Source organism: Streptomyces sp. NPDC006516 (assembly GCF_040611875.1).
Classification (GTDB): Bacteria; Actinomycetota; Actinomycetes; order Streptomycetales; family Streptomycetaceae; genus Streptomyces.
Genome location: NZ_JBEXPD010000001.1, coordinates 57,672 through 284,236 on the forward strand (window position 1 = coordinate 57,672; position 226,565 = coordinate 284,236).

The window sequence follows — 226,565 nt, forward strand, 5'->3', positions numbered from 1 at the left end:
ACCGCGCCGGGGTGGTCCACCGCGACGTCAAGCCGGAGAACATCCTGCTCGACATGGAGGGCCCTGTCGGTCCCGGCGGTTCGCACCCCGCGCTGCTCACCGACTTCGGGGTCGCCAAGCTGATCGACACCCCGCGCCGCACCAAGGCCACGAAGATCATCGGCACGCCGGACTATCTGGCCCCCGAGATCGTCGAGGGCCTCCCTCCGCGCGCCGCCGTGGACATCTACGCCCTCGCCACCGTGCTCTACGAACTGCTCGCCGGGTTCACCCCCTTCGGCGGCGGTCACCCCGGCGCCGTCCTGCGCCGCCATGTGACCGAGACCGTCGTCCCGCTGCCCGGGATCCCGGAGGAGCTCTGGCAGCTCCTCGTGCAGTGCCTCGCCAAGGCCCCGGCGTCCCGGCTGCGCGCCTCCGAGCTGGCCACCAGGCTGCGTGAGCTCCTGCCGTTGCTGGCCGGGATACCCCCGCTCGACGTCGACGAGCCGGACAGCGAGGCCGAACCGCAGTCCTACGACGAGCAGCAGTACACCCCGGCCCCCGAGGAGCCCCGCCGCCGGGGCGCTGTCCCGCTGGTGCCGGGCTCCTCGCCGGACTCCAACCGGGACACCCACACGAGCATGCGCGTCCCCGCCCCGGACGAGCTGGCCGGGGGCCCGCTGGGCACCGCCCGGGCCCCGCGCGCCCCGGGCCGTCCCCGGCCCGGTTCGGCCCGCAACAAGGCGGCCGCCGTACGCAAGCGCCGCATCACCCTCGGTGCGGCCGCGATCGCCCTGTGTGCGGCGATAGGGGTGGGCGGCTGGTTCGCCACGAGCGGTGACGACGCGGACGGAGCGCCCGAGGACACGCGGAATTCGGCGCCCACGGCCCCCTGAGCACGGCCCTGGGAGCGCCCCGGCCCGGGGGAGGGACAGGTTCACTCGTCCAGCCGTTACGCTGGACCCGTGGCAGTCGTCGATATTTCCGAAGAGCTGAAGTCCCTCTCCTCCACCATGGGGTCGATCGAGGCCGTCCTGGACCTGGACGCGCTGAGGGCCGACATCGCCGCGCTCGAGGAGCAGGCGGCGGCGCCGTCCCTGTGGGACGACCCGGACGCGGCGCAGAAGATCACGAGCAAGCTTTCGCACCTCCAGGCCGAGGTCCGCAAGGCCGAGGCGCTCCGGGGTCGTATCGACGACCTCGCAATCCTCTTCGAGCTCGCCGAGGACGAGGGCGACGCCGACGCCCTCGGTGAGGCGGAGGCCGAGCTGGAGTCGGTCCGCAAGGCGCTGGACGAGATGGAGGTCCGCACCCTCCTCTCCGGCGAGTACGACGCGCGGGAGGCCCTGGTCACCATCCGGGCCGAGGCGGGCGGCGTCGACGCCGCCGACTTCGCCGAGAAGCTCCAGCGCATGTACCTCCGCTGGGCCGAGCGGCACAACTACAAGACCGAGGTCTACGAGACGGCGTACGCCGAAGAGGCCGGCATCAAGTCGACCACCTTCGCCGTCGAGGTGCCGTACGCCTACGGCACGCTCTCCGTCGAGCAGGGCACCCACCGGCTCGTCCGTATCTCGCCCTTCGACAACCAGGGCCGCCGCCAGACGTCCTTCGCGGGTGTCGAGGTGCTGCCCGTGGTCGAGCAGACCGACCACATCGAGATCGACGAGTCCGAGCTGCGCGTGGACGTGTACCGCTCGTCGGGCCCCGGCGGCCAGGGCGTCAACACCACGGACTCCGCGGTGCGCCTGACCCACCTGCCGACCGGCATCGTCGTCTCCTGCCAGAACGAGCGCTCGCAGATCCAGAACAAGGCGTCCGCGATGAACGTCCTCCAGGCGAAGCTCCTCGAGCGCCGCCGTCAGGAGGAGCAGGCCAAGATGAACGCCCTCAAGGGCGACGGCGGCAACTCCTGGGGCAACCAGATGCGTTCGTACGTCCTGCACCCGTACCAGATGGTCAAGGACCTGCGTACGGAGTTCGAGATGGGCAACCCCGAAGCGGTGTTCAACGGCGAGATCGACGGCTTCGTCGAGGCCGGCATCCGCTGGCGCAAGCAGAGCGAGAAGTAGGCGCAGCCCTATGGCTGTCGGGCCCGGACAGGCTTCCTGTCCGGGCCCGCCCTTTTTTCATCCCGCTGAGCAGACGCGGCAGTTGAGGGGAAGATGTGCCGAATGAGTCACAGTCGTGATTCCGAATAGCCGTCAAGAACCCCCATTCCGCCCGTATACCCCCGGAACGGCCTTGACGTAGTCCTTAACTCTGGACAGGGTGCTGGAGCAGCACGCGTATGTCTGGGACAGGTGTGATCGGGGGCGGGCGGGATGACCACGGTACGGCGTGGCCCTGCGAGTACGACTTACCCCGCAGGGCCGTGGACCGCATATGGCTGCTCCATCGACGAGATCAGCTACTGGGGGTAGCAACAGATGACGAAGAAGACGCGAATCCGCGTCGCGCGCATAGCCGCCTGCGCGGTTATCGCCGCAGGTGCCTCGCTCACCGCGGCGGGTGCGGCCCAGGCATCGGGCATCGGCCTCGGTTTCGGCCTCGACGGCGAGGACTCCACGCAGGTCAGCCTGACCGTGGGTGACCTGGACGAGACCGAGGAGCCGACGGAGGACCCGAACAACCCGGGTACCCCGACGGAGGAGCCGACCGAGGAGCCCACGGAGGAGCCCACCGAGGAGCCCACCGAGGAGCCCACGGAGGAGCCGACCGAGGAGCCCACGGAGGAGCCCACGGAGGAGCCCACGGAGGAGCCCACCGAGGAGCCGACCGAGGAGCCCACGGAGCCGTCCAACCCGACGGACCCGACGGGCGCTCCGGTCGACCCGACCGAGCCGGGCGAGGGCGACGGCGACGCCGGCACCTGCACCGTCGACCTCGACGGTGCCGCCTGCGCCGACAACACCGACACCGACAGTGCCGGCAACCAGCCGGTCGAGCAGGGCAAGGGCAAGGACGAGCTCGCCGAGACCGGTGCGGCCGAGACCACGTTCCTGCTGGTCGGCGCCGCGACGATGATCGCCGGTGGCATCGGCTTCCGCATCCTGCCGCGTCTGGCCGGCGGCAGCCGCACGGCCGCCTGACGCCCGTAGGCGCACGATGAGGGGCCCGGGAGCGCCGTCATGGCCTCCCGGGCCCCTTCGCGTACCGGAACCGCTCCTGCGGGCGTACGCGCATGCCTCTGGCCCCGCCGGGTGGCGGGGGTCGGTCCTCGCTCAGACGGCCTGGTGCGCCAGCAGAGCCAGCGCGGCCACCAGGATCACCATGAGCGCGACCAGCATCGCCGGATTCAGTCCGGCGAAGAATCCCTGCTCCTGCATCCGCTCGCGGCTCGCGCGGCAGACGCGGCAGCGGCCCTCGCTCACGGGCGCCGCGCAGTTCGCGCACACCAGTCTGTCGTAGGTCATGCGCAGTCCTCCTCCCGCGCGGCGGAGCCGCATACGCGTTCTCTCCGCACAACGCTCAGGGAAACGCAACCGTTCCCCCTACCACTGTGCCAGCTCGCGGGGATTTCGGCGCGGCCCGCCGGACAAGGCCCGGCACGCCCCGTTTCGTTCCCCGCCACGTTCCCCCACAAATCGTTCATTGCCGGACGCCGACTGCACGCGTCAGCTCGCTTCGCGTATGGTCACGCACACCTACCCCCGGCCGACCGTGGTGCATCCGTGATCCGATTCGACAACGTCTCCAAGACCTACCCGAAGCAGAGCCGTCCAGCTCTCCGGGACGTCTCACTCGACATCGAGAAGGGCGAGTTCGTCTTCCTGGTCGGCTCGTCCGGCTCCGGCAAGTCCACCTTCATGCGGCTCATCCTCCGGGAGGAGCGCGCCAGCCAGGGCATGGTCCACGTGCTCGGCAAGGACCTCGCCAGGCTGTCCAACTGGAAGGTGCCGCAGATGCGCCGCCAGCTGGGCACGGTCTTCCAGGACTTCCGCCTTCTGCCCAACAAGACCGTCGCCGAGAACGTGGCCTTCGCGCAGGAGGTCATCGGCAAGCCGCGCGGCGAGATCCGCAAGGCCGTGCCGCAGGTGCTCGACCTCGTCGGTCTCGGGGGCAAGGAGGACCGGATGCCCGGCGAGCTCTCCGGTGGTGAGCAGCAACGCGTCGCCATCGCGCGGGCGTTCGTCAACCGCCCCATGCTGCTGATCGCGGACGAGCCCACGGGCAACCTCGACCCGCAGACCTCCGTGGGCATCATGAAGCTGCTGGACCGGATCAACCGGACCGGCACCACCGTGATCATGGCGACCCACGACCAGAACATCGTCGACCAGATGCGCAAGCGCGTCATCGAGCTCGAGCAGGGCCGTCTCGTACGCGACCAGGCGCGTGGCGTCTACGGCTACCAGCACTGAGCCTCGAGTACTGAAAGGACGCCATGCGCGCCCAGTTCGTCCTGTCGGAGATCGGCGTCGGTCTTCGTCGTAACCTCACGATGACCTTCGCGGTCGTGGTCTCCGTCGCCCTCTCGCTCGCCCTGTTCGGCGGCGCGCTGCTGCTGCGCGAGCAGGTCGGCACGATGAAGACCTACTGGTACGACAAGGTCAACGTCTCGATCTACCTCTGCAACAAGAACGACGCCAAGGACGTGCCCAAGTGCGCCAAGGGCGCGGTCACGGCCGAGCAGAAGAAGGAGATCAAGGCCGACCTCGAGAAGATGGAGGCCGTCGAGAAGCCGGTCCTCTTCGAGACGGTCGACGAGGCGTACAAGCACTACCAGGAGGAGTTCGGCGACTCGCCGATGGCCGGGAGCATCACGCCGGACCAGATGCAGGAGTCGTTCCGGGTCAAGCTGAAGGACCCGGAGAAGTACAAGGTGGTCGCGACGGCCTTCGCGGGCCGTGACGGGGTGCAGTCCGTCCAGGACCAGCGCAGCATCCTGGACAACCTCTTCGAGCTGATGAACGGCATGAACGTGGCCGCGATCTTCCTGATGGCACTGATGCTGATCATCGCGCTGATGCTCATCGTCAACACCGTCCGCGTCTCGGCGTTCAGCCGGAGACGCGAGACCGGCATCATGCGGCTGGTCGGTGCCTCGGGCTTCTACATCCAGATGCCGTTCATCATGGAGGCGGCCTTCGCGGGCCTCATCGGCGGACTGCTCGCCTGCGTGATCCTGCTGGCCGGCCGGTACTTCCTGATCGACGGCGGTCTCGCGCTCCAGGACAAGCTGAATCTGATCGACTTCATCGGCTGGGAGGCGGTGCTCACGAAGCTGCCGCTGGTCATCGCGATCGGCCTGCTGATGCCCGCCGTTGCCGCTCTCTTCGCGTTGCGCAAGTACCTCAAGGTGTGACGAGCGCCCCGTCCCGCGTGCGGCCAACGAGCCGTGCGCGGACGGGGCGTTGTCCTACACTCGGCCACATGCCGGGCCTTACGTACCATTTGAAACCCTGCGGTCTCCGCCGCGGGGCGGCCCTGACGTTGGTGTTCGCGAGCGTGCTGGCCACCGCCGCGGCAACCGGGTCCCTGCCCCGGGAGGACGACGCGGGCACGGAGATAAAGGCCCGTTCGGTGTCCTCCACGGTCGGTTCCGTGGACCGTGAGGAGATCGCGGACGCGGTCGCCGACGCCGAGGCCGACGGCAAGTCGGGCAAGGACGCGGCCGAGGAGGTCGTCAGCCGCAGCGGGGACCGCTGGGGCGCGGTCTACGACGAGCGGGAGTACGAGGACTTCGAGCAGGCCCTCGACGGCTCGTACACCGGGGTCGGGATCTCCGCCAGGCGCTCGGCCGGTGGCGCGGTCACCGTGACCGGCGTCCAGCCGGGCGGTCCGGCGGACGCGGCCGGTGTGCGCAAGGGGGACCTGCTGCGCACCGTCGACGGGCTGCCCGTCGGGAAGCGCTCCGTCGCCGAGGTCGTCGCCCTGCTGCGCGGGGACCGGACCGAGGCGGCCGAGGGCACCACCGTGGTCCTCGGGCTGAGCCGCGGCGGGCACTCCTGGACCTCGACGCTCCACCGGGCCCGTCTCACCACGCAGCCGGTCAGTGTCCGGCAGCTGGGGGAGGACCCGGAGTCCGCCGTGCTGATCAAGGTCGCGGCCTTCACCAAGGGCGCCGGCACCGCGGTCCGCGAGGCCGTGGACGAGGCTCCCGGGGACGCCGGGATCCTGCTGGACCTCCGCGCCAACTCCGGCGGTCTGGTCACCGAGGCCGTCACCGCCTCCTCCGCCTTCCTCGACGGCGGGCTCGTCGCCACCTACGACGTGCACGGAGAACAGCGCGCCCTGTACGCGGAGCCCGGCGGGGACACCGAGCGGCCCGTGGTCGTCCTGGTCGACGGCGGCACGATGAGCGCGGCGGAGCTGCTGACCGGGGCGCTCCAGGACCGGGGCAGGGCCGTGACCGTCGGGTCGCGCACCTTCGGCAAGGGCTCGGTGCAGATGCCCAGCAAGCTTCCGGGCGGATCCGTGGCCGAGCTGACGGTCGGGCACTACCGCACGCCGGCGGGCCGCACCGTCGAGGGCAGCGGCATCACGCCGGACGTCGGAGCGGGTCCGGAGGCCCAGCAGCGGGCCGAGACGGTATTGAGTGGCCTCGGGGGTGGGTCGTAGTGCGAAAATGACCGCACTATGGCCAAGGAAAAAGACACCGGGCGCAAGATGATCGCCCAGAACAAGAAGGCCCGGCACGACTACCACGTCCTCGACACCTACGAGTGCGGGCTCGTGCTCATGGGTACGGAGGTCAAGTCGCTGCGGATGGGCAGGGCGTCGCTCGTCGACGGCTTCGTCCAGATCGACAACGGCGAGGCGTGGCTGCACAACATCCACGTCCCCGAGTACGTGCAGGGCACCTGGACCAACCACGCGGCCAAGCGGAAGCGCAAGCTGCTGCTGCACCGGGCCGAGATCGACAAGCTGGAGTCCAAGTCGCAGGAGACGGGCCACACGATCGTGCCCCTCGCCCTGTACTTCAAGGACGGCCGGGTCAAGGTCGAGATCGCGCTCGCGAAGGGCAAGAAGGAGTTCGACAAGCGTCAGACACTGCGCGAGAAGCAGGACACGCGGGAGACGAACCGCGCCATCGCGGCGGCCCGGCGGCGCCAGCGCAACGCATAGCCGCCACCCGGCCCGGCCCCGCGCCCCGGGCGCCGCCGGAATACAGTGGCATCCGTGCGCGTTGGTCACGTACGATGGGCCGTGCACCTCAGCGAAGGTGCGCGATTTGAAAAATCAACATGGGGATGATCGGTTTCGACAGCGGATGTCGAGGCAGGGGAAGCGAGTCGAGGAAGCGGCAATGATCTCGTAAACCATATGTCGCAAACAATAATCGCCACTTCTAAGCGCGATTCCTCCGCCTTCGCCCTCGCTGCCTAACAGCAGCTGAGCGAAGACTCTGCGGAGTGTCAGCCCGGGTTTGATCCCGACCCGGATCCTGGCATCAACTAGGGATCTAAACTTCTAAGCCCGGTCACGGGGCCTAGAAGGAAATCAAACAGTGACTGGGCCTGTCGGAGGCTTGTTCGCGTGACCTCCGGGGCCGAGAAAAGCGCAGCGAACTGCACTCGGAGAAGCCCTGGTTCTGCACCGTTGGACGCGGGTTCGATTCCCGCCATCTCCACAATTCCCATGTGATCGAGGACCCCGTTGCCACCGGCAGCGGGGTCCTCGTTTTTGCCTGTCCGGGGTCAGAGGACCTTTCGGGTTCCGGCCGCCGCGACGGACAGTGCCAGCGCCGCCGCGCACATCGGTGCCGCGTATCCCGTGGCAGTCCCGGCGTTCTCCACCGTCCAGCCGCCCACCGCGGATCCTGCGGCTATGCCGCCCAGCAGCGCGGTGACGGCGAGCGTCATGCCTTCGTTGATCTGCGCCTGCGGGGTGAGGCGCTGGACCAGTGTCATGCCGGTCACCATGGTCGGCGCGGTGGCCGCGCCGGCGAGCAGCAGGCAGCCGGCGAGGGCGAGCACGGCCCCGGTCGTGGCAGCCGCGAGCAGGGGCAGGGACATCAGGGCGGTCATGCCGGCCAGGCAGAGCAGCAGCCTGCGCCGGATGTCGGCGGCGGGGCGCAGCGCCCCGTACAGCAGCCCCGCCACGCAGGAACCGCCCGCCTGGAGCGCGAGGATCGCGCCTCCGGCGTGAGCGATGGAGACGACCTCCAGGGCGCCGAAGACGGCTCCCGTAGCCAGGAAGACCGCGAGCAGGGCGGGGATGCCGGGAGTGCGCAGGGGAGAGGCCGCGCGAGTGCGCGGGGCCACGGGGGGTTCCGTCGCGCGCTGTGCGGCGAAGATCAGGACCCCGGTCATCAGCAGGACGGCCCCCGTCAGGGTGCCGGCCTCGGGGAAGAGCGTCCCGCACAGGGTCGCGGCGAGCACCGGGCCCAGCATGAAACACAGTTCGTCGGCGGCCTGTTCGAAGGAGTTGGCGGTGTGCAGGGCCGCGGGGTCGCCCCGGAGCAGATGGGACCAGCGGGCCCGTGACATGCCCCCGGTGTTGGGTGTGGTGGCGGTGGCGGCGTAGGCGGCGAAGAGCGTCCAGACAGGTGCGTCGTGGTGCACGCAGAGGACGAGGGCGAGCGAGCCGAGCACGGCGACGGCGGTGGCGGGCACGGCGATCCGGGCCTGGCCGTGGCGGTCGACGAGGCGGGCGGTCCAGGGGGCGACCACGGCGGTCGCGGCCAGCCCGGTCGCGGTGACGGCCCCGGCCAGTGCGTACGAGCCGTGGGCCTCGGCGATCATGATGACGGCGCTGACGCTGAACATCCCCATGGGCAGCCGGGCGAGGAGATTGCCCGCGGTGAACGCGCGTGCGCCGGGGGTGGCGAGCAGCCGGAGGTACGGGTTGCGCGGAGCGGAGGGGTCCTTGGCGGTCACGGGCGGGAGGTCCGCCGCGGCCGTGGGGGCGACGGGGAGCGGGGCGGTCGCCGGGGCTGCGGGGTGCGGGGCCGGGGCGGCAGCGGGTTCGTGAGGCACGCGTCAACCCTCGGGGGCGTACGCCCGTACCGTCCAACACCTGCTCCGGGCCCATTCACGCATCCCCGTTGTAAATTGTTCCGGTGCCCGCACCCCACACCGATCCCCGGCTCCTGCGCGCCTTCGTCGCCGTGGCCGAGGAACTGCACTTCACCCGTGCCGCCGCCCGGCTCTACGTCGCGCAGCAGGCGCTGAGCCGGGACATCCGCAGGCTGGAGCGCGAACTGGGCTGTGAGCTCTTCGTGCGTACCACCCGGCAGGTGTCGCTCACCCCGGACGGGGAGAAGCTCCTCCCGCACGCCCGGCGGGTGCTCGACGCGCACGCCGGTCTGGCCGCCGCGTTCACGGACCCGGCGGACCGCCCTCTGCTCGTCGATCTGAACACGGACGGGATGACAGCGGCGCGTGTGCTGGCGCGCGCGCGGGAACTCGCGCCGGAGTGCGAGCTGATGGCGCGCTTCGAGAGCGGACTGACCTGGGCGGCCGGTGAGGTGCTCGCGGGGCGCCTCGACGTCACCTTCGGGCGGGCCGCGGGGCTCGATCCCGCCGTACTCGCCCGGCTGTCCGTACAGCCGGTGCGGTACGAGCCGATGGCCGTCCTCCTGCCGAGCGGGCACCCCCTGGCGGAGCGCGAGGCGGTCGCCATGGGTGACCTGACCGGCGAGACCGTCTACGCGGGAGCCGGTAACCCGCGCACCCTGGAGTGGACACATCTCGCCACCCTGCTGTTCGACGAGTGGGGCATCGTGCTGGCGCCGCCCGCCCCGCTCGCCGTGGGAGTGGCCGAATTTCAACGTGTCATGGCAAAGACGGGGCACCCCGTGCTGGCTGTCGTCGGCTTCCCTCCGCTGCCGGGGACGGTGCTGCGTCCGCTGGTACGACCGGTTCCGCTTTCCCCGCTTTTGATGGTATGGCGCAAGGGGCTGGACCACCCGGGGCTGTCCGCTCTGCGTGCCGCGAGCGCCGAACTCGCTGGGACAGAGGGATGGATGGTGAGGCCAACGGAATCGTGGCTGCCCGAAACCGATACGTCACTGATGCGTCACCGATGATGAACATCAGGCGATACGGGGCCGTGAGGGTGCCCGCCGTGCGCTACATTCAGGCTTTCGGGTGCACGAGGAGCAGTGTCGCCCGGACGGGGTGGGGGCCCGGTCCGTTGGCAGGATTCACGTCATTTTTTCGCGCACCTGTTTCATTGAGTGGGGGATGTGCGAACACCTGTGGACAATTGGCGCGAAGGTACCCGTACCGGGCACACGCATGAACCGAACGACGTCACCGTGCAGCTGGACGGGCTCGGGCGTCAGCTCTCCGAGCTGCCGGTCGAGCCGAACCTTCCCGATCCTTCCGACGGGCCGGTCTTCGTCGACGAGAGCGGCCGGCGGAGCAAGACGTACCGGCGGCTGGGCTGGGTGCTCGCCGCGATCTGCGCCGCGTACGCGGTGACCCTCGTGGTCGCCCTCCTCGGCGGCAACTCCACCGCTCCCTGGCTCCCGCTCTCCGGGCAGGAGAAGCAGCACTCGGAGGACATCGAGGTGCGGCCCGCCCCGAGTGGCGACGTCGTCTCCCGGAGCCCCGAAGCCACGCCGACCGCCTCCTCGGCATCCGGCGCGGCCGCGACTCCGTCGTCAGGCGCCTCCGCCTCCGCTTCCGCCGCACCCGGCGCGAGTGCCGCATCGGCCCCGGAGTCCGCCCAGGCCCCCCGGGACACCGAGTCGTCGGCGCCCGCCCCGGGCGGCTCGGTCACCTCGCCGTCCGCTGCCGGCCCGTCGCCGTCGGCCGACGTCGACCCGCCCACCGAGGAGAGCCCTCCGGCCTCCCCGGAACCCTCGGAATCCACGGTGCAACCACAAGAAGGCACTCAGTAAATGACCACCCCCGTCCCACGGGGCAGGCACAACCGGAGGAAGAAGCGGACCGTACGGCGCAGGCTCCCCATGCGCTATCTGCTTCCGTCGCTCCTTCTCGTCGCCCTGCTCGCCATGCTCATGCTGCGTGGATACGTCCACAGCGAGATCCTCGCCGACCACCGGGTCCAGGCCCCAGCCCCCACCACCCAGGTGCCGGGCGACGTACTGGAGGGCGGTCCGGTCATAGACGCCCGTAAGAGGGGCGAGGCCGCCAAGACCCTCCGGATACCCGACCACAAGATCGTCCTGACCTTCGACGACGGCCCCGACCCGGTCTGGACCCCCCGGGTCCTGGACGAGCTCAAGAAGCACCACGCGCACGGCGTCTTCTTCGTCACCGGCACCATGGCCTCGCGCTACCCGGAGCTCGTGCGGCGGATGGTCGACGAGGGCCACGAGATCGGGCTGCACACCTTCAACCACCCCGACCTCTCCTTCCAGTCCACCAGCCGCATCGACTGGGAACTCTCCCAGAACCAGCTGGTGCTCGCAGGTGCCGCCGGAATCCGCACGTCCCTGTTCCGGCCCCCGTACTCCTCGTTCTCCGACGCCATGGACAACAAGTCCTGGCCGGTCACGCAGTACATCGGCAGCCGCGGCTACCTCACCGTCGTGAACAACACCGACAGCGAGGACTGGAAGCGCCCCGGCGTCGACGCGATCATCGAGCGCGCCACGCCCGAGCACGGCGACGGCGCCATCATCCTCATGCACGACTCGGGCGGAGACCGGTCCCAGACCGTGGCCGCACTGGGGAAGTTCCTGCCGCAGATGCAGGAGCGCGGCTACGACTTCACCCACCTCACGGCGGCGCTCGGCGCGCCCAGCGCGCACACCCAGGTCACCGGGTTCGCGCTCTGGAAGGGCAAGGCGTTCATCGGGGCGGTGGGGATCTCCGAACACGTCACCGGAGTCCTGGTGGTCGGCCTGGCCGTCATCGGCGTCCTGGTGATGGTCCGCTTCGGGCTGATGCTCCTGCTCTCCTTCCTGCACGCCAGGAAGGTGCGCCGCAAGGACTTCAGCTGGGGCGAGCCGTTCACCCGCCCGGTGTCGGTCCTGGTGCCCGCGTACAACGAACGCGAATGCATCGAGGCCACCGTGCGGTCGCTGGTGGCCAGCGACTACCCGATCGAGGTCATCGTCATCGACGACGGCTCGACGGACGGTACGGCCGACCTCGTCGAGGCGATGTGGATCCCGAACGTCCGGGTCGTGCGCCAGCGCAACGCGGGCAAGCCGGCGGCCCTCAACAACGGCATCGCGCACGCCCGTTACGACATCGTCGTGATGATGGACGGCGACACCGTCTTCGAACCCTCCACCGTGCGCGAGCTCGTGCAGCCGTTCGCCGACCGGCGGGTCGGGGCGGTCGCGGGCAACGCCAAGGTCGGCAACCGCGATTCGCTGATCGGCGCCTGGCAGCACATCGAGTACGTGATGGGCTTCAACCTCGACCGCAGGATGTACGACCTGCTCGGCTGCATGCCCACCATCCCGGGAGCGGTCGGTGCCTTCCGCCGGGACGCGCTGGACCGGATCGGCGGCATGAGCGAGGACACCCTCGCCGAGGACACCGACGTCACCATGGCGCTGCACCGCGACGGCTGGCGTGTCGTCTACGCCGAGAACGCCCGGGCCTGGACCGAGGCCCCGGAGTCCGTGCAGCAGCTCTGGTCGCAGCGCTACCGGTGGTCGTACGGCACGATGCAGGCCATCTGGAAGCACCGCCGCGCCGTCGTCGAGCGCGGGCCCTCGGGCCGCTTCGGGCGGGTGGGACTGCCGTTCGTCTCGCTGTTCATGGTGGTCGCCCCGCTGCTGGCGCCCCTCATCGACGTCTTCCTGCTGTACGGACTCGTCTTCGGCCCGACCGGCAAGACGGTCGCCGCCTGGTTCGGCGTCCTTCTGGTGCAGGCCGTCTGCGCCGCGTACGCCTTCCGGCTCGACCGGGAGCGCATGACGCACCTGATCTCCCTGCCCCTCCAGCAGATCCTCTACCGGCAGCTGATGTACGTCGTGCTGCTCCAGTCCTGGATCACCGCCCTCACCGGAGGCCGGCTGCGCTGGCAGAAGCTCCGGCGGACGGGCGTGGTGGAGGCGCCCGGTGGCACACAGAACCGCCGCAAGGACACGGACCGGAGGCCGGTGGCATGACGTACCCCGACCGTCCCCGGCAGGACGGCGCCGGATACGACGACGGCGCCTGGGTGTCCTCCGGCACCGCCGCCTGGACCCCGGCGCCCCAGGGCACCGCCCACCCGGCACACGCCGGTGCGCCGCACGCCGCGCCCCACACGCCCGCCCCGGCGGCCCACCCCGAGTACGCGCACTCCCCCGTGCCCGCCCCGGCCGCCCACCACAGGCGCGCACACGCCGCTCCGGACACCGCCGCCGAGGCCCCCGCGCCACGGGCCAAGCCCGGGCGTGACCGCTACCTCGACCTGCTCAGGGCCGTGGCCCTGGTCCGCGTCGTCTTCTTCCACCTCTTCGGGTGGGGCTGGCTGACCATCCTCTTCCCCTCCATGGGCGTCATGTTCGCCCTGGCCGGGTCGCTGATGGCCCGCTCGCTGGCACGGCCGGCGGGGAGCGTCATCCGCGGCAGGCTGCGCAGGCTGCTGCCGCCGATGTGGGCGTTCGCGCTCATCGTCCTGCCGATGATGTTCGCGCTGAGCTGGAAGCCCGTCCGGGAGGAGGGGCTGTGGTGGTTCATCAAGCTCGGCAGCTACGTCCTCCCGCTCGGCTCCCCTCCGTATCCGGAGGAGATCGGCTCGGCGGGCGGCTGGCTGGAGCTGACCTGGGCCGACCAGGCGGCGGGTCCGCTCTGGTACCTCCGGGCCTACCTCTGGTTCGTGCTGGCCTCGCCCCTGCTGCTCAAGGCGTTCCGCAGGCTGCCGTGGGTGACCCTGCTCGCCCCGATCGGCCTGACCGCCGTGATCGGCACCGGTCTCGTGACGGTCCCCGGCACCTTCGGCGAGGGGCTCATGGACTTCGCCGTCTTCGGCTCCTGCTGGATCCTGGGCTTCGCCCACAACGACGGCCTGCTGAAGGAGATCCCGCGCTACCTGGCCGTGTCCTGTGCCGCGATCGTCATGGGCTTCGGCCTGTGGTGGGCGTCCGGACACCTCACCGAGGAGGGCTGGAACCTGGACGAGATCCCGCTGGCCCAGGCGACCTGGTCCCTCGGCTTCTGCGCGATCCTCCTCGTGTACGCACCCTCCTGGCAGAAGCTGCCCGGCAAGCTCGCCGGATGGGACAGCCTGGTCACGCTGGCCAACAACCGGGCCGTGACGATCTACCTGTGGCACAACCTGCTGCTGATGGCCGCCGCGCACCTCGTGGAGGGCCTCTGGTCCATCCCCTGGTTCGGCGACACGTTCGACACGTACATCGAGAAGTCGTACGAGGGGCTCGTCCTGATCGCGATCTGGCCGCTCCTGGGGCTCGCGATCCTGGCGTTCGGCTGGGTCGAGGACGTCGCCGCCAAGCGGCGCCCGCGTCTGTGGCCGAACGGGGCGGACCGGCGCCGTCCCGCCTGACCGGCACCGGGGGTGCGGTGGGCCCACGGCACGGGGTGCCGTGGGCCGGCTCACCGCACCCCCGGCGGCCGAGTGAGAGCAAGGTTGCGCACCGGTCACCTCACGGCACGGCACCGAAACGCGGACTCCCTAGCGTCGGGATCACAACACCCCGACCCTGTGGAGGCGCGTGATGGCCGGTCGTTGGATCGAGCAGTGGGAGCCGGAGGACGAGACCTTCTGGCGAGAGAAGGGCGAGAAGGTCGCCCGCCGGAACCTGTGGTTCTCCGTGCTCTCCGAGCACATCGGGTTCTCGATCTGGTCCCTGTGGTCCGTCATGGTGCTGTTCATGGGGCCGGAGTACGGGATCGACCCGGCGGGGAAGTTCTTCCTGATCTCCACGGCCACCCTGGTCGGCGCGATCGTCCGGGTGCCGTACACCTTCGCGGTCGCACTCTTCGGGGGGCGCAACTGGACGATCTTCAGCGCCCTGTCGCTCCTGGTGCCGACCGTCGCCGCCTTCCTGGTGATGGAGCCCGGCACCTCGTACACCACCTTCCTCGTCGTCGCCGGGCTCACCGGCATCGGGGGCGGCAACTTCGCCTCGTCGATGACGAACATCAACGCCTTCTTCCCGCTGCGCAAGAAGGGCTGGGCGCTCGGGCTCAACGCGGGCGGCGGCAACATCGGCGTCCCGGTCGTCCAGCTCGTCGGCCTGCTGGTGATCGGTACGGCGGGCGCCGCGCACCCGAGGATCGTGCTCGGCGTCTACGTGCCGCTGATCGTCGTCGCCGCGCTGGGCGCCGCGCTCAAGATGGACAACCTCCGGCCCGTCCAGAACGACACAGGGGCAGCGCTCCAGGCCGTACGCGAGCCGCACACCTGGATCATGTCGGTGCTCTACATCGGCACCTTCGGCTCCTTCATCGGCTACAGCTTCGCGTTCGGCCTCGTCCTGCAGACGCAGTTCGGCAGGACGCCGTTGCAGGCGGCCTCGCTCACCTTCATCGGCCCGCTGCTCGGCTCCCTGATCCGGCCCGCGGGCGGCCTGCTCGCCGACCGCTACGGCGGCGCCCGGATCACCCTGTGGAACTTCGCGGGCATGGCCGCCGCGACCGGTGTGGTCGTCTACGCCTCCGGCATCGAGTCGCTGCCCGTCTTCCTCGTCGGCTTCATCGCGCTGTTCGTGCTGACGGGCCTGGGCAACGGTTCGACCTTCAAGATGATCCCGGGCATCTTCCACGCCCAGGGGCTCGGCAAGGGACTGAGCGGCGAGGAGGCGGCGGCGTACGGCCGGCGGCTCTCCGGCGCGGCGATGGGGCTCATCGGGGCGATCGGCGCACTCGGCGGCCTCGCGATCAACCTCGCCTTCCGTCAGTCCTTCGCGACCTCCGGCGCCGGGACTGCCGCCTTCTGGGCCTTCCTGGTCTTCTACGCCGTCTGCTTCACCCTCACGTGGGCGGTATACCTTCGCCGGACCGAAGCCGTGGCCACGAAGCCGCAGCTCAGCTACGCCGAGGTGTGAGGATGGCCATAGCGCGTCGCACGACGTAACGGGTGGGAAATACAGAAGGACCGAGACTGTCACGCAGGGTTGACACTCTCGGTCCTTCGCATCATCGAGCAACAGCGGGACGAGAGCCGGGTATCGCCATGCACGACGACGACGCACAGCACGGGCCCCTCGCGGGCTTCACGGTCGGGGTGACCGCAGCCCGTCGCGCCGAGGAGCTCGGGACGCTCCTCACGCGCCGGGGCGCCGCGGTTCTGCACGCGCCCGCGCTGCGGATCGTTCCGCTCGCGGACGACAGCGAGCTCCTCGCCGCCACCAAGGACCTGATCGACAACGCACCCGATGTCGTGATCGCCACCACCGCCATCGGCTTCCGGGGCTGGGTCGAGGCGGCCGACGGCTGGGGCATCGGAGACGGGCTCCTCGACCGGCTGCGCGGCGTCGAGCTGCTCGCCCGCGGGCCCAAGGTCAAGGGCGCCATCCGGGCAGCGGGGCTCACCGAGGCGTGGTCGCCGCAGTCCGAGTCGATGGCGGAGGTCCTGGACCGACTGCTCGGCGAGGGGGTGGAAGGCCGCCGGATCGCCCTCCAGCTGCACGGCGAACCCCTGCCGGGCTTCGTCGAGTCGCTCCGGGCGGCGGGCGCCGAGGTCGTCGGCGTGCCCGTCTACCGGTGGATGCCCCCCGAGGACATCGCCCCCCTCGACCGCATGCTCGACCTGACGATCGCCCGCGGACTGGACGCCCTCACCTTCACCAGTGCGCCCGCCGCCGCCTCCTACCTCGACCGGGCCGAGGCGCGCGGCCTGCTGCCCGAGGTGCTGTCCGCGCTCGGACACGACATCGTCACCGCCTGCGTCGGTCCGGTCACGGCGCTGCCCCTGCAGGCCAAGGGCATCGACACCGTCCAGCCGGAACGCTTCCGGCTGGGGCCGCTCGTCCAGGTGCTCTGCGCCCAGCTGCCCGCCCGTGCGCGTACGCTGCCCGTCGCCGGCCACGTGGTCGAGATCCGGGGCCACGCGGTGCTGGTCGACGGCGCGCTGCGGCCGGTGCCTCCGGCCGGTATGGCGCTCCTGCACACGCTGGCCCGCAAGCCGGGCTGGGTGGTCTCCCGCGCCGACCTGCTCAGGGCGCTGCCCGGCAGCGGGACCGACGAGCACGCGGTGGAGACGGCGATGGCCCGGCTGCGTACGGCGCTGGGGGTGCCGAGGCTGATCCAGACGGTCGTCAAGCGCGGCTACCGGCTGGCGCTGGACCCCTCCGCCGACACCAAGTACGACGGTTCCTGACGGCCCGGTACCGTGCCGGGATGACCGACGACGTCCATCATCTGACCGAGGGTGTCCGGCTGCGCCCAGTGACCCTGAGCGACGCGGATTCCTTCGCCCGGGCCCTGACCCGCAGTCGCGCGTACATGCGCCGCTGGGAGCCCGTGCGGCCCGATGCCTTCTACACCCCCGAGGGGCAGGCCCGGCGGCTGACCGCGCTGCTCGCCGACCGGGACGCGGGGCGCGCGATGCCGTGGGCCCTGGCCGACGAGGAGGACCGGGTCGTGGGGGCGATGACGCTCGCCTCCATCGAGCGCGGCCCGTTCCGCAACGCCCGGCTCGGCTACTGGATCGACGTGGACCTGGCGGGCCGCGGCCTGGCCACCGCCGCCGTCACCCGGGTCTGCGAGGAGGCCAGGGACGTCCTCGGCCTGCACCGGATCGAAGCCGGCACGGTCCTGGACAACGCGGCCTCCCAACGGGTTCTGGCCAAGTGCGGGTTCGAGCTGTACGGCACGGCCCCGCGCTATCTCCACATCAACGGCGCGTGGCAGGACCACCGGATGTTCCAGCGCATCCTTCACGACGGCCCGCCGCAGGGCTGAGCGGCGCCGTGCGGGAGTGCCGGTGGCCGCCCAGCGGCATGCGCGGCGACCGGGCGGGAACGGACTCGGCCAGGGCGAAACCGGACTTCTCCGCGACCCGGCAGGACGCCTCGTTGCCCGCCCCGTGGAGCAGGTCCAGGCGCCGCAGGCCGTCCTCGGCGAACCGCGCGAACGCCCAGTCGGTGAGCGCCCCGAGCGCCCCTGTGGCCACGCCCCGCCCACGCGCCGAAGCCGTCGTCCAGTAACCGGCCTGGGCGCTCGGGGCGCCGGGGAGACGGTTCAGCGCGAGGTTGCCGACGATCTCCCCGTCCCGGGCCGTGTCGGTGACGGCGAAGCTGTACCGGCTGCCGTCCGCCCACCCCTCCTCCTGGACCGTCATCCAGCGCTCCGCCGCCCCGGCGTCGGGGACCTGCGTCCGCAGCCAGCGCCGCATCGCGGGGTCCTCGTACGCCGCGAGCAGCGCCGGTATGTCCGCACGCCGCCACGGACGCAGGAGCAGGGGCCCGGCCGTCAGCGTGGCCGCATCGTCGTTCATACCGGAACGGTACGACGGCGGAGGGGTTCCGGGCCGGGCAGGATGCGGGCACTCTGGGGGTGACTCTCCCCACAGGCGACCCCGAGGCGGTGACAGGCTCATGGCGGCGGGCGCGGGTTCGCACGGCTGGCGGTTCGACTCCGGTCGGATCTGCCTGGACCTGGTGGCGACGGGGGCGGTCGCCTCCGGCGGGTGCGAGCAGCTCGACTGCCCCGCCCGCCTCGCCGAATGGCTGGCGGCCTCCCCGCTGGTGCCGTACGGCACCGCGCTGGCAGCGGTGGACGAGACCTGGGTGGCTCGCTTCCGCGATCTGCGCGGCGGTGTCGACCGGTTGATGACGGCGCAGCTGACCGGCGGCACCGCCGACCACGCCCTGGACCGGGTCAACGCGCTCGCGGCCGGGGCGCCCCCTGGACTGCGCGCCGTGCGGGGGCAGGGCGGAGTGCTCGTACGGGCGCTGAGCGCCGACCCGGGGTGCGGGGAACTGCTTGCCGCGGTGGCCAGGGACGCGGTGGATCTGCTGACGGATCCGGCGGCGCGGGCGGGGCTGCGCCGGTGCGAGGGCGATGCCTGCCGGAGGCTCTACCTGGACACGTCCCGTGGGCTGCGGCGCCGCTGGTGCTCCAGCGAGGTCTGCGGCAACCGGGAGCGGGTGGCCCGGCACCGGCGCCGGGTCAAGGCCCTGTCGTAGCAGTCCGGGACCGCGGCGTCCGGGACCGAGGCCGTCCGCGACCAGTGGCCTTCCGCGACCCGGGGCCGCCCGAGACGCGTCGAACGCCCGTACGGATAAAGAAAGTTGCGCTCCGGCTGAATGAACCGGCGCCCGCTCCCGTACTGATGGACACAGAGCTCGACGAGGTCTCGACCGGGAGGTTCGGGTGCGCAAGGATGCGGCCGTGGCCGATGACCGTCCGCACAGGGCTCGACATCGCAGTGCACCGCCCCGCCCGCCCTCTGACATACCCGACGAGGACCTCATGCGGGCGCTCTACCGCGAGCACGCCGGCCCGCTGCTCGCCTACGTGCTCCGGCTCGTCGCGGGAGACCGCCAGCGGGCCGAGGACGTGGTGCAGGAGACGCTCATCCGTGCCTGGAAGAACGCCGGTTCGCTCAACCGGGCCACCGGCTCCGTCCGCCCCTGGCTGGTGACGGTCGCCCGGCGCATCGTCATCGACGGCCACCGCAGCCGGCAGGCCCGGCCCCGCGAGGTCGATCCGTCGCCGCTGGAGGTCATCCCCGCGGAGGACGAGATCGACAAGGCGTTGTGGCTCATGACGCTCTCGGACGCACTCGACGATTTGACCCCGGCCCACCGGGAAGCCTTGGTCGAGACCTACTTCAGGGGCCGTACGGTCAACGAGGCGGCCGAGATCCTCGGCGTGCCGAGCGGGACCGTGCGGTCCCGGGTGTTCTACGCACTGCGTTCGATGAAGCTCGCACTCGAGGAGAGGGGGATCACGGCATGAGCGACCAGGACTGGCAGCCCTTCGGCCCCAGGCCGGCCGGCCCCCGGAACCCCTCCGGCCCCATGAACCCCGCCGGCCCCTGGGACCCCTCCGGACCTCCGGGCGCACCGGACGACCCCTTCGCGTTCCCCGGCGAGGGCGCGGGGCACGACGCCGCCGGGGCCTACGCGCTGGGCATCCTCGACGACGCCGAGGCGAGCGCCTTCGAAGCCCATCTGGCGGGCTGCCCCAGGTGCGCCGCGCACCTGGACGAATTCGCCGGGATGGAGCCGATGCTGGCGATGCTCGCCCAGGCCCCGGCCGCCGGCCCCGGTGCCCGCCCCGTCCCGTACGTCCCGGAGCCCCCCGCGTCCCGGGTCCTGGAAGGGCTGGTCGACGAGGTCGCGCGGAAGCGGTCGCAGCGCCGGCGGCGCACCCGTTTCCTGATCGCGGCGGCGGCGGTCCTCGTGATCGGCGGCCCGGTGGTCGCGGTCACCGCCACCGCCGGAGAGGAGTCGCGCGGACGGGTCGAAGCGGCAGACCCGCATCCCACGAGCCCCGCCGAGGACGCGTTCTTCCACCACATGCCGGAGAAGGTGCGGGCGAGCGACCCCGTCACGCGGGTCGACGCCACGGTCGGCATGGAGCCCAAGGCCTGGGGCACGCACACGGTCCTGGAGCTGAAGAACGTCAAGGGCCCGCAGAAGTGCAGCCTGGTCGCCGTGTCCAAGTCCGGTGAGGAAGAGGTCGTCACGTCCTGGTCCGTACCGAAATGGGGCTACGGGATCGACGGCTCGGCGCACGCGGGCGCGCGGAACCCGCTGTACGTGCACGGGGGCGCCGCAATGGCGCGCGGGGACATCGACCACTTCGAGGTGCGCACCTTCGACGGCGAGCGGCTGGTGGAGATCGACGCGTAGGGCCCTCCCGTCCGGACGAAAGGACCGACGCGATCCTGGCGGCAGGTGCGCTCGGGGCCCCCTTTCGCGTACGGTTGACGGCTGCCCAGTGCACGTCAGAAGGGGGCCTCGGTGGCCGCGCAGGATGCCGCTGTCGATTCGTTGCGGGACCGGGAGATCGGGGTCGAACAAGACCACCTCGACCGGGTCTACCGCCGTCTCGAGGAGAAGATCGACGAGGCGGAATTTCTCATGCAGGACGCCAGTAAACGGGGCCAGGTCGGGACTCCGGGGGCGCTCGCCGAGCGCGATGCCCAGGTCTTCCGGGCAGGTGTCCATCTCAACCGGCTGAACAGCGAGTTCGAGGACTTCCTCTTCGGGCGGATCGACCTGCTGCGGGGCAAGGACGGCGAACGCGGCCCGGACGGCGCCTTCACCTCCGTCGAGGCCGCCGACGACGCCGTACGGGAGGACGACACCGCCGAGATCGCCGAGACGCTGCACATCGGCCGCATAGGAGTGCTCGACTCCGACTACGCGCCGCTGGTGATCGACTGGCGGGCGCCCGCCGCCGCGCCGTTCTACCGCTCGACGCCCAAGGACCCGGGCAGGGTGGTGCGCCGCCGGGTCATCCGCTCCAAGGGCCGCAAGGTCCTCGGGGTCGAGGACGATCTGATGCGCCCGGAGCTGACCGCGTATCTGAGCGGCGACCGGCTGCCCGTCATCGGCGACGGCGCGCTCATGGCCGCCCTCGGCCAGGCGCGCAGCCACACCATGCGGGACATCGTCTCGTCGATCCAGGCCGAGCAGGACCTCGTGATCCGCGCGCCCGCCGCGTCCGTCACCGAGGTGGCGGGCGGGCCCGGGACGGGCAAGACGGCGGTGGCCCTGCACCGGGCCGCGTACCTGCTCTACCAGGACCGGCGCCGTTACGCGGGCGGCATCCTCGTCGTCTCGCCGACGCCGCTCCTGGTCGCCTACACCGAAGGCGTGCTGCCCTCGCTCGGCGAGGAGGGCCAGGTCGCCATCCGCGCGGTCGGCTCCCTGTCCGACGAGGCCGCGGGGGTGGAGGGGGCGACCACCTACGACGAGCCCGCCGTCGCCCGGATCAAGGGCTCCTCCCGGATGCTCCACGTGCTGCGCAAGGCGGCACGGGGGGCGCTCGAACAGCCCGCGCCCCGTCCGGCGGCCCAGGAGGGGCAGCTGGAGTTCGGGGAGGAGCCGGCGCCGGCCCCGGCGGGCACGCCCACCCTGCTGCGGGTGGTGGCCTTCGGTGCCCGTGTCGAGCTCGAGGCGGACGAGCTCCGGCGCATCCGGCACAACGTCCTGGGCGGTACCGCCCCGGTCAACATGCTGCGCCCGCGTGCCCGCAAGCTGCTCCTGGACGCCCTGTGGAACAAGTCCTCGGGCCGGGGCCGCTACACCGACCCCGAACTGGTCGCGGAGCTGCGTTCCTCGTTCGACGACGACGTCTCCACCGAGACCCCGTTCCTCACGTTCCTGGACGCCTGGTGGCCCGAGCTCACCCCGCGCGGGGTGCTGGCCGCGATGGCGGACGAGCGGCGGCTGAACCGGTGGGCGCGCCGGATCCTGAACCAGGGCGAGGTGCGCCGCCTCGCCCGTTCGCTGAAGCGGCTGGGCGAGGACGGCAAAGGGCCGCTCTCCGTCCACGACGTGGCTCTCCTGGACGAGCTCCAGACCCTGCTGGGCACTCCCGCGCGGCCCAAGCGGAAGCGTGAGTACGACCCGCTGGACCAGCTCACGGGGCTGGAGGAGCTCATGCCGCAACGTGAGGAGACCCAGCGCGAACGGGCCGAACGGCTGGCGGCGGAGCGCACCGAGTACGCCCACGTCATCGTCGACGAGGCGCAGGACCTGACGCCGATGCAGTGGCGGATGGTCGGCCGCCGGGGTCGGCACGCCACCTGGACGGTCGTCGGCGACGCGGCGCAGTCCTCCTGGTCCGATCCGGACGAGGCGGCGGCGGCCCGCGACGAGGCGCTCGGCAACCGGCCCAGGCGCCGCTTCACGCTCACCGTGAACTACCGCAACCCGGCGGAGATCGCCGAGCTCGCGGCCAAGGTGCTGGCGCTGGCGATGCCCGGGATGGAGTCACCGGCGGCGGTCCGCTCGACCGGGGTGCGGCCGCGCTTCGAGACGGTCCGGGACGGTGACCTCGCCTCGACGGTCCGCGAGGAGGCGCGCAGGCTGCTCGCCTCGGTGGACGGCACGGTCGGGGTCGTCGTCGCGATGAACCGCAGGTTCGAGGCCCGTGGCTGGCTGGAGGAGCTCGGCGAGCGCGTGGTGGCGCTCGGAAGCCTGGAGGCGAAGGGCCTGGAGTACGACGCGACGGTGGTCGTCTCGCCAGCGGAGATCGCCGACGAGTCCCCGGCCGGGCTGCGGGTGCTGTACGTGGCCCTCACCCGTGCGACGCAGCAGCTGACCGTCGTCTCGGGGGAGCGTGACATGCCGGACGAGCAGGGCGTACCCGACCTGCTGAGGGACTGAGCGGCGGCTTCCCGGCGGCATCTGCCGGGTGGCTGGAAGGCGGGGCCGAGGGGGCCGTGCCGGGTTCTTTGCCGAGTCAACACGTCGCACAGGAATCACTTCTCCGGGGTGTTTGTTAGCCTGGGTGTCGGCACCGGCTCGATCCAAGCCCCCGGGCCCAACCTTCGTCGCTACGAGCGACCACTTGCCGCGAGGCGAGCATGGCGGGCCGGTGTCACTGACTGGAAAAAGACAGACCCGCGTCACCTCCTGGTGGCGCGGGTCTGTTTGTGTTTGCCCGTCTTCCGCCGTACGCCCCCGGCCCTCCTGCCCGTGCTGCCCCACCTTCCGGGCCCACCGGGGTTACGCGAAACGCCTACTTCTCGTATGGTGGAAAAAACTTTCCGAAAGGTGGCAGTCATTACCTGCTACTGGTCGGTAGGTGCGACCATCGGAACGCACGTGCGGGGCCGAGCCCCGTCCGCGTGCGGCAATGAAGCTCAGGAAAGCGAAGGACTCGGCCATGGCAACGGCGCCCAGCGTCTCGTACTCGATGACGGTCAGGCTGGAGGTGCCCGCGAGCGGCACAGCGGTCTCCCAGCTCACCACGGCCGTGGAGTCCTCCGGCGGCTCGGTCACCGGCCTCGACGTGACCGCTTCCGGCCACGAGAAGCTGCGGATCGACGTCACCATCGCGGCATCCTCCACCTCGCACGCGGACGAGATCGTCGAGGGGCTGCGCGACATCGAGGGCGTCGTCCTCGGCAAGGTCTCCGACCGTACGTTCCTGATGCACCTCGGCGGCAAGATCGAGATGGCGTCCAAGCACCCCATCCGCAACCGTGACGACCTCTCCATGATCTACACCCCGGGTGTGGCCCGGGTCTGCATGGCGATCGCCGAGAACCCCGAGGACGCCCGCCGACTCACCATCAAGCGGAACTCCGTCGCCGTGGTCACCGACGGCTCGGCCGTGCTCGGCCTCGGCAACATCGGCCCGATGGCCTCGCTCCCCGTCATGGAGGGCAAGGCGGCCCTGTTCAAGCGCTTCGCCGGTATCGACGCCTGGCCGATCTGCCTGGACACCCAGGACACCGACGAGATCGTCTCCATCGTGAAGGCGATCGCCCCCGGCTTCGCGGGGATCAACCTGGAGGACATCTCCGCCCCCCGCTGCTTCGAGATCGAGGCCCGGCTGCGCGAGGCCCTGGACATCCCGGTCTTCCACGACGACCAGCACGGCACCGCGATCGTCGTCCTGGCGGCGCTGACCAACGCGCTGCGGGTCGTGGGCAAGGCGGTCGGCGACGTGCGGGTCGTCATGTCGGGCGCCGGCGCGGCCGGCACGGCCATCCTGAAGCTGCTCATCGCCGCGGGCGTCAAGCACGCGGTCGTCGCCGACATCCACGGCGTGGTGCACGCGGGCCGAGAGGACCTCGTGGACGCGACCCCCGACTCGCCGCTGCGCTGGATCGCCGACAACACCAACCCCGAGGGCGTCACCGGCACCCTCAAGGAGGCCGTCGTCGGCGCCGACGTCTTCATCGGCGTCTCGGCCCCCAACGTCCTGGACGGCGACGACGTCGCGGCGATGGCCAAGGGCGCCATCGTGTTCGCGCTCGCGAACCCGGACCCCGAGGTCGACCCGGCAATCGCCCGCGAGACCGCGGCAGTTGTCGCCACCGGCCGTTCCGACTTCCCGAACCAGATCAACAACGTGCTGGTCTTCCCGGGCGTCTTCCGCGGTCTGCTGGACGCTCAGTCCCGCACCGTCAACACGGAGATGATGCTCGCCGCCGCGCGGGCCCTCGCCGACGTCGTCGCCGAGGACGAGGTGAACGCGAACTACATCATCCCGTCCGTCTTCAACGACAAGGTCGCGGGTGCCGTCGCCGGCGCGGTGCGTGAGGCCGCGAAGGCCGCAGGGGTCGCCGAGGTCGCGGCGGACCCGGCGTAAGGTTCTTTCCCGTCGACGGCCCTGTCGCACACCGTCCGCGGGGGCCTGCCCAGGCCCCTGCGGACGGTGCCGCACCTCACGCCGGGGCGCGCCGTACGGCGCGTCGCGGGTCGCGGCGTCCCAAACGCCCCTTTAGGGTGGGCGGGCAGCGAGCCCCACAGGCCCGGCATCCGCTGCGGACCGCTCCAACAAGTCGACGGAACGTCATCACAGGCATTCGGTGGTGCTTTTCGTGTGACGTCGAGAGGATCCGGATTGGCGTTAGCGCCGCAGGTGGGGGCAGGATGCGTATTCGGGCGCGAGGGTCTGACATCAGACCCGGGTCCGGGGGCTGTCAGAGGGCCCTGGCAGCATCGGCTTCGATCTCACGCCTCACAGGCAAGAAGAACACGGGAGTACAAACATGAACCGCAGTGAGCTGGTGGCCGCCCTGGCCGACCGTGCCGAGGTGACCCGCAAGGACGCCGACGCCGTTCTGGCCGCGCTCGCCGAGACCGTCGGCGAGATCGTCGCCAAGGGCGACGAGAAGGTCACCATCCCCGGCTTCCTGACCTTCGAGCGCACCCACCGTGCCGCTCGCACCGCTCGTAACCCGCAGACCGGCGACCCGATCAACATCCCGGCCGGCTACAGCGTGAAGGTCTCCGCGGGCTCCAAGCTCAAGGAAGCCGCCAAGGGCAAGTAAGGCCCCCGAGGCAGCAAGAAGGGCGGCCGTCCCGACCAGGACGGCCGCCCTTCGGCATGCCTGGGCACCAGTCAGGAGCCGCACCACCCTCGCCCGCACGGCCGTGCGGGCGCTGTGAGGCGGGCTGCGGCGCCCCGGCGCCCCGGAGCGGACCGGGGGGAGGCCTCCCGGTCCGTTCGGCGCTGTACGGGCGCTCAGCGGCGCCCCGCGCCTGCCCCGGGAGCAGGGGGGGCCGGGGGACACACGAAGTCCGCCGCCCCGGTCCTCGTACGGGGACCGGGGCGGCGGACTGTGGTGCGGAGGCGCAATGCTGTGTGCGGCAGCACTGTGCGTGCGCCGGAGCGCGTCGGGCGGGACGTCAGACGAGTGAGCCGCCCGGCAGCTCGACCTTCGCGCCGAGCTTCTCCAGCTTGTCCATGAAGTTCTCGTAACCGCGGTTGATCAGGTCGATGCCGTGCACCCGGGAGGTGCCCTGCGCCGCCAGAGCCGCGATGAGGTACGAGAAACCGCCACGCAGGTCCGGGATGACCAGATCCGCGCCCTGGAGTTTCGTGGGGCCGGAGACGACCGCCGAGTGCAGGAAGTTCCGCTGCCCGAAGCGGCAGTCGGACCCCCCGAGGCACTCGCGGTAGAGCTGGATGTGCGCGCCCATCTGGTTGAGCGCCGAGGTGAAGCCGAGCCGGGACTCGTAGACCGTCTCGTGGACGATCGACAGGCCGGCGGCCTGTGTCAGCGCCACCACGAGAGGCTGCTGCCAGTCGGTCTGGAAGCCGGGGTGCACGTCCGTCTCCAGGGCGATGGCGTTCAGCGCGCCGCCCGGGTGCCAGAAGCGGATGCCCTCGTCGTCGATCTCGAAGGCGCCACCGACCCTGCGGTAGGTGTTCAGGAAGGTCATCATCGAGCGCTGCTGGGCGCCGCGCACATAGATGTTGCCCTCGGTCGCCAGGGCCGCGGACGCCCAGGAGGCGGCTTCCAGGCGGTCCGGGATCGCCCGGTGGGTGTAACCGTCGAGCTTGTCGACACCGGTGATCCGGATGGTCCGGTCGGTGTCCATGGAGATGATCGCGCCCATCTTCTGCAGTACGCAGATGAGGTCCTCGATCTCCGGCTCGACGGCCGCGTTGGACAGCTCGGTGACGCCCTCGGCGAGGACGGCGGTCAGCAGCACCTGTTCGGTGGAGCCCACCGACGGGTACGGCAGCCGGATCTTCGTGCCCCGCAGCCGCTGCGGGGCCTCCAGGTACTGTCCGTCCGCCCGCTTCTCGATGGTCGCGCCGAACTGGCGGAGCACCTCGAAGTGGAAGTCGATCGGCCGGCCGCCGATGTCGCAGCCGCCGAGGCCGGGGATGAAGGCGTGGCCCAGCCGGTGCAGCAGCGGGCCGCAGAAGAGGATCGGGATGCGCGACGAGCCCGCGTGGGCATCGATGTCGGCGACGTTCGCGCTCTCGACGTGGGACGGGTCGAGGATGAGTTCGCCCGGCTCGTCACCGGGGCGGACGGTCACGCCGTGCAGCTGCAGCAGCCCACGGACCACCCGCACGTCGCGGATGTCGGGCACGTTGCGGAGCCGGCTGGGCCCGCTGCCGAGCAGCGCGGCGACCATCGCCTTCGGCACCAGGTTCTTGGCGCCTCGGACGCGGATCTCGCCCTCCAGCGGGGTTCCGCCGTGGACAAGCAGGACATCGTCTGTGCCGGTCATGTATCTCGCGTTCCGGAGTGGTCGGGCAGGGGGCCAACAAAAGGGTAATGGCCGCACACCCCCCTTCCGTAAGGCGCCGGGGGGTGTACGAACGTCATGAATCCGCCACAACACGTTCTGCTTCCCGGCCCTTGCGGAGGGTCACCGTCCGAGCGGGCGGCCCGTGAGCCCGCCGACCGTGCGCCGGCCGTGCGCCCTCGCCGCATCCGTACGCCCTGAGCTGCGCGGGGGCGCGGGGCGGGACCGGCCGGGTCACTTGGGCCCCGCGCGGGGCGAAGATGCGGGATCATCTGTGCCATGACGGAGGTGTCCTCGCTCACAGGGCGGCTGCTCGTGGCCGCACCCGCCCTCGCGGACCCGAATTTCGACCGCGCGGTGGTGCTGCTCCTCGACCACGACGAGGAGGGCTCGCTCGGTGTGGTCCTCAACCGCCCGACCCCGGTCGGCGTCGGGGACATCCTCGCGTCCTGGGCCGGTCTGACGGGCGAGCCCGACGTGGTATTCCAGGGCGGGCCCGTCTCGCTGGACTCCGCGCTCGGGGTGGCGGTGATCCCCGGGGACGAGGGGCCCCTGGGCTGGCGCCGGGTGCACGGGGCGATCGGCCTGGTGGACCTGGAGGCGCCCCCCGAGCTGCTGGCCGCCGCCCTCGGCTCGCTGCGGATCTTCGCCGGGTACGCGGGCTGGGGGCCCGGGCAGCTGGAGACGGAGCTCACGGACGGCGCCTGGTACGTGGTCGAGTCGGAGCCCGGCGACGTCTCGTCGCCACGCCCGGAGAACCTCTGGCGGGCGGTCCTGCGCCGCCAGCGCAGCGAACTGGCGATGATCGCGACGTATCCGGACGACCCTTCGCTGAACTGATGCCCGGAGCTTTCAGTACGCTTGGCAGTTATGAGCACTCTTGAGCCCGAGCGCGGGGCAGGTACGGGGACCCTCGTGGAGCCGACGCCGCAGGTGTCGAACGGCGACGGTGACCACGAGCGCTACGCCCATTACGTCCAGAAGGACAAGATCATGGCGAGCGCCCTGGAGGGCACTCCCGTGGTCGCACTCTGCGGCAAGGTCTGGGTCCCGGGGCGCGACCCCAAGAAGTACCCGGTCTGTCCCATGTGCAAGGAGATCTACGAGTCCATGGGCGCCGGTGGCGACAAGGGCAAGGGCAAGGGCGGCAAGGACAGCGGCAAGAAGTAGCCCGCCGACCGCTCTTTTTTCCACCAACCCTTCCCCTGCTTCCTCCACCCTCATCCAGCTCCACCCGGACTCAGGCCCCCGGGGCCGCGCGTCGCCGCGCGGCCCCGGGGGCCTTCGTATGCCCTGATCCTTTCGCCCCGGCGGCCCGCGTCCACCGTGGACCCCCTGCGTGCTCCGTGCTTCCGGGGGCGCGACAGCCCCGGGACCGGTGTGCGTTGCACGGGCTGCACCGCGTGGTCACAGAGTGGTTGAGACCACTTGTCGGCGTGCGGACACGCCCTTAGTCTCCTGCCAGTTGTGCAGAACGAAATGCCCGTTGCGCATGCTGCAACGATTGATCCGTAGGGGTTCCGGATGAAGCTTTCTGCCCGAATTGCCGCCCCGGCCGCGGCTCTTGTGCTGGCGGGGCTCACCGCCACCGCCTGCGCGCCGCAGACCTCCGACACCAGCGCGAAGGGGGACGAGAAGTCCGGCACCCTCCGCGTCTGGCTCTTCCAGGAGGTCGGCAACAAGCCCAAGGAGAAGGTCGTCGACGCCGCGGTCGCCGACTTCGAGAAGTCCCACGAGGGCGCCGAGGTGGAGATCGAGTACATACCGGTCGACACCCGCGCCCAGCGCATCAAGGCCGCCTTCAACGACCCGAAGAGCGCGCCCGACCTCATCGAGTACGGCAACACCGACACCGCCGGCTACGTGAAGGACGGCGGACTCGCCGACATCAGCGAGGAGTTCGCGGCCTGGGACGAGGCCAAGGACACCGACCCCACCGCCAAGCAGTCCGTGACGGTCGGCGGCAAGGTCTACGGGGCGCCGCTCTTCGTCGGCGTCCGGGCGCTGTACTACCGCACCGACGTCTTCGAGGACCTCGGCATCGAGCCCCCGAAGTCCCAGGACGAGCTGATCTCCACCGCCAAGAAGATCCACCAGAAGAAGCCGGACCTCTACGGCCTCGCCGTCGGCGGCGCCTACACCTACGGCGCCATGCCCTTCATCTGGGCGCAGGGCGGCGAACTGGCCGAGGACACCGGTGTCACCTACCGGTCCGCCATCAACAGCGCGAAGGCACGCAAGGGCATCGAGGCCTACACCTCGCTCTTCGGTGACGACAACTGCCCGGCCTCCAAGTGCGCGGCCATGGGCGGCAACGCGACCGTCACCGCCTTCGCGTCCGGGAAGGCGGCCATGGCGATCGGCGGCGACTTCAGCCACGCGGCCGTCGAGGCGGGCACCGTGAAGGGCAAGTACGCCGTCGTACCGCTGCCCGGCGTGAAGGAGGGCTCGATCGCCCCCGCCTTCGCCGGCGGCAACAACATCGGCGTCCTCAAGAGCAGTTCGCACCGCACCCTCGCGGTCGACCTGATGAAGTCGCTGACCGGCAAGAAGACCCAGGCGAAGATGTTCGACGCGATGGGCTTCCTGCCCACCTACACGGACGTGCTGAAGACCGCCGCGGAGAAGGAGCCCTTCGTCGGCCCCTTCGTCGAGACGCTCGGGGCAGGCGCGAAGTTCGTCCCCGCCTCCCCGGCCTGGGGCCAGATCGACGCCTCCCTGGTCCTGCCGACCATGTTCCAGGAGATCGTCAGCGGCCGTAAGGACGTCTCGGCCGCCTCCGACGCCGCGGCCGGGAAGATGGACGCGGCGTTCGCCGAAGCGGGCTGACGATGACCGCGAACACCACACTGCACAAGGCACCCGGGCAACCCGGGGCGCGCGGGCCCAAGCCCCCCGCGCCCCGGCGCCGCCCGGCATCCCCCGCGCGGCGCTCCGGCTGGACCCCCTGGCTCTACCTGCTGCCCGCGCTCGTCCTGCTCGGCGGACTCCTCGTCTACCCGATCTACCAGCTGGGCCTGATCTCGTTCCTGGAGTACACCCAGGCCCAGGTCAGCGGCGGCGAACCGACCACCTTCCAGGGCTTCGGCAACTACGCCACCCTCTTCGGCGACAGCCAGTTCTGGCAGGTGCTCCTCGCGACCGTGCTCTTCGCCGCGGCCTGCGTGCTCGCCACCCTGTTCGTCGGCTGCGCCCTCGCCGTCCTGCTGACCAGGATCCGCGCAGTGCCCCGGCTCGCGCTCATGATGGCCGCGCTGGGCGCCTGGGCGACCCCGGCGATCACCGGCTCGACCGTCTGGGTCTTCCTCTTCGACCCGGACTTCGGACCGGTCAACAAGGTGCTCGGCCTCGGCGACTTCTCCTGGACCTACGGCCGCTGGAGCGCCTTCGCCCTCGTACTCCTCGAAGTACTCTGGTGCTCCTTCCCGTTCGTGATGGTGACGGTGTACGCGGGCATCCGGGCGATCCCCGCCGAGGTGCTGGAGGCGGCCTCCCTGGACGGCGCCTCCCAGTGGCGGATCTGGCGTTCGGTCATGGCCCCGATGCTGCGGCCGATCCTGGTCGTCGTCACCATCCAGTCGGTCATCTGGGACTTCAAGGTCTTCACCCAGATCTACGTCATGACCAACGGCGGCGGCATCGCGGGCCAGAACCTGGTGCTCAACGTGTACGCCTACCAGAAGGCGTTCGCGTCCTCGCAGTACAGCCTCGGCTCGGCGATCGGCGTCGTGATGCTGGTGATCCTGCTGGCCGTGACGCTGGTCTATCTGCGCCTCGTACGGCGCCAGGGGGAGGAACTGTGAGCACACGCACGCTTCTGCGCGTCCGCCGGCCGGGCAGGCTGGCGGCGGAGGCGGCCGCCCTCCTGATCGCCGCTGCGGTGGCCTTCCCGCTGTACTGGATGGTGCTCTCCGCCTTCAAGCCGGCGGGCGAGATCCAGTCCACCGAGGCGCGCCCCTGGACCCTCGCCCCTTCCCTCGACTCGTTCCGCAGGGTTTTCGAACAGCAGGAATTCGGCCGCTACTTCCTCAACAGCCTGCTCGTCGCCGGCACGGTCGTCATCGCCTCCGCGCTGATCGCCTTCCTCGCCGCGACGGCCGTCACCAGATTCCGCTTCAAGTTCCGCACGACCCTGCTCATCATGTTTCTCGTGGCGCAGATGGTGCCGGTCGAAGCGCTGACCATCCCGCTGTTCTTCCTGATGCGGGACTTCGGTCAGCTGAACACCCTGGGATCGCTGATCCTGCCCCACCTCGCCTTCTCGCTGCCTTTCGCGATCTGGATGCTGCGCGGTTTCGTCAAGGCCGTCCCCGACGCCCTGGAGGAGGCCGCCTACATCGACGGCGCCAGCCGTACCCGCTTCCTCTGGCAGATCCTCTTCCCGCTCGTCTTCCCCGGCCTCGTGGCGACGAGTGTCTTCTCCTTCATCTCGACCTGGAACGACTTCCTGTTCGCGAAATCGTTCATCATCAGCGACACGTCCCAGTCGACGCTGCCCATGGCGTTGCTGGTCTTCTTCAAGCCCGACGAGAACGACTGGGGAGGGATCATGGCGGCCTCGACCGTGATGACCATTCCCGTACTGGTCTTCTTCGTCCTCGTACAGCGGCGCCTGGTCTCCGGACTCGGCGGAGCGGTGAAGGACTGACATGCACGACCTGATTCCGGCACCCCTGCGTCCCGGCGACGGCGGCCGTTGCGGATTCCTCCCGGACGCGGCCACCACGATCACGCCGGGCCCCGGCACCGAGGGCACGGAGCGCTGGCTGCGCACCACCCTCGGAGCCGCCTTCGGCCTGCCCTTCGCACCCGGCCCCGGCGGCGCCGAGGCGGCGGCGAACACCATCGAGCTGCGCATCGATCCCGCCCTGGAACCAGAGGGCTACCAGCTCGGCGTGGTGCCCACCTGGGGCGTGCGGATCACCGGCGGCAGCGCCGCCGGGGTCTTCTGGGGGGCGCAGACCCTCCGTCAGCTCCTCGGCCCCCAGGCCTTCCGCCGCGCGCCCGCCGGGAACGCCGGGACACCCGGCATCCCCGCCACGGAGATCGAGGACGCCCCGCGCTTCGGCTGGCGGGGGATGATGCTCGACGTGGCACGGCACTTCATGCCCAAGGACGACGTGCTGCGCATGCTCGACCTGCTGGCCGCCCACAAACTGAACATCTTCCATTTCCACCTCACCGACGACCAGGGCTGGCGCGTCGAGATCAAGCGTCACCCCCGGCTCACCGAGGTCGGCGCCTGGCGCGCGCGCACCAAATTCGGCCACCGCGACTCCGAGTTGTGGGACGAGACCCCGCACGGCGGCTACTACACGCAGGACGACATCCGCGAAATCGTCGCCTACGCCGCCGAGCGGCATATCCGGGTCGTCCCGGAAATCGACATCCCGGGGCACTCGCAGGCAGCCATCAGCGCGTATCCGGAACTGGGCAACACCGATGTCATCGACACCTCCGCTCTCACCGTGTGGGACACCTGGGGCGTCAATCCGAACGTACTCGCCCCCACCGACACCACCCTGCGCTTCTTCGAAGGCGTCTTCGAGGAACTGCTCGACCTCTTCCCGGCCGGCACCTCGCCGTTCATCCACATCGGGGGCGACGAATGCCCCAAGGACCAGTGGAAGCAGTCGCCCACCGCGCAGGCCCGCATGACGGAACTCGGCCTGGCGGACGAGGACGAACTCCAGTCCTGGTTCATCCGCCACTTCGACCGGTGGTTCACGGACCGCGGCCGCCGGCTCATCGGCTGGGACGAGATCCTGGAGGGCGGGCTCGCCGAGGGCGCGGCCGTGACCTCGTGGCGGGGATACGCGGGCGGGATCGCGGCTGCCGAGGCCGGGCACGACGTCGTGATGTGCCCCCTGCAACAGGTGTACCTGGACTACCGCCAGGACGGCGGCCCCGACGAGCCCATGCCCATCGGGTACGTCCGCACCCTGGAGGACGTCTACCGCTTCGAACCCGTGCCCCCCGGCCTCTCCGACGAGGCGGCCGGACACGTCATGGGCACCCAGGCCAACGTCTGGACCGAGGTCATGCAGAACAGGGCCCGAGTCGACTACCAGGTCTTCCCGAGGCTCGCCGCCTTCGCGGAGGTCGCCTGGTCCCGCCTCCCGGCCTCCGGTGAACGGGACTTCGCCGACTTCGAACGCCGGATGGAGACGCACTACGCGCGCCTCGACGCCCTGGGCGTGGACTACCGCCCGCCCACGGGGCCGCGTCCGTGGCAACGCCGGCCCGGCGTCCTTGGTCGTCCGATCGAGGGACCGCCACCGACCGTGTGACCGCCCTCCCGCACCTGGACCAGGGGAACAGAATAAGTCGTACGAACTCGCTGAAGAGTGGCAATTCGTGCGCGAGGTGGAAGCTGTGCCAAAGCTGACTTTTCCCCTGGTCCGGGATGGAAACACCCTTCGCGGACCCTCGCGTCGGACAGCCCGGAAGATGTGCCAGAGTTGCCACGTCCCGGCCGTGAGCACGTACCGTACGGCGGACAGGCGGGACTGCCGGGACACCGGGAAGGGGCAGCTGGGTTGACCACGCACGCACCGCAGGCGATGCGGTCGGTAACGCTGCCGGCCTCGCTCGACGAGGCCGTGGCGGCTCTCGGCGCCATGCCCGCCGCCGTTCCCGTGGCCGGCGGCACAGACCTCATGGCGGCCGTCAACAAGGGGCTCCTGCGCCCCTCGGGACTCGTCGGCCTCAGCCGGATCAGTGAGCTGCGCGGCTGGCACTACCAGGACGGCCACGCCCTGCTCGGAGCCGGGCTCACCCACGCGCGCATGGGGCGGCCGGACTTCGCCGCCCTCATCCCCGCCCTGGCCGCGTCGGCACGCGCCGCCGGGCCGCCCCAGATCCGTAACGCCGGCACGCTCGGCGGGAACATCGCGTCCGCCGCCCCGACCGGCGACGCGCTGCCCGTCCTGGCCGCACTGGAGGCGGAGCTCGTCATCGCGGGCGCCGGGGGCTCCCGCCGCGAGATCCCCGTCTCCCACCTGCTGGCAGGCCGCGAGATGCTCGAACCCGCCGAGCTGATCGGCTTCGTCCGGGTACCGCTGCTGCACGCACCACAGGTCTTCCTCAAGGCGACCGGCCGCACCGGCCCGGGCCGCGCCACCGCCTCCGTCGCGATCGTCCTGGACCCGGCCCGGCGCGGGGTGCGCTGCGCGGTGGGCGCGATCGCCCCCATGCCGCTGCGGCCCCTGGAGGCCGAGCGCTGGATCGCCTCCCTGATCGACTGGGACGGCGAACGCGGCGTGGCCCCCGACGCGCTGGCCGCCTTCGGCGAGTACGTCGCAGCCGCCTGCATCCCCGACCACGCACCACCGGAGGGCGGGGGAGAGGCACCCCCGCTGTCGCCCGCCGTTCTGCACCTGCGGCGCACCGTCGCCGCGCTCGCCCGACGCGCACTGGGGAGGGCACTGTCGTGAGCAATGAAGAGAACCCCGAGCAGCAGCACGGGCAGCCCGATCCGTACGCGGGCTGGCAGCCGACCCCCCAGGGCGGGGAGTACGACGCGGAGGCGACCGCCTTCGTCCACCTGGCCCCGGAGGACCTCGCCGGCCTCGGCAACGACCCGCTGGCCGCGCCGGGCCACGGATACGTGCCGCCGATGATCCTGCCGCTGACCCCTGCCGCCGGTCTCGACCCCTCGGCGACCGGCAGCTGGGTCCTGCAGACCCAGAGCCAGCAGGAGCGGGCGGCCGGGCACTCCACGAGCACGGAGCCCGCCCCGGACGCGGTCCACTGGCCCGACCCGAACCAGCAGCCGGAGCCGTACCAGCAGCCCTACCCGGACACGTCGCAGTACGGCCGGACCTCGTCCACGACGGCCCAGTGGAACTTCACGGAGAGCCTTCCCCCGGCCGAGCCCGAACCCGAACCGGTGCCGGAGCCCGCCGGGCACACCGGCCAGTGGACGATCCCGGTGGCGGACGGCGACATCCCGGAGGAGTCCGGCGAGTTCGCCGCCTCGGCGCTCGCCGCCCCCTGGTACGCCGAATCGGCCCCGGCCACCCTCCCGGGCGGTGCGCCCGCCCCCTGGGCGACGCAGGAACCCACGCCCGAGCCGGTACACGAGCCGCACGAGTCCGGGCCGCTGCACCAGCCGCCCGTGCCGCACGAGCCCGGGAGCGCGGCCGAGGAGCCCCTGCCCGGGTCCCGGGAGGCATTCGCGCAGGCTCCCGAGGCACAGGCGGCGGAGGCCCGGCCCACGGAGCCCTTCGCGGAAGCCCCAGCGGCTCACACGGACGTCCCGGAAGCCGCCGCGGAGACCCCAGGGGCCCCGGAGGCCCAGGAGGGCGCCGCCGAGCCCGGGACGGACACCGAGACGGACACCGAGCCGGCGGAGCCCGTCCAGGAGCCCGCGGCCGGGACCGCCGAACCCGCCGCGGATGCCGGTCCCGCCCCGGAGACCGCTGACGAGCCCGCTCCCGGAACAGGGCTCCCGCTCTCCGCCGACCCCGCTCCCGCGCTGCCCCAGGACAGGGCCAGTGAGCACCCCTCCACCTCGTACGTCCTCCATGTGAACGGCGTGGACCGCCCGGTCAGCGACGCCTGGATCGGCGAGTCGCTCCTGTACGTGCTCCGGGAACGCCTCGGTCTCGCCGGGGCCAAGGACGGCTGCTCCCAGGGCGAGTGCGGTGCCTGCAACGTCCAGGTCGACGGCCGTCTCGTGGCGTCCTGCCTGGTGCCCGCGGCCACCACGGCGGGCAGTGAGGTCCGTACGGTCGAAGGCCTCGCCGTGAACGGCGAACCCTCCGACGTCCAGCGGGCGCTGGCCGGGTGCGGAGCTGTCCAGTGCGGCTTCTGCATCCCCGGGATGGCCATGACCGTCCACGACCTCCTGGAGGGCAACCACGCCCCCAGCGAGCTGGAGACGCGCCAGGCCCTGTGCGGCAACCTCTGCCGCTGCTCCGGCTACCGGGGTGTGCTCGACGCCGTACGCGAGGTCGTCGCCGGCCGGGAGGCGACCGCGGAGGCGGCAGCCACCGCACCGGAGGACGCGGAACCGCGCATCCCGCACCAGGCCGCCCCCGGAGCGGGCGGCGTCCAGGCACACGAGGGAGACGTCCGGTGAACACCGCACCGTCCCCCGCACGACCGGTCACCCCCACCGCCGACCACCGCCGCCGCAGCGGAGCGAACGACAAGGAGGCGGCGTGACCAGCGACGCAGCCACCGCGACCAGTACCCCCCGCACCACCCCGCAGCCCGAGGGCACCGAGCCGGGCCAGGAGGCGCCCGCGCTCGGCCTGGGTGCGTCGCTGCCGCCCGCCGACACCCGCGCCAAGACCGAGGGCACGTTCCCCTATGCGGCCGACCTGTGGGCCGAGGGACTGCTGTGGGCCGCGCTGCTGCGTTCCCCGCACCCCCACGCGCGCATCCTGTCGATCGACACCTCCGGCGCCGTCGGGATGCCGGGCGTGCGCGCGGTCGTCACGCACGAGGACATCCCCGGCGACGGCGCGTACGGCCGCCGGGTCGTCGACCGCCCAGTCTTCGCCTCCGACCTCGTACGCCACCACGGCGAGGCGATCGCCGCCGTCGCGGCGGACCACCCCGACACCGCCCGGCTGGCCGCCGCGGCGATCACCGTCGAGTACGAGGTCCTCGAACCGGTCACCGACCCGGAGAAGGCCTTCGCCGCCGAACCCCTGCACCCCGACGGCAACCTCATCCGCCACATCCCGCTGCGCTACGGCGACCCGGACACCGTGGGCGAGGTCATCGTCGAGGGCCTGTACCGCATCGGCCGCCAGGACCCCGCACCGATCGGCGCCGAGGCCGGACTCGCCGTGCCGCGCCCCGACGGGGGCGTCGAGCTCTACACGGCGTCCACCGACCCGCACACCGACCGCGATCTGGCCGCCGCCTGCTTCGGCCTGGACCCCGAGCGGGTCAAGGTCGTCGTGACGGGCGTCCCCGGGGCGACCGGCGACCGGGAGGACCCCGGCTTCCAGATCCCGCTCGGCCTGCTCGCCCTGCGTACCGGCTGCCCGGTCAAACTGGCCGCCACCCGCGAGGAGTCCTTCCTCGGCCACGCCCACCGACACCCCACCCTGCTGCGCTACCGCCACCACGCGGACGCCGAGGGCAGGCTGGTCAAGGTCGAGGCCCAGATCCTCCTCGACGCGGGCGCGTACGCCGACTCCTCGTCCGAATCGCTGGCCGCAGCCGTGGCCTTCGCCTGCGGCCCGTACGTCGTGCCGCACGCCTTCATCGAGGGCTGGGCGGTCCGTACGAACAACCCGCCGTCCGGCCATGTGCGCGGCGAGGGCGCGATGCAGGTCTGTGCGGCCTACGAGGGCCAGATGGACAAGCTGGCCGCGAAGCTGGGCATCGACCCGGTCGAGCTCCGGCTGCGCAACGCCCTCTCCACCGGTGACATCCTGCCCACCAGCCAGACCGTGACCTGCCCGGCCCCGGTCGCCGAACTCCTGCGCGAGCTGCGCGAGTTCCCCCTGCCGACACTCCCCAAGGACGCCCCCGAGGACGACTGGCTGCTCCCGGGAGGCCTGGAGGGCGCCGGTGAGCCCGGCGCCGTACGCCGGGGAGTCGGCTACGCGCTCGGCATGGTCCACATGCTTGGGGCGGAAGGCACGGACGAGGTCTCCACGGCCACGGTCCGGGTCCACGACGGGGTGGCCACCGTCATCTGCGCGGCCGTCGAGACCGGCCAGGGCTTCACCACCCTCGCCCGCCAGATCGTCCAGGAGACCCTGGGCGTCGAAGAGGTGCACGTGGCGGCGGTGGACACCGACCAGCCCCCCGCGGGCCCGGCGACGCACGGCCGCCACACCTGGGTCTCGGGCGGCGCGGTCGAACGCGCGGCCAAGATGGTCCGCACCCAGCTGCTCCAGCCGCTGGCCCACAAGTTCGGCATGTCCACGGAGCTCCTCCAGATCGCCGACGGCAAGATCACCTCGTACGACGGCGTGCTGTCCACGACGGTCACCGAGGCGATGGACGGCAAGGAACTCTGGGCCACCGCCCAGTGCCGCCCGCACCCCACCGAGCCGCTGGACGACTCCGGCCAGGGCGACGCGTTCGTCGGCCTCGCGTTCTGCGCCGTCCGCGCGGTGGTCGACGTCGACATCGAGCTCGGCTCGGTCCGGGTGGTCGAGATGGCCGTCGCCCAGGACGTCGGCCGGGTCCTGAATCCGTCGCAGCTCGCCACACGCATCGAGGCGGGTGTCACCCAGGGCATCGGCGCGGCCCTCACGGAGAACCTCCGCACGGCCCGAGGTGTCATCCGCCACCCGGACCTCACCGGCTACGCACTTCCGACGTCCCTGGACGCTCCGGACATTCGCATCGTCAAACTGATCGAGGAACGCGACGTCGTCGCCCCCTTCGGGGCCAAGGCCGCTTCCGCGGTACCGGTGGTGACCTCCCCCGCGGCGGTGGCCTCGGCGGTCCGCGCCGCGACGGGCCGTCCGGTCAACCGCCTCCCGATCCGCCCGCAGGCCGCCGTGGCCGTACCGAAGGCATGACGTGTGATTCACGTTGCACCTGCAACCCGGGGATGCGGGGTGTCACCGGTGCTGACTACAGTGATCCCTGAAGTAGTGGCCAGCCGGATACGGGGAGGGTGCTGTGCTGCCGAGTGATGGGGTCGGAGCGGCGTTGGGAGCGGTGCCGTTCCTGGGAGTCGCCACGGCGGGCGCCGCCGTCGAACTGGCCACCGAGCTGACGTCGTTCACCAAGTTCCGCAACCGTATCGATGAGATACTGGAAGACCTCAAGACGTCCCCGGCCGGCCCCGACAAGCTCGGCGAAGACCCGGTGGTCCGCAACCAGTTCGGCGGCGGCGAGAACCAATGGGCCGAAGCGGCAAGCCTGTTCACGTCCTACCAGACGGTGATCACGGAGCTGGAGTCGCTCTCCAAGCTGCTGTCGGACTCCATCGAGGGCATGAGCATCGCGGTTCTCGCGTCGCACAACGGCTACGAGAACCTCGACATCGACATCCGGCGGCGCATGCTCGCGATCTCGGACGAGGCGAAGAAGCACTACGGCGGCGAGTACGACCCGACGCAGCCGGCCAGGCAGAGCGGCGACACGCCTCCGGCGACGCCCGCGCCCGAGCCGAGCACCGGGGCGATCTGATGACGACCACGATCACTGGCACGGCGCGGGGATAGACGGGGGCTGGGATGGACCACAAGGAAGCAGGACAGGGGACACCCTTCGACAGCATGTCCCACGAGACCATGCTGGCGTGGCTGGACAAGGCCAACAGCGGGGCGATCCAGGGTGCGTCGGACCGTCTGGTGAGCGCGGCCACGGAGATCCGCAAGATCGCGGAGGACCTCAAGGTCCGCCCGCAGATGGTCGAGTGGAAGGGCGAGGGCGCCGACGCGTTCCGCACCTGGAGCGCGGACCTGGCCAACGCGACGCTGCGCCTCGGCGACTACAGCGAGGGCGCGTCGAAGTGGCTCGCCCAGGCCTCGGATGCCCTGGCCTCGGCCCAGGTCGCCATCCCCCGCACGGACGCGAGCGCCGAGGCGAACCTGGAGGCGGCGCAGGCCGCGCGGAACGACCCGGACGCGTCCGCGGTGCAGAAGAAGTCCCTGGAGACGCTGCTCGCCGCGAAGGAGTCGAACCGCCAGGAGGCGGCGGCGCAGATGCGGAGGCTGGCACAGTCGTACTCGTTCTCGGCCTCGCAGATGGACGGCCTGGAAAAGCCGGTGTTCCCACCGCCGCCGGGGGCGATCGTTCCGGAGCGAGTCAGTGATCGAGACTCTGCTGGTCAGGACTACGTGCGGGATGGTGCCGCCTCGGGGGGAGCCGGCTCCAGCGCAACCGCGTACGCATCGGCAGTGCCGGTAACGGGCGGCCCCGACGCGACGCGTGTGCAGGACACCCCGGTACTCCGCGCACCGGCTCAGTCGGCACCGGTAGACATGGGCATCGACAGCGTCGCGACCCTTCCGCCATCTCCGTCCGTACCCGCGAGCGCGCCACCAGTCCCGCCGGTCACGGGGAAGGCAGATGCGGGTCCCTCCCTCGTGTCGCCCTCGATGCCACCGGTGCTCGGTGGTGGCTCGAAGGGAGTGCCTGGGCCCCCTGGAAAGTTCACCGGCACAGGGGTGCGTCCCCCCGTTCTCCCGGGCCAGAGCGGGCTCACTGCGGGCACCGCCGGCCGAATGCCCCGTGATGGTGGTATCACCGGCGGACGTCCCGTGGCGCAGACTGCCGGCCGCCCGCCAGGTGGGCTACCACGCGGGACGGTCGTCGGTGGCGAGGGTACGCATGCTGGCCGTGGGGCGATGGGACACGGCGGCGCGGGACTCGGCGGAGCTGGAGGCGGCAATCAGAGCGGGATCGTCGGCGGGCGCCGCCTGTCTGGCGAGACCGGAGGCATGGTGGGCGGCCGCCCGCAGCAGCCTGGCAGGTCGGGGGGCCGCCCCTTTACTCCGGGTGGTACCGGCTTGGTCCGCAGCTCCGGGTCCTCCGAGGGAGCTCGGGGCGCTGGGCCGGTGGGCCGCGGCGCTACGCCGCAGCGCTTGGGCGAATCGCGTCGTGACGAGGGAGAGCGGCCGGACTACCTGGTGGAGGACGAGGAGACCTGGCAGCAGGGTAGGCGTCGCATCGTCCCGCCAGTCATCGACTGACCAACAGGAAATCGGCAAGGGATCCCAATGAGCATCAGCAGTGCGAAAGTCACTCGTCGTGGAATCGTGGCTTCTACCGCCCTGGGGCTGCTGATGGCAGGGCCGGTTCCCGCCTTTGCGGACTCAGTGCGCTCCGATCAGTGGCACCTGGACGCAATGAAGGCCGAGCAGATGTGGGAGACCAGCACCGGGCGCGATGTCACGGTCGCGGTCATCGATACGGGTGTGGACGCTTCGAATCCTGATCTCCAAGGACAGGTTCTTGCGGGGAAAGATCTGGCGCCCGAATCTCCTGGTGATGAACGCGATGACTACGACGGTCACGGTACGGGTATGGCAGGCCTGATCGCAGGAACTGGGGAGTCCGGCGGAGGAGACGGCGCATTCGGCCTGGCCCCCGAGGCGAAAATCCTCCCGATCAGGCTGCGAGATGATACGGGAAAGGTGAACGGAGCCACAGGTAGCAAGAATTTCAACGACGACGTTTCCGCTGGTATTCGATTCGCGGTAGACGCCGGTGCCAAGGTCATCAGCATCTCGCAAGGTAACAGCGATGGCTCGGAGGAACTTTCGGGGGCTGTCGAGTACGCCCTAAAGAAGGGGGCCTTGGTCTTCGCGGCGGTCGGCAATACTGCTAGCGAGGATAATGCGGTCGAATATCCTGCCGGAACCCCGGGAGTCGTCGGCGTAGGAGCGATTGGCAAGAACCTTCAGAGGGCGGAGTCCTCGCAGTTCGGACCGCAGGTCGATCTCACTGCCCCTGGTGTGGACATGGTCCATGCTTGCGGAGGAAAGACCGCTCTGTGTAAGACCAGTGGTTCCAGTGACGCCACCGCCCTCGCCTCCGCCTCCGCCGCCCTCATCTGGTCCAAGTACCCCGACTGGACCAACAACCAGGTCCTGCGGGTCCTGCTGAACACGGCCGGGGGGCCGACGACCGGGGAGGAGCGGGCGGATGACATCGGATACGGCATCGTCCGGCCGCGTATCGCCCTGAAGACCCCCGGCGATCCCGGCCCCGCCGACGAGTACCCGCTTCCGGACCTCGCCGCAGCGGCCTCGCCCACCCCGTCCGCCGAACCGTCCAAGGCGGCCGGTGGCGCGGAGGCGAGCGACCAGCCGGCAGCAGCGGCACCGGCGGCCGACGACGAGGGTGGGAACACCGGACTCCTGGTCGGGCTGGGCATCGGCGCGGCAGTGCTCACCGCCGTGGTGGCCGCCCTGGTCATCCGCTCACGCCGCCGCAGCGCGGCCCCCGCAGCCCCGGTGGCCGCCCCGTATGCGTACCAGCAGCCCCAGGGGCAGGCTGCCCAGCCTCCCTACCCCTCCTACGGCCCGCCGCCCGGCTCCGGTGGCCCTTACAGCGGCCCTCCGGCGCAGGGCCCCGGCGCCTGAGCGAGGCGTCCCGAGGTCGCAGCGGTCCCGGCGTCGATCCTGCCCGGGCCGGGGCTCCGGGCGCTTTCCTGTGCAGTTCCCGCCCGGCGTGTGCCGCATGAAACCGAACGGCTAGCGTGTGCGTCGCTGGAACCGTAGCGGTGGCTTCAGGCGCACCGGAAATGACTATGGGGGAATTCGTGACGTTCGACGCTGAATGGGCGGCTCTTCGGGCGGAATCGACGCAGCGGGTCGATATGCGGCTCAATGGGGTCCCTGCCGAGGGCGGCAGTAGCGGCGGGCCCGCAAACGCAGATCTGGCGGTCAACCAGGACAACCTGGGAGCCATCGGGCACGACGCCTACGAGGTACGTACACGGTTGTCCAAGGACGGTGACCACGCCCGTCCGACGACCTTCGATGCGGCGATCGCACTCACCAACGGGAACTTCAGCAGTGGCTCCGCGCTGCTGAAGGTTCACGACCGCTGGCAGACGCACATGAAGACCCTGCTCGACGCCTGTGCCCAGATTTCCAACCACCTCAATTACACGAAGTCCGCCCACTCCAAGGACGACGTGCAGATCGGTGGCGATCTCATCTCCGTATCCAAGCTCAACGACTATCTGAAGTAAGGCCCGGGGGAAGCGGAATGCTGAAGTTCGAGGACATAGTCGATGCTCCCGTCGCCAAGCTGAAGACGGCTGCTGACGACTGGTCGGAGATGGTCACCAAGCTCGACCTGCTGGCCGACGACGCCAACGACGGCATGAAGGCCAAGGCGGACAAGGCCGAGTGGGAGGGCGCGAACGCCGGTGTCACCAAGGGGTTCATAGCCAAGACGGCCAAGGAGTTCAAGGACGCCGCCGCCGAGGCGAAGGGTGTGCACGCGATCCTCGAGGAAGCCCACACGGCCATCAAGAAGGCCAAGGACGATCTCGTCAACATCCGGGACCACGAGGGACCGGCGGCCGGTATGCACATCGACGCCAAGGGCAAGGTCACCGCGCGCCACCCCGTGGAGGACATTCCCCCTTCGCAGCGCAATCACGACCCCGACTACCCGGAGATGGCACGCCAGCAGAAGGCGAACATCGCGGCGTGGCAGAAGAAGATCGACAACATCGTCGAGACCTGCAACGACACGGACGAGTCCTTCAAGCTCACCCTCGAGGCCAACGTGACCGAGGGCAAGGACTTCAGCGCCCCCGCGTACACGAAGATGGACCAGGAGGAAGCGGCCCGGGCCGCCGCTCTGGCCGCCAAGGGCCGCGACATCACGCACACCGAGCTCCAGGCGCTCAACGAGCTGCTGCGCGACAACAACAAGTCCGTCGAGTTCTCCAAGAACTTCTACGAGAAGCTCGGCCCGGAGAAGTCGCTCGCGTTCTTCGGGCAGCTCTCCACGGACACGTACAACTAGGACCCGTACATGTTCGCCGAGAACAAGGTGGTGAACAGCCCGTTCAAGAACCCGTTCAACCCCTCCGGCGTCAACGGCGCGGGATACGACCCGACCACCGCCATGCTGGAGGCGCTCGGCAACAGCCCGGACGCGGCCAAGCACTTCTTCAACGACCCGCCGACCGCGTACAACGAGGACGGCACGGTCAACAAGGGCGCCACGGCGGACCTCGGCAAGAACGGCGACACGCCGATCGAGAACTACCTCGACTTCTTCGGCAACGAGAAGTGGGAGTCGTTCGGAGACGTCAACTCGCTCGACGAGGACGAGCTCAAGGGCTCCCTCAACCACATGCCCGACGCGCTGGGCCACGCCCTGGAGGCAGCCACCCTCGGCTACCCGGCCGGGCACCCGGACGCGAGAGTGGTGCGGGACGACGACAACGCCGCGGTCATGCAGCAGGTCATGGAGAAGTACGGGGCGGACGCCGGTCTGCTCAAGGAGCAGGAGGCGATGTCCGACAGCCTGGGCACCATGGGCGCCGGCTACATCGACGACATCAACTGGGCGCTGGACAAGGGCGGCTCGGACAGCGTGTTCGCCCCCAAGGACTCGGAGGGTCACATCGACTTCGAGGATGACACGGAGGGCAGGAGCATCACTCGCGGCTTCCTCAGCGCCCTCGGTCAGCACCCGGACGCCTACGCGACGGTCTCCGCCGCGGAGGAGGTGTACACGCGGAGTGTGCTGGAGAACCAGGTCGACTCCAACGGGGTGATCGACAAGGGCAGCGCCCGGAATGCCGTGCACGTCGGCGCGGAGGTCCAGGGCATGCTCGACCAGTCCCGGGCCGACCAGGTCCAGGCCGACAACATGAAGAGCCACGAGGACTACGAGAAGGCCGTCGCCAAGCGCTCCGGGTGGGTCGAGTTCGGCGCGACGGCGGGTATCGCCGCGGGTGTCGCCTTCCTGCCGGCCACCGCGGCGGTCGGGACGGCGGCCGTGCTCATCCCCCTGGCCACCGACACGGCCAGCGGTGGGCTGGAGCAGCTCGCGGGGCAGTTCATCGGCGACATGTCGGACAAATCGGTCGACGCGAGCAAGGAGAAGGCCGAGGAGCTGACCAGGGAGGAATGGAACAAGATCTATCGGGCCGGCGAGTCCACGGCCGAAGCACCCATGGAGGACTTCCTCGACCGCCACACCGGGGACACGAAGGAGGACAAGGAATTCCGTCAGGACATGAAGGAGTCCATGCGGAACGGCTATTCGACCGGTAACGAGCGGGAGAACCAGCAGGGCCAGGATCCGGAAACGGGCTGACGAGAACATGGGTACCGGTGAAGGGATGAAGATCGTGGGACTGGCACGGGCAGGGCGCCTGGCAGCCGTCGTCGGGCTGGTCGTGGCCGCGGGGGCGGGCCTGGCGGCCTGCGGCTCGGACGCAGAGGCGGACAAGGGTGCCGAGGAGACCTTCGTGGGGGCCGACAAGGTCTGCGGCGGTCTGTTCGGGGCGTCCTTGGCGAAGAAGGTCGAGGCGGTCACGACGGATGCGGAGTTCTTTGCCAGTGGCGCCAGCGGCCGGGACAAGGTCGTCGAGGCGCTGACGGACGGATACGACTCCGGGCGTAGCTGGGCCACGGGGGCGGACCTGTGTGAACTCAGCCCGAAGGGCGGCGGAGCCGGCGACGGAGCGGAGCTCAAGTTCTCCATGTACGCCCCGCAGGACGTGAAGGACCCCAGGGTCGGCTCCGGCACGGTGTTCTACACGATGGGCAAGAGGTCCGAGGCGAGGGCCACCGGAGCCTCGCTGTACCTCGAGTGCGCGAGCCCGCAGCTCAAGGGCTCGGAGACGCAGCCGCTGCGCATCTACGGGAGCTTCACGGTGGGGGAGAGCGACGCCCCGGACACGCCGGAGACCCGTGACGCCAATCTGGAGATCCTTCACACCGGAGCCCTCTCCGTAGTGAAGGAGCTGGGCTGCGAGGACAACGCGGGGCTGCCCGAGACTCCCGATCTCTCGCCGAAGTAGGGGCGGGAGGCCATGGTGGGGAGGGTGCTCGTCGGCACGGTGACCGCAGTGACGCTGCTGGTCGGTGCGGTGGGCTGTGGAGGGAGCGGGCCGGACCGTTCCCTCCCCGCGACGGTCGCGGGGACTGACCTCTGCGGTGGCGACGCCGTGTCCGCCGACGCGGCCGGGTCGCTGGAGGTGATCATGGGGTCGTCGCGGTTCGAGGGGTCGGGTGAGAAGGGCACCGTCGCGCATGCCGCGCAGGAGCTGGCCGGGAAGTTCTCGTCCTCCAGCACCGGCGACGGGGATGTCTGCCGGATCTACGCGCCGGACGAGGAGCTCAGGATCAACTGGCACCTGTCGGGCAGTGCCCCGGTGGGCGACGGCCCGGCCACGAAGTTCACCGTGCTGAAGATGGGGGAGCGGGCCCTGGCCGCGACGGACGGCTCGTTCCTCCGGTTCGGCTGCCGGAGCGGTGAGCTGACCGGTACCGAACCGGCCCACATCGAGATCGGCGTGGAGCGCGGGGGGATGCCCACGGAGCCCGAGGGCGACCCCCAGGCCCTGAAGGACGCCTACGCCACCGTCGCCCACTCGTTCTCCCTGGCCATGGCGAAGGAACTGGGCTGCGAGGACGACGGAGGACTGGAAGCGCAGCCCTCGTTGGACCCCGTGTAGCCGCTGGCGCACGCGGGAACGGGCGCCCCCACGCCGAAGTAGATGCTCAGCGGGGCCGGATGGTGGCCCCGGCGCTCGGGCCCCGAGGCTCGGGGTCCGGGCGCCGGGTGTGGCCCTGTCGCTCGTTCGAGGGTCGGGGGAGGTCTGCGGGGCCGACGCTTGAGCTGCGGGCTTCGAGGGCCGAGACGCGAGGGCCGGGGTTCGAGACGTGTTGTTCATCCGGGGGGTAGGTAAGGGCTTCTGGGGAAACCTCTCCTCCCTCCCACCCCGTCACGGCCAGCAAGTATGACTAGTCGTGATCGAGCTGCAGCGGAGAGTCGCCTGGCTCCGCCCCGCCTGCCCTCGCAGCTTCGCGCCCCTACAGCAAGGCTCCAACCGGCTACGCAAGCGGTCCATCCCCGCCCAGGGCCCCTCCAGCGCAGGCGCCTTCGCCCTCCTCCCCGAGCGCGAACGCTATGTCGCCGGGTATGTCGACCATCTGCCCGACGGTGCCGCCATGGACATCAAGTCGCTGGCCAAGGACCTGCCCCTGTACGGCCAGATGGCGATCGGCACCGCGCTGCGCGCCCTCGCCGTGGCCGGACATCTTCGTCGCGTCCGCTGCCGGGTCGAAGGGGCCGGCCAGTGCCGGTGGGTGACGCTCACCTACTGGTCCCGCACCGCCCACGACAACGAGTGGTGGGCGGCCAGGCTGGCAGGCGAGGCGGGCGCCGCCCCGGAGCAGGCACCGAACCGGCGGTCGTGCCGCAACAGCGCACTGCGGAGCGGCCCAGCCCGAACCCGCCCACACCGCCCCCAGCGCCGCAGGGTGAGCCGGTTGTCGCCGCCCCTTCCCCCGCCTACCTCGCCCTGGCCGAACTCGACCGCCGCGAGCCCCGCCTGGCGCTCTCCGCCGCCGACTGCTCCGCGCTGGAACCGCTCGCCGCCGCATGGTTCGCGCGAGGCGTCAGCGCCGACCACCTGACCTCGGCGCTCACGGCCGGGCTTCACGAACGCGTCGGCTCACCCGTCGGCCTGGTACGCCGCCGCCTCACCGACAAGATGCCGCCCCACCTGCCCGCACCGGCCCAGGGCCCGCCCGCCGCTCGTCCTGCGCGCGGTCTCCTGGTCGAGTGCACCGACTGCGGCCGCCCCGGCCCGGCCGAAGCGCTCCCGGACGGCCTCTGACGCCCCTGCGGGACCACGCACCGGTCGGCGGAATCATCAGAGGCCGCACCCCCGGCCGAGGTCGAACGCGACGTCCCGGCCCTCGTCGCCGGCCTCCGCAACCTGATGCGCACCCCCTGAGCAGTCAGGCATCGGGCCGAGTTGCGCCATCACCAGTCCGTACAGCAGCTCCGCGTCCACGAACTCCCCGTCCTGCGGGGGCCCCCACCACCAGCTCAGCGGATACGTGTTGCCGTGGGCAGCCGGAATCCCCACGTACTGGTCGCGGGCAGCCGGGCCGAAGCGCTTCGCGCCGGGCGGCCAGTCGAAGTCCTGGCTGGCGCCCGGTTCCAGCAGGAAGCGTCCACCGCGCCCCCGCGATCTCCTGGAAGTCCGCGGAGATCATCGAGACGAAGGTGAGGCAACTGTGAGCGACGGACCCGGCTGACCTGGTTCAAGTCCAGCTACAGCGGCAACGAGGGCGAGGCCTGCCTCGAAGTCGCCTACGACTGGCACAAGTCCAGCTACAGCGACAACGAGGGCGCGACCTGCGTCGAGGTCGCCACCTGCCCCCACACCGTCCACGTCCGCGACTCCAAGGTCACCGACGGCCCCACCTTCACCGTCACCCCCGCCGCCTGGACCGCATTCGTGGCGGGTGCGGTCACGGGCTGACCGCAGCCCGTCGCGGGTGCGGCGCTGTTCGCGAGCGGGAGCGCACGCTGAGGTGGTGGCAGGCCCCCGCACGCAGAAACGGCCGCCCCCGCACGATGGGGGCGGCCGTTCCCTCTCGGGTTCTCCCGCTGGAGGCCGTGACCGGATTCGAACCGGTGTAACTCGAGTTGCAGTCGAGCCCCTGAACCACTCGGGCACACGGCCGTGCGTTTCTTGATCTGCTGTCGACCGTACGGGCGGGGCGGGGCCGGTCTCAAGGCCGGTGGGGCCGCTGCAACGCGACTGCCATGCCGCGTTCACGTTCGCGGAGGGGCGGGCCCACGGTCGTACGACCAAGGGACGAGATCGATACCGTCCCCCGACAGGGGTCACCTGCCGGTGCGGCCCTTACTCTGAGGCTCATGACCGCCCTGGAACCGAGTGACGCCGAGGTCACCGCCGCCCTCGTGGAGACCACAGCCCCCGCCCCGGTGGAAGGCGTGCTGGGGCGCACGTACCGGGCGCTGAGCATCGGCATCGTCTCCGTCGTGCTGCTCATCGCCTTCGAGGCGACCGCCGTCGGTACGGCGATGCCCGTGGCCGCACGTGAACTGCACGGCATCCCGCTCTACGCCTTCGCCTTCTCCGCGTACTTCACCACCAGCCTCTTCGCCATGGTGCTGTCCGGGCAGTGGGCCGACCGGCGTGGGCCGCTCGCGCCGCTCGCCGGCGGGATCGGGGCGTTCGGAGCCGGTCTGCTGCTCTCCGGGACCGCAGGGAGCATGTGGGTGTTCATCCTGGGACGGGCCGTCCAGGGCATCGGCGGCGGGCTCGTGATCGTGGCGCTGTACGTGGTCATCGGGCGGGCCTACCCGGAGCGGATCAGGCCGGGCATCATGGCCGCCTTCTCGGCGGCGTGGATCGTGCCGTCCGTCGTCGGGCCGCTCGCCTCGGGGACCGTGACGGAGCACCTCGGATGGCGCTGGGTCTTCGTCGGCATCCCGGTGCTCATCCTCCTGCCGCTCGGCCTCGCCCTGCCCGCGATCCGGCGCATGGCGGGCGGGCCCACGGACGCGGAGGCCGCCGCGGAGCCGTTCGACCGGCGTCGTATCCGGCTCGCGCTCGGGATCTCGGCGGGCGCCGGGCTGCTCCAGTACGCGGGCCAGGAGCTGCGGTGGCTCTCCCTGGTCCCGGCGCTGGCCGGTGCCGCGCTGCTCGTTCCCGCCGTGCGCGGGCTGCTGCCCGCGGGAACCGTGCGGGCCGCGCGGGGGCTGCCCGCAGTGATCCTGCTGCGGGGGATATCGGCCGGCTCGTTCATCGTCGCGGAGTCCTTCGTCCCGCTGATGCTCGTGACACAGCGGGGGCTGTCCCCGACCCTGGCCGGCCTCTCCCTGGCCGCGGGCGGTCTGACCTGGGCGCTCGGCTCGTACGTCCTGGCCAGGCCCCGGCTGGAGCCGCACCGGGGGCCTCTCATGGTGGCGGGCATGGTGCTCGTGACGCTGTCGATCCTCGCGGCGCCCGCCGTGCTGGTCGAGTCCGTGCCGGTGTGGACGCTGGCCGTGGTGTGGGGCTTCGGCTGCTTCGGCATGGGCATGGTGATCGCGTCGACGAGCGTGCTGCTGCTGAAGCTGTCGGCCCCGCAGGAGGCGGGGGCCAATTCGGCCGCCCTCCAGATCTCGGACGGCCTGTCCAACGCGCTGCTGCTCGCCGCGGGCGGTGCGGCGTTCGCCGCGCTCGGGGGCGGGGCGGTGGGAGCGGCGGCGCACGGGGCGGTGGAGAGCGGTGCGGGAGCGGCCCATCCGGGTGCCTTCATGGTGGTGTTCCTGCCGATGGCGGCGGTGGCGCTGGTGGGGGTGTGGGTGGCAACGCGGGTGCATACGGACACTTAGCACCGCCCGGTACCACGCGGTACCATGCCTCCATGGCTGGTCTGAATCTGAGGTTCACCGAGGAAGAGCTCGACGCCCTGCGCGCGCGTGCCGAGGCAGAAGGGCGGAGCATGCAGTCTTTCGCCCACGATGCGGTGATCACCGCCATAAACGAACACTCGCGTCTCTTCAACGAGGCGGCGGATCACGTGCTGAAGGTCAGTGAGGAGCTGAACCGGAGGCTGGCCTGATGCAGTACCTGACCTTGCCAGAGCTGCTGAACCTCGCGGAACGGCTGGGGGCCGCCGAGGTACGTGACTACGGGCTGCTCGACTCGGCACTGGCGCGGCCGCAGGCGAGCGTGTTCGGCCAGGACGCTTACCCGGACGTGTGGCAGAAGGCTGCGGCACTCATGGAGTCTCTGGCCCGCAATCATGCACTCGTCGACGGGAACAAGCGCATCGCTTGGTACGCGACCTGGGTTTTCCTCCACATGAACGGGCATCCGCTCGACGCGGGCTTCGATGTGGACGAGGCGGAGCGATTCGTGCTCGACGTGTGCCAAGGAGCGCTGGACATGGCCAAGATCGCGGAACAGCTGCCCGGCTTCGCCAGGTAGCCGTCTCCTGTGAAGCGGGTCTCAGCACAGCCGAGTCACGGCTGATTCGTACGAGGTCCCGCTCCCCCCGCCGGTAGGGTGGCCCGGTTGTCGTATCGCGTACGGAGCCGGTAAGGGTCCGTACGGCCAGCGCCCACGTACCCGAGTGCCCCGAACCGGAGACCGTGACTACTACCGCCTCCCACCACCTCTCACCCGCCTTTCCCGGCCGTGCCCCCTGGGGGACCGCCGGGAAGCTGCGTGCCTGGCAGCAGGGTGCCATGGAGAAGTACATCCAGGACCAGCCGCGGGACTTCCTCGCGGTGGCCACCCCCGGCGCCGGGAAGACCACCTTCGCGCTGACCCTCGCGTCATGGCTGCTGCACCACCACGTGGTGCAGCAGGTCACCGTGGTCGCGCCCACCGAGCACCTCAAGAAGCAGTGGGCGGAGGCCGCGGCCCGCATAGGGATCAAGCTCGACCCCGACTACAGCGCGGGCCCCGTGAGCAAGGAGTACCACGGGGTCGCGGTCACGTACGCCGGTGTCGGCGTGCGCCCCATGCTCCACCGCAACCGGTGCGAGCAGCGCAAGACCCTGGTGATCCTCGACGAGATCCACCACGCCGGTGACTCCAAGTCCTGGGGAGAGGCGTGCCAGGAAGCGTTCGACCCGGCGACCCGCCGGCTCGCGCTCACCGGTACGCCGTTCCGTTCCGACACCAACCCGATCCCCTTCGTCGCGTACGAGGAGGGCAACGACGGCATCCGCCGGTCCTCCGCGGACTACACCTACGGCTACGGCAACGCTCTTGCCGACGGTGTCGTCCGCCCCGTGATCTTCCTCAGTTACAGCGGCAACATGCGCTGGCGCACCAAGGCCGGGGACGAGATCGCCGCGCGGCTCGGTGAGCCCATGACGAAGGACGCCATCGGCCAGGCCTGGCGCACCGCGCTCGCGCCCACCGGTGACTGGATCCCCAACGTGCTGGCCGCCGCCGACAAGCGGCTGACCGAGGTACGCAAGGGCATCCCGGACGCGGGCGGGCTGGTCATCGCGACCGACCAGGAGTCGGCCCGGGCGTACGCCAAGATCCTCAAGTCGGTCACCGGCGAGAAGCCGACCGTGGTCCTCTCCGACGAGAAGGCCGCGTCCAAGAACATCGACAAGTTCAGCCAGGACGAATCGCGCTGGATGGTCGCGGTCCGCATGGTGTCGGAGGGCGTCGACGTGCCGCGCCTCGCAGTCGGCGTGTACGCGACGACGATCTCGACGCCGCTCTTCTTCGCCCAGGCCGTCGGGCGTTTCGTGCGGTCGCGCAGGCGCGGCGAGACCGCTTCGGTCTTCCTGCCGACCATCCCGATGCTGCTCGACTTCGCGAACGAGATGGAGGTCGAGCGCGATCACGTGCTCGACAAGCCGAAGAAGGGCAGCGACGAGGAGAACCCGTTCGCCGAGGAGGACCAGCTCCTCGCGGACGCCGAGAAGCTGGAGGACGAGGAGACCGAGGAGCAGCTGCCCTTCGAGGCGCTGGAGTCCGACGCGGTCTTCGACCGGGTGCTGTACGACGGGGCCGAGTTCGGCATGCAGGCGCACCCGGGGAGCGAGGAGGAGCAGGACTACCTCGGGATTCCGGGACTCCTCGAACCCGACCAGGTGCAGCTGCTGCTCCAGAAGCGGCAGACCCGGCAGATCGCGCACAGCAGGCAGAAGCCCGCGGCCGAGGCCGACCTGCTGGAGAAGGCGGCCGACCAGCGGCCGGTGGTCACCCACAAGAAGCTGCTGGAACTGCGCAAGCAGCTCAACACGATGGTGTCGGCGTACACCCACCAGAGCGGCAAGCCGCACGGCGTGATCCACACCGAGCTGCGGAGGGTGTGCGGCGGCCCGCCGAGCGCGGAGGCGACGGCCGGGCAGATCCAGGACCGGATCAAGAAGGTCCAGGAGTGGGCCACCCGGATGCGGTAGAGGCCGGATCCGGTGGAGCCCGGATGCGGTAGAGGCCGGACCGCCGGGGAGTGGACGGACGCGCGATAGGCGGGACGGACCCCCCTGGGGGAGTGACGGGTCCGGTGCGGCGATGCCCGCACCGGACCCGTTTCCCGTTTCCGCTTCCGTGCCCGGAGACAACACGCCCTCGCCTGCCTCACGACCCGGTGGCCCGTCGGTCCTCCCGCCTGTCCGCCCGCGCACGACGGGGTGGGGCAGGGGCGTGCGAGGGCGGACGGGCGCCGGTGAGTGAGCGAATGCCGGAAATTTTTGTGACGTGTTTTCACGCCCTGTTAACAAACGTTCACATCTTATGTACGGAGCGTCGCGAACGCGTCACCCGACTTGAACGCGCGTAGATGTCCGCGTTCCGGACGCTTCCTCGCTGACCGGCGGTTATGGCATCGCGTTCCGGAGGGAGACCGGATTCTGGACGAGGTCTTCCGCTGAGCGGACCCGCTCGCTAATGTCCCCGAAACATGAACGCCCCGTGGCAGTGTGGCCTCGGAGCGCAGCCGGTGCCATGGCCAGTCGGCGGCCTCTCGGTGCGTCGCCGTGGGACCGGCGTCGGCATCCGCAAGAGAAACCGCCCCGCTCACCAAGAGGGAGAGGGCGTCGTGACCGCGGAGACTTCTCAGACGCTCGACAGGGGACTGCGTGTCCTCAAGTTGCTCGCCGATACCGATCACGGCCTGACCGTCACCGAGTTGTCGAACAAACTCGGCGTCAACCGCACCGTGGTCTACCGACTGCTCGCCACCCTGGAACAGCACGCCCTCGTACGGCGTGACCTGGGCGGCCGGGCCCGGGTGGGGCTGGGCGTGCTGCGCCTGGGCCGCCAGGTGCACCCGCTCGTCAGGGAGGCGGCGCTGCCCGCCCTGCGCTCCCTGGCCGAGGACATAGGGGCCACCGCTCACCTCACCCTCGTCGACGGTTCGGACGCGCTCGCGGTCGCCGTCGTCGAGCCGACCTGGACCGACTACCACGTGGCCTACCGGGCCGGTTTCCGCCACGCCCTGGACAGGGGCGCCGCGGGCCGGGCGATCCTCACCGCCCGGCAGAAGACGACCGGCCATCCCGGCTACACGCTCACCCAGGGCGAACTCGAAGCCGGTGCCTGCGGGGCCGCGGCGCCGCTGGTCGGAGTGTCCGGCGTGGAAGGGAGCGTGGGCGTGGTCATGCTCGCCGACGCCGTACCGGAACGCGTGGGCCCGCGCGTGCTCGACGCGGCCCGCGAGGTCGCGGACGCCCTCCGCTAGGCCCCCCCGCACGACAGACACCGGCCCGACCACCCCGGCCGGCCACCCCAGCAGCGCCGCCCGGCCGCCGTGGCAGCGCCGGGGCAGGTCGGAGTCCGGGGTGGCCGGCGGATAGATTGGTCGGGTGGCCCTTCGTCTCTCTCACCCCCGCACCCTCGCCCTCTGCGCGCTGCCGGTCCTGGCCCTGTTCGGCACGGCCGCCTTCGCGCCCCTGCCGTTCACCGTGGCGCAGCCCGGCAGCACCGCCGACGTCCTGGGGGACGACAAGGGGAAGCCGGTCATCACGATCAAGGGCGCGCCGACCCGGACCACCGACGGCGAGCTGCGCATGACGACGATCGTCGCGACCGCGCCTTCGGCGGACATCGGGATCGCGGACGTGGTCGACAGCTGGTTCCGGACGGACCGGGCGGTCATGCCGCGCGACTCCGTCTACCCCACCGGTGACTCCGAGAAGGAGATCGAGCAGCACAATCTCCAGGACATGAAGGAGTCGCAGAACGTCGCCGTCGACGCGGCCCTGCACTACCTCGACAGGAAGCCCGGTTCGGTCGACGTCACCCTGCACCTCGCCGATGTCGGCGGTCCCAGCGCGGGCCTGTTCTTCTCGCTCGGCATCATCGACAAGCTGGACGGCGACGGCTCCGGCGGCGACCTGACCGGCGGACGCACCGTGGCCGGTACGGGCACGATCGAGGCGGACGGCACCGTCGGCGCTGTGGGCGGGGTCTCCCTCAAGACGCAGGCGGCACGGCGCGACGGCGCGACCGTCTTCCTGGTGCCGAAGGCCGAGTGCAAGCAGGCGAAGGCGGAACAGCCGGAAGGGCTGCGGCTGATCCCCGTCACGACGCTGAAGGGTGCGGTGTCCTCGCTGCGCTCCCTGGATCAGGGAGGCGCGGTCCCGAGCTGCTGACCTGCGGCTTCGGACTCTCCATCCCGCGCCACGCGGGGAAGACCAGCGGGCTCAGCGTCGCCAGGAAGTACACCCCGCCCATGGCCAGCAGGGCCCCCGTCGCACCCAAGCCCTCCACCAGCAGACCCGCCGCGAGACCACCCACCGGCATGGCGAACTCGCAGCCCGCCGTGAGCGCGCCGGACACCCTGCTGCGCAGTTCCTCGGGGACGCGTTCGTACGTCACCGTCGTCAGGATCGGGTTGAGCATGCCGCCGGCGACGCCGCCCAGCACCATGGTGACGGCGAGGGGCAGAGTCGTGCCGGTCAGCGCGGCGACCACGAATCTCGGCGCGCCGCACAGCACCACACACACCGCGAACACGCTCCGCCGCGAGAAGCGGTGCCCCACCGCCCCGTACAGCAGTGCGCCGGTCAGGCCGCCCGCGCCGAACAGCGCGGTGAGCAGCCCCAGGTCGGTCGCCCCGCCGAGCTCGCCCTCGGCGTGCACGGGCAGCAGGACGGCGTTCCAGCCCTGGTCGGTGCCGTTCATGAACATCACCATGACCACGACGGCGAGCAGCAGCCGGTTGCCCAGCAGGTAGGCGTATCCCTCCTTCAGTTCGGCGCGGTACGCCCGCAGGGAGACGGGGGAGACCGCCTTGCGCGGCTCGGCGGCCCGGACTCCCCGGACGCCCACCGCCACGAGCAGGGCGGACGACGCGAAGGTGGCCGCGTCGAGCAGGAGCACGGTCTCGGCGCCGACGACCGCGATCAGGAGCCCCGCCAGCGCGGCACCGACCATGCGGGCGCCGCGCGAGACCGCGTCGAAGAGGCTCGCCGCCCGGGTGAGCGTGGTGCCCGCGTGTTCGGCGAGGTCGGGTACGAGGACGTAACGTGCCGTGTTGCCGGGAGTGTGCGCGAACCCGTTCAGCGCCATGAGCGCGCACAGCATCCAGAATTCGAGGGCGCCCGCGTGGTGCAGCAGCGGGACGGCGGCGACGGCCGCGCCGCAGATCAAGTCGGAGGCGACCGCGACACGCCGCCGCCCCAGCCGGTCGATGACGGGCCCGCCCACCAGGGCGGCGACGACGATCGGCAGGGTCGCGCAGAAGGCGACGACCCCGGCCCGGCCGGCGCTCCCCGTGGTCTCCAGGACGAACCACGGGACGCCGATCAGGGTGAGTGAAGTGCCCGCGGTGGAGATGGAGTTCGCGGCCAGGACCGCGGCGAGCGGTGTGCGGCGCCGCGCCGGTCTTCCCCCGGGCGCCATCAGGCCGCTCGCGCGGTGCGGACCGGGGGCGCCCCGGCCTGGGCCAGACGCAGGCCGAGCCCGACGAGTGTCCAGCCCATCCGGTGGCGCAGTGCGGGGCGCGCCGGGTGGAACTCGGCTGCCTCGCGCTGGAGTTCGGCGGCGCGGTAGGTGTGGAGCAGATGGTGGACGTCGCTGTGCATGACGGTGATCCCCTCAGTCGGTGGGGCGCGGGAACATGTGCATGTGGGTGCGGACGACGGCCGACCCCTCGGTGCCCTCGGGGACGCGGCCCCGGTAGCTGTTCACCAGCTCCTGCATCTTCTCCGCGAGTTCCATGGAGAGTTCAGGCGTGAGGCGGAGCTTGAAGTCGCTGAGATCGAAGGCCCGACGCCACTCCTCGGGCCATTCGTGCATCGTCCCGAGCCAGGTGTTCAGCTCCTGGGCGTGCGTGGTCGCCACCTCGTGGAGCACGACGCCGACCGCTCCGCGCACCTCGGCGTCCGGGTGGTCCAGGAAGGTGCTGGTGTTGAAGGTGTTGCCCATGTGGACGGCCTTCCACCACCGCTCGCGCCCCTTGCCGCGCTCCGGGTCGTCCTCGACGAAGCCGTACGCCGCGAGCTGGCGCAGGTGGTAGCTGGTGGCCCCGCTGGACTCGCCGAGCCTTTCGGCGAGTCCGGAGGCGGTGGCGGGGCCGAACTCCCGGAGGGTGTTCAGCAGCCGGATGCGCAGCGGATGGGCGAGGCCGCGCAGGGTGCGGGTGTCGACGTGGTGGATCTTCGGGTCGTCGGCGTACGGGACCGGCCGGTCCTCGGGCTCGTTCGGAGGCATGCCACGACCATAGAGTTGCAAAGACTGTTTTGCAACCTGTTTTTTGCAACGGCTTCTTTGTAACTCCCCGGCCGCTCAGCCCTCCTGGATGAACCCCTCCTCGATCAGCCAGTCCTTCGCGACCTCGTGCGGGTCCTGCCCGTCCACGTCGACCTTGGAGTTCAGCTCCTGCGCGAGCGGCGTCGTCAGCATGTCGGTGACCGGGGCCAGCAGTTCGGCGATCTCCGGGTACTTCTTCAGGGTCGCCGAGTGGATGGCGGGGGCCGCGTTGTAGTTGGGGAAGAACTGCTTGTCGTCCTCCATGACGTCCAGGTTCATCGCCTTGATGCGGCCGTCGGTGGTGTACACCTCGCCGAGCAGGCAGGAGTCGGACTCGGACACCTGGGTGTAGATGATCCCGGCGTCCATCTTCTGGATGTTCGCGGCCGGCAGGTTCATCCCGTACTTCTTCTGCATGCCCGGCAGCCCGTCGTCACGTGAGGCGAACTCGTTCTCCACGCACACGGTCACCGCCTTCGGGTCCTTCTTCGCCAGCGCGGCCACGTCCGAGAGCGTCTTCAGCTTGTACTTGGCGTTGTTCTTCTTGCTGATGGCCAGGGCGTACGTGTTGTCGAGCGTGGACGGGGGGAGCCAGGTCACCCCGTTGCCCTTGTCCTCGTCGCGGACCACCTCGTACTGCTTCTGCGGGTCGGCGACCGGCTCCGCATGACCCAGATAGGTGATCCACGCCGTGCCCGTGTAGTCGTACAGCGCGTCCGCCTCGCCCTTGACGACCGCCTCGCGCGCGCTGATCGACCCCGGCAGGTTCGTCCGGTCCAGGACCTCGGCCCCGGCCGCCTTGAAGATCAGGCCCATGATCTGCCCGAGGATGATGTTCTCGCTGAAGTTCTTCGAGGTCACCGTCAGCGAGGCGCCCTTGAGCGGCTGCCCCTGCCCGACCGACCCCGGTTCCACCTCGTCCACCAGCGGCGACCCGCTCTTCAGCCCACACCCCGTGAGCAGGAGGGCGAGCGCGGCGGTCGACGCCAGGCCCGTACGTACCCTCACGCTTCCTCCAGTCCGCGCGGCGTCAGCCACAGTTCGACCAGCGACGCCAGCCAGTCCACCAGCAGGGCCAGCACCACCGTCAGTACGGAGCCGAGCACCAGCACCGGCATGCGCTGTGTCTGGATGCCCGAGGTGATCAGGTCGCCCAGTCCGCCGCCGCCCCCGAAGGTCGCGAGGGTCGCCGTGCCCACGTTGAGCACCAGGGCGGTGCGTACGCCCGCGAGGATCAGCGGGACCGCGAGCGGCAGCTCGACCCTGGTGAGCGTGCCCATCGCCGACATGCCGATGCCCCGGGATGCCTCCACGAGCGTCGGCTCGATCGAGTTCAGGCCCGCCACCGTGTTGGAGAGCACCGGCAGGACGGCGTAGATCACCATGCCGATGATCGCCGTGGACGGGCCGATGCCCAGCCAGATCACCAGCAGCGCCAGCAGCCCGATCGCGGGCGTCGCCTGACCGATGTTGGCGAGCGCGGTGACCCCGGGGGCCGCCTTCTTCAGGCCACGCCGGGTCAGCGCGATGCCGAGCGGGATGGCGATGATCAGCACCCAGAAGGTGGAGATGGCCGTCAGCCGGACGTGCTGCCACCAGCGCACCTGCACGGTGTCGCCGGCCAGTGAGTTCTCCGCGACCGAGTCGAGGTCGACGTTGGTGATCCACAGATAGGTCGCCACGAGGACGACCGCGCAGACCGCCGGCACCACCACGAGCTTCTTCCAGGTGATCCGTCGCGCCGGACCCGGCGCCGGGGCGGAGGGCTCGGCCTCCTCGTCACGGAAGGCGTGGCCTCCCACGTCGTGCTCCCCGGGCGGTCGTGGCCCCTTGGGGGGCGCCTGATGACTGGGGGTCATAGCCCGCTGCCACCGCCCTCCAGCTCCTGACCCGTCCGGTGGGCGCGCAGCTCCTCCAGATCGTGCTCGTGTTCCATCGCGGCGAGCCGGTCGGCCTCAAGGAGCTCCTGCACGGAGTTCATCAGGGTCTGCATGTCGACGACACCGATGAACTCGCCGCGCCGGCCGGTCACGGCGACCCGTCCGCCGCTGTCGGTCAGTACGGCCTCCAGGGCGTCGTGCAGCGTCGCGTCCCGGGTCACCGTGTCGTGCACCAGCTGCCCGGCCCGGGCCAGCGAGCCCTTGGCCCGCATCAGGTCGCCGCGCCGCAGCCACTTGTAGGGGCGGTTGCGCCGGTCCAGCATCAGCAGCTCGTTGTGCCGGCCGTCCCGGAGCTTGTTGAAGATCGACTGGAGCGGGTCCTCGACGGTCACCGTGGGGAAGTCGGCGATTCCCACGTCCCGCACCCGGGTCAGGTTGAGCCGCTTCAGCGCGGCTCCGGCGCCCACGAAACCGGAGACGAAGTCGTCCGTCGGGTTGGTGAGGATGGCCTCGGGGGTGTCGAACTGGGCGATGTGCGAACGCTCCCTGAGCACCGCGATCCGGTCCCCCAGCTTGATGGCCTCGTCGAAGTCGTGGGTGACGAAGACGATCGTCTTGTGCAGCTCGTGCTGGAGCCGGATCAGCTCGTCCTGGAGGTGGTCGCGGGTGATCGGGTCGACCGCCCCGAACGGCTCGTCCATCAGCAGCACCGGCGGATCCGCGGCCAGCGCCCGCGCGACCCCCACGCGCTGCTGCTGGCCGCCGGAGAGCTGACGGGGATAACGCCCGTGGAACTCCCGGGGATCGAGACCCACCAGGTCGAGCATCTCCTCGACCCGGTCCTTCACCCCGGACTTCGACCAGCCGGTCATCTTCGGTACGAGCGCGATGTTCTCCGCGACCGTCATGTGCGGGAAGAGACCGGAGGACTGGATGGCGTAACCGATCTTGCGGCGCAGCTTCACCGGGTCCATGTCGGTGACGTCCTCGTCGTTGATCCTGATCCGCCCGGACGTCGGCTCGATCAGGCGGTTGATCATCTTCAGCGTGGTCGACTTGCCGCAGCCGGAGGGGCCGACGAGGATCACGGTCTCGCCGGCCTTGATGTCCATGGACACCTCGTCCACCGCGGGGGCGGGGCTGCCGGGATAGGACTTCGTGAGGTTCTCCAGCTGGATGGTCGCACCGGAGGCGGCCGAAGCGGTGGCGCGGTCCTCGGACCACTCCGTCGGCCCGGTGGCGGTCTCAGGCACGGATCCCCCTAGGGATGGTGAGCCGCCCGAGCAGTACGTACGCGGCGTCGAAGAGCAGGGCGAGGATGACGATGCCGATCGTGCCGGCGAGGACCTGGTTGATGGCGTTGGCACTTCCCAGTGAGGCGAGTCCACGGAAGATCTCGTTGCCGAGCCCGGGACCCGAGGCGTAAGCGGCGATGGCGGCGATACCCATCAGCATCTGGGTGGAGACCCGGATGCCGGTGAGGATGGGCGGCCACGCGAGCGGCAGTTCCACCTTGAGCAGCCGCCTCGTCCGGGACATCCCGATGCCCTTCGCCGCGTCGACGAGGGACGGGTCGACCCCGCGCAGCCCGACGATGCAGTTGCGGACGATGGGCAGCAGCCCGTACAGGGTCAGGATGATCACCGTGGGCGGGACCCCCAGGCCGACCAGCGGGATCAGGAGACCGATCGCCGCGAGCGAGGGGATGGTGAGAATCGCCGAGGTGGACGTGATCGCCAGTGAGCCGCCCCAGCCGCTGCGGTAACTGACGACACCGATCAGGACGCCGAGAACGGTGGCGATGACCATGCACTGGAAGACGGCGCTGGCATGCTGGTACGTGTCGGTGAGCAGTTGATCGTGGCGGGTGCCCAGATACTCCCAGAAGTTCACATGGTGCTCCGTAGGCTCAGTCGGTGTCCTCTGCAGCCTGCTCAACCAGCGGGATAATACGCAGGGGTACCGGGTTTTCCATGACGATCGCCGTGGAGGCCCGGACGATGCCATCAAAGCCCACGACCCGGTCGATCACCCGCTGGAGATCGGCGTTGGAGCGGGCCACGAGCCGGCAGAACATGTCACCGTGCCCGGTGGTCGTGTGCAGTTCCAGCACCTCGGGCACGCCACTCAAATGGGCACGTACATCGGCGCCTTGGCCCTGCTTGATCTCCAGCGTGGCGAAAGCGGTCACCGGGTAGCCGAGCGCCGCCGGGTCGACGTCCGGGCCGAACCCCCGGATGACGCCATTCGACTGAAGACGGTCCAGCCGCGCCTGGACGGTCCCGCGCGCCACACCGAGCCGCCGCGACGCCTCCAGTACACCGATACGGGGCTCGCGGGCCAGCAGCACGATGAGCCGGCCGTCCAGATGATCGATCGCCATGATCCGTCTCCGATGGTCAGCCTGTACAGATAGCCTGCCCATCCTCGCCGGAGGGTGGACAGATTGACCAGTGAAGCGGCGAACTGTTGCGCACCTTGCGAAGCGGCGGGAACCTGCGGACATGACTGAGACTCTGCACACCACCCCCGACACCGCCCGGCAGGCCGATCCCTTCCCGGTCAAGGGAATGGACGCGGTGGTCTTCGCCGTGGGCAATGCCAAGCAGGCGGCGCACTACTACTCGACCGCCTTCGGCATGAAGCTCGTCGCCTACTCCGGACCGGAGAACGGCAGCCGCGAGACCGCGAGTTACGTCCTGACCAACGGATCCGCCCGCTTCGTCCTCACCTCCGTCATCAAGGCGTCGACCGAGTGGGGCACCTTCCTCGCCGACCACGTGCACGCCCACGGCGACGGCGTGGTCGACCTCGCCATCGAGGTCCCCGACGCCCGCGCGGCCTACGCGTACGCCGTCGAGCACGGTGCGCAGGGCATCACCGAGCCGTACGAGGTCAAGGACGAGCACGGCACGGTCGTCCTGGCCGCGATCGCCACGTACGGCAGGACCCGCCACACGCTGGTCGAGCGCGGCGGGTACGACGGCCCGTACCTCCCCGGATACACGGCCGCCGACCCGATCGTCGAGCCCGCCGCCAAGAGGACCTTCCAGGCCATCGACCACTGCGTCGGCAACGTCGAGCTCGGCCGGATGAACGAGTGGGTGACCTTCTACAACAAGGTCATGGGCTTCACCAACATGAAGGAGTTCGTGGGCGACGACATCGCCACCGAGTACTCCGCCCTGATGTCGAAGGTCGTCGCCGACGGCACGCTCAAGGTGAAGTTCCCCATCAACGAGCCGGCGATCGCCAAGAAGAAGTCGCAGATCGACGAGTACCTGGAGTTCTACGGCGGCGCCGGCGTCCAGCACATCGCGCTCGCCACCAACGACATCGTCGCGTCCGTACGCGCCATGCGCGCGGCGGGGGTGCAGTTCCTGGACACCCCGGACTCGTACTACGACACCCTCGGGGAGTGGGCGGGCGAGACCCGGGTGCCCGTGGAGACGCTGCGCGAGCTGAAGATCCTGGTCGACCGCGACGAGGACGGCTACCTGCTGCAGATCTTCACCAAGCCGGTCCAGGACCGTCCGACCGTCTTCTTCGAGATGATCGAGCGGCACGGCTCGATGGGCTTCGGCAAGGGCAACTTCAAGGCCCTGTTCGAAGCGATCGAGCGCGAGCAGGAGAAGCGCGGAAACCTGTAGTGACCTGAGTCCGAGATTCGCCGGCAGTAGGTGGCTGCTTCGTCGAGGATCTCGTCGGCGGTCTTGGTCCGGATGAAGGGCCGTGGGTGGTCGTTCCGGTCGGCCACCCAGGCCCGGATGTCGCGTTCGAGTGCTTGGACTCAGTAGCCCGATGGTGCCGGTGCAGTGAGCCGATCACCTTGCCGGTTGCGACTTTCAGCTCCGCGAACAGGGTGGTGGTGCCGGCACGGATGTAGTCGTGGCTTCGTCGTTCCGGTACGCCCGGCATCATCGGCAGCACGGGCTGGGACTGGTCCAGTGCCTCGATCTGCGACTTCTCGTCCACGCAGAGAACCATCGCCCGCTCCGGCGGATCCAGGTAGAGGCCACGACAGCGCGGATCTTGTCGATGAAGAACGGGTCCGTGGACAGCTTGAACGTCTCAGACCCGGTTCGATGAATCGCCGCCGCCAGGTGCGGACCGTGTCCGCGGCACTATTCAGCCGACGGGACACCTCCAGGATCGAGTGTCCCTCGGCGCCCTCCAGCACGGCCTCGAGCGCTGAGCCAGAGCCTGGCGCCGTCGTGCGACGACGCACCCAGCCCTCCAGCACAGCCCGCTGCGCATCGGGCACCGACAACGGCGGAATCTCGGAATCGGACGGCTCATAAGCAACCAACGACGAACCTACGACTCAGGTCACTGGATCGCCAACTGATCACAACGTCACACAGGCCCTAATCGGAATGTTCAGTTCCACGGAGTCGCTGCTTCGGTTTCCCTCCCCTCGGGGGCAGTGGGGCGAGTGGAAAATCGTGATTTCCTCCTCAGTCGGGCCCCAATGTCCCAATAATATGCAACTGCCGTTTCATGCGTGGCGCGCGCCACAGGTGCTGACGGTTGTGGCCGGTTTACGCCTCTAGACGCCCCGGTGTGCTGGCCTATACCTTCCTCTTCGAACATGATCGTTCATCGTCCGTACATCACGTATCAGTGGACTCGCTTTCGGCTCAGGATCGGAAAACCCTGCCCAAAAATTTCTTCAGGGCCGCTGCAGTGGCCCTGTGCTTTACGGCACTCAGTTCCTCTGCTTCTGCTCTCGAACCGCAGGAAGGTTCGGCCGCAGACACTGCCGTATTGCCTGCAGTTGTAAAACTGAGCGCAACGAACTCCACTGACGTCTCCCTCGCATCCGAGGGTGATGCCCTGTTGGATGAGTTCCGGGACCGAGCTGTCGCGGCCGACCCGACCTCGCCGCTGGCGGGTTACTCGGATGCGGAACTGCGCAGCAACTACAAGGTGCTGGACCTGTCGAACCAGGTCGCATCCAGGCTGGCGATGGACGACGGCTGTCACTGGCAGGACGAGTTCGTCGTCGTCGCGTCGCAGGTGCGGAGTGTCGCATACGTCAGCTTGCCCGAGGAGGACGGAGGCACTGACCCAGCCATGGTGGAGCTGACCGAGGAGCAGCCTTGCCCCGTCGCCCTGGAGGTGACGGATGCCGCGGAGACGGATAATGACGGCGCTGAGACTGAACCCGGACCGCGAAGCGCCGCCGCTCCCATGGCCGCTGCGGCGGATGCGAAGATCGAACGGTACAACGTCGTCTGCTTCGTTCGAGTCCACTACGACGACACCTGGAACGATGGCTGTGCCGACAAGTACGTGGAGCGCAACGACGGCAACAAGTCGTACAACTACTACGGCATAAGAATGAGGGCCACCTGCGACTCCAGCGCGTTGTCAAGGCTCACCGAATGCGGTATCGGACAGCGGCGCGAGGACGGCTCAGCTCTGAAGTGGGTTGACTGGGCGCCCACAAGGGATTCCGACGGTGACTGCCGGACGATCGACTTGTCCATCAGCTTCGCCACTGTGGGTGCTGGCGGCTCGTACACGCACTGCGACGAAAAGCGTATCAACAAGTACTCCCAGGCTGGAAAGTTCAGCAGCTACTTCTACGGCAACACGGGATACGCGCGCGACACACAGCACAAGGTCACCGTAAGTGTCTGTCAGACGTGCTCCCGCCCCAACTGGACTTATTGGAGCAAGACGAACGGCTACGGCCTGTAGGCCCCACAAGGACCCGGAAATGCGCCCAGGGTGATCGTCTCTCTTCTGGGCGCATTTTCGCAATTCTGAAAGACTTGAAAATGAATCGTTGGAGTGTCCTCGCTGCGCTTTCTGTCCTCGCGCTCTCTTCTTGCTCGAAAAATGAACCGAGTGAAATGGTTAGTGATGCGCAGGCGCGGCAGGGGCTTAGCGAGATCGTGCAGGTCGCTCAGGAAAGTCCAAAAAAGTTGTGCGATGAACATTCGCTCAACGAGGGGGCCTGTCGCGACGAACTGAAGATTTCGAGGGCGAGCTGCTTGGGCGCAGACCCCGAACCTCGTGTGATTAGTTCCACTGAAGTTCCAGGCGGTAAGGGTCGGCAGGGGGGAAGGCTGCTGGTCCTTGAGGGTGGTCCAAAGGGAAACGCTGACTACCGGACGGAAATGTTCTTCGCCTTCGACGGATCCACTGTGAAATCAGCCGTTGCGGTCTATTGGACCGGTATGGGGTTCTCTCCGTCCCCATTCGGTGAGGAAAATTCCCGGACCGCAAAGCCCGCGTGCGGCTGAGCTCCCGGAGTCCCGCACGCGCAGACCCTCGGACCCTGTCATTCGATCGCGCGTGTGGGGGGCCCGGACGCGGCGTCCGGGCCCCTCACATGCGGTGCTGAGCAGGCCTACCGGCGCTCGGGGGCGACGTGCGTGGGCGGTCCACGGTCCGGCCGCCGACGTCGTGCTCGTCCCGCACCAGCGTGATGCACCCCCGCTCGCTCAGGAAGCACAGCAAACACCGGTGATGCCGGCGGCCAGCTACGGATCCGAATCATGCTTCAAGCCGTCCGAGCCCGCTTCGCCGCCGGATCCTGTTGAAGCTTCCAACAGTGACGTCCTCGGACAGGCGCCCGGTGGGCCAGGCCGGCCTTCGCAGGGCGCGGCTCAGGCGCGCCAAGCCTCCGGGGCACACGGAAGGGGCCGACTCCCGCCGGGCGTGGGCCCCTTCCCTGCGCGTGTTCCTACGGAGAAGCCGTGGCCCCGGACTTCGTGGCGGGCGGCGAGGGGGCCGCCGACCGGGCGGGTTGTGCCTTCGGTTCCTCCTCCGCCTTCGGCCCGGTCCCCGGCTCCGCCTTCGGTTCCTGGCGGGGCTGCTCCGGCTTCTGTTCGGGGTCGGGCGCCGTCGGGGACTCCGGGGCGGGCCGCATGTCCGCCGGGCCGCCGGCCGCGGGCTCGCCCAGGGCGTCCAGAGCCTCCCGTGCCAGCGGAGCGGCCAGCGGGGAGAAGTCCGGGTTCGTCCGGACCGACTCCTCCAGATGCCCGCGGGCCGGACCGTCCTGGCCCAGGGCGCTCTCGATGACCCCCAGGTGGTAGGCGTACGAGGCGTCCCGCACCCCCGTCTCCACCGCCTTCTCCGCGTACTGGAGCGCCTCCTCCGTCCGCCCGGCCCGGTGCAGGGACCAGGCCAGCGTGTCCGCCACCGCCGAACTGCGGCGCTGAGCGGCCCATTCCGCGAGCATGAGCTCCACCGCGGCCTCCGGGTCGCCGTGGTCGGCCTCGAAGCGTGCCTCGGTCAGCGACTCGTCGACCCCGGCCGTCCGCGCCTCGGCGAGGAGCTCACGGAGCTCGGCGTACTGGGTGCGGGCGTCGCCGTCCAGGCCCAGCGACTCGTACAGCTCACCCAGTTCGAGCACGTACTCCGGGCGGGGGAGCTTCGCCGTCACCGTCCGGTAGTCCGCCAGCGCCTCGTCCGTGCGGTCCAGCGCCACCAGGGCACGCGCCCGGCCCGCGCGGGACGCGAGGTTTCCGGGGTCGGTGCGCAGGGCCGCTTCGTACTGCGCGAGGGCTTCCGCGGGCTCCCCGCGCTCCGCGGCGAGTTCCCCGAGACGGTGCAGCGCCGCCGTCTTCTCGGCGGGCGTGGCCGCCCGGTCCGCCGCCTCCTGGGCCGTGGCCAGGGCATCCTCGCGCCAGCCCTGGTCGCGGTACATCTGCGAGGTGCCGGCCAGGGCGGGGAAGCCCTTGCGCAGCGTCCCGAACTTCTCCACGGCCTTGCCGGCCGCCGCGTAGTCGCCGAGGCCCCTGTACGCCTCGATCAGGACCGGGTACGCCGTCCAGTCCTTCGGCTGCCGCGCGCGGACCGTCTCGCCCCACTTCTTCGCGGCGAGGAAGTCGTTCCGTGCGTTGGCGAGCGCTCCCAGACCCACCCAGGCCGGTGTGTTGCCCCGCTCACCGGGCTGCGCCGCCAGCGACCGCTGGAGCGCCTGCTCCGCCCGGGTGTAGTAGGCGGCGTCAGCGGACCGGCGCCCCCATTCGACGTACGCCGTACCCAGCACCGCCCAGGACGGCGCGTCCGCCGGGTGCGTCTCCACCCACTTCTGCCGGTCCCCGATCAGCGCCGTCAGGTCGGACAGGGACGCCGGGGAGCCCGCCGCCGCGGCGGCCTCGGCCCGGGCCACGGGCCCCGGCGTGGGCGCTGCGGCCGCCTCCTCGTCACCGGGTACGGCGATCACCGCGCCCGCCACGAGCACGGCACCGGCCACCGCTCCGAACGCCGCCCTGCGCAGCGTGGTGCGCATCGGTGCGGGAGGTGGCGGGACGGACGTCGCACCCTGGGGCGGCAGGGTGGAGGGGGAGGGCTCCGGGTTCTGCTGCGGCTTGGCATCCATGGCCATCACTCTGCGTCAGTACGAAGATCGCATCGCGCTGCGTGGAGGCTGACGCAGACGGGTTCACACCATTGGCCCCGGGTGTCACGCTTGGATCATGGACGCACTCCTCGAACGACTGCGCACAGGCCTTCCCGCGGAGGCACTGATCACCGATCCGGCCGTCACCGCCTCGTACGCCCACGACATGGCCAGCTTCTGCGAGGCGGGCGCCCCCGCCGTCGTCGTGCTGCCGCGCACGGTCGAGGAGGTCCAGCACGTCATGCGGACCGCCACCGAGCTCCGGGTGCCCGTCGTGCCCCAGGGCGCCAGGACCGGCCTGTCGGGTGCGGCCAACGCATCCGACGGCTGCATCGTGCTCTCCCTCGTGAAGATGGACCGCATCCTGGAGATCAGCCCGGTCGACCGGATCGCGGTCGTCGAGCCCGGCGTCGTCAACGCCACGCTGTCCCGCGCCGTCGACGCGCACGGGCTGTACTACCCCCCGGACCCGTCGAGCTGGGAGATGTGCACCATCGGCGGCAACATCGGCACCGCGTCCGGCGGACTGTGCTGCGTGAAGTACGGCGTCACCGCCGAGTACGTCCTGGGTCTGGAGGTCGTACTCGCCGACGGCAGACTGCTGAGGACCGGGCGCCGCACCGCCAAGGGCGTCGCGGGATACGACCTCACCCGTCTCTTCGTCGGTTCGGAAGGCAGCCTCGGCATCGTCGTCAAGGCCGTCCTCGCCCTGCGGCCCCGGCCGCCGCAGCAGCTCGTGCTCGCCGCCGAGTTCCCCTCCGCGGCCGCCGCCTGTGAGGCCGTGTGCCGGATCATGGAGCGGGGACACACTCCGTCACTCCTCGAACTGATGGACCGTACGACTGTGCGTGCCGTCAACGCGATGGCCTCCATGGGTCTCCCAGAGACCACCGAGGCGCTCCTGCTCTGCGCCTTCGACACACCCGACCCCGGCGCCGACCTCGCGGCCGTCGGTGAGCTGTGCACGGCGGCGGGCGCCACCGAGGTGGTGCCGGCCGACGACGCCGCCGAGTCGGAACTCCTGATGCAGGCCCGCCGGATGTCCCTCCCCGCACTGGAGGCCGTCAAGTCCGCCACCATGATCGACGACGTCTGCGTGCCACGGTCCCGGCTGGGCGCCATGCTCGAAGGGACCGCCGCCGTCGCCGAGAAGTTCGGGCTCACCATCGGCGTCTGCGCCCACGCGGGCGACGGCAACACCCACCCCGTCGTCTGCTTCGACCACACGGATCCCGACGAGTCGCGCAGGGCCCGCGAATCCTTCGACGAGATCATGGCGCTGGGCCTCGCACTGGGCGGCACCATCACCGGCGAGCACGGCGTCGGCGTACTGAAGAAGGAGTGGCTCGCCCGCGAACTGGGCGAGGTGGGGCTTGAGTTGCAGCGCGGCATCAAGGCCGCCTTCGACCCGCTCGGCCTGCTCAACCCCGGCAAGCTGTTCTGACGGCCGCGCCCCACGGCTCAGGCCTCGCCGTCCTGCGGCTCGTCCTGGGACCAGGGGTCGCTCAGCCACAGGTCGTCGGCCGGCATCGGGGTGAGCAGCTCGGCGAGCGCCCCGTCCAGCCCGAGCAGCCCACTCTCGGTGCCCGGCGGCACCACCCGCAGGGTGCGCTCCACCCAGGAGGCCACGACCGCCGACGGCAGCTCCAGCAGGGCGTTGCCGTCCGGCGAGGTGAGCGCGACGCAGATGACCCCGTGGTCACCGACCCTGGTCGGCCAGATCCGCACGTCCCCGTGCCCGCCCGGCCGGAACACCCCCTCCACGAGCAGCTCACGCGCGAACGTCCAGTGGACGGGCGAATCGGAGCCGATGTGGAAGGTGATGTGCACGGCGAACGGGTCGTCGGTGAAGTACGAGAGCCGGGCGGGTACGGGGATGGACCGCTCCGGCGACAGGACCAGCTTCACTTCCAGCTCGCGTTCCACGGCGTTCTGCATGAGGGTGCACGACCTTCCGATGCTCGTAGGGGCCGGTCCCATGACCGGTCCGCACAAGGAGAGAGCGCCCTGCCGGACGTCTATGACGCGACTTCCAAGAAAAACTTCCGTCGGCCCGGAAAGTGGTCCAAACACCAGGACAGGCCCGGCGGCAGTCGGCTGTCTGATAGATGTGGACCCTTGTATTGAGGTCGGCCACCCCCGACGGCCGGCCGGCCTGAGGCCTCGAAGAGATACGGGACCACGGTGATGAGCGCCCCAACCCCGGCACCCGGTGACGAAAGCCCCCGCGAGGGGTACTACCCCGACCCGTCCATTCCCGGATACGTCCGGTACTGGAACGGAGCCTCGTGGGTCCCCGGCACCAGCCGGCCCGCGCCCCAGCAGGGCGAGACGACTCCGGCCGCGCAGCCCGCCCCAGCCGCGGACGCGGCCCCGCGGCGGCCCGCCCCGGTGGAGGAGACCGGGCCGATGTACCTCGACGAGGTCGACGGCGCCGAGGTGAACGGCCCGAGCGCCGGCGTCGAGCCGGACGTGGCCCCCAGCCGCCCCCGGCCCGCAACCGCCTGGCAGGCCGACACCTCCCGGCAGACCGGCTTCGGCGGCGAACGCGACCACCGCGTCTCCTGGGGCGGCCAGGATCCCCGTACGCCGAATCCCGCACCGGCCGCGCCGGAACCGGCGGCCCCCGCCCCGGCCGCACCGGCGGACAGCGCCCCGGCCGACCCCCGCGGCACCGAGGTCCCGGACCCGACCCGCGGCGCCCTTCCCGGCATGCGGGACGGCAGCAGCGACGTGTCCGACGGCACCGTCGCCATCCGCCTGGACCGGCCGGGCACCGGCGACGCGGGCCGCCCGCCGTCCGACGGCACGGTCACGATCCGCGCCGTGGGCCCCGCCGGCACCTCCCGGCCCCCGCGCCCGCGCGACGAAGGAACCGCCCCCGCCGACGGCACGATGGCGATCCGCGCGATGCCGCCCGCCGCCGCCCCACGACCTCCCGCGCCTTCCCCGGCCCCCGCCCCGGCACCGTCTCCGACCCCGGCCCAGGCGCAGTCACCGGCGCTGCCCACCCCCCTCACCCCGGGCCCCGGCGGCGGCTCCGCCTCCTGGGCGCAGCAGGTCCACCAGCTCGCCCAGCCCGAGCAGGCCGCCCGGCCGCAGCAGCCCCGGCAGCAGAGCCCCGCACCCGTCCCGCAGCCGGGCGCCCGCGCGGAGCAGCCGGTGGTGCCGTGGAAGCCGCCCGTCGACGACCCCTTCCAGCAACTGGCCCGGGCCCAGGCCTCCGCCAGGCCCGCGGGCCTCGGTAAAAGGCTGGCCGCCCGGATCATCGACACGGTCGTGCTCGGCGCGCTCGTCGGTGCGATCGGCTTCCCGCTGGCCACCCGGGCCACCGACCACATCGACCAGAAGATCGACGCGGCGAAGCAGTCCGGCGAGACGGTCACCGTCTGGCTCCTGGACGCCACCACCGCAGGACTCCTCGGCGGGGTGATCGCCGCGTTCCTGGTGCTCGGCTTCCTCCTGGAGGCCCTGCCCACCGCCAAGTGGGGCCGCACGCTGGGCAAGAAGCTGTGCGGTCTCGAGGTGCGCGACATCGAGTCCCACGACTCCCCGGGCCTGGGCGCGGCGCTGCGCCGCTGGCTCGTGTACGGGGTCCTCGGTCTCCTCGTGATCGGCGTGGTCAACGTGCTCTGGTGCCTGATCGACCGTCCCTGGCGCCAGTGCTGGCACGACAAGGCGGCCCGTACCTTCGTCGCGGGCTGAGCGCGCCCCGCGCCCCTGCCGGCACACACCCCCTCCGTCCCACCTCCCTCAGGAGCCCTGGTGCAGAATCTCGCGGATGCGATCGAGTCGATGGAGCAACTGGTCGTGGGCTGGCGGGCGATGGTGCTCGACCGGGACGCGGCGGCGGACGTGCGTGATCTGCCGGGCATCGCCGTACGGTGGGCCGACTCGCGCTTCGCCTTCTGGAACTGCGTCACCCTGACCGATGTCGGCGCGGACCCGGCACTCGTGCGGCAGCGCCTGGGGCACGTCGCGGAGATCATGCGCGCCAAGGAGCGGCCGGGGTTCCTGTGGGTCTTCGAGGACCTCCTGACCGCCGAGGCGCGCTCGGCACTCGGCGAGGCGGCCGAACAGGCGGGCCTCGTGCACGCCTTCCCCGGCACCGGCATGGCCGGGGACCTGCTGCCGCTCCCGGCACCGGCCCACCCGGACCTGACGTTCGTCCGCGTGAGCACCGACGAACACCTGCGGGCGTACGCCGACCTCAACTCCCAGGCGTACGGATTCCCGCTGGAGGACGGCCGCGACGGTCTCGTCGGCTCCGCGCTGTGGAAGGACGGGGTGCACGCCTACCTCGGCCTGCGGGACGGTGTCCCGGTGACGTGCGCGGCGACGGTGGAGGCGGCCGGCCGCCTCTTCGTCGTGCTCGTCGCCACGGCCCCCGGGTGGGAGCGCAGGGGCTACGGCGAGGCGGTGACGCGCAAGGCCCTGTACGAGGGCGGCCGGGCCACCGGTCTGACCCGTGCGACCCTGCACGCGACCGCCGCCGGCGCGCCCGTGTACCCGCGTATCGGGTTCGAACCGAACACCCCGATGGCCTTCTACGCGCTGAAGGACTAGGGCCGCCGCCTCGCCGGGCGTCCCTTCCGTCCGGCGGCTGCCCCTCGCTGGGCGGCGGCCCCTTTCGTGAGGGTGCCGGCCCCCCGTCGGCGGCGGCCCGTAAGCGGCCCGTACGCCCGTGTGCTGACGCCCCGTCCCCCGAAGGGACCTCAGCCGTTGCGGCCGTTTGCGGGGCGGGGTGCACTGCCCCCATGAGTAACGAACCGCCGCCCCCGCCGCCCGGTCAGCCGCCCGAGGACGACCCCTTCTCCAAGAGGCCGCCGCAGGGGCCTGGGGCGGGTGGCTCGCCCTACGGCGGTGCGACGCCTCCGCCTCCACCCCCGCCGCCCGGCCAGGGGCCGTACGGCGGCGGTCCGTACGGTGCCGATCCGCTGGCGGGCATGCCGCCGCTCGCGGAGCCGGGCAGACGGATCCTGGCGCGACTGATCGACTTTCTCATCATCTCGATCCCGCTGTACCTGATCTCGCTGCCCTTCGGCGGGGCGGTCGACGTCACCTCGGACGACGGCAACGACGACTTCGGCGCGGCGGTCGGCAACACCTACAGCGGGCATCAGCTGGTCTGGTCGCTGATCGGCCTGGTGGTCTACGTCGCCTACGACACGTACTTCACGCACAAGGACGGCCGGACCCCCGGCAAGCGGCTGCTGAAGATGCGCGTCGCGATGCTCAACGACGGCTCGGTTCCCGACACGAGCTCCTCGCTGATGCGGGCCGTCGTGCTCTGGCTCCCGGCTCTGCTGTGCTGCCCGTGCCTGTGGTGGCTGATCAACATCGTGCTGATGTTCACCGACAAGCCCTACCGGCAGGGGCTCCAGGACAAGGCCGGGAAGACCGTGGTCGTCAGCGTCCCCTGAGCCGGCGGGCGGCCGGGCCGGTCAGCGGTGCAGCGAGTGCTCGCTCATGCGGCGCCGCTGGGCTGCGGCGATCTCGATGTCCTCGATCGTGCGGTGCGCCCGGACCGACGAGGGTACGGGTGCCACCCTGCGGGCCGTCCTCGTGCGCGAGGGCACGCTCATGGCGACCAGCAGCCCGAGCACCAGCGCCGCGGTGCCCACAGCCGCGACGGCGACACCCGATTCCGCGCGGAACAGCAGCAGCATGGCGAGGGCCGAGAAGACGACGGTGGCCGAACCGAAGGAGATCTGTGCGGCAGTCGGACGCGGCATGGCGGTATCCGTCCTCGGGGCGTCGGATGGGGGAGTCTCTCGACTCGTTCGCACTGTCAATCGACTCTACGACGGTGGATGCCCCTGAGGAACGGCCAGTAAGCGTGACCTAACCCACGGTACCGGTGCACAGGGGGCGCACTGAGTCACGCGGATGCCGATGTGAACCGTGGGCGCGCCGGTCGGCGGCCGGCCCCGCCCGGGTTCCGTCCGGATAGCGGAAGTGGACTCCCGCATAGTGCACTTGGCCTGTGCAAGTCAAGATCTGTCTTTTCTCTCATAACTCCGATCCAATGTCGTCACTTGTGACGCGTTAATCCGCGCGCGGCCCTTCTTCACCCCCTGGCCGCGGACGCGAACGCCGGGGAGGACTGCATCAAGTGACCACTCAGAGACGGGCGATACGGGCGGCTGCCGTAGCCGTGTGCCTGGCCGCCACCGCGGCGACGGCCTCGGCCTTCGCCACCGCGCAGGCCGATGACAGGACGTCAGGATCGGACGCCACCGTCGTGGACCGGCGCGACCCCGCGCCGGTCAAGGCGCACGAGCACGACCTCGAAGGCCCCTTCAGCAAGGAGCAGGACGCCCAGCGCCAGGCGGCGCTGGAGCAGGTCCTGTCCGGCGACAAGAAGGTGACCACCAAGGGCGGTTCCAAGGTCGTCAAGCTCGGGAAGAGCAAGTACGTCGAGCTGGGCCGGGAGAAGACCGACAGGATCTTCACCATCCTCGTGGAGTTCGGCGACCAGGTCGACGACACCACGATGTTCGACCCGGACGGCGACGGACCGAAGCCGCCGGTCAAGAAGTACGGCGGCACACCCGGCCCGCTGCACAACGAGATAGCCGAGCCGGACCCGGCGAAGGACAACAGCACCGCCTGGCAGGCCGACTACAGCCAGGAGCACTTCCAGGACCTCTACTTCGGCGAGGGCAAGGGCAAGGACTCGCTGAAGACGTACTACGAGAAGACGTCCTCCGGGCGCTACTCGGTCGACGGCGAGGTCTCGGACTGGGTCAAGGTCCCGTACAACGAGGCGCGCTACGGCTCCAACTACTGCGGCTCGACCAACTGCGCCAACGTCTGGGACACCGTCCGCGACGGCGTCAACGCGTGGGTCGCCGACCAGAAGGCCCAGGGCCGCACCCTGGACCAGATCAAGGCCGACCTGGCGCAGTACGACCAGTGGGACCGCTACGACTTCGACGGTGACGGCGAGTTCAACGAGTCCGACGGCTACATCGACCACTTCCAGCTGGTCCACGCGGGCGAGGACGAGTCCGCGGGCGGCGGCGTCCAGGGCACCGACGCCATCTGGGCGCACCGCTGGTACGCGTACGGCACCAACGCCGGTGCGACGGGCCCCGAGGGCAACAAGGCCGGCGGCGCCGAGATCGGCGACACGGGCATCTGGGTCGGTGACTACACCGCGCAGCCCGAGAACGGCGGCCTGGGCGTCTTCGCCCACGAGTACGGTCACGACCTCGGCCTACCGGACCTGTACGACACCTCCGGCGGCGGCGAGAACTCGGTCGGCTTCTGGTCCCTGATGTCGGCGGGCTCCTGGCTCGGCACCGGCGAGGGCCAGATAGGCAACCTGCCCGGCGACATGACCGCCTGGGACAAGCTGCAGCTCGGCTGGCTCGACTACGACGTGGCCAAGGCCGCCACGAAGTCGACCCACAAGCTGGGGGTCTCGGAGTACAACACCAAGGACAAGCAGGCGCTCGTCGTCGAGCTGCCCGAGAAGGCCGTCACCACCACCGTCACGAAGCCCGCCGAGGGCTCGAAGCAGTGGTGGAGCGACATGGGTGACGACCTGTCGAACACCCTGACCCGCTCCGTCGACCTCACGGGCAAGGCGTCCGCCTCGCTGGACCTGTCCGGCTGGTACGACATCGAGGCCGACTACGACTACCTCTACACCGAGGTCTCGGAGAACGGCGGCAGCAGCTGGACCGCGCTCGACGGCACCGCTGACGGCAAGGCCATCCCGCGCGACGCCAGTGACAAGCCGGCCCTGACGGACGTCTCCGGCGCGTACAAGAAGCTGTCGTTCCCGCTGGACGCCTACGCGGGCAAGAAGATCGACCTGCGCTTCCGCTACCAGACGGACGGCGGCGCGGGCGGCAAGGGCTTCGCGGCCGACGCCATCACGGTCACCGCCGACGGCTCCGCGCTCTTCACGGACAACGCCGAGGGCGACGACAACGGCTGGACCGCCAAGGGCTTCTCGCGGATCGGTGAGTCGTTCACCAACGACTACCCGCAGTACTACATCGCCGAGAACCGCCAGTACGTCTCGTACGACAAGACCCTCGAGGTCGGCCCGTACAACTTCGGCTTCTCCACCACCCGCCCCGACTGGGTCGAGCACTACGCGTACCAGAACGGCCTGATGGTCTGGCTCTGGGACACCTCGCAGAAGGACAACAACACCTCGGTCCACCCGGGCCAGGGTCTGATCCTGCCGGTGGACTCGCACGCGAAGCCGCTGAAGTGGACGAACGGCTCGCTCGTTCGCAACAAGATCCAGCCCTTCGACGCGCCGTTCAGCTGGTACCCGAACAAGGGCTTCACGCTGCACAACGCGGACGTGGCGCTCAAGATCAAGCCGTCGCTCGGCGTCCCCGTCTTCGACGACCGCAAGGGCACCTACTGGTACGAGGAGAACCCGACGGGAAGCGTCAAGGTCTCTGACACCAACACCCGGATCTCCATCGTGGACGAGCCGCTCGACGGCTCGACGATCACGGTGAAGGTCGGCCCCTCGGCCAAGTAGCCGGTAAACCCGCAGGTCGAAGCATGATCGGCCGTCGCCCTCTAGCGGGCGGCGGCCGATCGTGTTTAGGTGCGTCCTACCGGATCCTTATTGACACGAAGTCTCACGGGGGAGCGCGAAGCATGGCAGGCGGCGGTTTCTGCAGGTTGCCCAACGGCACGGTGGTGGTGGCACTGACCCTGAACGGCCCGGCCGGCGGCTCCGGCCCCGGGGCACCGGTACGGGTGCTGGTGCACGCGGCGAACCGGGCGCGCGCCCTGACCAGGCTGCGCAACCTCGGACTGCGCGCGGTCTACCTCAGGGGGAACGCCCAGCCGCCCACCCCGGACGAGGTCACGGCGGTCCTGCACCACCCGGACGGACTGCTGTGGCGCACGGCGCCCCAGGCCGCCCAGGAGCTCTGGCACCCCATACGGGCCCTGCTGGGAACCGCCGGATACGCGGGACCCGCCCGCCCGGCGGCCTGAGCGGACCCGCGCGGCTCAGACGACCGGCTTCCCGGACAGCTCCACGCCGGCGGTCCGCAGCTCCTCCAGGGCCCGCTCCGTGGTCCCCTCGGCGACACCGGCGGTCAGGTCGAGCAGGACCTGCGTGACGAAGCCCTCGCGGACGGCGTCCAGGGCGGTGGCCCGTACGCAGTGGTCGGTCGCGATACCGACGACGTCCACAGCGGTGACGGAGCGGTCGCGCAGCCACTGGGCGAGCCCGGTGCCGTTCTCGTCCACCCCCTCGAAGCCGCTGTACGCCGCGGCGTACGCCCCCTTGTCGAAGACGGTGTCGATCGCACCGGAGGCGACCGCGGGAGCGAAGTTGGGGTGGAAGCCCACACCCTCCGTACCGGCGACACAGTGCGGCGGCCAGGAGTGCTCGAAGTCCGGCGCCGAGGAGAAGTGGTCACCCGGGTCGACGTGGTGGTCCCGGGTGGCCACCACATGGCGGTATCCGGGCTGTGCCGCACCGATCAGGTCGGTGATGGCGGCGGCGACATCGGCGCCGCCCGCCACCGCGAGGCTGCCGCCCTCGCAGAAGTCGTTCTGAACGTCGACGACGATCAAGGCGCGATGCATGACGGTTGTCCTTCGATGGGGGGCCGGCGGGTCGTGCGGGAAATGAACGGTGGGGATGTCACCGAGCCTAGAGACTCGGCGCACCGGGCGGGAGGGGGCACACACATCGGCTCTCCCGTGGGGCCCGGCCGAAACCGGCCGGGCGCACCAGGCCGAGCGGGCGGGCGTGCGCTCCGGCGCACGGGAGGACCCGGGCGCCGGACGGTCTCACATGTACTCCGTGGGCAGCACCGGCTCGCCCCGGGACAGCTGCATCGCCGACATCGGCAGTTCCGCGCGCGCCGCGAGGTGCCGCTCACGCGCCGCCTCCAGCGGCTCCCGCCCGATCACCTCACCGCCCTTGACCAGCTGCACCTGCACCTGCCGGTCCGCGAGCTCCGCCGGGACGTCTCCGGTGCCGATCACCTCGGCCTCGGCCACCCCCGCCGCGTCGAGCCGGCGCGCCGCCCACTTGCGGCCGCCCCGCGAGGACTTGGCGCCCAGCGACTTCTTCACCACCGGGAGCAGCGGATCGGCCGGATCGGCGGACCGCGCCCGCGCCACCAGCTTGTAGACCATGGAGCACGTGGGGTGCCCGCTGCCGGTGACCAGCTGCGTGCCGACCCCGTACGTGTCGACGGGCGCCGCCGCCAGCGAGGCGATGGCGTACTCGTCCAGGTCGGACGTCACCACGATCTTCGTCTCCGTGGCGCCCAGCTCGTCCAGCTGCTGCCGCACCCGGTGCGCGACCAGCAGCAGGTCGCCGGAATCGATGCGTACGGCACCGAGCTCGGGACCCGCGACCTCCACAGCCGTACGGACGGCCTCGGTCACGTCGTAGGTGTCGACCAGCAGCGAGGTTCCCCGGCCCAGCGAGTCCACCTGCGCCTGGAAGGCGTCCCGCTCGCTGTCGTGCAGCAGGGTGAAGGCGTGCGCGCTCGTCCCGACGGTCGGGATGTTGTACCGGAACCCCGCCGCCAGGTCCGAGGTGGTGTGGAAACCGCCGACGTACGCGGCACGGGCGGAGGCCACCGCCGACAGCTCGTGCGTGCGCCGGGCGCCCATCTCGATCAGCCGCCGGCCACCCGCCGCGGCCGACATCCGGGAAGCGGCGGCGGCGATCGCCGAGTCGTGGTTCAGGATCGACAGGATCACGGTCTCCAGCAGCACGCACTCGGCGAAGGAGCCCTCGACCCGCAGGAGCGGCGAGCCCGGGAAGTACACCTCGCCCTCCGGGTAGCCCCAGATGTCACCGCTGAAGCGGTAGTCGGCCAGCCAGTCGACGGTGGGTCCGTCCACGATGCGCTGGTCGCGCAGGAAGCCGAGCATCTCGTCGTCGAAGTGGAAGTTCTCCACCGCGTCCAGCACCCGCCCGGTACCCGCGACGACGCCGTAGCGCCGCCCCTCGGGCAGCCGCCGGGTGAACGCCTCGAAGACGGAGCGCCGGTCCGCGGTGCCCGCCCTCAGAGCGGCCTGCACCATCGTGAGCTCGTACTGGTCGGTGAAGAGTGCGGTCGACGGCACACCGACCCGTCGCCCAAGGTCCGCTGAGTTCATGTCGGGGATGCTACTCCCTATTCGTCAAAGTGACGAGATGGGGGCGCCGTTTGTGCGCGGGCCCCTCCCTGGTGGCAGCATGGGGTAGGTGAGCGTTGCTGCCCCCGTAGAGATCGAACGTCCCGAATCGGCCGAGGAGACCTTCGTCGTCCCCGAGCCCGACGTCCCCTGGGTGACGCTGGTGCACAACGACCCGGTCAACCTCATGAGCTACGTGACGTATGTCTTCCAGGCCTACTTCGGCTACTCGAAGGACAAGGCGCACAAACTGATGCTCGACGTCCATCAGAAGGGCCGAGCGGTCGTCTCCAGCGGCAGCCGCGAGGAGATGGAACGCGACGTCCAGGCCATGCACGGCTACGGGCTCTGGGCCACCCTGACCCAGGACCGCAACTGACCTTCGCTGCCCTCCGTCCGACCCATCATCGGAGAATTCATGGCCGGCCACTTCGAGGCCACCCCCGGCGGCGGCGCGTCCGTCGCGCTCGACGAGGTCGAGATCGCCATCCTGCGCTCCCTCGCCGTCCAGCTGCTCGAACTGATCGGACCCGGCGACGAACCCGCCGAGGGCGAGGACCCGCTCGCGGCCCTGTTCGCCGAGGGCCCCAGTGAGCCGCCCAGCGACCCCGCCCTGGCCCGGCTCTTCCCCGAGGCCTACGGCGACGAGGACAAGGAGCTGCGCGAGGCCTCCGCCGAGTTCCGCCGCTTCACGGAGAACGACCTGCGCACCCGCAAGCGCGACGACGCGCTCGCCGTCGTACGGACGCTCGACGCACTCGCCCCCGTCGCCGACGAGGGTGCGGTGCTCTCCCTGACCACCGCGGAATGCCACCACTGGCTCGGCGCCCTGAACGACCTCCGGCTCACCATCGGCACCCGCCTCGAGGTCTCCGACGAGGACGAGGGCCAGGACGGCTCCCTCTACCGCCTGCCCGACAGCGATCCCCGCAAGCCGATGGTCATGGCCTATCTCTGGCTCGGCGCACTCCAGGAAACACTCGTCGAAACGCTGATGCCCGACTGAGACGGACCGGGTTCGCTCAACGGACGCTCAAATCCGAATAACGATCCCGTCACCTGAACGGCGTTCTTTGCAGCGCCTGGAAACGCTTGTCCGCTTTTTCCTGTGGTGTGCGCCACATAATGTCCGACGGCGTCCCTTGCCGGTCGTGATAAATCTTCACGACCGCCCGGGGACGCCACCCCTGTCCCCGGGGGCGCTACGAGCCGGCCGAACGCCGGCGGCACTCCATCCATATCCGGGGGGATCAGGACCTGATCCGACGCCGAAGGCGGCGCGGATCGGCGTGGAGAAAGGCGCACCACCATGACATCGGCGCAGGTCGACAACGGACAGGCGGACGGCCCGAAGGCCGTCGACGCCCCGGCAGGCGAGGGCTACCAGCGTGGCCTGGGAGCCCGCCAGATCCAGATGATCGCCATCGGCGGAGCCATCGGCACGGGGCTTTTCCTCGGCGCCGGCAAGGCCATCGACAGAGCGGGCCCGAGCCTCATCCTGGCGTACGCCATCGCGGGCCTGGTCATCTTCTTCATCATGCGCGCCCTCGGCGAACTCCTCATGTACCGCCCGGTCTCCGGCTCCTTCTCGGAGTACGCACGCGAATTCCTCGGCCCGTTCTTCGGGTTCGTGACCGGATGGACGTACTGGCTCTTCTGGGTCGTCACCGGAATCACCGAAGTCACCGCGGCAGCCACCTATATGACGTACTGGTGGGACATCCCGCAATGGCTGTCCGCCCTCGTGTTCACCGTCATTCTGTACGGCGCCAACCTCATCTCGGTGAAGCTCTTCGGTGAGCTCGAGTTCTGGTTCTCGATGGTCAAGGTCACCGCGATCCTCGGCATGATCCTCATCTGCGCCGGAGTCCTCACCATCGGCTTCTCCGACGCCGGGGAAACCGCCACCGTCGCCAACCTCTGGAACGACGGCGGGTTCTTCCCCGAAGGCATCGGCGGCACGCTGATGACCCTCCAGATCGTGATGTTCGCCTTCCTCGCCGTCGAACTCGTCGGTGTCACCGCAGGCGAGTCCAAGGACCCCAAGACCGTCCTGCCCAAGGCCATCAACACCGTGCCGTGGCGCATCGCCGTCTTCTACGTCGGCGCGCTCATCATGATCCTGTCCGTCGTCCCGTGGAGCACCTTCGAGCCCGGCGTCTCACCGTTCGTCGCCGCGTTCGAGGAGATGGGCCTCGGCATCGGCGCCGCGATCGTCAACTTCGTCGTGCTCACCGCCGCGCTCTCCTCGTGCAACTCCGGCATGTACTCCACCGGACGCATGCTGCGTGACCTGGCGCTCAACGGACAGGGCCCCAAGGCCTTCACCAAGCTGACCAGGAACGGCCTCCCGCTCGTCGGCACCACCTTCTCCGCCGCACTGATGCTCGTCGGCGTCTGGATCAACTACCAGTGGCCCGGCGAGGCGTTCAACTACGTCGTCTCCTTCGCGACCATCTCCGGCATGTGGGCCTGGATCATGATCCTGGTCTGCCAGATCCGCTACCGCGCCAAGGCCGACCGCGGTGAACTGCCCCAGTCCTCCTTCAAGGCACCCGGCGCACCCTTCACCAGCTGGTTCGCCCTCGCGTTCATCGGCCTCGTCATCGTCATGATGGCCGTCGACAAGGACGCCAGGATCTCCCTCTACTGCGCACCGGTGTGGGGCCTGATCCTCGGCGTCTCCTACCTGGTGCTCAAGGCGCGCAACCCCGAGAACACCGCCTTCGCCAAGCGCTGACCCGCGCGACGGCCACCCGGGACACCGGCCGCCCCAACGGCCCTGTCCGGCATACGGGCCCTTCCGTACCACTCCCCGGTACGCGAGGGCCCGTCTGCTTATCCTGGGCGCCATGCTGACCCTTACCCAGGCGCTCTACGACCAGATCGTCGCGCACTCCCGCGCGGACCACCCCGACGAGGCGTGCGGAGTGGTCGCGGGCCCGGCCGGAACGGGCCGCCCCGAGCGCTTCGTCCCCATGCTCAACGCCGCGCGCTCACCCACGTTCTACGAGTTCGACTCCACGGACCTGCTGAAGCTCTACCGCGAGATGGACGACCGCGACGAGGAGCCGGTGATCATCTACCACTCCCACACCGCGACCGAGGCCTACCCTTCCCGCACCGACCTGACGTACGCCAACGAGCCCGGCGCCCACTACGTCCTGGTCTCCACGGCGGACACCGACGACGCCGGCCCCTTCCAGTTCCGCTCGTACCGCATCGTGGACGGCGAGATCACCGAGGAGGACGTCGAGATCGTCGAGGCCTATCCCCCCGCCGCCTGACCCTCGCCGACGGCGCCGGAAGCTCCGCCTCCGGCGCCGTGTGTCCAACTGGCGAACACTCACCATCCACCATGTGGAACCACCCTCCGATTCAGGGGTGGGGAATCGATACGATGAGCCCATGGTTCTCCCTGACGTGAGCGAAAAGACGCCGGGCGCGATGCTCGTCGCGCGGCTGCACGTCGACCTGTGCAGGCTTTCCAGCGCGATGTGTCCGGCTTACGCCTGCCCGTGAACCGCCCGGCCTGAGCCGCGGTCCGAGCGCGACCACGTACGCACCACCCCTGCGCGGGGGCACCCAAACGCGCGCCCCACGCCACCTCACCGCATTCGACAGGAGCCCACGCCATGGCCATCGAGGTCCGCATCCCGACCATCCTCCGCACCTACACCGACGGCGCCAAGGCGGTCGAAGGCAGCGGTGACACCCTCGCCGACCTCTTCACCGACCTCGACAGCCGCCACACCGGCATCCGTGAGCGCATCGTCGACGGCGACCAGCTCCGCCGCTTCGTCAACGTCTACCTCAACGACGAGGACGTCCGCTTCCTCGACGGCATCTCCACCAAGCTCACCGACGGCGACAGCATCACGATCCTCCCCGCCGTCGCAGGCGGCATGCGCTGATGCGGTACGACTCCCCGCTCGCGGCGGTCGGCAACACCCCGCTGGTCCGCCTCCCGCGGCTGTCCCCTTCCGAGGACGTCCGCATCTGGGCCAAGCTCGAGGACCGCAACCCCACCGGCTCGATCAAGGACCGCCCCGCGCTCCACATGGTCGAACAGGCGGAGAAGGACGGCCGCCTGACCCCCGGCTGCACCATCCTCGAACCCACGAGCGGCAACACCGGCATCTCACTCGCCATGGCAGCCAGGCTCAAGGGCTACCGCATCGTCTGCGTCATGCCCGAGAACACCTCGCAGGAGCGGCGCGACCTGCTCACCATGTGGGGCGCCGAGATCATCTCGTCCCCCGCGGCGGGCGGCTCCAACACCGCCGTACGCGTGGCCAAGGAACTCTCCGCCGAACACCCCGACTGGGTCATGCTCTACCAGTACGGCAACGCGGACAACGCAGGCGCCCACTACGCCACCACCGGACCCGAGATCCTCACCGACCTCCCGTCCATCACACACTTCGTCGCCGGCCTCGGCACCACCGGCACCCTCATGGGCGTCGGCCGCTACCTCCGGGAACACAAGCCGGACGTCACCATCGTCGCCGCCGAGCCCCGCTACGACGACCTCGTCTACGGCCTGCGCAACCTCGACGAAGGCTTCGTCCCCGAGCTCTACGACGCGTCCGTGCTCACCACGCGCTTCTCTGTCGGCTCCGCCGACGCCGTCACCCGCACCCGCGAGCTCCTCCAGCAGGAGGGCATCTTCGCGGGCGTCTCCACCGGCGCCGCACTCCACGCCGCCATCGGCGTCGGCCGCAAGGCCGTCAAGGCCGGAGAGGCCGCCGACATCGTCTTCGTCGTCGCGGACGGCGGCTGGAAGTACCTGTCGACGGGCGTCTACACCGCCCCCACGACCGAGGCAGCCATCGAAACCCTGCACGGCCAGCTCTGGGCCTGACACGGCACAGCACCACCGGAAGGCGCGGCGCGGACATCCGCCCCGCGCCTTCCGCATGTCTCCCGGGCATTCGGCCCGGCCTCGCGCCCGTGGTTCCCGGTTTCCCTACGCGCCGACCGGACTGCGGGTCCGACCGCGCCGCCCGGACCAGCCACAGTCACCCCCGGCCGCGGACCTGCCCCCACACCTCCGGATCCAGATCGCCCGCCTTCCGCCGGAAACCCGACACCGCCACATCCCGCAGCTCGTCCGTCTCCAGAAAACTCTGCCGCCCCCGCGCGTCACCCACCGACCCCGCGGGCAACGCGATCACCCCCGGCCGCCCCTCATGCCGCCTGCTCGTGATCTTGGCGACCACCGCCGTACCGCCCCGCACCGACAGCACCAGACACGGCCTGTCCTTGGACCCCGGCCCGTCCTCGTACGGCACCTGCGCCCACCAGATCTCCCCCGGCCGCGGACCGCCGCGCGGACGCGCCCCCTTCCGCTCCGGAGCACGCCCCGGCGGACGAACCCGCCCGCCCGGCCGCCGCGGCCCACGGCCACCCCGCCCCCGCGCATCCGAGACCGTCGCCACCACAGCCAGCAGGACCACGACGACCAGAGCCACCCACCACCACGTGTTCATGTCCCGACCGTACCGGCGAGCGACACCGCCCCGCCTTCCATCGAACCGGTGACACCACAGGTGAGTTCCCCCACAACGGCAGGCCCTGGAGGAGCGACCGGTGGTCCAGCGCCTTACGCTCGACGAACCGCACGAACCCTCCCCGTTCCCAGGCCTCGGAGGTTCACGCTCCATGAAGCTCACCGTCGTCGGCTGCTCCGGCTCGTTCCCCTCCGCGGGTTCGGCATGCTCGAGCTACCTCGTAGAGGCCGACGGCTTCCGGCTGCTCCTCGACATGGGCAACGGCGCCCTCGGCGAGTTGCAGCGCCATGTCGGTCTGTACGACCTCGACGCCATCTTCCTCAGCCACCTGCACGCCGACCACTGCATCGACATGTGCGCGTACTTCGTCGTGCGCTACTACCGCTTCGACGGCGGGCGCCCCGAGGCGATCCCCGTGTACGGACCCGAGGGCACCGAGCAGCGGCTGACCACCGCCCATGCCGACACCCCGTCCGACCACGCGATGAGCGAGGTCTTCGACTTCCACACGCTGAAGCCGGGGTCGTTCGAGATCGGCCCCTTCTCGGTCCGTACGGAGAAGCTCTGCCACCCCGTCGACTCCTTCGGCATCCGCGTCGAGCACGACGGCCGCGCGCTCACGTACTCGGGCGACACGGGCACCTGCGAAGCACTGGACGAACTGGCCGAGGGCAGCGACCTGTTCCTCTGTGAGGCATCGTTCATCCATGGCAAGGAGGACATCCCGGACCTCCACCTCAACGGCCGCGAAGCAGGCGAGTACGCCGCGCGCGCCGGAGCGGGACGGCTCGTCCTCACCCACATCCCGCCGTGGACGGACGCCGAACGCAACCTCGCCGACGCCCGCGAGGTCTACGACGGCCCGGTCGAGCTGGCCGTTCCGGGCGCGGTGTACGAGGTCTGACCGGCAACGGCGAAGCCCCCACCATCCCTTCGCGGGAGGTGGGGGCTTCGCCGTTGCCGTGCCGGGGCCGGCGGACTACTTGGCCTCGGCCTTCTGGAGCTCGGCGAGCTCCTCGTCGGACTCACGGCCCGGAGTCGGCAGGTTGAACTTCGTGATCGCGAACCGGAAGACCACGTAGTAGACGACCGCGAAGCAGAGGCCGACCAGCACCAGCAGCCAGGGCTTCGACGCGATGCCCAGGTTCAGCAGGAAGTCGACCAGACCGGCGGAGAAGCCGAAGCCGTCCTTCATGCCGAGGGCCCAGGTCAGCGCCATCGAGACACCGGTCAGGACCGCGTGGATCGCGTACAGCACCGGAGCGATGAACATGAACGTGAACTCGATCGGCTCGGTCACACCGGTGACGAACGAGGTCAGCGCGAGGGAGAACATCATGCCGCCCACGACCTTGCGGCGCTCCGGACGGGCACAGTGGACGATCGCCAGGCAGGCCGCCGGGAGGGCGAACATCATGATCGGGAAGAAGCCGGTCATGAACTGCCCGGCCTGCGGGTCACCCGCGAGGAAGCGGGCGATGTCACCGTGGGCGCCGTTGTACTCGCCGGCCTGGAACCACGGGAAGGAGTTGAGCAGGTGGTGCATGCCGACCGGGATCAGCGCGCGGTTGGCGACACCGAAGATGCCCGCGCCGACCGCACCGGAACCGACCAGCCATTCACCGAAGTTGTGCAGACCCGTGCCGAGCACCGGCCAGATCACGCCGAAGATGATGCCGATGACCAGACCGGCGAAGGCCGAAAGGATCGGGACCAGGCGACGGCCGCTGAAGAAGCCCGCCCAGTCGGGAAGCTTCGTCCGGTAGAACTTCTGGTACAGCAGGGCCACGACTATGCCCATCACGACACCGCCGAGCACACCGGCGTTGACCGGGGCGTCGTTCATGACGATCTTGCCGTCGACGACGCTCGCGACCTGCGGCAGGTTGCTGTCGGTGAAGGTGGCCAGCACCTTCTGGAAGACCAGGTAGCCGGTCACGGCGGCCAGGGCCGTCGAGCCGTCCGACTTCTTGGCGAAGCCGATGGCGATGCCGACCGCGAACAGCAGGGCCATGTTGTCGAGGATCGCGCCACCGCCGGCGGCCATGTAGCCGGCCAGCTTGGTGATGACGGTGGGGAACGACTCGCGGCCGAGCATGTCGGCATTGCCGAGCCGGACCAGCAGCGCGGCCGCGGGCAGAACTGCGACCGGCAGCATGAGGCTGCGGCCGATGCGCTGCATGACAGCCATCACGCCGGCGCCCCGCTTCTTCGCGGGGGCGGCCGGAGCGGTGTCCGTACTCATCAACTTCCTCCAGTTGGCAAGGCGCCGCCAGGGACAGGGATTTTTCGGGGGCGGCGACTCGAGGAACGCGGCGGGAAAACGCGCGCGTGGTCTGGACCACTCAGTGGTGTAGACCAGTTTTAGCACGGTGAGGGTTAGATAAGGAACCTGCGAATGTCACCCGTTTTGCCGCGTAGTTCCGCCGCCACCCTGGGTGACACGGCGAAGGCCCCCGGACCAGGTGGTCCGGGGGCCTTCGAAGAGGGCGGAGGCGCCTACTTCGTGAGGTCCTCCTCGATCTTCTCCTCCTCCTCCAAGGGCTCCCGCCCAGGGGTCTGGAGATTGAACTTCGTGATCGCGAACCGGAAGATCGCGTAGTAGACGACCGCGAAGCACAGCCCGATCGGGATGATCAGCCAGGGTTTCGTGTCCAGATGCCAGTTGACGACGTAGTCGATCAACCCCGCCGAGAAGCTGAACCCCGCATGCACCCCGAACGCCCAGGTCACGCCCATCGACACACCGGTCAGGATCGCGTGCACCCCGTACAGCAGCGGGGCGACGAAGAGGAACGAGAACTCCAGCGGCTCCGTCACCCCGGTCACGAACGACGTCAGCGCCACCGACAGCATCAGGCCGGACACTTCCTTGCGCCGCTCCGGACGGGCACAGTGGGCGATGGCCAGCGCCGCGGCCGGCAGGCCGAACATCATGATCGGGAAGAAGCCCGAGGTGAACTGTCCCGCCGACGGGTCCCCGGCGAAGAACCGCGAGATGTCGCCCTGGACCGTGCCGCCGTCGTCGCCGGTGAACTCGCCCGCCTGGAACCAGAAGAATGTGTTCAGGAACTGGTGCATACCGATCGGGATCAGCAGCCGGTTGGCGAAACCGAAGATCGCTGCACCCCATGCGCCCAGATCGATCAGCTGCTTGGCGAACCAGGTCAGCGCGTCACCCACCGGCTGCCACAGCAGGCCGAACAGCACGCCCAGGATCACGCAGAGGAACGCCATCAGGATCGGGACCAGGCGTCGGCCGTTGAAGAAGCCGAGCCAGTCGACCAGCTTGGTGCGGTGGTAACGCTGCCAGACCACGGCGGTCAGCAGGCCGATGATGATGCCCCCCAGCACCCCGGGGTTCTGCGGCACCCCGTCCGGCGTCGCCTCGGTCACCGTGTCGTCCACCGGGAAGGCCGCCAGCACGCCCCGGTACACGAGGAAGCCGACGACGGCGGCGAGCGCCGTCGAGCCGTCCGCCTTCTTGGCGAAGCCGATCGCGACACCGATGCAGAAGAGCAGCGGCAGGCCCACCTCCCCGTCGAGGATCGCCGTACCGCCGTTGAGCAGGACCTTCGCGAACTTGTCCCAGAAGGCGCCGTGCAGCGAGGAGTCGAAGAGGTTGCCGAGGCTGACGAGAAGGCCCGCGGCGGGCAGTACGGCCACCGGCAGCTGCAGGCTGCGGCCGACCTTCTGCAAGCCCTGGACCGGCCCGTTCCACCATTTCCGCTGCGGTTGTGTCGCCGCGTTCGAACTCATCGGCATCCTCCCGGAACACGCCAGGTTTGGCGGTCGTTGCAAACTGGTGTAGACCAGTTGCGATACGGTGCGGAGCCCGGCCGGAAGGCAGGGCGCCGGTGATCGTCATCATTGGGGACAGCGCGGTTACCCGCCCGTGAAGTTGGGCCAACCGTGCGTTACCGTGACGAAACGGACCCACGGTGGGCCGCCCCACGCACGCACAGACCAGGGAGAAGGACATGGCCAGCAAGGCTGAGAAGATCGTCGCCGGGCTCGGCGGTATCGAGAACATCGACGAGATCGAAGGCTGCATCACCCGCCTCCGCACCGAGGTCCACGACCCCAGCAAGGTCGACGAAGCCGCGCTCAAGGCCGCCGGAGCCCACGGCGTCGTCAAGATGGGCACCGCGATCCAGGTCGTCATCGGAACCGACGCCGACCCCATCGCCGCCGACATCGAAGACATGATGTGACCGGCTGACCCCGCCGGCCCACCCACGTCCGCACACAGGCCCCCTCCCCGCCCCACCGGCCCGGAGCGGGGCCTGCGCTGCACCCGCCACACACACCCGCACCCGCGCCCGCGCATGCCGGCCACGCGCGCCCGCGCACACCACCGCACACGCCCGCGCCGCGCGCCCCGCCATACACCCGCCGCGCACCCGTCATGCACCCGAACGGACCCCGCCGCCACAGCCGATAGGCTCGGCGCCATGTCTCGTATCGACGGCCGCACCCCCGAACAGCTCCGACCCGTCACCATCGAACGCGGATGGAGCAAGCACGCCGAAGGCTCCGTACTCATCTCCTTCGGCGACACCAAGGTCTTCTGCACCGCCTCCGTCACCGAAGGCGTCCCCCGCTGGCGCAAGGGCAGCGGCGAAGGCTGGGTCACCGCCGAGTACTCCATGCTGCCCCGCTCCACCAACACCCGCGGCGACCGCGAATCCGTACGGGGCAAGATCGGCGGACGCACCCACGAGATCAGCCGCCTCATCGGCCGTTCCCTGCGCGCCGTCATCGACTACAAGGCCCTCGGCGAGAACACCATCGTCCTCGACTGCGACGTCCTCCAGGCCGACGGCGGAACCCGCACCGCCGCCATCACCGGCGCCTACGTCGCCCTCGCGGACGCCGTCGCCTGGGCCCAGGGCAAGAAGATCATCAAGCACGGCCGCAAGCCCCTCACCGGCACCGTCGCCGCCATCAGCGTCGGCATCGTCGACGGCACCCCCCTCCTCGACCTCTGCTACGAGGAGGACGTCCGCGCCGAGACCGACATGAACGTCGTCTGCACCGGCGACGGCCGCTTCGTCGAGGTCCAGGGCACCGCCGAGGCCGAACCCTTCGACCGCGCCGAGCTCAACGCCCTCCTCGACCTCGCCACCGCCGGCTGCGCCGACCTGGCCAAGCTCCAGGAAGCGGCACTCGCCCGCACACTCGGCGAGTAAAGAAGCAACCAAATACGCAGCGCACAGCGTCGTAACGAGTACGGGCGCACGGGTCGAACCGTGCGTCCGTCCACGTATCCGCCCCCGGGGAGGGACCGCACCATGGCCTCGCGCCGCCACCACCGCACCGCACTCGCCGTCACGGCCACCCTGCTGACCCTCACCGCCGCCGCTGGCTGTGGCGCCGTTGACAAGGCCCTGGACTGCGTCCGCACCGCCGACGCCATCGCCACCAGCGTCGACAACCTCCAGCAGGCCATATCCACCGCCTCCGACGACCCGACGCAGGCGACCGAAGCCCTGGACCAGATCGACAAGGAACTCGACAACCTCGGCGACACCACGGACAACGCCGACCTGGGCAAGGCCGTCGACGACCTCCAGACCGGCGTCACCAACGTCCGCGACTCCATCCAGAAGGGCGACGCGACGCCCGACATCACCCCGGTCACGGACGCCGCCACGGAGATCGGCAAGGTCTGCACCCCGTAGCAGGCAGCGATAATCGACGCATGACGCGTCTGATCCTCGCCACCCGCAACGCCGGGAAAATCACCGAACTCCACGCGATCCTCGCCGACGCGGGTCTCACCCACGACCTCGTCGGCGCGGACGCGTATCCCGACATCCCCGACGTCAAGGAAACCGGCGTCACCTTCGCCGAGAACGCCCTCCTCAAGGCCCACGCCCTGGCCCGGGCCACCGGCCACCCCGCGATCGCCGACGACAGCGGCCTCTGCGTCGACGTACTCGGCGGGGCCCCCGGCATCTTCTCGGCCCGCTGGGCCGGAGCCCACGGCAACGACAAGGCCAACCTGGACCTGCTCCTCGCCCAGCTCGGCGACATCTCCGACCCCCACCGCGGGGCCTACTTCGCCTGCGCCGCGGCCCTGGCTCTCCCCGACGGCACGGAACGCGTGGTCGAGGGCCGCCTCGAAGGCACCCTGCGCCACGCCCCGGCAGGCGGCTACGGCTTCGGCTACGACCCGATCCTCCAGCCGGAGGGCGAGACCCGGACCTGCGCGGAGCTGACCCCGGCGGAGAAGAACGCGATCAGCCACCGCGGCAAGGCGTTCCGGGCGCTGGTGCCGGTGGTGCGGGAACTGGTGGGGTGAGCCACCCAGCACGGAAACGACCTGCGAATCGAACCTTCGATTCGCAGGTCGTTTGTCGTGCGGCGGAAGGGATTCGAACCCTCAAGCCCTTTCACGGGCCACAGATCCTAAGTCTGCTGTGTCGCCATTGCACCACCGCCGCTAGCCGCCTGTCATCGTACCGGGCGGGCTGTGGAGGTGGTAAGCGAGTATCAGCGGTGTGCCGTCCGGCCTCCGCCCCCTCGGCACCACGTGGTCGTGATCGCGTGGCAGTTCGGGCACAGTAGCCGCAGGTTTTCGGCGCGGTCATCGCTCCAGTCGCCGTTGATGTGGTCGATCTCCAGGGTGATCGGAAGTCCACGCCAGACCGGATCCGTGCCGCACCCGTCACATTGCTCGGGTACACCGATCTCGGAGAGGGCTCGACGCAACAGCCCGGTCCTAGTGCGGCGCCTGCCTTCGTGCTTGACGAGCAGATCCTCGGGGCGCCTGGTGGGCGTCGGGGCGGGCCTGCCGCGCTGGTGTGCCTGGCCCAGGAAGTGGGAGGTCGTCATGCCTTCTTGCGCGATCCACTGGCGTAGGAGCTTTCGTTGGTGACTGTTGTCCCTGCGCCCCAGCGTGCGCAGCAACTCCGCCAAGGAGTGGGAGCTTGCCACGGCCTCGCCGAGCCTGGCCCGGGTCGGACGTGAGGCGACCGTGTCGGAACGGCGGTGGTCGAAGTGGGAGACGTCGATTCCGTAGTGGCCGAACCGGCGTAGCAGATAGCGGCGGAGCTGCTGGCGCGGATGAGTACCGAAGAAGGCTATGACGTCGTCGATGTTCGAGCAGCGTGCCGCAGCTTCGATCAGCCGCTCACGGGTGTACTGCTTGCGCTCGGTCATCGACTTGCACGTCCCGCGCGGCGTCCCTTGCTGCGACCGCGATATGTGTCGGTGGTCGAGTGGCAGTTCGGGCACAGGAGCCGCAGATTCTCCAGACGGTTGTCGCGCCAGATTCCGTTGATGTGGTCCACCTCGAGCGGCAGTGGGAGACCTTGCCAGATCGGTTCGGTCCCGCACAGGGCGCACCGCTCCACGATGCCGAGTTCTGACATGGCCGCCTTGAGCCGGACGCCGGGAATGCGACGAGCGTGCGGTGCCGCGTCTTCCACCAGCAACATCTCGGGAGTGCGGCGACGCTGCTTCATTCCAGCCCTGGAAGGCCGAGTGAAGTGCGTGGTGTCGATGCCGTACGTCCTGATGCGGCGGGTGATGTTCGTGTGGTGGCCCCCCACCGCTTCGAGGCCGAGTCGATGGAGTACCTCATACAAGCTGTTCGACACGGCCACCACTGGTTCGAGGATCTCCCTGGTCCACCGAGCACCCTCACGCTCGAAGTGACCGGTGCTGATGCCCATCTTCTTCATGCGGTCGAGGAGGTATCGCCGCGACGAGCTCTTCGGGTCCACCCCGAGCTTCGTCAGCGCCTCCGAGAGTGTCCGTGACGACGAGGCCGCTTCCATGAGGCGCTCTCGCGTGTACGGGCTTACCGGCATGTCCCCTCCGCATCCGGCCGCGCGTTCGCGGCCTCGTACGGAGCAACGAACCGTTAATCGGATGATCACGTCCGCAATGCGATGAGATGTGGAAGGGCCCGTACCGCTTCGTGGCGGTACGGGCCCTTCCGGGGGGACGGGGGTCAGAACTTCGGGTCCGGGCTCTGGGCGTGGACCAGTTCCGCCGCTTCCTCCTCCGTCTCGACCGAGGGAGGTGAGCCGGCCAGGGGCTTGTTCGCCGTCTCCTTCATGCAGGCCACGGCGATCACGCCGACCAGCGCCGCCGCCATGGCGTAGTACGCCGGCATCAGGTTCGAGCCGCTCCAGCTGATCAGGGCGGTGATCACCAGCGGCGTCGTGCCGCCGAAGATCGAGGCCGAGAGGTTGTAGCCGACCGACAGGGACCCGTAGCGGACGTTCGTCGGGAAGAGTGCCGGGAGCGCGGCGGACATGGTGCCCAGCATGCAGACCAGTGAGAGGCCCAGCATCAGCATGCCGATGATGATCGCCGGGATGCTGCCCTGGCGGATCAGCAGGAACGCCGGCAGCGACAGGAACAGGAAGCCGAGCATGCCCGCCATCAGCAGGGGCTTGCGGCCGAAGCGGTCCGAGAGCTTGCCGAACTGGCTGATGATCAGCATCAGGAACACCATGACGCCGAGCAGGATGAGCAGCCCGTGGGTCTCGCTGTAGCCGAGCTCGTCGGAGAGGTACGTCGGCATGTACGAGAGCAGCATGTAGTCGGCGATGTTGTACGCGCCGACGAGGGCGATGCAGAGGATGAGAGTCGGCCAGTACTGGCGGAAGATCTTGGCGAGGTCGCCCTTGGCCGTGGTCTCGACGTGGTCGGCGGCTTCGGTGGCGTGGGTGGTGCCGCCCTCCAGCTTCTGGAAGGCCGGGGTCTCGTCGAGGCGGAGTCGCAGGTAGAGGCCTACGAGGCCGAGGGGTCCGGCGACGAGGAAGGGGATGCGCCAGCCCCAGGACTCCATCTGGGGGTCGTCCAGGAGGGCGTAGAGCAGGGTGACGAGTCCGGCGGCGCCGACGTATCCGGCGAGTGTGCCGAATTCGAGGAAGCTGCCGAAGAAGCCGCGGCGCTTGTCGGGGGCGTATTCGGCGATGAAGGTGGACGCGCCGCCGTATTCGCCGCCGGTGGAGAAGCCCTGGAGCATGCGGAAGAAGATGAGCAGGACCGCGGCCCATACGCCGATGGTGCCGTGGGAGGGGATGAGTCCGATCGCGAAGGTGCCGATCGCCATGAGGATCATGGTGAGGGCGAGGACCTTCTTGCGGCCGATCTTGTCGCCCATGGGGCCGAAGAACATGCCGCCGAGGGGCCGGACGAGGAAGGCCACGGCGAAGGTCGCGAACGACGAGAGGAGCTGGGTGGTGTCGTTCCCGGAGGGGAAGAACACGTGCCCGATGGTGACGGCCAGGTAGGAGTAGATGCCGAAGTCGAACCACTCCATGGCGTTACCGAGTGATGCCGCCTTGACCGCGCGCTTGACCGCCTGGTCGTCGGTGACGGTGATGTCGGTCCGGCGGAGGCGGGGGTTCTGGCGTTTTCTGATGGCCCGGAAGAGCGCGGGGTGGCGTTTGACCGCTTCAGGGTCGGCCGCCTGGTGGGGGTCGGAGGCCGCCATGGCCGGGTCCTTTCGTCGAACGGTGTTCCAGGAAAGGCTTCTGCGCGGTCTTGGCGTCTGCAAACCGGATCGGCTGGTGAATGCGATCTCGCTCACAGCATGTTTCGGCCAGGACCCCCACGAATCCGGCCTCAGACGGCGAGGTCCTTGAGGATCTTGGCCACGTGGCCTGTCGCCTTGACGTTGTAGAAGGCCCGCTCCACCTTGCCCTCTTCGTCGACGACGATCGTGGATCGGATGACGCCCGTCACCACTTTGCCGTAGAGCTTCTTCTCGCCGTAGGCGCCGTACGCCTCCAGGGTTTCCTTGGAGGGGTCGCCGACCAGGGTGACCTTGAGGTTCTCCTTCTCGCGGAACTTGGCGAGCTTCTCCGGCTTGTCGGGCGACACGCCGATGACGTCGTATCCGGCTGCGGCGAGGACGTCGAGGTTGTCGGTGAAGTCGCAGGCCTGCTTGGTGCAACCGGGGGTAAGAGCGGCGGGGTAGAAGTAGACGATGACCTTGCGGCCCTTGTGGTCCGCGAGCGAGACCTCTTTTCCGTCGGCGTCCGGAAGGGTGAAGGCGGGGGCGGGGTCGCCGGTCTGCAGTCGCTCGCTCATGTCTCTCCTCGAGTGGCGCACGGAGTGTGTGGCACCGAGCGTAATAGGGGGTGCCGCCGGGTGGAGGAGCGGCCGAGCTGACAGACTGTCGATGAAGGTTTACCCGACGACGACCACGGAGGCGGCGCAGTGTCGGATACCAGGACCCCTGCGCAGATCGAGGCGGACATCATCAGCAGGCGTGCGCAGCTTGCGGTGGTGCTGGACGAGATCGGGGTGCGGGTGCACCCGAAGACGATGATCGGTGACGCGAAGGCCAAGGTCGCGTCGACGGTGGACCGGACGGCCGGGCGTGCGTTCGTCGCGGTGAACCGGTCGGTGTCGGACGTGAAGGCGCAGTTCGTGGGCGAGGACGGTAAGCCGCGGCTGGCGAGGGTGATTCCGGCGGCGGTGGTGGTGGCCGGCGCGGTGGCCCTGCTGACGGTCTCGGTGCGGGGCAGGAAGCGCTGAGGGCCGTTTCGGGTCGGCCCTGGGGCGTGCTCGGTGCCTCGGGGCAGGTAGGTTTCGGGTCGTGAGCGACAACGGCATGAGCAACACCGACGACAAGCTGCCGATCCGGATGCTGCACGATCGTGTGCTGGTCCGGTCCGATTCGCCGGAGGGCGAGCGGCGGTCGGGCGGGGGCATCCTGATTCCGGCGACGGCTGCGGTCGGCCGGCGGCTGGCGTGGGCCGCGGTGGTCGCGGTCGGTCAGAACGTGCGGACCGTGGAGCCGGGTGACCGGGTGCTGTACGACCCGGAGGACCGGGCCGAGGTCGAGGTCCGTGGTGTGGCGTACGTGCTGATGCGCGAGCGGGATCTGCACGCTGTGGCGGCGGACCGCTTCGAGGGTTCGGTGGATTCGACCGGGCTGTATCTGTAGGCGGTAGTGGCGAGAGGGCCCGGTGACGGTTGTCACCGGGCCCTCTCCCTGTTTGTTGCTACGGTGGTGTGACCCCGACGAGACGCGCCGTACCGGGTTTCCGCAAAGACGACGCACCCGTGTTGTTCGCGTGTTTCGTCGTGGAGGTGCTGTCGTGGCGTGGGTTCTGCTGGTCGTGGCCGGTCTGCTGGAAGTGGGCTGGTCGATCGGGATGAAGTACACCGAGGGGTTCACCCGTTTGTGGCCGAGTGTGTTCACCGGTCTGGGGATCGTGTCCAGCATGGTGTTGCTGTCGCATGCGGCGAAGACTCTGCCGATCGGGACGGCGTACGGGGTGTGGGTCGGGATCGGTGCGGCGGGTGCGGCGGTGCTGGGGATGGTGGTGCTGAACGAGCCGGTGACGGCCGCCCGTATCTTCTTCGTCTGTCTGTTGCTGGTGGCTGTGGTGGGTTTGAAGGCGACCTCGGGGCACTGAGGGGTGTCCCGGCGTCGGGGCGGGGCTCAGGGGCGGACCGGGAGGTGCGCGGGCGCCGTGTCGCTGGTCCGCTCGTTCCCGGTCGGCCTGTGCTCGGTCCGCCCGTCCTGCGTCCTGCTGCCGCCGGTTCGGCCGTCTTCGGCTCGCGCGCCTTCTTTCCGGCCCCGCTCTGCCCTGTCGCCGCTCGTCCTGTCACCGCCGGTCGTGTCACTGCCGGGGTGGCTGTCGTCGGTGGTGCCGGGTCCCTGGCCGGTGGTGGTGCGGGCGGGTGCGTCCGCGTGGGTGGCGGTGCCGGGTTCCTGGCGGTCGCGGGTCGTGCCGGAGGTGGCGTCCGGGGTGCGTGACCGGGTGCCGTCCTGGTCCTCGCGGGAGCTCTCGCGGCCCGGTGGGTCGTCGCTCTCCCCGGCCTCCTCGGTGTCGCCTCCTTCCGCTTCCTCGGTGTCCTCGTCCTCTCCCGTGCTCTCGTCGGGGTCGGGCTCCTCCGGGCCTTCGTCGGCCTCCAGCTCGAACGCCTGCACCGCGCTGCCTTCCAGGGCGGCCCGGGTGTAGGCGGCCCAGGTCTGGGCGGGGGCCCCGCCGCCGTTCATGCGGGCGAGGCCGAGGGCTCCGTAGAGCGGTTTCTGGACGCCGGTGTCGGGGTCCTGACCCATGACGGCGATGACGGTGGCGAGGTCGGGGGTGTAGCCGGCGAACCAGGCGGCCCTGTCCTCCTCGGCGGTGCCCGTCTTGCCCGCGGCGGGGCGGCCCGCGGCCAGGGCGGCGGTGCCGGTGCCGCCGTCGACGACGCTGCGCAGGACGGAGGTGGTGGTGTCGGCGGCTTCGCGGCTGATGGCCTGCCGGGTCTTCCGTGCGGGGAGGTCCAGCTCGGTGCCGTCCTTGCTGATCCTGGCCACGAGCGTGTGGGGGCGCTGCCTGCCGTGGTCGGCGAGGGTGGCGTAGGCCGAGGCCATGTCGACGGCGCTGGCGGTGGCGGGGCCGAGCGCGATGGAGGGGGAGGCCGTGAGGTCGGGGGTGTCCTGGGGGATGCCGAGGGCGATCGCGGTGTCCTTGACCTCCTGGGGGCCGACGTCCTGGGCCATCTGGGCGTAGACGGCGTTGACGGATTTGTCGGTGGCCTCGCGGACGGTGATGGAGCCGTAGTCGACGTCGTCCTCGTTGGCGGGGGAGTAGCCGGTGGACCCGGTGGAGCTCTGGACGGTGCGTTCGTTGGTGCCGTCGTAGCGGGTGTTGGGGGTGATGGCCCGGTCCTTCTGGGTGGTGGACCCGTTGGCGAGGGCGGCGGCGAGGACGAACGGTTTGAAGGTGGATCCGACCTGGTAGTCGCGGCGGGTCGCGTTGTTGACGAACTGCTTGGTGTAGTCGATTCCGCCGTAGAGGGCGACGACGTGGCCGTTGGCGGGGTCGATGGAGGCGCCTCCGGCGCGGACGTTGCGGTCGGCCGCGCGGTCGTCGCTGGTCTTGGAGAGGACGTTGTCCTTGACGGCTTCGACGAGGGCGTCCTGCTTCTTCTGCTGGAGTGTGGTGGTGATGCGGTAGCCGCCGGTGGCGAGGGTGTCCGCGTCGATGATCTTGTTGGCGGCGAGGTAGTCCTCGACCGCCTGGACGATGTAGCCGCGCTGGCCGGAGAGTGCGGTGGCGGGCTTGGCCTTGTCGGGGACGGGGAAGGTCATCGCGTCGCGGTCGGCGGCGCTGAGCCAGTCGTGCTTGACCATGCCGTCGAGTACGTAGTCCCAGCGGGCGAGGACGGCTTTCTTGTTCTCGGGGTGGGCGACGACGTCGTACGAGCTGGGGGCGTTGAGCAGGGAGGCGAGGTAGGCGCCTTCGCCGGCGTCGAGGTCCTCGACGTCCTTGCCGTAGTAGGCGTGGGAGGCGGCCTGGATGCCGTAGGCGTTGCGTCCGAAGTAGCTGGTGTTGAGGTAGCCCTCGAGGATCTCGTCCTTGCTCTTCTCGCGGTCGAGCTTGATGGAGATGAAGAACTCCTTGGCCTTGCGGATGACGGTCTGTTCCTGGCCGAGGTAGTAGTTCTTGACGTACTGCTGGGTGATGGTGGAACCGCCCTGCCTGCCCTTGCCGGTGACGGTGTTCCAGCCGGCGCGGAGGGTGGCCTTGATGTCGATGGCGTCCTCGGAGTAGAAGTCCCGGTCCTCGGCGGCGAGTACGGCGTGCTGGATGGTGGGGGGGATGCGGTCCAGCGAAATCTTCTCGCGGTTGATCTCACCGTCCCGGGCGATGACGGTCTTCCCGTCCGCGTACACGTAGACGTTGGCCTGTGCGGTCGCGGCGGCGTTGGCGGCGGGGATGTCGATCATCTGGTATCCGGCGATGAAGCCGCCGACGAGGAGGAGGGCGAGGAGGAGGACGCCGCCGAGGACCATGCGCCAGGTGGGGATGATCCGGCGCCAGCCGGTGCGCTTGGGCCGCTTGGGGCGTTTTGTGCGCCCCTTGGTGGCTGTTGCGCCGTCCGGGCGCTGGGGGTCGGGGGTGGCGGCCGCAGTCGAGGCGTCCCGGGGGGCCCAGCCTTGAGGGGGCTGCTGACCAGGGTCTCCGCCGTGCTGCGGTGGCTCGTGGTTCATGAGTGGGAGGCTCCTCGACTGCGGATGATTATCCCATAGTGCACTTTTCGGACGGATAACCCTCGGAACCGGCGCAGCGGAAATGGGGTCGCGGCGCTGAGGGGCCGTCGACTAGGGTCGTGCGCTTTGGGCCAGGAGAGGGGGGCGGGGTGCGGCTCTATGCAGTGGTGGCGGCCGGGGGGTTCCGGCGGTACGCCACGTACCGGGTGGCCACGCTCGCGGGGGTGTTCACCAACACCGTCTTCGGTTTCATCATGGCGTACACCTACATCGCCCTGTGGGACGAGCGTCCGCACCTCGGCGGGTACGACATGTCGCAGGCGCTGACCTATGTGTGGCTGGGTCAGGCCCTGCTGATGACCTGCGCGATGATGGGCGGCGGCTTCGAGGACGAGCTGATGGAGCGGATCCGTACGGGTGACATCGCGGTCGATCTGTACCGGCCCGCCGATCTGCAGCTGTGGTGGATGGCGGGGGACCTGGGCCGGGCCGCGTTCCATCTGCTGGGCCGCGGGATCGTGCCGATGGTGCTGGGCGCGCTGGCCTTCGATCTGGCGCTGCCGGACTCCGCGTGGACCTGGCTCGCGTTCCTGGTGTCGGTGGCGCTGGGGGTGGTGGTGAGTTTCGCGGTGCGTTTCCTGGTGGCGTTGTCGGCCTTCTGGCTGATGGACGGGGCGGGGGCGATGCAGATCGCCTGGCTGGCCGGGCTGTTCTTCTCCGGGATGCTGCTGCCGCTGAATCTGTTCCCCGGCGCGCTCGGCGACGTGGCCCGCGCACTGCCGTGGTCGTCCCTCTTGCAGGTGCCGGCCGATGTGTTCCTCGGTACGTACGCGGGCTGGGATCTGGCGGGGGCGTACGCCTTCCAGACCGGCTGGGCGGTGGCGCTGCTGCTCGCGGGTCGGCTTCTGCAGTCGGTGGCGACCAGGAGGGTGGTGGTCCAGGGTGGCTGAGGCCGGGGTGGAGGGCGCCGTCGCCGCGGAGCCGGGGATCGTCTTCGCCGAGCGCTCGCGGGGGGTCGAGGGCGTGCGGGCGTACGGGCTGATCGTGGCGATGTGGCTGCGTTCGACGATGGCGTACCGCGCGTCGTTCGTGATGACGGCCGTGGGGAACTTCGTGGCGACGGGCTTCGACTTCGTCACGATCATGCTGATGTTCACGCACGTCGACGTGCTGGGCGGCTTCACGCTGCCGGAGATCGCACTGCTGTACGGGACGTCGGCGACCGCGTTCGGGCTGGCGGACCTGGTGCTGGGCTCGATGGACCGGCTGGGGCGGCGGGTGCGGGACGGGACGCTGGACACCCTGCTGGTGCGTCCGGTCCCGGTGCTGGCGCAGGTGGCCGCCGACCGGTTCGCGCTGCGGAGGCTGGGGCGGATCACGCAGGGGCTGCTGGTGCTGGGCTATGCGCTGCTGGTGCTGGACATCGAGTGGACGCCGCTGAAGGTCGCGATGCTGCCGATGATGGTGCTGAGCGGGGCGGCCGTGTTCGGGGCGGTGTTCGTGGTGGGGGCGGCGTTCCAGTTCTTCGCGCAGGACGCCTCCGAGGTGCAGAACGCGTTCACGTACGGCGGGACGACGTTGTTGCAGTATCCGCCGTCGGTGTTCGCGAAGGACCTGGTGCGCGGGGTGACGTTCGTGGTGCCGCTGGCGTTCGTGAGCTGGCTGCCGGCCCTCTACGTGCTGGGCCGGGACTATCCGCTGGATCTGCCGCGGTGGGTGGCGTTCCTGCCGCCGCTGGTGGCGGTGGGGTGCTGGGTGCTTGCGGGTCTGGCGTGGCGGGTGGGGCTTCGCTCCTACCGCAGTACGGGAAGCTGAGGAGTGGGCGTGGACGAGATGGACTTCATCGAGCTCGACGGCGTCGAGAAGGTCTTCGACGTGCGCCGCAGGACGGGTTTCATGCGCCGGGAGCGGCGCGAGGTGCGGGCGGTGGACGGGATCAGTTTCCGGGTGCCGCGCGGGGAGATGGTCGGTTACATCGGGCCGAACGGGGCGGGCAAGTCGACGACGATCAAGATGCTGACGGGCATCCTCACGCCGAGCGGGGGCCGGTTGCGGGTCGCGGGGATCGATCCGGCCCGGGAGCGTACGAAGCTGGCCCACCGGATCGGGGTGGTGTTCGGGCAGCGTACGACGCTGTGGTGGGACCTTCCGTTGCGTGATTCGTACCGGCTGATGCACCGGATGTACCGCATCCCGGACGCCCGTTTCCGGGAGAATCTGGACCGCTGTGTCGAACTCCTCGATCTGGGCGCCCTGTTGGAGGTGCCGGTGCGGCAGCTGTCGTTGGGGCAGCGGATGCGGGGGGACATCGCGGCGGCGTTGCTGCACGATCCGGAGGTGCTGTACCTCGACGAGCCGACGATCGGGCTCGACGTGATCTCCAAGGCCAAGGTGCGTGGATTCCTGCGGGACTTGAACGCGGAGCGGTCGACGACGGTGCTGCTGACCACGCACGACCTGACCGACATCGAGCAGTTGTGCAAGCGGGTGATGGTGATCGACCACGGCCGTCTGGTGTACGACGGGGCGCTCGCCGGCCTGCACGAGGTGGGGCGGAGCGAACGCACGCTGGTCGTGGACCTGGAGCGTGAGATGCCCCCGATCGAGCTGGGGTCGGAGCCTTCGGCGCGGGTGGTGAAGGTGGAGGGGCCGCGGCAGTGGCTGGCGTTCCCGGCGGCGGGGTCGGCGGCGCCGCTGGTGGCGCGGATCGCGGCGGAGTATCCGCTGGTCGATCTGTCGGTGCGGGAGCCGGACATCGAGTCCGTGATCGCGAAGATGTACGTGTCGGATTCGGGTCTCTAGGCCCGTTCCGCGATCGCTCTATAGGGTGCGCGGTATGACAAGTGAAAACCCGGACATGCGTGCCTCCGACGCGGAGCGGGAGCGGATCGCGGAGACACTGCGGGAGGCCGTGGCCGAGGGCCGGCTGGAGATGGACGAGTTCGAGCAGCGGCTCGACGCGACGTACAGGGCGCGCACGCGCGGGGAGTTGGAGCCGCTCGTGCGTGATCTCCCGGCGCCGGTCCGGCCGGTGACCGGGGAGGTTTCGGCGAGGGGTTCGTCCGCCGACTGGCCGGCGCGGATCGGCGGCAGTGCCACGTCGTCGGGCGGGTTCGCCTTCTGGGGAGGGTTCAGCCGGAAGGGGCACTGGACGGTGGGCCCCAAGTTCACGGCGTTCGCGATGTGGGGCGGCGGCGAGATCGATCTGCGCGAGGCCCGTTTCGCGGAGCGTGAGGTGGAGATCCGCTGCTTCACGATCATGGGCGGTATCCAGGTGACCGTGCCGCCCGACCTCGATGTGCAGGTGCGGGGCCTCGGCCTCATGGGCGGCTTCGGGGAGCATTCCAAGCTCGACGACGATCCGGAACCGGCGCCGGGTTCACCGCGGGTGCGGGTCACGGGATTCGCGCTGATGGGCGGAGTCGGTGTGGAGCGCAAGCGGAGCAAGGCGCAGAAGCGGCGGCTCCAGGAGCAGGAGCAGGAGCGGGAGCGGCTGCGGTCGCAGAACCCGGACGCGGGGGACGGGCGCAAGGAGCTCGGCTGAGCGGGACCGGTCGCTCTGCACGGAACGGCCAGGTCGCTCTGCACGGAGCGGCCCCGGCCGCTCTGTACGGAACGGCCGGGGCGGGTCAGGTCAGAAGACGTCGGCCTTCGGGGTGCCCTCCACCGCGGCGAGGTCGATGGCCTGGGCCATCGCGCGGTAGCCGGCGTCGTTGAAGTGCAGCCGGTCGCCGGAGTCGTACTCGGGCAGGATCCGGTCGGGTGCGTAGGGGTCGCGTACGGCGCGGTCGAAGTCGATGAAGGCGTCGTAGATCCTGCCGGACCTGATCTCGTCGTTGACCGCCAGGCGTACGGCGTTGCGTTCCGGTGTCCAGGTCGGGTAGCCCCGGAAGGGGGTCAGGGTCGCGCCGACGACCCGCAGTCGCCGGGCGTGCGCGCGTTCGGTGAGGGCGCGGAGTCCGGCGGTGATGCGCCGGGGGTCGGTCTCCTGGGGGCTCTGCTGCACGTCGTTGATGCCCAGCGCGATGATCACGGTCTTCGCTCCGGCCACGGAGAGCACGTCACGTTCGAAGCGGTTGGCCGCGCCGAGGCCGCCGAGGTTCTGTACGCCGCTGCGGGTGAGCGGGCTGTCGCGCAGGAGACGGTTGCCCGCGATGCCCTGGTTGGCGACCCCGTAGCGGTGCCCCAGCCGGTCGGCGAGGAGGTCGGGCCAGCGGGAGTCGGCGTCGGTGGTGGAGCCGCTGCCGGCGGTGAGTGAGTCGCCGATGGCGACGATCGCGCCGGGCGACGCCTCGTTGCGGACGTCGACGGCGGTGAGGTAGCGCCAGCGGGTGGTGCTCCAGGTGCCGTCGTCGTCGGCCAGGTAGGACGTCTGGTGGGTGTTGGGGTGCTGGGTGACGGGCCCGGCGGCGTACGGGGTGCGCAGGGTGACTTCCAGGTCGGCGTCGGGGGCGACGGGGACGACCACGGGGTCGCTGACGACCTGTCGGCCCGCGGCGACCGTGACCGTCGTCAGGCCGCGGAAGGTGACCGGCCTCGTGTTGACGGCGGCCTGGTCGATGACGAGCGGTGCGGCGCCGAAGAGGTTGGACAGGGTGATGCGGGCGGCGTCGCCACCGACGCTGGTGTGCACGATGTTGCGGATGGTCCGGCCGGGGTAGCCCTGGGCGGCGTTCGGCTCGGCGCTGACGGGGGCTCCGGTCCAGGTGACCACCCAGGTGCCGGTGGAGTGGGCCGGTGCGGCCTGGTTGCGGGCCGCCGCGTGGTTCTCGGTCCCGGTGAGCGGTGTCCGCCGCTGCTCGGTGATCAGCGAGGTTCCGAACGCGACGGCGGCGGCGAGCGCGGCGGTGCCTGCCACGAGGGCGATGAGCAGGGCATACCCCTGGCGCCTGGGCATCTGTGGTGTTTCTCCTTGCGATGTTCGACCCGGTGATCGGGTTGCTTTCATGATGCGGCAGGCCCCGGGGAACTCGACGTGCGGCCCAGGAGTAGGTGAGGTAGGGACAATGCGTACGGCACGGCGTGACGCGTACGCGGACGGGTGGAGCGGATGGAACAGGACGCGGGACAGGGAACGACCGTGGGGGCCGGGCCTCCGGACGGGCAGAGGCCGAGGCCGGCGGCCGGCGGGTTCGCGTACACCGCCGCCGACGAGGAGAAGCGGCGCGGTGTGCGCCGTATGAAGACCACCGCCACGGGTCTGCTCCTGCTCGTCGCGCTCGTGTACGTCCTCGCCACCTGGGCGGAGAACTCGGGGGTAAGCGGCTGGCCGGGCTACGTCGCGGCGGCTGCCGAGGCTGGAATGGTGGGTGCGCTGGCGGACTGGTTCGCCGTCACGGCGCTCTTCCGGCGTCCGCTCGGCCTGCCCATCCCCCACACCGCCATCATTCCCAACAAGAAGGACCAGTTGGGGGAGTCACTCGGTTCCTTCGTGGGCGAGAATTTTCTCTCCGGAGACGTCGTTCGTGACCGAATTCACGCGCTGGGTGTCGGTGCCCGGCTCGGGACGTGGCTGGCCGAGCCCGCTCACGCGGACCGGGTGACCGCCGAGCTGGCGACCGCGTTGCGCGGTGCGCTGACCGTGCTGCGGGACTCCGACGTGCAGGCCGTCGTCGGGGAGGCGATCACGCGGCGGGCCGACGCGGTGGAAGTCGGCCCGGGCATGGGCAAGATGCTGGAGAAGGTCGTCGCGGACGGCGGTCACCGCAGGGTCGTCGACCTCGTCTGCGTACGGGCACACGACTGGCTGGTGCGGCACGGTGACTCCGTGATGGACGCGGTGCAGGGCGGCGCGCCGGGCTGGACGCCCAGGTTCGTGGACAAGCGGGTGGGGGAGCGGGTCTACAAGGAGCTGCTGCGCTTCGTCACGGAGATGCGGGACATGCCGGGCCATCCGGCGCGCGGTTCGATCGACACGTTCCTGACGGACTTCGCAGCCGACCTCCAGACGGACACGGACACCCGGGCCCGGGTCGAGCGGCTGAAGTCGGAGGTCCTGGGGCGCCAGGAGGTACAGGACGTCATCGCGTCCGCCTGGTCGTCCGTCCGCGCGATGATCATGGCGGCGGCCGAGGACGAGCGCAGCGAGCTGCGGCTGCGGGCCAGGGCCTCGCTGATCTCGCTGGGTGCGAGGCTCGCCACCGACGAGCGGCTCCAGGCCAAGCTGGAGGGCTGGCTGGAGGACGCCGCGGCGTACGTCGTCACGACGTACCGCACGGAGATCACCTCGCTGATCAGCGACACGGTCGCCGGCTGGGACGCGCAGCAGACGTCCAGGAAGATCGAGGCGCACATCGGCCGCGATCTGCAGTTCATCCGGATCAACGGAACCGTGGTGGGTGCGCTGGCGGGTCTGGTGATCTATTCGGTGTCACGGGCGCTCGGGGGCTGACGTCTTCCGCCGCGCGCGCCGGAGCGGACCGGGGGCGTGCCTGTCCTGTCGTACGGGCACGCCCCCGGGTCACGCGGGGAGTTGCTCTTCAGTACGCACCCCGCGGCGCCCGTGTTCAATCCCCGGGCACGGAATTTCTCAGGCGTCCCGCCGGGGCACGAGATTTCTCAGGCGGCGCGCCGGGTGACGGCCCACGAGGCGGCGGCCACGCCTCCCGCGACGGTGAACACCGAGGGCCAGGCGCCGACCTTCTTGGCGAGGGGGTGCGAGCCGGCGAACGCGGCGACGTAGGCGAGGGTGAGGCCGGTGGCGGCCTTGGCGCCCGACTGCCGGTTCCACTCGTAGGCCGCGACCGATCCTGCGGCGGCCAGGGCGACGCCGCCCAGGGGGCGCTTTCCGGTCCAGCGTGCGATCGCGTATCCGCCGACGAGACCGCTCGCCGCCACCGCCGCTGCCGGTACGTTCGCCATTGCCGCCACCTTCGCTCTTCTGCGTACGCCGTGTCCGAGATTACGAGGATAGGCCGCCCCCGGGCGGGCCGGCCGGCCGGCCGGCCTCGTGAAGGTCCCCGGGCGGGCCGGCCGGCGCGCCCGGGGACCGGGAGGCCCGTCAGTCGGTGCCGAACTCCATCGCGGCGCGGTCCAGCAGCTCGTCGTCGCCGGAGACCTCGCCGCGGGAGGCGATGGCCTGGGCGCCGCCCTCGGGCATGGTGCCGATCAGGCCGGTCGCAGCCGCCTGGGCGGCACCGATCAGGGAGGCCTGGGACGTGCCGACGAGGCCGAGGCCCGCGAACTGCTCCAGCCGGGCGCGCGAGTCGGCGATGTCGAGGTTGCGCATGGTGAGCTGGCCGATCCGGTCCACCGGGCCGAACGCCGAGTCCTCGGTGCGCTCCATGGAGAGCTTGTCCGGGTGGTAGCTGAAGGCGGGGCCGGTGGTGTCGAGGATCGAGTAGTCCTCGCCGCGCCGCAGCCGCAGGGTGACCTCGCCGGTGACGGCCGAGCCGACCCAGCGCTGGAGCGACTCGCGGACCATCAGGGCCTGCGGGTCCAGCCAGCGGCCCTCGTACATCAGCCGGCCGAGGCGCCGTCCCTCGTGGTGGTAGTGGGCGAGGGTGTCCTCGTTGTGGATGGCGTTCACGAGGCGCTCGTAGGCGGCGTGCAGGAGCGCCATGCCGGGCGCCTCGTAGATGCCGCGGCTCTTCGCCTCGATGATGCGGTTCTCGATCTGGTCCGACATGCCCAGGCCGTGCCGGCCGCCGATGGCGTTGGCCTCCATGACCAGGTCGACCGGGGTGGCGAAGGTCTTGCCGTTGACCGTCACCGGGCGGCCCTGCTCGAAGCCGATCGTGACGTCCTCGGTCTCGATCTCGACCGAGGGGTCCCAGAAGCGGACGCCCATGATCGGGTCGACGGTCTCCACGCCGGTGTCGAGGTGCTCCAGCGTCTTGGCCTCGTGCGTGGCGCCCCAGATGTTGGCGTCGGTCGAGTAGGCCTTCTCGGTGCTGTCGCGGTAGGGCAGCCCGTGGGCGACCAGCCACTCCGACATCTCCTTGCGGCCACCGAGCTCGGTGACGAAGTCCGCGTCGAGCCACGGCTTGTAGATGCGCAGGTGGGGGTTGGCGAGGAGGCCGTAGCGGTAGAACCGCTCGATGTCGTTGCCCTTGAACGTCGAGCCGTCGCCCCAGATCTGGACGTCGTCCTCGAGCATCGCCCGGACCAGCAGGGTGCCGGTCACGGCGCGGCCGAGCGGTGTGGTGTTGAAGTAGCCGCGTCCGCCGGAGCGGATGTGGAACGCGCCGCACGCGAGTGCGGCCAGGCCCTCCTCCACCAGTGCCGCCCTGCAGTCGACCAGGCGCGCGATCTCGGCGCCGTAGGTCTTCGCGCGGCCGGGCACCGAGGCGATGTCGGGCTCGTCGTACTGGCCGATGTCGGCGGTGTAGGTGCAGGGGACGGCACCCTTGTCGCGCATCCACGCGACCGCGACCGAGGTGTCGAGGCCGCCCGAGAAAGCGATGCCGACGCGCTCGCCGGTGGGCAGGGAGGTGAGAACCTTAGACATAGGAAGAGTATGCACTGCGGCGCATGTATATGCAAATAGCGCGGAGTGGCTCTTCTTTTGATGGTCCGGCGGTCCGGGCCACGAGCAGCTCGCCGATCTGTACGCCCCCGCCGTGCAGGGTCTGGCCCCCGGCTGACGCACCGTTGGCTATAGGGTCTGGGCACACCGAACGAGGGGGGCCTCATGTTGATGCGTACGGGTCTGCGGGCCGCGATACCGGCCGTGATCCTGGGAGCGCTGCTGGCAGGGTGCAGCGCGGCGACCACCACGGACGGGCCGGGAAGCGACGTGCCGTACGTGGATCCGTCGGCGGCGGAGGCGGCGGCCGTCAAGGCGGAGGCGTCCCTGATGCCCACGCCCTCACCCACCCCCACGCTCATCATCCAGGAGGACCCGAACGCGCCGGAGCTGGTCCGTGACGCGTTCGCCGGACTCCAGGCGACCTACCAGGACGGCTGCGCCCCCGGGGGCGCGAACTGCGCCTACTTCCTGGGGCGGGTCAACGACGAGCTGAACCGGCTGGACACATCGATGAAGGCGGACAAGAAGGGCCCCGGGCACTTCAAGGAGCCCATCGCCTGGGTCGGCGCCCTGCGCACCACGCTGGACGGAGACGTCTCCACCCCGAACCTGGAGAAGCACCGCAGCGAACTGATCGGTACCAGGGACCGGATCAACACCTGGATGCAGGGCCACCCGGAGGACTACCGCTGACCGTCCGGTCCGGTCACACGCCCGCAGAGCGTCGTCCGGTCACACCCGCAGGACGTCGATCCCCAGACCGGTGAACTCCTGGACGACGTCCTCGGGCGCGTCCTTGTCGGTGACGAGGACCGACACCGCGCTCGTCTCGCAGACCTGGGCGAAGGCCCGGCGGCCGAGCTTGGAGGAGTCCGCGACGACGATCACCGTGCCCGCGCACTCGGCGAGCGCGCGGTTGGCGCCGGCCTCGGACTCGTCGTGCGTGGCCGCCCCGAAGCGCGGGTGCACGGCGTCCACCCCGAGGATCGTGAAGTCCAGCGCGAGGGTGCGCAGGACGGTGTCGACCAGAGGGCCGACGAGTTCGTACGAATTCGGCCTGGCCACCCCGCCGGTCACGACGATCTTGACCTGGGGGCGCACCGCGAGCTCGTTGGCGATGTTGATCGCGTTCGTCACCACGGTCAGCGCCACGCCGCCGCCCGACGGTTCCGGCCGTACCGCCAGCTCCCTGGCCACCTCGGAGGTGGTCGTGCCCCCGTTGATGCCGACCGTGGAGCCCGTGGGGATCAGCTCTGCGGCGGCCTTCGCGATGCGCTGCTTGTCGTCGGCGCGGCGGGCCGCCTTGTAGCGCAGGGGCAGGTCGTAGGCCACGGTGCTCACCACCGCGCCGCCCCGCGTGCGGGTCAGCAGGTTCTGCCGGGCGAGCTCGTCCAGGTCGCGGCGGACGGTGGCGGCGGAGCAGCCGAGCCGCTCGGCGGCGTCGAGTACGTCGAGATGGCCCTGGTCGCCGAGGATCTCCAGCAGCCGGGTCCATCGTGTGTGTGCCGCCACCTGGTCCTCCTTGCTCGCAGCGAACCCTATCGCCCGGGCCGGGCCAGGATGCCCAGCAGGCGTGTCACCTCCGTGGCGACGGCGTCGCGGGCCGGGCCGAGGTAGGCGCGGGGGTCGGCCGCCTCGGTGTGGGCGTCCAGATAGGTGCGGACGGCCCTGGTGAACAGCTTGTTCAGGTGGGTGGAGATGTTCACCTTCGTCATGCCCGCGCTGATCGCGGCGGCCAGCCCCGTGTCCCCGACGCCGGAGGAGCCGTGCAGGACGAGCGGGACGGCCACCGCGTCGCGCAGGCGGGAGATCAGGGCGAAGTCGAGGACGGCGTCGCGGGTCAGCATCGCGTGGGAGCTCCCGACCGCCACCGCGAGGGCATCGACCCCGGTCGCCTCGACGAACGCCCGGGCCTCGGCCGGGTCGGTGCGCACCCCGGGTGCGTGCGCGCCGTCCTTGCCGCCGATCTCGCCGAGCTCCGCCTCCACCCACACCCCGCGCGCGTGGCAGTACGCCGCGATCTCGCGGGTCGCGGCCACGTTGTCCTCGTACGGGAGCGCCGACGCGTCGAACATGACGGAGGTGAAGCCGAGCCGGACGGCCTCGCGCACCAGCCCGGCCGACTCGGCGTGGTCGAGGTGTACGGCCACCGGAACGCCCGCCGCCCGGGCGACGGCGAGCGAGGCGAGCCCGATCGGTTCGAGGGAGCCGTGGTAGCGGGCGGTGTTCTCGCTGACCTGGAGGATCACCGGCAGCCCGGCCGCCTCCGCCCCGCTCACGATGGCTTGGGCGTGCTCGATCTGCACCACGTTGAAGGCCCCGACGCCCGTGGCATCGGTCCGGGCGCCGTGGGTGATGTCACCGGTGGATATGAGCGGCATGGGCGTCCTTCGCGGATGCGGGTTGCGTGAACCCAGGCGAATGGTGCTCGAAGTTGCTCATTTATAGCGCGCTTGAAGCAGATTGGAAAAGAGCAGCCGCCTCCGGCGAAGGCCGGAGGCGGCTGACGAGGCGGTTGGCTAGGCGGTTGGCGAGGTGACTGGCGCCGTGACGATGCGGGTTACTCGCAGGCGACCCCGTCGCCGTCCCGGTCGAGGTGGGGCCCGTATCCGGGGTCGCCGCGCCGGACGGGAGCCGCCCCCGCGGCCCGTGCGGCGTCGCAGTTCCTGTAGTACACGGAAGGCGCCACCGGCGTGGCCTTCGCCTTCGGGGCCCGCGCGACCGTGGGCGTGGGCGTGGGCGTGGGCGTCGGGGTCGGCGACGGGGTGGGCTCGGAGACGGTGATCCGCACGACGGCGCTCGCGCCGGCCGGACCTCCGTCCTTCGCCGCGACCTCGTACGTGAACTCGTCCTCACCGCCGTACCCGTCGGCGGGGGTGTAGGTGAGCGAGGTGCCCTCGACCGTGACCGTCCCGTGGGGCGTCGGGCTCTCCACGGTGACGGTGAGCCCGGACGCCTCGTAGGTGTCCAGGAGGGGCGCCTCGTTGCCCCCCTCCAGGGCCACGAGGTCGTTGGCCAGTGGCTCGATCGCGATCTCCTGGCCGGCCTCGGCAGTGGCGGTGTCGTCGGCCGGCGCGAACGCCCGCACCCCGGTGGGTGGGGCCGACGCCGCCGCGGGCTCCGCGTCCTGGCTCGTGCCGTCGCCGCTGCCGCACCCCGTCAGTGTCATCAGCACGACCGCGGCCCCCGCCGACATCCTGAGCCTGCCGTGTGTCCTTCGCTTCTCCATGTGCCCCCCAAGGCGTGCCGAACTCCCGTGCAGTCGAGGGGCGATGCTCGCAGCGGCGGACGGCGCGACGGGAGCTCTTCCATGGAAAGGAAGCGGAACTGTGACGAAGGTATGAATAAGTGATGGGGGAGGTCTGGAGTCGACCGGGTCAGGTCATCGCCTGGGTCCCGATGACGTCGAGCAGGCCGAGCGCGGCGGCGGCCTCGCTGCCGGGGGCCGCCGTGTAGGCGACGACCCGCAGATCGCTGCCCGCGGCGACGAGGACGTCACAGGACAGGGTGAGCCGGCCGACCTCCGGGTGGTGGACGGTCTTGGTGCCGGACGCATGGGTGCCCACGATGCCGGAGTCCCACAGCCCGGCGAAGACGGTGCTGGTCTCCCGCAGGTCCCTGACGAGGGAGCGCAGCCCGAGGTCCGCCGGGTAGCGGGCGGTCGCCGCCCTGAGGTCGGCGACCGTGGACGCCTCGAAGTCGGCCCGCTGCGCGGGGGTCTGGGCGACCCGGCCGTGCCTGCCGGTGAAGTGCCGCCAGACAATGTTGCGTTCGCGTCCGCGCAGCGCGGAGGGGTCGCCGAACAGGGCCGCCCACGAGGGGTTGCACTCGATGAGGTTCCAGGCGGCGTCGTGGACGCTCAGCGGCGCGCCGCTCAGCTGGTCGAGCAGCCGGCGCAGGCCGGGCGGGATGTGCGTGGAGATGTGACCGGGGCCGGGTTCGGGCTGCCCCGCGAGGAGGTACAGGTAGGCGCGTTCCGCAGCCGAGAGACGCAGGGCGCGGGCCAGCGAGGCGAGGACCTGCGGCGAGGGGGAGGTGGCCCTGCCCTGTTCGAGGCGGGTGATGTAGTCGACGGAGAGGGTGGCCAGCTGGGCCAGTTCCTCGCGGCGCAGCCCCGCTGCCCGCCGTACGCCGCCTGCGGGCAGCCCGACCGTCTGCGGGGAGATCCGGTCCCGCCAGCCGTGCAGGGCCCTGCCCAGGTCGTTGCCGTCCTTGGATGCGCTCACCCCTCCAGTATCCGCGTGGGGCTCAGGAACAGCCTGGTACTGGCAGTCCCCCCGCTCCGGCGGGTACTGCCTGTTCCCCGGCACGGCGAGCAGGGTGAAGGCGTACCCGATCACCTGACGAACACGGGAGCACAGCCATGACCACCACCCTCATCACCGGCGCCAACAAGGGCCTCGGTTTCGAGACCGCCCGCCGCCTCGTCGAGGCCGGGCACACCGTCTACGCCGGGGCGCGCGACGTCCGGCTCGGGGAGGAGGCCGCGGCGCGGCTCGGCGCTCGCTTCGTCCGGATCGACATCACGGACGAGGACTCCGTCGAGGCCGCCGCGGAGTTCGTACGCAAGGACGCCGGCGGGCTGGACGTCCTCGTCAACAACGCGGGGATCGCGGGCGTCTTCAAGCCCGTGGGCGAGGTGACCGGGGCCGACATGCGGCACACGTACGAGACCAACGTCTTCGGGGCCGTGCGCGTGACCCGTGCCTTCCTGCCGTTGCTGGAGGCGAGTCCGGCCCCGGTGGTCGTCAACGTGGCCAGCGGCCTCGGCTCGATCGCGGCGACGACCGACCCGAACCGCATCGAGTCCACCGTGGCGGCGCTCGACTACAACTCGTCCAAGACCGCGCTGATCATGGTGAACTCGCAGTACGCGAAGGCCTACCCCGGCATCCGGTTCAACGCCGTGGACCCCGGCTACACCGCCACCGACCTCAACCACCACACGGGCACCAACACCGTGGAGGAGGGCGCCGACGTCATCGTCCGCATGGCCCTGGTCGGAGCCGACGGCCCGACCGGCGGGTTCTTCGACGCGGAGGGAACCGCCGCCTGGTGAACCGGGGCGGGCTCCGCGAGGGTGCTCCCGGCCGGGTGTTCAATTCGATGGCCCGATGCCCCGGGACGCTCGTACGGTGCGCGTATGACAGCCACGCTGCGCCTGGAAAAGGTGACCCCGGACAACGTCCTCGAAGCCTGCCGCCTGAAGGTCGCACCCGAGCAGGAGCGGTTCGTCTCCCCCGTCGCACGGTCGCTGGCCGAGGCCTACGCCGACCCGGAGACCGCCTGGCCCCGGCTGGTCTTCGACGGGGACCGGATGGTCGGCTTCGTGATGGCGTTCTTCGACGTACGGTTCGACCCGGCGAACCCCGAGGACCGGCCGCGCTCCGGTCTCTGGCGGCTGGCCGTCGCCGCCGGCGAGCAGGGCAAGGGCTACGGGCGCTTCGCCGTGGAGGCGGTCTGCGAGGAGCTCCTGCGGCGCGGACAGAAGCGGATCACCGTGACCTGGACGCAGGGGGAGCACGGCCCCGAGGACTTCTACCTCCGGCTCGGTTTCCGCAGGACCGGCGAGATGAGCGAGGACGAGGTGGTCGCCGAGATGGACCTGCCGCGAGCCTGACCCGGACGCGGTGATCCACATGCGGTCCGGGAGCCGGGGCGCGAGGATCGGGGATACGGGCGGTGGCCCGGCCGCGCCTCGGCCCTCTCTCGGGCTGGTTCTCCCTTCCAGGCGCCCCGGTCCGCCTCCCGGCCAAGCCGTCAGGGGGGTCTGGAGGTACGGATGCCGCGGCCCCTGTGGACCGGAGCGATCAGCTTCGGACTGGTGACGATCCCCATCAAGGTGGTGTCGGCCACCGAGAACCACTCGATCTCCTTCCACCAGTACCACCGCGAGGACATGGGCCGGATCCGTACCCGCAAGGTGTGCGAGGTCGACGGCAAGGTCCTCTCCCAGGACGAGATCGGCAAGGGGTACGAGGTCGCCAAGGACCGGACCGTGCCCGTCACCGACGAGGAACTGGACCGGATGCCGCTGCCGACGGCGAAGGCCATCGAGATCGTCGCGTTCGTCGAGGCCGACAGCATCGACCCCGTGCGGATCAGCGAGAGCTACTACCTCGCGGTCGACGGCCAGGTCGCGGCGAAGCCGTACACGCTGCTGCGGCGGGCGCTGGAGCGCAGCGCGAAGGTCGCCGTCGCGAAGTTCGCCTGGCACAACCGTGAGCGGCTCGGCCTGCTGCGGGTGCGGGACGACGCGATCGTGCTGCACGCGATGCGCTGGCCGGACGAGATCCGCAGCCCCGAGACGCTGGCCCCCCAGGAGGCGGAGCTCGACGAGGGCGAGATCGAACGGGCCGTGCAGCTCACCGAGAGCATGGCCCTGGACGACATCTCCGGATTCCGGGACCGCTACCGGGAGGCCCTGGAGGAGCTGCTCGCCGCCAAGTCCGAGGGCAAGGCGCTCCCGGCGGCGGCCGGGGGCGAGGAGGAGGAGCCCGGAAAGGTCATGGACCTCATGGCGGCGCTGAACGCGTCGGTGAAGGCGGCCAAGGAGACGCGCGGCGAGGACGCGACCGTGCACGAGATGACTCCGGGCAAGCCCCGCACCCGGAAGAAGGCCGCCCCTGCGAAGAAGGAGACGGCGGCCAAGAAGACGGCGGCGGCCAAGAAGCAGCCGGCCCGCAAGACGGCCGCCCGGAAGCGGACCGCCTCCTGACGCGGCGCGCCCGCCGGTCCCCTCGGCGACTCCTGGGCCCGGTGGTACGCGCCGCCCGGCCTGCTGCCGCTCCGACGCCGCCCCCGGGCCCCCGGCTCAGCCCAGGTCGTCCGGGGCCAGGTCGGGTCGCAGCCGGTGCCAGGAGGGCTGCCGCAGCCGCCCCGCCCTCGTACGGGTCGAGTAGCGCACCTCCCCGACGAGCCGCGGCAGCACCCATCGCGCGCCGGACACCGGCGGAGTCTCGTCGAAGGGGCACGTGTCGACCGCGGCGACCCGCAGCAGCTCGGCGAGCCTGGTCCGCTCGGCGTCGCTCCACCCCGTACCGACGCTGCCCGCGTAGCGCAGTCCGCCCGCGTGCCGCTCGCCGACCAGCAGCGCGCCGGGCAGGCCGCCCAGCCGGCCCCGGCCGGGCACCCAGCCGCCGACGATCACGTCCACCGTGCGGGCATGGCGGATCTTGATCCAGCTGCGTGAGCGGACCCCCGGTTCGTAGACCGAGTTCAGCCGTTTCGCGATCAGGCCTTCCAGCCCGGCCTCCCGTGTCATGGCCAGGGCCTCCTCGCCGTGCCCGACGACCACCGCGGGGGTGAACCAGTGCGGTCCGTGCAGCCCGAGCCCTTCGAGGGCCGCCCGGCGCTCCGCGTACGGCAGCGGAACGAGGCTCCTGTCACCCAGGAACACGGCGTCGAACAGCACCAGGTGGGCGGGGACCCGCTGGGCCATGCGGGCCGCCTTCGCCGGTGATCCGGAGAGCCCCATCCGCGACTGAAGCCGCTCGAAGTCGCTGCGCCCCTCGCGGTCCAGTGCGACGATCTCGCCGTCGAGGACGGCGGGCACGCCGTCGAGCGCGGGCCCGAGCGCCGCAAGGTCCGGATAGGCCGGGGTGATGTCGGCCCCTGACCTGGCGAGCAACCGCACCGAGCCGTCCCCCGGCAGATAGACCATGGCGCGCTGGCCGTCCTGCTTCACCTCGTACGCCCACTCCTCGGCGGTGACGGCGGGCGGCAGACGGCCGGGGGTGGCGAGCATGGGGGCGATGCGGGGCAAAAGCGTCATGGCGGCAGCTTCTCAGCTGATACACCGCCGGGCGGCGCACGGACGTGTGTCCCGCCCGGCGTCGCGCCATCGCGGCGGTCAGGCCGTCAGTTGTAGCCGAAGCCCCGGGGGAGCGGGGACTGGCGGAACAGCCGGGTGGGGACCGCGTCGGCGAGTGCCTGGTAGCCGGCGGGGTTGAGGTGCAGGTGGTCGCCGGTGTCCAGGGAGGCCAGGAGCTGCCGGGGCGCCTGCGGGTCGCGGACGGTCCGGTCGAAGTCGATCACGCTGTCGAAGCGCCCGCTCGTGCGGATCCAGGTGTTGACCGTCTGCCGGGCCTGCTCGCGGTGGCCCTCCGGGTCGTCGTAGCCGGTGTTGCCGCCCATCGGGGTCAGCGTCGCCCCGTACACGCGGATGCCGTGGGTGTGGGCCCGGGTGATGATCTGCTCGTACGCCGCGATCACGTCGGCGGCGACCCGCCGCTGGGCGGCCGCGGTGGCCTCGGCCGTACCGATGTCGTTGATGCCCTCGAAGACGAGCAGCCAGTCCACACCGCTCTGGGCCAGGACGTCACGGTCGATGCGGGCCAGGCCGTTGGGGCCCAGGCCGTCGTTGAGCAGCCGGTTCCCGCCGGCCGCCTGGTTGACCAGGGCCGTCTTCGACGTGGCCGCCCCGGCTCCGAGGCGCTTCAGCAGCAGGTCGGGCCAGCGGTTGTTCATGTTCGTCGTCGAACCCCGGCCGTCGGTGAGCGAGTCGCCGAGGACGACGGCCGCCGAGGTGGTGCTCCTGGACCAGACCTCGACGCCACTGAGGAAGTACCAGTGGTCGGTCGGAGTCGCCCCGGGCAGGTCGGCGTCGGTCACGTGCTCCCCGGCGCGCAGGTACGAGGTCGTACGCGAGCCGGGGTGCGAGGTGATCGAGGTGGAGGCCTGACCTGTCGCCAGATACACCGTCGCCGTCAGGTTCGACCCCGGTGCCAGCGGGAAGTCCAGCGGATCGGACACCGCCTGCGCCCCCACCGGGACCGAGACCGAGGAGCGGCCCTGGAAGGTCACCTGGCGGGTGGTCCCCGGGGCGATCGCGCTGGTGCCCGCCTTGCCGTCGAGCGGCAGCGCGACGGACACCTTGGTGATCGGCAGCGCGGTACCTCCGAAAGCGTTCGAGAACCGCAGCCGGATGTGCTCGCCGCCCGCGGAGACGTGGACCGTCTGCCGCAGGGTGGCGTCCGTGAGCACGGAGCCGTCCTGGGTGAACGGCGCAGGCGGCATGTTGCCCGGCTCCGTCAGCTGCGGCATGGACGTCCAGGTGCTCACCCAGCGGGCGTTGCGCTCATCGGGCGCCGGTGAGCTGCCTGGACCGTGTCCCTCACCGGCGCCGAGCGCGGGGGACACGACGGCGGCGGTCAGTGCCGCGGCGGCGAACAGGCTGAGGATCGACGACCTTCGGATCACGGTGGTGCTCCCTCTGGCTGGGTGGGGGAAGCAAGGTGAATCCATGGATGTGGACGGCGTCTTCACTGACGTCCGGGGATTCGAGCGGCAGGCTAGCGGCTCCGATAATTTTCGGTCAATGCTCCGAAAGCTTCGAAAACTTTCGAGGCGTCATGCGCCCAGGGCGTGCCCCGCGAGGGAGAGGCGCAGCCGGCATTCGTCCTCCGCCTCGACGGTGACAGGGATGCCCCGGGCCCGCGCGGAAGGCCGGCCCGCCCAGCGCCGGGCCCGCGCGGGAGGGTGTGGCCGGGGCCGGCGGGGAGCGGTGCCCCCGCCGGCCGTGGGGCCGGGCCTTGATCAGGCCGTGGTGCAGGCGTTTCCGCTGAGCGTGAAGGCGCTCGGGGCGGTGTTGGTGCTGCCCGTGGTGCCGGTGAAGCCGAGCGTGACGGAGCCGTTCGCGGCGATCGCGGCGGTGTATCCGGCGGGGGCGACGCTGACCTTGGAGCCGGTCTGCGTGGGCGTTCCGCCCCACATGTTGGAGATGGTCTGGCCGTTGGCGAAGGAGAAGCCGAGGTTCCAGCCGTTGATGGCGGTGGTGCCGGTGTTGCGGATGGTGATCTCACCCTGGAAGCCGCCCGGCCACTGGCCGACCACCTTGTAGCCGACCGAGCAGCCGACGCCCGGCGTGGGGCCGCTCGCGTCGGTGGTGACGCGGACCGTCGCCGAGCGCGTCGAGCGGTTGCCCGCGGCGTCCCGGGCGTAGACGGCGAAGTCGTACGCAGTCCGGGCGGTGAGCCCGGTCACGGTGACGTTGTTGCTGGTCGAGGAGGCGGCGGGGGTCTCGGTGCCGCCGCTGACGCGGACCACGTCGTACCCCGCGATGGCAACGTTGTCGGTGGACGCGGGCCATGTCAGGGTGGCGGAGGTGGCCGTCACCGCCGAGGCGGTCGGGGTGCCGGGGGCGGTCGGTGCCTGGGTGTCGCCCGGCTCGCCGTCGCCGAAGACGGTGGCCTCCTCCGACGTCTGCGCGATGCCGTTGGCGCCGTGGAAGATGCGCTCGCCCCAGGAGCTCAGCCGGCTCGGGTCGAAGTCGATCGCCAGGTCGAGGATCGGGTCGGTGTTGCCGCTCCAGGACCACGCCAGGTAGCCGAGGTCCAGCTGCTCGGCCGTGGCCATCATGGTGTCCTCGTCCGGGTCGCCCCACTGGTCGGCGGGACCGCCGAACTCACCGATGAGAAGAGGGAGTCCGGCGTCGACGAAGGCGTTCAGGTAGTCGGTGACGGCCTGCGCGGTGCTGTAGACGCTGTACATGTGGATCGAGAAGATCAGGTTGCCCGTGGTGTCGGCGTCGTACACGGCCTGGGCGTTGGCGCGCATGACGCCCTGCCAGTCCTGACCCCAGTTGGGGGCGTCGACCATGATCGTGTGGGCGAAGCCGGCCCCGCGCAGCTTCTGCACCGCGGCGGTCGTGGGGGCGGTCCAGCCGGCGGGGTTCGTGTTCCCCCAGGGCTCGTTGCCGATGTTGATGATGACGTAGTCCTCTTCGCCCGCGAGGACGTCCTTGAGGCTGATCCAGTAGTCGGCCGCGTGGTCGAGCGTGCCCGCCGCGGCGTCCTCGCCGTAACCGGTGGTGTCGTGCACCTCCAGTACGCAGATCAGGCGGTTGGCCTTGCAGTCGTCGACGATGCCCGCGACCTCGTCGGGGCCGTTCCTCGTCCAGCGGTGGCCGTCGGAGAGGACGACGCGGACGGTGTTGGCGCCGAAGGCCTTGATGTCGGCCAGCGACTGCGTCTCGCCCGGGTACCAGGTGTGGGCGTGGTTGACGCCGCGCATGACGAAGTCGTTGCCGTTGGCCTCCAGGAGGCGGCCGTCACTGATGTGCAGGCCGGTGGCGGCGGCCCGCGCCGGCTCGGTCTCGGCGGCCTGGGCCGCAGCCGGGCCGAGCGCGCCCAGCAGGGTGATGCCGAGGAGGGCGGCCAGGCTCTTCATCAACACCGTCAAGGGGCTTTTTCGTGCCGTACTCGTTGCTGTTCTCACTGCGACTCCAGAAAGGGTGAGCGCCGGATGAACCGAACATCGAACACTTGGAACACATCGAACATCGGACGGGTCGCGCATGGGGCGGGACGTGGGAGCGCTCCCATAAAGCCAGCTCGGCAGGAGCACGTCAAGACATCGGGCCTCTCTCGTTGCCGCCTCTCGCGATTCGCGGCGAGCGCGTCCGAGGGGGGCCGAGCCGAAGCCGACTGCTCAACTGCCTTCACCCGCAGGTCCGGTGAGGGGAACGTCTGTTTCAATGACGATCCGTGCGCTCGACGAAGGATGGCCGCTCGATGACGCTCCCCACCCCGCTGCACGTGCTCAACGAGGGACTGGCCTTCCTTCTGGAGGTCGCGGCCCTCGCGGTCCTCGCCTGGTGGGGGTGGCAGAGCGGGGGCCCCACCGCGCTGCGCATCGTCCTCGCCGTGGCCGCGCCTGCGGTGGCGGCCGTCCTGTGGGGGATGTTCGCCGCGCCGAAGGCCCGCACGCCCCTGCCGACGGCGGGAGTCCTGGCCGTGAAGGCGCTCGTGTTCGGTGCTGCCGTGGCTGCCCTGTACGCCCTGGGCCGGGGCGAGGCGGCCACCGTCTTCGCCGTCGTCGTCGCGGTCAACACCGCCCTTGCCACCCTGGACCGCAACGCCCTGATGCACCGGGGGACCTGACCGGCACCAGCCGTCCGCCGGGCCCCGCGCCGCGCGGGCGCGGGCCCGGCCGCCGGTCCGCCCGTCAGGCCTTGCTGGTGCAGATCGCGTCGTACGGGCGGCCGGGGCTCGGGAAGAGCTTGATCGGGTTGTCCGCCTCCGCCGGGCACTCCTCGGCCGTCTTGGTCAGGGCGAGCACCTTGTTCCCGCCGCCGGTCGCGCAGGGCACTTCCTTCGCCTGGTCGTCCACGCAGTCACCCACCACGAGCTGCCCGCCGCCCGCGCCCGCGTCACCGGGGTGGTCGCCGGAGAGGTTGCGGCCGCAGATCGTCTTGCTGGGGATGCCGCTGGTGGCCGCGTTCCCGCCGAAGGAGACCTTCACCGAGATGATCTCGTCCGTGCCCGCCGGGCACTCCACGGCGCCGGCGAAGATCTCCCCGTCCTTGACCGCGAGCGCCTTGATCGTCGCCTTGGGGTCGTCGCAGTCGAGCCCCTGGAAGCCGTCCTTCGACTGGCTGGTGTCGGGGCCCGCGCAGTCGCCGACCTTCCAGTCCCGCGACTTCTGACTGCCGTTCCCCGAGGACGAGCCACCGCCGTCCTCCGACGACAGACAGGCCGTGGTGGTGCCGAGCACGAGCGTGAGCATCAGCGCGGGCTTCACGCAGTCCAGAAGTACCTTGCGGGCGCCGCGTCCCGACGCGGAAGTAGGCGGAACGGCTCTCCCCTGGCGGCTGTTCCGGTTTCGCGTACTGCCGTGGGCGGTCATGCTGCTCCTTGGATACCTGACGTGTCCCACGCGGCACTCACTGTGACCCGCGCGGCTGTCCGGCCGTGAGGACGGCCGGACGACGGGCGGCGGTTCCCGGGTGGGACGAGTGCCTCGGCTTCGGCACCGAAGACGAGCGCCTCGGCTTCGGCACCGAGTTGCAACAGAGGGCAGCCGAGGGCCCCGAGAGCGCCCGTCGGCCGTACGGGAGGCGCGGGAGCGGTACCGTCGGCCCCATGGCAGACCCGACCCCGGAAGAGACCCTGCTCGCCCGTGCGGACGGGCCCGTCACCCGGGCCCGGCTGGTCCGCGATCTGACCGCGCTCGGTCTCCGCGAGGGCGACGTCGTGATGTTCCATACGCGGATGTCCGCCATCGGATACGTGGCCGGTGGCGCCCCGGCCCTCATCGGCGCCCTGCGCGAGACCGTGGGGGAGCGGGGCACCCTCATGGTGACCTGCGGGTGGAACGACGCCCCGCCCTACGACTTCACGAGCTGGCCCCAGCCCTGGCAGGACGCGGTGCGTGCCGAACATCCCGCGTACGACCCGGTGGTCAGCGAGGCCGACCACGACAACGGCCGTCTCCCTGAGGCGCTGCGCCGTTGGCCGGGGGCTGTCCGCAGCAGGCACCCCGACGTGAGCTTCGCCGCGCTCGGGCCGGCCGCCGAGGAACTGACCGCCGACCATCCGTGGGACGACCCGCACGGCCCGGGCAGCCCGCTCGCCCAGCTGGTCGCCCTGGGCGGCCGGGTCCTGATGCTGGGCGCCCCGCTGGAGACGCTCACCCTTCTCCACCACGCGGAATCGCTCGCCGACGCACCGGACAAGGTGTTCGTGGAGTACGAACAGCCGGTCCTGATCGACGGCCGGCGCGTCTGGCGCCGCTTCCGCGACATCGACTCCTCCGCCGGGGCCTTCGACTACTCCGCCCATACGCCGGAGGGCCAGGACCCCTTCGAGACGATCGTCCGGGACATGCTGGCCGCCGGAATCGGCAGGCGGGGCAGGGTCGGAGCCGCCGACAGTCATCTCTTCGAGGCCGGTGAGGTACTGGACTTCGGCCTGGCCTGGATCGAGGAGAAGCTGGGCGGGGGCGCTCGTTAGCGGACCCCGGTTCCGGGCCCGGTAGCGGACCCCGGTTCCGGCCCGCCCCGGCTCGGTCCTGCGGCTCAGGTGGCTGACCGCTCCACCGGGATCCACAGTTCGGCGTCCGCCTCCTTGCCGTCCTCGGACACCCGCACGCTCAGGATCTCGGGGCCCGGCCTGCTGGCGTACGGGTTCGACGGGAACCACTGCGTGAACACGTCCCGCCACAGGTACTGGAGCGCCTGCGGGAACTGCCCGGAGTTCTCGAAGACGGCCCAGGTGCCCGCCGGTACGGCGAGTGAGTCCAGGTCCTCGGGCACCTCCGCGCCCGTCACCACCCCGTGGTAGTAGTCGAGTTCGGTGCCCTCCGCCCGGCTCGGGTCGAGCTGGTCGCTGACGCCGACGATCCCCGCGGGCTCCTGGTCGGCCAAGGCACCGATGCGACGCAGCGTGTCCGGTGCGATGCCCCGGATGAACTCGGCGATCGCCGGATTGAGTCCTTCGTGCACGAGCGGTACGCGCACCTTCTTCCCGGCCACGTGGAAGGCGTCCTTCTCCACGATCCTGTATCGCATGCTGCTGTTCCCTTCGACGATGAGGCGGAAGGACATCCGTGGCTGGGAGTGCAGGGACGCACCGGTCCGCCGGGCCTCCCCAGGCCCCACCCCGTGCATGGCACGGAACGCCCGGGCGAAGGCCTCGCCCGAGCCGTAGCCGTAGCGCGTGGCGATGTCGAGCAGTGTCCGCTCGCCGGCGAGCACGTCGGCGCCCGCCACGGTGAGCCGCCGGCGCCGGATGTACTCCGACAGCGGCAGGCCCGCCAGCGCGGAGAACATCCGCCGGAAGTGGTACTCCGACGTCATCGCGATCCGTGCGAGACCGGCCACGTCGATCGGCTGGTCGAGGTGGGACTCGATGTGCTCCATGGCCTGGTTCAGCCGGTCCAGCATCCCGGACTCCTTCCCTTTCGCTTCCTCACGTTAGGAAGGACCCACCTTGCCCGACCCGACATCCTGTGCCCGTTGCGGTGGGGTGGGCGGCAGTCCCTGCCACTGACCGGCCCCCCGTCCCCGGGGACGAGCACCGACCGGCCTCCCGTTCCCGGGGACGAGACGGCGGGCCCCTCTCGTGCGCACGCCGGCGCATCCCCGCTCACGGAGTTCCGCTCGGTTTGCACCCCCGTTCACCACCCGTTACGACGGGAATCGTCAAGTCCGCCGACGATCCATGCATGACACACATAGCTCGCGCCAAGGCCTCCTCCTGCGTCCTGGCAGCCGCTCTCCTCGTCGGGATCACCGCCCCGGCGGTCTCCGCGCACGGCGCCCCCGCTTCCTCCTCCCCCTCGCGGGAATCGCACGCACGCATCCCGTTCACGCAGGCGAAGGTCACCGCGCTGGACGGCGGCTCCTACACGGTCGAGTGGAAGGCGCCCGGCACGCACCGCGTCGCCGTCAAGGCCGGTGGGCGTACGGTCGCATCGGGCGGGACGACGGGCAAGGTCACCGTGCGCGGGCTGCCCGCCGCCGACCGCCAGTGGTTCGACCTGGTGCCCGAGCGCGGTGGCTCCCTGCACCTCGCCGACCGGCTGATCGCGCTGGAAGGCAGCGTCAACTTCCGTGACGCGGGCGGCTACCGCACCACGGACGGCCACTGGGTGAAGATGGGCGAGATCTACCGCGCCGACTCGCTCGACAAGCTCACCACCGCGGACCTCGCGAAGCTGCGACGGCTCTCGATCCGTACGGTCTACGACCTGCGCACGGAGTCCGAGCGCTCCGCCGCTCCCGACCGCGTACCGGCCGGTGGCACGCACGTCGTGGCCGACGTCCTGGCGGGCTCGCCGGTCTTCACCGCCATGCCGACGACCCCCGAAGAGGGCGTCGCGATGATGGTCGAGGGCGAGAAGTTCATGGTCAGCGGCGACACCGCCAAGGCTGCCTACCGCACGGTCTTCAGCGGCATCGCGGACGACTCCGCCCACGCCGTCGTCTTCCACTGCACAGCGGGCAAGGACCGCACGGGCTGGGCCAACGCCGCTCTGCTCACCGCACTCGGCGTACCGCGTTCGACCGTCATGCAGGACTACCTCGCCTCCAACGACTACCGCGCGGAGGCCAACGCCGCGGCGCTCGCCTCCATGCCGGCCGCCCAGGCCGCCGTCTACAAGCCGCTGCTGGACGTGCGCGCCGAGTACCTCAACTCCGGTTTCGACGAGGTGGGTGAGGAGTTCGGCTCGTTCGGCGTGTACGGGAAGAGGGCGCTCGGCCTGGACGCCAAGGACGTACGCGAACTGAAGCGCGACCTGCTGGTGGGCTGACCCGCGCTGGTACGCCGGGCTCGTGCTGGCGCGCCGGCCCGTGCCGGTGGGCTGACCCCTGCTGGTGCGCCGGCCTCCGTCGCCGCGCTCGGCACCCCGCACGCACGGAGCCGGCCGGTGGACCGCCTCGAGTCAAAGGGACTCGGGGGACACCCGGCCGGCTCCGTCGGTGCGTTCTCAGCCCAGCAGGACGTCGTCGTCACCGAGACGCTTGAGCTCGCGGTAGAGGACCGCGAGACCGGTGACGATCTTGGCGGTGGAGACGATGGCGTCGATCGCCCGGAGCGTGTCGTTCTCCTCCCGGGCGAGCTTGGCCTCCTTCACCACGGCCAGCGCGCCGAAAGCGGTGGTGCCGAGCGACAGGTACAGCCTGGACCTGGACTTCTTCTTGCTTGTTGCACTCATGGATACGGGCCTCCTCGGACTGCGGGTGCCCCGCTTTCCGGGAAGGTCACCTCCGTTCTGTTCCCCGTGGCCGGAAATCCTTCCCGGGCAGCGGCGTGAAGTCGGCCAGGTCCTGTCAAGGGCCCGGGGGTCCGTAAGGACTGCCGGCCGGGGCCCATGGGTACGGCCGGCGGTCCGGTGGCAGGGACCGGACAGGGGCCCCGAGGGCCCTTGTGGGCCCGGTCGGCGGCGTCTGAAGCTTGCACTCCTCCGCCCCGTCGGGACGCGGAGTCGGGTCCTCGTGGAACACGGACGGAGACGCACATGAGCGGAACGAAAAGGGTTCTGCGCCGCATCGCGGTGGGCGCGAGCGCGCTGCTGACTGCGGTGGGCATCACGATGGTGGGGGCGTCACCGGCCGCTGCCGTGGACTACTACTACGAGCTGCCCTACCCGGCGGGCGAGGCGTACACCGTCACCCAGGGGCCGGAGGGGACGTACTCGCACACCGGCCCCTACAACGAGTACGCCTGGGACTTCGGGCTCCCCGCCAACTACGAGGTGTCCGCCGCGCAGGCGGGGACCATCGTCTACTCGAACTGGTCGCCGTACTGGCAGAACGGCATCGAGGTCCTCATCCGGCACTCGAACGGGCTGTGCACCCACTACGCGCACCTCAACCAGTCGTTCTACGAGCCGGGCGACTGGGTCCCGCAGGGCCGGATCGTCGGCTACACGGGCAGCACGGGTGCCTCCACCGCGCCGCACCTGCACTTCCAGGTGATCAACTGCAACACCCGCGTGGGCGTGCCCGCCACCCTCCAGGGCTGGACGCCGTGGACCGGGACCCGCCCGGTCAGCGTGAACCACTACGCCTGATCCCGGGCGTGCGCACCGCGGTTCTCGCCCCGAGCGGGGACTGCGGTGCGTTCAGGGCGACTTGAGCAGGTCCCGGAGCCCGGCGGCGAGCGCTCGGACGTCCGGCGCCCCGGGCATCCCCACGGCCGCCTCTTCGGCTACGTCACCCTCCGAGGGCGTCCGGCAGGGGCGGCACAGCCCGTCGGGGAGTGCCTCCGGACGGCCCGGGGCCCCGCACTTGGTGCACTCCAGCATCACGCGGTGCACGTGCGTACCCGGCGGGGGCGGCGACGGGACGGCGGGCACGTGCGGCGGGATCTTGTCGGTGAGCCTGCGGCGTACGAACCCGACGGGGGAGTCGACCCGGGGCGGGAGCCCGGCGGTGAGCGCCTGGGTGAGGTAGTCCGCGTCCACGCCGCGCGCGAACCACTCGGCGGCCCGGGCCTCCAACACCGCGCAGTCGGCGGCGGACAGGGGCAGCCGGGAGTCGACGCGACCGAGCTGCGCCAGGACCAGGTAGGCGGGGGAGGGCTCGGCCGGGATCCGCTGCTGAGGCACGGTGCGAGGCGCGGGTGGCGCGACGGGCTCGGATGACGCGGGGCTGGGGCGTTCGGGTTGTGTCGTGGCCTCCGTCAGCACCGGGGCCGGAGCGGGGGCATCGAGGGCTGCGGTGGTCCTGGGGGTCTCGCGGGCCTCTGCGGGCCCCGGAACCTGCTCCGGGGCTTCGATACGGGCTGGTGCGGGTTCTGCCGCCGCAACCGGCGACGACGCGGCCACGGGAGCCGACACCGGAGCCGCGGGCGGCGCGGCCATGGGAGCCGTCGCCGGGGTGACCTCGATCGCGGCCCACCACTCGTTGTCGCGGGCGGTGCGCGACCAGAACGTCCGTGAGACCCAGCGGACCTGCCCCAGCTCGCCGACAAGGCACCGTACGCGGCGCAGATGTCCCGCCGTGGCCAGGGCCCTCAGTGCCGAACCCACGGCCTGCTGGCCGTACAGCGGCAGCTGCTTCGCGAGGCTCTTGACGTCCATCGACGCGCCGTCGGGCAGCCGGTCGATGAATCCGGCGATGTACCGCTCGCGAACGGGCAGCAGTGCGAAGTCATCTGCGCGGCTCGGGAGTTGGCCGGGCATGGAGCGCTTGCCGTAACCGGGCTTGGCCATCGGGTACGGCCGCGAGGATGCGGGTGCGCGCAGGGCGGAGCTAGGGTGCTGGATAGCCACGGGATCGCTTTCTTCGATCTTGCGGTCAGACCCCGTCCGGTGCTTCCAACACCGTGTCGGGGTCGTTTGGTTCTCGCACCGTAGGCAGTCGCCACGCTCCGCCGCAAGTTGGTCACGATTAGTCATACTTGCTGGCCGTGACGGGGTAGGGGAGGTCAGGGAGGTTTTCCCGAACCCCCTTCTTTCCCTACCGGTCAAAAGCATCGCTCGAATCCCGGCCCTCGAATCCCGACGCCCGGATCCCGAAGCTTGAGCTTCGGGCGGAGGACCCGATTCCGGTCCCCCGGAACGTGTGAATCCACAGGACCGGCGCTCAGATCCCGGAGCTCGGCTCCCGAGCCCCGAGCGCCGAGCGCCGAGCCCGCTGGTCGGGTCGACCGGTCGCGCCCGCCGGTCGGCCCCGGGGGTCGAGCCGCGCGGTCGAGCCCGGCGGTCGCGCCCGGCAGTTGTGCGCGTCACGGACGCCATGGCCAAAGAGAACCGAATTCTGACTTTGTCACAGCGAGGCAACCGCCCCGCACGTCCGATCGTTTGTCGCGAATTCCTGGATACGGTTCCCGACACCACTGGACCCAACGGGAGGATATTCATGGGGCTCAAGCGTGCAGGCCGATTCGGGACCGTCGGCGCACTGGTCGCAGGAACGATCGGCGCATCGATCGTGCTGACCCCGGCCTCGGCATCCGCGGACAGCGCGTGGGAGTGCTACGGCACCCAGGTCAAGCGCTGTGCCACCGTCTGGTGGGACCGGACCACCGACACCTACCAGGCGCGGGCGAAGATCACCGACGCCACCGGTGGCAACAACTACTCGGTCAAGGTCACCAATGTGAAGCTCCAGCGCTTCAACGGCAGCGGCTGGGTGACCGTGAAGTCCAACCAGGACTACGACGGCTGGTTCGCGACCTCGGACTCGGTGGCCACCGCCAAGGTCGACCCGTGCAGGTGGCCGACGAACAGCTTCGGCGTGGTGGCGACGTTCAGCTGGAAGGGCGCCTCCACCGGCGAGAAGACCTGGCGTCCCGACATGGGCTGGGGCCACGCCTGCAACTGATCCGCGGCCCGCGTCCGCCCCGCACCGAGCCGGCCGGTGCGGGGCGGATTCGTTCCCCGGCGTCCTCGCGCACCGCTCAGCGCAGCGACTCCGGCAGCTCCTCATGGTGGACGATGCCCAGGCGCTGCGTCGCGCGGGTCAGCGCCACGTACAGGTCGCTCGTCCCGAACCGGCCGGGCTCCACGACCAGCACGTGGTCGAACTCCAGCCCCTTCGCCTCACGCGGGCCGAGCAGCACCACGGCACGCGTGAGATCGGGTTCGGCGCCCACCGTGATCCCGTCGAGCCGGCCCGCGATCTCCTCGTGCAGCTCACGCGGCGCGATGACCGCGAGCCGCCCCTCCTCGGGCGTCAGCTCGGCGACGGCCCGCTCGACCGCGCCCGCCAGATCCGCACCGGAATCCCGCGTCCACGGCTCCTCACCGGTGGACCGCACCGACCCGGGCGGCTCGAACGACGGGTCCTGCGCCCGCAGGACCCTGGCCGCCAGCTCCATGATCTCGGCGGGCGTACGGTAGTTGACCCCCAGACGCACATGCTCGAACCGGTCGCCGACGTACGGCTCCAGGATCCGCTCCCACGAGCCGATGCCCCCCTCCTCCGAGGTCTGCGCCGGATCTCCGACCAAGGTCAGCGAGCGCGTCGGTGACCGGCGCATCAGCAGCCGCCACGCCATCGGTGACAGCTCCTGCGCCTCGTCGACGATGATGTGCCCGAAGGCCCAGGTCCGGTCGGCTGCGGCCCGCTCGGCCGCGCTCCGGTGATCGGCCTCCTCCTGCCGCTCGGCCATCCGCTCGGCGTCGATGATGTCGTGCGCCGCCAGGACCTCGGACTCCTCGTCCTCGAACTCGTACGACTCCGAGCCCCGCGACAGCTCCAGGACGCCCTGCGCGTAGGCGACGCGCTCCTGACGCTCGGCCTCGGCGGCGGCCCGCGCCGCGCTGTCGTCGGAACCCAGCAGTTCCGCGGCCTCGTCGAGGAGCGGCACGTCGGCGGGGGTCCACTCACCCTCACCGGCGGCGCGCCGGATGGCCTCGGCATCCTCGTCCTCCACGTACACCGGCTCCGCCAGATAGTCGGCGAGGAACCCCTCCGGGGTGAGCAGCGGCCACAGCTCCCCGACGGCCGCGTGCACCTCCTCGCTGGCGGCGACGCCCTTGCCGAGCTGGGCGATGTCGTCAGGGCCCAGGAAGTTCGGGCCGCCGTAAGGGTCCGCGCCGATGCGTTCGGTGAGCTGCGCGGTGAGCGCGTCGATCACCTGGAACGTGAAGTACGGACGGGCGAGATTGTGCGGCAGCCGGGTCTCGCGTGCCGCCTGCCGGGCCTCGTAGGCGATCTCCCAGTCCAGGACGAGGTCCCCGTCGTCGTGCGGGATCACCATGGGGGCGCCGGGCTCGGGCAGCCCCTGCCGGTCACGCACGGCGAGGGCGAGCGCCTCGGCCATGCCCGCCCCGCCCTTGACGGCCTGCGCGCGGGGGGTGTCGGTGCCCCGGGCGTGGACGCCGGGGAACAGCTCGGCCTGCGTCGCCAGCATCACCCCGGTCTCACCGAGGGCGGGCAGCACCTCACCGATGTAACGCAGGAAGGCCGGGTTGGGGCCCACGACCAGCACCGCGCGCTTGGCCAGCAGCTCCCGGTGCTCGTACAGCAGGAAGGCCGCCCGGTGCAGCGCGACCGCCGTCTTGCCCGTACCGGGGCCACCCTCCACGACGAGCACTCCGCGATGCGGGGCGCGGATGATGCGGTCCTGCTCCGCCTGGATGGTCCGCACGATGTCGCCCATGCGGCCGGTGCGGGCGGAGCCCAGCGCGGCGAGCAGCGCCGCGTCCCCGCTCGGGTCCTCGAAACCGGTGCGCTCGCGGTCCCCCAGGTCGAGGATCTCGTCGTGCAGCTCGGTGACCGCACGGCCCTCGGTGGTGATGTGTCTGCGCCGGCGCAGGCCCATGGGCGTATGACCGGTGGCGAGATAGAAGGGCCGGGCGACCGGCGCACGCCAGTCGATCAGAAGGGGCGTGTGTTCGGTGTCGTCCTCACGAATTCCTATACGGCCGATATGGTGCGCGGCGCCGTCGGAGAGATCGATACGGCCGAAACACAGGGAACCGTCCACCGCGTTCAACGCAGCCAGTAGCCCGGAACGCTCCGCGACGAGCACATCGCGCTCATGACGAGCCTGAAGACCGTTCCCCACCGGCGTCAACGCGTCCTCGACACCCTCGGCGGCGACCCCGCGCAGGGCGTCGACCCGGTCGTACAGCCGGTCGATGAATTGCTGCTCCTTCTGCAATTCGACGTCTTCGCGAGTTGACAAAATCGCTCCCTGGCGGATATGGTGATTCTTGTTGGCCCCCGGTGAGGGGCCTTTTTCTGTGGGCGCACAGAACCATCCAATATACGTGAACTAATCCCTGCCCCGCAATTGCCGAGCGGGGGCCGTACGGGATGAGCCGTCAAACCCGGAGCGGCATTACGTGCGCTCGACGGGCAGCCCCGCGACGAACGCCGAAAGACCGGTCGCCTCGGGCGGCACCTCCCGGCGCAGGAAGCGCCGGTAGTGCTCGCCGACAAGACGGCGCAACTCTGTCTCGGCCGGCTCGTCACCCGTCAGTTCGAGCGTGACCCGATGGGGCTCGCCCGTCATACGCAGCGGTCGGGCCAGGGCGTCGAACCCACACGCGTACTCGTCCGGCATCTCCCACCATGCCTCGGCGGACGCTCGGTCCTTGAGGACGTACATGTACAGGTCGTCGTCGAAGAGGATCACGGGACCGATGGGCGTAGGCATGCGGGGAGTATGGCCCACCCCGCAGGCAGCAAACGGGTGTCCGCGCTCAGCCGCGCTTCTGCATGCAGCTGTTGAGATGCGAGATCAGGTCGTCCACCGGGCCCAGGTCTTCGCTCTTGTCGGTGACCAAGGTGTGACCGCCGTACTGCAAGCGGTATTCGAAGCGGTCGCTGGAGCTCTCGGAGATGCTGCGCGAGGGAAGATCGCCGAAGTCCACGGCTTCGACAAGGGTGTTGAGCTCTTCGGACTCGGCCGGCGTCAACGCGTCGGCCGACTCACGGGCACCCCCGCGGCCGGTGAGAAAGACCTCCCCGTCAGCGCTGACGTCGATGCCGCGCTCGATCCCCGCGATACCGCCGCTGACTCTGAGGCTCACGGCTCCGACGGCGTCTCCTGACACCTGACCGGACCCGGCCGAGCCGCAACCGGTCAGCAGGAGCGAGCCGACGAGCAGGGCGAACAGCACCCTCGGTCGCATGGTCATGTCCGTCTCCCCCCAGATCGGCTACAGGGTACTGGCGACCGCGAACGCCGGGAAGCGATCGACGGACCGTTCTGGGGGCCGATCGGTTGACGTTCAGGCCCAGGGCAGCTCCGCCCAGACCGTCTTGCCCGGACCCACTCGGTCGCGGACGCCCCACCGGGTGGCCAGAGCGTCGACGAGGACCAGCCCGCGCCCGTGTTCCGCGTCGGCCGTCGGCGTGACGAGGGCCGGCCGGACGGGGTGGGTGTCGGACACCTCGACCGTGAGGAACCCCCGCTCGTCGTCGGGCCGGAGCAGCAGCGCGAAGTCCCGGCCGGGGACGCGACCGTGCAACACGGCGTTCGCGGCGAACTCCGCCACCACGAGCGTGACGGCGTCGTGGTCGTCCGTCCCACGAGGCCGCCCCCACTCGACGAGCTGAAGCGCGGCGAGAAGCCGCGCGAGACGCGCACCGCGCCGGGTGGCGGAGAAGCGCTGGACGAACACCCGCGCGGGGGCGGGGGAATGACTGCGAAGGGCTGGCATGCGCCTCAGCCTGGCCGGGGCAGGGGGCCGATGGCAGGCACGGCACCCATACAGACCGACTTGTACGGGTGCACGCACTGGACTGGGATGGTCACGATGCGTAACCATCGACGCGGCGCACGGTACGGCATGGGTGGGCCCGGGGCCCACCACAGGGAGAGGCGGCCGTGAATGGCCATGGACCACGGCAGCATCAGGGCCGGTGCGAACTGCGGCGAGCCGGAGCTGTCCGACAGCCTCAAGACATTCGGCGCGGTGCTGAAGGCACTCCGAGACGAAGCCGGCCTCACACAGGAGCAGTTCGCACCCCGGGTGCAGTACTCGGCGGCGTACATCGCCAAGATCGAACAGGGCAAACGGTTCCCGCCGAGAGACCTGCTGGACCGCTCGGAGGAGGTACTGGGGGCGACGGCGGCACGGGTCCTGGCGGCGGCGGCCCGCAGCCTGACGCGGAAGGTGGGGCTGGCGTCGTGGTTCTTGCAGTGGGCGGCGATCGAGGAGGACGCCATCTCGCTGTACGCATATGAGTGCCGGGCGATCCCAGGGCTGTTGCAGCCCGAGGCATACATCCGCGCAATTTTCGAGCGACGCCTGCCGCCCCTGTCCGGCGAGCAGATCGAGCACCAGGTGACCGCGCGACTGGAGCGTCAGCAGCTCCTGACCGCAAAGCCGAACACGGCGTACAGCTTCATCATCGAGCAGGCGCTCCTGGAACGGCGCATGGGCGGCCCCGAAGTTACCCGGCAACTGCTGGACCACCTGCTGGACCAGGGCGGGCGGCGGAACGTTGAGATCCAGGTGATGCCGCTGTGCCAGTACGACCACGCGGGCATTGACGGTCTGATGTACCTCGCCGAGACCCAGCAGCACGAGTGGGTCGGCTACTCGGAGGGGCAGCAGTCGAGCATTCTCATCACGTCACCGAAAGACGTGAGCGCCATGCTCCAGCGCTATGGCAAGCTGCGCTCGCAGGCCCTCGGCCGCGAAGCCACGGTAAGCCTGCTGGAGCAGATGCGAGGAGCACTATGAGCACCACAGAGCCGGCGTGGTTCAAGAGCAGCTACAGCGGCAGCTCTGGCGACAACTGCGTGGAGATCGCGGTACGGGCCGGGGCAGTGCTGGTACGGGACTCGAAGGATACGCAGGTACCCACACTGACGGTCTCTCGGTGCGCTTGGTCAGACTTCACAGCATTCGCTGCCGGCTCGCGCGCCTGAGGGAAGAGGCGTGGGCAGGGGCACCCGGTGCACAACCGGGTTGCGTTAATGCGAGTACAGTCGGCCGTCACGCTTCAGGATGTACTTGACCGTCTCAACGCGGGCCTCGGCCCTGGCACCTTCTCTCTGTCAGTGTGTGGCCTGGAATGCCGCAGCGAGCATGAATGCGACGTCGTCGTGCCGGCCGGCCTCACTTAGCGCTGCCACGATGTTCAAGACCGCCTGCTTGTCTGTCCGTTCCGCAGCATTGATCAGTATTGTCTCGGCGGCATCGTGCAGCCCGGCTGTGCGGCAGGAGCCGACGGCTACGACGATTTCCGCGGATGAGTAGGACGCGCCTGCCTGCCAGAGCAGAAAGCCAGCGTCCCGGTTGTGGCCATCGGCAAGGTACCGGGCCACCACCCCAGTCTCGGACCAGCTGAGCTCCGCCGCGTCTGCGGGGTGCCGGTCCCCCTCGGCTCGGGGGACCGGCACCCCGACGCGTTCCTGGGGGATCGGAAATCCGTGCGGCCGGACTTGGCTGCGAAGGTGCCGCGCTCGCACCAGATCGGGTTCCTTGACGTTGCGCGAAGCCGGCTGCTGTGGCTCTGCCAGGGCGGGCGCGGTTGTGGCCGGGTAGGCCACCGAGCAGCATGCGCAGTGCTTCTTCTTGGCGTGCTTGCGGAGATCAAGAAGGAACTCCAGGGTGTGCGGCAGAGGTCCGCTGTCCGAGGCGTCCTTCTCCACAACGGCGTAGAAGCCACACAGAAGTGCTTCCTCAGGGATGCGGCCGCCGTTCAGATGGTTGGAGAGGGTGGTTGGCTCCTGGTGGGCGTCCCTGGCGATGTCGGCCTGTGTCCGCGTGCTGCACTCTCGGATCTCGCGTAGTGCAGTCACTAACGCCCTGTGCGCGGCGGTGATGCCAGACGGCAGCTCTTTCCATGTCCTCGGCTTCGGCGTCACGCACAGCCTCCGTTCTTCGTCAGGACAGCGTTGATCACCAATTGTGTGCCACACGAGCAGATTTCGGCAGCGCATGGATGTTTTCCATAACCCCTCGAAAGCTTGCAGAACCTGGCGTGATGGGCCGTCAAGCAGCAAGAGTGGTGGAGTCAGCGAAGGGCGCCAGAGGACTGGCATTCGGGACTGTCGTGCATCGGACGTAGCTGGGGGCTGTGGATGACTTTGCCGTCGTGGGAGAACGAGAAGCTCGGCACGATGAAGAGGGCCGCGCTGTGGCTGGTGGAAGTCGTGCAGGAGGGCGGCACCTTCACGAAGGAGGATGTCAAGGATGCCTTCCCCGGCATCAGTCAGGCGGATCGCAGGGTGCGTGACCTGCGCGACTACGGGTGGAAGATCGATACCCACCGTGAGGACGCGAGTCTGGGCCAGCACGAACAGCGGTTTGTCGCGGCGGGGCAGCCTGTCTGGGAGCCGGGCAAGGCCACCAAGAGCAGCTCGTCCATCACCGACACTCAGCGGCGGACGACTCTGACCCGTGACGGCAACCGCTGCCGGTCATGCGGGATCACGCCTGGGCAGACCTACCCCGGAACCTTCGAGACCGCGCAGATCGACATTGCCCGCCGGAAGGTGAAGCTGCCCAACGGCACCTCGCCGGTGCAGCTCATCGCAGAATGCAATCGCTGCCGCGTGGGCGGCCGCGCTCTGGAAGCAGATCTCACTGACGTGCTCGAACGCGTCCAGAAGCTCGGAGGGCTGCAGCTGCAGACTCTCAAGGACTGGGTCTCAGCTGACGAGCGTGAGTTCAGCGTCGTGGAGCGGGTGTGGGCGGACTTCCGCACGCTGCCGGCGGATGCACGTGACAAGGTCCGCGAGTCCCTTGGCCTGCCGCCCGCCTGAGTTCCTCCCGTAGAGCCGTGGTGGGGCTGCTGCCGGGCAGCCCCACCCATGAGCCCAGTCAGACTTTCGCCAGCCAGAGGAGAACGAGCTGTGATCAAGAACGACGGAGACTTCGGCCTGCCGCCGTACGCCGCCAAGAACCGGGATGTCGTGGAGCAGCGTCTCAGCGACGTATCTGCCGGCACCGGGCTGCAGGAGACCCTGACGATCGAGTGGCGTACGAAGCCGCAGGTCGTTCAGGTCATCGACATGCCGGTGAACTCGCTCTACTACAACCCTGGGACTCACCGGATCAGGGCGCAGCGCAGCTACGACCCCCAGCTTGACCGCCGGCTTGATGAGGACCCCTGGAGTGAGGACAGCCAGAAGTACCTTCAGCACCTGCTCCAGGCTGAACCTTCTGACCCGTCGAAGAGGGACAAGGATTTTGACGCGCTGAAGCAGAGCCTTGCTGACTTCAAGCAGAACGAGCCTGGGCTCATCACCCGCGAAGGCATCCTGGTCAACGGCAACACCAGGGCGGCAGCCCTGCGCGAGCTGGGTGTCGAGAACATCCGAGTGGCTGTATTGCCAGAGTCCTGCACCTGGGCAGACATCAACAGGGTCGAACTCTCCCTTCAGCTCCGTCATGACACCCGGCGGCCGTATTCATACATCAACAGGCTCCTCACGATCGATGAGCAGGTGGAATCGGGTCGCCCGCTGAAGGAGGTCGCTCGAGACTTCCGTATCAGGGAATCGACAGCTGAACAGGACCTCTGGGTGCTCTCCTGCCTCCGGGATTTGAGCGACAGGTCTTCGGCCGGGGGCGGCGTGCAGCTGCGGCTGCTGGACTTCGAGGATGCGCAGGAGAGTTTTCGGGAGGTGCACCGTGCCTTCGCCAAGGAATCGAAGGCCGATGTGCAGAGGGCCGAGCTGCTCAAGGAGAACCGTCTGGCCGCCATCGTGATGAACTTTTCAAAGACTGATGTCCGGCTCATTGAAGCTGATTTCCGGGGCCGCTACTTGGAGCACCGGCTGCCAGACGAACTCAAGGCGGCTCCCGCTGCGGCCCCCGCACGGGTGATCCCCGGTATCAACCGTGCGGTCAAGGCAGACGCGCCCCAGGTGACCGCTGCTCGTGCCTTCACCGACTCGGTGCTCCGCGCAAAGGCGGTAGTCCGGGCGAAGGAGAAGGTGCCCTCAGACCAGCTGGATGCGGCCACCTCCGTCTTCGAAGCGGCACACAAGGCTGTCGAGGACGCACTTGAGCCCGCCGGCAAGGATGCTCGTGTCCGCAAGCGCAAGCAAGCCGCCCCTGATCGTCTCAACGATGCCTGCCAGGACATCGAACAGTGCATCACTGACATGGTGCTGGCGAATGCTTCACGCAGCTTGGACGAGGAAGCCCTGGACGAGGCGGTCTTGAAGTTGAAGGCCACCCTGAAGAAGCTGGCCCAGGCCACCACGCAGACCATCGAAGTGCCTGGCGAGGGCGTCGAGTGGCTGCGTGACGCGGTACGGCAGGGACAGGCGTGACCATGACAGCTGCAGAATCGTCCTTGCACATCGGCTTTGATGTCACGCGAACAAAAGCTGTGCTGCGTGCGAGCGAGCAGTGCCGCAGCGATTTGAACCGGCTTGCCGCTAGGTTCCCCGGCGGGCTGCGTGACCGTCTTGCCCTTGAGCTGACTCTCGATGACTTCCTGGTTGGTATCGACGCCCTAGCCGACTGGCCGTACCCCGAGTCCGTCGTCTGGGCGGATGAGTTGAGTGCCCTGGTCGGAGAGGTACTAGACGATGCCGATCAAGCTGAGCAGCAACTTCAGACACCTCGCTCTGACGCGGAGTGGGGTGCCAGCGCTGTGGAATCGGCGCTGGGTCCGACATGGCGCGCCGACCTCACGGAGTTCCAGCGCAGGGACATCGGGCGGCTCTTGTCGCTTCAGCACGGTGCTAACTTCAGCGTGCCTGGGGCTGGAAAGACCCGGGTGGGGCTAGCGGTATACGCAGCCATGCGTGAACGTGGCGACGTCCGCCGGCTCTTGGTCGTCAGCCCGAAATCCGCCTACGAGGCCTGGCTCACCGAAAGCGAGTTGTGCTTCAAGGAGCCTCCGCTGACTGCTGTCATGGGGAAGACCCCCGACGGCAGGGCGGAGATCCTGGTTGTCAACTATGAGCGTCTCGACAGGTCGATGGCCTCGTTGGCGACCTGGCTGAGGGGCGCGCCCTCCATGATCATTCTTGACGAAGCGCATCGGATGAAGCTCGGGGCTCAGGGAAAGTACGGAAGTGCCTGCATGGCGCTTGGACCGCTTACCCGGCGACGTCTCATTCTCACGGGGACTCCTGCTCCTAACGGGGCCCGGGATCTGGAGAACCTGCTGTCGTTTGTCTGGCCGGGGCACGGCCGGAGAGTGGTCACACAGGCTGTCGCAGGCGGTGATCTAGCCTACGCAAGCTCGGTACTGAGGCCGTTGTTTACGCGGACGACGAAGAAGGAACTGGGACTTCCCCCGTTCGAGACACGTATCCGGCGCTTGCACATGCCGGAGCTGCATCGTGAGGTGTACGACGCCCTAGTGGGGCGATTCACCAGGAGGGCTGAGGCGTCGCGTGACGACTTCGATGCCCTGGGCAAGGCAATGCTTCGTCTTCTTATGGCAGCTACCAGTCCGGCACTGCTTATTGAGGGAGGGAGCCGATATGAGCCTCTGACTTACCAGGTCCCTCCGCTGGAAGTTCCCCAGGGGGAATCACTGTATGCCCTCATGAGGAACCTTCCGGCGCACGAACTTTCCCCGAAGTACAAAGAGGCCCTGAATATCGTCGGAACGAATGCCGCCATGGGCCGGAAGACCATAGTCTGGACGACCTTCGTGCGCAGTATCACGACGATGGAGAGCCTGTTCGAGGCTTATCAGCCCGCCGTGGTGCACGGTGGTACCCCCGACCGGGAGGATCAGATCAGGCGCTTTCGTGAGGATCCTGATTGCCACGTTCTCCTGTCCAACCCCGCCACCCTCGGGGAAGGAATCAGTCTGCACCATGTCTGCCACGATGCTGTGTACGTAGACCGTGACTTCATGGCGGGACGATTCCTTCAGAGTCTTGACCGTATTCACCGGCTTGGACTGGCGCCTGATACTCAGACCCGCGTCACCGTGCTCGCGGTCGAGGGCACGATTGATGAAGTGGTCGCGATGAGGCTCGAGGAGAAGCTCGAATTCATGGGGCGGATCCTCGATGACCCGTCTGTGCAGCAGCTGGGCGATCTGGAGGATGAGCCGTCCGGCGCGGCAGGTATGGATATGGCGGATGTCCGCGCGTTGCTGAATCACGTCGATGCCGTCGCTGGCCACTGAGCCCACGCGCCGCGCGGCGCTTCGCTGGCTCAGCGAGCTGCGGGTGGCTGGGGTGCCGCGGGTGCGGGCGCTCTTCGCTAACCATCCTGGGTACGCGGATCTCACGCCGACGCAGTACGCCGAAGGCTTCTTGTGGCTCAGGCGTGCGGGCATGGTGACTGCGGCGGGGCGGCCTGTGGTGGAAGTAGGCGGTGGCGTATGGGATGACGCAACGGCCGGCGCAGTTCCTCAAGTGCTCTGGAGCCAGGCTGCGGACGACGCGAAGAGGATCCTCGGGGCGGCTGGCGAACAGGCTCTGCTGCGGCTCTTGCAGCAGAGCGGAGTGCCGCACATCAGGCACGTGGCTGCGGAGTCAGACGCCTACGGATACGACATAGAGGCGGCCCGTTCCAGGGCCGAGTGCGCACACATCGAGGTCAAGGCCACCACTGACCCGACGCGTCTGGTGGTTCACCTGACGCGTCATGAGTACGAGGTCATGGCAGCGGATCCCGACTGGTGCCTGGCCGCAGTTCTGGTTGGCAGTGATGGGAACGCGGCGAGCGTTGCCACGGTGGACCGAGGGTGGCTCCACTCGGCTGTTCCCACAGACCAGGGAAGGGGAGGCCGCTGGGAGTCGGCGCGGTTGACGGTTCCAACTTCCGCCCTCACCCCAGGACTGGCTACGGAGACATGGGCGCTCCTGCCGAGTGCTCCGGTCTGGACTTTCCACACGTCGACCCTCGCCTCTGCATGAGGCATGACCAGCCGACTCGGGTGTTAGCAGCAGCTGCCGAACTGCCCGATGAGGTGAAACGGTACAAGTTAGATCGCTTGTTCGAATATACTGTCAGCTGCCAAGTCTTCGATCCACGCAATAGCCCATGCCGCAACGTCGGCGCTCTCGGTCCTACGCGCCGGGGTCTGAGGCCCGGGTAGGCTCTGCGCGTATCGCGTCTCAACTTTGAGCCGAAGCGGTCGCTCGCAGGCTTGGGTGCTCGGCCCGTGTGGGTTCGCCTCGACGCGACGCCTGCTTTCTGTCAGTCAACCGTACGAAGAGGAGCCTGAGCCGATGGGCCTCCCGCCCCACCAGGAGGACCCGATGGGTCCCAGCAATGACGTGCTGACCTCGATCGAGATCTGCGCGGGGGCCGGAGGGCAGGCGATCGGCCTTCATCAGGCTGGTTTTAAGCACCTGGCGCTTGTGGAAATCGATCCGCATGCTGTCGAGACGCTTCGGGGTAATATTCACAGCCTGGAGGAGTGGAGCTGGGAAAGGGAATACTGCGACGTCATTTCTGGCGACGTTAACAATTTCTCTCCCATTCCCTCAGGCGAGGGGCGTGAGTCCGATGTAAAAAAGGGGCAAGCCTACCTCGGGAAGCCGCTCGCTCGAGGAGAACTTGACCTCCTTGCTGGCGGCGTGCCGTGCCCCCCGTTCTCGCATGCCGGAAAACAGCTAGGGAAAGATGATGAGCGAGATCTCTTCCCGCGAATTCTTGAACTGGCTGATGAGCTTCACCCTAAAGCCGTAATGATTGAGAATGTTCGCGGTATTAAAGACGCGAAATTCGAGGAGTATCGAGAATATATTATGGCGCGCCTTGCGGGCGGGCTGGCCAAGCATCCCGTGACGGGCGTCGAAGAAGAGCTCGATGGGCTCGGCTATGATATTTGTGAATGGGAAGTGCTTGAGGCCAGTGATTTTGGGGTTCCTCAGCTGCGCCCAAGGGCGGTACTTGTGGCCATCCGGCGGGATGTGCTGGGGGATCTTAAATTTGTGTGGCCCACCGCTACCGGAAGCCCGAGAAGTGCTTTCGATGCGCTTGAAAAATCCATGGACCTCAGGTATGCGCCATATCTTGAAATGAGTGGAGATGTGGCACGCCTGGCGAAGCAGCGGCTTGGTCGGTGGAAGGAGAAGGCGCAGATGGCCGAGAGCAGGAAAGACTTCGGCGTTGCTCCTACGCTGGTTGGCGGCTCGAAAAAGCACGGCGGCGCCGACCTTGGCCCGAGTCGCGCCAAGGCTGCCTGGGCACTCCTGGGCGTCTCAGGGGTTGGTGTCGCCAACTCGCATGAAGAGAGCGTGAAGAGGAAGAGCCAGGACAGGGACCTGTTCCGAGAGGCCGGTCCTATGCTCACAGTAGAGCAGGCCGCGATTATTCAAGGGTTCCCGGACAATTGGAAATTCTCTGGCGGTAAGACGGCACAGTACCGGCAGGTCGGTAACGCGTTCCCGCCGCCCGTCGCGGCTGCAGTGGGCAAGGCGATCGCGGAGGTGCTCCACGCCGCTCGAAAGCGCGACCGTCGAGAGTCTGCGCCCGACGGGCTTCTGCCCCGGCAGTCAGCGTCGGCGCCTGCGGACAGTGTCGATGATCGTGACAGCACACGCGCCTGAGTCCTGGTGTTCCCAGAAGCGCAGAACCAGCCAGCCTGCCTCGGCGAGGCGCTCATCGGTATCGCGGTCCCGGGCCATATTCCGGGCAACTTTGTCTGACCAGTAGCCGGGGTTGGTCTTAGGGGCGACGTAATGTTCGGGGCAGCCATGCCAGTAGCACCCGTCGATGAATACGGCCACCTTCGCCGGACGGAAGACCAAGTCTGCCGTCCGGCGAAGGTCCGGCAATGGTCTGGCAGCGACCCGGTACCGCAGACCATTGGCGTGCACGAGCCTCCGGATGAGCCGCTCCGGCTGCGTATCGCGGCTACGAATTGCCTGCATGTTCCTCCTGCGTGCCGCAGAAGAGGCCCACGAACCGTTTGGCGGGGTCCAGTCTGTGGGCTCAGTCACCGGAGTCACTCCAGAATCATGGTCATGGCACTTCAATAGTGGCTTCTCTGCGGCGGGACGAGTCGATTGCCCGGAAACGAACGTAGGGTACCGAGTTCCCCGCGGGGCCGGCGGCCGGGATGAATGCCACTGCCAGCACCACCTTGGCCGGGTCGATCATGCCGCCAGCGACGAGATCTGCCGGATCGCCCAGATCAGGGTCGACCACGGGGTACAGCAACACGACTCCACGGCGCGTCTGATGGAGCTGAGACGCGAACGGGTCATCATCGCTCAGCGAGCGAAGGCCGGCTATGCGCTCAGCGGACTGTCGGTGTGCCACACCCGAGATGCGGTTGAACACGCCGCGAGCGTTTCGCTTCCGCTGTACGAGTGTGACGGGCTGGCTGCCGAGGATGCCGGCTGCAACGCTTGTTGGACCGGAAGTCTGGGGAAGAATGATCGTCCAGTCGTCGGTGGCACAGCCAGCGTCGCTGGCGTCCTTGAGGTAGGCCAGGTTGGGAGCGAAGAGGTCTGGACGGCCCCAGGCAAGGCTGCTCATGGTACCGAGCAACTGGGCGTGGCTGAGGACCGCTGTTCTGGCTGGATAGCGGGTGTATCCGCCCCGGTCGTCTTCAGAGAGAGTGACGAATACGGAAGTCTCCTCGCTCAGTGCCTTGAGTACAGGCAGCCATACCTCCGCGTTGTGCCGCAGGTCCGCCGCGTTCGTCGGGTACGCCGTCGGTTCCACCCACTGCCCGGGCGACCGGATCTCCACCAGCTCCGCGTTGAACATTTTGTTGCGGGCCGCCGGCTTGAGCCAGGACAGGTGCTGCGACACCAGTGGCGGGATCTGGGCCGGCGTGACCTGCGGCTTGCCGTCCACCAGGGTCGCGTAGCGGGTGAGCTGGTCGCGGAAGGTCTCCTCGTCGCGGCAGATCGCCTCGAAAGCCTCGTAGAGGTCGACCGTCCTGGATTTGCCCATGGCCTCCTCGCGCCCGATGTACAGGCGCACCAGGTCGCGGTAGCCGGGGCGGAAGCCGAACCAGCGGCCCATCTGCATCAGGGTGTCGGCCTGCTGGGTGGTGCGGCGGTAGTACGTGACCGTGAGACCCTCCACCGTGAAGCCGCGGGACAGCTTCGTGCCGCCGACCAGGATCTTCCACACATGCGGTGTGCGGTCGAAGTCGAGCTCGGGCTGCTCGTAGTCGCGTTCGGTGTCGCCGTTGACGACGATCACCGGTTCACCGCCTGAGTTGATGAGCTGGCGGGCTCGGGAGACGTACGGCTTCAGCTCGTCGTAAGAGGTCGGGGTGGGCAGCTCCTCGTCCGCGTAGCTCCGGAAGTCCTTGTCCAGGAGGGCAGCCAGGCGGGCATGGCCCTCCTGGCCGGTATAGGCCGACCTGTGCCACATGGAGTTGATGCGCAGGGCGAGCGCCGCGTGCTCGGCCATGCGGATCGACTCGTGGACCAGCATCGTGTGGTGACGGAAGGGGCCCTCGGCCACCCCGTGGTCCGCGCGGTAGAGCTTCAGGGCCCCTGTGAGGACGAAGGCGTCCAGGGCCTCCTGGAGACGGTCCCCGGTGCTGTCGTAGATGCCGCGTACGTGCGTCTCCTCCGCCGCGCCCTCGGACTCCAGGTCGTGGAAGTCCTGCACTCCCATGTATCCGGTCGGGCGGGGCAGCGAGATGAGGAAGTCGCGGGGGAAGATGTCCTCCTCGTCGCCCGGGTCGACGAAGACGTTGGCGAACGGAGTCGCGGTGTAGCCGACGTACTGGGCGCGGGGCAGAAGGCCGAGGAGCTGGGAGATCTGGCCGTTGATGGCCTTACGGACGACCTTGCCGTCCTCCCACTTCTTCGGGTCCGTGGTGTTCACCGACGCCTGGTCGGACTCGTCGTCGATGATCAGGGCCGGAATTTCGGAGAGGATCGGGCCGATCTTCTTCAGGTCCTTGATGAGCTTGGCCAGGACGGACTTGTTCTTCTTCACGACCATCACGCGCGCCGCCGCGTGGTGCAGGTTGTCCGGGTCGTACAGCGGCTTTGTGCGGCTCTGCTTCTCGAACTCCAGGGCGCGGATACCGCTCTGCAGGCCCAGGTAGTCGTTGCTCCGGGTGGTGAGGCGCTCGATGTCGAAGAAGCCCAGGCTCGACGGGCGGGCGCCGTGGCTCACGAACTTCGCCGGCCAGTCCTCGTCGTCCTGGTAGTCGACGTCGATCAGGGCGTCCGGGTCCGACGGGTCGGCGCCGCGCAGGATGTTCTCGCGGCCGACCAGCTCCATGTCCAAGCGACGCTGTGTCTGGCCGCGCAGGAGGTTCAGGGTGCCGCCGAGGACGATCACGAGCCGGTAGCCCGCGTCGATGGCCTTCGCGGTCACACCGGTGAAGTTCGCGGTCTTTCCCGATTGCACGTAGCCGACGACCAGCCCGCGGGCTCCGTACGCCTCGGTGCGGGTGGGATCCGACAGACGCTCGACGACTGCGTGGCTCGCCTCGTCGAGGCCGGTGACCGCCGCGTCCGACCAGCCCTTGCGGCGCAGCATCTGCTCGTAGGAGTTCCAGTAGAACGACCGGGCCGCAGCTGTGTCCCTGGAGTACCAGGAGGTGAATTCCTTGCTGATGACCGTCGCGCCGGGCTCCTTGAAGACCGGTACGGCCTGGTCGAGGGCCTTACGCAGATCGGCGCCGAAGCCGAGACGGTCGTACGTGTCGGAGCGCCGGGCGTCCGTGCGCGCGGGTGCCCCGGACCAATCCGCCTGTTCGGTGAGGTCCCAGGAGGTCAGTGTGCGGTGCCAGAGGGCGACGAGTTCGTCACCGGGGCCGGCCGCGAGGATCCGGTCGCGGAAATGGCCGGCGTAGGTGTCGGCCGGTTCGTCGGCGTCGGAGAGTACGAAGGCCAGCTTCGCGAACGACTTCGGGCCCCGGCGCATGGCTGCCAGGACGTCGCCATGGAGGTTGAACAGATGGTCGGTCATGAGGTGCGGACTTCCTCGGGAAGAGCGGCGGACGACGTCAGGGGAACGGCCGACAGGGTGTCAGCGGGCCAGTTCGCAGCGGGCCGCTGTCACCAGGACGCTGTTCCACAGGGCGACGTTGTCGGTGTGGACCGCCCGGACGCGCTCCTTCTGGAAGATCTCGTTCACCATCAGGTACAGCATGCTCTTGAGGACCGGGGCATCGTTGAGACCGCCGCGACGGCCTCCGGTGAAGGCCTGCCGGTACTCCTTGTTGAGCTTGATCTCGCGCTCTTCCCTGTCGAGTTCGAAGAAGACGTCCGACGGCAGCGAGTCCCAACGGAAGGTGACCGGGTCCTCGCCCTCCAGCTCCGGCAGTTCGTCCCGGAGGGTGCGCTTGAGGCGCGGGTCGAGTCCCTTGCCTGCGGGGATCACCGCCTTGCGCTGTGGCTCGGAGGCACGCTTGGCTGCCTCACGGTACGTAGTCTGGGCCTCTTGGACGTACTCGCCGAAGGTATGGCCCGCCGCGTCCGTGGCCTGCTCCAGCCCTCGCGCGAAGGCCGGGGTGACGGTCACTCCGTCCTTCTTGACCGTCAGGCTGAAAACGTCGTTCGCCTCGGCCGGAAGGTCGATCGCGACGCGGGCGAGCGCGAGGTGGCCCTCCGGGCTGCGGGTGCTGTTCCAGCCGCCTGCCTGCACCAGACGGTCGTTGCGGTAGATGTAGAAGCCCTGCCGCTCGGCGAGCGGGCCGATTCCCCGGAAGCTGACCAGCGGAGACTTCGCAGGCCAGATGTGGGCGGTCAGCGCCACCTCGCCCACTCCCTCGACCGGAGCGGTGTAGACGCGCGGGTAGCCGGCCCGGCCGGGGAGCCGGTAACCGAACGGGTCGATCGGCTCGACGCCGCGGTGGTCCAGCTCCTCCTTGGTCGTCACGTCCTCGACCACGATGTCGACGTGGAAGGTGTCGTCGGCCAGGAACCGGTGCAGATGGAGCCCGAGGTGGGTCTCCAGCTTCTCGATAGCGTCGTTCAGGTAGCGGTCGGCCTGCCCGGCGGTCACCGTGTCGAAGGCCCGGACCTTGTCCCAGCGGACGATGGTCCCGTGCCACTCGATCAGGCCGTCGTAGCGGTCGACCAGATCCTGGCAGTAGCCGGGATCCACGATGTCGCAGGTGAAGTCGGCCTGGGCGCGAGCCGTCAGCCAGCGGCGGCCGGTGGACGGGCTGCGCTTGGTGCGGCTGATGACCGTGAGTGAATCGGCGTGTGAGAGGGACGCGGCCTTGAGGCCCGCGCCGAAGTGGCCGAGCGCCTTGTCTCCGTACTCCTGTCGGCCTCCCACCGTCATCGCGGTGTCCAGGGCGTCGTCGTTCATACCCCGTCCGTCGTCCACGACCAGGAGGCTGACCAGGCGGTCTTCGTCCCGCAGGAAGCTGATGACCACGTTGCGCGCGCCCGCGTCGATGGAGTTGTCGACAAGGTCGGCTATCGCAGCCTCGAAGCCGTACCCCTGATGCGTCAGGGATTCGACGTAACGGGCGGCGGGGGGCAACCGCTTGCTACCGGTCGTCGGAATCTCGTACTGCCAGTCCGAGGACGGCTGGTAGGGCGGCATGGGGCTTCCTCGCACAGACGGAACGGGGCCTGTGGGGGATGAGTTGGCCCGGAGACTGATTGTTGAATGTGATCGTATTGCAAAGGTGCGACATCGAGGCACTCGCAGGTGGATTCGGGCCACAGCTGTTACGTGGCCGAGGCACCGGAGTCCGCAGCGCTGCGCCACGACGGCCGGCCTTGCTGTCCCCGAGTTGCCCCCGGACTCACCGGCACAGCGCCCAGATGTCCTCCGCGAACGTGGGGAACTCCGCCCGGGTCTCCAGCACGATCTCCCTCGCCGTCCGGCGCGGCGTCGTCGCGTGGCGTTCTGCGAGGCGGGTCAGGGCTTCGTCGGGGGCGGAGGTGAGTTCCTCGTCGTCCCAGGAGGCTTCCAGCGGGCCGAAGCCGTCGGCCAGGACCCACAGGAAGTCGGAGAGGTTGCCCGCCACCACACCGCACTCGCCCTCGGAGCCGAGGAAGACGATCGGCTGGTCGGCGAGGGGCCGGCCCGGGCGGGTGCGCCAGATCATGGCCTGGCCGCCGGTGCCGTCCTGGCCGAAGATGAGGTAGGTGTCCCCGTCGATGTCCTTGCCTCCCGTCCAGCCGCGGAACGACTCGACGGTCTCCTCGCGGGAGAGGAATTCCGTGTACGGCTCGAAGTCGATGCGGTAGTCCCCTTCGTCGGCGGCCTCGCCCGTGGTGTCGTGCCCGTAGTAGAAGTCCACCTGGGCCACCTCGGCCAGGGCGGCGGGGAAACGGCGGTCCGTCGCGTCTGCGGTGTCGTCGGTCATGGGGCGCAGGCTATGCGGCCGCACTGACACCCATCACGCCCCCACCGGTACCGGGCCCCCACCGATACCGGACCCCCACCGGTACCGGGCTCCCGCCCCCACCGAGACCCCGGGCCCCCGGCGGGGGTGAGGACCGCTCCGGTCGCGGGGGGCCGGTCCGGGGCCGATGCTGGTCCGGTACGTGTCGTCGTGCGCGGAGGTCCGGTCGCGGGTCCCGTGAGGGGGCGAAGGAGCTGGATTCATGGCTGATGCGCCCCTGATGGTCGTGGACGGTGCCGGAGTGGTCACCGGGTGGAGCCGCGCGGCCGAACAGCGCTTCGGGCCCGCGACCGCCGATGCGCTGGGACTGCACGTCATGGACGTACTGGCGCGGGAGAGCGAGCGGGGTGCCGGGGGGCAGTCCGAAGGGCTTCGGCTGGCACCCCTCGCGGGCGAGGGGTGGGGCGTCTGGGCCGACGACGAAAGCGGGGACGTTCTCGGGGCGGCGCTTCTGGCCGTGATGTTCACGCAGGCGCACGTACGCGTCCACGTGCTCGATCCGGAGCTCCGCCTCCTGCGGATCAGCGACCCGTCCACCGACCCCGACACGGACGAGACCGCGCGGCTGCGCGGGCGCCCGTTCCGTGAAGTGTGCGCCTTCGAGGAGCCCGAGCGGGTGGAGGCCTATGTGCGGGAGGTTCTGCGCACCGGGGTTCCCGGCATCGAGCGGTCCTTCCTGGCCGCGCCCGAAGGCGTACCGGGTGGACGGCGCACTCTCTCCCTGACGGCGTTCCGCCTCCAGGAGGGGCGCGGGACCCGCCAGGACGACCACAGCACGGTCCTCGGTGTCTCCGTGACCGTCGTCGACGTCACCGCGCGGGTGCGGCGGCAGGTCCGGGACGAGGCTCTCGCCGCCGTGACGGACACCGTAGGCCGGACGCTGGACGTCGAGGCCACCTGCCGGGACCTGGCCGAGGCGCTGGTGCCTGGTTACGCGGATGTCTGCGCCGTCGAGGTCGTCGACAACGTGCTGCGGGGCGAGAACCCGCAGCCGGGGCCGCTCGGCCGTGACGTGCCGCTGCGGCGGGCCGCGTACGGCGGCAGCAGCGATCCCGCGCATCCCCTCGGGGACGTACGGGCCGTGCCGTCAGGGACCCCCTACCAGCGGGCCCTTTCCGACCTGAAGATCCGCGTCGTTCCCGTCGACCACATCACCTGGGCCGATGCCGACCCCGCGCGTGCGCGCTCCGTCCGGGAGATCGGCGCCCACTCGCTCCTGCTGGCGCCGCTGACCCTGCGCGGAGCGGTCCTCGGGCTGGTGAGCCTCTACCGCTGCGGCGACTCCGAGCCCTTCAGCGAAGTGGACATCCCCGTGGTGGAGGCGATGGCGTCCAGGACCGCCCTCGGCATCGACAACGCCCGCCGGTACGTCCACGAGTACACCATCGCCAGCGCCCTCCAGCGCCGCCTCCTGCCGCAGCGCCCCGCGGTCCAGCCCGCGGTCGAGACCGACCATCTGCTGCTCCCCGGCGGCGGCGCGGGCTGCTGGTTCGACACGGTCGCCCTCTCCGGGGCCCGGACCGCACTCGTCATCGGGGAGGTAGCCGAGAGCGGTATCCACGCGGCCACCACCATGGGGCAGCTGCGTACCGTCGTGCAGGCCCTGGCAGCGCTCGACCTGGAACCCGACGAACTGCTCGCGCGGCTGTACGACACTGCGGCGCGGCTCGCGGAGGAACGTGCCCAGTTGCCCGCCAGTGATCCGCTGCACCAGGAGCCACTGACCGCGACCTGCGCGTACGCCGTGTACGACCCGTTCACCGAGTCGTGCACCGTGGCCTCCGCCGGGCATCCCGCGCCGCTCGTCGTCGCCGTGGACGGCACCGCGTCGGTGATCGAGGTGCCCCAGGGGCCGCCCCTGGGGACGGTCGACCGCGGACCCGTCGCCGCAGTCACCTTCCCGGTCAGTGAGGGCAGCCTGGTGGCGCTGCACAGCGCGGCGCTGAGCAGTCACGCCGAACCAGGGACAGGAGTGCTGCGGCAGACGCTCTCCCGGACGGACCGGCCGCTGCGGGACCTGTGCGACGCCGTGGCCTACGCCCTGCCCGACTCCGCGGAACTGAGGGGAGGGGCACTCCTCCTGGCCCGGACCCATGCGATGCCCGACGACCGGTACGCCGCCTGGGAGCTCCCCTACGACAAGACGGCCCCGGCGACCGCGCGCCGCCTCACGTCCAAGACCCTGGCCGGATGGCACGTCAACGGCGACACCGGTGACGCGACCGAACTGATCGTCAGCGAGCTGGTCACCAACGCCGTCCGTTACGGCAGCCCGCCGGTGGAGCTCCGCCTCATCCTCGACCGGGGGCTGACCTGCGAGATCCGGGACGGCAGCACCACCGCCCCGTACATGAAGTACGCCGGAGCGGTCGACGAGGGCGGGCGGGGACTCTTCATCATCTCGCAGCTCGCCTCGCTCTGGGGCACCCGGTACGCCGCCGAGGGCAAGACCGTCTGGTCGGAGCAGGCGATCCCCGAGGAGCCCGAGGAGCCCGTGGGTCCTGAGGGCGCCGGGGGTCCCGAAGAACCCCGCGAGCCCCGAGGGTTCTGAACGGCCCCGGCAGGAGGCCGGATACGCCCTACTCGCCCTCCGCGAGCGTGTGGGCGACGAGGGCGTTGGCGTGGCCGTGGCCCAGGCCGTGCTCGGTCTTGAGCCAGGCGACCAGCTCCATGTGGCGGGTGAGGGGCGAGGAGCGGATGAGTTCCTTCCACTCCGCCACCGGGCGGCCGTACTTCTTCTCGATGGAGGGGAAGTAGCTGGCGGGGCCCTTCACAGCTGCGGTCATGTCCGTGTCCTGTCCGTCCGTCGCGGTGGTGGTGTGGTGGTGATCGTGAGGTTGTCGGTAGTGATGACTGCTGGAGGGCGGCAGAGTAATCGGTGTGTACGCAATGAATTCACATGTCCCGCGACAAAGGGGTGCCCTGTGTCAACCGCCGTGAAATAATCCTGAGTTCAGCGGGGCGCTCCGATCGGGGCGACGGCAACGGGGCCGATGGGGGCAGGGCATGGCGGACGCGGCGGGGACTGGCGCGCTCGAACCGGAGCGGCAGAGCATCGAGTTACGGATCGTCCTCAGCGGGACGCACACACGGCGCGACGACCTCGAAGCCCTGCGCACCTGGCTGCAGAACGCTCCCGTCCTGGAGGACGCCCTCGAGCGGGGCGAAGTCGGCCTGGAACGCAAGGACTCACTCACCCAGACCGACGCCATGGCCGGGGAGCTGATCCAGGACATCATCCTCGTCGTCTCCGTCGAGCTGGCCCGCACCGTGGCCGAGAACGCCTGGCGGTCGGTGGAGACCTGGATCCGCAACCGGCGCCGCTTCGCCGATCCGGAGGAGACACCGCGCGTCACCCTCGAGGGGCCGCCCGACGGCCCTGGCTCGGGCCTGAGCCGTGACACCGACCGTGACACCGGCAGCGAGAACCGCCAGGACCCGGACACGGGGCCCGGACCGGGCGGAGGTAACCGGACGCGCGGTGGCGACGAGCCCGGACAGGACTAGCGGCCGTGCCGCCGTACAACGCGCGCGGCCGGGAGAACGGAGCCAAGCGGCACAGAGCCGTGCTCATCGGGGTCGAGCGCTACACGGGGACCCGTAACGACCTCCCGGCCGTCGCGACCAACCTCCGCCTCATGCGCGAGGCCCTGACTGCCGAACGCACCGGGGTGCTCGGTCCGGAGGACCTCGTCGTCATCCCGGACATCGCCGTGACGGAGGTCGCGGAGGTCCCGGAGGCGGTCGCTCAGGGTGACAACGGCGGGCGACGCGTGGGCCCGCTCCAGGTGCGCGCCGCGCTGAGCGCCGCCCGGGACGAGGTGACCGGGCTGCTCGTCGTCTACTTCGCGGGCCACGGCATCGTGCGTCCCGACGGCAGCGACCTCAACCTGATGTTCACCGACTCGCGGGTCACCAGGGACCGGCGTCACCCCTTCGTCGACACCCTCTCCTGGCGCGACGACGTCATGCCGGAGCTGCGCAACGCCGGCGCCGACTGGGTGGTCGTCATCCTCGACTGCTGCTTCGCCGGGAACGCCCTGGGAGCCTTCAGCCCCGCCGCCGGGCAGAACTTCGCCCTGCTCACCGCGGCGGAGCCAGGGGTGGAGATCCCACCCGGCGACCCCCGCACCGGTACGGAGTTCACGGCCGCCCTGCACCGGCTGCTGACCACGAGCGAGGGTGAGCCCGTCACCTTCACCCGGCTCGTCGCCGGGATACGCGACGAGATGGCGGCGCTGAAAGCCATCGACGGCCACCCCTGGGTTCCGGACGAACTGCGCCACGGCGACGACGTGGTGCTCGCGCTCGCCACGGACGCGGAGCCGCGTCCACCGGCACCGCGCCCCCCGGCACCGCCGGTCACGCCCCCGCCGAAGGCCCCGGGGCCGCAACTCCCGCAGGGGCTCTCGAAGGGTCCCGGGAGCCGGCTCCCGGAGCGGCGGTCGAAGGGGTGGACGAGGTGGCGGTCCGGGCCGGTGCTCCCCGCCTTCGCGCGCCGCCTGCTGCCCGCTCCCGGCCGCTTCCTGAGCCGTGTGACCGTCCTCGTCCTGGCGGGTGTCCTCGTGCTGGCGGGCGGAGGGCTGTGGTACTTCCTGCGCTCCACGGACGAGGTCACCTGCGCCTCGCCCCTGCAACTGCGGGTGCTCACCGACCCCGATCTGCGGCCCACCGTCCAGAAGGCGGCCGACGCCTATCCGAAGCGGGACAGCGACGGATGCCGGAGGGTCGGCATCGACGTGTACGACGCCAAGGCGGCCGACGCCGTGGCGGCCTTCCGCTCCTCCTCGCTCTGGCAGGAGCCCGAAGCCTGCCCCGTCTCCGGCGACTGCCCGCAGCCCCAGCGGGACGTCGGCGCGCAGCCCGACATCTGGATACCGGCCGCCGGGACCGCCTGGGAGCGGGCGACGGCCGAGGGACCGAGCGACGGCGGCACGGGTGCGGCCGGTGCGGGGACGGCGGACACCGTCGCGGACGCGGGGAGGAGCGTCGTGGACCTCGACCGGCTGGGCTCCGTCGCGTACACGCCGATGGTCCTCGGCGTGCCCGACACCATGATCCTGGCGCAGTCCCTGCAGACGGACGACCCGCTCGGCGCGATCATCTCCGGGCTGGAGGCAGCTCAGCCGGGCGAGGTCGAGATCCTGCGCCCCGACCCCGAGGCCACGGAGGGCGCCCTGCTCGCCACCGACGCCCTCTACACCGCATCCGGTGCCCAGCCGGCGTCGACGCTCGAACGGGGCATGGCACAGGCGATGCGCCCCATGCCCTCCACCGCGAGGGAACTGATGTGCGCCCTGGCCGACGGCACCCACAACACCCTGGAGGACCGGGCCGCGGTGCTCGTACCGGAGCAGACACTGGCGCAGTTCAACCTGTCGGCGGGCCGGCCCGGGCGGCCCGCCTGCGCGACGGAGGCCCTGGCGCACCGCGTCGCGCACTACCCCTCCGACGTACCGATGCTCGACCTGCCCTTCGTCCGCGTCACGTGGGACGGGGCCGAGCGTGACGCCGAGGCCCGCGAGGCGGCCGTCCACGACTTCTACGACTGGCTCGCCACGGACCCGGACGCGCAGAGGTGCTTCACCGACGACGGTTTCCGGGGCGTCGGCGAGGGAGGTCCGGTCCGGCCCGGCGACGACTCGGTCCTGGGGTCCGAGGACAACACGTCGGCCGTTCGCGAACAGGTCCCGGCGACGGGGGCGGGCACGGACGTGACCGCGTCGCTGAGCGACACCCTGAAGGACTACCGGGAGGCCCTCGGCCCCGGCAAGGTGCTGTATCTCCTGGACAACTCGACCTCGATGGCGGCCGAGCGGCTCTGGGACGGGCCGGGACGCGCCAAGGACCTCGTGGCACGCTCGATGAGCTCGCTGGGCGCCGGGGACGCGTACGGCGTATGGCTGATGGCCGTCCCCAAGAGCGAGGCGGCGACGGACGCCGTGCCCTTCGGCCCGCACACCCGGGCCACCGCGCAGAGGTCCGTCGCCGGCGCTGAGGCCGTCGCCCACGACGCCCGCGTGGCGAAGAGCCTGAAGGAGGCGCTGGACACCCTGCGGAGCGGGCGCGACGAGGAGGAACAGCCGCGGCTCCTCGTCCTGGTCACCGACGGCGAGGACTTCGAGGACGTCGGAGAGGCCCAGCAGACCGAGCTGGTCGCGGAGGCACGGGGGGAGCCTCTCGTGCGGATCGTGACCGTCTCGCTGCGGAACGGCGCCTGCGCGCAGGGCCGGTTCGGTGACCGGCTCGCCACGGCGAGCGGCGGGCGCTGCCTGGACCCGGCAGACGACATCGCGGCCGAACTGGCGGCGGAGGTCGCCAAGACCGGTACGGGGGACGCGGAATGACCGGGTGCGACCGGCGGGGCCGCCGCCGGGCGAGAGCGGCCGTCACCCTCGGCTGCCTGCTCGCGCTTGCCTCCGCTGCCTGTACGGGGCCTGACGGCACGCCTCCGCCGGCCGACGGGGACCAGCCGGCCGAGGGGCCCATCGTCGTGGCCAGCGGGCTCGACGTCACCGGCTCGGGCAGCGTGCGCCAGCAGCTCGTCGAGGAGTGGAACAGGCAGCACGCCGGCTCCCCGGCCAAGCAGGCCAAGCTCGTCGAACTGCCGGGAGGCGCCGACCAGCAGCGCAGCCAGCTCCTCGGCGCCCTCCAGTCGGGCAGTGCCCGCTACGACGTGGTGAACCTCGACATCACCTGGATACCCGAGTTCGCCGAGGCCGGGCTGATCAGCCCGATGCCCGACGACGGCAGCGGCACCGGCGCCGGATCCGTCTCCGAGGACGACCTCGACTTCATCCGGGAGGTCCACGCCACCACCGTCTGGAAGGGCCGCTCCTACGCCCGGCCCTTCAACACCGACGTGGGGCTGCTCTACTACCGGCCCGACCTGATGGCGAAGGCCGACATGAATGCGGACAAGCAGCCCACCGCCAAGTGGACCTGGGACCAGCTCTACTCCTCCGTCAAGACCCTCGGGGTGAACCCGGCCCGCCCCGGCGACCGGGCCGGCTGGACCACCCAGCTGAAGCAGTACGAAGGGCTGACCGTCAACACCATCGAGGCGTTCGCGAGCGCGGGGGTCGAGCTCACCGACGGTGAAGGCCACTACGTCTCCGACGCCGGCAAGCTGAAGAAGGGACTCGACGAACTCCTCGACCGCGTCGAACGCGGGCGCGTGCAGCCCGGCGCGTCCACCTCCGACGAGACGGCGTCCCTGACCGACTTCGTCGAGGGCCGCGCGGTCTTCCTGCGCCATTGGCCGTACGTGTACAAGGCGCTGGGCCACCTCATGGAGCCGGACGCGTACTCCGTGAACCGGCTGCCGGGCAAGTCCGTCCTCGGCGGGCAGAACCTCGCCGTCACCTCGGACTCGCCCCGTGCGGCGGACGCCCGCGCGCTCATCACCTTCCTGACGTCGGAGAAGAGCGAGAGCTGCCTGCTCGACGCGGGCTTCGCGGCGACCCGCGCCTCCTCGTACACGAGCACCCCGGCGCCCTGCTGGCCCCGCGTCGCCGCCGCGCTCCGCCCGGCCGGTGACGCGCCGAAGGCGGCCGGCACGGGCGTCCCGGGGGAGGGCGCGCCGAAGGAGCAGGGGACGGCGGCACGGCAGGCATACATCCGGACGCTCGGCGCGGTGCTGGACGAGGCCGTGCAGCGACCGCGCACCCCGTACTACGGCGCGTTCACGCAGGTGCTCCAGTCCCGGGTGCACGAACTGCTGGCCGCCGGGAGGCCTGACACCGCCGAGGCCGCCGCCCGGCTCGACGACGAACTGCGGGACGTGTTCGCGGGCCGGTGACCGGCCCGGCGGGCGGGTACGGGCGAGAGCGCCGGCCCGGCGGGCGGGGGTGCCGGCCCGGCCGGTGCACCGTTACCGCTCGCGGAACGCGTCCGTCCGGAAGGTGCACCGGCCCCCGTCGTCTCAAGCGGCGCCGTGGCACTCCCGGTACGGGCGCTCCGAGCCGCACCAGCACGCCGCGCTGCGGGCCGGAGGCCACGGGACGGCGCGTCCACGGGCCGCCAGGGTCGTCGCGTACTGCGGGAGGAGGTCGGGGTCGGACGGGGACGCGGCCTCCGACGCGGCGAACGCCTCGTACGAGGGCACCGTGCCCGTGACGATGCCGAGATTCGGCGTACCCGCGGCGTGCAGGTCCCTCAACGCGGCCTCCAGGCGCGCCAGATGGTCCTGGTGCGAGACGTACTCCTGGGCCAGCTCCGGGTAGGCGGCCAGGAGTTCACGCAGCTCGTCCTCGGGCCAGTGCAGCACCGCCACGGGGAAAGGCCGGGACAACGCCGTGCGGTAGGTGCCCAGTTCGGCGCGGAGCCGGGTGATCTCGGCCTGGAGCTCGCCAGGGTCCGACGAGCCGAGCGACCACAGGCGCTTCGGGTCGTGCAGCTCGTCGAGGGGGACCGCGGCGGTGTGCAGGGTGTCGGCCAGCTCGTCCCACGCGTCGTGTGCGACGCCCATCAGCCGGCGTACCCGGTGCCGGCCGATCAGCAACGACTGTGTGGCGTACGGGACTTCCTCGCCAGGCATGATCAGGAGGGTCAGCGCGGCCGAGAAGAAGTCGTGGGCCGACTCCAGCTCGTCGTGTGCTTCGAGGGTCTCGGCGGCGATCTCCCATGGGGCCGCTTCGAGCGGCGCCGCGGTGCGGAGACCGTCGATGATCGCGCGGGCCTCGGCCTCGTGGCCGTACTCCCAGAGGTTGGCCGCTTTGAGGGCCTTGACCAGATGCGGGTTCTCGACTGCGGGGTCGGACGAACCGAGCAGTTCGTCGTAGAGGGTGGTGGCGCGGGGGCGCTCACCGGCGAGCTCCAGATGGGCCGCGGCCTGGAGGAACAGCGGTTCGTGATCCTCGGGGTACTGCGCCGCGGTGCGCAGCAGGCGCTCGGCTTCGGTGATGTGGTCGGCAGGCGTGTCGGGGCGCATGGCCACACGGTACTGCGGCACGGGGGCGAGGCGAGAGGGAGCGGGGCTGAGTCCCGCAGGAGCTGTCGGGTGGCCGGGTGCGGACGCCCCGCGTGCCTGCGGGGGCGTCCGCACCCGGCGCTCGCACTGTTCCCGGTCGAGCGCTCTCAGCGGTCCCGCAGGAACAGGACGCCGGCCGTGGCGGCCACGGCCATGGCGACGGACAGCAGGATCGCCCCGTCAGCGCCGGCCGGGGTCGTCGCCACCGCGATCGTCAGGGCGACACCCGCCGACGAGCCGAGGTAGCGGGCCGTGTTGTTGGCGCCCGATCCCATGGCCGCGCGCTCCGGGGGCACGGACTCCACCGCGAGGCGCGGCAGCGCCGCGTTCAGCAGGCCGCTGCCCGCGCCGGCCACGACGAGGGCGGGGATCAGGCGCGCCCAGACCGATGTCCCCGCGCCGCCGGTGCCGTTCAGCGTCCCGAGCATCGGCAGCAGCGCCGCCGCGTGGAGGGCGAGACCGGCCGCCAGCTGATGGCGTGCGGCCACCCTGCCCGCCAGCCGCCTCGACTGTAGTGCGACGACGAACGAGGTGCCGGACCAGAGCAGGAACAGCCAGGCCGAGTCGAGTGCCGAGAGCGCGAGGGAGTGCTGGAGCAGGGTCGGCAGATAGCTGAAGAGGCCGATCACGGAGAGCCCCGTGAAGAGGCCGCCCGCCGACGCCGCCAGGAAGGCGCGGCTGCGCAGCAGCGACAGGGCGATCAGAGGGGCGGCGGCCCGGCGCTCCACCGCGGTGAACAATGCGGTCAGGGCGAGCGCGGCGAGCAGCAGCAGCCCGACAGGGGCGCGCAGCCAGCCGTCCCGCCCGAGCGTCAGGGCCGTGAGCAGCGCGGTCATCGCCAGCCCGAGCACGACGGCGCCCGCCAGGTCCGGACGCCCGGGGCGGGGTGCCCGGGACTCCCGGAGCGTACGGAAGGCGAAGGCGGCCGTGACGAGCGCGCCGAGGCCCAGCGCGAGATAGGTCAGACGCCAGTCGAGGGTTCCGAGCGAGCTCGCCAGGAGCGGGCCGAGTGCGATCCCGGCGCTCACGAAGGCTCCCCACACCCCCATCGCCCTGATCCGTGCGTGGCCCACCGGATAGGCGTCGACCAGCAGGCCCAGGCTGGTGGCCAGGATCGCGGCACTCGCGGCTCCCTGGCCCGCGCGGGCCAGGGTGAAGCCGAGGGTGCCGGTGGTGAGGGCGGCGAGGGCGGTGGTGACGCCGAGGCCGAGGGTGCCGATGAGGAAGAGCCTGCGGCGGCCGAAGTCGTCGGCGAGGCTCCCCGCGACGAGCAGCAGGACCGCGAGGCCGAGCGGCGCCCCGTTGAGCAGCCAGGCCTGGGCGGCGGGCGGTGTGGCGAAGGCGGCGGAGAGGGCGGGCAGGGCCGTCATGGGCGCGGTGTAGTTCATCAGCGCGACGGTGGTGGCGGCGCTCGTGACGGCGAGGGTCGCGCCGGGCCGGCGGGCGGGGTCGGGGCGGGCCGGCCGTCGCACGGGTGCCGGGCCGGTCTGCACGGGCTGCTGGGTCATGACGTCCCTCCGGGAATGGCCCGCCCTGATGTCCGGGGCGTTCAAGGTTCGATGAATGAACCTTGCAGCGGTCACGCTACCACGAGTAGGTTCGTTCACCGAACCGTAGGAGTAGGGTGGGGTCCATGGCTCTCGGCAAGGACTACGCGGCACAGCAGTGCTCCATCGCCCGCGCACTCGAAGTGGTCGGTGAGCGCTGGACCCTGCTCGTCGTGCGGGACGCCTTCTACGGCGTGCGCCGCTACAACGACTTCCTCGGCCATCTCGGCATCCCGCGAGCCGTCCTGGCCTCCCGCCTCCAGGCGCTCACGGAGGCCGGGGTCCTGGCCAGGCGGCGCTACCAGGAGTCGCCCCCGCGTGACGAGTACGTCCTGACCGACAGCGGGAAGGCGCTCTGGCCCACCCTGCGCTCCCTCGGCCTCTGGGGCCGCGAGCACATCGAGGGCACCCTCCCCATGCGCCTCTTCCTCCACGCCGACTGCGGCACGGAACTCGGGGCCTACGGGCAGTGCCCGGCCTGCGGCGTCGGCGTACCGCCAGAAGACGTGGAGATGCGGCCGGGCCCCGGGCTGGACCCCGACCCCGAGGAACCCGTCAGCCGCGCGCTGCTCACCCCGCGCCGGCTCCTTCAGCCGCTGGACGCCGATCGTGTATAACGGCTGAAGGACACGATCGGGCGAAACGCGAAGGGGGAGGGCCCATGGACGACGCCATGAACCGCGTACGCCGAGCGGTCGCCCGCCTGTTCCGCCCGGCGGCCTTCCTCGTCCTCTTCCTCACCGAGGTCCTGCTCGCCGAAGGCGGCAGCCTCTCCGCCGCCGTCGCGCTCGCCGCCACCGCGGCCGCCGGCTCGGCGCTCCTCGCCTGCTCCGTCATGAGCGCGCGCTGCGCCTGCCCCGTGCCCCGCACGAAGGTGCGCACCGCCATCCGCGACCGGGAGAAGCGCACCGCGTTCCTTCCGCAACGGGACCCCGACGCCCGGGGCCGCACCAGGCCCCGAGCGCCCGGCTCCGCCCTCCTGACGGCCGCGTAGAGGGCACGCTTTCTCCCGACCCGCTGCGTGGGTCGTCCTGCCGAGTTCACCACTTCCCGGCACGACGAGACCCCCGGAGGGCTCACCCATGTCCGCATTCATGTCCGCTTTCGCGAGCCTGGTCGGCGCGTTCGCCGACCTGCTCCAGCCGCTCTTCCAGAGCGCGTCCACCGCCGCCGCGATCGTCCTGTTCACCGCACTCGTGCGCCTGGCGGTCCACCCCCTCTCGCGGGCGGCGGCGCGCGGGCAGAAGGCCCGCACCAAGCTCCAGCCGCAGATCGCGGAGCTGCGCAAGAAGCACGCCAAGAACCCCGACCGGATGCAGAAGGCGCTCATGGAGCTCCATGCGAAGGAGAAGGTCTCGCCGCTCTCCGGCTGCCTGCCGAGCCTGCTCCAGATGCCCGCGTTCTTCCTGCTCTACCACCTCTTCTCCAGCCGGACGATCGGCGGGGACCCCAACTCGCTGCTGAGCCACGAACTCTTCGGCGCGCCGCTCGGCGAGCGCTGGCACGACGCGCTGGCCGAGGGCGGGCCCTTCGGTGCGCAGGGCCTGGTCTACCTCGCGCTCTTCGCGATCGTCGCCGCCGTCGCCACCTTCAACTACGGGCGCACCAAGCGGCAGATGGCGGCGAACCCGATGACCCCGGCCACCGGCCCCGACGGGCAGCCCGTTCCCGGCATGGGCGCGATGACGAAGGTGATGCCGCTGATGTCCTTCCTCACCCTCTTCTCCGTCGCCTTCGTGCCGCTGGCCGCCGCGCTGTACATCGTCACCAGCACCACCTGGACCGCCCTCGAACGCGCCTACCTCTACCGGGACACCCCGGCGACCGAGGCCGCGCTCGCCCCCGCCGTCTAGTGGCGCCGGGTCCAGTGTGTGAACAGGGTCTTGCGGAGTGATCCGATGTCTTGGAGGATCGGCCAAGCCTTTCGCTGGCCGCAACCCATCGACGGGCTGGATCTCGACCAAGGGGAGATGGACCGTTGAAGCTTCTTCGAGTGGGTACGGCGGGCTCGGAACGCCCCGCACTGCTTGACCGTAACGGGACCTTGCGGGACCTCTCGGGCCTCGTCGCCGACATCGACGGCGAGCTCCTGGCCGACGCCTCCGCGCTGGCCCGGGTCCGGGAGGCGGCGCAGACGCCCGACGTTCTCCCGCCGCTCGACGCCGAGGGCCTGCGGATCGGGCCGCCCCTCGGCCGGATCGGCAAGATCGTGTGCATCGGGCTGAACTACCACGACCACGCCGCCGAGACCGGGGCCGCGATCCCGGAGGAGCCCATCCTGTTCTTCAAGGCCCCCGACACCGTCGTCGGGCCCGAGGACACGGTGCTCGTACCGCGCGGCAGCCGGAAGACGGACTGGGAGGTCGAGCTCGCCGTGGTGATCGGCCGCACCGCCCGCTACCTGGACTCCGCCGAGGAGGCGCTCGGGCACGTCGCGGGCTACGCGACCGCGCACGACGTCTCCGAGCGCGCGTTCCAGATCGAGCGCGGCGGCACCTGGGACAAGGGCAAGAACTGCGAGACCTTCAACCCGCTGGGGCCCTGGCTCGTCACCGCGGACGAGGTGCCCGACCCGCAGGCGCTGCCGCTGAGGCTGTGGGTCAACGGGGAGCTGAAGCAGGACGGCACGACGGCCCAGCAGATCTTCCCGGTCGGTGAGGTCGTGCGCTATCTGAGCCACTTCATGACGCTCTACCCGGGTGACGTCATCAACACCGGCACCCCGGCGGGCGTGGCCATGGGCCACCCCGAGCCGAAGCCGTACCTCCGCGCCGGGGACGTCGTGGAGCTGGAGGTCGAAGGGCTCGGACGTCAGCGCCAGGAGCTCAAGGACGCGTAGGAACGGGCAGCGCGCAGAAGCGGGGGCGGTACGCCGGTCACAGCCGGCGTACCGCCCCCGCTTCCCTCGCCCGCCGTTCAGGGCCTGGCGGTGAACTGCTCCAGTGCCTCGACGACCAGTGCGTGGTCCTCGGCCTGCGGCAGACCCGAGACCGTGACCGAGCCGATCACGCCGGCGCCCTCCACCGCGATGGGGAACGAGCCCCCGTGCGCGGCATAGGTGTCCAGGTCGAGCCGCGAGGACTCCTCGAAGGTGGTGCCCTTCGCCCGGAAGCGCGTACCGACCAGGTAGGAGCTCTCGCCGTACCGCTCCACCACCCGGCGCTTACGGTCGATCCAGGCGTCGTTGTCCGCACTCGAGCCGGGCAGCGCGGCATGGAACAGCTGCTGGCTGCCCCGCCGGATGTCGATCGCCACCGGGGCGTGCCGCTCACGGGCCAGCGCCACCAGCAGGCCGCCCAGCGCGTAGGCGTCCTCGTAGCCGAAGCGCGGCAGCGTCAGCCGGCGCTCCTGCGCGATCAGCTCGGAGATGGTCGGAGAGCTGGGGCTCATGCGTGCTGCTCCTCGTCGGGGTGGGGGAGAAGGGTGACCGAGACGCCTTCGCGGGCGGAACGCCGCGCCGCCTCCAGGACGTCCAGCGCGGCGGCGGCCTGCAGGGCCGTCACGGGGTTCTCACCCTTGCCGCGCAGGGCCGAGGCGACGGCCGCGTAGTACGCCGGGTAGTCGCCCGGGAGCGTACGGACCGGATCGCCGCCCCCGGTCAGCGGCGACTCACCGGAACCGATCCGGCCCCAGAGCTGCTCCGGCTCCTCGCCCCACGGCACACCGGCCGCCGGGCGTGAGCCCTCACGGAGAGCCGCCTCCTGCGGGTCCAGGCCGTACTTCACATAGCCCGCGTGCGAGCCGAGCACCCGGAAGCGCGGGCCGAGCTGCGCGGTGACGGCCGAGGCGTACAGGTGCGAGCGCACCCCGTTGGCGTGGGTGATCGCGATGAAGGTGTCGTCGTCGGCCGCCGCGCCCGGGCGGCGTACGTCGGACTCCGCGTACACCTGCACCGCGGGGCCGAACAGGGTGAGCGCCTGGTCCACGACATGGCTGCCCAGGTCGTAGAGCAGCCCGCCGATCTCGTCCGGGTCGCCCGACTCGCGCCAGCCGCCCTTCAGCTGCGGACGCCACCGCTCGAAGCGGGACTCGAAGCGCAGCACCTCGCCGAGCTCGCCCTCCTCGATCAGGGCGGCCAGGGTGAGGAAGTCGTTGTCCCAGCGGCGGTTCTGGAACACCGAGAGCAGCAGCCCGCGCTCCTTCGCCAGCGCCGCCAGCTCACGGGCTTCGGCGGCCGTGCCGGCGAGCGGCTTGTCGACGACCACCGGCAGTCCCGCCTCCAGGGCGGTCCTGGCGAGCCGCACATGGGTCTTGTTCGGCGAGGCGATCACGATCAGGTCCAGCTCGTCCGCGCGCGGCCACAGCTCGTCGGCCGACGCGACGCACCGGACGCCGGGGAACTCGGCGCGGGCCTGCGCCTGCCGCTCCTCGTTCGACGTGACGACCGTGTCGAGGACGAGTCCCTCGGTCGCGGAGATCAGCGGGGCGTGGAAGACGGAGCCCGCGAGGCCGTAGCCGACGAGCCCGACGCGGAGAGGAGCGTTGGCAGTCATACCGACCACTTAAGCAACGCTGTTGCCAAAGTGCAAGCGATGGGGACAATGGTGGCGTGAACAGGAGCAGCAGCAGGAGCGGCGGGGCGAATCTTCCGGCCCTGCGTCACCACAACGCGTCGCTCGTCCTCGACCTGCTGCGCGTGGCCGGTGAGCAGGGCATCAGCCGGCTGGAGCTCGCCGAGCGCACCGGCCTCACCCCGCAGGCCGTCAGCAAGATCACCGCCAGACTCCGCGCGGAGGGTCTCGCCGCCGAAGCCGGCCGCCTCGCCTCCACCGGCGGCAAGCCCCGCACCGTCCTGCGGCTCGTCCCCGACGCCGGATACGCCGTCGGGCTCCACCTGGACCGCGACGAGCTCACCGCCGTCCTGGCCGACCTCGCCGGCACGACGGTTGCGACCCGCGCCTTCCCGCTCGACCTCGGAGCCCCGGCCGCGGACGTGCTCGCGACAGCGGCCCACGCCGTGGAGACGGTACGGGCAGCCGCCCCCAGGGCGGGGGACCGCCAGGTGTTCGGCGTGGGCGCGGCCCTCCCCGGCCCGCTCGACCACCGCAGCGGGGTCCTGCACCGGGTCACGGGCTTCCCGCAGTGGGACGGCTACCCGCTGCGTGACGCCCTCGCCGCGCACACCGGGCTGCCCGTCGTCCTCGACAAGGACACCAACGCGGCCGCCCTCGGCCTCGCGCTGCGCGAGCGCGCCGACGCCGACTTCGCCTATCTCCACCTCGGCACCGGTCTCGGCGCGGGGCTCGTCCTCGGCGGCGCCCTGCACCGCGGAGCCCGTACCGGCGCCGGGGAGTTCGGCCACCAGACCCTCCAGCTGGACGGCCCCCCGTGCGACTGCGGCGGGCGCGGCTGCATCGAGGCCCTCTGCCTGAGCGCCGCCGCCCGGGGTGACGTCGCCGAGGCGGCCAGGATCCTCGGAGCGGGCGCCGCCAACCTCGTCGGGCTGCTGGACATCGACCGGGTCGTCCTCGGCGGCCGGACCGTGGCCGCGCACGAGGAGGCCTATCTGTGCGGGGTCCGCGAGGTCGTCGAGGAGCGCGCCCGGCGGGAGGGGGCCCCCGTCGCCGTACCTGTCACCGTCGCCGGCGGCGGCGACCGGCCCGTCGCCGAAGGGGCCGCCCAGCTCGTCCTGGCGCCGCTCTTCGGCCGGGCGGGCGAGGCGGGAGAGCACAGCTGATCGCGCGGCAGGCGGGAGAGCACGGTGGCCGGGCGGCGGGAGAGCTGGGGCGGGCAGAGCTGATCGGGCGGATTACCGCGCTCGAACGGGCGGTGTACGGCGCCCGGCGGTGGCCGCGCCCGCACCCGCCTGGCAGCCTCGTCCGCGGCAGCCGGCGGCTCTGAGCGCCGGTCGTTCGCGAGCAGCAAAGGGTGTTCTCCGATGGGCCCCAAACCCCCCGTACGGCCGCGCGACGGCCGTGTCTTCTCCACCCTCGGGACGTTCGGGCTGGCGGCGGGGTTCGCCGTACCCGCCGTCCTCCTCGCCGGCACCCAGGCGGATGCCGCACCGGCGGCCCCCACCGCCGTCGTCGCCGACGACCGGCAGGCCGGGTGCGGTGAGCCGGACGCCGAGCGCTTCCCGATCGAGACCCGGATCCACGGCGGCCCGGACACGTACGCCTCCGGCGGCGGTTACGGCATCTGGTACCTCGACCTCACCAACACCACGTCCGAGCGCTGCCGGGCCATTCACCCCGTGCTGGTGCTCACCGACGAGGACCGCACCCTCACCCCCGCGCGGATCCAGCTGGAGTTCTCCGAGCGGTCCGATCCTGACAACCGGCACCGCGTCACCTGGGCGACCACGGAACGGCACGAACAGATCGGGGTCTTCGACGGCGAGGACGGGGACTTCCCCGGCTTCACCGTGCCGGCGCTGGGCACCGTCACCGTCCAGGTCCGCATGGGCTTCACCTCGGACACCGAGCCCGGCCGGGTCACGGTCAACGCGGCCGTCGTGCAGCGGCTGTCGGCGGGGGAGAAGCGCGAGGACGGCGACTGGGTCGGGGAGTCCGAGGGCTACACCTTCGACATCGTCGAGGGGGACCCCGACGGCGGCAGCGACCTGGAGCCCACCGGCCCGGGGACGGACACCGAGGAGGAGAGCGGGACGCGGACCGGGGCCGGCGACTCCGAACTGGCCCGCACCGGGCGGGACGACCAGACGGCCGCGGCCGGGATCGCTTCCGGGGTGCTGCTCGTGAGCGGTGTGGCGGCGCTGGCGGGCGCCCGCAGGATCCGCCGCGTACGGGACTGAGACCGCGGCCTGTGCGGACCGGCGGAGACGGGCGGCCGGTGCGGACCGGCTGCCGCCTCCCGCAGGTTCCACCGGCCCGGGCGGGCTGCCTAAGATCAGGGTGTCGGCGCTGCACAACGCGGTGCCGCCGGCGTCCAGCACCCAGAGTGCACAGTGCGTACGGCAGGAGCCCGTCACATGGCAGAGCGCAAGCCGATCGAGTCCTGGCTGACCGACATGGACGGCGTCCTCATCCACGAGGGCACGCCGATCCCCGGGGCCGATGCCTTCATCAAGCGGCTGCGGGACTCCGGTCTGCCGTTCCTGGTCCTCACCAACAACTCCATCTACACCGCCCGTGACCTGCACGCGCGCCTCAAGCGCATGGGTCTGGACGTGCCCGTGGAGAACATCTGGACCTCCGCCCTGGCCACCGCCCAGTTCCTGGACGACCAGCGTCCGCGCGGCACGGCCTACGTCATCGGCGAGGCCGGCCTCACCACCGCGCTGCACGACATCGGCTACGTCCTCACCGACCACGAGCCCGACTACGTCGTCCTCGGGGAGACCAGGACCTACAGCTTCGAGGCGCTCACCAAGGCGATCCGGCTGATCAACGGGGGTGCCCGCTTCATCTGCACCAACCCCGACGAGACAGGCCCGTCCGCCGAGGGCCCGCTGCCCGCGACCGGTTCCGTCGCCGCGCTGATCACCAAGGCCACCGGCAAGTCGCCGTACTTCGCGGGCAAGCCCAACCCGCTGATGATGCGTACCGGGCTCAACGCCATCGGCGCCCACTCCGAGACCTCCGCCATGATCGGCGACCGCATGGACACCGACGTGCTGGCCGGACTGGAGGCGGGGATGCAGACCTTCCTGGTCCTCACCGGCCTCACCACGGTGGACGACATGGACCGCTATCCCTTCCGTCCCTCCACGGTCGTCGACTCCATCGCCGACCTCGTCGACCTGGTCGACCTGCCCGTCCCGTAACCCGACCGGGCTACAGCGGATGCGGGATGCCGCCCGGAGCGTGAACCTTCCTCTAGGAGGTTTACGATGCGTTCACTGCCCATCACATTCTGTGCCGCAGTGGCGGCCGCGACGATAGCCCTTCCCGCGTCCGCCGCCCTGGCCGAATCGAAGAGCGACGACCCGAGGGAAGAGAAGCGCTCGGGGACGGTCTCGGTGAGTCCGTCCCGTGTCTCCCCCGGCGGGGAGGTGGAACTCCGGGTCGACATCTGCGGCAAGGGCAGGTCGGCCCGGGGCAACTCCGAGGCGTTCGACTCCGAGGCACGCTTCGAGCGGGGCGACGGCAAGGACCTCGTCGCCCAGGCCCGGATCCGCTCCGACGCCGCGCCCGACGACTACGAGATCTGGGTGACCTGCAAGGACGGCCACGGCAAGGCCACCGGCACCGTCACCGTCGTCCACCACGGCAGGCCCTCGCCCATCGCCCCCGTGCGGGCGGGCGGAGGCGGCACGGCGGTACTCGCCGAGGAGGCCGCCGACGAGGGTCCCGGCACCCGGCACGCGGTGATCGGGCTCGGCCTGGGAGCCGTCGCGGCCGTCGCCGTCGCCGTCGCCTTCCGCAGCGTGCGGCGCCGCCGCTCGGCGCAGGGCTGACATGTCCGCCGCCGACCGCCCCGCGGGAACAGGGCGTCTGCTCACCGGTGTCGCGTGGGCCGTCCTCCTGCTGGGCCTGTGGTTGTGGGGCCGCGCGGCCACCGCCGGCAACTCGGCCCCGACGACCGGTGACGTCGCGGCGGTCGGGCGCCCTCTGGGCGTGCCGCTGCCGCCTCCCCACGACCCGCTCGACGGGGCCGCACCCCAGCGCGTCGAGATCCCCTCCATCGGGATCGACGCCGAGATCGTGCGGCGCGGGCTGGACGGCGAAGGGGCCATCGAGCCCCCGCCGTTCGCGACACCGGGAGCCGTCGGCTGGTACGGCCAGGGCACCGAGCCCGGCACGGAGGGCGCCGCGCTCTTCGTCGGTCACGTCGACACCGAGACGAAGCCCGCCGTGTTCTACGGACTCAGCGCGGCCCGCCCGGGCGAGAAGGTCCGGGTGAGCCGGTCCGACGGGAAGATCGCCGAGTTCACGATCGACGACGTCCAGGTCTTCACCCGGGAACGCTTCGACGCGCAGAAGGCGTACGGACAGCGCGAGGACGGCCGGGCCGAGCTCCGGCTGATCACCTGCGGCGGCACGTACGACCAGAAGTCCCACGCGTACACGGCCAACGTCGTGGTCTCGGCGTACCTCACGGCGGAGAAGGACGCCGGACAGGACAGTGCGAAGAGCGGGAGCGGCGGCGCGAAGAGCCGCGTCTGAGCAGCCCCCGGCAGCACAGCCCGGCCCGGCCGGCACCCGCTCCCCCTCGGAGTCGCCGGCCGGGCCGGCCCTCCACCGCGGCGCCCCGGCTGCGGGAGTAGCGCGGTGCGGCGCGGGAGGTCGGATCGCCCCTGCCGACTCGCCACTGTAGGGGGACGGGCCGCGTGGGCCGGAGGGTTTCCGGCAGGATGTCCGGATCCGTGCGGGAGCGTCCGGTGTCCTCCCCGCTGTGCCAGGAGGGTTTTCGACCGGTGATGCATCGGCACAAGAGGGAGTGGATGTACGGCAGTTGAGCCTGGCCGTGGGTGCGTGCGGCGGCCGGAGGTGGCGGGAGGCGCCCAAGGGTGCTCGCGCGCCGGGCGCACGTGAAAGAGGCCCCTTCACACTCGGTGAAGGGGCCTCTTTCATGCGTGCGCCGTCAGGGACTCGAACCCCGGACCCGCTGATTAAGAGTCAGCTGCTCTAACCAACTGAGCTAACGGCGCCTGCTGACCTGGAGAACTTTACCCGATGAGCGGGCGTGCTCCTGACCAATTCCTCTCCGGCCCGGCCTGTCGGATGGTCGTTTTTTCCCTTTAGTCCGTCAACATGAGATATGCCGGGAACGTTGACGCACGGACGATCTGGACGACCGCCGAAGGGAAGAGGAGCCGCATGACTGTGCCGGTCTTCGAGGAGTACGAGCCCGCTGCCGACTGCGGGTGTCCGGGCTGTGCCCAGCGACGGCGCACGGCCGCCGCGCTGCCCGTGCGCTACGGCGGACATCCGGCCGCGCACGGCGCACGCCGCGCGCTGGTGCTGGTGACCGCGGCGGGCGTGGTGCTGTCCTGCGGCGCGGGGCAGGCGGCGGCGACCGCCGCCGGCGCGAAGGGCCGCGCGGACACGGCGGCCGAACCCCAGCCGGTCACACCGCAGGGCCAGGTCGGGCCCCTGAACGGCGGCGGAGCTTCGGGGCCGCCCGCCGGGGAGGGCACGGCGCTGCGCACGACGACGCGGGCCGACATCATCAACCGCGCCAAGAAGTGGGTGACCGCGCAGGTCCCGTACGACATGACGGCGTACTGGTCGGACGGGTACCGGCAGGACTGCTCCGGCTTCGTGTCGATGGCCTGGAACCTGGCCGCCAACGAGTGGACCGGCAGCCTCGCCACCTTCGGGACGAAGATCGCCCGGGCCGACCTGCAGCCCGGCGACATCCTCCTCTTCCACAACCTGGCCGACCCGGCGGTGGGCTCGCACGTCACGGTCTTCGGGGGCTGGTCCGACCACACGCACACCCATTACCTCGCCTACGAGCAGACCCGCCCGCACGCGCGGAAGGCGACGACGCCGATGGCGTACTGGAGCAACTCCTCCAAGTACGTGGCCTACCGCTACAAGGGCGTGGTCAGCGCGAGCGGGGTCGGCGGCACGGCCACCGCCTTCCCGGGCGCGGCGAAGTTCGGCCCGGGCGCGAACAACGCGCACGTGACCCGCCTCGGGCAGATGCTCATCGCCCAGGGCGGCAAGCGCTTCTACAAGGACGGCGCGGGGCCCCGCTGGAGCGACGCGGACAAGCGGGCGACGCAGGCCTTCCAGCTGGCGCAGGGGTGGAAGGGCAAGGAGGCGGACGGCATCCCGGGCCCGGGCACCTGGAACCTGCTGGTCAAGGGCACCGGCCGCACGATCCCCGCCGCCGGGACGGGCACCGGCTCGAACGGTGCCGTGCCCTACCCCGGCAGGAGCTACTTCGCCCCGGGGAAGTCCAGCAGCCACGTCCAGAAGCTCGGGACCCAGCTGGTGAAGAAGGGATACGGCAAGCACTACGTGACGGGCCCCGGCCCGCGCTGGACGGAGGCCGACCGCCGCAACGTCGAGGCCTTCCAGAAGGCCCAGGGCTGGAGCGGGAGCGCGGCGGACGGATACCCCGGGCCGGAGACATGGCGACGGCTCTTCGCGTGACGGCTGCAACGACGTAACGGACATGACGGAGGCGGGAATGCGATCCACGGAGAACGTACGGGGCGAGTGGGACGAGCTGGGCGAGCGGGACGCGCGGGCGGTCGTGCCCGGGCCCGGCTCGGGGGATGCGCCCGGCGAGGTGCCGGGAGTGTTCGTCACGGAGGTGCCCGAGGCAGCGGTGCCAGGACCGGCGGCGGAGGAGGGGCCGCACCCCGTGGCCGTGTGTGAGCCCGAAGGTGCGCCCTCGGGGGAGGCGGAGATCCTGAAGGCGGCACCCTCGGAACCGCATGAGGCCGGGACGGGGTCGGCCGTGGCGGAGCTGCCTGTGGTGGAGCCGGCCGGGGCGGAGCCGTTCGCGGCGGAGGCGATCGAGGTGGAGCCGTTCGGGGTACGGCCGTTGCTGGTGGAGGCGCCCGTGCGTGCCCTCCCGCAGGACATGCCACGGGCGGAGGGGCCGGCGCTTCGGGAGGAGACCGAGGACATCGCGCCCGACCTCGGCCCGGCGCTGGACGCGGTGGCCGAGGTGGGCCGTGCCGCCGTGCCCGAGCGTGACTTCCCGCTGGTCGGCCTGGAACCGGCCCCCGCCGCGCTGACCGGCGACGGCCGCGCGGAGGAGGTCGCGGAGGACGTCGTGGAGGAGCGGAGGAGCGAACCGGACAGCGCGCCGGACCTGCGCAAGCGTCCTCCCGCGGATGAGGAGCGTGCCCCGGTGACCATCGGCGTGGGCGCCGCCGATCCCGTCGCCTGGTGGGGTGCCGGCCGCAGACAGCCCGTCATCACCACCGAGACCACCGCGCCCATCCCCGTACACCTGCTCTTCCGTGACGCCGCCGGCGACGGCACCGGCGGGCCCGCGGCCCAGGGCGGCGCCGCCGGTGGTGCGCGCCCCGCCGGCGCGGGAACCGCCGGTACGGGAACCGCCTTCCCCCGGCGGCCCGGTGCCCGGCGTCCCCCCATGCCCCGCTCCCCCGAGGAGCAGGCGTCCACCCGGCCCGCACCGCTCGCCGACCCCCGGCTCACCGAACGGCCCGGGCCCGTGCTGCCCGGGTGGGCCGCACTGCTGACCGCGGCGGCGGGGACGGTCGCCGGGCTCGCCGTGCTCGGATGGCAGGGCGCGCTGCCCGGCGCCGTGACCGGCCGGCTGGGACTCGGGGCACGCGCCTACGACGGCATCGGCTCCGGGGCCTGGGCGCTGCTCGCGCTGCTGTTGACCCTGGTGTTCCTCGCGCTCGGCGGCCTCGGCCGGGGCCGGGCCGGGCACGCGTCGGTGCTGACGCTCTTCGGCGACTACCGGGGCAGCGTCCGGCGCACCGGACTTCTGTGGATCTCGCCGCTCCTGCTGCGCCGCCGCGTCGACGTACGCCTGCGGCACTGGCGCAGCGAGCCGCTTCCCGCGGTGGACGCGAACGGGACCGCGCTGCGGGCCGTCGTGCTCGTCGTGTGGCGGGTGAAGGACACCGTGCGGGCCACCCTCGGTGTCGCGGACCACGAGCGGTATCTGCGTGACCAGGTCGAGGCGGCGCTGGCCCGGGTGCTCTCCCAGCTCCCCGCCGACGCCTTCCACGAGGACACCCACACCCTCCGCGACGCCGAGACGGTGGGGAACGCGCTGACCAGGATGCTGAAGGCGGACTGCGTGCCCGTGGGTATCGAGGTGTACTCCGCGCAGCCGACCGGGATCGAGTACGCCCCCGAGGTCGCGGCGGCGATGCAGCGGTGCCGGGTGGCGGCCCTCGACGCCAAGCACCGGGACGGTGTGCTGACCTCCGTGGTCGACGCGGTGGACGACACCGTGGGCCGGCTGACCGCGCGCGGCATCGTCGAGCTCGACGCCTACGAGCACAAGGCGCTGGTCAGGGACCTCACGGTGGCGTTCTACACCGGGCGCGGCGGCGGCGAAGGGGTCTGAACGCTCCTCGGGACAGGGGGGCGCGCGCCGAAACAGGCCCCACATTGGTCTGGACATGTTCATGAAGCGTCAATAATCTGGACTTGGTCTAGACCGCAAGAAACATGCGCGCAGCAGAGCCCCAGAACCTCCCCCACGTTCTAGAGGAGCGACCCAGCATGCGGAAAAGGGCAAGCGCGGCCGTCATCGGCCTGGCGATAGCCGGCGCCTCCATGTTCGCGACCAGCAGCGCGAGCAGCCATGGCTACACCGACTCACCGATCAGCCGGCAGAAGCTCTGCGCCAACGGCACCGTCACCAACTGCGGAAACATCCAGTGGGAGCCGCAGAGCGTGGAGGGCCCCAAGGGCTTCCCGGCGGCAGGACCGGCGGACGGCAAGATCTGTGCCGGCGGGAACAGCCAGTTCGCCCAGCTCGACGACCCGCGCGGCGGCGCCTGGCCCGCCACCAAGGTCACCGCCGGACAGGGCTACAGCTTCCGCTGGCAGTTCACGGCCCGCCACTCCACGAGTGACTTCCGGTACTACATCACCAAGAACGGCTGGGACTCCACCAAGCCGCTGACCAGGGCGGCTCTGGAATCGCAGCCCTTCATGACGGTGCCGTACGGGAACCAGCAGCCCCCGGCCACGCTGACCCACCAGGGCACCATCCCCACCCAGAAGACCGGGAAGCACATCATCCTGGCCGTGTGGAACGTGGCGGACACCACCAACGCGTTCTACGCCTGCTCCGACGTGCAGTTCTGACGCACACGGCACAAGCACAGTGGGCGGTCTCCCCGGAAGGAGACCGCCCACTGTGGTGTCTGTGCGCCGTCAGGGACTCGAACCCCGGACCCGCTGATTAAGAGTCAGCTGCTCTAACCAACTGAGCTAACGGCGCCTGCTGACTCGAAAATAATACCTGGTCCGTGGGGGTGCTGATGACACGTGCCCCGGGCCCCGGGGGTGGCCTTCCCCACACGCCTCGCCACTGCCCGGCCGGCACGCTCCGGAGTCCGCGCCCCCGGGTTCCGGGGGTCGATGGGTGACCGTACGACCACGCCCGGAGACCCGCGGGTGACCGTGCGGTCACGCAGGGCCGCAGGGGTGCCGGACGGCGTTCCAGGAACGCGGGCCCGCCCCTGACCTGCGGGCCCGCAGGTCATGTATACCGAGTGCGGGTTGCGGTGACCACCCGTCGGCGGGGCCTGTCGTGTCCGGCTCAGAGCGCCATCGACAACAGTACCGGGGCAGCGCGCCGGTTCAGTGTGGCCGCCGCCTCCCGCAGCCGGTGCGCGTGCTCGATCGGCAGGGAGAGTGCCAGGCATCCCGCCGACGATCCCGCGGTCAGGGGAACCGCCGCGCACACCGTGCCCACGGCGTACTCCTGGAGGTCGAGGACCGGCACCGTGGCCGGCTGGCTGTCGAGTTTCGAGAAGAGGACCTTCTCGTTCGTGATGGTCCGCGACGTCAGTCGTGCGATCCGGTGCCGCGACAGATGGTCACGCCGGCCGTTCTGGTCGAGCTGCGTCAGCAGGCACTTGCCGATCGCGCTGGCGTGCGCGGCCGAACGGAAGTCCACCCACTCGTTGACGGCGGGGGTGCGGGGCCCGTCGGCCACCTGCGTGACCCGGATCTCCCCGTCGAGGTACCGGCTGACGTAGACGGCCGCGCCGACGGAGTCGCGCAGCTGCACCAGTGTCTGGTGGAGCTTCGCCTCCAGGGCGCGCCTGCGCGCGGCGCCGGAGCCGAGCTCCAGGAGAGAGGCACCGATGACGTACGCGCCGTCGGCCACCTGCTCGACGTACCCCTCGCGGCGCAGGGTCAGCAGGAGGGGGGTGAGATGCCCGTGCGGCAGTCCGGTCTCGCGGGAGAGCTGGGCGTCCGTCACCCCGTCGCCGTGCGTGGACACGGATTCGAGCACGCGCAGGGCGTACTGCACCGAATGGAACGGTGCCTTCGGCTCGGGCTTCAACGCCACGGTTCCCCCCTCTAGGGCCTCTACCAGGTTGCGACCACAAGCTCCCGGCCAACGATAGTGGCCAAAAGCCCGGATCGGAGGGGGTGTCGACCACTTCATGACGCGCCCCGGCCGCGACGACCGGGGCGCTTTCCTGCGGCATATGCCAAGGTCACGAACACGCCGTCGAGGGCGAGGTCACAGCACCGCGCTCAGGAACTCGCGCGTACGTTCGTGCTCGGGGGCGGTGAATATTTTCTCCGGCGACCCTGACTCCACGACCCGTCCCGCATCGAACATCAGTACCTTCTCGGACACATCCCGGGCGAAGTTCATCTCGTGGGTCACACAGAGCATCGTGATGTCGGTGTTCCGGGCGATCTCGGACAGCAGCTCCAGCACACCGGCCACCAGCTCCGGGTCCAGGGCCGACGTCACCTCGTCGAGCAGCAGGATCTCCGGCCGCATCGCCAGCGCCCGGGCGATCGCGACGCGCTGCTGCTGGCCTCCGGAGAGCTGGGAGGGGTGGGCGTCGACCTTCCCCGAGAGCCCGACCATGTCGAGCAGCTCCCGGGCCCGGGCCTCCGCCTCGTCCCGGTCCATGCCGAGCACGTGCACGGGCGCCTCGGTGATGTTCTGGAGGACCTTCATGTTCGGGAAGAGGTTGAACTGCTGGAAGACCATCCCGATCTTCTTCCGGGACTCGCGCAGTTCCTTGTCGCCCGCGGGCTTCAGCCCGCCGGACGGCGTCCGTACATGGGTCAGCGGCGCACCGTCGACCCAGATCACACCGTCGCTGACCTTCTCCAGCGTCATCAGCAGCCGCAGGATGGTGGTCTTCCCGGAGCCGCTGGGGCCGATCAGCGTGACGTGCTCGCCGCGCCGCACGGTGAAGTCCAGCTCGTCCAGGACCACATGGTCGCCGTAGCGCTTGACGACCTTCTCGAAGCGGACCAGCGGCTCGACGCCTGTGGCCAGGGGGTCCCCGGCCGCGTCCGCAGGTTCCTTGAGGGGGGCGGGTTCAGTGGCCAAGACGCTTCTCCAGCTTTCTCATCAGCAGCGAGGTGGGGTAGCTCGCGACCAGGAAGACCAGGCCGGCGAGCGTGAACGCCTCGGTGTACGCGAAGTGGTCGGCCCCGTACTTCCGGGCCTCGAAGACCATTTCCTGGACCATGATCACGGCGAGGAACGGGGTCTCCTTGAACATCGAGATCGCGTAGTTGCCGAGGGCGGGCAGCACGTTGCGTATCGCCTGGGGCAAAATCACGGCCTGCCAGGTGCGCCGGGGCGGCAGTGACAGGGCCCGGCAGGCCTCCCACTGCCCCTTGGGCACCCCGTCGATCCCGGCCCGGTACACCTCGGAGGTGTACGTGGCGTAGTGGATGCCCAGGACCACGATTCCGATGGTCAGGGGCTCCACGGAGGTGAAGAGGGCCGCCGCGCCGACCAGTTGGACCAGCAGCGGGGTGGCACGGACGAACTCCATCACCGCCTTCACGGGCACGGTCACCCAGCGGGACGGCGCTCGTGCGGCCACCGCGATCGCCAGGCCCAATACCGCCGCGACGAGCGTGCCGAGCACGGTCGCCAGCAGGGTGACCCTGAAGCCTTCCAGCAGCAGGGGGAGGACGTCCCCGGCGGCATCCCAGTCGAATCCCTGGTTCACCGGGCACCTCCGGCCGTCGTCGCGGGTTCGGCGCTCCGGGACTTCAGCAGACTTCCCGCACCCGTGTGCAGGCCGAGCCGCCGCTTGGCGGACCGCTCCAGCAGATTCATCAGCAGGGTCAGCGCGTAGGCGAGCACGAAGTAGACCGCCAGCAGGGTCAGATACGCCACCAGCGTCTCACCGGTGCGGTCGCGGATCTGCTGGATCACGGTCATCAGATCGGCCACCGAGATCAGCCACAGCAGCGGCGTGCACTTCAGCAGCTGTATCAGCAGGTTGGTGAAGGACGGGATCATCTGCACCCAGGCCTGCGGCAGGATCACCCTCCGCATGCGGTGCAGGGGCGACATGTTCAGCGCCACCGCCGCCTCGTACTGCGCGCGCGGCACGGAGTTGATCGCGCCGCGCACGACCTCCGAGCCGTACGCCCCGTAGTTCAGGCCGAAGGCCACGACGCCGCAGAGCAGCGGCGACAGTTCGTACCCCGTGAGCTGCGGCATGGCGTAGTAGAGCCAGAACAGCTGGATGTAGAGCGAGGTGCCGCGGAAGAACTCCACGACGGTCCGGGAGACCCCGCGCACCAGCAGCAGATTGCTTCCTGCCGCCAGGCCGAGGACGAACGCCAGGAGAAGAGCGACCAGGGCGCCCAGGACGGTGGCCTCGACGGTCACCCACAGGCTTGCTCCGACCTGGGGGAACTCGTCGAGGAACGTGGAGAAGAAGTCACTCATACGGTGTGTTCAGCCCCCGTCATCCCTTGCACAGGTCGGCCGTCTTCAGTGTGGCCGGCGGGATCTCCGTGGCGCCGAAGCCGTACTCCTGGAGCAGGCTCACGTAACGCGACCTGTCGGAGACGATCTTCTTGAGCTCGCGGTTGAAGGAGTCCCGCAGGTCCTCGTTGCCCTGGCGGAAGACCGCGCCGCCCGGGGAGAACTGCTGCTTGCCGTCCAGCTCGGGGACGAAGGCCTCTGTGACCTCGGTCTCCGGGTTGGTCCTGGCGAGCCAGCGCAGCGAGATGCCGGTGAGCAGGAAGGCCTCGATCCGGCCGCCCTTGACGGCGTCCGCGCCGTCCTGCGGCTTCTGCAGCGTCTTGATCTTTCCCTCGGCGATGCCCGCGCCCTTGGCGTAGGAGCCCTCGACCGCCCCCGACATCACACCGACGGTGACGCCCGCGGCCTTCGCCGACGCCAGGTCGGTGAGCTTCTTCGGATTGCCCTTCCTCACCATCAGGGCGGTGGGCGAGATGAACTCCGGCTCGGAGAAGAGGGCGTTGGCGCACCGCTCGGGGGTGATGGCCATTCCCGCGCTGACCACGTCGTACTTCCCGGCCTGCAGGCCGGGGATGAGACCGTCCCACTCCGAGAGGGTGGGCTTCAGCTCGTCGACGCCCAGCGCCTTGAATATCTCCCGGTGCAGGGTGGGGGCCTCGCCCTTGAGTTCCTTGCCCTCCATGTAGCCGTACGGAGCCTCGTTGGCGTACGCGACCCGCACGAATCCCTGCTTGCGGAGTTTGTCGAGGGCGCCCTCGCCGTCCGCGGCGCCGGCATCGGTCTTGCTGCACGCACTGAGCAGCCCGGGGACGACGAGCAGACCTCCCACCGCCGCCGTTCGATTGAGGAAGCCCCGACGGGACAGGTGAGGGAAGTCAGCCATGGTTCGCAATCTCCTGGAGAAATCGGGGTGTCGAACAGTCCGGACAGGGTGGGCACCTGCCCGATCCAGATTTCTTATGCAGATCGCGCCGCCATGTTACCCAACGGTGGCCGGAGGGTGACCTTTCCGTGTCTCGACGGCGGCGCAGGGCGACGGCCGGTGTGCGGGGCGTGTTCCCCGTCCAAGGAAGGTTCATGACTGCCCCTCATGACGGACTACTGATGCGGGATGTCCGGAGAAGGTACGTAACCCCGGTGTTTGTCCACCGTGTTGGGCAACGGCTCCCCGGCGGCCCATCGCTCGTACATCGAGACGAACTGCTCGCCCAGCTGGTCCCGCCACCCCGCCGTGTCGCCGCTCATGTGAGGGGAGATCAGCAGCCCGGGCACGTCCCACAGCGGATCGGTGGGGCTGAGCGGCTCCTCCTGGAACACGTCCAGGGCGGCGCCGGCGATCCAGTGCCGGCGCAGAGCCTCGGCGAGGTCCTCCTCGACGGTCAGCGGGCCCCGGCCCACGTTGACGAAGTGCGCGGAGGGCTGGAGCAGTCCGAAGAAGCGCGCGTCGAACATCCCGCGCGTCGCGTCGGTCAGCGGGGCCGCGCTGATGACCCAGTCCGCGCTCGCCGCCAGCCGGTCCAGATCCTCGGCGCCGTGGATGGTGCGCCGTGGCGTACGCCCGACGAGCGCCACCTGGACGCCGAGACCGTGGAGCAGCCGCATGATCTCCCGGCCGATGGGACCGGCGCCGACGACCACGGCGCGGGTGCCGGAGAGACCCCGGGTCTCGCGGTGATGCCATCGGTGCTGCCGCTGGTACTCCAGCGTGCGGGGCAGGTCCTTCGCGAAGGCGAGCACCAGACCGGCGACGTACTCGGCGATCGGCAGCTCGAAGACGCCCCGGGCGTTGGTGACGACGGTGGGGGAGGCGGCGAGTTCGGGGCAGAGCAGACGGTCCACCCCCGCGCTCGCGGTGTGCACCCAGCCGGGCCGCCGTCCTGGACCGGGCCAGGCCTCGCGGACGGCGTCCGACGTGAAGTCCCAGACGAGCAGGACGTCGGCGTCGGGGAGCTGACCGGCCAGCGTCCGCGCATCGGCGTACCGGACACTGGCCCGCCCGGTGAGCCGGCCCAGACGGGGTGGCGGATCGCTGCCCAGCACGAGGATCAGGGGAGTGGTCATCAGGAGACACCACGCTCGCACCGGCGCGCACGCGCGTCAACAGGACCTCGGCGCCATGGAGAGAACCGCTGGTCAGAGCTGTTGCGGACGACGGCACGCGGCCGTAAGGGGAATACTTGTCCCAGGCAGGGGCAGCGGTGACACGAGCGGCAGCAGGACATCCGGACACACGGAAGGATGGACATGACGACCGTAGGACTTCTCTACCCTGGCCAGGCCGCGGAGGACGACTTCCCGCGGATCGAGGTCATGCTCGACAGCGACATCAGGGTGCCGCTGTTCCACACCGAGGCCGACGGGGATGCCCGCACCGTCGAGGCCCTTCGCGCGGCGGGGGCGCCCGAGCGGCTGGCCGCCGGCGTCGAGGAACTGCGGATGGCCGGCGCCGAATCGGTGGTCTGGGCCTCCACGGGCGGCAGCTTCGCCTACGGCTGGGACGGCGGCCACGAACAGATCGCCGGCCTGGCCAGGGCCGCGGGGCTCCCGGCTTCCAGCGCCTCCTTCGCCTTCGTGCACGCGGTACGCGAACTGGGCGCCACCCGGGTCGCCGTCGCCGCGAGCTATCCCGAGGATCTCGCCGCGCTCTTCGCCGGCTTCCTGGAGTCCGGGGGCGTCGAGGTGGCCTCCGTGCGGGGCAGCGGGCTGATCAGGGCTTCCGAGGCCGCCGCCGCGGACGTGGAGCTGGTGAAGGAACTGGCCGTCGCGGGCGACCACCCCGACGCGGAGGTCGTGGTGCTTCCCGACAACGCCCTCCATACCGCCGCGCACGTCCCCGAGCTGGAGCAACTGCTCGGGAAGCCCGTGCTCACTGCGAACCAGGTGACGGTCTGGGAGGGCCTTCGGCTCGCCGACCGCCGGATCTGGGCGCCCACCCTCGGCACGCTCTTCGCGACCCGCGAGCCCCCGCTGGGCGCCGCCGAACCCCGGGGCATCGAGGTCCGCGAGTAGGGGGCAGCACGGCGACGACGCCCGCCGCAGCACCGCCGGTGCCGCATCCTCGTGGATCACGAGGGAATAAGCGGAGCCATCCTCCTGTTGGCACCCTCCGATACACAGACGTAGCACCGGAGAGGCCGAACACGTGGACGAGAACCGAGGCGACGAGATTCGCGGCACCGCAGGCGGGACGGCCCCCGTGCCCCTCTCCGTCCTCGACCTGGTGACCGTGGGCCAGGGCCGCACCGCGACCCAGGCCATGGGCACAGCCGTGGACATCGCCAAGCTCGCCGAGCGGCGCGGATTCCATCGCTACTGGGTCGCCGAGCACCACTCCATGCCCGGGGTGGCCTCCTCGTCGCCCGCCGTGATCCTGGCGCACCTGGCCGCCCACACCGAGCGCATCAGGCTGGGCTCCGGCGGTGTGATGCTGCCCAACCACGCCCCGCTGGTGATCGCCGAGCAGTTCGGCACCCTGGAGGCGATGGCGCCGGGGCGCGTCGACCTCGGCCTCGGCCGCGCCCCCGGTACGGACGGTGCCACCGCGGCGGCCCTGCGCCGGACCGACCGGCTCAACGAGGGCGCGGACGACTTCCCCCAGCAGCTGGCGGAGCTGACCCGCTTCCTGGACGACGACTTCCCGGACGGGCACCCCTACGCCCGTATCCACGCCGTCCCGGGTCCCGTGCAGGCCACATCGCCCGGCGGCGTGCAGTCGCCCGGCCGCCCGCCCATCTGGCTGCTGGGCTCCTCCGGCTTCAGCGCCCGGCTCGCCGGTGTCCTCGGCCTGCCCTTCGCGTTCGCCCACCACTTCTCGGCCCGCAACACCGTGCCGGCCCTGGACCTGTACCGCGAGTCCTTCAAGCCGTCTGCGGTGCTCGACGCCCCCTACGCCCTCATCGGGGTCGCGGCGCTGGCGGCGGACGACGAGCGCGAGGCCCGGCGCCAGGTGCTGACGGGTGCGCTGTCGATGGTCCGGCTGCGCACCGGGCGCCCGGGTCTGGTGCCCAGCCCCGAGGAGGCGGAGGCGTATTCCTTCAGCCCCATGGAGCGCGAGTTCGTCGACGGCTGGCTGAAGGACATCGTCCACGGCACGGCGGACGAGGTCCGCGGCGGACTGGACGACCTGGCCAAGCGCACCGGCGCGGACGAGCTGATGATCACTGCCAACGCGCACGGCGGTGAGGCCCGGCTGCGGTCCTACGAACTCATCGCCGACGCCTACGGGCTTCCGGCGTCGGGCTGAGCCCGCAGGGGCCGGCACCGTCCCACCCGGCCCGGCGGGACGGTGCCGGCCCGCTCAGCTCTCGGCGGCTCTGGTGCCGATCAGCTCGGCGATCCGTTCCGGCGCCACCGCACGCGAGTACAGCCATCCCTGCCCGGTGTCGCAGCCGATCCTGCGCAGCCGCTCCGCCTGGCCCGAGGTCTCCACGCACTCCGCGGTGACCGTCAGCCCGAGGCGGTGGGCCAGCTGCACCATGGCCTCGACGATCGTCTCGTCGGCCGGGCTGGGGTGCGCGCCGTCCTCGTAACGGAAGCCGCGCACGAAGGAGCCGTCCAGCTTCAGCACCGAGACGGGCAGCCGGCTCAGGTAGGCGAGATTGGAGTAGCCGGTGCCGAAGTCGTCGATCGCGATCCGCACCCCCATGTCGCTGAGCGCCTGGAGGACCCGCAGCGGCCGGCCGGACGAACCCATGACGGCGGACTCGGTCAGCTCCAGTTGCAGCAGTCCGGGCTCCAGGCCGGTCTCGGCGAGGATCTCCGCCACGTCGGCGACCAGGTCGGAGTCCCAGACCTGACGCACGGCGACGTTGACGCTGATGAACAGCGGGGGCTCGTCCGGGTGTTCCAGCTGCCAGCGGCGGGCCTGTCGGCATGCCGTGCGCAGCACCCAACGGCCGAGCTGGACGATCGTGCCGTCCTCCTCGGCGATCGGCACGAACCGGCTCGGCGCCAGCAGCCCGAAGCGCGGATGGTTCCACCTGACCAGGGCCTCCACCCCTCGTACGACCTCGTCGGCCATGCCGACCAGCGGCTGGTACTCCAGCGTGAACTCACCGCGCTCGACGGCCGGGCGGAGCGTCGAGGAGAGCGCCTGCCGGGTCATCCGGTGCGCGTTGCGCTCGGGGTCGAAGAGAGTCCAGCGCGCCCTGCCGTCCGCCTTCGCCCAGTAGAGCGTGGTGTCGGCGGCCTGCATCAGGGCGGTGGCCGACGTGCCCGTCGACGAACGCTCCACCACCCCGATCGACGCGGAGACCGACAGCCGGTGACCGCCTACGTCGAAGGGGCGCTGGAGGGACGCGAGCACGGAGCGGGCGAGATCGGTGAGCTGACGCGTGCCCGAGGAGTCCTCCACCAGGATCGCGAACTCGTCGCCCCCGAGGCGCGCCACCAGATGGCCGCCGGAGCTGCGGCCGTCGCCGCTGTGGCCCTCGGTCTCGGCGCAGTCGGTGAGCCGTCCGGCCACGGCGGCGAGCAGCCGGTCGCCGGTGCCGTGCCCCAGGGTGTCGTTGACGGCCTTGAAGCCGTCGATGTCCAGGTAGCAGAGCCCGATCCGGCTGTGCCGAGCCGGTGTGCCGTCCTGGCCGGCCGGGGTCTCCAGCGCGGTCGCGAGCCGTTCGAAGAACAGCGTGCGGTTGGGCAGCCGGGTCACGGGATCGTGTATCCGCAGGTGGCGCAGCCGCTCCCGCAGCTCGCGGCGGTCGCTGACGTCGGCGACGGAGAGCAGGACGCGGCCCGCTCCCGTGGCCGGGCCCGGCACCGGCGCCACGGTGACCTCGGCCCACAGGGGGCGGCCGTCGGCGTGCTTGATCCGCCGGGTGCGGCGGAACCCGGTCCTGGCGCCCTCCAGGACCTCGCTGTAGGCGTGCCAGGTGGTGCGGTCGGAGCTGAGGCCGACCAGGTCGGCCGCGGACTGTCCGGTCAGGGAAGCGGGGTCGGCGCCGAGCAGTGCCCCCAGCGCGTCGTTCGCCTTGACGACGCGGCCCCGGTGGTCGACGACAGCCATGGCGAGCCCGGCCGCCATGAAGGCGGCCCGGTAGTCGCGCAGTTCCGCGAGGACCGACCTCTGATGATCACTTTCCGTGACCTCCGGCGGTCCCGCGCCGGGGGCCGTGCCCGCCGCGTGCGTCGGCCCTTCGAAGGTTCCGCTCACCGCTCGCTCCCGCTGTGCAGATTGTCGTGAACAGATGTGGCCGGGCAGAGGCGTGGAGCGAAACGCCGTGCCAGAGGCGGGAACCACGCAGGAAAGCGAGGTGAAGCATAGAGGGTGGCGCGCCGGGCGTTCCAGCGCGCCCGTCGTTTCGGGCCCGTGGCACGCGCATGGCCCACGCCTGTCCAGCGCGTGATGTCGTTATGCCCTTTGCTCAGACATGATCGCTTCTGTGTTGATTTGCTTTATTCGGATGTTCGGGTGATCGGTTGTGACTACCTGTGAGCGGCGCGGATGGATGCCGTATCGCCCTCCCGACCCCTGCTGACCCGTGTGGGGCAGCACAACAGGGCATGTGGCGCCGAATCGGCACAGGGTGAACGAGAAGTCCCACGTCGCCACCCGGAGGTAGATGTGCCGCGTCAGCACGGACCCGGGGGAGTGGAGAGGCGGAGTCTGCGCAGTGCGGCGGCTGCTCTCACCGCCCTCCTGGCGCTCGCCGCCACCGGACTCGTCGCCGGGCCCGCGGTGGCGGCATCGCGTGACGCGGGACCGTGCGCGCTGCCGAGGACGGGAGCGCACCACTCGCTCGGCCTCGACAGCTGGAACGACGCCTACCCGCGCCCCGACCGGCGCCTCGACGCCGTCATGGTCTTCCTCTCGTTCCCCGACTCCGATCCCGTCGTGCCGCCCGAGGTGCTGACCGCCGACTACTTCCCCTCGACCGCCCGCTTCTTCCACCGCGCCTCGTACGGGAAGTTCACCCTGCGCGCCCACCCCCAGAACCGGTGGACCCGCATGCCGCGCCCCTCCACCTGGTACGGCATACAGCGCGACTGGGGTTCGGAGCAGCGCAGCTCCTATCTGCGGGACGCGATCGAGGCGGCCGACGAGCAGGTCGACTTCTCGGACTACGACATCGTCTATCTCGTCGCCGACCCGGACGCCCCCGGTGTCGACTCCGACGCCACGAAGGTCGTCAACTTCGACCGTCCCCTGCGCGCGGACGGCGCGGACATCAGGCGCGTGGTCACCGTGTTCGAGGAGCACCCCCCGGACCGGAACGTCCTCGCGCACGAGACGGGCCACGTCTTCGACCTGGCCGACCTGTACCACCGCCCGGCGGACGGCAAGGGCGACTGGGACACCTACGTCGGCGACTGGGACGTGATGGGCAGCCAGTTCGGGCTGTCCCCGGACCTCTTCGGCTGGCACAAGTGGAAGCTCGGCTGGCTGAGCGGCCAGGAGGTCGTGTGCGTGCAGGGCGCCGCCGACCTCACCCTGGAACCCATGGCCGAGGTGCCCGTGCCGGGCGCCTCCATCGGGACCCGGCTGGCGGTCATCAGGACCGGCACCGACAGCGCCCTGGCCGTCGAGGCCCGCAGCGCCGTCGGCAACGACCGGACGACGTGCACCGAGGGCGTGCTCATCTACCGCATCCGCAACACGACGCCGTCTGGCGGCGGACCGGTCGAGGTGCTGGACACCCACCCCGACTCCGACGCCTGCTGGGACCGCTCTGTCTACCCGCCCCTCGCGGACGCGCCGCTCAGGGAGGGCGAGCGCTACACCGTTCCGGGGGAGCGCGTCCGCATCGAGGTCGCCGACCGGACGCGATCGGGCGCCTGGACCGTAAGGGTCACGACGGGGACCTGACCGGGCCGGGGAGAGCACGAAGAAGCCCCCTCGCGTGAGCGAGGGGGCTTCCTCCGTCTGTGCGCCGCCAGGGACTCGAACCCCGGACCCGCTGATTAAGAGTCAGCTGCTCTAACCAACTGAGCTAGCGGCGCCTGCTGACGTCGTAGACATTAGCACCCGGATCGGCGGGAGGAAAAATCGAATTCCCCGTGGTCGACGGGGCCGCCGACCTGCCCACCCGGACGCAGGCCCAGAGCAGTACGTCGGGGCCCGGCAGCCAGGGGTTCCGGGTGTCGGGGGCGACCACCCAGCGGGGCCCGCCGGAGCCCGCGCCGCCGGTCAGCGGAGGGACGGTGACCGCGTCCCCGGCGCCGTGGCAGAGCAGCGGGGGCAGACACCCCCGGGCCGCCCGGGGGCCGCCGGAACCCGTGCCCCACTCCTCCCAGGCCAGCAGGGAGGGCAGCCGCTGGGCGGTGCCAGGGGAGGCGAACAGCAGCATCCTGCCCCGGTGCGTGGCGACGGGGCCCGAGCCGGGGCCCTCGGCCCAGAGCCGCTCCAGCATGCGCCTGCCGAAGAGCGCGGGGACGTTCACGACGTCGAAGGCGGAGCCACACGGCAGGACGCCGGGGGAATGGGGGCGGGCCTCCCACTGCGAGAGCGTGCTGCGGGGGCAGGACGAGGCGCCGGCCAGCCAGGCAGCCCCGGAAGCGGTGACGTGGGCTGCCCTGTCGTCGGCCACGCGGTTGTCGGCGCGGTCCCGCAGCAGGGTGAAGATGTCGACGCCGTGGCGCGGGGCGGCACCGGTTCGCAGGGTCGTTTCGTCATTCAGCCATGCGCTCATGACGTCATGTCTACCGCGCGTGACGCTACTGTTCCCGAGAGTTGCGAAACGTCTGACAGCGTGAGACGCGAGCGGGTATCTTGCCCGTCGGCATATGCCACGGGTGTACCCGACGCGGGCGGAGCCGTCGTCCAATGCCGGAGCGGGGTGCCGCGCCGGGCTCGCCATCCGCGCAGGAGCCGGTCGCCCGCGCTTCGGTTCGCCGCCCGCGCCGGGGCGAGCACCGGGCCCGGGCCGGCCATCGCGCCCGGGGGCGGGGTCAGGGGGCGGGGTCGCTCAGCAGGGACCGGCCGAACTCGATCATCTTCTTGGCGTAGTCCTCGGTCCACTCCGCGCGCGCGGCTATGTCCGCGGCGGTCAGCCGGTCGAAGCGGCGCGGATCGGCGAGCTGCGCGGCGGCGACGGCCTGGAACTCCACGGCCCGGTCGGTCGCCGCCCTGAAGGCGAGTGTCAGCTCCGTCGCGCGGGACAGCAGCTCCTTCGGGTCCTCCATCGACTCCAGGTCGAAGAAGTGCTCCGGATCGGCTGCCGCCTCAGACGGCTCGAAGAGCAGCGGCGCGGGACGCAGCCTCTGCCGCTCGTCCCGCTCGGGTTGTGCCATGTGGTGTTCCCTCCTCGTACGGCCGGACGGCCACCTTCCATTGTCCAGCCCGGCGCAAGAGCGCTGCCCAGGATCAGGGCGCCCAATGCACGCGGTGCTCTGCGAGATGCGCCAGGACCGCGTGATTGGCCTCCCAGCCGTCGGGGAACTTCACCGTCACGCCCAGCTGGACCGGTTCCGTCGACGGGTGCTCGTCCAGCAGGTCCGCCACCCCCGCGCGGCACACCACGACGCACGCGTGCCGGTGCCGGGAGGCCAGCACACACAGGCGGCCCGTCTCCAGGTGGAAGGCCGTGGCGTCCGGGCGGCCCGACAGCGGGTGCAGCACCACGGTCACGTCGAACTCGCGGCCCTGGAGCCGGTTCGCCGTGTCCACCGCCACGCCCGTCACGCCGAGCTCGGCGAGCGCCGCGCGCACGGCGGCGGCCTGGTCACGGTGGGCCGTGCCGACCGCCACCCGCTCCGCCGTCACCGGCACCGGGCCGGGGGACCGCTCGCTCGTGGCGGCGCCGCCCCGGTCCAGCAGCCTGCGGACCACGAGGGCCACCGCCCGCACCGCCTCGGGGTCCGTGCGGGGGGTGTGCCGGGCCGGAAGCTCCAGCAGGCCCCAGCCGGACTCCGCCGCCTCGTCCAGAACCCGGTCGGGGCCCGACCCGTCCGACGGCACGCCGAACGACAGCCGCCGGTCGCCGTGGTCCGTACCGCTACGGAACGGGGTGTACGGGTAGAACGCGTCCGAGACCAGCGGCGCCGCCGACGCGGGCAGCCGCCACGACACCGGCAACCGGTGCTGCGGCAGCTCCGGATTGTGCGCCAGCAGCGTGGAGACCGCGCTCGCCGACGGGTCGTACGACAGCCCCGCCCACTGGTCGGCGCCCACGATCGAGAACGGGTCCAGCTGCCCGGGGTCCCCCACGAACAGCGCCCGCTCGAACAGTCCGGCCACGGCCAGCAGAGCGTCCGACCGCATCTGGTAGGCCTCGTCGACGATCGCGTGACCCCACGGCTCCACGTTCTTCACGTGCGCCCACTTCGCCGCCGTGGAGATGACGATGTCCAGCCCCGCCAGATCCGCCGCCTTCGCCGACTTCCGTACGTTGTCCAGGCCGTCCAGGACCTTGTCGTACGGATCGGAGTCGCTGCTGTGCAGCCGCCCCACCGGCAGCCCCGGCTCCTTCTCCGCCAGCCGCACCACCAGGTCGTCCACCTGGGCGTTGGTCTGCGCGACCACCATCAGCGGGCGCCCCGCGGCGGCCAGCTCCAGGGCCGCGCGCACCACCAGCGTCGACTTGCCCGCACCCGGCGGGGAGTCCACCACGATGCCGCGCGCCGTGCCCCGCAGGGTGTCGCCGAGGATCGCGTCGGTCGCCCGGCCCGCCGCGGCGCCCGGGTCGAGAACGGCTGTCACAGAAGGTCCTCCGCGGTCACTGCGTCCGGCTGCTCGGCCTGTCCGCCACCCGATCCCGGCGGGCCGCCGTGCGTCCAGGGGGTGTTCTCCGGATCGGGGAGCTTCGGACCGCCCCGCTGATCGTGTTCGAACAAGGTCCAGGCGATACGGTCGCCCGGCTCGGGCACCGAACCGGGCGCGGGCTCCTTGCCGCGCCCCATCCGGTCCGTGATCCGCAGCACCAGGCAGACCGTGCCGTCGTCCGGGTCCTCGGAGGCGTACTCCACGAACTCGGCCGTCTGCGGCTTGCCATCCAGCGAGCGGTACACCTTGGTCCGCTCACCGAGATGCGGACGCTCGGCGGTGCGCACCGTGACCAGGGGGCGCGGCGACGGCCGCTTCGACTCGCTGTACGCCGGCTCCACGGCGGTCACCTCCGCGACGAACGCCTCGCCCGCCAGTCTCCTGCCCGCCAGCACCAGCGGATCGTCGAGCGCCTCCTGGGCGTCGAGCTGCGCCTGGGCCGTCTCCCGTGAGGCCAGCTTCTGCGCCGCGGTCACCGCGTCGTCCCGGCGCGGCTGCGGCGGCTCTCCCGCGCGCACCCGGTCCCGGTGCCCGGTGAAGGACCAGCGGTCCCTCGTCCACCGGTCCTCGGCCCTGGCTGCCTCCGGCAGCTCCCGCAGCAGGTCGAGGCCCCGCCACACCGCGTCCCACGTGGGCAGCAGCACCCCCGCCAGCAGCGACCTGATCGCACGCTCGGCGTCACTCTGCTCACCGAGCCGGGTGTCGAAGTCGGGGCCGTCCTGCGCGGTGGCCAGCGCCGTGCGTGCACGGTCGAACCGCTCGATCGCGGGCGCGAGCAGCTTGTTGTCGAAGGCCGGATCCGTCGCCGGTCCCGCCGGGGGACAGACCAGCTGGCCGGCGCGGTCCCGCTCCAGCTCCGCCCGGAGCGCCGCCTCGGCACCGGAACCGCCGCCCGGCGGGTCCACCCACGCGAGCAGCGCTCCGAGGTGCTGGTCCTCCAGGCTGCTCTGCCCCGTCGCCCAGTGACGGTTCAGCAGATCCGTCGTGGCGAGCAGCAGCGACGAGCCCGGCACCCGGGCCCGCTCCCCGTAGTGCGTCAGCCAGCGTCCCAGCAGCGGCACCCGGGCCGGCGCGGGATACGGGGTGTCCGGGTCGTCCTCGACGGTGCGCCGGAACCGCATGGACCGCCCCAGCAGCCGTACGAACTCGACACCGGCCCGGCTGGGCACGATCAGCTGGGCGGCGTCCGTGCACAGCTCGACCTCGACGTCCACCTTCTTGCCGGTCTCGGGGTCCGTCTCCTTGCGGGCGGCGGGTTCGACGGCGTCGGCGTACGACTCGATGTGCGGCAGCACCGCCTCCGCCAGTTCGGCGAGGAAGGCGAACCGCAGATCGCGGTCGCGCGGCTGGGCCACCGACAGCAGCCGGGGCGCCTCCCGGTCCGTGCCCACCAGCGCGCCGAGCGGCGCGCCCGCCTCGCCGGCGGTGGTCAGCGGCACCAGCACGAGCGGCCGGTCGGTCAGATGCCGGTGGCGGACGGTCGCCAGCGGCTGTGCCCGCCCGCTGTTTACCGCCTCCAGCCGGGCCAGGGTGCTGATCAGAGACATGGCACCCCGCCGCTCACGCTCTCCAGGGCCTCGGCCCGCAGTGCCGCGGCCCTGCGCAGTGCCGCCACCGTCGGGTCCGCGGGATCGCCCTCCTTGCCGGCCGCGGCGGCCAGTACCCCGGCGACCGTGGTCAGGCCTCCGAGCTCACCCCGCACGCTGCGCCCCAGCGACTCCACCGCGCCCTCCGCGCGGGCCTTCGCCCGGCAGTGGAAGGCCAGCTCGCACGCCACCAGGCACTCGGGGGCGTACGCCGCGGGGACCGCCTCGACGGCGGCGCCGAGGTCCTCGGCGGAGCAGCCCGGGTCGAAGGTCGTGCCCTCGGGCAGGGCCGCCGCGATGTCCTCGACGCGGGTCAGCCTCGTCAGCTGGCGGCGGGTGACGGCGCGCTGCTTGCGCACGTCCACGACCGATGCGGTGGGGAGGTTGGAGAAGTCCTTGGGGCAGACCAGCAGCACCCGGTGTCCCACCTCGGCGCCCTCGGTCACGGCGGCGATCCGCTCCAGCGCCAGGACGTAGACCGCGGACTGCCGGGCCGCCGCGCCGACCTTCGCGGCGTCCGCCGAGCTGTCGATCATGGGAAAGGACTTGATCTCGACGACCGTCCAGGTGCCGTCGGGGTGCACCACCACCGCGTCCGGCTCCAGATAGGCGGGGGAGCCCGCCACCTCCAGGGCGAGCATCGGATGGTCGAGCAGCGCCCAGCCGCCCGCCGCCGTGGCCTCGCGCAGTGCCAGCGCCGTGCGTGCGGCGCGGCCCTCGGGGCCCGCGGCCGTGAGGTCCGGGACCGTGGCGCCGGCCGGTGCCTCGGCCCCGCCGCCTAGCCGCTCGAACAGCAGGCGGAGCAGCTCCGTACCGCCGTCGGCCTTGACCTTCGCCTCGAAGGCGTTGCCCCGGATGAACGCGAACTGCGACTGCCCGAAAGCGGCGGGGGAACCGAGCGCGGTGGCCAGCACGGCCTTGTCGACGCCCGCGCCGTCGAGCAGGGCGCGGCGCTTGCATCCCGGGTTGGCGGCGAGAGCGGCCAGGGCCCGCGCGTCGAGCGGATGCGGCGCGACGGACGGTCCGCGCAGCTCAGCGAGCCGCTGCCGTAGCGTCGTCGCTGGCTTCGGCCGCCGAGCCGGTGCTCGCGTCGCTGGAATCTGCGGAGGAGGTCCGCTGGCCGGGGATTCGCTCACCCGCCGAAGTCTTGCATCCGTCACTGACAATCGTGGACTTGGCGGGGGTGACGGTTGCGGGGACCTGGACGAGGACGGCCCTCACCCGGTCCTTGACGCGGTCCGCGAGCCGCATGAACGGCCTGGTCAGCAGGGCGCCGACGGCCATCACGCCGGCCCCCGCCACGGCGTCGAGGAAATAGTGGTTGGCCGTGCCCATGACGACGAGCACGGTGGCCAGCGGATACGCGACACCCAGTGCCCGCACGAGCGGATGACGGGCGTTGCGCCACAGCAGGACGCCGCACCACACCGCCCAGCCGACGTGCAGGCTCGGCATCGCGGCGTACTGGTTGGTCATCCCGCTGAGCCCGCGCGGGGCGCTCGCGCCGGCGCCCCACCATCCGTAGGCGCTGTACTGGGCCATCGTGTCGACGAAACCGTGGTGGGCGTCGAGCAGCCGGGGCGGGCAGGTCGGCATCAGGGTGAAGCCGACGAGCCCGAGGAGCGTGGAGGTCATCAGCCAGGTGCGGGCCGCCCGGTAGGCGGCGGTGCGGCGCCGGAACATCCAGACCAGCACGGCGGGCGTCACCACGTAGTGCAGGGAGGCGTACGCGAAGTCGGCGGGTATCCCCAGTGAGGGGTGGGCGGTCAGCAGCCGGTTGAGGGGGTGCTCGGCGTTGATGTGCAGTGCCTGTTCCAGGCGGAGTATCGCGAGGCCGTTGTCCACGGCCGCGGGTATGTCCTCCCGGACCAGGAGCCGGCCCATCGAGTAGAGCCCGTACACCACCGCGATCAGTGGAAGCTCCGTCCACCAGCGGGGCCGGTGACCACAGGACGGGGTCACGGCGGTGGCGTGCGTCATCCGGTAGCTCTCCCCATGTCATGCGGCCGTCGGCGGGTGTTCAACCGTACGGCGGTCGTATGCCTTGACTTCTCCTGGGTACGCCCCCGCGGACGTCCCTGGTCATGCGCTGAGAGGGACGCCGGTGCCGCCCCGCAGGTTGCCCGTGGAGTGAGTGGTAGATGATGGAGCCGGGGTCTTCGCCCGCGCCGGTCCCCAGCCGGCTGCCCGTGCTCGCCACCCCGTCGCCGTCCCGGACACCGCTGTCCCGGACCCACCAGATCCTAGGGTCCCCCGATCATCGGATCTCAGTATTTTCAGGGAGAGCCGTCATGGCACCGCGAATCCTGCTCGCCCGGCACGGCCAGACACAGTGGTCCGTCCAGGGCAATCACACCGGCAGGACCGACATCCCCCTCCTCGACGCCGGCCGTGAGGGCGCCAAGCTGCTCGGCGAGCGCCTGCACCGCGAGCCCTGGGGCGGGCTGCCCGGGGTGGAGGTGCGGACCAGCCCGCTCGTCCGGGCTTCCGAGACCTGCGCGATCGCGGGCTTCGGCGACCGGGCCGAGCCCTGGGACGCGCTGATGGAGTTCGACTACGGGGACTACGAGGGGCTGACCCCGGCGCAGATCAAGGCGGACCGGCCGGACTGGCTCATCTGGCGAGACGGAGTACCCGGTGGCGAGACCCTGGCGGAGCTCTCCGCCCGGGCGGACGAGGTGGTCGCGTGGGCGCGCTCGGCCGACCGCGACGTGCTGGTCTTCGCGCACGGCCACATCCTGCGGGCGCTGGGGGCGCGGTGGCTGGGCGAGGACGTCTCCTTCGCCGCGCGGATCCGCCTGGAGCCGACATCGCTGTCGGTGCTTGGCTGGGCATACGGACTTCCTGCCCTGGAACGCTGGAACGACACGGGGCACCTGGACCGCTGACCCGGCCGGTCCTGCCTCACCACCGCAGGGTGAACGGAGTGCGCGCTCAGGACATGGGCGGGAGTTCCTCGTAGCGGGCCAGGAGCGCCGTCACCTCGGGGCCGCCCCGCGGCCGCAGCGCCCGTACGGCACTCGCCAGCATCCCCCTGATCCGGGAGGACCGGACCCGGTCCAGCAGGTCCAGCACCTGCTGGCCCGCCGTCGCCGCCTCGTCGGCCGCGCCGGCCCGGGCCAGATCACCCGCCAGCTGCGCCCTGTACAGCGCGAGGTTCCGGGTGAAGTGCGGGTCCTGCAGCCGGGTCGCCCGGCGCCCGTGCAGCGCGGCCCGCGGCCAGTCACCCAGTGCCGACCAGCACTGCGCCTCCAGCAGTTCCAGCTCCGCCTCGCGGAAGAAGGTCATCCACTCCGGGTCCGCCTCGCTCGCCCCGCGCTCGAACGCAGTACGGGCCCGCCCGATCGCCTGCTCGCACCCCGTGCGGTCCCCGAGCCACGCCCGGCCGCCCGCCTCCCGCAACGCCAGCAGGGCCAGCAGCCGCGGCGAGCCGAGGGGTCCGGCCACCCGCTGCCCGGCCTCCGCCGCGCGGACGGCCTCCCTGGCCCGCCCCGTGTCGCGGGCCAGGAACGACGCGTTGCAGAACGCGTGCGCCTCCAGCGCGGGATCCCCGGCCAGCCGCGCCGTCGCGAGGGCCTCCGCGTAATGGGAGCGCGCGTCCTCCGTGCGCCCCGAGTCATGGGCCAGCCAGCCCACCGAGATCGCCAGCTCCCCGGCGCCCGCGTGCAGCCGGTCGGCCGTGCTGCGCCGCGTCGTCGTCCCGCTGTCGAGCAGGGCGTACGCCGCGCGGAGCGGCTGGGACGCCCGCCGGTAGAGACCGTCCGCACCGTGCCGGTCGTCCAGCAGCCGGATCTGGCGCACGGCCTTCTCGACGGCGCTCACCTCGGCCTCGCCGACGCGGCGCTGGACGGGCACGGCGAGAGGGCCCGCGGTGGCGGGCCTGCCGCCCAGGCCCAGGGACGCGGCTGCCACCGTGGTGGTGCCGCTGGTCATGAACACGCGACGAAGCACGTCGCTCTCCTCGTCGATGTCGCGGTCGAGCGCGGGGGGTGTGGTGGGAAGGGACGCAGGTGCCGTGCGGGCCCCCCGTCCGCGCACGCTCTCGCGGGACGAGAAGCCCAGGTCCTCCAGGCTCGCGCCCGGAAACATGTGCAGGAACACCCGTTCGTACGCGTAGTTGGGGCAGCGGATCTCCCCGGACTCCACGCGTCCGATGTACCGGGCGTCGCACGCGACCTGTTCACCGATCTCGCGGGCGGCCCTGCGGACCGCCGCCGCGAACTCCCCGGCGGAGCGCCGGCCGCGCAGCCGCCGGAAGGCGAGGTTGGGAACTGCCCGTGTCGACACCATGGCGGGGCCCTCTCTGGTGCAGCCGGGCTCCTGCTTCCGGTGTCCCGGCGGAGCAAGAACGTACCGGCTGTGACGGGGCGCACAGACAGCGTTTACCTATAAATCAGACATCTCGCCCCTGATCCGCCATGAACTGCCACCCTTTGCGGCGGCGTGCCGCCGTAGCCCTTGACGCCGTCGGCGCGTTGGTCCATGTGGAGACGGGGCGTGGCCCCGCCTCGAGACGAGAGGAGGGGTTCCCTTGCCTCACATGGGCCCGGAAACCACACCGTGCGACCTGGTGACCGTCCCGGCGCGTCAGGGCCTGGAAGCCGTCGACATCCTGCGCAGGGGTGCGGACAACGAGGCCGTCGGGCCCGTCCTGCACGACGGGGCCTGCGCGGTCCTCGGCTTCCTCGTGCCCCCCGGCACCGCCGCGGCGTGGGACGTACCCGGCAGCGCGTGTACGCAGACGGACGGCCGCGGGTTCCGTGTCCCTGCGGAGCCGCCCGTCATCGGCGGCGGCTGGCTCCTGCCGCCCGCCGCGGAGGCCCCCGTCACCGACCCGGCCGTCCTCCGGGCCGCCCTCGACCAGGCCGCACGGCTCATCGAGGCGGCCGACAACTGCCGCTGAGGCCATAATGGCGAGGTGGGCGGATCTCCCGCCCTCGTCGGTTCTTCCAGGCAGCCGGCCCGAACCGGTGAGCGAGGACGAGCACGCGTGGCACGTCGAGGTGCGGCACAGGGCGCGGGCGACCGCAGGCGCTCCGAGCGCCGGCAGGAGCCCGTCTCCGCGACGGTGGACGGCGGCACCGCCGAGCTGGTGCCCGACCGTGAACGCCCGCGCGCCTGGACCCTGCTGATGGACGGCGCCCCGCAGTCCCACGTGGACCTGGACGACCCCTCGTACCTCTCGTTCGAGTACCAGCGCAGGCTGGGCCACGTCATCGACCTCGCGGCGCCCCCCGGCCGGCCCCTTCAGGTGGTCCACCTCGGAGGCGGAGCCTTCACGCTCGCCCGGTACGTCGCGGCGAGCCGGCCCCGCTCCACCCAGCAGATCGTCGAGATCGACGCCGCCCTGGTGCAGTTCGTGCGGCGGGAGCTCCCGCTGGATCCGCAGGCCCGGATACGGGTCCGCTCGATGGACGCCCGCGCGGGGCTCGCCAAGGTCCCCGACGGCTGGGCGGATCTCGTGATCGCCGACGTCTTCAGCGGCGCCCGTACCCCCGCGCATCTGACCTCGGCCGAATTCCTCGCGGACGTACGCAGGGCGCTCAGGCCCGGCGGGCAGTACGCCGCCAACCTCGCCGACGGGCCGCCGCTCGCCCATCTGCGCGGCCAGATCGCCACGGCCGCCTCGCTCTTCCCCGAACTGGCCCTGGCCGCCGACCCGACGGTCTGGCGCGGGCGACGGTTCGGCAACGCCGTCCTGGTCGCCTCCGACCTGCCGGTCGCCGTCGCCGAACTGACCCGGCGGATCGCGAGCGACCCGCACCCCGGCCGCGTGGAACACGGCCGCGCGCTGGTCGACTTCACGGGAGGGGCCGCCGTCGTCACCGACGCCGGCGCCAAGGCGTCCCCGGCTCCGCCGCCCGGGACCTTCGGCTGAGCCGCCCGCGGTGACGGATCGATCGGACGTGTGATGGCATGCTCCGGCCTGTCCGCTTCCTGACAGCACCGCCCTGTGCCGAAGCGGCGGGTTCGGCGTTTTCATGGGGGTCGCGACGACGCGGAACCGGCTGAGCCGTGCCTGCCTCGCGAGCTCTCCGCGCCTTCCGGTACGGAGACGATGTGCCACCGGCCGGACCGTCCACGGAACGCGTGCCTGAGCTCGGCCCTCGCCAGATCGGAGTACCTGATGGTACGTGCCCAACGCTCCGCGGATCCTTGCATCGTCCTGGTCGGCGCGACCGGTGCGCTCGGAGCCGCCGTCCTCGAACTCATCGGGGAACACCGCATGCGGCACCGGGAGATACGGCTCGTGGCCTCGGCGCAGTCGGCGGGCCGGGAGATTCCCGTCGGGGGACGTACGAAGACGGTGCACGACCTGGAGGACTTCGACTTCGCGGGCGCCGATCTCGTGCTCTTCTGCGCGGGCGAGGCGGTGAGCCGCCGGTGGGTGCCCGTGGCGATGGCGGCGGGCGCACTGGTCGTCGACGCCTCCGGTGCCTTCAGCGCGCACCCGGAAGTCCCGCTGGTCGTCCCCTCGGTCAACGACTGCCTGCTGGCCGAGTGCCCGGAGGCCGTCGCGGTGCCCAGCGGGATGACGGTGCCGCTGACGCTCCTGCTGCAGGCGGTCGAGCGGTGGCGGGGGGTGCGCCAGGTGGTGATGAGTACGTACGAGTCCGCGTCCGGGCTGGGCCACCAGGGGGTCGACGAACTGCTGGAGGGAAGTGAACTGACGCTGAGCGACCCGGGGGCGGAGCTGCCCGCCGACCGCTTCCGCCCCGCCCTGGCGTTCAATGTCGTACCGGCCGTGGACCGGCTCCTGGAGGACGGGGCCAGCTGTCAGGAACGGCGCCTCGTCGAGGAGACGCAGCGGGTCCTGGGGCTGCCGGACGCGGAGGTGGCGGTGACGTGTGTGCGGGTGCCGGTAGTCAGCGGGCACGGGGCGACGCTCTTCGTGGAGACCGGCGACCCGGTGGACCGGCAGGGGCTCGTGGAACTCCTGGCCTCGCTCCCGGATTTCGTGGTGCACGACGACCTCGTGCCGCATGACGGCCAGGTGGTGCGCGACGGCCTCGTGCCGCATGACGGCCAGGTGGTGCCCGACCTCGCGACGCACGACGATCGGGTGGTGTGCGGCGACCTCGTGGCGCACGACGGTCTCGCGGCGCGCGCAGCGTTCGTGCTGCGCGACGGGAAGGCGCTGGGCTCTGTCCCCACTCCGCTGACGGCGGGCGACCCGGACCGCTTCCATGTGGGCAGGGTGCGGGTGAGTCCGCACACCTCCCGGGGATTCCTGTTGTGGCTGGTCTTCGACAACCTGCGCGCGGGAGGCGCGTCGACCCTTCTGCGGATCGCGAGGATCGCGCTCGCCTCCCGCGCGTCCGATGAGCGGCTGAAAAGCAGCCCTCGCTGAGGCGGACCCCGCCCCGGACGCGGCCGCGCTAGTGCTGGGCGGCAGCGGCCGAGGCCGTCCCCTCGCCGGGGCTGTGAGGCGTGGAGTCCCATTTGTCATCGGCGCTCGTGACGACTGCGGATTCCGGACCCGCAGAGACGACGGAACCGGCGAAAACGGCGAGGCCGACGGAACCAGCAATTCCGGCCATCAGGAGGGGCGCTACCAGGGAACGGACTTCAAACCGGCGATTGTGCGCCATTTTGCTTCTCCCTCGATTCGATTCATTCGACAACGCGCGGCACCCGTTCTTCGGGACGTGAAGAGCTTGCCAGGCAAAGCCGTCCCGATCCTGGTCCATTGGGTGTCCTATGATGGCGCGGCCACAAGTGGAAAGCGTCGGACGTCGAGCGAAGGGGTGCTCGTGGAGAGCCAGTCACTGTTGGACGAACTCGCGGTTGACGCCTACAGATCAGCGCTGCGAGCCGGTGTTTTCATCGACGAGGAGATCGCGGCCGAGCTCGGTGTGGAGCGGGCACGGATCGCCGAAGCACGCACCGAACTACAGGACTTGCGCCTGTTGAGCCCGGGCGTCGGCCCTGTGATCCCGCTCGACCCGGAGGTGGTCGAGGTCGAACTGATTGCGCCGCTGGAGATGTCGGTCACCCGTCAGCGAAGACAGATAGCCGGAATTCACCGTCAGTTGAACGCGTTGTCAGCATTATATCGCTCAGTCGAGCACCGCCATGGCACAGATGTGTCGATACGCGTTCTCGATAATGCCGCCGAGGTGCGCCGTGAGATCGACCTCGCCCGGCATCGCTGTGTCAAAGAACGCCTGAGTCTTCAGCCCGGGGGCGGCAGGTCGGCGCCACTTCTTCAGCAGGATCTCGTACAGACGCAAGAATTACTGCGGCGCGGTGTCCGGGTCCGCACGCTCTATCAGCACACCGCGCGTTCCAGCCTCACCACCCGCAGCTATGTCGCCCAGATCTGTGAAGAGGGTGCCGAGGTGCGGACCTCGGCGGAACTCTCCGAACGGCTCATCGTCTACGACCGCCACACAGCCTTCGTACCCAAGGAGAGGAAGGGCGCCGAGCCGCCCGGCGCGGCCGTCGTCACCGATCCGACCCTGGTGGCCTATCTCTGCCGGTCCTTCGAGGCGGCCTGGCAGGTGGGCCGGCCCTTCAACAGTGCGGAGCCCGCCGACCAGCAGCAGGTGAGCGCGGAACTGCGGTCCTCCATCCTGCGGTTGATGGCCATGGGGCTCAAGGACGAGGTCATCGCGCGGCGGCTGGGCATGGCGACCCGTACCTGCCGTCGCTACATCTCCGCGCTGATGACGGAACTCGGTGCCACCAGCCGGTTCCAGGCCGGTGTCCTCATCGGCCGGCAGGCCGCGGAGAGCGGCACGGACGACGTCCTGGGCGGCGTCCCGGCCGATGACCAGGGCGATGAGACCGACGACCGGACCGATGCCCCGGCCGGAGTTCCGGCCGACGAGGGGATCGCTGTCCACAAGTAGCCGTACCGGCACCGGACGCCGGTGGCACCTCGTGCCAGGGTCCTCTCCCGTGCGACGTTGTTCGTGCCGGCAGACAACGATGTCGCACGATGACGTTGCATGGGAGAGGCCCAATGGCACAGCTCATCACTCTCGACGAGGCGGAGAAGCTCGACGTCGACGAGGTGCACGATCTCTACCGCACCTATATCAACAAGAGCCAGGTCAGACTGATGACCTCCTTCGGCTTCGGCCAGGAGCTCGTCGACCACGCGGAGGGCGCTTACGTCCACACCCGCGACGGACGCAGGATCCTCGACTTCACCGGTGGCGTGGGCGTACTCAACCACGGGCACAACCACCCGAGGATCGTGGCGGCCCGCAAGCGCTTCCAGGAGCAGCGGCGGATGGAGGTGCACAAGACCTACTTCTCGCCCTATCTGGCCGCTCTCGGCCACAACCTGGCGGCCGTTCTGCCGGGCGACCTCAACCGCTCCTTCCTGCCGAACTCCGGTGCGGAGGCGGTGGAGGGGGCCGTCAAGATGGCGTACAAATACCACGGCGGCAAGCGCAAGCGGATCCTGCGGGCCGACATCAGCTTCCACGGAAAGCTGCTCGGCTCCGGAGGGCTCACCGGGAGCACCCAGAACCACTTCGACTTCCCGACCATCCCCGGTATCGGCACCTTCGCCTACGGCGACCTCGAATCCGTCCGCCGGGCGCTGGCCGAGGCCCGCGACGCGAACGGCCGCAGCGATGTGTACGCCCTGCTCATCGAGCCGTTCAGCGCGTCCACGATTCGCTGGTGCTCCGAGGAGTTCCTGCGCGGGCTGCGCGAACTCTGCACGGCCGAGGACATCATCCTGATCTTCGACGAGATCTACACCGGCTGGGGCAAGACCGGCAGCATGTTCCACTTCACCCGCTACGAGGGCCTGGTGCCGGACGTCGTGACGACCTCGAAGTCGTTCGGCGGCGGCAAGTCCTCCATCTCCGCCTTCGTGGCACGCGAACCCGTCTTCCGCAAGGTGTACGACAACATGACGGACGCCATGATGCAGAGCACGAGTACGACGTACTACGGCTTCGGCGAGGAGACCGCGACCGCGATCGAGGCGATCTCCGTCGCGGTGGAGGACGACTACCCGGCGCGGGCCCGCGCCATCGAGGACGTCCTGCGGCCGGGGCTGGAACGCATCCAGAAGACCTACCCGGACCTGATCGCCGACGTGCGCGGATCGGGGGCGCTGTTCGGGGTCTTCCTCGCCGGCGGCCCCAAGATCCTCGACCTGGTGGGCAAGCTGCCGGCCGGCGGTCTCGCCAAGGACCCGCTGATCCGTACGAAGATCATCACGGCGGCGGTGATCGACACCCTGTACCGCAAGCACGACGTCTACTCCTACTACACGCTCAACGGCCGCAGCCCGCTGGTCGTGAGCCCGCCCCTGGTGGCAGGAGCGGACGAGGTGGAACGTTTCCTCGACGCCCTGGACGCCACCCTCTCCGAGGGCATGAGCCGGCTGCTGGCCCGCTTCATGAAGGAGCGGGTGAGCTCGCTGTGGTGAACTCCGGGAACGAGAAGGGCGCCCTGTCCGCACTGCCCGGCCGCGTCACGGTCACCGGAGCCGCCGGTGTGCTCGGCGCGCACCTGGTGGAGCGGCTGCTGAAGGAGGGGCGTGAGGTCCACGCCTTCGACCTCAGGCCGGTGCCGGCCGCTTCCGGCCTGACCTCGTCCACCGGAGACATCCGGGACGCGGGCGCCGTGCGCAGGGCGCTCGACGGCGCCGATGCCCTCGTGCACTGCGCGTCGGCGCTGCCCAGCTACCCCGCCGCCGACATCCGGTCCATCGTCGTCGAGGGCACCACCACCGTGCTGGAGGCGGCCAGGACCGTACGGACCCCGAGGGTCGTGCACATCTCCTCGACCGCCGTGTACGGGCTGCCCAAGCTGGTGCCGACGCCGGAGGACCATCCGCACGAGCCGGTGGACACCTACAGCAGGGCCAAGGCGGAGGCGGAGAAGGTCGCCGAGCGGTACCGCGCCAAGGGCATGTGCCTGCCGGTGCTGCGGCCCAAGACCTTTGTGGGGCCGGGCCGCATGGGCCTGTTCGACATGCTCTTCCAGTGGGCCGAGGAGGGCCGCAACTTCCCGGTGCTCGGCCGCGGCGACGTGCGCATCCAGATGCTCGCGCTGGACGACCTCGTGGACGCGGTGATCACCGTGCTGCGGGCCCCGGACGAGGTCGCGCACGACACGTACAACATAGGCGCCGTCGAATTCGCCACCCTGCGCGAGGACTTCCAGGCGGTGCTCGACGCGGCGGGGCACGGCAAGTCGGTCAGATCGATCCCGGGCCGTCCTGCCGTCGCGGTGCTGCGGGCGCTGGAGCGTACGGGGATCTCCCCGGTGTACGGACGGCTGCTCTACAAGCTGCTCGACGACTCCTACGTCAGCGTCGACAAGGCACAGGAACGGCTCGGCTTCCGGCCCCGCCAGTCCAACCGGGAAGCCATCCTGCGCACGTACGACTGGTGGCGCCGGCAGCGCTCCGCCGCCCCGCCGGCGGTGAGCCGGGACGGCGGCCGGACCAGCACGGACCCCTGGCGTCAGGGAGCCCTCGGTCTCGCGAAGGTCTTCTTCTGACATGGCCGGAACCCGAGTGCCGGGGACACCCATGCCCGTTTCCGGTGCCCCCGGCACGGACGAGGTACCCGCCACGCACGAACCCACCGGCGCGGAAGGGGACACCGAGTCCGCGCTCTCCCCGGGCGGGTCCGCTGCCGAAGGGCCCGGGGAAGCCCCCCGGGCCCGCCGCTGGTGCCGGGGCACCCGCCTGCTGGTGGGGGCCACCGCCACCTGGACCCTGCTCCTCGGCCTGCACGTCCTGCTCGCGGGGAACTGGTGGCTGTGGCTGCTTGTCGAGGCGGTACCCCCGCTGACGCTGGTGGCCGTGCCGCTGCTGCTCCTCGCGGTGACACCGCTCGCCCGGCCGGTACGCCGATGGCTGGCCCCCGTGCTGGTGCTCCTGCTCCTGGCCGGCGCCCATCTGTCCGGCTTCGGACCCGGCCGGCCGGGCGGCAGCACGGGCACCACCGCCGGCGGCACCGAGGTCAAGGTGTTCGCCTGGAGCACGGACTACTGGCAGATGGACGACGACAAGCAGGACTTCTACGCCTTCCTGCGGGGCCAGGACGCCGATGTGTACCTCCTCCAGGAGTACCTCTACTGGGAGGGGGACGAGCCGGTCAGGATCGATGACACGGCCCGGCTGCGCAAGGAGTTCCCCGGCTACCACGTCTCCGTCGAAGGGGAACTGCTGACCCTGTCCCGGCTGCCCGTGGTCGCCGAGCACCACCGCCGCGTCCCGGACACCGGCACGGCCTGGTACCACGAGGGAAGCAAGGCGCAGCGCACCGACATCCGCGTCGGGGACCGCACGGTCTCCTTCTACAACGTGCACATGCCGGTCCCCTTCCAGGTCGGCGACAACCCGCTCTCCGGCCGCTTCTACCGCTTCCTGCGGGACCAGTACGAATGGCGCGACCGCGAACTGGACGCACTGCGCTCCGATCTCGCGGGCAACCCCCACCCGGCCCTGCTGACCGGAGACTTCAACTCACCCTGGACGGGCAGCCTCCTCGACCCCGCCCCGGACACCCAGGTGCACAGCCCCGGGAGCGGCGTCCTGCCCGCCCGCTCCTGGCCCGTCTCCGACTACCCGCTGCCCCGGCTGTGGCGGCTGGACTGGCTGTTCACCACCGAGGACCTGGCCGTGCCCGGCTACCGCTTCGGCGGCGGCGGGGGCTTCTCGGACCACGCGGCCCAGGAGATCCGACTCGTCGTTCCCGACCCCACCGCCTCCGGACACCCGAAGGAGACCCGATGAGCCCGCAGGACCACCCCCTGAGCGAGGGATCCACCATGCGCCCCAGCCGGTTCCACGTGACGGTGATGCTCGACTACTACGCCCCCTACGTCAGCGGCCTGACCGAGGCCGCGCGGCTGACCGCCGAGGGTCTGGCCGCCCGAGGCTGGAACATCGCGGTGGTGTGCGCCCAGCACGACCCCGATCTGCCCCGGTACGAGGTGATCAACGGCGTCCATGTCTTCCGGGCGCCCGTCCTCGCCAACATCAGCCGCGGCTTCGTGTCCCCCGCGCTGCCGCTGCTGGCCCGGCGTCTCGCCGCCCGCTCCGACATCCTCCACATGCACCTGCCCAACCCCGAGGCGGCCTTCGTCGCCGCGCTGAAGGGCAGCGCCCGTCTCGTCGTGACGTACCACATCGACGTGTTCCTGCCCGACAGCCCGGTGAACCGCTTCGGGATGCGCGCCGTCGACGAGGTCTGCAAGGTGGCGGTCCGCAAGGCGGACATCGTCATCACCAACAGCGAGGACCAGGCGCGGGGTTCGCGGATCTGGCCGACGATCCGCCGTCGCAGGCTCGTCCCCATCTCCTCGCCCTGCGTCGACCGCAACGGCGGTTCGCCGCGGCTGCGCGACGGCGACGGGCTGCACATCGGCTTCATGGGGCGGATCACCGTCGACAAGGGCATCGAGTACCTCATCCGCGCCTTCCGCTCGATGTCCGACCCGAAGGCCAGGCTGCTGATCGCGGGGGACTACACCACCGTCGCGGGCGGCAGCAACATCGCCGAGCTGCGCGCGGAGGCCGGCGACGACCCGCGGATCCGCTTCACCGGGCTGCTGCGGGGCGAGGCGGTACGCGACTTCTACGCCTCGATCGACGTCTTCGCGCTCCCGTCGATCTCCGAGTCCTTCGGCATCGTGCAGGTCGAGGCCATGATGGCCGGAGTCCCCCCGGTGAGCACCGACCTGTCCGGCTCCCGCTACCCGGTGGCGTCCACGGGCTTCGGGCGGCTGGTTCCGCCCCGGGACCCCGAGGCGCTGCGCGAGGCACTGCTGGAGATGGCGCACCTGCCGGACGAGGACCGCAGGGCCGGAGCGGAGACGGCGACCAAGCTGTTCGGCGGGGACGCGTTCCTCGACGCCCACGAAGAGGCGTTCCGGCGGCTGCTCCCCGGCGGGCGGCTGTGAACCGGGCCGGTGGCGGGGACGCCGTGAAGACCGGGAGCGAGGAGAGCCGGACGGCCCCCCCGTCGCACGGGGCGGCCACCGCCGTCGTGACCGCCGAGGTCCCGTTACGCGAATGGCGCGGGCGCCAGCGGTCCGCCTCCCGTCCGGGGGCGGACGAGGTCCGCACACCGCCGAGGCGCCGGAGGAGGCTGCCCGCGCCGCTGGTGCTGCTGCGGCCCAGGCAGTGGATCAAGAACATCTTCGTCCTGGTCGTCCCACTCGCCCTGGACCCCGCAGCCCTGACGCGGCACCCGGGGCGCGGCGTCGCAGCGGTCGTGGCGTTCACGGCGGCTTCGGCGGCCGTCTACGTGCTCAACGACTGGCTGGACCGTGAACGGGACCGGCTCCACCCGGTCAAACGCCACCGGCCCCTGGCCGGCGGGCGGATAGGCCCGGTCGGGGCCGCGCTGCTGGGCGCGACGTGCCTGGCGACCACGGTCGCCTGCGCGGCGGTCCTCCCGGGCGCCGCCCAGGCGGCGATCGCCGGCTACGGCGTGATCAACCTGGCCTACTGCCTGGCGCTGAAGCACCACTCGCTCGTCGACGTCAGCCTGGTCGCCTCCGGATTCGTCCTGCGCGCCGTGGCGGGCTGCGTGGCGGTGGCGGCGCCCTTCAACCCCGCGCTGATCATCTGTGTCTACTGCACCTGCCTGCTGCTCTCGCTCGGCAAGCGCCGGCACGAACTGGCCGCCGCCGACCTGCTCGGGCAGGCATCCGCCCAGCGCCCGGCCCTCGCCGGGTACTCGGTGCCGCTGCTCGACCAGCTCATGACCCTGCTGCTCGCCGCCACGCTGATCAGCTACGAGCTGTTCGTCCTGTCCGCGCCCCATCCGCACGCGGCCGTACTGGCCGTCGCCACCGTGCCCTTCGCCGTCTTCGCCGTCTGCCGCTACGTCCAGATGGTGGCGGTCAGGAGCAGCGGCGGGGAGCCCGGACGGGATGTGCTCACGGATGTGCCGCTCGTGATCAACGCCGTGCTGTGGCTGGCCTGCCTGGCCGCCGGCCGACTCCTGTGAGGTGTGCTCGTGCGACCGACCCTTGTCTCCGTCATCATTCCCAACTACAACTACGCGCGGACCATCCGCCAGTGCCTCACGGCCGTGGCCGCCCAGAGCTATCCGCACATCGAGATCGTCGTCGTCGACGACGGCAGCACCGACGAGTCCCCCCGGATCGCCGAGGAGTTCCCCGTACGGCTGATCCGCACGGCAAACGCGGGGGTGTCCGCCGCCCGTAACACCGGGGTGCGGCACAGCACCGGTGACGTCCTCTTCTTCCTCGACTCCGACATCGCGTTGCGCCCCGACGCCGTCCGGCGCGCGGTGGACGTACTGGAGTCGGATCCGCGGATCGGCTTCGTGTGCGGCATCTACGACTCGGTACCGCTGATCGACGACGGTGCCGTGGAGCGCTACAAGGTGCTGCACGGGCACTACTGGCGGCGTCGCACGGCGGGCGAGGTCAAGGCCGCGTACTTCTCGCTCGGGGCGATGCCCCGCGCCGCCTACGACCGCGCGGGCCCCCTGGACGAGAGCCTGCGCGACACCGAGGACGTGGAGTACGGGGCCCGCCTCTCGGCCGTCTCGACCGTGCTCCTCGACCCCCAAATCGTGGGCCGGCACGACGACGACGACCGGATCGGGGTTCTGCTGCGCAAGCAGTACCGCCGCTCGGTCCCCCTGGTCGCGCTGTTCGGCGACCGCGACCGTGCGGGCAGACCGCAGCTCTCGGACACCGCCTACCGCCCGAAGGCGGTCGCCGGTACCGGTCTGGCCCTGGCGGGGCTCGCCGCAGCGCCCCTGTGGCCGCTGGCGGGCGCGATCGCGGCTGCGGCGGGGGCGGCCGTGTTCGTGGCCGAGGAGTGGGGACTGCTGAAGTTCCTGCGCGCGACGGCGGGCGCACGTGCCCTGCCGCTGATGGCCGGGCTGCACACCCTGATGACCGCGACCACCGGGGTGGCCGCCCTGGTGGGGGCGGTCCGCTGGACGGGCTCACCGTCCTTCAGGCGCCGCTACTCCAACCCGCCGGCCACGGGCGGCGCGGTCGCCGATGTCTAGGACGGCGCCCGGAGGCACCGCGCCCGGACCGGCTGCCTCCGGGGAGGCGGCGCCCCCGGAGGGCCGGGGGCGCCGGGCCTCCGTGCGGGCCTTCGCGCGGCGCCCCTGGGTCCGGAGGACGACGACCGCCGTGGTGCTCGCGCTCTGTGCCGGGTTCCTGGTGCACTCCTTCGCCCGGGACGGGGCGGCCACCCGCACGGCCGTCGGACTGCTGGGACCCGTGCTGCCCCTGGCGCTGGTCCCGGCGCTGGCGGGGCTGTGGCTGACGGCGCTCTCCTGGCGCGAACCCCTCCAGGCCCTGTCGGTCCCCCTGTCCCGCCCCTCGGCCGTACGCATCTTCGCGGCGGGCCAACTGGGCAAGTACGTACCGGGGGTGATGTGGTCGATCGTGCTCCAGTCCCGCCTCGCGGCGGCCTCGGGGATCACCGTCTTCCACTTCACCGCCGCTTTCGGGCTGTACGCCGCCGTGTCCCTCGGCACCGGCGGGGTGCTGGGGCTGGCCGCCCTGGCGCGGCACGCCTACGGGACGGGGGCGGCGCTCGTGGCCGCCGCCCTGGTCCCGGTTCTGCTGCTCGTCCTGCCCCGGCTGCTGGCGCTCTCCGTGCGGCTGGTGAAGACGGTGCCGTCACTGGCCCGCAGGCTGGCGCCGGTCCCGCTCCCCGTGCTGCGCCGCTCCGTGTGGCTGTGCGCCGTGTCGTGGGCCGTGACCGGTGTCCATCTCTGGCTGCTCGCGGTCGCGCTGGGCGCCGACCCGCTCGCGGCCGTAGTGCCCTGTGTCGCGGGGTTCGCCGTGGCGACCTCGCTCAGCAGTCTGGTGGTGGTCGTCCCGGACGGGCTCGGCGTGCGGGAGGCGCTGCTCGCGGTCTCCCTCGCCTCCGTCCTGCCAGCCCCGGAGGCCGCCGCGGCCGCCGCCGCCAGTCGGCTGGTTCTGGCGGCTGCCGACGTACTCGCCTTCGGCTACGGTTCGTTGGCCGCGCGGACACCCCGCCCAGTCCCCGCCACCCACGCCCCGGCCTCCCACGTTCCCTCCTCCTCACCGCACCACCGACGAAAGGACGACGCATGCTGACGACGGTCTACGGAGAGTCGGTCATGGACCGGCTCCGAGGCACCCGAGTCGCCCTCGGCACCATGTACTTCGGCACCACTGTCGACGAGAGGACGTCACGGGAGATCCTCGACCGCTACACCGAGCGCGGCGGCCGGCTGCTGGACACCGCGAACTGCTACGCCTTCTGGTCGCCCGGCGGCACGGGCGAGGAGTCGGAACTGGTCATCGGCCGCTGGCTGGCCGCTGCGGGCGTCCGGGACGAGGTGCTGATCGCCACCAAGGTCGGCTGCCTGCCCGATCCGCTGGACGGGCCGTTCCCCGAATCCGCCGAAGGGCTGGCCCCCGAGGTGGTGTTCAAGCAGTTCGAGCGGAGCACCGAGCGGCTGGGGCGCCCCTCCGTCGACGTGTACTTCAGCCACGCCGACGACCCGAGGACACCGCTCGCCGACACCCTGGGCGCCCTCTCGGAGCTCGTGCGCTCGGGGCGGGTCGGTGTCGTCGGCGCGAGCAACCCGGGCGCCGCCCGGCTGGCCGAGGCGGCAGGCCTCGCCGCGGACGACCCGACGACGGCGGCGCCGAGGGTGATCCAGGCACGCCACTCCTACCTCTGGCCCGACCCGGCAGCCGACATCCGGCCGCAGCTTCCGCTGGACCACGACCTGTTCGCCCACGCCCGCGAGCACGGCGCGCTGCTCCAGGGGTACTCGCCGCTGCTCCAGGGAGCCCTCACCCGGGCGGACCGGCCGCTCTCGCCCGAGTACCGCAGCCCCGTGAACGAGCGGCGGCTGAGCAGGCTGCGCGAACTGGCCGGACGGCTCGGAGTGACCGCCAACCAGCTGTCCCTGGCATGGATGGCCGGGGGCCCGGTGCCCGTCATGCCGGTGCTCGGCGTGAGCAGCGTGGCCCAGCTCGACGAGGCCATGGACGGGCTGGAGCTGGAGCTGGAGAAGGAGGTCCGGGACGAGCTCGACGCGCTGGCCCCGCTCGGCCCCTCGGGCGCCTCCGCCTTCTCCGGGTGATCACGGACGGGGCGGGCTCACTGGTCGACGACCTCGACGATCGGCGGATGTCCGTTCCAGGTGCAGAAGACGGAGACCGTCGCGCCCGCCCCGTCGCCGAAGTCCACCCGGATCCACTCCGGGTTCGTCCACACCTGCATCGACCAGCCCGTCTCCGGCGTGGCCGACACGAGCTTCGCCGAGTCGTCCGCCAGCTCCAGGACGACCCGGCCGCCTCGTGTCGGGTAGCTCTTCATCTTGCCCGAGGCCGCCGAGGGCGGCCGGGACTCCGCAGGGCTCCGGCCGCCCGACGGCGGGGCGGAGGGCCGCAGGGAGGCCGGCGCGCGGGACGGGGCGGCACTGCTCGGGGACGGCGAGGCCGAGGGCGAGCGGGTCATTGACGGCAGTGCCCGGCGGGTGGAGGACGACACCGGCTCGTCCGTGACCTGACCGTCCCGTGCCTCCACCGAGATCGGAACGGCGAGCGGAGGGTCGTACGCCGTCCCCGACATGACGGTGTGCACGCCCCACCACGACAGGGTGACCGCCGCGCCGGTGGCGAGCGACCACGCGATCACGTGTACGAGTCCTCGTTGCATCGGGCACATCCTGCACCACCCGTGCACGCGCTGTTCTGGAGGGGACCGTGTTCCTCCGGATGGGCTACGGTGCGGCGCATGCCTAGTGTGCTCGTGGTCGAGGACGACCAGTTCGTACGTTCCGCCCTCATCCGGCACCTGACCGAGGCCTCCCATACGGTACGGAGCGTCGGGACCGCGCTCGAAGCGCTGCGCGAGGTCGCGCACTTCCGGTTCGACGTCGTCATCCTCGATCTCGGGCTGCCCGACCTCGACGGCGGCGAGGCCCTCAAGATGCTGCGCTCCATCACCGACGTACCCGTGATCATCGCGACCGCGCGGGACGACGAGGCCGAGATAGTCAGGCTGCTCAACGACGGGGCCGACGACTACCTGACCAAGCCGTTCTCGGTGGAGCACCTCTCCGCCCGCATGGCGGCCGTCCTGCGCCGCACCCGTGGGCCCGGCGCCCAGGCCCCGCCGCCGCGCGTCCTCCAGGTCGGCGGGCTCTCCATCGACCCGCTCCGCCGGCAGGCCGAACTGGACGGTACGGCACTGGACCTGACCCGCCGCGAGTTCGACCTGCTGGCCTTCCTCGCGAGCCGCCCCGGCGTCGTCGTCCCGCGCCGCGAACTGCTGGCCGAGGTCTGGCAGCAGTCGTACGGCGACGACCAGACCATCGACGTCCACCTCTCCTGGCTGCGCCGCAAGCTGGGCGAGACGGCCGCACGGCCGCGCTATCTGCACACCCTGCGCGGAGTCGGAGTCAAGCTCGAACCCCCGGCTCCGGCGGCCGGGCGGCCCGCATGAGATGGGCCCTGGTCAAGGTCTGCCTGGCCGTCACCGCCATGGTCGTGATCGCGTTCGCCGTGCCGCTCGGGCTGGTCATCAAGGAGATGGCCCGCGACCGCGCCTTCTCCGACGCCGAGCGGCAGGCCGCCACCATCGGCCCCACCCTCACCATCACCACCGACCGCGCGGAACTGACCCGGGCCGTCCTGTCCACCGAGCCCGGCGGCCGTGGACGCCTCGCGGTGCACGTCCCCGCCCCCGAACAAGGCGGCTCCCGGCTGGAGATCGGCACCCGGCGCGCCACCCGGGCGGACCTGGAGACCGTACGGAAGTCGGGTCGCGCCGCCATCGCCGAAGTCCCGGGCGGCTCCGCGCTGCTCCAGCCCACGGCGCTCGGGTCCGGAGGGATCGCCGTCGTCGAGGTGTTCGTGCCCGAGAACGAGGTGTCCAACGGCGTCGGCACCGCCTGGCTGGTGCTCGCGGGAGTCGGGGTGGCGCTCGTCGTCGGTTCGGTGGCCGTCGCCGACCGGCTCGGCGTACGGATGGTGGAACCGGCGCAGCGGCTCGCGGGCGCCGCCCTCGACCTGGGCGAGGGGCGGCTGGGGACCAGGGTCCCCGAGGAAGGACCCACCGAACTGCGCTCCGCGGCGGTCGCCTTCAACTCCATGGCCGACCAGGTGGTCCAGCTCCTCGCCAACGAACGCGAACTGGCCGCCGACCTGTCGCACCGGCTCCGTACCCCGCTGACCGTGCTCCGCCTCAACGCCGCCTCCCTGGGCGAGGGTCCGGCCGCCGAGCAGACCAGGGCCGCCGTCGAACAGCTGGAGCACGAGGTCGACACGATCATCCGTACGGCACGCGAGCAGCGCCCCCAGACCCAGGGCCCCCCGGGCGCCGGAGCCGGGTGCGACGCCTCCGAGGTCATCAGGGAACGCATGGGCTTCTGGTCGGCGCTGGCCGAGGACGAGGGCCGCACGGTGCGCCTCGCGGGCGTGGACCGGGCGGTACGCATCCCCGTCGCCCGGCCCGAACTGGCCGCCGCGCTGGACGCGTTGCTCGGCAACGTCTTCCGGCACACCCCGGAGGGCACCGCGTTCGCCGTCGACGTGCACCACAGCGGCGACGCCGTCATCGTGCTGGTGTCGGACGCCGGGCCCGGCATACCCGATCCGGAATCCGCCCTGGCAAGGGGAGCCAGCGGGAGCAACGGCGCGAAGGGCGGGGTGGGATCGACCGGTCTCGGCCTCGACATCGTCCGCAGGGTCGCCGAATCCACCGGCGGAGATCTGCGCATCGGGCGGTCGGTGCTCGGCGGCACGGAGGTCCGCATCTGGATAGGGCTCGACGGCGGTGCGGCCGAAGGGGCACGCCGGGGTCACCGGGTGGGGCGGCGTAACGGCAGGCGGGGACCACGGGGAGTGAGGAGCCGGAACGCAGCGTTCCAGGGCGGCCCCGACCTTTAACCGGCGCCGATGCCCTCCTTAAGCCCACCTCAAGAACAGCAACCCCGGTCCCATACGTTCCTTTTGCCTGTTCCGAGGCGGCTAGCGTGCTGACGCGGACCCCCACCCCCCAGCAGGACAGAGGCAGGCACGCGATGGTCACCAGTACGCACCGCCGCAGGACGAGCACCCGCACGAAGGCGGTCGGCGCCTTCGTCGCCGCGGCGGTCGTCGGCGGTACGGTCTTCGCCCTCACCGGCACCGCCCAGGCCGCGGCCGTCGGCGCGGCCTACACGAGGACCAGCGGCTGGACCGGCGGATACACCGGGCAGTACGTCGTCTCGAACGACACCGCGACCGTGCAGTCCGGCTGGACACTCGAATTCGACCTGCCCGCCGGCACGAAGATCGACTCGTTGTGGAACGGCGAGCACACCGTCAGCGGCAACCACGTCACCGTGAAGCCCGCGAGCTGGAACGCGGACATCGCCCCCGGCGCCTCCGTGACGGTCGGCTTCGTCACCGCGTCCACGGGTTCGGCCGCCGACCCGGAGGGCTGTCTCATCAACGACGCCGCCTGCTCCGCGGAGGGCGGTACGACGCCGGAGCCCAGCGGACGACCCACCGGGACGCCCACGCCCACGGAAGCGGCGACGGAGGCACCTACCGAGGCACCGGAGCCCACGGAGACCGCGACGGCCGATCCGGAACCGACCGCGGAGCCGTCGCGGACACCCGGAGGAAGCACCGGCGGCGCCGACTTCTCCCCGTACGTGGACACCTCTTTGTACCCGGCCTACGACCTGCTGGACACCGCGTCCAGGACCGGCGTCAAGGAGTTCACCCTCGCCTTCATCACCTCGGGCGGCGGCTGCGCCCCGCTGTGGGGCGGCGTGACGGGGCTCGGGGACGACCATGTGGCCTCGCAGATCACCGCGCTGCGCGCCGAGGGCGGCGACGTCCGGGTCTCCTTCGGCGGTGCGGCCGGCGCTGAACTGGCGCTGAACTGCTCCTCGGCATCCGAACTCGCCGCCGCGTACGAGAAGGTCGTCGACGCGTACGGGCTGACCAAGGTGGACTTCGACATCGAGGGCGGCGCGCTGCCGGACGCCGCGGCCAACTCGCGCCGCGCGCAGGCCATCACCCAGTTGCAGGAGGCGCACCCGGGCCTCGACGTCTCCTTCACCCTGCCGGTGATGCCCGAGGGCCTGACCCAGCCGGGGGTGGATCTGATCGCGGACGCGAAGAAGAACGGCGTCGCGATCGACGCGGTCAACATCATGGCGATGGACTACGGCGCCTCCTACAGCGGCGACATGGGCGACTACGCCGTCCAGGCGGCCACCGCCACGCAGGCCCAGCTCAAGGGAGTGCTCGGCCTCTCGGACGCGGCTGCCTGGAAGACCGTCGCGGTCACCCCGATGATCGGCGTGAACGACGTCGCCACCGAGATCTTCACCGTTGAGGACGCCACCCAACTGGTCGGCTTCGCCGAGGAGAAGGGCATCGGGCGGCTGGCGATGTGGTCGGGAACGCGGGACGTGCAGTGCGCCGGCGGTGCGAAGCCGGCCGCGGACGCGACCTGCAGCTCGATCCTCCAGGAACCGCTGGCCTTCACCAAGGCGTTCGGCGCCTTCCGGTAGCCACACCCCCCTGACCACCCCTCGACGCGCGCGCCCCGGCCGGCCCCACCCCCCCACATCCGGCCCGGGGCGCGCGCCCCTTTGCCGTTCGCTCGGCGGCGCGCGCGGAGGCCTCCCCGTCCGCCTGTCGGGGCGGTCCAGGGGCCCGCGTCCCGGCACAAGCGGAACCGTTCCGTGATGCAACGGAGTTCGGGGAAAGAACGCGCAAAGACCTCGTGACCCCCCAGTGCGCCTCCACAAGGCCTCGCCTCGTTCATTTTCCGGCGGGCCTGATCGCCGGGGCGCGCTGTCCGGCACCCTTGGGGATCCGGCGGGGAAATACCCGCCGTGGCTGGGCCGTTCCGGTCCCCACGCGAGGCGTTTCGTGGCCCAACACCTTCTGACCTGCGCAGACTCGGGCGGCAGCAGATGGCGCATGCAGGACCGCCGAGTTAACGCAAGCCCTCTGCCGGACACGGTCGCGTGACTTGCAGGACACGCTCGGGCAACGGAAGCGTCTTCAACTCTTGACACCCACCCCCTTGAGGCAGCAATCTTCCGGCAACAGCGCATGGGAGCGCTCCCATATCGGACGAGGTTTTTTCGCTCGTACGGGGACGGCACGGCCCATGTCTTCTCCGTACGACCGGCACCCGCACCCACAGCGCGTCTGCCGAGCACATCGAACGCCAGTCCCACCCTGGAACAAGGAGTAGTGGAATGCGCATCACCCGCACCGTCGCAGGTCGAAGCCGCAGAACCGCCGTCATAGCCACCACGGGCCTCACGGCCGCCGCCCTGCTGCTGACCGGCTGCAGCGACTCGGGTTCGGACTCCGAGGGGTCCGACGCGAACGGGAACATCACCCTGACCGTGGCCGACTTCGGGCAGTTCGGCTACAAGGAGGCGGGGCTCTTCGAGAAGTACCACGAGCTCCACCCGAACATCACGGTCAAGGAAAACGTCACGGCCGACGAGAAGGTCTACTACCCCAAGTTCCTCCAGCAGCTCAACACTGGCAGCGGCCTGGCCGACGTGCAGGGCATCGAGGTCGGCCGCGTGAAGGAGCTCGTCGACACCAAGGCGGACGCCTTCGCCGACCTCTCCAAGGTCATCGACACCGACCAGTGGGTGAACTGGAAGGCGCTGCAGGCGACCACCGACCAGGGCAAGGTCATCGGCGCCGGCACCGACATCGGCCCGATGTCGATCTGTTACCGCCGCGACCTCTTCGAGCAGGCCGGACTGCCCAGCGACCGCACCGAGGTCGCCGCGAAGCTCGCCGGCGGCTGGGAGGACTACCTCGCGCTCGGTGAGGAGTACAAGAAGAAGGCTCCCAAGGGCACCTTCTTCATGGACTCCGCCAGTGCCATGTACAACGGCGTCGTGAGCTCCGACTCGGAGCAGTACTACGCCAAGGACGGCAAGCCGATGTACAAGGAGAGCGCCGGCGTCAAGGCGGGCTGGAAGCTCGCCTCCGAGGCGGTCGACAAGAAGCTGACCCAGGGCCTCGCCCAGTTCAGCCCGCCGTGGCAGGCCGCCCTGCGCAAGGGCACCATGGCCACCGTCGCGTGCCCCGCGTGGATGGCAGCGCAGATCGCCACCTACTCCGGTGACCAGTTCAAGGGCAAGTGGGACATCGCCCGTACCCCGGGTGACACCGCGGCCAACTGGGGCGGTTCGTTCCTCTCCGTGCCCGCCAAGGGCAAGCACGTCAAGGAGGCCGGTGAGCTCGTCAAGTGGCTGACCGCCCCCGAGCAGCAGGCCGCCGTCTTCAAGGCCGCCGGTCTCTTCCCGTCGAACAAGGGCGCGTACGAGCTCCCCGACGTGAAGAGCGCCAAGCTGGAGTACTTCAACAACGCCCCGATCGGTGAGATCTACGCCGAAGAGGCGCAGGTCATCCCCGCGGCCGTGCTCGGCCCGAAGGACGGCGTCATGAAGGACACCATCGGCACGCAGATCAACAACATGGAGCAGCGCGGCACCAAGCCGGACGACGCCTGGAAGGCGGCGACCGAGGCCATCGACAAGGTGATCGGCTGATCTTCGCCGGTGCGGGCGGCCGGGGCGTCTTCCACGCGTCCCGGCCGGCCCGCACCGGTGCCGGTTCCCCTACCGGCACCGCGCACCTTCTCCGACACCTCCGCCGGACCTGACCAGAGGCCCGGCATGCCCCTGCGGTGTCGGCACACCCCAGGGAAGGACTCCCACCTGTGGCAACCACCACCCCCACCAGGGACGTACAGGGCTCGCGGCCCAGCCGTCGCGCCCCGAAGCCCATGTCCCCCGGCCGCCAGGCGTGGCGCAGCCGGCTCTGGCGCTTCGACGACAAGGCGTCGCCGTACGCCTACATCGCGCCCTTCTTCCTCGTGTTCGGGGCCTTCGGGCTCTACCCACTGATCTACACCGGCTGGATAGCTCTCCACCGGGTGGAGATGACCGGCCTCGACCAGATGGAATGGGTCGGCTTCGAGAATTTCAGCAACATCCTCCAGGACGGCGAGTTCTGGACCGCGGTCAGCAACACCTTCGTCATCGGCGTCATCTCGACCGTCCCGCAGCTGATGATCGCGCTGGGCCTCGCCCACCTGCTGAACTACAAACTGCGGGCCAGCACCTTCTGGCGCACCGTGATCCTCACGCCGTACGCCACTTCGGTCGCCTCCGCGGCCCTCGTCTTCGCCCTGGTGTTCCGGGCCGACGGCGGCCTGCTGAACTGGGTCCTCGGCTTCTTCGGCATCGGCGAGACGAACTGGGCCAATGGTCACTGGTCCTCCAACATCGCCATCGCGGTCATCGTGATCTGGCGCTGGACGGGCTACAACACGCTGATCTACCTGGCCGCGATGCAGGCGGTCCCGTCCGACCTCTACGAGGCGGCCTCGCTCGACGGCGCCTCGCGCTGGCAGCAGTTCCGCAACGTGACGATCCCCGCGCTCCGGCCGACGATCCTCTTCACGATCGTCATCTCGACCATCGGATCGATGCAGCTCTTCGGTGAGCCGCTCCTGCTCGAGGGCGGCCAGATCGGAGCCCAGGGCGGCACCGAGCACCAGTACGAGACCCTCAGCATCTATCTCTACAACTACGGCTGGAACCTCGGGCACCTCGGTCCGGCCGCCGCAGTCGCCTGGGCCATGCTCGTCCTGCTGCTGCTCATTGCCGCGATCAACTGGCTCGTCGGGCGCTTCGTGCGCAAGACCGCGGCCTGACGGGGAGCGATACCCATGACCACCACCAGCACCGTCACCGCTCCGGACCACCGCCGCGTCTCCAAGGCCGTCCGTGACGAGCCTCCGCGTCGCCGCCGCTTCAAGCCGGGGGCCGGCCGCCAGCACCACGCGGGCCCCTTCGCCTACTTCGCGCTTGCCGTCGTCGGCCTCGGCTCGCTGTTCCCGCTGTACTGGACGCTCGTCGCCGCGTCCCGTACCCAGGACGAGGTGCTCGACACCTCGCCGCCGCTCATCCCGGGCGGCAACCTGTTCAACAACCTCGAGGCGGCCTGGGAACAGGCCAACCTGGGCAAGGCCATCCTGAACACGGTCATCGTGTCCGCGAGCATCACCCTGGCCACCCTGTTCTTCTGCACCCTGGCCGGATACGCCTTCGCCAAGATGCGCTTCAAGGGCCGTGGCGCACTGATGACCGCGGTCATCGCCACGCTGACCATCCCCCCGCAGCTCAGCGTCGTGCCACTTTTCATGATGATGTCGGACATCGGCTGGGGCGGTCAGCTGGAGTCGGTGATCTTCCCGACCCTCGTCAGCGCGTTCGGTGTGTTCTTCATGCGCCAGTACCTCCTGGAGGCGCTGCCGTACGAGCTCATCGAGGCGGGCAGAATGGACGGCGCGAACAACCTCCGCATCGTGTGGAGCATCGTGCTGCCGGTCGCCCGCCCCGCCATGATGGTGCTCGGCATGCTCACCTTCGTCCAGTCGTGGAACGACTTCTTCTGGCCCTACCTCGCACTCAACCAGCAGAACCCCACGCTCCAGGTGGCGCTCGGTCAGCTGAGCGCGTCCTACGTGCCGGACCAGAGCATCGTCATGGCGGGCGCGCTGATCAGCACCCTGCCGCTGCTCGTCGTCTTCGTGATCTTCGGCAAGCAGATCGTCGGGGGCATCATGTCCGGCGCGGTCAAGGGCTGACCCCGCCCGCCCCGGCGTCGCCGTTCCTCCCGGTCCGACCCCGGGTTCGCCGTTCCGTCCTGGTCCGGCCCCCGGCCGTCCCGTACGGCCTGTACCTGACCGCAGGCCGTACGGGGCCGGGACCCCCGCACTTCCTGTCCCTGTCCCTCCACCCCATGGGAGCGCTCCCGCATGACTGCCGTACGACCCGACACCACCCCGAAGCAGGCGCCTGAGGCACAGTTCCCCACGGGCTTCATCTGGGGTGCGGCGACCGCCTCCTACCAGGTCGAGGGCGCCGCCGCCGAGGACGGCCGCACGCCGTCCATCTGGGACACCTTCAGCCGTACCCCCGGCAAGGTCCGCAACGGTGACACCGGCGACATCGCCGCCGACCACTACCACCGCTACCGCGACGACGTCGCGCTCATGAAGCGGCTCGGGCTGAAGGCCTACCGCTTCTCCGTCTCCTGGTCCCGGGTCCAGCCCACCGGCCGCGGCCCCGCCGTCGAGCGCGGCCTGGACTTCTACCGCAAGCTCGTCGACGAACTGCTCGACGCCGGCATCATGCCCGTCGCCACCCTCTACCACTGGGACCTGCCCCAGGAGCTCGAGGACGCGGGCGGCTGGCCCGAGCGCGTGACCGCCGACCGCTTCGCCGACTACGCGGCGATCGTCTCCGGCGCACTCGGGGACCGCGTCGGCATGTGGACCACCCTCAATGAGCCGTGGTGCTCGGCCTATCTCGGTTACGGCTCCGGCGTGCACGCCCCCGGCCGCACCGAGCCCGCAGCGGCGCTGCAGGCGGCCCATCACCTCAACCTCGCCCATGGCCGGGCGATCGAGGTTCTGCGCGCCCAACTCCCCGCTGCTGCGCAGACCTCGGTCACCCTCAATCTCCACCAGGTCCGCCCGCTCACCGACAGCGTGGCCGACGCGGACGCCGCGCGCCGCATCGACGCCGTCGGCAACCGGGTCTTCACCGGGCCGATGCTGCGCGGTGAGTACCCCGAGGACCTGATCACGGACACCTCGCACCTGGTGGACTGGTCCAAGCTCGTCAAGGACGGAGACCTCGCCACCATCTCCCGTCCCGTCGACGCGCTCGGCATCAACTACTACACCCCCACCCTGGTCTCCAACCCGGTGGAGGGTGCCGTCTACGCGCGCAGCGACGCCCACGGCGCCAGCGCCCACTCCCCGTGGCCGGGCTCCGAGCACGTCGCCTTCCACCTCGCCGAGGGGAAGGAACGCACCGCGATGGACTGGTCGATCGACCCCAACGGGCTCTACAACCTGCTCATGGACGTCACCCGCGACCACCCCGGTCTGCCCCTGATGGTCACGGAGAACGGCGCGGCCTTCGACGACTACGTCTCGCCCGAGGGCAAGGTCGAGGACCCGGAGCGGATCGCCTATCTGCACGGCCACCTCGACGCCGTGCAGCGGGCCGTGGCCGACGGAGCGGACGTCCGGGGCTATTTCCTGTGGTCCCTGATGGACAACTTCGAGTGGGCGTACGGCTATTCGAAGCGCTTCGGTGCGGTCTACGTCGACTACGCCTCCCAGCGCCGCATCCCCAAGGCGAGCGCCCACTGGTACTCGGACGTGATCCGCCGCCACGCACTGCCCCCGGTCGGCACCCTCCGACCCTGACCAGCCTCGACAGCGGGACCCGGCATGGAGCCGGGTCCCGCTTTTCTGCGTCCTCTTACGTAATCGTCATACTCACCCCGTAGGCTTGGGAGCGCTCCCAAGAGGTGTGGCGCTGCGGAGGGACCGCTCGGTCCGAGTAAGTGTCAAGGGATCGGACAGTGGGACTTGGTTTGGCCAACCCGCTGTGAGAAATTGACCGCGAACGGGAGGCAGCCATGGCGGCAGCGCGAGTACGGAGTGGCGGGCGGCCCACGCTCGAAGAGGTAGCGGCCAGGGCCGGAGTGGGGCGGGGCACGGCCTCCCGCGTCATCAACGGCTCGCCCCGGGTGAGCGCACAGACCAGGGAGGCCGTCGAGGCGGCCGTCGCCGAACTGGGGTACGTGCCCAACCGCGCGGCCCGCGCGCTGGCGGGCAACCGCACGGACGCCATCGCCCTCGTCGTGCCCGAGTCCGAGACCCGGTTCTTCGCCGAACCGTACTTCTCCGACATCGTCCGGGGCGTCGGGGCCGCTCTGGCCGACACCGAGATGCAGCTGCTGCTGACCCTCGCGGGCAACGACCGCGAGCGCCGCCGCCTGGCGCAGTACCTCACCGCTCATCGTGTCGACGGGGTGCTCCTGGTCTCCGTCCACGCCGACGATCCGCTCCCCGATCTCCTCGAACAGCTGGGCATGCCCTCCGTGATCAGCGGTCGCAGGCATGCGGCGGAGACCCTGGCCTCCGTCGACTCCGACAACTTCGAGGGCGCCCGGGCGGCCGTCGACCACTTCATATCGCGAGGCCGCCGCAGCATCGCGACGATCACCGGCCGCCTGGACGTCTACGGCGCGCAGCGCCGCCTCGACGGGTACCGCAAGGCCGTCGCCGCGGCCGGCCTCGACCCCGACGAGCGGCTGATCGCCCCGGCCGACTTCAGCGAGGAGGGCGGCGCCCGCGCCATGCGCGAGCTGCTGGAGCGCCGTCCCGACGTGGACGCGGTCTTCGCCGCGTCCGACGTCATGGCCGCCGGTGCCCGCCAGGTGCTGCGCGAGTCGGGCCGCCGCATCCCGGACGACGTCGCCCTGATCGGCTTCGACGACTCGGCCGTGGCCCGCCACATGGACCCGCCCCTGACGAGCGTGCGCCAGCCGATCGAGGAGATGGGCCGCACGATGACCCGCGTCCTGCTCCAGGAGATCGCGAACCACTCGTCCGGCGACGACTCCCAGGAGCGCCCGAGGATCGTGCTGCCGACGGAGCTGGTCGTACGCGAGTCGTCCTGACGCAGGTGTACGGAGAGGGCGGCGGAGCGTACACGTAGTGAGCATTTTTTTCACAACTCCTCCATGACCTCGCAGCCCGGCCGCTACAGTTCCCGACGTCCGGCGAACGTGTGACGCACCACACAACGTCACGTAACGACCTGCCGCGCGTGTGCGTTCCGGCCCGGCAGCGCAGTTGGGGGCCGCATGCAGGAGATGGTCAAGGGCGCGAACATCGGCCTGTCCGCGCTGAGCGACGACGTCGGGTCCGTGGTGGTGAGCCTGGGCTGGAGCAGCCCGACCGGGGAGGGCGACGCGGACGTCTCCGTGCTCCTCCTCGACGCGAACGGCAAGGTGCGCAGCGACGCCGACTTCTGTTTCTACAACAACCCGGTCGCGGGCAACGGCAGTGTCCAGCTGCTCGGGAAGACCCCCACGGCCGACGGTGACGAGGACCGCATCAGCTTCGACCTCGACGCCGTACCGCCGGAGGTCGGACAGATCGTCGTGGCGGCGAGCCGCTACGGCGGATCACGCTTCGGGGATCTGGACGACCTCCGTCTGCGGCTCGCGGACAGCTCCGGCGACAGCCTGGTCCAGTTCGCCATCGAGGACGCGGGTGCCGTGAGCGCCTTCATCTTCGGAGAGCTCTACCGGCGGGCCGGCGAGTGGAAGTTCCGGGCCGTCGGCCAGGGTTACGCGTCCGGACTGGCAGGGCTGGCCACGGACTTCGGCGTCGACATCGACGACGACGCCGAGGACGAAGGCGTGGCGACGGCCGCCGAGGAGGAAGGCGCGGAGGCGGTCGCGGCCAGGGCAGCCGCTCAGGCCCCCGCCGCGCAGGTTTCCGCCGCGCAGGTGCCGGGACGGCCGGACCCGGCGCTCGAGGCGGCCATCCCCTCGCCCCGCACGCCGGTGTCGCTGCCCCTGGCCCCCGCGCCCGCTGTGCCCGCCGAGGCGACGAGGCCCGGACCGAAGCCGAGGTCCCGGCCGCGCACGGCCCGGAAGAAGGTCACGCTCCCCAGGACCGCGAAGAAGTCGCTCGCCGACAACGACTCCTGGCGCACGGCCAGGCTCTTCCCCCTCTCCGCGCTCAAGAACGACCGTGAGCGCGAGACCCGGGCCACCTCGGTCTTGCTGTCGGTGATGACCCAGGTGCCGGAGTTCGGCCGACGCCTCACCGCCGGATTCGGCGCGCCCGCCGGACGGATGGAGACCTTCACGGAGGTCTCGCTGCCGCACGGCGACACCCCTCGGCGCCCCGACGGAGTCATCCGCGTCGAGCGTGCGGGCAAACTGTGGACCGCGCTCGTCGAGACGAAGACGAACGGCAACGCCCTCAAGCCGGACCAGGTGCAGGCGTACATGGACATCGCCGCCAGGCGGGGCTACGAGGCCGTCATCACCCTGTCCAACGACGTGGCGCTCGAAGGCAGTCCTCTCGTCGACGTCCGCATCGACGGCAGGCGCAAGCACAAGGTGGCGCTCTGGCACCTCTCCTGGGCCGAGGTCGCCCACCAGGCGCAGATGCTGATCCGCCACGAGGGGGTGGGTAACGCCGCGCACGCCTGGCTGCTCCAGGAGCTGCTGCACTACCTCCAGCACGAGCACTCGGGCTGTCACGGCTTCCAGAACATGGGAGCCGCCTGGGTGCCCGTACGCAGGGGGATCGACGACGAGACCCTCTGCCCGGGCGATCCGCGCGCCACGGAGGTCATCGAGAGCTGGGAGAGGCTCGTCCGCCAGGTGTGCCTGCGCCTCGGAGGTGAGATCGGCCAGAAGGTGCTCCCCGTCCAGCGCGCCCGGCGAGGGTCCGACCCCGGCGCGCGCCGTGCCGCTCTCGCCGACCGGCTGTGCTCCCAGGGGCGGCTCGACGCCGAGCTCCGCATGGAGGGGACCCCGGGGATCCTGGCCATCGCCGCGGACCTGCGTACGGGCAAGCTGCGTACGTCCATCGAGGTGCCGGCCCCCGACCAGGCCTATCCGCTGAGCCGGGCGAAGCGCCTGATCCGCCAACTCGCGGCCGCACCGGCCGACCTGCACATCGAGACGCTCGTCGAGGCGGAAGGAGCCGGGCCGAGGGGAACACTGGAGCGGCTGCGCCCCGAGCCCGCGGACCTCCTCCCGAAGGACGGGGCGGAGATCACCGGCTTCCGCCTCTCGCTGTTCAAGGGCATGGGCAACGGGCGCGGCAACGCGGAGTCGGGCTTCATCCGCAGTGTCGACGAGGCGGTGGACCGCTTCCACGCCCAGGTGATCGCCCAGCTGGAAGCGCGGGGATCCCGCCGCGCCCCGGGCGGGGCCGAGGCCGGCCGCTGACACGCTCCGGTCCGGGCCGGGGCGGGAGGGGGCCCTGCCGCGTCGGGGGACAGCACGGCAGGGCCTGCACGGTCCCCTGCCCGGCGATCGGTGGTCCATGCGGTACGGATCGGTGTGACGGCCGACACGCCCCCTGTGGGCCCGCCCAGGCGGGGCCCGGCCGGGCGGGCGCGGGAGGGCCTGGGCGGGCGCACGAGGACACGAACAAGGCCCGGTCCGTATGTCCCGGACCGGGCCTTGATCATTCAGGGTGAGTAACGGGACTTGAACCCGCGACATCCTGGACCACAACCAGGTGCTCTACCAGCTGAGCTATACCCACCATGCTGCCCGGTCGCTTTTCCGACCGGCCGAGAAAAAGTGTACAGGGTTCTGGAGGGTGCTCGCGCCAGACTTCTCCGGGACCTGGTCACAGGCCCTCGCGGGCCCGTGACCAGTGCGTCTCCTGGCTACTGTCCGGCGGTCGGCGTGTGGCGCGCCGCGATCTCCTTGGCGCGGGCCGAGTCCGGGCCGGGCTGGGGCACGAAGACCGCGTCACGGTAGTAACGCAGCTCCGTGATGGAGTCGCGGATGTCGGCCAGCGCCCGGTGGTTGCCGTTCTTCTCCGGACTGTTGAAGTACGCCCTCGGGTACCAGCGGCGCGCCAGCTCCTTGACCGAGGACACATCGACGATCCGGTAGTGGAGGTAGCCCTCCAGCGACGGCATGTCCCGCGCCAGGAAGCCTCGGTCGGTACCGACCGAGTTTCCGCACAGCGGGGCCTTGCCCGGCTCCTTCACATGCTCGCGGATGTAGTCCAGGACACGCTCCTCCGCGTCGGCCAGGGTCGTGCCCCCGGCCAGCTCGTCGAGGAGGCCCGAGGCGGTGTGCATCTGCCGCACCACCTCGGGCATCGTCTCCAGGGCCGCGTCCGGCGGGCGGATCACGATGTCCACCCCTTCGCCGAGCACGTTCAGTTCCGAGTCGGTGACCAGCGCGGCCACCTCGATGAGTGCGTCGTCCGTCAGCGAGAGCCCGGTCATCTCGCAGTCGATCCACACCATGCGGTCGTTCATGAGCCCCACCCTACGGGGCACTCCGCTGTCCCGGCAGGGCCGGGCGCCCGGGGATGTACGCCTCGGGACCCAGGCCCAGGCGCTCCGCGGGGCCCCCAGGAGGCGCCGCCGCGGTGACCGGGGACGGGCCGGACGAGGCCGCCGCGACAGCCCGCCGGTTCGCCGCCGTGCCCTGGACGGGCACGGACGCCTCCAGCACCGCGCCGACGCCCTCCAGTCCTCCGCCCTGCGGACGGCGGGCCCGGTAGGCGGCCCGGTACGCGGCGGGGGAGGACCCCAGCTGGCGGCGGAAGTGCCCGCGCAGCGCGACCGGAGAGCGGAAGCCGCAGCGCCCCGCGACCTCGTCCACGGAGTAGTCGGAGGTCTCCAGCAGCCGCTGGGCCTGGAGTACGCGCTGGGTGATGAGCCACTGGAGCGGAGCGCTGCCGGTGAGCGAACGGAACCTGCGGTCGAAGGTCCGCCTGCTCATGTAGGCGCGCGCCGCCAGCGTCTCCACGTCGAACTGCTCGTGGAGGTGCTCCAGCGCCCAGGCCACGACCTCGGCGAGCGGGTCGGAGCCGATCTCTTCAGGTAAAGACCTGTCGAGGTAGCGCTCCTGACCGCCACTGCGACGCGGCGGTACGACGAGCCGGCGGGCCAGCGCCCCGGCCGCCTCGGTACCGTGGTCGGTACGGACTATGTGGAGGCACAGATCGATTCCGGCCGCGGTCCCGGCCGAGGTGAGCACGTCGCCGTCGTCGACGAACAGCTCACGCGGATCGACGTGCACCGACGGGTAGCGCTTGGCCAGCGTCGGTGCGTACATCCAGTGAGTGGTGGCCGGCCGGCCGTCCAGCAGGCCGGCTGCCGCGAGGACGAAGGCCCCCGTGCACAGTCCGACGATGCGGGCGCCCTCCTCGTGGGCGCGGCGCAGCGCGTCCAGGGCCTCGGCGGGCGGCGGGGAGGTGATGGACCGCCAGGCGGGCACCACGACGGTGCCGGCCCTGCTGATCGCCTCCAAGCCGTACGGCGCGCTGAGTTCGAGCCCGCCCGTGGTGCGCAGAGGTCCCTCCTCGCCTCCGCACACCAGCAGCCGGTAGCGCGGAACTCCCGCGTCCTGCCGGTCGATTCCGAAAACTGAGAGCGGAATGGAGCTCTCGAAGATAGGGCCGCCACTGAACAGCAGTACGGCTACGACTTCCCGGCGTCGCCGCCCGGTCAGTTTCCGTGCGGCCTCCGTTGCGGTGGCGGAGTCCTGGCTCATGACGCTAAGCCCCCCTCGGTGTTCGCGTCTTCCTGGTCCCTACGGGCCTGTCGCTCCTGCACGTTTCCCCTTGGTCTCGCACACGTCCCCAGTCCTCGACTCAAGATCGAATCTACTGCGTTCCGTGGTGCCGCCGTGACACGTTCCCCCACCGGCACTATGTCGACAAGGCAACTTGGCGCGAAGCGTTCGATCACGAAGCGTTTCACTCGCGAGCCCCGCAGGGAAGTGCGCCTCGCGATCATGGCCCGTCCCCATAGGGTCAAAGCGTACCGCGCGGTCTATTCCTGCCTGCTGGCACGTGGGTTGGGCTGCTGTTTGGCCAAGACGAGGGGGTGGGGGAGAAGTTGGCTGAAAACCGATGGTCGCGTGCGCGTATACAAGTCATGCGACCGGCGTACGACCTCATTTCCCATGAGCTTCCGTGCGCCCCTGTCGCCCCGGGAGGCTGTCCGGCCTCAGGGGATGAACGATGCGCGATCGGTCGATTCCGGGGGGTGACCCCCGTGAGGGCGGGAGGCCGAAGGGGGTGCGGGTGGCGTATTCGGCCGCCTTGCGGGGCGCCCCCGTGACCCGACGGCCGCGCAGGGTGACCGGAACCGGCCGGACCCCGTGCGCGGAGTCTGGATGTAGGACACAACCGGCATTGCCATACGGGGCGGTCTCCGGCATGCTCCCTCCATCGCCGCACGCGCCGTGCGAGGGCTGGGCAGCGAAGGAGTGGCGCCGTACCCTTGGGGGTAAAGGGTTGGGAAGATGTTTCCCGGACACAGCTTCACCGCTCGCTGGCACACCCTCCAAACCGCTCCCTCCTCACGAGGACTCTCTTCGCCGAGACACCGATGGCCGGTCACGAAATCCCTGAACCCGCAGACCGCAAGCAGGTAGCCGACCCCGGGTCGGTGCCGCAGCCGGTCGGAGAGTCGCGCCCATCCTGCGATCCGGCCTTCCGGCACGGCGTCGTGGTCGGCTTCGACGGCTCCATGTCCAGCGAGCGAGCTCTCGCGTACGCCATCGGCATGGCGAACCGGCACGGCTCGGGGCTGATCATCGTCCACGTGGCCAACCGGCTGCCGACCACGGTCTGGGCGGGTTGCGAGCCCCCCGTCTTCGTCGACGTCCCCGATCACCGCACCGAGGTCCTGGGCCTGGAGCTGGCCTGCGCGGACTATCTCTCCGATGTGCCCTGGGTGCTCGTGGAGCGCGGCGGGGACATCTGCCACGAGCTGGAGGAGGTCGGCCGCGAGTACTCGGCCGACGCGATCGTCGTCGGTTCCACGCACGGCATCGTGGGCCGGATCTTCGGCTCCGTGGCCGGCCGTTTGGCGCGCCGGGCGCAGCGGCCCGTCATCGTCATCCCCTGAGGCCCCGAAAGGCCCCTGACGAGGCGTCAGGGGCCTTCTGCGTGCCCGCTCCAGGCGGAGCGGCGGGCGTCGGCTACTCGGCTACTCGACGGTGACGGACTTCGCCAGGTTGCGCGGCTTGTCGATGTCGCGGCCCATGGCCAGCGCCGTGTGATAGGCGAGCAGCTGGAGCGGGATGCCCATCAGGATCGGGTCCAGCTCGTTCTCGTTCTTCGGGACGACGATCGTGTGGTCGGCCTTCTCCTGCTCACGGTGGGCGACGGCGAGGATACGGCCGCTGCGGGCCTTGATCTCCTCCAGCGCCGCACGGTTCTTCTCCAGCAGGTCGTCGTCCGGGACGATGGCGACCGTGGGGAGCGCCGGCTCGATGAGCGCGAGCGGGCCGTGCTTGAGCTCCGAGGCGGGGTAGGCCTCGGCGTGGATGTAGGAGATCTCCTTGAGCTTGAGGGAAGCCTCCAGCGCGACGGGGTAGCCCCGGACGCGGCCGATGAACATCATCGACTGCGCGCCCGCGTACTCCTCGGCCAGCTTCTTGATCTCCTCCTCCGACTCGAGGATCTGGCCGATCTGCTCCGGCAGCTTGCGCAGGCCCTCGATGATCCGCTTGCCGTCGGCGACCGAGAGGTCGCGGATGCGGCCCAGGTGCAGGGCGAGCAGTGCGAAGGCCACGACGGTGTTGGTGAAGCACTTGGTGGAGACCACGCAGACCTCGGGGCCGGCGTGGACGTACATGCCTCCGTCGGCCTCGCGGGCGATCGCCGAGCCGACCACGTTCACGACGCCCAGGACCCGCGCGCCCTTGCGCTTGAGCTCCTGCACGGCGGCGAGCACGTCGTAGGTCTCACCGGACTGCGAGACGGCCACGTAGAGGGTGTCCGGGTCCACGACGGGGTTGCGGTAGCGGAACTCGGACGCGGGCTCCGCGTCCGCGGGGATGCGGGCCAGCTCCTCGATGAGGCCGGCGCCGATCAGGCCCGCGTGGTACGAGGTGCCGCAGCCGAGGATCTTGATCCGGCGGACCCCGCGCGCCTCGCGGGCGTCCAGGTTCAGACCGCCCAGGTGCACGGTGGAGAAGCGGTCGTCGATGCGCCCGCGCAGCACGCGGTCCACGGCGTCGGCCTGCTCGGAGATCTCCTTGTGCATGTAGGTGTCGTGGCCGCCCATGTCGTACGACTCGGCCTCCCACTCCACGGTGGTCGGCGTGGCCGTCGTGGTCGAACCCTCCGTGGTGTACGTACGGAAGTCGTCGGCCTTGAGGGTGGCCATCTCGCCGTCGTCCAGGGTCACGATCTGGCGGGTGTGCGCCACCAGGGCGGCCACGTCGGAGGCGACGAACATCTCCTTCTCGCCGATGCCCAGCACGACGGGGGAGCCGTTGCGGGCGACGACGATGCGGTCGTTGAAGTCGGCGTGCAGGACGGCGATGCCGTACGTGCCCTCGACCAGCTTCAGCGCCTCGCGGACCTTCTCCTCCAGCGTGGCGGCCTGCGCGCGGGCGATCAGGTGGACGAGCACCTCGGTGTCGGTCTCCGAGAGGAACTCGATGCCGTCGGCGACCAGCTTCGCGCGGAGCTCGGAGGCGTTGTCGATGATGCCGTTGTGGACCACGGCGACCTTGTTCTCCGCGTCCAGGTGCGGGTGAGCGTTCTCGTCGCTCGGGGCGCCGTGGGTGGCCCAGCGGGTGTGGGCGATCCCGGTGGTGCCGGCGAAGCGCTTGGGTACGCGGGCCTCCAGGTCGCGGACCCGGCCCTTGGCCTTGACCGTCTTCAGGGTGCCGGGCTTGCCCGCCGCGGCCTTGCCCGTGATGACGATCCCCGCGGAGTCGTAGCCCCGGTACTCCAGCCGCTGCAGGCCTTCCAGCAGCAGCGGAGCCACGTCACGCTTCCCGATGTAACCGACGATCCCGCACATGGGTTTTCTGCCCCTCCATCGACGTACAAAAAGTTCGGTGCCCGGCCCGCCCGTGCGGTTCAGCCGTAGACGATGCGGCGCAGCTGGCGGAGCGAGAGCTCCTGCGGTGCCACCGCGCGGTGCGGCAGCTCTGCCGCGATCCGCTCGAAGATCTCCGCGTTCACCAGGCCGCCCGCCTGCAGTTCGCGGTGGCGGCGCCGGACGAAGTCCTCGGTCGTCTCGTCGAAGTACGCCAGCACGTCGAGGATCACCCTGGCGGCCTCGCCGCGCTGGAGCGCGGTGGAGCGTACGAGGTGGTCGATGAGGTCGTCATGCGTAGGGCGGCGTTCGAGCACTCGTCGATATTGCGTGGAGTGGGCTCGCTTCGCAAGAAATCTGCCCGAAATCGGGCAGGAATCTCATGTAGTGAAGTGCTTATGCCGTAGATGTCCCATAGGTTCTGTCCGGCCCCACCCGGAGGACGGCGCCGGACCCCAGAGGCGGCGAGCTTGTGCCGTCACTGCCAGGGATGGGCGGGTATCAGCGGATGGCCGAGTTCCGGGCCGCCGTGAAGGTGGCGCGATCACGCCGCGCGGTCGGCCGGACCGGCCGGATTCCGGCCGCAGCCTCGGGGACGTACCCGCGGTACCCGTCGACCCCGACGCCGAGCCTGCCGTTGCTGGCGACAAGGCGGGGATGACCCTCGGTCATGCCTGACTCGATGGCCTGGAAACCGGCCACGGCGGGCTGTGCGGCGATGGTCGGTTCCTTGGTCGGTTCGTACGCGGTTCCGGCCAGGGTGGAGGATCTCCGCCAGGCGCACCAGCAGGATCTCGGCCGAGGCGTGCGCTCGTGGGAGAACCCTGCCGGCGCCGCGGCTCGGACCGTATGGGCGCGGTGACCCTCGTCGTGCGTAACCGACTGTGCGGTTTGGTTGAATCGGATACAGCCTGGTTCGGGCGCTGCCCACCGGCAGAGTCGTCGGCATCCCGGAGCGCCACGCGAAGTCCGCCTCGGACTCCAGGAACAGCCCGGTTCAGCTCCGCGATCGGCTCCGCGGACGCGCTACGCGGACGCCTCCATCGCCTCCTGCCTCAGCTGGTCCTCGCTCATTCCCCGCCGCCAGTAACCGACGAAGGTGACCCGCTTGCGGTCGAGCCCTCGCTCCTGGACGAGGTGGCGGCGCAGCGCCCGGACCTGGGAGGACTCCCCGGCGATCCAGACGTACGGGGTGCCTTCGGGCAGTTCGGCGGCGCGCACGGCGTCCAGGCCCGAGGGGGCGCCCTCCTCGCGTACCAGCCAGGTGACGCGGGCGTCGGCCTCGGTGCGGAGGTCCATGCGGTCGTCCGAGCGCGGGACGTCCAGCCAGACCAGGGCCTTCGTGCCCGCCGGGAGCCACTCCAGTGCGGCTGAGGCGGCGGGAAGCGCGGTGTCGTCGGCCCAGATGAGTACCCAGCCGGTGTCCTGCGGCGGCCGGAAACGGACGGACGCGTTGTCCTCGACGGCGGGGCCGAGGGCCTTCAGCAGCTGCCCGGGGGCGGCGTCCGCCGCCCAGCGGCACGCGGGTCCGCCGTCACCGTGCAGGACGAAGTCGATGTCGATCTCGGTCGTGCCGTCGTCGGCGCGGCGCTGGGAGCGCACCGTGTACGCGCGCATGACGGCCCGTACGTCCTCGGGCGTGGCGCGCCAGGCGTCGAACCAGTTGCCGTCCTCGTCGACGGGGACGAAGGGCTCCCGTTCGCCCGGCTGCGGCAGGAACAGCGTGATGCTCTGGTCCCGGCCCCCCGAGGCGAAGCCGTCGAGTCCGGGCCCCCCGAAGGTGACCCGCCGCATGGAAGGGCTGAGCCGACGGGCCCGCAGGACCGTCAGGCCGAAGAGCCGGAAAGGGGCGACGGCGGGCGCGGAAGCGGTCGTAGTGAGGGCTCCTCCCAGGAACCTACGGAGGAGGCCCGGCCGGGAGCCGGTCCCGGCCGGGCCTGGAGGTCAGCTGACCTTCTTCGCCTTCTCGATGGCCTCGGCGAGGGCGTCGAGGATCGGCGCGCACTTGTCGTAGGAGTAGATGGGCTCCGTCGTACGCGGGATGACCTGGCCGGCCTTGACCGCGGGCAGCTGGGCCCAGGTCGGCTTGGAGGTCAGGGCCTCCGGCTGCAGGGCCGAGGAGCGGTTGTCCATCATGATGATGTCGGCGCCGTACTTGTCGACGTTCTCCCAGCTCAGCTCCTCGAAGAAGCCGGCCTCGTTGACCTTCGGCTCGACGAACTGCACACCGAGCTCCTGGAAGTACAGGGTGTCGGCGGACATCTTGGCGAGGGAGACGTAGAACAGGTCCTGGCTGGCCGAACCCACCAGCACCTTGATGTTCGGCTGGGACTTGGCGGCGGCGCGCAGCCGGGCGGCGGCCTTCTCGAACGCGGCCTTGGCGTCGGTGACCTTCTTCGCCTTGACGTCGGCGCCGAGGGACGCCGCGAGGTCTTCGTGGCGCTGGATCGCCTTGGGGACCGTGGTCTGCGCGGCCCACAGGGCGACGCTCGGGGCCAGCTTCAGGATCTTGTCCTTGGACTGGTCCGGCACGTACCAGAGGGCGTCCTTCTCCCACATGGCGGTGACGAGGAGCTCCGGCGCGAGCCCGGTGTACTTCTCGACGTTGAACTCGCCCCAGACGTTGCCGAGCACCTCGACCTTGCTGATGTCCAGGTCACCGGCCTGCACATCGGGCTTGCCGTCAGCGGTCTTCGTCGGGCCGAAGACGCCCTTGACCTCGACGCCGTAGTCGTGGAGCGCGGCGGCGACGCCGATGAACGCGACGATGTTCTTCGGCACGGACTTCGCCTCGGCCGTCTGGCCGCGGTCGTCCTTGAAGGACCAGGGGCCGGATTTCTCCGAGGCCTTACCCGAGTCGGAGGTGTTCTCGTCGCCGTCACCGCAGGCTGCGAGGACGGCGCCGAGGCCTACGGCGCCACCGGCGGCCAGCAGGCCGCGGCGGGAGAGTGGGCTGGTCCGGAGGTTGGCCATGAGTGGGTCTGCTTTCGTACGCGCCGCAGGGCGCCCGTCGGTGATCTGAAGGAAGGCTAGCCTAACCTCACATATCGCCACCGGACAGGGCAAGGGAAGCGACCGTTCCGTTATCCGCGCACGGAAGGGGCCTCCGCGGCCCGGGGCCTCGGCGCAGGCGGAGGGCCTCCCGTGCTCGACGGTTTCCAGGGACCCTCGGGTGTCCGCGCTCAGCCGGCGACGGGCTGAAGGCGCATCATGTCGAAGTCCGGACACACCTCGGCGATCGCGCGCCGCCCGTCAGGCGTCCATCCCCAGCTCCCGGGCGATCAGCATCCGCTGCACCTCGCTCGTGCCCTCCCCGATCTCCAGGATCTTGGAGTCGCGCCACATCCGGGCCACCGGGTACTCGTTCATGAAGCCGTACCCGCCGTGGATCTGCGTCGCGTCCCGGGCGTTGTCCACTGCCACCGTGGAGGAGTACAGCTTCGCGATCGCCGCCTCCTTCTTGAACGGCTCGCCTGCCACCAGCCGCGACGCCGCGTCGCGCCAGCCGATGCGCGCCATGTGCGCCCGGGTCTCCATGTCCGCGATCTTGAACTGGATGGCCTGGTTGGCGCCGATCGGCTTCCCGAAGGCGTGCCGCTCCTTCGCGTACTTCAGCGACTCGTCCACACAGCCCTGCGCCAGGCCCGTCGACAGCGCCGAGATCGCGATCCTGCCCTCGTCCAGGATCCGCAGGAACTGCGCGTATCCGCGCCCCTCCTCGCCCAGCAGATTCGCCGCCGGTACGCGCACGTCGGAGAAGGACAGCTCCCGGGTGTCGGAGGCGTTCCACCCGACCTTGGAGTACGGGGCGGCGACCGTAAAGCCGGGAGTGCCCGACGGGACGATGATCGCGGAGATGCGCGGGGCGCCGTTCTCCTTGCGGCCGGTGACCGCAGTGACCGTGACCAGCTCCGTGATGTCCGTACCGGAGTTGGTGATGAAGCACTTGGAGCCGTTGATCACCCACTCGCCGGTGGCCTCGTCCAGTACCGCGGTCGTCCGGGTGCCGCCCGCGTCCGAGCCGCCGTCGGGCTCCGTCAGGCCGAACGCGCCGAGCGCCTCGCCCGAGCAGAGCCTCGGCAGCCACCGCTGCTTCTGCTCCTCGGTCCCGAACCGGTAGACCGGCATGGCGCCGAGCGAGACGCCGGCCTCCAATGTGATCGCCACGGAGGAGTCGACCCGGGCCAGCTCCTCCAGGGCGATCCCGAGGGCGAGGTAGTCGCCGCCCATGCCGCCGTACTCCTCCGGGAAGGGCAGGCCGAACAGGCCCATCCGTCCCATCTCCCGCACGATCTCGTAGGGGAACTCGTGGCGTTCGTAGAAGTCGCCGATCTTCGGGGCGATCACGTCGTGGGCGAACTCCTCGACGGTACGCCGCAGTTCCTCGTGCTCGGCGGTCAGCCGGTGGTCAAGGGACATGGGTGCTTCACTCCTCGTGGGACAGCGCGCGGACGGTACGGGACGGGCTCGGGCGGCCCAGTTGTTCGGCCATCCACACGCTCGTGGCGGTGAGTGCGCCGAGATCGACCCCGGTGTCGACACCGAGGCCGTCGAGCATCCACACGAGATCCTCGGTGGCGAGATTTCCGGTCGCGCTCTTCGCGTACGGGCAGCCGCCGAGGCCGCCCGCCGAGGCGTCCACCGTCGTCACCCCGTGCTGGAGAGCGGCCAGGGTGTTGGAGAGCGCCTGGCCGTACGTGTCGTGGAAGTGCACCCCGACGGTGCCGGTGGGCACTCCCGCTCCGTTCAGCCTGGAGAGCAGGTCGCGCACATGGCCGGGGGTGGCCACCCCGATCGTG

Annotated in this window: 205 protein-coding genes, 6 tRNA genes, 1 other RNA gene, 4 pseudogenes and 1 riboswitch (2 of these 217 cut by a window edge); of the genes and pseudogenes, 131 read left to right on the forward strand and 85 right to left on the reverse strand. The window is 70.6% G+C overall.

All coding sequences use genetic code 11. From position 1 onward, the window contains the following. From ABZY45_RS00195 to ABZY45_RS00205, 3 genes are all read left to right on the forward strand, one after another. On the forward strand, nt 1–875 hold the 3' portion of the coding sequence (locus ABZY45_RS00195) for a serine/threonine-protein kinase (RefSeq protein ID WP_356734495.1). 364 nt of this gene lie to the left of the window's left edge; 875 of the gene's 1,239 nt are visible here — the last part of the coding sequence; its start codon lies off the left edge, out of view; it ends in the stop codon at nt 873–875. A 69-nt stretch (nt 876–944) separates the two neighbouring features. Further along, nucleotides 945–2,051, forward strand: coding sequence for a peptide chain release factor 2 (gene prfB / locus ABZY45_RS00200; RefSeq protein WP_356734497.1), 1,107 nt, complete (start codon nt 945–947; stop codon nt 2,049–2,051). Nucleotides 2,052–2,408: 357 nt separating this feature from the next. Then, entirely contained in the window at nt 2,409–3,071 is a 663-nt protein-coding gene (locus ABZY45_RS00205; RefSeq protein ID WP_356734499.1) for an LPXTG cell wall anchor domain-containing protein, read from the forward strand. Nucleotides 3,072–3,203: 132 nt separating this feature from the next. On the opposite strand, the gene ABZY45_RS00210 is transcribed toward ABZY45_RS00205, so the two are convergent. Beyond that, nucleotides 3,204–3,395, reverse strand: coding sequence for a hypothetical protein (locus ABZY45_RS00210; RefSeq protein ID WP_356734501.1), 192 nt, complete (start codon nt 3,393–3,395; stop codon nt 3,204–3,206). Nucleotides 3,396–3,653: 258 nt separating this feature from the next. Between ABZY45_RS00210 and ftsE the strand changes: the two genes are divergently transcribed. From ftsE to ssrA, 5 genes are all read left to right on the forward strand, one after another. Further along, complete coding sequence (ftsE, locus tag ABZY45_RS00215; RefSeq protein ID WP_014046319.1) at nt 3,654–4,343, forward strand: cell division ATP-binding protein FtsE; 690 nt, start codon at nt 3,654–3,656, stop codon at nt 4,341–4,343. A 23-nt stretch (nt 4,344–4,366) separates the two neighbouring features. Beyond that, a complete protein-coding gene (gene ftsX / locus ABZY45_RS00220; protein ID WP_356734503.1) occupies nt 4,367–5,287 on the forward strand; it encodes a permease-like cell division protein FtsX in 921 nt (306 codons plus the stop codon). A 68-nt stretch (nt 5,288–5,355) separates the two neighbouring features. Next, on the forward strand, nt 5,356–6,543 hold the full coding sequence (locus ABZY45_RS00225) for a S41 family peptidase (RefSeq protein ID WP_356734505.1): 1,188 nt from the start codon (nt 5,356–5,358) through the stop codon (nt 6,541–6,543). Nucleotides 6,544–6,561: 18 nt separating this feature from the next. Continuing rightward, a complete protein-coding gene (gene smpB, locus ABZY45_RS00230; RefSeq protein WP_356734507.1) occupies nt 6,562–7,050 on the forward strand; it encodes an SsrA-binding protein SmpB in 489 nt (162 codons plus the stop codon). Nucleotides 7,051–7,171: 121 nt separating this feature from the next. Further along, nucleotides 7,172–7,558, forward strand: a transfer-messenger RNA (tmRNA) gene (ssrA, locus tag ABZY45_RS00235). A 64-nt stretch (nt 7,559–7,622) separates the two neighbouring features. On the opposite strand, the gene ABZY45_RS00240 is transcribed toward ssrA, so the two are convergent. Further along, entirely contained in the window at nt 7,623–8,804 is a 1,182-nt protein-coding gene (locus tag ABZY45_RS00240) for an MFS transporter (protein ID WP_356736507.1), read from the reverse strand. 182 nt (nt 8,805–8,986) lie between these two features. Here ABZY45_RS00240 and ABZY45_RS00245 point away from each other — a divergent pair, with 182 nt between their 5' ends. From ABZY45_RS00245 to ABZY45_RS00275, 7 genes are all read left to right on the forward strand, one after another. Further along, a complete protein-coding gene (locus ABZY45_RS00245; protein ID WP_356734509.1) occupies nt 8,987–9,955 on the forward strand; it encodes a LysR family transcriptional regulator in 969 nt (322 codons plus the stop codon). A 171-nt stretch (nt 9,956–10,126) separates the two neighbouring features. Next, a complete protein-coding gene (locus tag ABZY45_RS00250) occupies nt 10,127–10,774 on the forward strand; it encodes a hypothetical protein (protein ID WP_356734511.1) in 648 nt (215 codons plus the stop codon). After that, nucleotides 10,775–12,967 (forward strand): glycosyltransferase, encoded by a 2,193-nt coding sequence (locus tag ABZY45_RS00255; RefSeq protein WP_356734513.1) that lies wholly within the window; start codon nt 10,775–10,777, stop codon nt 12,965–12,967. It abuts the gene before it with no gap. Continuing rightward, nucleotides 12,964–14,349, forward strand: coding sequence for an acyltransferase (locus ABZY45_RS00260; protein WP_356734515.1), 1,386 nt, complete (start codon nt 12,964–12,966; stop codon nt 14,347–14,349). The genes ABZY45_RS00255 and ABZY45_RS00260 overlap by 4 nt, the downstream gene beginning before the upstream one ends. Before the next feature lie 172 nt (nt 14,350–14,521). Next, nucleotides 14,522–15,853 (forward strand): nitrate/nitrite transporter, encoded by a 1,332-nt coding sequence (locus ABZY45_RS00265; protein WP_356734517.1) that lies wholly within the window; start codon nt 14,522–14,524, stop codon nt 15,851–15,853. 128 nt (nt 15,854–15,981) lie between these two features. Beyond that, nucleotides 15,982–17,127 carry a uroporphyrinogen-III synthase gene (locus tag ABZY45_RS00270; protein ID WP_356734519.1) on the forward strand — a complete coding sequence of 382 codons (1,146 nt, stop codon included), beginning with the start codon at nt 15,982–15,984 and terminating at the stop codon, nt 17,125–17,127. Nucleotides 17,128–17,147: 20 nt separating this feature from the next. Next, the gene (locus ABZY45_RS00275; RefSeq protein WP_356734521.1) at nt 17,148–17,711 is read left to right on the forward strand and encodes a GNAT family protein; all 564 of its coding nucleotides are present in this window, start codon (nt 17,148–17,150) and stop codon (nt 17,709–17,711) included. Here ABZY45_RS00275 and ABZY45_RS00280 read toward each other — a convergent pair. Continuing rightward, entirely contained in the window at nt 17,644–18,246 is a 603-nt protein-coding gene (locus ABZY45_RS00280) for a GNAT family N-acetyltransferase (protein WP_356734523.1), read from the reverse strand. The two genes, ABZY45_RS00275 and ABZY45_RS00280, sit on opposite strands and share 68 nt — an antisense overlap. A 100-nt stretch (nt 18,247–18,346) precedes the next feature. Between ABZY45_RS00280 and ABZY45_RS00285 the strand changes: the two genes are divergently transcribed. The 6 genes from ABZY45_RS00285 to ABZY45_RS00310 all read left to right on the forward strand — a co-directional run bounded on the left by ABZY45_RS00285 (nt 18,347) and on the right by ABZY45_RS00310 (nt 25,719). Continuing rightward, nucleotides 18,347–18,937, forward strand: a complete 591-nt coding sequence (locus ABZY45_RS00285; protein ID WP_356734525.1) for an ABATE domain-containing protein — start codon at nt 18,347–18,349, stop codon at nt 18,935–18,937. Between the two features lie 187 nt (nt 18,938–19,124). Continuing rightward, a complete protein-coding gene (locus ABZY45_RS00290; protein WP_356734527.1) occupies nt 19,125–19,712 on the forward strand; it encodes a sigma-70 family RNA polymerase sigma factor in 588 nt (195 codons plus the stop codon). Continuing rightward, entirely contained in the window at nt 19,709–20,611 is a 903-nt protein-coding gene (locus tag ABZY45_RS00295) for a zf-HC2 domain-containing protein (RefSeq protein WP_356734529.1), read from the forward strand. The genes ABZY45_RS00290 and ABZY45_RS00295 overlap by 4 nt, the downstream gene beginning before the upstream one ends. A 111-nt stretch (nt 20,612–20,722) precedes the next feature. Then, nucleotides 20,723–23,098: a UvrD-helicase domain-containing protein gene (locus tag ABZY45_RS00300; RefSeq protein ID WP_356734531.1), complete on the forward strand. Its 2,376-nt coding sequence runs from the start codon at nt 20,723–20,725 to the stop codon at nt 23,096–23,098. 502 nt (nt 23,099–23,600) lie between these two features. Further along, nucleotides 23,601–25,034, forward strand: coding sequence for an NAD-dependent malic enzyme (locus tag ABZY45_RS00305; protein ID WP_356734533.1), 1,434 nt, complete (start codon nt 23,601–23,603; stop codon nt 25,032–25,034). A gap of 403 nt (nt 25,035–25,437) precedes the next feature. Next, complete coding sequence (locus tag ABZY45_RS00310) at nt 25,438–25,719, forward strand: HU family DNA-binding protein (RefSeq protein ID WP_003968811.1); 282 nt, start codon at nt 25,438–25,440, stop codon at nt 25,717–25,719. 358 nt (nt 25,720–26,077) lie between these two features. Here ABZY45_RS00310 and murA read toward each other — a convergent pair whose 3' ends face one another. Next, nucleotides 26,078–27,418 (reverse strand): UDP-N-acetylglucosamine 1-carboxyvinyltransferase, encoded by a 1,341-nt coding sequence (gene murA / locus ABZY45_RS00315; protein ID WP_356734535.1) that lies wholly within the window; start codon nt 27,416–27,418, stop codon nt 26,078–26,080. Between the two features lie 297 nt (nt 27,419–27,715). Here murA and ABZY45_RS00320 point away from each other — a divergent pair, with 297 nt between their 5' ends. From ABZY45_RS00320 to ABZY45_RS00400, 17 genes and pseudogenes are all read left to right on the forward strand, one after another. Then, entirely contained in the window at nt 27,716–28,276 is a 561-nt protein-coding gene (locus tag ABZY45_RS00320) for a YqgE/AlgH family protein (RefSeq protein WP_356734537.1), read from the forward strand. A gap of 30 nt (nt 28,277–28,306) precedes the next feature. Next, nucleotides 28,307–28,606, forward strand: coding sequence for a DUF3039 domain-containing protein (locus ABZY45_RS00325; RefSeq protein ID WP_356734539.1), 300 nt, complete (start codon nt 28,307–28,309; stop codon nt 28,604–28,606). A 354-nt stretch (nt 28,607–28,960) separates the two neighbouring features. Further along, on the forward strand, nt 28,961–30,265 hold the full coding sequence (locus ABZY45_RS00330) for an extracellular solute-binding protein (protein ID WP_356734541.1): 1,305 nt from the start codon (nt 28,961–28,963) through the stop codon (nt 30,263–30,265). A 2-nt stretch (nt 30,266–30,267) separates the two neighbouring features. After that, the gene (locus ABZY45_RS00335; protein WP_356734543.1) at nt 30,268–31,239 is read left to right on the forward strand and encodes a sugar ABC transporter permease; all 972 of its coding nucleotides are present in this window, start codon (nt 30,268–30,270) and stop codon (nt 31,237–31,239) included. Beyond that, a complete protein-coding gene (locus ABZY45_RS00340) occupies nt 31,236–32,084 on the forward strand; it encodes a carbohydrate ABC transporter permease (protein WP_356734545.1) in 849 nt (282 codons plus the stop codon). The genes ABZY45_RS00335 and ABZY45_RS00340 overlap by 4 nt, the downstream gene beginning before the upstream one ends. Nucleotide 32,085: 1 nt before the next feature. Then, entirely contained in the window at nt 32,086–33,726 is a 1,641-nt protein-coding gene (locus tag ABZY45_RS00345) for a beta-N-acetylhexosaminidase (protein WP_356734547.1), read from the forward strand. A gap of 249 nt (nt 33,727–33,975) precedes the next feature. Continuing rightward, a complete protein-coding gene (locus ABZY45_RS00350; RefSeq protein WP_356734549.1) occupies nt 33,976–34,872 on the forward strand; it encodes an FAD binding domain-containing protein in 897 nt (298 codons plus the stop codon). Further along, complete coding sequence (locus ABZY45_RS00355) at nt 34,869–36,521, forward strand: 2Fe-2S iron-sulfur cluster-binding protein (RefSeq protein ID WP_356734551.1); 1,653 nt, start codon at nt 34,869–34,871, stop codon at nt 36,519–36,521. Before ABZY45_RS00350 ends, ABZY45_RS00355 begins: the two co-directional genes overlap by 4 nt. A gap of 82 nt (nt 36,522–36,603) precedes the next feature. Continuing rightward, nucleotides 36,604–38,937: a xanthine dehydrogenase family protein molybdopterin-binding subunit gene (locus ABZY45_RS00360; protein WP_356734553.1), complete on the forward strand. Its 2,334-nt coding sequence runs from the start codon at nt 36,604–36,606 to the stop codon at nt 38,935–38,937. 103 nt (nt 38,938–39,040) lie between these two features. Continuing rightward, nucleotides 39,041–39,553: a hypothetical protein gene (locus tag ABZY45_RS00365; protein ID WP_356734555.1), complete on the forward strand. Its 513-nt coding sequence runs from the start codon at nt 39,041–39,043 to the stop codon at nt 39,551–39,553. 89 nt (nt 39,554–39,642) lie between these two features. Continuing rightward, entirely contained in the window at nt 39,643–41,061 is a 1,419-nt protein-coding gene (locus ABZY45_RS00370; RefSeq protein ID WP_356734557.1) for a hypothetical protein, read from the forward strand. A 171-nt stretch (nt 41,062–41,232) separates the two neighbouring features. Beyond that, the gene (gene mycP, locus ABZY45_RS00375; RefSeq protein WP_356736509.1) at nt 41,233–42,456 is read left to right on the forward strand and encodes a type VII secretion-associated serine protease mycosin; all 1,224 of its coding nucleotides are present in this window, start codon (nt 41,233–41,235) and stop codon (nt 42,454–42,456) included. A 179-nt stretch (nt 42,457–42,635) separates the two neighbouring features. Next, complete coding sequence (locus tag ABZY45_RS00380; RefSeq protein ID WP_356734559.1) at nt 42,636–43,070, forward strand: hypothetical protein; 435 nt, start codon at nt 42,636–42,638, stop codon at nt 43,068–43,070. Between the two features lie 17 nt (nt 43,071–43,087). Beyond that, a pseudogene (locus tag ABZY45_RS00385) lies at nt 43,088–45,163 on the forward strand (hypothetical protein). 25 nt (nt 45,164–45,188) lie between these two features. Further along, nucleotides 45,189–45,872, forward strand: a complete 684-nt coding sequence (locus ABZY45_RS00390; protein ID WP_356734561.1) for a hypothetical protein — start codon at nt 45,189–45,191, stop codon at nt 45,870–45,872. Between the two features lie 12 nt (nt 45,873–45,884). Beyond that, on the forward strand, nt 45,885–46,529 hold the full coding sequence (locus ABZY45_RS00395) for a hypothetical protein (RefSeq protein WP_356734563.1): 645 nt from the start codon (nt 45,885–45,887) through the stop codon (nt 46,527–46,529). Nucleotides 46,530–46,876: 347 nt separating this feature from the next. Next, a pseudogene (locus tag ABZY45_RS00400) lies at nt 46,877–47,816 on the forward strand (MarR family transcriptional regulator); the annotation flags it as partial. Here the strand turns inward: ABZY45_RS00400 and ABZY45_RS00405 are convergent. After that, on the reverse strand, nt 47,733–47,951 hold the full coding sequence (locus ABZY45_RS00405; RefSeq protein ID WP_356736616.1) for a hypothetical protein: 219 nt from the start codon (nt 47,949–47,951) through the stop codon (nt 47,733–47,735). The pseudogene ABZY45_RS00400 and the gene ABZY45_RS00405 sit on opposite strands and share 84 nt — an antisense overlap. Nucleotides 47,952–48,119: 168 nt before the next feature. Between ABZY45_RS00405 and ABZY45_RS00410 the strand changes: the two genes are divergently transcribed. Further along, nucleotides 48,120–48,350, forward strand: coding sequence for a DUF397 domain-containing protein (locus ABZY45_RS00410; protein ID WP_356736511.1), 231 nt, complete (start codon nt 48,120–48,122; stop codon nt 48,348–48,350). A gap of 129 nt (nt 48,351–48,479) precedes the next feature. On the opposite strand, the gene ABZY45_RS00415 is transcribed toward ABZY45_RS00410, so the two are convergent. Beyond that, a tRNA-Cys gene (locus ABZY45_RS00415) sits at nt 48,480–48,554 on the reverse strand. A 197-nt stretch (nt 48,555–48,751) separates the two neighbouring features. On the opposite strand from ABZY45_RS00415, the gene ABZY45_RS00420 reads away from it, so the two are divergent. The 6 genes from ABZY45_RS00420 (at nt 48,752) to ABZY45_RS00445 (ending at nt 54,955) form a co-directional block, all read left to right on the forward strand. After that, nucleotides 48,752–50,218 (forward strand): MFS transporter, encoded by a 1,467-nt coding sequence (locus ABZY45_RS00420; protein WP_356734565.1) that lies wholly within the window; start codon nt 48,752–48,754, stop codon nt 50,216–50,218. A gap of 32 nt (nt 50,219–50,250) precedes the next feature. Continuing rightward, nucleotides 50,251–50,448, forward strand: coding sequence for an Arc family DNA-binding protein (locus ABZY45_RS00425; protein ID WP_073746295.1), 198 nt, complete (start codon nt 50,251–50,253; stop codon nt 50,446–50,448). After that, entirely contained in the window at nt 50,448–50,816 is a 369-nt protein-coding gene (locus ABZY45_RS00430) for a Fic family protein (RefSeq protein ID WP_356734567.1), read from the forward strand. Before ABZY45_RS00425 ends, ABZY45_RS00430 begins: the two co-directional genes overlap by 1 nt. A 164-nt stretch (nt 50,817–50,980) precedes the next feature. Then, the gene (locus tag ABZY45_RS00435) at nt 50,981–52,762 is read left to right on the forward strand and encodes a DEAD/DEAH box helicase (protein ID WP_356734569.1); all 1,782 of its coding nucleotides are present in this window, start codon (nt 50,981–50,983) and stop codon (nt 52,760–52,762) included. 638 nt (nt 52,763–53,400) lie between these two features. After that, complete coding sequence (locus tag ABZY45_RS00440; protein WP_356734571.1) at nt 53,401–54,042, forward strand: helix-turn-helix domain-containing protein; 642 nt, start codon at nt 53,401–53,403, stop codon at nt 54,040–54,042. A gap of 124 nt (nt 54,043–54,166) precedes the next feature. Next, nucleotides 54,167–54,955 carry a S16 family serine protease gene (locus ABZY45_RS00445; protein ID WP_356734573.1) on the forward strand — a complete coding sequence of 263 codons (789 nt, stop codon included), beginning with the start codon at nt 54,167–54,169 and terminating at the stop codon, nt 54,953–54,955. Here ABZY45_RS00445 and ABZY45_RS00450 read toward each other — a convergent pair. The 8 genes from ABZY45_RS00450 to ABZY45_RS00485 form a co-directional block, all read right to left on the reverse strand. Beyond that, nucleotides 54,885–56,207, reverse strand: coding sequence for an MFS transporter (locus ABZY45_RS00450; protein ID WP_356734575.1), 1,323 nt, complete (start codon nt 56,205–56,207; stop codon nt 54,885–54,887). The two genes, ABZY45_RS00445 and ABZY45_RS00450, sit on opposite strands and share 71 nt — an antisense overlap. Further along, nucleotides 56,207–56,389: a hypothetical protein gene (locus tag ABZY45_RS00455; protein ID WP_356734577.1), complete on the reverse strand. Its 183-nt coding sequence runs from the start codon at nt 56,387–56,389 to the stop codon at nt 56,207–56,209. The genes ABZY45_RS00450 and ABZY45_RS00455 overlap by 1 nt, the downstream gene beginning before the upstream one ends. A gap of 13 nt (nt 56,390–56,402) precedes the next feature. Next, a complete protein-coding gene (locus tag ABZY45_RS00460) occupies nt 56,403–57,017 on the reverse strand; it encodes a helix-turn-helix domain-containing protein (RefSeq protein ID WP_356734579.1) in 615 nt (204 codons plus the stop codon). A 75-nt stretch (nt 57,018–57,092) separates the two neighbouring features. Further along, complete coding sequence (locus ABZY45_RS00465; protein ID WP_356734581.1) at nt 57,093–58,064, reverse strand: glycine betaine ABC transporter substrate-binding protein; 972 nt, start codon at nt 58,062–58,064, stop codon at nt 57,093–57,095. After that, entirely contained in the window at nt 58,061–58,915 is an 855-nt protein-coding gene (locus ABZY45_RS00470; RefSeq protein ID WP_356734583.1) for an ABC transporter permease, read from the reverse strand. Before ABZY45_RS00470 ends, ABZY45_RS00465 begins: the two co-directional genes overlap by 4 nt. After that, on the reverse strand, nt 58,912–60,114 hold the full coding sequence (locus ABZY45_RS00475) for a betaine/proline/choline family ABC transporter ATP-binding protein (RefSeq protein ID WP_356736513.1): 1,203 nt from the start codon (nt 60,112–60,114) through the stop codon (nt 58,912–58,914). Before ABZY45_RS00475 ends, ABZY45_RS00470 begins: the two co-directional genes overlap by 4 nt. 67 nt (nt 60,115–60,181) lie before the next feature. Beyond that, nucleotides 60,182–60,829, reverse strand: a complete 648-nt coding sequence (locus ABZY45_RS00480; protein ID WP_145801238.1) for an ABC transporter permease — start codon at nt 60,827–60,829, stop codon at nt 60,182–60,184. A gap of 16 nt (nt 60,830–60,845) precedes the next feature. Then, complete coding sequence (locus ABZY45_RS00485) at nt 60,846–61,319, reverse strand: Lrp/AsnC family transcriptional regulator (protein ID WP_145801239.1); 474 nt, start codon at nt 61,317–61,319, stop codon at nt 60,846–60,848. 121 nt (nt 61,320–61,440) lie between these two features. Between ABZY45_RS00485 and hppD the strand changes: the two genes are divergently transcribed. Then, nucleotides 61,441–62,586, forward strand: a complete 1,146-nt coding sequence (gene hppD, locus ABZY45_RS00490) for a 4-hydroxyphenylpyruvate dioxygenase (RefSeq protein WP_356734586.1) — start codon at nt 61,441–61,443, stop codon at nt 62,584–62,586. 139 nt (nt 62,587–62,725) lie between these two features. On the opposite strand, the pseudogene ABZY45_RS00495 reads toward hppD, so the two are convergent. Then, nucleotides 62,726–63,012, reverse strand: a pseudogene (locus ABZY45_RS00495) (IS630 family transposase); the annotation flags it as partial. Between the two features lie 691 nt (nt 63,013–63,703). On the opposite strand from ABZY45_RS00495, the gene ABZY45_RS00500 reads away from it, so the two are divergent. Beyond that, nucleotides 63,704–64,642 carry a hypothetical protein gene (locus ABZY45_RS00500; protein ID WP_356734588.1) on the forward strand — a complete coding sequence of 313 codons (939 nt, stop codon included), beginning with the start codon at nt 63,704–63,706 and terminating at the stop codon, nt 64,640–64,642. 991 nt (nt 64,643–65,633) lie between these two features. Here the strand turns inward: ABZY45_RS00500 and ABZY45_RS00505 are convergent. Beyond that, entirely contained in the window at nt 65,634–67,277 is a 1,644-nt protein-coding gene (locus ABZY45_RS00505) for a tetratricopeptide repeat protein (RefSeq protein WP_356734590.1), read from the reverse strand. Nucleotides 67,278–67,374: 97 nt separating this feature from the next. Between ABZY45_RS00505 and ABZY45_RS00510 the strand changes: the two genes are divergently transcribed. Next, nucleotides 67,375–68,742, forward strand: coding sequence for an FAD-linked oxidase C-terminal domain-containing protein (locus tag ABZY45_RS00510; protein ID WP_356734592.1), 1,368 nt, complete (start codon nt 67,375–67,377; stop codon nt 68,740–68,742). Between the two features lie 17 nt (nt 68,743–68,759). Here ABZY45_RS00510 and ABZY45_RS00515 read toward each other — a convergent pair whose 3' ends face one another. After that, nucleotides 68,760–69,236 carry an SsgA family sporulation/cell division regulator gene (locus tag ABZY45_RS00515; RefSeq protein ID WP_356734594.1) on the reverse strand — a complete coding sequence of 159 codons (477 nt, stop codon included), beginning with the start codon at nt 69,234–69,236 and terminating at the stop codon, nt 68,760–68,762. 249 nt (nt 69,237–69,485) lie between these two features. On the opposite strand from ABZY45_RS00515, the gene ABZY45_RS00520 reads away from it, so the two are divergent. The 3 genes from ABZY45_RS00520 to ABZY45_RS00530 all read left to right on the forward strand — a co-directional run bounded on the left by ABZY45_RS00520 (nt 69,486) and on the right by ABZY45_RS00530 (nt 72,721). After that, on the forward strand, nt 69,486–71,003 hold the full coding sequence (locus ABZY45_RS00520; RefSeq protein WP_356734596.1) for an RDD family protein: 1,518 nt from the start codon (nt 69,486–69,488) through the stop codon (nt 71,001–71,003). A 60-nt stretch (nt 71,004–71,063) separates the two neighbouring features. Further along, nucleotides 71,064–71,864, forward strand: a complete 801-nt coding sequence (locus ABZY45_RS00525) for a GNAT family N-acetyltransferase (protein ID WP_356734598.1) — start codon at nt 71,064–71,066, stop codon at nt 71,862–71,864. A gap of 191 nt (nt 71,865–72,055) precedes the next feature. Next, the gene (locus ABZY45_RS00530; RefSeq protein ID WP_356734600.1) at nt 72,056–72,721 is read left to right on the forward strand and encodes an RDD family protein; all 666 of its coding nucleotides are present in this window, start codon (nt 72,056–72,058) and stop codon (nt 72,719–72,721) included. A 21-nt stretch (nt 72,722–72,742) separates the two neighbouring features. On the opposite strand, the gene ABZY45_RS00535 is transcribed toward ABZY45_RS00530, so the two are convergent. Continuing rightward, nucleotides 72,743–73,033, reverse strand: a complete 291-nt coding sequence (locus tag ABZY45_RS00535) for a hypothetical protein (RefSeq protein ID WP_356734602.1) — start codon at nt 73,031–73,033, stop codon at nt 72,743–72,745. Between the two features lie 380 nt (nt 73,034–73,413). On the opposite strand from ABZY45_RS00535, the gene ABZY45_RS00540 reads away from it, so the two are divergent. Beyond that, on the forward strand, nt 73,414–75,813 hold the full coding sequence (locus ABZY45_RS00540; RefSeq protein ID WP_356734604.1) for an immune inhibitor A domain-containing protein: 2,400 nt from the start codon (nt 73,414–73,416) through the stop codon (nt 75,811–75,813). Nucleotides 75,814–75,935: 122 nt separating this feature from the next. After that, a complete protein-coding gene (locus ABZY45_RS00545) occupies nt 75,936–76,280 on the forward strand; it encodes a hypothetical protein (protein ID WP_356734606.1) in 345 nt (114 codons plus the stop codon). Nucleotides 76,281–76,295: 15 nt separating this feature from the next. Here the strand turns inward: ABZY45_RS00545 and ABZY45_RS00550 are convergent, their stop codons facing one another. Together ABZY45_RS00550 and ABZY45_RS00555 are read right to left on the reverse strand one after the other, a co-directional pair. After that, complete coding sequence (locus tag ABZY45_RS00550; RefSeq protein WP_356734608.1) at nt 76,296–76,880, reverse strand: isochorismatase family protein; 585 nt, start codon at nt 76,878–76,880, stop codon at nt 76,296–76,298. Nucleotides 76,881–77,087: 207 nt separating this feature from the next. Then, nucleotides 77,088–78,416 (reverse strand): nicotinate phosphoribosyltransferase, encoded by a 1,329-nt coding sequence (locus ABZY45_RS00555; RefSeq protein ID WP_356734610.1) that lies wholly within the window; start codon nt 78,414–78,416, stop codon nt 77,088–77,090. 88 nt (nt 78,417–78,504) lie between these two features. Between ABZY45_RS00555 and clpS the strand changes: the two genes are divergently transcribed. The 7 genes from clpS to ABZY45_RS00590 all read left to right on the forward strand — a co-directional run bounded on the left by clpS (nt 78,505) and on the right by ABZY45_RS00590 (nt 83,298). Beyond that, a complete protein-coding gene (clpS, locus tag ABZY45_RS00560; RefSeq protein ID WP_307126823.1) occupies nt 78,505–78,813 on the forward strand; it encodes an ATP-dependent Clp protease adapter ClpS in 309 nt (102 codons plus the stop codon). A gap of 39 nt (nt 78,814–78,852) precedes the next feature. Then, on the forward strand, nt 78,853–79,440 hold the full coding sequence (locus ABZY45_RS00565; RefSeq protein WP_356734612.1) for a DUF2017 domain-containing protein: 588 nt from the start codon (nt 78,853–78,855) through the stop codon (nt 79,438–79,440). A gap of 303 nt (nt 79,441–79,743) precedes the next feature. Beyond that, on the forward strand, nt 79,744–81,174 hold the full coding sequence (locus tag ABZY45_RS00570) for an amino acid permease (protein ID WP_356734614.1): 1,431 nt from the start codon (nt 79,744–79,746) through the stop codon (nt 81,172–81,174). Between the two features lie 112 nt (nt 81,175–81,286). Next, entirely contained in the window at nt 81,287–81,721 is a 435-nt protein-coding gene (locus ABZY45_RS00575; protein ID WP_356734616.1) for a M67 family metallopeptidase, read from the forward strand. A 121-nt stretch (nt 81,722–81,842) separates the two neighbouring features. After that, nucleotides 81,843–81,956 (forward strand): putative leader peptide, encoded by a 114-nt coding sequence (locus ABZY45_RS00580; protein ID WP_356734618.1) that lies wholly within the window; start codon nt 81,843–81,845, stop codon nt 81,954–81,956. A gap of 113 nt (nt 81,957–82,069) precedes the next feature. Further along, entirely contained in the window at nt 82,070–82,348 is a 279-nt protein-coding gene (locus ABZY45_RS00585) for a MoaD/ThiS family protein (RefSeq protein WP_356734620.1), read from the forward strand. Continuing rightward, nucleotides 82,348–83,298 (forward strand): cysteine synthase, encoded by a 951-nt coding sequence (locus ABZY45_RS00590; RefSeq protein WP_356734622.1) that lies wholly within the window; start codon nt 82,348–82,350, stop codon nt 83,296–83,298. The genes ABZY45_RS00585 and ABZY45_RS00590 overlap by 1 nt, the downstream gene beginning before the upstream one ends. A gap of 157 nt (nt 83,299–83,455) precedes the next feature. Here ABZY45_RS00590 and ABZY45_RS00595 read toward each other — a convergent pair whose 3' ends face one another. Next, nucleotides 83,456–83,926 carry a type II toxin-antitoxin system PemK/MazF family toxin gene (locus tag ABZY45_RS00595; RefSeq protein ID WP_356734624.1) on the reverse strand — a complete coding sequence of 157 codons (471 nt, stop codon included), beginning with the start codon at nt 83,924–83,926 and terminating at the stop codon, nt 83,456–83,458. A 172-nt stretch (nt 83,927–84,098) separates the two neighbouring features. Here ABZY45_RS00595 and ABZY45_RS00600 point away from each other — a divergent pair, with 172 nt between their 5' ends. After that, nucleotides 84,099–84,851, forward strand: coding sequence for an MBL fold metallo-hydrolase (locus ABZY45_RS00600; RefSeq protein ID WP_356734626.1), 753 nt, complete (start codon nt 84,099–84,101; stop codon nt 84,849–84,851). 75 nt (nt 84,852–84,926) lie between these two features. Here ABZY45_RS00600 and ABZY45_RS00605 read toward each other — a convergent pair whose 3' ends face one another. Both ABZY45_RS00605 and ABZY45_RS00610 read right to left on the reverse strand, forming a co-directional pair. Further along, a complete protein-coding gene (locus ABZY45_RS00605) occupies nt 84,927–86,192 on the reverse strand; it encodes a PTS transporter subunit EIIC (RefSeq protein WP_356734628.1) in 1,266 nt (421 codons plus the stop codon). Between the two features lie 254 nt (nt 86,193–86,446). Further along, nucleotides 86,447–87,706, reverse strand: coding sequence for a PTS transporter subunit EIIC (locus ABZY45_RS00610; RefSeq protein ID WP_356734630.1), 1,260 nt, complete (start codon nt 87,704–87,706; stop codon nt 86,447–86,449). Nucleotides 87,707–87,888: 182 nt separating this feature from the next. On the opposite strand from ABZY45_RS00610, the gene ABZY45_RS00615 reads away from it, so the two are divergent. The 4 genes from ABZY45_RS00615 to rdgB all read left to right on the forward strand — a co-directional run bounded on the left by ABZY45_RS00615 (nt 87,889) and on the right by rdgB (nt 90,254). Then, entirely contained in the window at nt 87,889–88,161 is a 273-nt protein-coding gene (locus tag ABZY45_RS00615; protein ID WP_078597797.1) for a PTS glucose/sucrose transporter subunit IIB, read from the forward strand. Between the two features lie 240 nt (nt 88,162–88,401). Further along, the gene (gene rph, locus ABZY45_RS00620) at nt 88,402–89,139 is read left to right on the forward strand and encodes a ribonuclease PH (RefSeq protein ID WP_356734632.1); all 738 of its coding nucleotides are present in this window, start codon (nt 88,402–88,404) and stop codon (nt 89,137–89,139) included. A 102-nt stretch (nt 89,140–89,241) separates the two neighbouring features. Then, nucleotides 89,242–89,631 (forward strand): hypothetical protein, encoded by a 390-nt coding sequence (locus ABZY45_RS00625; protein ID WP_356734634.1) that lies wholly within the window; start codon nt 89,242–89,244, stop codon nt 89,629–89,631. Nucleotides 89,632–89,651: 20 nt separating this feature from the next. Further along, nucleotides 89,652–90,254 (forward strand): RdgB/HAM1 family non-canonical purine NTP pyrophosphatase, encoded by a 603-nt coding sequence (rdgB, locus tag ABZY45_RS00630; protein ID WP_356734636.1) that lies wholly within the window; start codon nt 89,652–89,654, stop codon nt 90,252–90,254. A gap of 58 nt (nt 90,255–90,312) precedes the next feature. Here rdgB and ABZY45_RS00635 read toward each other — a convergent pair. The 5 genes from ABZY45_RS00635 to bcp all read right to left on the reverse strand — a co-directional run bounded on the left by ABZY45_RS00635 (nt 90,313) and on the right by bcp (nt 94,006). Further along, nucleotides 90,313–90,396 (reverse strand) — tRNA-Leu (locus tag ABZY45_RS00635). Nucleotides 90,397–90,445: 49 nt separating this feature from the next. Further along, nucleotides 90,446–91,114, reverse strand: a complete 669-nt coding sequence (locus tag ABZY45_RS00640) for an HNH endonuclease signature motif containing protein (protein WP_356734638.1) — start codon at nt 91,112–91,114, stop codon at nt 90,446–90,448. Next, complete coding sequence (locus ABZY45_RS00645; protein ID WP_356734640.1) at nt 91,111–91,767, reverse strand: HNH endonuclease signature motif containing protein; 657 nt, start codon at nt 91,765–91,767, stop codon at nt 91,111–91,113. The genes ABZY45_RS00640 and ABZY45_RS00645 overlap by 4 nt, the downstream gene beginning before the upstream one ends. Before the next feature lie 143 nt (nt 91,768–91,910). After that, a complete protein-coding gene (gene proP, locus ABZY45_RS00650) occupies nt 91,911–93,407 on the reverse strand; it encodes a glycine betaine/L-proline transporter ProP (protein ID WP_356734642.1) in 1,497 nt (498 codons plus the stop codon). Between the two features lie 131 nt (nt 93,408–93,538). Then, the gene (gene bcp, locus ABZY45_RS00655) at nt 93,539–94,006 is read right to left on the reverse strand and encodes a thioredoxin-dependent thiol peroxidase (RefSeq protein WP_356734644.1); all 468 of its coding nucleotides are present in this window, start codon (nt 94,004–94,006) and stop codon (nt 93,539–93,541) included. Between the two features lie 129 nt (nt 94,007–94,135). On the opposite strand from bcp, the gene ABZY45_RS00660 reads away from it, so the two are divergent. The 3 genes from ABZY45_RS00660 (at nt 94,136) to ABZY45_RS00670 (ending at nt 95,343) form a co-directional block, all read left to right on the forward strand. Then, on the forward strand, nt 94,136–94,456 hold the full coding sequence (locus ABZY45_RS00660; protein ID WP_356734646.1) for a DUF3618 domain-containing protein: 321 nt from the start codon (nt 94,136–94,138) through the stop codon (nt 94,454–94,456). A gap of 76 nt (nt 94,457–94,532) precedes the next feature. Beyond that, nucleotides 94,533–94,868 (forward strand): co-chaperone GroES, encoded by a 336-nt coding sequence (locus tag ABZY45_RS00665; RefSeq protein WP_033298980.1) that lies wholly within the window; start codon nt 94,533–94,535, stop codon nt 94,866–94,868. 52 nt (nt 94,869–94,920) lie between these two features. Beyond that, a riboswitch (guanidine-III (ykkC-III) riboswitch) is annotated at nt 94,921–94,986 on the forward strand. Between the two features lie 36 nt (nt 94,987–95,022). Then, nucleotides 95,023–95,343, forward strand: coding sequence for a multidrug efflux SMR transporter (locus ABZY45_RS00670; protein ID WP_356734648.1), 321 nt, complete (start codon nt 95,023–95,025; stop codon nt 95,341–95,343). A 26-nt stretch (nt 95,344–95,369) separates the two neighbouring features. Here ABZY45_RS00670 and ABZY45_RS00675 read toward each other — a convergent pair whose 3' ends face one another. Further along, nucleotides 95,370–97,916 carry a transglycosylase domain-containing protein gene (locus ABZY45_RS00675; RefSeq protein WP_356734650.1) on the reverse strand — a complete coding sequence of 849 codons (2,547 nt, stop codon included), beginning with the start codon at nt 97,914–97,916 and terminating at the stop codon, nt 95,370–95,372. A 149-nt stretch (nt 97,917–98,065) separates the two neighbouring features. Between ABZY45_RS00675 and ABZY45_RS00680 the strand changes: the two genes are divergently transcribed. Genes ABZY45_RS00680 through ABZY45_RS00695 form a run of 4 tightly spaced genes read left to right on the forward strand, consistent with a single transcriptional unit; the run spans nt 98,066 to nt 101,460 of the window. Further along, nucleotides 98,066–98,866, forward strand: coding sequence for an ABC-2 family transporter protein (locus ABZY45_RS00680; protein ID WP_356734652.1), 801 nt, complete (start codon nt 98,066–98,068; stop codon nt 98,864–98,866). Between the two features lie 7 nt (nt 98,867–98,873). Beyond that, a complete protein-coding gene (locus tag ABZY45_RS00685) occupies nt 98,874–99,731 on the forward strand; it encodes an ABC transporter permease (RefSeq protein ID WP_356736516.1) in 858 nt (285 codons plus the stop codon). Nucleotides 99,732–99,749: 18 nt separating this feature from the next. Further along, nucleotides 99,750–100,718: an ATP-binding cassette domain-containing protein gene (locus ABZY45_RS00690; RefSeq protein WP_356736518.1), complete on the forward strand. Its 969-nt coding sequence runs from the start codon at nt 99,750–99,752 to the stop codon at nt 100,716–100,718. A 55-nt stretch (nt 100,719–100,773) separates the two neighbouring features. Continuing rightward, nucleotides 100,774–101,460, forward strand: a complete 687-nt coding sequence (locus ABZY45_RS00695) for a DUF1707 domain-containing protein (protein ID WP_356736520.1) — start codon at nt 100,774–100,776, stop codon at nt 101,458–101,460. Nucleotides 101,461–101,550: 90 nt separating this feature from the next. On the opposite strand, the gene ABZY45_RS00700 is transcribed toward ABZY45_RS00695, so the two are convergent. Then, complete coding sequence (locus tag ABZY45_RS00700; protein WP_356734654.1) at nt 101,551–102,813, reverse strand: SGNH/GDSL hydrolase family protein; 1,263 nt, start codon at nt 102,811–102,813, stop codon at nt 101,551–101,553. Nucleotides 102,814–102,966: 153 nt separating this feature from the next. Here ABZY45_RS00700 and ABZY45_RS00705 point away from each other — a divergent pair, with 153 nt between their 5' ends. After that, nucleotides 102,967–104,307, forward strand: coding sequence for a DUF445 domain-containing protein (locus ABZY45_RS00705; protein WP_356734656.1), 1,341 nt, complete (start codon nt 102,967–102,969; stop codon nt 104,305–104,307). 167 nt (nt 104,308–104,474) lie between these two features. Here ABZY45_RS00705 and ABZY45_RS00710 read toward each other — a convergent pair whose 3' ends face one another. Further along, nucleotides 104,475–104,777, reverse strand: a complete 303-nt coding sequence (locus ABZY45_RS00710) for a hypothetical protein (protein ID WP_356734658.1) — start codon at nt 104,775–104,777, stop codon at nt 104,475–104,477. A 139-nt stretch (nt 104,778–104,916) separates the two neighbouring features. Then, nucleotides 104,917–106,365, reverse strand: coding sequence for an argininosuccinate synthase (argG, locus tag ABZY45_RS00715; protein WP_356734660.1), 1,449 nt, complete (start codon nt 106,363–106,365; stop codon nt 104,917–104,919). Nucleotides 106,366–106,548: 183 nt separating this feature from the next. On the opposite strand from argG, the gene ABZY45_RS00720 reads away from it, so the two are divergent. Beyond that, the gene (locus ABZY45_RS00720; protein WP_356734661.1) at nt 106,549–107,079 is read left to right on the forward strand and encodes a hypothetical protein; all 531 of its coding nucleotides are present in this window, start codon (nt 106,549–106,551) and stop codon (nt 107,077–107,079) included. A 39-nt stretch (nt 107,080–107,118) separates the two neighbouring features. Here ABZY45_RS00720 and ABZY45_RS00725 read toward each other — a convergent pair whose 3' ends face one another. The 4 genes from ABZY45_RS00725 to ABZY45_RS00740 all read right to left on the reverse strand — a co-directional run bounded on the left by ABZY45_RS00725 (nt 107,119) and on the right by ABZY45_RS00740 (nt 110,612). Continuing rightward, a complete protein-coding gene (locus ABZY45_RS00725; protein ID WP_356734663.1) occupies nt 107,119–107,898 on the reverse strand; it encodes a DeoR/GlpR family DNA-binding transcription regulator in 780 nt (259 codons plus the stop codon). A gap of 26 nt (nt 107,899–107,924) precedes the next feature. Beyond that, complete coding sequence (locus ABZY45_RS00730; protein ID WP_356734665.1) at nt 107,925–108,767, reverse strand: class II fructose-bisphosphate aldolase; 843 nt, start codon at nt 108,765–108,767, stop codon at nt 107,925–107,927. Between the two features lie 179 nt (nt 108,768–108,946). After that, the gene (locus tag ABZY45_RS00735; RefSeq protein WP_356734667.1) at nt 108,947–109,615 is read right to left on the reverse strand and encodes an excalibur calcium-binding domain-containing protein; all 669 of its coding nucleotides are present in this window, start codon (nt 109,613–109,615) and stop codon (nt 108,947–108,949) included. A 148-nt stretch (nt 109,616–109,763) separates the two neighbouring features. Next, nucleotides 109,764–110,612 (reverse strand): helix-turn-helix transcriptional regulator, encoded by an 849-nt coding sequence (locus tag ABZY45_RS00740; protein WP_356734669.1) that lies wholly within the window; start codon nt 110,610–110,612, stop codon nt 109,764–109,766. A gap of 137 nt (nt 110,613–110,749) precedes the next feature. Here ABZY45_RS00740 and ABZY45_RS00745 point away from each other — a divergent pair, with 137 nt between their 5' ends. The 3 genes from ABZY45_RS00745 to ABZY45_RS00755 all read left to right on the forward strand — a co-directional run bounded on the left by ABZY45_RS00745 (nt 110,750) and on the right by ABZY45_RS00755 (nt 113,104). Further along, nucleotides 110,750–111,445: an SDR family NAD(P)-dependent oxidoreductase gene (locus ABZY45_RS00745; RefSeq protein WP_356734671.1), complete on the forward strand. Its 696-nt coding sequence runs from the start codon at nt 110,750–110,752 to the stop codon at nt 111,443–111,445. An 84-nt stretch (nt 111,446–111,529) separates the two neighbouring features. Next, nucleotides 111,530–112,006 (forward strand): GNAT family N-acetyltransferase, encoded by a 477-nt coding sequence (locus tag ABZY45_RS00750; RefSeq protein WP_356734673.1) that lies wholly within the window; start codon nt 111,530–111,532, stop codon nt 112,004–112,006. Nucleotides 112,007–112,168: 162 nt separating this feature from the next. Continuing rightward, nucleotides 112,169–113,104, forward strand: coding sequence for a Ku protein (locus ABZY45_RS00755; RefSeq protein ID WP_356734675.1), 936 nt, complete (start codon nt 112,169–112,171; stop codon nt 113,102–113,104). A 96-nt stretch (nt 113,105–113,200) separates the two neighbouring features. On the opposite strand, the gene ABZY45_RS00760 is transcribed toward ABZY45_RS00755, so the two are convergent. The 3 genes from ABZY45_RS00760 to ABZY45_RS00770 form a co-directional block, all read right to left on the reverse strand. Then, nucleotides 113,201–114,160, reverse strand: coding sequence for an ATP-dependent DNA ligase (locus tag ABZY45_RS00760; protein WP_356734677.1), 960 nt, complete (start codon nt 114,158–114,160; stop codon nt 113,201–113,203). An 86-nt stretch (nt 114,161–114,246) separates the two neighbouring features. Continuing rightward, entirely contained in the window at nt 114,247–115,587 is a 1,341-nt protein-coding gene (locus tag ABZY45_RS00765; protein ID WP_356734679.1) for an SGNH/GDSL hydrolase family protein, read from the reverse strand. A gap of 336 nt (nt 115,588–115,923) precedes the next feature. Then, complete coding sequence (locus ABZY45_RS00770) at nt 115,924–117,603, reverse strand: cellulase family glycosylhydrolase (RefSeq protein ID WP_356734681.1); 1,680 nt, start codon at nt 117,601–117,603, stop codon at nt 115,924–115,926. Between the two features lie 296 nt (nt 117,604–117,899). Between ABZY45_RS00770 and ABZY45_RS00775 the strand changes: the two genes are divergently transcribed. Next, nucleotides 117,900–118,268: a YrdB family protein gene (locus ABZY45_RS00775; RefSeq protein ID WP_356734683.1), complete on the forward strand. Its 369-nt coding sequence runs from the start codon at nt 117,900–117,902 to the stop codon at nt 118,266–118,268. 64 nt (nt 118,269–118,332) lie between these two features. On the opposite strand, the gene ABZY45_RS00780 is transcribed toward ABZY45_RS00775, so the two are convergent. Further along, nucleotides 118,333–118,908, reverse strand: coding sequence for a hypothetical protein (locus ABZY45_RS00780; RefSeq protein WP_356734685.1), 576 nt, complete (start codon nt 118,906–118,908; stop codon nt 118,333–118,335). Nucleotides 118,909–119,249: 341 nt separating this feature from the next. Here ABZY45_RS00780 and aac(3) point away from each other — a divergent pair, with 341 nt between their 5' ends. Beyond that, a complete protein-coding gene (aac(3), locus tag ABZY45_RS00785; RefSeq protein WP_356734687.1) occupies nt 119,250–120,119 on the forward strand; it encodes an aminoglycoside 3-N-acetyltransferase in 870 nt (289 codons plus the stop codon). Nucleotides 120,120–120,184: 65 nt separating this feature from the next. On the opposite strand, the gene ABZY45_RS00790 is transcribed toward aac(3), so the two are convergent. Then, on the reverse strand, nt 120,185–121,051 hold the full coding sequence (locus ABZY45_RS00790; protein WP_356734689.1) for an AraC family transcriptional regulator: 867 nt from the start codon (nt 121,049–121,051) through the stop codon (nt 120,185–120,187). A 281-nt stretch (nt 121,052–121,332) separates the two neighbouring features. On the opposite strand from ABZY45_RS00790, the gene ABZY45_RS00795 reads away from it, so the two are divergent. After that, nucleotides 121,333–122,421: a tyrosine-protein phosphatase gene (locus ABZY45_RS00795; protein ID WP_356734691.1), complete on the forward strand. Its 1,089-nt coding sequence runs from the start codon at nt 121,333–121,335 to the stop codon at nt 122,419–122,421. A gap of 177 nt (nt 122,422–122,598) precedes the next feature. On the opposite strand, the gene ABZY45_RS00800 is transcribed toward ABZY45_RS00795, so the two are convergent. Beyond that, on the reverse strand, nt 122,599–122,826 hold the full coding sequence (locus tag ABZY45_RS00800; protein WP_356734693.1) for a hypothetical protein: 228 nt from the start codon (nt 122,824–122,826) through the stop codon (nt 122,599–122,601). Between the two features lie 303 nt (nt 122,827–123,129). On the opposite strand from ABZY45_RS00800, the gene ABZY45_RS00805 reads away from it, so the two are divergent. Then, the gene (locus ABZY45_RS00805) at nt 123,130–123,684 is read left to right on the forward strand and encodes a M23 family metallopeptidase (RefSeq protein ID WP_356734695.1); all 555 of its coding nucleotides are present in this window, start codon (nt 123,130–123,132) and stop codon (nt 123,682–123,684) included. Nucleotides 123,685–123,735: 51 nt separating this feature from the next. On the opposite strand, the gene ABZY45_RS00810 is transcribed toward ABZY45_RS00805, so the two are convergent. After that, complete coding sequence (locus ABZY45_RS00810) at nt 123,736–124,887, reverse strand: MarR family transcriptional regulator (RefSeq protein ID WP_356734697.1); 1,152 nt, start codon at nt 124,885–124,887, stop codon at nt 123,736–123,738. 589 nt (nt 124,888–125,476) lie between these two features. Here ABZY45_RS00810 and ABZY45_RS00815 point away from each other — a divergent pair. Beyond that, nucleotides 125,477–125,941, forward strand: coding sequence for a hypothetical protein (locus tag ABZY45_RS00815; protein ID WP_356734699.1), 465 nt, complete (start codon nt 125,477–125,479; stop codon nt 125,939–125,941). A gap of 76 nt (nt 125,942–126,017) precedes the next feature. On the opposite strand, the gene ABZY45_RS00820 is transcribed toward ABZY45_RS00815, so the two are convergent. From ABZY45_RS00820 to ABZY45_RS00835, 4 genes are all read right to left on the reverse strand, one after another. Continuing rightward, nucleotides 126,018–128,228 (reverse strand): helicase, encoded by a 2,211-nt coding sequence (locus ABZY45_RS00820; protein ID WP_356736522.1) that lies wholly within the window; start codon nt 128,226–128,228, stop codon nt 126,018–126,020. Between the two features lie 180 nt (nt 128,229–128,408). After that, on the reverse strand, nt 128,409–128,726 hold the full coding sequence (locus tag ABZY45_RS00825; RefSeq protein WP_356734701.1) for a hypothetical protein: 318 nt from the start codon (nt 128,724–128,726) through the stop codon (nt 128,409–128,411). Between the two features lie 46 nt (nt 128,727–128,772). Next, on the reverse strand, nt 128,773–129,210 hold the full coding sequence (locus ABZY45_RS00830; RefSeq protein ID WP_356734703.1) for a hypothetical protein: 438 nt from the start codon (nt 129,208–129,210) through the stop codon (nt 128,773–128,775). Nucleotides 129,211–129,303: 93 nt separating this feature from the next. After that, entirely contained in the window at nt 129,304–129,735 is a 432-nt protein-coding gene (locus ABZY45_RS00835) for an ATP-binding protein (protein ID WP_356734705.1), read from the reverse strand. 171 nt (nt 129,736–129,906) lie between these two features. Here ABZY45_RS00835 and ABZY45_RS00840 point away from each other — a divergent pair, with 171 nt between their 5' ends. Together ABZY45_RS00840 and ABZY45_RS00845 are read left to right on the forward strand one after the other, a co-directional pair. After that, nucleotides 129,907–130,764, forward strand: a complete 858-nt coding sequence (locus ABZY45_RS00840; RefSeq protein ID WP_356734707.1) for a helix-turn-helix transcriptional regulator — start codon at nt 129,907–129,909, stop codon at nt 130,762–130,764. Beyond that, nucleotides 130,761–130,952: a DUF397 domain-containing protein gene (locus ABZY45_RS00845; protein WP_356734709.1), complete on the forward strand. Its 192-nt coding sequence runs from the start codon at nt 130,761–130,763 to the stop codon at nt 130,950–130,952. Before ABZY45_RS00840 ends, ABZY45_RS00845 begins: the two co-directional genes overlap by 4 nt. A gap of 129 nt (nt 130,953–131,081) precedes the next feature. On the opposite strand, the gene ABZY45_RS00850 is transcribed toward ABZY45_RS00845, so the two are convergent. Further along, the gene (locus ABZY45_RS00850) at nt 131,082–131,894 is read right to left on the reverse strand and encodes a hypothetical protein (RefSeq protein ID WP_356734711.1); all 813 of its coding nucleotides are present in this window, start codon (nt 131,892–131,894) and stop codon (nt 131,082–131,084) included. A gap of 216 nt (nt 131,895–132,110) precedes the next feature. On the opposite strand from ABZY45_RS00850, the gene ABZY45_RS00855 reads away from it, so the two are divergent. From ABZY45_RS00855 to dcm, 5 genes are all read left to right on the forward strand, one after another. Next, a complete protein-coding gene (locus ABZY45_RS00855; RefSeq protein WP_356734713.1) occupies nt 132,111–132,794 on the forward strand; it encodes a hypothetical protein in 684 nt (227 codons plus the stop codon). A 90-nt stretch (nt 132,795–132,884) separates the two neighbouring features. Further along, nucleotides 132,885–134,312, forward strand: a complete 1,428-nt coding sequence (locus tag ABZY45_RS00860; RefSeq protein WP_356734715.1) for a transcriptional regulator — start codon at nt 132,885–132,887, stop codon at nt 134,310–134,312. A gap of 2 nt (nt 134,313–134,314) precedes the next feature. Beyond that, entirely contained in the window at nt 134,315–136,138 is a 1,824-nt protein-coding gene (locus ABZY45_RS00865; protein WP_356734717.1) for a DEAD/DEAH box helicase, read from the forward strand. A gap of 151 nt (nt 136,139–136,289) precedes the next feature. Then, a complete protein-coding gene (locus tag ABZY45_RS00870; RefSeq protein WP_356736524.1) occupies nt 136,290–136,874 on the forward strand; it encodes a DUF3883 domain-containing protein in 585 nt (194 codons plus the stop codon). Between the two features lie 345 nt (nt 136,875–137,219). After that, a complete protein-coding gene (dcm, locus tag ABZY45_RS00875; RefSeq protein WP_356734719.1) occupies nt 137,220–138,515 on the forward strand; it encodes a DNA (cytosine-5-)-methyltransferase in 1,296 nt (431 codons plus the stop codon). Here the strand turns inward: dcm and ABZY45_RS00880 are convergent. The 4 genes from ABZY45_RS00880 to ABZY45_RS00895 all read right to left on the reverse strand — a co-directional run bounded on the left by ABZY45_RS00880 (nt 138,462) and on the right by ABZY45_RS00895 (nt 144,223). Then, complete coding sequence (locus ABZY45_RS00880) at nt 138,462–138,908, reverse strand: very short patch repair endonuclease (RefSeq protein ID WP_356734721.1); 447 nt, start codon at nt 138,906–138,908, stop codon at nt 138,462–138,464. The genes dcm and ABZY45_RS00880 overlap by 54 nt on opposite strands. Nucleotides 138,909–138,930: 22 nt before the next feature. After that, nucleotides 138,931–141,861 (reverse strand): Z1 domain-containing protein, encoded by a 2,931-nt coding sequence (locus tag ABZY45_RS00885; protein WP_356734723.1) that lies wholly within the window; start codon nt 141,859–141,861, stop codon nt 138,931–138,933. A gap of 60 nt (nt 141,862–141,921) precedes the next feature. Further along, nucleotides 141,922–143,451, reverse strand: coding sequence for an ATP-binding protein (locus ABZY45_RS00890; protein WP_356734725.1), 1,530 nt, complete (start codon nt 143,449–143,451; stop codon nt 141,922–141,924). A 205-nt stretch (nt 143,452–143,656) separates the two neighbouring features. After that, entirely contained in the window at nt 143,657–144,223 is a 567-nt protein-coding gene (locus tag ABZY45_RS00895; RefSeq protein ID WP_356734727.1) for an SMI1/KNR4 family protein, read from the reverse strand. A gap of 241 nt (nt 144,224–144,464) precedes the next feature. Here ABZY45_RS00895 and ABZY45_RS00900 point away from each other — a divergent pair, with 241 nt between their 5' ends. Further along, nucleotides 144,465–146,813, forward strand: a complete 2,349-nt coding sequence (locus ABZY45_RS00900) for a SpoIIE family protein phosphatase (protein WP_356734729.1) — start codon at nt 144,465–144,467, stop codon at nt 146,811–146,813. 28 nt (nt 146,814–146,841) lie between these two features. Here ABZY45_RS00900 and ABZY45_RS00905 read toward each other — a convergent pair whose 3' ends face one another. Beyond that, entirely contained in the window at nt 146,842–147,048 is a 207-nt protein-coding gene (locus ABZY45_RS00905; protein WP_356734731.1) for a DUF4287 domain-containing protein, read from the reverse strand. A gap of 220 nt (nt 147,049–147,268) precedes the next feature. On the opposite strand from ABZY45_RS00905, the gene ABZY45_RS00910 reads away from it, so the two are divergent. Genes ABZY45_RS00910 through ABZY45_RS00920 form a run of 3 tightly spaced genes read left to right on the forward strand, consistent with a single transcriptional unit; the run spans nt 147,269 to nt 152,063 of the window. Then, nucleotides 147,269–147,769: a hypothetical protein gene (locus tag ABZY45_RS00910; RefSeq protein ID WP_356734733.1), complete on the forward strand. Its 501-nt coding sequence runs from the start codon at nt 147,269–147,271 to the stop codon at nt 147,767–147,769. Between the two features lie 5 nt (nt 147,770–147,774). Then, the gene (locus ABZY45_RS00915) at nt 147,775–150,609 is read left to right on the forward strand and encodes a substrate-binding domain-containing protein (RefSeq protein ID WP_356734735.1); all 2,835 of its coding nucleotides are present in this window, start codon (nt 147,775–147,777) and stop codon (nt 150,607–150,609) included. Beyond that, nucleotides 150,606–152,063: an extracellular solute-binding protein gene (locus ABZY45_RS00920; RefSeq protein ID WP_356734737.1), complete on the forward strand. Its 1,458-nt coding sequence runs from the start codon at nt 150,606–150,608 to the stop codon at nt 152,061–152,063. The genes ABZY45_RS00915 and ABZY45_RS00920 overlap by 4 nt, the downstream gene beginning before the upstream one ends. A 123-nt stretch (nt 152,064–152,186) precedes the next feature. Here ABZY45_RS00920 and ABZY45_RS00925 read toward each other — a convergent pair whose 3' ends face one another. Together ABZY45_RS00925 and ABZY45_RS00930 are read right to left on the reverse strand one after the other, a co-directional pair. After that, complete coding sequence (locus ABZY45_RS00925; RefSeq protein ID WP_356734739.1) at nt 152,187–153,194, reverse strand: SEC-C domain-containing protein; 1,008 nt, start codon at nt 153,192–153,194, stop codon at nt 152,187–152,189. A gap of 146 nt (nt 153,195–153,340) precedes the next feature. Beyond that, entirely contained in the window at nt 153,341–154,741 is a 1,401-nt protein-coding gene (locus ABZY45_RS00930) for an MFS transporter (protein WP_356734741.1), read from the reverse strand. Nucleotides 154,742–154,866: 125 nt separating this feature from the next. On the opposite strand from ABZY45_RS00930, the gene ABZY45_RS00935 reads away from it, so the two are divergent. The 4 genes from ABZY45_RS00935 (at nt 154,867) to ABZY45_RS00950 (ending at nt 157,619) form a co-directional block, all read left to right on the forward strand. Then, on the forward strand, nt 154,867–155,397 hold the full coding sequence (locus ABZY45_RS00935) for a helix-turn-helix domain-containing protein (protein WP_356734743.1): 531 nt from the start codon (nt 154,867–154,869) through the stop codon (nt 155,395–155,397). 44 nt (nt 155,398–155,441) lie between these two features. Then, nucleotides 155,442–155,774, forward strand: coding sequence for a DUF6412 domain-containing protein (locus tag ABZY45_RS00940; protein WP_356734745.1), 333 nt, complete (start codon nt 155,442–155,444; stop codon nt 155,772–155,774). 88 nt (nt 155,775–155,862) lie between these two features. Continuing rightward, nucleotides 155,863–156,633 carry a YidC/Oxa1 family membrane protein insertase gene (locus ABZY45_RS00945; protein WP_356734747.1) on the forward strand — a complete coding sequence of 257 codons (771 nt, stop codon included), beginning with the start codon at nt 155,863–155,865 and terminating at the stop codon, nt 156,631–156,633. Between the two features lie 125 nt (nt 156,634–156,758). Next, nucleotides 156,759–157,619 (forward strand): fumarylacetoacetate hydrolase family protein, encoded by an 861-nt coding sequence (locus tag ABZY45_RS00950; protein ID WP_356734749.1) that lies wholly within the window; start codon nt 156,759–156,761, stop codon nt 157,617–157,619. Nucleotides 157,620–157,696: 77 nt separating this feature from the next. Here the strand turns inward: ABZY45_RS00950 and ABZY45_RS00955 are convergent, their stop codons facing one another. Beyond that, entirely contained in the window at nt 157,697–158,170 is a 474-nt protein-coding gene (locus tag ABZY45_RS00955) for a heme-degrading domain-containing protein (RefSeq protein WP_356734751.1), read from the reverse strand. Then, nucleotides 158,167–159,273 carry a Gfo/Idh/MocA family oxidoreductase gene (locus tag ABZY45_RS00960; RefSeq protein WP_356734753.1) on the reverse strand — a complete coding sequence of 369 codons (1,107 nt, stop codon included), beginning with the start codon at nt 159,271–159,273 and terminating at the stop codon, nt 158,167–158,169. The genes ABZY45_RS00955 and ABZY45_RS00960 overlap by 4 nt, the downstream gene beginning before the upstream one ends. A gap of 56 nt (nt 159,274–159,329) precedes the next feature. On the opposite strand from ABZY45_RS00960, the gene ABZY45_RS00965 reads away from it, so the two are divergent. The 5 genes from ABZY45_RS00965 to ABZY45_RS00985 all read left to right on the forward strand — a co-directional run bounded on the left by ABZY45_RS00965 (nt 159,330) and on the right by ABZY45_RS00985 (nt 163,848). Continuing rightward, entirely contained in the window at nt 159,330–160,457 is a 1,128-nt protein-coding gene (locus ABZY45_RS00965) for an ROK family transcriptional regulator (RefSeq protein WP_356734755.1), read from the forward strand. 201 nt (nt 160,458–160,658) lie between these two features. Then, nucleotides 160,659–161,534, forward strand: a complete 876-nt coding sequence (locus ABZY45_RS00970) for a hypothetical protein (protein ID WP_356734757.1) — start codon at nt 160,659–160,661, stop codon at nt 161,532–161,534. Nucleotides 161,535–161,711: 177 nt separating this feature from the next. Further along, nucleotides 161,712–162,506, forward strand: coding sequence for an HAD-IIA family hydrolase (locus ABZY45_RS00975; protein ID WP_356734759.1), 795 nt, complete (start codon nt 161,712–161,714; stop codon nt 162,504–162,506). A gap of 66 nt (nt 162,507–162,572) precedes the next feature. After that, complete coding sequence (locus ABZY45_RS00980) at nt 162,573–163,139, forward strand: hypothetical protein (RefSeq protein ID WP_356734761.1); 567 nt, start codon at nt 162,573–162,575, stop codon at nt 163,137–163,139. Between the two features lies 1 nt (nt 163,140). After that, entirely contained in the window at nt 163,141–163,848 is a 708-nt protein-coding gene (locus ABZY45_RS00985) for a class F sortase (RefSeq protein WP_356734763.1), read from the forward strand. 411 nt (nt 163,849–164,259) lie between these two features. Here ABZY45_RS00985 and ABZY45_RS00990 read toward each other — a convergent pair. After that, a tRNA-Lys gene (locus ABZY45_RS00990) sits at nt 164,260–164,333 on the reverse strand. Between the two features lie 169 nt (nt 164,334–164,502). Between ABZY45_RS00990 and ABZY45_RS00995 the strand changes: the two genes are divergently transcribed. From ABZY45_RS00995 to ABZY45_RS01005, 3 genes are all read left to right on the forward strand, one after another. Continuing rightward, the gene (locus tag ABZY45_RS00995) at nt 164,503–165,789 is read left to right on the forward strand and encodes a peptidoglycan-binding protein (protein WP_356734765.1); all 1,287 of its coding nucleotides are present in this window, start codon (nt 164,503–164,505) and stop codon (nt 165,787–165,789) included. Nucleotides 165,790–165,826: 37 nt separating this feature from the next. Then, nucleotides 165,827–167,698, forward strand: coding sequence for an SPFH domain-containing protein (locus ABZY45_RS01000; protein ID WP_356734767.1), 1,872 nt, complete (start codon nt 165,827–165,829; stop codon nt 167,696–167,698). Between the two features lie 158 nt (nt 167,699–167,856). Next, entirely contained in the window at nt 167,857–168,447 is a 591-nt protein-coding gene (locus tag ABZY45_RS01005; protein ID WP_356734769.1) for a lytic polysaccharide monooxygenase, read from the forward strand. 62 nt (nt 168,448–168,509) lie between these two features. On the opposite strand, the gene ABZY45_RS01010 is transcribed toward ABZY45_RS01005, so the two are convergent. From ABZY45_RS01010 to ABZY45_RS01040, 7 genes are all read right to left on the reverse strand, one after another. After that, nucleotides 168,510–168,583 (reverse strand) — tRNA-Lys (locus tag ABZY45_RS01010). 321 nt (nt 168,584–168,904) lie between these two features. Further along, nucleotides 168,905–169,663, reverse strand: coding sequence for an IclR family transcriptional regulator C-terminal domain-containing protein (locus ABZY45_RS01015; protein WP_356734771.1), 759 nt, complete (start codon nt 169,661–169,663; stop codon nt 168,905–168,907). A 177-nt stretch (nt 169,664–169,840) separates the two neighbouring features. Next, entirely contained in the window at nt 169,841–170,620 is a 780-nt protein-coding gene (gene ehuA, locus ABZY45_RS01020; RefSeq protein WP_356736526.1) for an ectoine/hydroxyectoine ABC transporter ATP-binding protein EhuA, read from the reverse strand. Nucleotides 170,621–170,663: 43 nt separating this feature from the next. After that, the gene (ehuD, locus tag ABZY45_RS01025; RefSeq protein WP_356734773.1) at nt 170,664–171,308 is read right to left on the reverse strand and encodes an ectoine/hydroxyectoine ABC transporter permease subunit EhuD; all 645 of its coding nucleotides are present in this window, start codon (nt 171,306–171,308) and stop codon (nt 170,664–170,666) included. Then, a complete protein-coding gene (ehuC, locus tag ABZY45_RS01030; protein WP_356734775.1) occupies nt 171,305–172,039 on the reverse strand; it encodes an ectoine/hydroxyectoine ABC transporter permease subunit EhuC in 735 nt (244 codons plus the stop codon). The genes ehuD and ehuC overlap by 4 nt, the downstream gene beginning before the upstream one ends. Before the next feature lie 19 nt (nt 172,040–172,058). Then, nucleotides 172,059–172,961: an ectoine/hydroxyectoine ABC transporter substrate-binding protein EhuB gene (ehuB, locus tag ABZY45_RS01035; protein ID WP_356734777.1), complete on the reverse strand. Its 903-nt coding sequence runs from the start codon at nt 172,959–172,961 to the stop codon at nt 172,059–172,061. Nucleotides 172,962–173,176: 215 nt separating this feature from the next. After that, on the reverse strand, nt 173,177–174,139 hold the full coding sequence (locus ABZY45_RS01040; RefSeq protein ID WP_356734779.1) for a D-2-hydroxyacid dehydrogenase: 963 nt from the start codon (nt 174,137–174,139) through the stop codon (nt 173,177–173,179). Between the two features lie 183 nt (nt 174,140–174,322). On the opposite strand from ABZY45_RS01040, the gene ABZY45_RS01045 reads away from it, so the two are divergent. Together ABZY45_RS01045 and ABZY45_RS01050 are read left to right on the forward strand one after the other, a co-directional pair. Further along, nucleotides 174,323–175,087 (forward strand): decarboxylase, encoded by a 765-nt coding sequence (locus ABZY45_RS01045; RefSeq protein ID WP_356734781.1) that lies wholly within the window; start codon nt 174,323–174,325, stop codon nt 175,085–175,087. 133 nt (nt 175,088–175,220) lie between these two features. Beyond that, nucleotides 175,221–176,321: an LLM class flavin-dependent oxidoreductase gene (locus ABZY45_RS01050; RefSeq protein WP_356734783.1), complete on the forward strand. Its 1,101-nt coding sequence runs from the start codon at nt 175,221–175,223 to the stop codon at nt 176,319–176,321. Between the two features lie 54 nt (nt 176,322–176,375). Here ABZY45_RS01050 and ABZY45_RS01055 read toward each other — a convergent pair whose 3' ends face one another. Then, nucleotides 176,376–178,229 (reverse strand): EAL domain-containing protein, encoded by a 1,854-nt coding sequence (locus ABZY45_RS01055; protein ID WP_356734785.1) that lies wholly within the window; start codon nt 178,227–178,229, stop codon nt 176,376–176,378. Nucleotides 178,230–178,640: 411 nt separating this feature from the next. Between ABZY45_RS01055 and ABZY45_RS01060 the strand changes: the two genes are divergently transcribed. Continuing rightward, nucleotides 178,641–179,882 (forward strand): M6 family metalloprotease domain-containing protein, encoded by a 1,242-nt coding sequence (locus ABZY45_RS01060; RefSeq protein ID WP_356734787.1) that lies wholly within the window; start codon nt 178,641–178,643, stop codon nt 179,880–179,882. 60 nt (nt 179,883–179,942) lie between these two features. Here ABZY45_RS01060 and ABZY45_RS01065 read toward each other — a convergent pair. From ABZY45_RS01065 to ABZY45_RS01095, 7 genes are all read right to left on the reverse strand, one after another. Then, nucleotides 179,943–180,016: transfer RNA gene (locus ABZY45_RS01065), tRNA-Lys, on the reverse strand. Further along, nucleotides 180,007–180,705: a hypothetical protein gene (locus ABZY45_RS01070; protein WP_356734789.1), complete on the reverse strand. Its 699-nt coding sequence runs from the start codon at nt 180,703–180,705 to the stop codon at nt 180,007–180,009. The genes ABZY45_RS01065 and ABZY45_RS01070 overlap by 10 nt, the downstream gene beginning before the upstream one ends. Before the next feature lie 259 nt (nt 180,706–180,964). Continuing rightward, nucleotides 180,965–181,306 carry a hypothetical protein gene (locus ABZY45_RS01075; protein WP_356734791.1) on the reverse strand — a complete coding sequence of 114 codons (342 nt, stop codon included), beginning with the start codon at nt 181,304–181,306 and terminating at the stop codon, nt 180,965–180,967. 73 nt (nt 181,307–181,379) lie between these two features. Beyond that, nucleotides 181,380–182,714: an AAA domain-containing protein gene (locus ABZY45_RS01080; RefSeq protein ID WP_356734793.1), complete on the reverse strand. Its 1,335-nt coding sequence runs from the start codon at nt 182,712–182,714 to the stop codon at nt 181,380–181,382. Continuing rightward, nucleotides 182,711–184,324, reverse strand: a complete 1,614-nt coding sequence (locus ABZY45_RS01085; RefSeq protein ID WP_356734795.1) for a hypothetical protein — start codon at nt 184,322–184,324, stop codon at nt 182,711–182,713. The genes ABZY45_RS01080 and ABZY45_RS01085 overlap by 4 nt, the downstream gene beginning before the upstream one ends. Then, the gene (locus ABZY45_RS01090) at nt 184,315–185,499 is read right to left on the reverse strand and encodes a hypothetical protein (protein WP_356734797.1); all 1,185 of its coding nucleotides are present in this window, start codon (nt 185,497–185,499) and stop codon (nt 184,315–184,317) included. The genes ABZY45_RS01085 and ABZY45_RS01090 overlap by 10 nt, the downstream gene beginning before the upstream one ends. Beyond that, nucleotides 185,396–186,343, reverse strand: coding sequence for a phosphatase PAP2 family protein (locus ABZY45_RS01095; protein ID WP_356734799.1), 948 nt, complete (start codon nt 186,341–186,343; stop codon nt 185,396–185,398). The genes ABZY45_RS01090 and ABZY45_RS01095 overlap by 104 nt, the downstream gene beginning before the upstream one ends. Before the next feature lie 311 nt (nt 186,344–186,654). Between ABZY45_RS01095 and ABZY45_RS01100 the strand changes: the two genes are divergently transcribed. Continuing rightward, nucleotides 186,655–187,251 (forward strand): histidine phosphatase family protein, encoded by a 597-nt coding sequence (locus ABZY45_RS01100; RefSeq protein WP_073746577.1) that lies wholly within the window; start codon nt 186,655–186,657, stop codon nt 187,249–187,251. A gap of 46 nt (nt 187,252–187,297) precedes the next feature. Here ABZY45_RS01100 and ABZY45_RS01105 read toward each other — a convergent pair whose 3' ends face one another. Further along, nucleotides 187,298–188,653 carry a tetratricopeptide repeat protein gene (locus ABZY45_RS01105; protein ID WP_356734801.1) on the reverse strand — a complete coding sequence of 452 codons (1,356 nt, stop codon included), beginning with the start codon at nt 188,651–188,653 and terminating at the stop codon, nt 187,298–187,300. Nucleotides 188,654–188,903: 250 nt separating this feature from the next. On the opposite strand from ABZY45_RS01105, the gene ABZY45_RS01110 reads away from it, so the two are divergent. From ABZY45_RS01110 to ABZY45_RS01165, 12 genes are all read left to right on the forward strand, one after another. After that, nucleotides 188,904–189,266 carry a hypothetical protein gene (locus ABZY45_RS01110; RefSeq protein WP_356734803.1) on the forward strand — a complete coding sequence of 121 codons (363 nt, stop codon included), beginning with the start codon at nt 188,904–188,906 and terminating at the stop codon, nt 189,264–189,266. Nucleotides 189,267–189,353: 87 nt separating this feature from the next. Beyond that, entirely contained in the window at nt 189,354–190,241 is an 888-nt protein-coding gene (locus ABZY45_RS01115; protein WP_356734805.1) for a fused MFS/spermidine synthase, read from the forward strand. 249 nt (nt 190,242–190,490) lie between these two features. Continuing rightward, nucleotides 190,491–191,714: an aspartate-semialdehyde dehydrogenase gene (locus tag ABZY45_RS01120; RefSeq protein WP_356734807.1), complete on the forward strand. Its 1,224-nt coding sequence runs from the start codon at nt 190,491–190,493 to the stop codon at nt 191,712–191,714. A gap of 73 nt (nt 191,715–191,787) precedes the next feature. Beyond that, nucleotides 191,788–193,218: a LuxR C-terminal-related transcriptional regulator gene (locus ABZY45_RS01125; protein ID WP_356734809.1), complete on the forward strand. Its 1,431-nt coding sequence runs from the start codon at nt 191,788–191,790 to the stop codon at nt 193,216–193,218. 113 nt (nt 193,219–193,331) lie between these two features. Then, entirely contained in the window at nt 193,332–194,762 is a 1,431-nt protein-coding gene (locus tag ABZY45_RS01130) for an aspartate aminotransferase family protein (RefSeq protein WP_356734811.1), read from the forward strand. Next, the gene (locus ABZY45_RS01135; protein WP_356734813.1) at nt 194,756–195,841 is read left to right on the forward strand and encodes an NAD-dependent epimerase/dehydratase family protein; all 1,086 of its coding nucleotides are present in this window, start codon (nt 194,756–194,758) and stop codon (nt 195,839–195,841) included. Before ABZY45_RS01130 ends, ABZY45_RS01135 begins: the two co-directional genes overlap by 7 nt. 31 nt (nt 195,842–195,872) lie before the next feature. Beyond that, nucleotides 195,873–197,084: an endonuclease/exonuclease/phosphatase family protein gene (locus ABZY45_RS01140; protein WP_356734815.1), complete on the forward strand. Its 1,212-nt coding sequence runs from the start codon at nt 195,873–195,875 to the stop codon at nt 197,082–197,084. Continuing rightward, nucleotides 197,081–198,253, forward strand: a complete 1,173-nt coding sequence (locus ABZY45_RS01145) for a glycosyltransferase family 4 protein (RefSeq protein ID WP_356734817.1) — start codon at nt 197,081–197,083, stop codon at nt 198,251–198,253. The genes ABZY45_RS01140 and ABZY45_RS01145 overlap by 4 nt, the downstream gene beginning before the upstream one ends. A 23-nt stretch (nt 198,254–198,276) precedes the next feature. Next, on the forward strand, nt 198,277–199,308 hold the full coding sequence (locus tag ABZY45_RS01150) for a UbiA prenyltransferase family protein (RefSeq protein WP_356734819.1): 1,032 nt from the start codon (nt 198,277–198,279) through the stop codon (nt 199,306–199,308). Between the two features lie 9 nt (nt 199,309–199,317). Next, nucleotides 199,318–200,349 carry a glycosyltransferase family 2 protein gene (locus tag ABZY45_RS01155; protein ID WP_356734821.1) on the forward strand — a complete coding sequence of 344 codons (1,032 nt, stop codon included), beginning with the start codon at nt 199,318–199,320 and terminating at the stop codon, nt 200,347–200,349. Next, entirely contained in the window at nt 200,342–201,418 is a 1,077-nt protein-coding gene (locus ABZY45_RS01160; RefSeq protein WP_356734823.1) for a lysylphosphatidylglycerol synthase domain-containing protein, read from the forward strand. Before ABZY45_RS01155 ends, ABZY45_RS01160 begins: the two co-directional genes overlap by 8 nt. Beyond that, nucleotides 201,412–202,419: an aldo/keto reductase gene (locus ABZY45_RS01165; RefSeq protein WP_356734825.1), complete on the forward strand. Its 1,008-nt coding sequence runs from the start codon at nt 201,412–201,414 to the stop codon at nt 202,417–202,419. The genes ABZY45_RS01160 and ABZY45_RS01165 overlap by 7 nt, the downstream gene beginning before the upstream one ends. Nucleotides 202,420–202,436: 17 nt before the next feature. On the opposite strand, the gene ABZY45_RS01170 is transcribed toward ABZY45_RS01165, so the two are convergent. Beyond that, nucleotides 202,437–202,997 carry a hypothetical protein gene (locus ABZY45_RS01170; protein ID WP_356734827.1) on the reverse strand — a complete coding sequence of 187 codons (561 nt, stop codon included), beginning with the start codon at nt 202,995–202,997 and terminating at the stop codon, nt 202,437–202,439. 78 nt (nt 202,998–203,075) lie between these two features. On the opposite strand from ABZY45_RS01170, the gene ABZY45_RS01175 reads away from it, so the two are divergent. The 9 genes from ABZY45_RS01175 to ABZY45_RS01215 all read left to right on the forward strand — a co-directional run bounded on the left by ABZY45_RS01175 (nt 203,076) and on the right by ABZY45_RS01215 (nt 216,175). Next, complete coding sequence (locus ABZY45_RS01175; RefSeq protein WP_356734829.1) at nt 203,076–203,786, forward strand: response regulator transcription factor; 711 nt, start codon at nt 203,076–203,078, stop codon at nt 203,784–203,786. Beyond that, a complete protein-coding gene (locus ABZY45_RS01180) occupies nt 203,783–205,231 on the forward strand; it encodes a HAMP domain-containing sensor histidine kinase (protein ID WP_356734831.1) in 1,449 nt (482 codons plus the stop codon). The genes ABZY45_RS01175 and ABZY45_RS01180 overlap by 4 nt, the downstream gene beginning before the upstream one ends. A 134-nt stretch (nt 205,232–205,365) precedes the next feature. Continuing rightward, nucleotides 205,366–206,853, forward strand: a complete 1,488-nt coding sequence (locus tag ABZY45_RS01185; RefSeq protein ID WP_356736528.1) for a cellulose binding domain-containing protein — start codon at nt 205,366–205,368, stop codon at nt 206,851–206,853. 699 nt (nt 206,854–207,552) lie between these two features. After that, on the forward strand, nt 207,553–208,875 hold the full coding sequence (locus tag ABZY45_RS01190) for an extracellular solute-binding protein (RefSeq protein ID WP_356734833.1): 1,323 nt from the start codon (nt 207,553–207,555) through the stop codon (nt 208,873–208,875). Between the two features lie 236 nt (nt 208,876–209,111). Further along, the gene (locus tag ABZY45_RS01195; RefSeq protein ID WP_356736530.1) at nt 209,112–210,044 is read left to right on the forward strand and encodes a sugar ABC transporter permease; all 933 of its coding nucleotides are present in this window, start codon (nt 209,112–209,114) and stop codon (nt 210,042–210,044) included. Between the two features lie 15 nt (nt 210,045–210,059). Then, nucleotides 210,060–210,980, forward strand: a complete 921-nt coding sequence (locus ABZY45_RS01200) for a carbohydrate ABC transporter permease (RefSeq protein WP_356734835.1) — start codon at nt 210,060–210,062, stop codon at nt 210,978–210,980. A gap of 171 nt (nt 210,981–211,151) precedes the next feature. Next, nucleotides 211,152–212,615 (forward strand): GH1 family beta-glucosidase, encoded by a 1,464-nt coding sequence (locus tag ABZY45_RS01205; protein ID WP_356734837.1) that lies wholly within the window; start codon nt 211,152–211,154, stop codon nt 212,613–212,615. A 215-nt stretch (nt 212,616–212,830) separates the two neighbouring features. Continuing rightward, nucleotides 212,831–213,877, forward strand: coding sequence for a LacI family DNA-binding transcriptional regulator (locus ABZY45_RS01210; protein WP_356734839.1), 1,047 nt, complete (start codon nt 212,831–212,833; stop codon nt 213,875–213,877). Nucleotides 213,878–214,063: 186 nt separating this feature from the next. Beyond that, nucleotides 214,064–216,175 (forward strand): TerD family protein, encoded by a 2,112-nt coding sequence (locus ABZY45_RS01215; protein ID WP_356734841.1) that lies wholly within the window; start codon nt 214,064–214,066, stop codon nt 216,173–216,175. Between the two features lie 249 nt (nt 216,176–216,424). Here the strand turns inward: ABZY45_RS01215 and ABZY45_RS01220 are convergent. From ABZY45_RS01220 to ABZY45_RS01230, 3 genes are all read right to left on the reverse strand, one after another. Beyond that, nucleotides 216,425–216,497: transfer RNA gene (locus ABZY45_RS01220), tRNA-His, on the reverse strand. A gap of 127 nt (nt 216,498–216,624) precedes the next feature. After that, nucleotides 216,625–217,230, reverse strand: a complete 606-nt coding sequence (gene orn / locus ABZY45_RS01225; protein ID WP_356734843.1) for an oligoribonuclease — start codon at nt 217,228–217,230, stop codon at nt 216,625–216,627. Between the two features lie 10 nt (nt 217,231–217,240). Further along, nucleotides 217,241–218,473 (reverse strand): helix-turn-helix domain-containing protein, encoded by a 1,233-nt coding sequence (locus ABZY45_RS01230; RefSeq protein ID WP_356734845.1) that lies wholly within the window; start codon nt 218,471–218,473, stop codon nt 217,241–217,243. 842 nt (nt 218,474–219,315) lie between these two features. On the opposite strand from ABZY45_RS01230, the gene ABZY45_RS01235 reads away from it, so the two are divergent. Continuing rightward, the gene (locus ABZY45_RS01235; protein WP_356734847.1) at nt 219,316–219,837 is read left to right on the forward strand and encodes a universal stress protein; all 522 of its coding nucleotides are present in this window, start codon (nt 219,316–219,318) and stop codon (nt 219,835–219,837) included. Nucleotides 219,838–219,918: 81 nt separating this feature from the next. Here the strand turns inward: ABZY45_RS01235 and glmS are convergent, their stop codons facing one another. The 7 genes and pseudogenes from glmS to ABZY45_RS01270 form a co-directional block, all read right to left on the reverse strand. After that, nucleotides 219,919–221,748: a glutamine--fructose-6-phosphate transaminase (isomerizing) gene (gene glmS / locus ABZY45_RS01240; RefSeq protein ID WP_356734849.1), complete on the reverse strand. Its 1,830-nt coding sequence runs from the start codon at nt 221,746–221,748 to the stop codon at nt 219,919–219,921. 59 nt (nt 221,749–221,807) lie between these two features. Then, nucleotides 221,808–222,083: a hypothetical protein gene (locus tag ABZY45_RS01245; protein ID WP_325745847.1), complete on the reverse strand. Its 276-nt coding sequence runs from the start codon at nt 222,081–222,083 to the stop codon at nt 221,808–221,810. Nucleotides 222,084–222,291: 208 nt separating this feature from the next. After that, nucleotides 222,292–222,568, reverse strand: a pseudogene (locus ABZY45_RS01250) (IucA/IucC family protein); the annotation flags it as partial. Nucleotides 222,569–222,792: 224 nt separating this feature from the next. Next, on the reverse strand, nt 222,793–223,659 hold the full coding sequence (locus tag ABZY45_RS01255) for a siderophore-interacting protein (protein WP_356736532.1): 867 nt from the start codon (nt 223,657–223,659) through the stop codon (nt 222,793–222,795). Nucleotides 223,660–223,710: 51 nt separating this feature from the next. Beyond that, nucleotides 223,711–224,739: an ABC transporter substrate-binding protein gene (locus tag ABZY45_RS01260; RefSeq protein WP_356734852.1), complete on the reverse strand. Its 1,029-nt coding sequence runs from the start codon at nt 224,737–224,739 to the stop codon at nt 223,711–223,713. A gap of 279 nt (nt 224,740–225,018) precedes the next feature. Continuing rightward, on the reverse strand, nt 225,019–226,185 hold the full coding sequence (locus ABZY45_RS01265) for an acyl-CoA dehydrogenase family protein (protein ID WP_356734854.1): 1,167 nt from the start codon (nt 226,183–226,185) through the stop codon (nt 225,019–225,021). A gap of 7 nt (nt 226,186–226,192) precedes the next feature. Next, nucleotides 226,193–226,565, reverse strand: the final stretch of a protein-coding gene (locus ABZY45_RS01270) for a hydroxymethylglutaryl-CoA lyase (RefSeq protein ID WP_356736534.1). Its footprint extends 557 nt past the window's final position; 373 of the gene's 930 nt are visible here — the last part of the coding sequence; its start codon lies off the right edge, out of view; the stop codon is at nt 226,193–226,195.

What these genes read in the sequence shown, in the direction of transcription:
- glmS (WP_356734849.1), bottom strand. Translation starts at nt 221,748, where the DNA reads ATGTGCGGGATCGTCGGTTACATCGGGAAGCGTGACGTGGCTCCGCTG.
- ABZY45_RS00720 (WP_356734661.1), top strand. Translation starts at nt 106,549, where the DNA reads ATGTTGATGCGTACGGGTCTGCGGGCCGCGATACCGGCCGTGATCCTG.
- ABZY45_RS00865 (WP_356734717.1), top strand. Translation starts at nt 134,315, where the DNA reads ATGACAGCTGCAGAATCGTCCTTGCACATCGGCTTTGATGTCACGCGA.
- ABZY45_RS00335 (WP_356734543.1), top strand. Translation starts at nt 30,268, where the DNA reads ATGACCGCGAACACCACACTGCACAAGGCACCCGGGCAACCCGGGGCG.
- ABZY45_RS00225 (WP_356734505.1), top strand. Translation starts at nt 5,356, where the DNA reads ATGCCGGGCCTTACGTACCATTTGAAACCCTGCGGTCTCCGCCGCGGG.
- ABZY45_RS00265 (WP_356734517.1), top strand. Translation starts at nt 14,522, where the DNA reads ATGGCCGGTCGTTGGATCGAGCAGTGGGAGCCGGAGGACGAGACCTTC.
- ABZY45_RS01160 (WP_356734823.1), top strand. Translation starts at nt 200,342, where the DNA reads ATGTCTAGGACGGCGCCCGGAGGCACCGCGCCCGGACCGGCTGCCTCC.
- ABZY45_RS00275 (WP_356734521.1), top strand. Translation starts at nt 17,148, where the DNA reads ATGACCGACGACGTCCATCATCTGACCGAGGGTGTCCGGCTGCGCCCA.
- ABZY45_RS00905 (WP_356734731.1), bottom strand. Translation starts at nt 147,048, where the DNA reads ATGACCGCAGCTGTGAAGGGCCCCGCCAGCTACTTCCCCTCCATCGAG.
- ABZY45_RS00745 (WP_356734671.1), top strand. Translation starts at nt 110,750, where the DNA reads ATGACCACCACCCTCATCACCGGCGCCAACAAGGGCCTCGGTTTCGAG.
- ABZY45_RS00515 (WP_356734594.1), bottom strand. Translation starts at nt 69,236, where the DNA reads ATGCAGAACGCCGTGGAACGCGAGCTGGAAGTGAAGCTGGTCCTGTCG.
- ABZY45_RS00260 (WP_356734515.1), top strand. Translation starts at nt 12,964, where the DNA reads ATGACGTACCCCGACCGTCCCCGGCAGGACGGCGCCGGATACGACGAC.
- ABZY45_RS01170 (WP_356734827.1), bottom strand. Translation starts at nt 202,997, where the DNA reads ATGCAACGAGGACTCGTACACGTGATCGCGTGGTCGCTCGCCACCGGC.
- ftsX (WP_356734503.1), top strand. Translation starts at nt 4,367, where the DNA reads ATGCGCGCCCAGTTCGTCCTGTCGGAGATCGGCGTCGGTCTTCGTCGT.
- ABZY45_RS01145 (WP_356734817.1), top strand. Translation starts at nt 197,081, where the DNA reads ATGAGCCCGCAGGACCACCCCCTGAGCGAGGGATCCACCATGCGCCCC.
- ABZY45_RS00750 (WP_356734673.1), top strand. Translation starts at nt 111,530, where the DNA reads ATGACAGCCACGCTGCGCCTGGAAAAGGTGACCCCGGACAACGTCCTC.
- ABZY45_RS00370 (WP_356734557.1), top strand. Translation starts at nt 39,643, where the DNA reads ATGTCCCACGAGACCATGCTGGCGTGGCTGGACAAGGCCAACAGCGGG.
- rdgB (WP_356734636.1), top strand. Translation starts at nt 89,652, where the DNA reads ATGACGCGTCTGATCCTCGCCACCCGCAACGCCGGGAAAATCACCGAA.
- mycP (WP_356736509.1), top strand. Translation starts at nt 41,233, where the DNA reads ATGTGGGAGACCAGCACCGGGCGCGATGTCACGGTCGCGGTCATCGAT.
- ABZY45_RS00825 (WP_356734701.1), bottom strand. Translation starts at nt 128,726, where the DNA reads ATGCCTACGCCCATCGGTCCCGTGATCCTCTTCGACGACGACCTGTAC.
- ABZY45_RS01165 (WP_356734825.1), top strand. Translation starts at nt 201,412, where the DNA reads ATGCTGACGACGGTCTACGGAGAGTCGGTCATGGACCGGCTCCGAGGC.
- ABZY45_RS00640 (WP_356734638.1), bottom strand. Translation starts at nt 91,114, where the DNA reads ATGACCGAGCGCAAGCAGTACACCCGTGAGCGGCTGATCGAAGCTGCG.
- ABZY45_RS00840 (WP_356734707.1), top strand. Translation starts at nt 129,907, where the DNA reads ATGGCCATGGACCACGGCAGCATCAGGGCCGGTGCGAACTGCGGCGAG.
- ABZY45_RS01085 (WP_356734795.1), bottom strand. Translation starts at nt 184,324, where the DNA reads ATGTCTCTGATCAGCACCCTGGCCCGGCTGGAGGCGGTAAACAGCGGG.
- ABZY45_RS00910 (WP_356734733.1), top strand. Translation starts at nt 147,269, where the DNA reads ATGGCGGACGCGGCGGGGACTGGCGCGCTCGAACCGGAGCGGCAGAGC.
- ABZY45_RS01265 (WP_356734854.1), bottom strand. Translation starts at nt 226,185, where the DNA reads ATGTCCCTTGACCACCGGCTGACCGCCGAGCACGAGGAACTGCGGCGT.
- proP (WP_356734642.1), bottom strand. Translation starts at nt 93,407, where the DNA reads ATGGCGGCCTCCGACCCCCACCAGGCGGCCGACCCTGAAGCGGTCAAA.
- ABZY45_RS01190 (WP_356734833.1), top strand. Translation starts at nt 207,553, where the DNA reads ATGCGCATCACCCGCACCGTCGCAGGTCGAAGCCGCAGAACCGCCGTC.
- ABZY45_RS00830 (WP_356734703.1), bottom strand. Translation starts at nt 129,210, where the DNA reads ATGACCATGCGACCGAGGGTGCTGTTCGCCCTGCTCGTCGGCTCGCTC.
- ABZY45_RS00980 (WP_356734761.1), top strand. Translation starts at nt 162,573, where the DNA reads ATGCGTTCACTGCCCATCACATTCTGTGCCGCAGTGGCGGCCGCGACG.
- ABZY45_RS01215 (WP_356734841.1), top strand. Translation starts at nt 214,064, where the DNA reads ATGCAGGAGATGGTCAAGGGCGCGAACATCGGCCTGTCCGCGCTGAGC.
- ABZY45_RS00450 (WP_356734575.1), bottom strand. Translation starts at nt 56,207, where the DNA reads ATGGCGCCCGGGGGAAGACCGGCGCGGCGCCGCACACCGCTCGCCGCG.
- ABZY45_RS00700 (WP_356734654.1), bottom strand. Translation starts at nt 102,813, where the DNA reads ATGCCCAGGCGCCAGGGGTATGCCCTGCTCATCGCCCTCGTGGCAGGC.
- ABZY45_RS01075 (WP_356734791.1), bottom strand. Translation starts at nt 181,306, where the DNA reads ATGGCACAACCCGAGCGGGACGAGCGGCAGAGGCTGCGTCCCGCGCCG.
- orn (WP_356734843.1), bottom strand. Translation starts at nt 217,230, where the DNA reads ATGAACGACCGCATGGTGTGGATCGACTGCGAGATGACCGGGCTCTCG.
- hppD (WP_356734586.1), top strand. Translation starts at nt 61,441, where the DNA reads ATGACTGAGACTCTGCACACCACCCCCGACACCGCCCGGCAGGCCGAT.
- ABZY45_RS00805 (WP_356734695.1), top strand. Translation starts at nt 123,130, where the DNA reads ATGAGCGGAACGAAAAGGGTTCTGCGCCGCATCGCGGTGGGCGCGAGC.
- ABZY45_RS00320 (WP_356734537.1), top strand. Translation starts at nt 27,716, where the DNA reads ATGACGGAGGTGTCCTCGCTCACAGGGCGGCTGCTCGTGGCCGCACCC.
- ABZY45_RS01105 (WP_356734801.1), bottom strand. Translation starts at nt 188,653, where the DNA reads ATGGTGTCGACACGGGCAGTTCCCAACCTCGCCTTCCGGCGGCTGCGC.
- ABZY45_RS00940 (WP_356734745.1), top strand. Translation starts at nt 155,442, where the DNA reads ATGGACGACGCCATGAACCGCGTACGCCGAGCGGTCGCCCGCCTGTTC.
- ABZY45_RS01175 (WP_356734829.1), top strand. Translation starts at nt 203,076, where the DNA reads ATGCCTAGTGTGCTCGTGGTCGAGGACGACCAGTTCGTACGTTCCGCC.
- ABZY45_RS00835 (WP_356734705.1), bottom strand. Translation starts at nt 129,735, where the DNA reads ATGCCAGCCCTTCGCAGTCATTCCCCCGCCCCCGCGCGGGTGTTCGTC.
- ABZY45_RS00855 (WP_356734713.1), top strand. Translation starts at nt 132,111, where the DNA reads ATGACTTTGCCGTCGTGGGAGAACGAGAAGCTCGGCACGATGAAGAGG.
- ABZY45_RS00885 (WP_356734723.1), bottom strand. Translation starts at nt 141,861, where the DNA reads ATGACCGACCATCTGTTCAACCTCCATGGCGACGTCCTGGCAGCCATG.
- ABZY45_RS00390 (WP_356734561.1), top strand. Translation starts at nt 45,189, where the DNA reads ATGAAGATCGTGGGACTGGCACGGGCAGGGCGCCTGGCAGCCGTCGTC.
- ABZY45_RS00455 (WP_356734577.1), bottom strand. Translation starts at nt 56,389, where the DNA reads ATGCACAGCGACGTCCACCATCTGCTCCACACCTACCGCGCCGCCGAA.
- ABZY45_RS00305 (WP_356734533.1), top strand. Translation starts at nt 23,601, where the DNA reads ATGGCAACGGCGCCCAGCGTCTCGTACTCGATGACGGTCAGGCTGGAG.
- ABZY45_RS00280 (WP_356734523.1), bottom strand. Translation starts at nt 18,246, where the DNA reads ATGAACGACGATGCGGCCACGCTGACGGCCGGGCCCCTGCTCCTGCGT.
- ABZY45_RS00505 (WP_356734590.1), bottom strand. Translation starts at nt 67,277, where the DNA reads ATGGATGCCAAGCCGCAGCAGAACCCGGAGCCCTCCCCCTCCACCCTG.
- ABZY45_RS00995 (WP_356734765.1), top strand. Translation starts at nt 164,503, where the DNA reads ATGACTGTGCCGGTCTTCGAGGAGTACGAGCCCGCTGCCGACTGCGGG.
- ABZY45_RS00890 (WP_356734725.1), bottom strand. Translation starts at nt 143,451, where the DNA reads ATGCCGCCCTACCAGCCGTCCTCGGACTGGCAGTACGAGATTCCGACG.
- ABZY45_RS00675 (WP_356734650.1), bottom strand. Translation starts at nt 97,916, where the DNA reads ATGAACCACGAGCCACCGCAGCACGGCGGAGACCCTGGTCAGCAGCCC.
- ABZY45_RS00330 (WP_356734541.1), top strand. Translation starts at nt 28,961, where the DNA reads ATGAAGCTTTCTGCCCGAATTGCCGCCCCGGCCGCGGCTCTTGTGCTG.
- ABZY45_RS00710 (WP_356734658.1), bottom strand. Translation starts at nt 104,777, where the DNA reads ATGGCGAACGTACCGGCAGCGGCGGTGGCGGCGAGCGGTCTCGTCGGC.
- ABZY45_RS00895 (WP_356734727.1), bottom strand. Translation starts at nt 144,223, where the DNA reads ATGACCGACGACACCGCAGACGCGACGGACCGCCGTTTCCCCGCCGCC.
- ABZY45_RS00815 (WP_356734699.1), top strand. Translation starts at nt 125,477, where the DNA reads ATGGGGCTCAAGCGTGCAGGCCGATTCGGGACCGTCGGCGCACTGGTC.
- ABZY45_RS01120 (WP_356734807.1), top strand. Translation starts at nt 190,491, where the DNA reads ATGGTACGTGCCCAACGCTCCGCGGATCCTTGCATCGTCCTGGTCGGC.
- ABZY45_RS00530 (WP_356734600.1), top strand. Translation starts at nt 72,056, where the DNA reads ATGAGTAACGAACCGCCGCCCCCGCCGCCCGGTCAGCCGCCCGAGGAC.
- ABZY45_RS01185 (WP_356736528.1), top strand. Translation starts at nt 205,366, where the DNA reads ATGGTCACCAGTACGCACCGCCGCAGGACGAGCACCCGCACGAAGGCG.
- ABZY45_RS00295 (WP_356734529.1), top strand. Translation starts at nt 19,709, where the DNA reads ATGAGCGACCAGGACTGGCAGCCCTTCGGCCCCAGGCCGGCCGGCCCC.
- ABZY45_RS00970 (WP_356734757.1), top strand. Translation starts at nt 160,659, where the DNA reads ATGGGCCCCAAACCCCCCGTACGGCCGCGCGACGGCCGTGTCTTCTCC.
- smpB (WP_356734507.1), top strand. Translation starts at nt 6,562, where the DNA reads ATGGCCAAGGAAAAAGACACCGGGCGCAAGATGATCGCCCAGAACAAG.
- ABZY45_RS00485 (WP_145801239.1), bottom strand. Translation starts at nt 61,319, where the DNA reads ATGGCGATCGATCATCTGGACGGCCGGCTCATCGTGCTGCTGGCCCGC.
- ehuC (WP_356734775.1), bottom strand. Translation starts at nt 172,039, where the DNA reads ATGAGTGACTTCTTCTCCACGTTCCTCGACGAGTTCCCCCAGGTCGGA.
- ABZY45_RS00705 (WP_356734656.1), top strand. Translation starts at nt 102,967, where the DNA reads ATGGAACAGGACGCGGGACAGGGAACGACCGTGGGGGCCGGGCCTCCG.
- ABZY45_RS00550 (WP_356734608.1), bottom strand. Translation starts at nt 76,880, where the DNA reads ATGCATCGCGCCTTGATCGTCGTCGACGTTCAGAACGACTTCTGCGAG.
- ABZY45_RS01140 (WP_356734815.1), top strand. Translation starts at nt 195,873, where the DNA reads ATGCCCGTTTCCGGTGCCCCCGGCACGGACGAGGTACCCGCCACGCAC.
- ABZY45_RS00695 (WP_356736520.1), top strand. Translation starts at nt 100,774, where the DNA reads ATGCGTGCCTCCGACGCGGAGCGGGAGCGGATCGCGGAGACACTGCGG.
- bcp (WP_356734644.1), bottom strand. Translation starts at nt 94,006, where the DNA reads ATGAGCGAGCGACTGCAGACCGGCGACCCCGCCCCCGCCTTCACCCTT.
- ABZY45_RS01045 (WP_356734781.1), top strand. Translation starts at nt 174,323, where the DNA reads ATGACGACCGTAGGACTTCTCTACCCTGGCCAGGCCGCGGAGGACGAC.
- ABZY45_RS00325 (WP_356734539.1), top strand. Translation starts at nt 28,307, where the DNA reads ATGAGCACTCTTGAGCCCGAGCGCGGGGCAGGTACGGGGACCCTCGTG.
- ABZY45_RS00735 (WP_356734667.1), bottom strand. Translation starts at nt 109,615, where the DNA reads ATGGAGAAGCGAAGGACACACGGCAGGCTCAGGATGTCGGCGGGGGCC.
- ABZY45_RS00255 (WP_356734513.1), top strand. Translation starts at nt 10,775, where the DNA reads ATGACCACCCCCGTCCCACGGGGCAGGCACAACCGGAGGAAGAAGCGG.
- ABZY45_RS00545 (WP_356734606.1), top strand. Translation starts at nt 75,936, where the DNA reads ATGGCAGGCGGCGGTTTCTGCAGGTTGCCCAACGGCACGGTGGTGGTG.
- ABZY45_RS00760 (WP_356734677.1), bottom strand. Translation starts at nt 114,160, where the DNA reads ATGACGCTTTTGCCCCGCATCGCCCCCATGCTCGCCACCCCCGGCCGT.
- ABZY45_RS00845 (WP_356734709.1), top strand. Translation starts at nt 130,761, where the DNA reads ATGAGCACCACAGAGCCGGCGTGGTTCAAGAGCAGCTACAGCGGCAGC.
- ABZY45_RS00520 (WP_356734596.1), top strand. Translation starts at nt 69,486, where the DNA reads ATGAGCGCCCCAACCCCGGCACCCGGTGACGAAAGCCCCCGCGAGGGG.
- ABZY45_RS00470 (WP_356734583.1), bottom strand. Translation starts at nt 58,915, where the DNA reads ATGACCCCCAGTCATCAGGCGCCCCCCAAGGGGCCACGACCGCCCGGG.
- ABZY45_RS01095 (WP_356734799.1), bottom strand. Translation starts at nt 186,343, where the DNA reads ATGACGCACGCCACCGCCGTGACCCCGTCCTGTGGTCACCGGCCCCGC.
- ABZY45_RS00570 (WP_356734614.1), top strand. Translation starts at nt 79,744, where the DNA reads ATGACATCGGCGCAGGTCGACAACGGACAGGCGGACGGCCCGAAGGCC.
- ABZY45_RS00870 (WP_356736524.1), top strand. Translation starts at nt 136,290, where the DNA reads ATGGTGACTGCGGCGGGGCGGCCTGTGGTGGAAGTAGGCGGTGGCGTA.
- ABZY45_RS00430 (WP_356734567.1), top strand. Translation starts at nt 50,448, where the DNA reads ATGCAGTACCTGACCTTGCCAGAGCTGCTGAACCTCGCGGAACGGCTG.
- ABZY45_RS00775 (WP_356734683.1), top strand. Translation starts at nt 117,900, where the DNA reads ATGACGCTCCCCACCCCGCTGCACGTGCTCAACGAGGGACTGGCCTTC.
- ABZY45_RS01205 (WP_356734837.1), top strand. Translation starts at nt 211,152, where the DNA reads ATGACTGCCGTACGACCCGACACCACCCCGAAGCAGGCGCCTGAGGCA.
- argG (WP_356734660.1), bottom strand. Translation starts at nt 106,365, where the DNA reads ATGTCTAAGGTTCTCACCTCCCTGCCCACCGGCGAGCGCGTCGGCATC.
- ABZY45_RS00555 (WP_356734610.1), bottom strand. Translation starts at nt 78,416, where the DNA reads ATGAACTCAGCGGACCTTGGGCGACGGGTCGGTGTGCCGTCGACCGCA.
- ABZY45_RS00575 (WP_356734616.1), top strand. Translation starts at nt 81,287, where the DNA reads ATGCTGACCCTTACCCAGGCGCTCTACGACCAGATCGTCGCGCACTCC.
- ABZY45_RS00930 (WP_356734741.1), bottom strand. Translation starts at nt 154,741, where the DNA reads ATGACCCAGCAGCCCGTGCAGACCGGCCCGGCACCCGTGCGACGGCCG.
- ABZY45_RS00975 (WP_356734759.1), top strand. Translation starts at nt 161,712, where the DNA reads ATGGCAGAGCGCAAGCCGATCGAGTCCTGGCTGACCGACATGGACGGC.
- ABZY45_RS00585 (WP_356734620.1), top strand. Translation starts at nt 82,070, where the DNA reads ATGGCCATCGAGGTCCGCATCCCGACCATCCTCCGCACCTACACCGAC.
- ABZY45_RS00625 (WP_356734634.1), top strand. Translation starts at nt 89,242, where the DNA reads ATGGCCTCGCGCCGCCACCACCGCACCGCACTCGCCGTCACGGCCACC.
- ABZY45_RS00285 (WP_356734525.1), top strand. Translation starts at nt 18,347, where the DNA reads ATGGCGGCGGGCGCGGGTTCGCACGGCTGGCGGTTCGACTCCGGTCGG.
- ABZY45_RS01100 (WP_073746577.1), top strand. Translation starts at nt 186,655, where the DNA reads ATGGCACCGCGAATCCTGCTCGCCCGGCACGGCCAGACACAGTGGTCC.
- murA (WP_356734535.1), bottom strand. Translation starts at nt 27,418, where the DNA reads ATGACCGGCACAGACGATGTCCTGCTTGTCCACGGCGGAACCCCGCTG.
- ABZY45_RS01235 (WP_356734847.1), top strand. Translation starts at nt 219,316, where the DNA reads ATGGCCGGTCACGAAATCCCTGAACCCGCAGACCGCAAGCAGGTAGCC.
- ABZY45_RS00645 (WP_356734640.1), bottom strand. Translation starts at nt 91,767, where the DNA reads ATGCCGGTAAGCCCGTACACGCGAGAGCGCCTCATGGAAGCGGCCTCG.
- ABZY45_RS00610 (WP_356734630.1), bottom strand. Translation starts at nt 87,706, where the DNA reads ATGAGTTCGAACGCGGCGACACAACCGCAGCGGAAATGGTGGAACGGG.
- ABZY45_RS01200 (WP_356734835.1), top strand. Translation starts at nt 210,060, where the DNA reads ATGACCACCACCAGCACCGTCACCGCTCCGGACCACCGCCGCGTCTCC.
- ABZY45_RS00510 (WP_356734592.1), top strand. Translation starts at nt 67,375, where the DNA reads ATGGACGCACTCCTCGAACGACTGCGCACAGGCCTTCCCGCGGAGGCA.
- ABZY45_RS00755 (WP_356734675.1), top strand. Translation starts at nt 112,169, where the DNA reads ATGCCGCGGCCCCTGTGGACCGGAGCGATCAGCTTCGGACTGGTGACG.
- ABZY45_RS00590 (WP_356734622.1), top strand. Translation starts at nt 82,348, where the DNA reads ATGCGGTACGACTCCCCGCTCGCGGCGGTCGGCAACACCCCGCTGGTC.
- ABZY45_RS00460 (WP_356734579.1), bottom strand. Translation starts at nt 57,017, where the DNA reads ATGCCTCCGAACGAGCCCGAGGACCGGCCGGTCCCGTACGCCGACGAC.
- ABZY45_RS00420 (WP_356734565.1), top strand. Translation starts at nt 48,752, where the DNA reads ATGACCGCCCTGGAACCGAGTGACGCCGAGGTCACCGCCGCCCTCGTG.
- ABZY45_RS00600 (WP_356734626.1), top strand. Translation starts at nt 84,099, where the DNA reads ATGAAGCTCACCGTCGTCGGCTGCTCCGGCTCGTTCCCCTCCGCGGGT.
- ABZY45_RS00580 (WP_356734618.1), top strand. Translation starts at nt 81,843, where the DNA reads ATGGTTCTCCCTGACGTGAGCGAAAAGACGCCGGGCGCGATGCTCGTC.
- rph (WP_356734632.1), top strand. Translation starts at nt 88,402, where the DNA reads ATGTCTCGTATCGACGGCCGCACCCCCGAACAGCTCCGACCCGTCACC.
- ABZY45_RS00920 (WP_356734737.1), top strand. Translation starts at nt 150,606, where the DNA reads ATGACCGGGTGCGACCGGCGGGGCCGCCGCCGGGCGAGAGCGGCCGTC.
- ABZY45_RS01230 (WP_356734845.1), bottom strand. Translation starts at nt 218,473, where the DNA reads ATGAGCCAGGACTCCGCCACCGCAACGGAGGCCGCACGGAAACTGACC.
- ABZY45_RS00595 (WP_356734624.1), bottom strand. Translation starts at nt 83,926, where the DNA reads ATGAACACGTGGTGGTGGGTGGCTCTGGTCGTCGTGGTCCTGCTGGCT.
- ABZY45_RS00205 (WP_356734499.1), top strand. Translation starts at nt 2,409, where the DNA reads ATGACGAAGAAGACGCGAATCCGCGTCGCGCGCATAGCCGCCTGCGCG.
- ABZY45_RS01210 (WP_356734839.1), top strand. Translation starts at nt 212,831, where the DNA reads ATGGCGGCAGCGCGAGTACGGAGTGGCGGGCGGCCCACGCTCGAAGAG.
- ABZY45_RS00690 (WP_356736518.1), top strand. Translation starts at nt 99,750, where the DNA reads ATGGACTTCATCGAGCTCGACGGCGTCGAGAAGGTCTTCGACGTGCGC.
- ABZY45_RS01180 (WP_356734831.1), top strand. Translation starts at nt 203,783, where the DNA reads ATGAGATGGGCCCTGGTCAAGGTCTGCCTGGCCGTCACCGCCATGGTC.
- ABZY45_RS01000 (WP_356734767.1), top strand. Translation starts at nt 165,827, where the DNA reads ATGCGATCCACGGAGAACGTACGGGGCGAGTGGGACGAGCTGGGCGAG.
- ABZY45_RS00925 (WP_356734739.1), bottom strand. Translation starts at nt 153,194, where the DNA reads ATGCGCCCCGACACGCCTGCCGACCACATCACCGAAGCCGAGCGCCTG.
- ABZY45_RS00565 (WP_356734612.1), top strand. Translation starts at nt 78,853, where the DNA reads ATGGCCGGCCACTTCGAGGCCACCCCCGGCGGCGGCGCGTCCGTCGCG.
- ABZY45_RS00790 (WP_356734689.1), bottom strand. Translation starts at nt 121,051, where the DNA reads ATGCTGGACCGGCTGAACCAGGCCATGGAGCACATCGAGTCCCACCTC.
- ABZY45_RS00795 (WP_356734691.1), top strand. Translation starts at nt 121,333, where the DNA reads ATGACACACATAGCTCGCGCCAAGGCCTCCTCCTGCGTCCTGGCAGCC.
- ABZY45_RS01130 (WP_356734811.1), top strand. Translation starts at nt 193,332, where the DNA reads ATGGCACAGCTCATCACTCTCGACGAGGCGGAGAAGCTCGACGTCGAC.
- ABZY45_RS01260 (WP_356734852.1), bottom strand. Translation starts at nt 224,739, where the DNA reads ATGGCCAACCTCCGGACCAGCCCACTCTCCCGCCGCGGCCTGCTGGCC.
- ABZY45_RS00900 (WP_356734729.1), top strand. Translation starts at nt 144,465, where the DNA reads ATGGCTGATGCGCCCCTGATGGTCGTGGACGGTGCCGGAGTGGTCACC.
- ABZY45_RS00730 (WP_356734665.1), bottom strand. Translation starts at nt 108,767, where the DNA reads ATGCCGCTCATATCCACCGGTGACATCACCCACGGCGCCCGGACCGAT.
- ABZY45_RS00535 (WP_356734602.1), bottom strand. Translation starts at nt 73,033, where the DNA reads ATGCCGCGTCCGACTGCCGCACAGATCTCCTTCGGTTCGGCCACCGTC.
- ABZY45_RS01110 (WP_356734803.1), top strand. Translation starts at nt 188,904, where the DNA reads ATGGGCCCGGAAACCACACCGTGCGACCTGGTGACCGTCCCGGCGCGT.
- ABZY45_RS00960 (WP_356734753.1), bottom strand. Translation starts at nt 159,273, where the DNA reads ATGACTGCCAACGCTCCTCTCCGCGTCGGGCTCGTCGGCTACGGCCTC.
- dcm (WP_356734719.1), top strand. Translation starts at nt 137,220, where the DNA reads ATGGGTCCCAGCAATGACGTGCTGACCTCGATCGAGATCTGCGCGGGG.
- ABZY45_RS00605 (WP_356734628.1), bottom strand. Translation starts at nt 86,192, where the DNA reads ATGAGTACGGACACCGCTCCGGCCGCCCCCGCGAAGAAGCGGGGCGCC.
- ABZY45_RS00665 (WP_033298980.1), top strand. Translation starts at nt 94,533, where the DNA reads ATGAGCAACACCGACGACAAGCTGCCGATCCGGATGCTGCACGATCGT.
- ABZY45_RS01005 (WP_356734769.1), top strand. Translation starts at nt 167,857, where the DNA reads ATGCGGAAAAGGGCAAGCGCGGCCGTCATCGGCCTGGCGATAGCCGGC.
- ABZY45_RS00425 (WP_073746295.1), top strand. Translation starts at nt 50,251, where the DNA reads ATGGCTGGTCTGAATCTGAGGTTCACCGAGGAAGAGCTCGACGCCCTG.
- ABZY45_RS01070 (WP_356734789.1), bottom strand. Translation starts at nt 180,705, where the DNA reads ATGAGCGCATGGCTGAATGACGAAACGACCCTGCGAACCGGTGCCGCC.
- ABZY45_RS00270 (WP_356734519.1), top strand. Translation starts at nt 15,982, where the DNA reads ATGCACGACGACGACGCACAGCACGGGCCCCTCGCGGGCTTCACGGTC.
- ABZY45_RS00395 (WP_356734563.1), top strand. Translation starts at nt 45,885, where the DNA reads ATGGTGGGGAGGGTGCTCGTCGGCACGGTGACCGCAGTGACGCTGCTG.
- ABZY45_RS00310 (WP_003968811.1), top strand. Translation starts at nt 25,438, where the DNA reads ATGAACCGCAGTGAGCTGGTGGCCGCCCTGGCCGACCGTGCCGAGGTG.
- ehuB (WP_356734777.1), bottom strand. Translation starts at nt 172,961, where the DNA reads ATGGCTGACTTCCCTCACCTGTCCCGTCGGGGCTTCCTCAATCGAACG.
- ABZY45_RS00985 (WP_356734763.1), top strand. Translation starts at nt 163,141, where the DNA reads ATGTCCGCCGCCGACCGCCCCGCGGGAACAGGGCGTCTGCTCACCGGT.
- ABZY45_RS00210 (WP_356734501.1), bottom strand. Translation starts at nt 3,395, where the DNA reads ATGACCTACGACAGACTGGTGTGCGCGAACTGCGCGGCGCCCGTGAGC.
- ABZY45_RS00935 (WP_356734743.1), top strand. Translation starts at nt 154,867, where the DNA reads ATGGCTCTCGGCAAGGACTACGCGGCACAGCAGTGCTCCATCGCCCGC.
- ABZY45_RS00800 (WP_356734693.1), bottom strand. Translation starts at nt 122,826, where the DNA reads ATGAGTGCAACAAGCAAGAAGAAGTCCAGGTCCAGGCTGTACCTGTCG.
- ABZY45_RS00955 (WP_356734751.1), bottom strand. Translation starts at nt 158,170, where the DNA reads ATGAGCCCCAGCTCTCCGACCATCTCCGAGCTGATCGCGCAGGAGCGC.
- ABZY45_RS01195 (WP_356736530.1), top strand. Translation starts at nt 209,112, where the DNA reads ATGTCCCCCGGCCGCCAGGCGTGGCGCAGCCGGCTCTGGCGCTTCGAC.
- ABZY45_RS00945 (WP_356734747.1), top strand. Translation starts at nt 155,863, where the DNA reads ATGTCCGCATTCATGTCCGCTTTCGCGAGCCTGGTCGGCGCGTTCGCC.
- ABZY45_RS01040 (WP_356734779.1), bottom strand. Translation starts at nt 174,139, where the DNA reads ATGACCACTCCCCTGATCCTCGTGCTGGGCAGCGATCCGCCACCCCGT.
- ABZY45_RS00345 (WP_356734547.1), top strand. Translation starts at nt 32,086, where the DNA reads ATGCACGACCTGATTCCGGCACCCCTGCGTCCCGGCGACGGCGGCCGT.